Genomic DNA, 229,290 nt, shown 5'->3' with positions numbered 1-229,290 from the left:
TCATTGAAGACGAGCTCCGCAATCGCGAGACAATCTCCCTTCGGGTTATCAGAAGGCATTTGCACGAGCCGTTGGAGGAGTGCTATCATCTCATGCTCATGCTTCTCAATCCATGCCTCGAGCTTAATGTGGGCTGCTTTCATGTTGACCATTTACCCCCATTCGTCTTCATATACGTCTGTGTACGCAAGCTCATATAGTAGGTCAATTAGACCGTGTATTCCCGTCCCAAGATAAGCAGGAGGCGTATATTCGAACGGCGAGTGACTGATACCGCCTCGGCTCGGAACGAATAACATCGCCGTTTTGCAATGCGCGGCAAACAGCTGAGCATCATGTCCCGCTCCACTAGGCATCAACTTCCAGCTGGCATCACTGCGAATGCAGCTCTGTTCGAGCAGCAGCCGAAGCCCAGCGTTCATTCCGGCGGATGGTTCGTTCATCCATAGTTCAATGCGGGCATCAACACCGAAACGTCCCGCCTCACGCTCCGTTATCGCCGCCGCTCGGTCATAATACACCTGAAGCTTCTCATCCGAAGGATGACGCATATCAATCGTAAACACAACTTTGCCTGGGATGACATTTGACAAATTCGGTTCAACTTGAAGTGAACCGACCGTGAATGTCAGCGGAGCTCCTGCTTCAGAAGCCAACTCATTCAACGCGGCTATCATCGCGACAGAGGCATGAAGCGCATCACGGCGCATATGCATCGGTGTCGTACCGGCATGATTCGATTCACCGAGAACCGTAATCGTCGCCCGCTTCTGGCCGACAATCCGGTCTACAATTCCGAGTGCAACCCCCTCTTCCTCCAACACTCCTCCTTGCTCAATGTGAAGTTCTATGAACGCTTCAACATCATGTCTCAGCGCAGGTTCGAGCGAAATGCCGGCGCCAGCGATCAGTTTGCCAACCGCATCCCTCATCGCATCCGAGAGCGTGAGACCCTCCGATTCAGATCGAATGTGCACGGCATCCTCAACCAAGTATTTTCCAGTAATAGACCCAGAACCCCAGCAAGTAAGCGGAAACCGACTCCCTTCCTCCTCGCTAAGCGATACAGCTTCGATTGTGCGACGAGGCTGCCCGTAACGTTGTTTCAGCTCGCGCAGTGCGATAATAGCTGCAACAATACCATAAGAACCATCATATATGCCGCCGCAGACTACCGTATCGACATGTGAACCTGTAACAATAGCTCGCAATTCAGGGGTCGTCCCACTTAGCCTGCCATATACATTGCCGACCTCATCTGTCCGAACCTCAAGCCCTTCTTGCTTCATCTCCTCTGCAATCCATAGCTGAGCGTTCACCCACTCCTCTGTATATAGAAGCCTTGTCACTCCTCCACGAATCGCATCAGCCCCGAACTGCCCGAGTTCACGGAGCCATCCCTCCGCCTCCGTTCCTAACTTCTCCACGCTCTTCATCGCTCTACCTTGCGAGTCCGAGCTCGCCGCGAATCCCCAGTAGCTTTCAGGAACTTACCGATACGGTTCACGAGAACTCCTTGATCAGCAGAGTATACGAGCTGGCCTCTGCAGAAGGTCGCCATTACTTTACAGCCGACTTCCCGTCCAACGAATGGACTGTGCGGGTGCAAGTAGAGCAGGTCCTCCGTTTCTATTTTATAGCTTTGCTTCAGATCAATGAGCACGAAATCCGCATCCATTCCCACTTCGAGACGACCTTTAAGACCCCCAAGGCCGAAACGCTCCGCAGGTTTCCCTGCGAGCAGTTCTGCCATTAACGTCAGTGGTATGCCCCGCTTCAGATGCCCTTCGTCAATCATTAGCTCTATCCGATGCTGCGCACCTGATATCCCGCCCCATGCCGCGAAGAAATCATCGCCTTCTTTCATTAAAGTCTCACAGGGGGAATGGTCCGATGCAATCATATCAACCTCTCCGCGGATGAGGGCAGCCCATAACGCTTCCATATTCGAGCCGGTACGCAGCGGAGGCGCGCATTTAGCAACTGGTCCTAGCCGAGCGAGATCGTCTGCCGTCAGCATCAGCTGGTGCGTACACACCTCCGCCGACACATCCATTCCACGGTGGCGAGCTTCCGTAATCTTCGAGAGCGCCACCGCACTGCTCACATGGACAAAATGAAGCTTGCATCCCGTTTGTTCCGCAAGCGAAAGCGCCCGTTCGACCGCAAGCACTTCCGCCGCAATGGGCCTTGACGCGGTGTAGCTGTATGCATCCGTATATCCAGCAGCTTGTGCAATGGTCGAGAGCCGCGCTACAAGCTCATTATCCTCAGCATGCAGTGCAAGAATGGACCCAAGACGAGCAACCTCCCTCATCCCCTCAAGCAGCACCGCTTCATCCGATTCCCGAAAATCATCCTCAAGAGGCATACCAGGCGAAGACATGAAAGCTTTGAATCCGATGACTCCAGATTCCGCAAGCTCACCAAGCCGATCCACATAGCCCGGCATAAGCCCGCCCCATAGCGCGTAATCAACAGCCGATTTCCCTAACGCAGTGTCAAGCTTCTGCTCGAAAGCCGAAGCAGTAACCGTTGGCGGACGGCCATTAAGCGGCATATCAAAATATGTTGTCGTGCCGCCCGCCGCCAGCGCCGCCGAGCCAGTCTCGAACCCTTCCCAATGCCCCATGCCTGGCTCATTGAAGTGAACATGTACATCCACTCCGCCAGGCATGACGGTCAGTCCCGCCGCATCAATAACCGGACAGCTATCGTTCTGTAGCTTCGCCTCAATCGCTGAGATCCGTCCTTCTAACACGCCGATATCGCGTTTCACCACGCCTTCCGGGGTAACAGCGACTGTGTTCTGCAAAATGAAGTCGTAAGCCGCCATGCCAACCGCCTCCATTTCGATAATGTTAGTTTTACTAACATCATATAAGCGAAACGTTGTTTTGTCATCGGGTTTTCATTTAATTTTCTAATAATTCAGTCTATACATGACGCTTGTGAGGAAACTTTAATTCTAAATACCTTACATACGCTAACCTAACCCACAATGCCAAAGGAATAAATTAATGCTGACGTATATTTCCCCCTGATGTGGGCATTCTTAAGATATCGGCGTCGCGAGATGCCGTAGACAACCGCGGAGAAGACTTACGTTTCCCCATAAGCTCTTCGTCCGGTTTCTCCTCTCCCATGAAAGGGGCCCCAGCAATGGGGCCCCGGTTTTTTTTTATGACAACAAACAGCCGAACAGACTAAACAGTCTGTTTTTTTGCGTTTGGGGACGAATTAGGATCAGAAGTGGTTAATAAGGCTCCCGTTGAACGGCAGCCTTATTAAGAAACGAATTAATTAAATAATAGGAGGACTCATTGCAGAAATAAGGATAAGCTCATTCTGATTAAAGAGTTGCTCCTCGACTAGATTTCCGAATTCGTTAAGACCAGTAACAGCCATTAATACATCAGGCGGGCTAACATCCATTGTATTAAGCTGAACCTCATAGGTTACATTTCCCGCAATAAAGAACTCCCTAACATTATAAGAGTTCGGAGGTACTACATACGAGAGTTGGTATGCAGTATAGAACGTACTGGAATCAACAGAAGCAAAAATCTCTGCGATAATCGTTACTGGGGTAGTCACATCTAGATTTCTTACACTTACAACAATATTAGTTGAAGCTGTTCCGAAATCTCTAGTATTCGTTACAGGACCAGTAGAATAAGGCATGGCGTCTCACCACACTTTCTTAGTGGACATGCTCTATTCTATGAAAATAATGATGTAATGACTGGGCAGTATTATAGGACATGAACTATTTTTACATTTTTGGTTTATTGGGGATCACCCGCACTTATTTCTTGCGGCTTCAATGTCTTGCATGTTCAATAAACTTCATCTTTACACTCCCCCCCCCCCCGCCTCAAGAGCATAACCTATTGAATGATCGACTATAGAGCTTTGCGTTCCAGCCGCAATCCGTTCTGTCCAACGCAAGATGGTGGATCAGTTCAATCGTAGTCATCCCATTATCCCAAGGGCGATAAGTCCCACCTGATTCAGGCAGCAGCTCGACGAGTTCGAGCAAAGCGTTACGGTTCATTTTCCAACGTTTCATCACTTGTTGCACAGTAGTAAGTTCTTTTGTCAAAACCATGACCATGACCTCCAGTTATTTCGTTTATTTGATTCCAAATCCAAGCCCATACACGCCTGGATATTGAATTTCTTTACCTAGTTTAGCGGCAGCCTCTAGTGCCCAATAAGGATTTCTTAACATACCACGTCCTACAGCCGCTAGCCCAGCTTCTTCATTTGATTCCAAATCCAAGCCCATACACGCCTGGATATTGAATTTCTTTACCTAGTTCAGCGGCAGCCTCTAGTGCCCAATAAGGATTTCTTAACATACCACGTCCTACAGCCGCTAGCCCAGCTTCTTCATTGCCAACGACGGCATTCGCGAGTGTAGGCTCGTCTAGCCTACCGACGGCAATGACAGGCATATTCAATGCATGTCTGATTTCTCTAGCCATCGGCACTTGATACGCGACATGAGTACCCGGCCTTCCGTGCGCGAGAATCGGACCTTCCCGTCCGGAGCTGACATGAAACATATCTACTCCAGCGTCTCGATAGACTTTAGAGAATGCAATTCTCTCTTCTAGCGCCTCCGATTGCACGGCTTACATAGTGGTTATAATGCCAATCGTTTGCGATTCCGTCCTTATTCTTGACGGCATACTGGCACATCGGCGGCATAACGACCCGGTTCTTGAGCTCAAGACCTTTTATCTGAAACGGTGTAAACAAGTGATCCATGTTATCTGCTCCTTTAAGAGAAGTTAACGGTAAGTAGCTAGGAAGTACGGAATGTTTCGTTCAACTTGTAGTATCTCACCGGCTCATTTACTTTAACACTTGGCTACCCGCGTGCAGTACTATCAATAAGTTAAATGCCTATAACGAAAAGTTATCCCTACAACGCAGAAGAGACCCCCGCTAACAATCGCGAAGGCCTCTCTATTTCATGTGATTAGGAATTGTATTGCTCCTCACTCACTTTCTCCAACCATTCAACCGTTTTCCCATCAAGACGCTCTTGAATGGCAATATGGGTCATCGCCGTCGTCGGTGATGCTCCGTGCCAATGCTTCTCGCCTGGCGGGAACCAGACTACGTCGCCGGGACTGATTTCCTCGATTTGACCACCCTCTCGCTGAACCCGTCCCTTTCCTGCCGTTACGATCAGCGTTTGTCCAAGTGGGTGCGTATGCCATGCTGTCCGCGCCCCCGGCTCGAACGTAACGCTTGCTGCAACTACACGCGCTGGATCGGCCGTTTCCATTAATGGATCAAGGCGAACCGTGCCCGTAAAATAATCTGCTGACCCTTTGCCTGAAGGCTGTGACCCAATTCTTCTGATTTCCATGTTATCAATCCCTCCGATATTCATACCATTTAGGCGGATGCTGCTTCAGTACCCTTCTGAGCTCTTGTCCTCCATAAAATAATGAACGAAACAACAACAACGATTAGGCTGACCCAATAAACATCACGAATCCCTACATACTGTGCGACGAGACCGCCACCTAAGTTGCCGAGTAACCTGCCAATAATGGTTCCGTTGTAATAGATTGAAGAGGACATCCCTGGCGAGTTTGGCAGCAGCTCCGTGAAATAGCTTAGCCCATTACCCATAACGATCGCAACAAACACCGCCTGAAGCAGCTGCGCTCCGATAATCTGCCAGGAGTCCGTTGAGACGCTTAATATGACGTTGTACATCAGTGCAATAAAGCAAGCGCTAATCATTAATGTATGGTTCGATAACTTCCTGCCTAGTGCGCCTAGCGCGAACATAATGGGGATCTCAAGTCCAGCACAGATGCTTACAACCAATCCGACATCAGTATGTGTACCATGAAGCTCGTTTACAATAAACAATGGCGTGATGATCCCATTAATAGCATTTACCGCAAATAGTAGGATGAAAGCAAGCAATGGATACCAAATTTTCCTCCGGTTGAACGAATTGGCCTCAGCGGTGCCTACTCTCTTCTTTTGAGCCGCTCTCTTCCTAGGTAAATATAGAAGTACAAGTGAGGCGATAACAAGAAATATGGTGGATGTCCCGAGAAATAGCCCCTTATATCCAACTACTCCTAAGATCACTGTTCCAACTAAAGGTCCGACTAGAAACCCTAGTGACACTAAGGTACGTAATGTTGACATGGCAAACGTCTTGTCATCCGAGTTGCTTTCATTGGCCGACTCCTGAGCATAAGCATAAATTTGAGGCATGGCGGCTGCTCCCAAACCACTAAAAAAACCAACGAGTATGAGCAAAATCAAGTAATTATCAAACATTACATAAGAAGCATAGCCCGCTGCAGATGAAACTGTGGCCATTATAATAATAAACTTGCGATCCAAATTGCGATCCGAATATTTACCAATGAGCGAATTTGCAAATACGCCACTTAATGAACTTACAGCTGTAAAAAAGCCAAATGTTCCTGCGCTCATACCGAGCTCCTCCGTACAATAGAGAGCTAAGTACGGCATTGTAATCGAAATCCCAAATCCAACAAATAGAACACAAATGACAAATAAACGATAGCCTTTAATTGCAAACAATTTTCTCAATCGTGTGTACAAAATAACTTCTCCTTCATATCCAGTTAGTTGTCACTCATGTAGCCATACTAATTATGCAGTAAGTACAACCTGTATCGTTATCTCATTCATGCTGAATCATTGCCTAATCCTCTCAACCTCCATTACAACAAAGAAAAGGCAAGCCTCTAGTGGCCTGCCTACTATTACTGGGTAATCCTCTATGCTTTTAAGCGCTTAATATCTTGGCGAGGCGGGAATCCAAACATCCGGGAATATTCACGACTGAACTGAGACGTACTTTCATAACCTACACGAAATGCTACGTCAGAGGCGTCTGAGGACTCGGTTAATAATAAACGACGGGCTTCCTGGAGTCTCATTTGCTTCTGATATTGAATAGGACTCAAAGCCGTGACTTCTTTAAAGTGCCGATGAAAAGTGGAAACACTCATATTCGCTATTTCTGCGAGCTCCTCAATACGGAAGGAACGCTCATAATGGTTTACAATATGTTCGATCACATCGCGGATTTGGTTGATGGCGCTCTCTTCCATTACAAGCCCTTTCAAGATATCCCCGTTCTCACCCTGCAACACCCTATAAAGGATTTCTTTCGTAAATATTGGAGCTAGCACAGGTATTTCGTTTGGATTATCTAACAGCCGAGCCAGCCTGACGACCGCATCCAATAAAGACGATTCAATATGACTGACATACATCGCACGTTTCGGATTTACCTTCGGATCGACCAACAGTTCCGAATCATGTAACACCTCAATGATCTGGCTCGGTTCAAATTCAAGCTTCAGACCCAAGTACGGCAGCTCTGGAGTAGCTTCAGTAACCTGGGAATTGACTGGCAAATGTACGGAAGCGACAAGATAATCTGCAGGACTGTACTTGAAACGATCCTGTGCTAACCACACCTCCTTAGCTCCTTGTACAATCATACAAAAAGACGGCTTATATACACCGTGGCTTGGCTCGCTCGTACTTGACCGACGTAAGAAATATAAAGATGGAATCGCAGTTTTATGTACACCATCCCCATCTGAATACCGTTCAATAATGTTGGTAAGCTCTTGCTGCTGTGTCATGTTTATTCCAGACATTCGATTCCCCTCTTCCGTCAGCTTTATTAGCTTCATTATAATCCAACTTTACTTAGTACTTAAGTGGTTTGAGAGGATTAGGCAATCATTCGAGACGAATGTGATAACGTTCGATGTGAGCTGTAGAACATAATGAATGAAGAATAGATGAACAGGAGGATTTTGTATGAAAAAAGTAACTTTAAATAATGGCATTGAGATGCCCATTCTCGGTTTTGGTGTCTTTCAAATTCGTGATGACAATGAATGTGAACAAAGCGTTTATGATGCTATTATGGCAGGCTATAGACTGATTGATACTGCTGCTTCTTATCTTAATGAGGAAGCTGTCGGCAGAGCGATCAAACGTAGTGGAGTGGCCAGAGAAGAGCTATTCATCACGACAAAGCTTTGGGTTCAGGATACCGGTTATGAACCGACGAAGAAAGCATTCGAGAATTCACTAAATCGATTACAGCTCGATTATTTGGATTTGTACTTAATTCATCAGCCTTATGGAGATGTTTACGGCTCTTGGCGCGCGATGGAGGAATTGTATCGTGAAGGAAAGATCCGGGCGATTGGCGTCAGCAACTTCCATGAGGATCGCCTGATTGATTTGATGCTTCATAACGAGGTTGCTCCTGCTGTAAACCAGGTCGAAACGCATCCTTTCCATCAACAAATCGAGAATTCCAAATTTATGAAAGAGAATCATGTTCAGATCGAATCTTGGGCACCTTTTGCCGAGGGTAAAAATAACTTGTTCCAGAATGAGATATTGGCCGCTATAGCTGAAAAGCATAATAAATCCGTTGCACAAGTCGTCCTTCGTTGGTTGACACAAAGAGATGTCGTCGTGATTCCAAAGTCCGTTCGTAAAGATAGAATTATGGAGCCGCGGCAAAAGGAACAACGGCTCTGCGATATTTCATAAGCCCCACGCAAATATCTCGAACAAGGCATTCTTGATGCTCGCCATGGTCAGGGTACCGAATCATATTATCACCGTTATGTACGAACACTTTTCCGCCACTTCCATCTATCGTTGGATATTGCCAAATATAATCGGCTGAGTGGTTGGCATGCGCAGCCCCTATTGATGTGAGACCCATCGCATATTCAGGTAATGGAGTGAACCCTCTAGCATACTGACCAATAATGCCTTCCCAACCATCAAAGTCTTCCGGCATATTTTTAAAAAATTCAAATGGATCGTTCTCGACTCTTACCTTGAGATTCGTATAAGGTACAGGTGGTACCGTTTGGAATGGCTTTAGAAATGGCAGCCAGCATACAGCGACTTCAATATTGAGTATAAGTTGTCCGCCATTTCTAATATAGTCCATCATTCGATCCGTATATTTTTGCATGTAAATTTGGTCACTGATACTAGGCATATAAATGATGTCACAATCCCACACCTCATCTGGAATAGGACGAGCACCAAAGTATTCGATTTGTCCACCAGTGCCTTCAAAGGTACGAGATAGATATGGAGGCGTATCCTCAGAGTTAATTCCCGTTGTTTGTAAATAAGCCACTTTAAAAGGCTCTATCTGATTCCGATCAATGCCAAACTCGTTATTTATCCACGGGTAAAACTGCCCCAGCAGCTTCGTAGTTACCGGCATAAAGCGCTGGCCGTTATGATTATGAGGGTCTAGCGTTGTAATAAAAACTCTTCCACCACCCTCTAAATCTTTGAAATCAACGATAATGGCCTCATCCCTATCCTCTACTGCGAGCAAAGTCGTTCCGTTATGATTTCCCTTGATCGCACCATGCCAGTGCCAATGCAAGTGCTCTGGCTTTACATAGTCATAGAAGGAATGATTGATTTGATCGGGAACGTATAGCTCTATCTTGCCTCCCGGCTTCGTCCACCATAGCCAATCCTTCGTTCTGGAATCGACACATTCTATGTTTACGACATCTAACAGCTGGTCCGCTTTATCAAGCGTAAAAATGATTAGAAAGCCACCGCTTCTGACATAATCGTTAAGCTGCTTTTTATACGGTAGAATGCGGTCACTTGGACAGCCGCAAGATAGAATCACTGCCCCGAACTGTTCGAGGTCAAAGCTCGGAAGGTCATCGGCATAAATGAATTGATCCACATAATGCGCATAATCCCAGTAACTGATTAACTGCGCGCTTTTTCCGGTAGTAACATACGCAATTTTTGTCATCTTATGACCTCTTCAGCCGTTTGCAGATCGATCGGTAATATAGTGGAATAGGATTTATCAGCCAGGTCGTACGATAATATTTCAGAATTGATTCCAAAATAATGTCGTAAATTCGTTGTGTTCACCACAAGCTCCGTTTTATCGAAAATATACCCGTCTTTTCCGAGGAGCAGCGTTGACTGTGCGATACGAAAGGCATGTTGAGGGAAATGAGTATTGATAATGATCGAATATTCCCCTTGTTCATTCAACTCTTCGACAATATTCAAAACTTTAAGCTGATTTCTCATATCAAGATGGGATTCAGGCTCATCCATAATAAGGATTTGCGGCTCCTTGATAAGAGCTCTTGCAATCAACACCATTTGCAGCTCTCCGCCACTCATGTTATTACAATTTCGTTCACTAAGATGCTCAATTCCGAGCTTTCTTAATTGCTCATACGCTCTCTCGTAATCCTCTTTGGTAGGGAGCTTGCCCATTTTTACATGAGGAGATAAGCCCATAACGGTCATTTCAAGACCAGTAAATCCAAACGCCGCTCTCTTCGACTGCGGAACGTAGGCGACTTGTTTCCAGAACTTACTTGCAGACATTGTTTTAACCGATTCATCATTGATAAAGATATTGCCTGATTTATAATCCAGGAAGCCCAATAAGCATTTTAGAAAAGTTGTCTTTCCGATCCCGTTTGCTCCCAGAATCGCTAATGTTTCACCCTTTTTTACGTGAAAGGATAACTCTTTGAATATCTCTCTTTGAGAATTGGGGTACTGAAAATTTAGATTATCTACTCTAATCATCGAGCACTCCCCCTGTTCTTCTAAGCAGATAGATAAAGAATGGCACACCCAGAAGCGAACTCAATATGGATAATGGAATTTCGGAGCCTGTTAAAGATCTAGCGAGGGTATCTGTAATGAGCACAAATATCGCACCCATAATCATAGTGGCCGGTATTAGATGCTTATTGTCTGTTCCGACGATCATCCGCGTAAAATGCGGTACAATAAGTCCCACAAAACTAATAACACCAGCTATCGATACAGCCGCCGCCACGATGACTGTTGTGAAAAATATAATAATGACACGCATTTTCTTAATATTTACACCCAACGAAACCGCTTCATCTTCTTCTAATGAAAGCAGATTTAGCTGCCATCTGTATCTGTAGAGAAAGAATAGAGAAATGATAATGCTTGGCATTGTCCTAAAGATCGTTTCCTTGGAAGCACTGGCAAGTGAGCCCATAAGCCAGAAAGTGATCGCGGGAAGCTCATTTCTCGGATCCGCGAAGTACTTTAATAGGGAAACACCTGAGCCGAATACTGAGCTTGTTATAATTCCTGCAAGAACGAGCATGAGCACCGTAACGCGCCCACGTCTTCTAGCGATTATATAGGTCAGATACATGGCTGCAAATCCAAAGAATACGGCCGAGGTTTGTGTACCCAGCGTCGTTCCGATAGTTACGATTCCAAGTGCTGCACCAAAGCTTGCTCCTGAGGACACACCTAGAATTTCCTCACTTACGAGTGGATTCCCGAAAATCGCCTGCAAAGAAGCACCAGCAACTGCTATACCAGCTCCTACAACCACAGCTAACAGCACACGAGGAATTCTAACTTCCTGTACAACGACTGGAACCGTAGGGTCAGAAATCGAAGTTGGGTTAAATAGTGAATTCAAAACATCAAGTGGCGCGATTGTGTATCTTCCGATACAAATCGCTGCCACCATGAAAACGAACAAAGCAATTATCGATACAAGATAAAACTTCTTTAGAAACTTACGTCTCTCTATTGTCATCCTGGGCTACTCCTTATTGCATGAACAGATCGAAATTTTTGCTGGTTTTGTTCTCTGCGACATTCAAGACGGAATCAATATCTTCTTCCGTTAGATCGATGTTGTATAGCAATTTATAATCTTCACGGACCTGTTTACGCATATCAAATCCTTTGAACTTGTCTGGATACGCTAATACCGAATAGAAGTACCAGTTGATTCCCGGATTATCAAGTAAAGAAGCGGTTGGGCTTTTATACACTCTTTTTTCTTTAACCGCTCTCAAATTTTTCAGAACGGGATGCTTAAAGAAATAGTCCGGTGTGATATCCTTTGCCCATTCGCCGATCACAATCATATCTGGATCCCATTTGAGCAACGTTTCTACATTGATATCCGCATCGATATCGGATATTTTGCCTTTGGTAAAGGCTGCGTTTTCCACCTTATGTACAGGGGTGTGAGGGAGTTCTGTTCCCCATACGTTGATTTGATTATCATTAATTGCACTAACAAAAACATGATCTTGACGCTCATCCTCAGTTAGATTCTGAGTTACTTTAAGCACATCTTCTTTGGCTTTAGCCTGGTGTGCAAAGACCTCATCCACTCGATCCTGCTTTCCTAGCGCCTTGCCGTATAATGTATATCTCTCAATGTCATCCTCGTAAGTACCCCAATTGACAGCAACAACATTAACGCCGGCATCCTCAAGCGGTTTAATTGCACCATCACCATGGGTAGTCCATTGATAAACCACATCAGGGGCCAGCTTCAGAATTCCCTCAACATTAGGCGCACTTCCATCAGCTTGCATGATGTTATTATTCACCTTTAATATCTCCGGGTATTGTTTTGCAACAGCGCCGCCAGCAATATTAGACTCTTGATCTCCTTTTCGCATACCCAAGAAAGGTTCAACCGATTGCGTTATCGAAAATATTTCTGTTCCCTCGTTTGGAAACAGCACAAAATTTTTGGCGTATCCATTCTTAAGAACAACCTCTTTGCCTCTGCCGTCCACGATCGATACAGCTTCAGTGGCAGCATTTGCGCTTGTGTTTGCATTTGTACTTGTGTTCGCATTCGCATTTGCACTAACATTCGTACTTGCGCTTGCACTTGCATTATCCTTCTGACCATTATCCGTACTCGAACAGCCTGCTATAATTAATGCGCCAATCCCAATACAACCAGTCCATACTAATTTCTTCATGATTCTCTTCCTCCCACAATATTCTCTCTGTACAAACTAGAGAGCATCGTAGTACCATTGAGAATGATTGTCAATCTCAACGACTGGTAATTTTATATGCATATCCCGCGATGGACTTTATCATTACAAGGTATCCGAAATGACAATAAGGGGCTCCCAGATGGGAGCCCCTTATCGTTAAAAAACCGGGCTTAGTACCGGAATAAAAATGAGTTCCGCCTGAGGATGACGCTGATCCTCCGTCAAATTCCCGAATTCGTCTAATCCAGTGGCAGTGAACAAAACATTGGTAATAGTCGAGTTTAGCTGTACTTCATAAGCGACATTACCGCCAATTGAAAAGCTTCTTACATCAAATGAATTAGCCGCTACGACATAAGAAGTCAAATATGCGGTATAGAATACAGTCGAAGATACGGACGCGAATATATGAACGGTTACTGTTGTCGAGTTAATTACATCGAGATTTCTTGTGCTCACAACGAGAGAAGAAGCGGCTGTACCGAAAAATCTAGTATTCGTCACGACTCCTGTAGAATAGGGCATTTCTTAGCACCTCTTTCTTAATAAGACATGCTCTATTCTATGAAAATCAGCGATATGAGTTACAATATTTGGAATAATAAACATCTGTCATTCTCAAACGGAATAGTTGCTCTATTCTCAGATCACCCGATACCGCATCCATTTTCCACTCAAATACCGATAAGTGAAACAGATGAATCTGACGAACCAGTCAGCGAACATCGCAATCCAAGTTCCGAATACGCCCATATGAAAATGCACCCCGAGCAGGTACGCCAGAACGACTCGGAACAGAAACATCGTCATAATGCCAATTGTCATTGGATACTTCGCATCTCCCGCAGCTCTGAACGTAACGGGCAGCGTATACGCAAACGGCCAAAGTATGATCGCAACAAGTCCGTGCCACAAGGCAATATGATAGGTCAAGTCTGCAGTAGCTTCTGAGAGCCCGTATACCTTCATAATGAGCGGAAGCAAGGCGATGATGAACGAAATAAACACCAGTTGAGAGGCATACACAATCGCCATAATCTTCTTGGTGTAATATCTGGCCTGCGCGTATTCCCCTGCCCCGACACATCTGGCAATTATGGCAGTCATCCCTAAATTAATCGCAACCCCCGGCAATACTTGAAATATCGCAAGTGAGCCGCCGATAGCATTGGCCGTTATCGCTGCCGTACCGAAGGTCGATACAAGACTCAGCACAATAATCCGGCCGATAAAGAATAGGCTGTTCTCAAGCCCGAACGGAATCCCGATACGCAAAATTTGCTTGATCATCCTCCAGTCGAACTTATGCTTCAAGCTTCTTTTCATATGCAACATATAATCCGGATTTATAACAACTACGATAATGATAGCAGCTGCAACAATTCGGGATACCAGTGCCGGGATTGCAACACCCTCGGTCCCCATATGAAACCCGTACAGCAACAGCGCACTTCCCGCCACATTGATAACATTCATGAGCAGCGCGACTTTCATCGAGACGACTGCATTACCAGTCGTACGGAAAATCGCCGCCCCCGCATTATAAATAGCTAGAAAAGGAATAGAGAGCGAAACAATCATAAGATACGTATCGGCATGACCTCGCACCTCATCCGATATTTGCCCAAACAACGTAAATAGAATGAAAGATTTGAGTGCATAGACAACAAACATAATGACGACCGAGATTACGCTAACGAACCAGAACATTTGCTGTGCGGATTCACGAGCTTCTCTCACCTGTTTCGATCCGATATATTGTCCGGCTATGACCGCACCGCCTGTTGCTAGCGCGCCAAATAAACTGATCAACAAAGCCATGACAGATTCCACAAGCGACACACCTGACACGGCCGCCTCTCCCACGAAGGCAACCATGACAGATGAGATTATGCCAACGAGAAATTCCAATCCCTGTTCTACAGTCAGTGGCAGAAACAGCCTCAGCAGATCCCGATTGGAAAATAAATAACCGACGCGGCTTCCCTCTGCATTCTCTTTCTTACTTAGCGCAATTGGCTCCATAGCTTCTCCCCTACATAATCTCTGATATCGCCGTTTCACGATCACGAATCGTTCCTCTTAATCCACTTGCCAGCTCACGAGAAATTTCGCCGCTTTCATACAACGTTTGGACCATATCTCGCTCTGCTTGAATGGCGACCCAGTACATTTCTTTCTTCATATCGTTCTGCTGCAAATCTTCAGAAGCACGCGAGCCCTGCAAGAGCGACAATCGGCCGAGCATCTGCTTGTATTGCGAAATCACATAGTTTGTTTCTGTTTCGGTCTCCGGTCGTTTCTGCTCGCCTAATTCGACTATCGCAGATTTGCACATCGAGATTTTGAGCCCTTTCATCGCTTCCCGTTCCTCATAATGATTCATGCTTTTCTTACGGTCCTTTGCGAACAGCTTCTTCATAAACATCTTGATGAGCACTTGCCCGATGCGAGTACGCTTCGTAAGCACAAGCTCCATCTGATCGAGCAGCTCCGTCACCTTCGCCGCTTGTTCCACATCGGCACTGCCTTCCTCCACCATCGCTTCGATACATCTGCGTTCAGCTGCAATTGCCTTTATACGCAGCTCTGTTTCTGTATCTCGGCATCTTGGCTGGCCCGAATCGGATGTATGAGAGAGATACGCCTCTTCTTGCACCCACTTCTGGTAATCGGTCATGACAGAGATAGCGGCAGCTTCATTCTCTGGTTTCTGTTCCGTCTTGAGCGTTTCGATCGCAGCTTGCAGCACGCGAATCCGAGCATGCTGCTCCAACCGATTCTGCTCGGCTGGCGCTTCCTTCCTCTTCGCAAGGAGAGGCAGCAATGCGCTTGACACCACCAAAGAAATCAAGATGACAATGGCTGCTATGAAGATCATCATGTCACGCTCCGGGAATGCCTCCCCGCTTCGAAGCACGTAAGGAATCGAGAAAGCACCAGCCAACGTTACTGCACCGCGGACGCCGCCGAGTGAGGTAAGCAGCAGCATTTTGTAATCAGGCATCTCCTGCCCCTGCTTCTGCTCAACTCCGAACAGTCTCTGATTGCGAGTGAAAATAAACGTCCAGACGAATCGCAGCACCACGAGCAGCAGGAAGATTAGAAAGGCGTAAATGAACACCTGTGTATTGTCGATGGATGCATTGCGAAGCACAACGCTGGTCACATGCGGAATTTGCAAGCCGAGCAATAGAAAGACGAGTCCATTCAGCACGTATAGGAGCACCGACCATGTATTGTTCGAGACGATGTTCAGACGAAGCATGGCGGAATCGACCCGGTCCCGTTCAATCGCATGGACAAGCCCGCCAGCCACTGCAGCCAAGATGCCAGAGACGCCGATCTCCTCTGCAATCAGATAGAGCAGGAACGGTGTCAGAATCTGAATCAGCATATGAAGTGTCACGTCCTCAAGTCCGCTTCTGCGCAGTGTGACGCCAAGCCATACGATGAGCAAAGCGACAATGACTCCTATCAGCAAGCCCCCAATGGCAATGACAAGAAAGCTGAAGATGGCATGCGTCATGGAGAAAACACCTGTTACAGTTGCCGCGATTGCAAAGTTGAACGCGACAAGTCCCGAGGCGTCGTTCATTAGCGACTCTCCCTCGAGTAAACGAAGCAACGTCTCCGGCATATGGATTCGTTTCGCGAGTGCGCCTACGGCGACAGCATCTGTCGGCGATAGAATGGCGGCAAGCCCAAACGCAGCAGGAAGCGGAATCGTTGGAATGAGCCAGTGAATCGCGTAGCCAGCGACGAGCACAGTTATGAACACAAGCCCGACCGCGAGGAGCAGAATCGGAGCGCGAAGCCGCCACAGCTCTCTGCGAGGCGTATGCTTGCCGTCATTATAGAGCAGTGGTGCGATAAACAGAATAAAGAAGAGCTCCGGCTCCATCTCCAGATGCACGCCTGACGGCAACAAAGCGACAATCGCTCCGAGCGCTATCAGGATCAGCGGGGATGGAATAGCAGGAATGAACCGACTAATGACATGGGAGAACCCGATCATGAGCAGCATGAGTAGGACAGCATGAAATAATTCCAAAGCGCGACAACTTCCTTTCCAGGGTGCAGTATGTACCAGGTTGATCTGTATAAGGATTTCCTAACCAGCCATAAAATTATATTTATACTAATACCAATTAATGGTCGTGTAAATGATTAAGATGAATGTCGGTGTCAAAAGGAGCGAAAAAAGCCTCCATGAACGAATTCGTTCATGAAGGCGGCGTATGCAGCAGCTATTGAATCGTGTTGTATCCTCTTTCTCCATAAGGCTGCAGCTTCTCGAGCCACAGCTTCTTCATCATCTTCATCTCCCAGCGGACATCCTTCACTTCCGCTGCATCCTTGCGTTCCAATTCCTCGAAGGTGAAAGCTTCTTCCCCTTGCTCCTTCCAGTCCTTCTGCAGCTGGGCGTTAGCGAACCTGCCCATATCCAACTGCATTTTGATCGTCATCCATTTGTTCTTTAGATTGGGATAGCTGTCAATGTACATCTTCCCGTTTGCGTTATTCGTAATTTGTACGACGCCCATGAACGTCTTTATTTCCTTGTACACTTCGAGCAGCTCTTTCCGCTTTTCCTTATCCATCTGCTCCCCTCCTCATTCCACTAATAACCTAATTCCTTCAGCATGCTCGACAGTGTCCGCAGCCGTTCTCCGATCAGCTCATCATCATCGCTTAATGCTTGGCTGAACAGCTTAATATCTTCATTGATCTTGTCATTATCTGTGCACACCGCAATAGTCATAGCATCCCCTTGAAGACCAACTCGGTCGATAACCGGATTCTCTTCATCGTAGAAATGCTCATAGCGGTAAGCTTCGCGGAAGTGAGCGACCGATCGGCAAATGAGAATAGAGAGGTCAAGCACGCGGTGCAGGGGGAGCTCCTCAGACTGCCTGGACCATTTCTCCCCCGTGTATCGCCATACTTTCGCCGAGATATCGACCTTTCCGCGGTCATTCCATTGCGCGAGCCCTAACGAGAGACCCTTCGCGTCCGTCTTCCCAGCTAGCCGCCCGTCTACTTGCTCGTAATTCTCGGAAACGACGACTGGTTTATGTTTTAACGTTGTAGGTATTTTCATATTTGTACGATCCTTTCGTGGTGCATTATTATTTAGTTGTTTAGTTATTTACTAATTTACTAAATGACTAAACGAGTATATCCTGATTTTCATTATCCGTCAATCAACGTAGAACCATTCACCCAATAAAAAAAGCACCCTCTACAGGTGCTTTTTTCCCATGTTTGATGCAGACTGCTCTGTCTCTCTCGCACGCTTCTCTAGCACGAATACTACAACGCCTACCGCAAGCGCTGACATCACGGCAATTATCGCTGAGCCGCCGGCGTGAAGCCATAGTACCGGAATCCACAGCAATCCAAGCGTTCGATGAACCGTTCTCATCCATTTGTTACGGATTTTGTAGATGAATAAGCCGTAGGCGACAATGGCTGCAAGCAGCACGAGCCCCGCTAGACCGCTGTAGATTTTATTATCGTGCAGTTTGGTGAACAGGAAATAGGTGCCATGTACGACGACTAGGATCAAGGTCACCCAACCGAGCGGTTTATGGGCCAGATCGAACAGCATTCTCGCCTTGCGCACAAGCACCGACGGGGACTTCTGCTTACGCTTGAACCACTGCCAAGAGAAACCACCTGCTCCAACATAAATGGCAATTGTTCCAAGCGTGGAAAACATCCCGTCGAATACTTCTCTTCGGCGATATAATTCTCGATGCTCAGGTATAACGAAGCTAATTAGTACAAGAGCTAACGCAACGGCAAGGAAAACGGCCGCTGGAAGCCATGTTTTCAGTTTCTTATTCATAATAAACTGGCACCTCAACTTTCTATGGTTCCCAGTTTAATTCATTTCTCTTAAAAATCTATTAACCGTTCCTCATCACACGCCATCACTTCTGCAAATGATACGGAACCGTCGTTATAACGACGTCCTTATTGCGCAGAAACCAAGCGCGAATAAGCAGCGCACTCTGGTTATGCAGCAGATTATGCCACCATTTCTTCGTTACGAACTGCGGCATGATGATGTGAATGTTCGTTGGCTCGCACTCTGTGACCTCCAGCCTGTCGATGAACCGGCTGAGCGGCGCTAGAATGGAGCGGAATTCTCCCCGAAGCGTAACGAGCTTGCACGGCTCACCCCACTCCTCCCATTTCAGCTTCATTTTGTCAACGGACTCATCATCGAATCCAACATAAACGGCAACCGCACGGCTATCAAGGCTTTGGGCAAAAGAAACCGTGCGCAGCACAGCGCGATGCACACCGGACACAAGCACGATGGTCACGAGCTCATGCGGCTCGGGCCGAGTCTCCTTCGGGTCGATTCGCAGCTCTGCTGCAATAATATCGTAATGGCGTTTGACCATCACCGAGATTGAGATCATTATGGGCAGAATGACAAGCACAATCCATGCCCCTTCTAGAAACTTCGTAAACGCGACGACAACCGTGACAATCGCGGTGACGAAGAAGCCGAACAGATTGATCGCAAGCTTGAGCTTCCACATGCGCCCCTTCACCTTCAGCCAGCGCTTGCACAGCCCAATCTGAGCGATGGTGAAGGACAGAAACACGCCGATTGCATAGAGCGGAATAAGGCTGTTCGTCTGTGCTTGGAAGAGCGCGATCAGCAGTGCAGCTGCACCTGCCAGAAACATAATGCCGTTCGAATAGCCCAGCCGATCCCCTCGATTCGTGAATGCCCTCGGAAGGAAGCTGTCTGAAGCGACGATGGCAGACAGCTGCGAGAAGCCGGTAAAGGTTGAATTCGCCGCTAGAATGAGCACGATGAAGGTCGACCAAATTATGATCTGATACACGATGCCATGTCCAAAATACTGCTCTGCCAGCTGAGACAGCATCGTCTTGTCCTCCCGCACCTCCACACCGCGCACATAGAGATGATACGCATATCCGAGCAGCGTTACTGCCGTTACAGTGCCTAAAGCTACATAAGTCTTGATCGCGCTTCGCTGCTGTGGCTCACGGAAGACGGGAACAGCGTTGGAGATCGTCTCAATCCCGGTAAGCGCCGAGCAAGCCGAGCTGAACGCCTTAAGGATGAGAAGGATCGTAATGCCTCCTGGTATCGTCCCGAAGGAAGGGGTTTGCGGCTGCACAAAGCCATGCGAAAATTCATCAATGAATCCAGTGCAGATGATGAGTATCATGCATCCCATAAAAACAAACGTCGGCCAAGCGAAGATCGTCGCCGACTCCGCCACACCGCGTAAATTTACAATAACGAGCAGCAGCACACAGCATATTGCAAGCGAGCTGCTGTATGGCTTGATGACCGGATATGCCGAAGCAACGGCTTGAATACCAGCTGATACGGATACAGCAACGGTGAGAACATAATCGACGAGCAATGAGCTCGATGCTACGAGCGAAGCCCATGGCTTCTTGAAATTATCTTTAGCAATGGAGTAGGCACCGCCGCCGCTTGGATAGGCGATGATGCCCATTATGTAAGAGAGAATTAAGATAAACAACAGAATGACCGATGCCGCTGTTATCGGCAGTACGAACCATAGCCCCGACCGGCCCAAATGCGCAAGCTCAGTTAAGCCCGCTTCAGGACCATAAGCAACGGATGAATATAAATCAGCTGATAATATAGGCAGGGCAATCATCCAGAACAGCTTGTTATGTTTCTCATGTAGCTCTCGCGAGCGCATCGGACGCCCGATGACGACTCTTTTAAACGTACTGAAGTTAACGACAGCGTACCACATCACGAACAAAGCGATGATGACAAGGACGATTTCGATGAGGCGAATGTGATGGATCAAGGCTTGGTCCTCCTTTAGAGAATTGTTGTCCGTAGGATTCCCTCTTTCGGCTCTCTTTACCATAATCATGGACGGAAGCGGATGTGGCTGCGCACAAAAGAAAGAAGTCCGCTCATGGTCAGAGCGAACCTCTCTTGTTCACTTCATCAGATCAGTTTCTTCCGGTGCAGCACGGTCAGCAGCCGATAGAAATCATAGCTGCCGCCAACTGTCGTATCGATCAGCTTGGCTTTGACCGCTGCATCGACTGCGTCCTTCGCCCATGCCGGAACCGTATCCATCTGATCATGCTTCAGCATCTGGGCAGCCTGTACTTGCAGCGAAGCAACTGCCGCAGTTTGAACGTTAAGTGCAGTGCTTAGCTGTTTCACCTGGTCCATTAAGTCTTGAAAAGCCTTCTTCTCCTCAGCCGTCATCGGTTCATCGCCTCCATTCTTGCTGTCATATTGCGTTAACCCGCTCTCATTGATGATTGCAATGATCTGCTTCGCGTAGTCCGGGTCGGTCGCATAACCGCACTCCAGCAGCATTTGCGCTTGCTCGAATGGCCCCTTCGCTTCATGGACCCGCGTATACCGGCTGCGAGCAAATAGCAAATCTTGATCCTTGAAGAAGTCATAGATGCTGTCGTAGGCGCGGAATGTCGCAACGACATCAACCCTTCTACCGTTGATGACTTCCCACGTCTGCTTGTTCACGACAGCTCCCTTCCAATAGCCGTTCGGGACACCGGAGCCACCTTTATAACCAGCTAGATTGTTCCAATACGGTATATTACCGCCAGTCTCAAGCCAGCACTGCGCAAGCCGTACAGACGGATATATGGGTGAACCTTCCAAGTAGAGCTGCCTGGCGATCGGGACTAATTTTGCAAAAAAACTGTCCATCTTATATCCACCTCCCTCAGTCAATCAATAAGCCGAATCAAATCTATCAATCTACTTTTCTTTGTATATGCTAGAGTTCATAGATTGGATACGGCACTTGCGCAGAATAGAAAAAACCCGCTATCGTGCATCAGTCGCACGACAAGCGGTATTATAGGTTCTTAGATAACGCCTCCGATGATTCTCCTCCTGCCCGAGAAATGACGTTCGAAAAGTTACTTCATAAAATATTATGTTGACAAATTTACATTTGTGTGGTATAATAAAATATTTATTTGACCGAAACTGTTCATTCCGCTATTATTGTCGTTAGACTTAACAAGCGGAGGTTATGGACGATGCAAATTCAAGCAGGAATCGCGATGTTAGAAATTACAGCAACCATTATGGGGCGTGCGAATTCCATTTATCCGAGCGTCATCTGGAATGAGAAGCAAGTTATCCTGATTGACACTGGCTATCCCGGACAAGCCGCACTAATCCAAGAAGCGCTTCAGCATGAAGGCTTGTCGATCGAACGACTAACCGACATCATCATCACCCATCAAGATATTGACCATATAGGTAGCCTGTCTACTCTATGCCAGGCAAGCGCTGCTCCGATTCAAGTATGGGCGTCTGCAACCGAGAAGCCTTATATCCAAGGCGAGCGAATGCTCATCAAAGTGACTCAAGCTGGAATTGACCAAGCAGTTGCCTCACTACCGAAGGAGATGCCTGAGAGTCAGAAGCAAGCATTCCGTAACGCGCTCGAGCATCCGCCGACCGGCAAGGTAGATCAGCTGGTTGGATACGGCGAGAACGCGCAGCCGTTCGAGGACATCACAGTCATTGATACGCCGGGACATACACCTGGCCACGTCAGTCTCTACCATTCACCAAGTCGCACCTTAATCGCCGCCGACGCATTGATGATCATTGACGGCGAGCTTACGCTTGGCCAGTTCAACTACGATAATGCGGCTGCAGCGAAGTCGCTGCAACAATTTACCACATATGACATCGAGCAGGTAATCTGCTATCACGGCGGGCTATACCGGAGTGACGACGTGAACAGCCGCATTCAATCACTCATTCAAGCTACATAACAACACGAAAGGGAGCTTCGCATCGCGGCGAAAGCTCCCTTTATGTTCCAACATCTATTCCTTCTGGCACGCTTCACACACGCCATATACTTCAAAGCGATGATTAATAATTTTGAAAGAGCCCGGCAAATCCAACGATTGCTCCATCGGGCAATATTCAAACGTTAGCGTCTTCTCGCAGTTGACGCAAATCAAGTGATGATGATGGTGTGATAGACAGCTAGTCCGAAACTTCAAACCGCCCTCCATAAAATAAAACTGCTCCAGCGCGCCCATCTCACTCAGCAAGCGCAGGTTGCGGTACACCGTATCGAAGCTTACGCTTGGATATGCAACCGTCATCTGGTCGTAGACATCCTTTGGCGACAAATAACCGTCCGTCCGAGCGAATATTTCAGCTAGCTCACGTCGCTGATCCGTAATGCGCCATCCGTTCTTCGACATCACCTGTATCATTTGCTTGACAGGATCATGATTATTGTCACCCGAGTCCGCCGAGTCCGAAAGCTCGTGCGGATGAGTATGTGCATGTGCTTGCTGTTCTGACATCAGCCTATCGTCCTTCCCTTACCACGTGCGGGCAAACCGTTCTTTCCACTAGTTTAGCATATCTTTTTGGAGAGGACGAGGTCTTTATCGTCAACTGATTTTACTCGATAGTCTGTAGGGCTTTAATCCGGCAAACCGCCTGACAATCCTGAATATACAGCAGTATCTTTACGCCGATGCATCCCCCCGACCGATTTCAAAAGTCCTTCCATATAAAAAAACGGCCCGGGTCATTAAGACCCGCGGCCGCCGCGAAACTTCTGTGTATGTGCTTTCGCTTCTTCAATATTCGTCACCCGGTTCCTGCTCCACTCGAGCAGAATGCGGTCAATGTAGCGGAAATGCAGCTTCCCTGCAAATACCGCTTCCTTCAGCGCGAACCGGATCAGCTCATCCGGATACCGGTCCTGATCAACCCAAGCGCTGATCGTCTCACATTCCATCGGGGAAAGCGGTCGACCGAATTCCTGCTCGAACACGGAGAACAAGTCCGACGAAGTTGCAGCTTGGGCCGCAGCAGTGTTGCTGCGCTGCTGCAGCTCCCGCTCCGTCTCGAACGACTGCTTCGCTTCGTCCGCTAGCCATTCGGCGCAGCGGATGACGAAGCCATTCCAGTTATAACGCTCTGTCTGCATGCCGCTCTCCGAATCGATCTCATCATCAATTGCGAGCAGACCTTCCTTCATGAGACGGCTTAGCAGCTGATGCGCCGCCTTCGGCATTAAGCCAAGGCGCTCCGCCAGCTGCTCCGGCGTAGGAAAGTCGACACCTTCGAGCTGACGGTACATCATCAGCTGCACCATCAGCATCATCTCGGTGTCGGATAAACCAACGCCGCGGTAAGCACGCAGCAGACCGGCTGGAACGACGACACCGCCGCCGTTCATTGCCGCCGCCATGCCTCTGGCGTAAGCTTTCCACATTTCATTTTTCACCGGTTATGCCTCTCCCCTTGTTATGGATATAAACGGTACAGTAAACGTGGGAACGGAATCGTCTCACGAACATGTTCCAGACCGCAGATCCACGCGACCGTACGCTCAAGGCCGAGCCCGAAGCCGGAATGCGGCACTGTGCCGTATTTGCGCAGATCAAGGTACCATTGGTACGCTTCCGTCGACAACTCATGCTCAGCGAAGCGTTCTGCCAGCAATTCCGGATCGTCGATCCGCTGCGAGCCGCCGATGATTTCCCCGTAGCCCTCTGGCGCGATCATATCGGCACAGAGCACAACTTCCGGACGGTTCGGGTCCGGCTTCATGTAGAACGCCTTGAACGATGCCGGGTAGTGTGTAATAAATACCGGGCGATCGTGTGACTCTGCAATTGCCGTTTCATGCGGCGCACCGAAGTCTTCGCCCCACTGGATTTCTTGGCCTTGCTCCTGCAAGAACGTAATGGCATCGTCATACGTGATGCGAGGGAATGGCACCTGGATGTTCTCCAGCTTGCTAATATCGCGGCCGATCGTTTCGAGCTCCTTGCGGCAGTTCTTCACAACGTTCTGCACAACGAAGGAAACGAAACGCTCTTGTACGCGCAGGTTCTCTTCGTGATCGACGAAAGCCATCTCCGGCTCGATCATCCAGAATTCGATCAAGTGGCGGCGTGTCTTCGACTTCTCTGCACGGAAGGTCGGACCGAACGAGTATACTTTGCCCAGCGCCATCGCAGCTGCTTCCATGTACAGCTGACCGCTTTGCGTCAAGTACGCATCTTCTTCAAAATATTTCGTATGGAATAGGTTTGTTGTTCCTTCGCATGAAGAAGGCGTCAGAATCGGCGGATCTACAAGCGTAAATCCGTTGTTATCGAAGTACTGCTGAATCGAACGGATAATCTCGGCGCGAATAACGAGAATTGCGCGCTGCTTCGGCGAACGGAGCCACAGGTGACGGCGGTCCATCAAAAAGTCGACACCATGCTCTTTTGGCGTAATTGGATATTCCTGCGTCACTTGAATAATCTCGATGTCTTCAACCGTCAGCTCGTAGCCAGACTGACTGCGCGGCTCCTCACGTACAATGCCCTTCACATAAAGCGAGCTCTCTTGCGTCAATTCCTTCGCAGATGCCCAAATTTCTTCCGATATCTCGCTCTTCACGACGACACCCTGCACATAGCCAGTACCATCACGCAGCTGGAGGAATTGGATTTTGCCGCTGGAACGTTTGTTGTTTACCCAGCATCCAATCCATACCGATTGACCAGCGTTGTCCTTTAGCTGGCTAATTGTTGTTAATGTTTTCATATTCGATTCCGCCTTTACTAGTATTCAACTTTTACAATTTACTTCTATCATTCTAGGTTTATGATGATTTCACAATTTCAAACGTAGCTCTTGCGATGAGCAGCTCTTCATTCGTAGGTACAACGAGCACACTCGTACGGGAGCCGTCCTTCGTAATGTAACGCGCTTCCTTGGAACGCTCCAGGTTGCGCTCTTCGTCGAACTCGATGCCAAGGAACGTCAGCTTCTCGCATATTGCCTTGCGAACCGGCCACGAATTCTCACCCACACCCGCGGTGAAAATAACCGCATCAATGCCGTCCATCGCCGCTGCATATGCACCGATATACTTGCGGAGCCGGTAGGTATACATATCGAATGCCAGCTTCGCATGGCTGTCGCCTTCGTTCATCGCCTGAACGATCTCACGCATATCGCTGCTGATCCCGCTAATGGCTAGTAATCCGCTGTGCTTGTTCAGCATGGAATTGACTTCGTTCAGCGTCAGCTCTTCCTTGTTCATCGTGAATGGCACGATGGCCGGGTCGAGGTCGCCGCTGCGCGTACCCATCATAAGCCCTTCGAGCGGCGTTAAGCCCATGCTCGTATCGAGTGTCTTGCCATGCAGAATCGCTGCGCAGCTGGCGCCGTTACCGATATGGCATGTAACGAGCTTCAGCTCCTCAAGCGGTCTGCCGAGCGCTTTCGCCGCTTGCTTGCTCACGTAATCATGCGATGTGCCGTGAAAGCCATATCGTCTGATCTTATGACGACGATAGAGCACCATCGGAATCGGGTACAGGAATGATTCCTTCGGCATCGACTGATGGAACGCCGTATCGAACACGACAACCTGCGGCACGCCCGGTAAATTCAGCTCCACACCGGTAATGCCCATCATAGCAGGCGGATTATGTAAAGGAGCGAGGTCGAACAAACGTCTGATCTCCTGCTTCACCTCTTGCGTGACAAGCGTCGATTGCTTGAAGCTCTCACCACCGTGCACAACCCGATGGCCTACCGCGTTAATCTCGGAAATCGATGCCATCACACCATGCTCGCGGTGCGTCAGTATATCAATGACTTTGCGAACCGCTTCATTATGATCGAGAATTTCGCTCACGCGGTTCACTTCGATGCCGCCAGTAGGCTCATGCGTCAGAATCGAATCATCCATTCCGATACGCTCAACGCGACCGACTGCGAGAACAGCCTCGCTCTCCATGTTGTAAAGCTGATATTTTAACGAGGAACTCCCCGCATTCATCACTAGGATAATCATACACGGACTCCGTCCTTATCGTAGTTAAAGAAACCTGCGCTGCTCTTCACGCCGAGCTGCCCGCCGCGAACCATCTTCTTTAGAATGAACGACGGCCGATACTTCAGCTCGCCATATTCACGGAACATTCTCTCAAGCGCGGCAAGCACCGCATCCAGTCCGAAACGGTCCGCCATCTCAAACGGTCCATGCTGGAACGAATATCCGATCCGCATTGCGCTATCTATATCGTTAACCGATGCAACGCCTTCTTCAAGAACATGCATCGCTTCGTTGATGAATAGACAAATAAGCCGTGTCGTTACAAAGCCAGGCGATTCGAAGACCATGACTCCGTTCTTATGTATCGTGTTCTCGACAAAATACTTCGTCTGATTGAACGTCTCATCCGACGTCTTCAAGCCGCGCACAATTTCAACTAGATCCGTCTTGATCACCGGATAGACGAAGTGCATGCCAATAACCCGCTCCGGATGAGCAGTTACACTTGCAAGCTCCGTTAAGCTCAGTGTTGACGTATTACTCGCCAAAATAACATCAGGCGCACAAATATCATCCAGCTGCTTGAAAATATCAAGCTTCCGGTCCAAATCCTCGGTAATCGTCTCGATGACGAGCTCGCACTCCGATAGAGCACTCAGATGCTCCACTTTATGAATCCGGTTCATCACAAGCTTCTTCTCTGCAGAGGTGAGCGCCCACCGCTCCATTTGCTTATCTAAGCTTTGCTCGATCATGCTGAGCGCTTGATTTAGCCTTTCTTCGTCTTGTTCTACCATGTAGACATCAAGCCCGTTGAAGGCGAGCATCTCGCTAATGCCCTGACCCATCGTTCCGGCGCCAACAACGCCTACTGTCCTTACTGCTGTCAACTTCCCACCTCCATAGATCTGTAGTTATTATACCGTTTTTAAGCAAAAATAAGAAGGACTCCTCCGGAGCCCTCCGACCTTCGATATTGCTTCATGCAACCGGCTCACACACGCTAAGTATGCTCGTCTTTATGGCAATTTCGATCGCGCGTTCCATGACATCCAAGCTCATACTTGGCAAATTAGGCCGTTCGGCGGTTTGGGCAGGCAGATAAGGAATATGAATAAAGCCGCTTTTCATTGAAGGATAATCTGATGCAAGCATATGCTGAAGTCCATAAAATAAATGATTGCATACAAAAGTGCCTGCGCTGTATGAGACGGACGCCGGTATTCCGTCCTGGCGAATAGCTGCCGCTATCGCTTTTACAGGCAATGTAGACCAATAAGCCGCCGGTCCGCCTGGGATGATGGGTTCATCAATCGGCTTATTCTCTTCATTGTCCGAGATTCGGGCATCGCTCAGATTAACCGCCACTCGTTCGATCGCAATATCGCTTCTGCCACCGGCTTGACCGACGCAAATGACCACATCAGGCTTCACATTCAGAAGTAGCTGCCGGAGTAGATTCAATGACTTATGGAAGACGGTAGGAAGCTGTCTGGCTTCCACCTCAAGCCCCTCGAGCTTTCTTTGGTGAAGCCGGCTCGCCACTTCCCAGGATGGATTGATCGTTTCCCCGCCGAACGGATCAAAACCAGTAAGCAGCACTTTCTTCATCATGCAACTCCTCCAATGTTTGGATATAACCTAAACCTATCATAACAGCTGCAAGCAAAGAAACGGAGTCCGGATAATCCCGAACTCCGTTTGTTGATTATTGGAGACTAGGTACGCCAAGCCCCAATCGCTCATATTGCTCCTTCGGTGCATCGTTATCTTGCATTAGCTCGATCATTAGCTCGACCAACCGAGCTTCAACCTCGGGATCATGCAAAGGGGTAGCCTGCTCAGGATCATGGATTAGATCAAATAAGAGAGTAGCGAAATCATGCAAATTGCCCCGTGTTTGAGCCGGAATGCGAAGCGGCTTGATCTGCTTGGTGAAGGTGAAAGGCTCCGCTAACTCAAGCTGCTTCAATTCCTCTGGAGCGAAGCGGCTCCGCATATGAGTCGGCATAAGTGTGTAATCGTACAGCGGCTGGTTGTCTGTAGTCACTGCCGCTCGCATGTAAACGTATCTCTTGTCCGTTACATTGATGTGACCGCCATGTATGCCGAACAAGGCTACCTCCCGAATGGGCACATCCGCCTCAATCGTTCGGCGCAAGGATCTGCCCTGCATATCCTTCGGCCGCTCAATGTCGAAGAAATCGAGCAATGTAGCCGGCAGGTCAATCATTTGTACCAGACTTTGGCGCCGCTCGTTCTGAATGCCCGTCCGCGGGTCCCATATGAACAGAGGTGTATGCGCGACTTCATTATAGAAGGGCTGCACGCACTTCGCCCATTGATCATGCTCGCCGAGCAAGAAGCCGTGATCCGTGTTCACGATTAGCAAGGTATCCTGCCATAGGTCCAGTCGGTCCATCGTATCCAGTACTTGTCCCAAATAGTGATCGCACATCGAGAGCAGCGCGGCATATTCGAACCGCATATGCCGGATGTCTTCCGGCTCTTCGGTAACGGGCCCGTAAATCGGCCAATCCGCTAGCGTCCCTTCGTAATCATGCGAATACCGCTCTTTAAACTCAGCCGGGCTGTAGAAGGGCTCATGCGGATCGAAGGTTTCGATCTGAAGATACCAATTATCTTCCAAATAATTGGATTCGATGAATTCGAGACCGCCTGCGAAAGTCCGTGCTTGCGGAAATTGCTCCTGTTCCCGTATGTATTTCCGGTTGATGCGATCCTGTCGAACCATTTTCTTCGCAATTGGATGCAGGTGATCCAGAAGGGGGCCATCCGGGGTTCTTACTTCGCCTTTCCACGGATCTCCCTCCTGCCCGCGAATAAGCTCAAACGAGTTGTACCTTGTATGATAAGTCCCTCCGCCATCCTCCCAATAATGCTGATGATCGGTGACTAAATGCGTATACACCCCGGCATCTCCCATCAACTCTATGGCGGAGTCGTCGAACGGTTCGAGCGGTCCCCAGCTGCGATGTAAAAAATTATGCCGGCCCGTATGGAGCTCTCTTCTGGCGGGCATACAGGGCATGCTGCCAACATAACTGTTGTCGAACACGGCCGTCCTTTCCGCAAGGCGCTTAAAATTCGGGGTATGGATCCAATCGGGCCCCCCATAAGGGGACAGCATATGCCGGTTCAATGTATCGAACATGACCATAATGGCTTTCATTGCGAGATCTCACCTTTCTCTATGCCGGACGCTTCTAGCTTCCGGATAATTACCGTTGCTTTCGACTTATGCATGCGCGATACGCGGCATAAATAGTGGCTCCTGTTCCAGGCCGGCCCATGCATACTTTAGCAGCAGGCTCGACTTGATGGCTGCATAATCCGGATCGTTCCACCGATTGTGCCGCTCCTCTTTGTCGGCTTCGAGGTCAAATAGCTCCCCGTATTCCTGCTTGTAATAAACGGTCAGCTTATAGCGCTCATCGACATAAGTTTTCAGATGAATGGTCGTGGGCTCGTGATGGTTCTCACATAGAATGTGATCCCGAGCAGCGTTCTGACGACCGTTCCAAACCTCGTGTTGATCCTTGCCGGACATCGTGTACGGCACCTTCAGTCCGGCAAACGCAAGAAAAGTAGGCGCAAAGTCAACCAAAGATTGCAGCGAGTCGCTCACCTTGCCCGCAGGAACATGCCCGGGATAACGTGCCAGCATCGGGACTCGGATAAGATCCTCGTAATGGAACGGTCCCTTCGCTGTCAGTCCATGATGACCGAAGAAATGACCATGATCGGACGTGAAGACGACAAGCGTATTCTCCGAAAGACCAAGCTCATCCAGCTTGTCGAGAATGCGTCCAATGTATTTGTCCATCAGACTCGTCATGGCATAGTAGGTCGCAATGTCACGCCGGAGCGTAGCCTCCTGATACCTATGCGAGTGCATGCCGTGAATGCCGAAGCCCGTTTCTTTATACCCGCTGAAATCCGGATTCTCTTCCTGCGTCAGCCGGAAATGCGGTGGGTTGGCATCGTGCTCATGGGCCGCGCCACTTGGAATTGTCAACTTGTTAGGATCATACATCGTATCCCAAGGCTCTGGAACCAGATAAGGCGGATGAGGATCGAAGAAACTGGACCATAGGAAGAAAGGAGTGTCCTCCCGTTCATATTGTTCCAACAGAGCATTCGTCCGTTCCGCTATCCATGCGTCATAATGATACTGCTCAGGGATGTCCCACTTGTGGGCTGCTGATTTATCCATCGTTCCGGTCGGAGCCACGAAGTAATCTCTCCAGTTCGAGCAGCCCTTCTCCTCCAGCCAAATCGCGTAATGCTGCCCGACATGAGCTTCATTCGCATGATTTCGAGCCAGCTCCACATGACGGAAGCCGTAGTATGTCTCATCAAACTCTCTCCAGAAGTCCAAATCCTGAAGAACTGGGTACGACTCCAGCGAAGCGTATTCAGGCGTGGAGGCTAGCGGTTGGAAGTGAGCTTTCCCCACCAAGGCCGTAGCGTAACCCGCTTCGAGGAAATCTTCACCAACCGTCCGCACCTTCTCGGACAGCTTGGTGCCCAAGGTCCAAGCCCCATGCTGACTCGGATACATCCCTGTGATTAGGGAGCTCCGGGTCGGCGTACAGGTAGGGTTCGGGCAGTACGCCCTTGTGAAAGCCGTGCCTTCACTCACCAGACGATCCAGATTAGGCGTCGAAATCTCAGAGTTAAACGCCCCAATCGTATTCCAATGCTGTTGATCGCTTGTGATCAGCAATACATTTGGCCTGCTCTTCATAGGCTACTGCACTCCTTTAGCTGATTTGAAGACGTTCGTCCGCACACACACCACCATAGCATTAAGCATCGGCAGCACAGCGGAAGCCCAGATTTCCCGTCGAGCTGTCCGCTGTGTTGGAGCTGCGGGCAGCAACTCGGTACCGGTTGCAATAGGAGGTATGACATAGATAAGAGCCGCCGCGCATGACGCGTGAGCTGCCGGTTCGCGGCCCTTTCGGATTCTTCGCTCTTCCTGGAGCGGCGGGCACTCTACTAAACAAGTCTGAACACCACTCCCATACGTTGCCTACCGTTTGGTAAAGTCCGTATCCATTCGGAGGAAACGATCGGACCGGTGCCGTCCCTGCATAGCCGTCCGAAGCGTTGTCCTTGTCGGGAAATTTCCCTTGCCAAATGTTGCAGCGATGCTCCCCCCCAGGCTTCAACAGATCTCCCCACGGATATCTTTTCTGCACAAGGCCTCCTCTTGCCGCATATTCCCACTCCGCTTCGGTAGGCAACCTTTTGCCCGACCATTCCGCATATCGGTGCGCATCATGCCACGAGATATGGATGACGGGATGATCTAGCCGCGCTTCAATGGAGGAGCCAGCGCCTTCCGGACGGTGCCAGCTCGCTCCATTCACCACAAGCCACCACGGCAAGCCGGGAACCAGCCGGGAATCAGACGCTCGCACCCGCTCCGGCACGAACAGATGAAACACGTACGACCAGCCAAAGCGTTCCGCCTCAGTCACATAACCCGTCCTGCTGACGAATTCGGCAAATTCAGCATTGGTCACCGTACAGCTGTCGATATAGAACGGGCTGAGCTCCACCTCTCGAATCGGACCCTCACCATCATCGGGAAATCCTTCTGCGTCCTCGGTTCCCATTAGAAAAGAACCTCCGGGCAGATGGATCATGCTTTCCTTTGCAGCGTGTCCTGCAACCGTGTGCAGATGAGCATCGTTTTCTACTATTGCGGTTACCGTCAAAGTTTCGCGGCTCATGCTGCAGCACGACGGCCTGCGTTCTGTTTCATTCATAGATGACCCTCCTTCCTGCACAAAGGTTGAGGCACTCAGCGGCTGAACGCCGGATTGCCCACCGGAATTTCGGCCTCAATCCGCTCGCGCCATCCACGAAGCTTCTGGTGCAGCCGCTCAGCAAGTTCCGGCTGCTGCTTCGCGATATTGTGCTCTTCCGAGAGATCCGTTCTCAAGTTGTATAGCTCCAAGCGACCGTCCTCGAAAAACTCGATGAGCTTGTAATCCCCTTCCCTCACCGACGACCCCGGAGTCCCTCCCTGATTCCCATAATGAGGGTAATGCCAGAATAAATTGTCCCGGCCCAGTGACTCCGCTCCCTTTAACAAGGGCACCAGACTGACGCCATCCTCGTGCTGCTCTGGTAGCAGATCAACTCCTGCCATTTCCAGCAGAGTTGGATAGAAATCTGGACTCGTCACGGGAATCTCGCTGACGCTGCCCGACTTTACAACGCCGGACCAACGAACGATGAGCGGCTCCCGAACGCCTCCTTCGTACATCCAACCCTTGCCTTCTTGAAGCGGACTGTTGCAGGTCGGCGATCCTTCCGCCGTTGCCAAGCCGCCGTTGTCTGACGTGAATACAATCACCGTATCTTCCAGCTGCCCCGTCTCTTCTAAGGCTTCTATTAATCGGCCGATATTCCAATCGAGATTATATATCATCGCCGCGTATGCGGGATCGGACTGCAGAATGCGTCGTTGCACCCGCAGATGTTGTTTATGTTCGCACGGGAAGGGTTCTCCTTCTACAAAAGCTTCGAGCTGGTCCAAACCGAGCACTCTAGCCTTCTCCGCGAAACGATCGGTAAGCTCTGCGCTGACCTCGATCGGGATGTGCACCGCATAATGCCACAAATTCAAGAAGAATGGAGTCTCGTCATTTTGCCGGATCAGCTGGATCGCCTCGTCCGTCAGTCTGTCGGTCAAGTATTCTCCATCCGGACCCTCCTCGAGCGTCTCAATTCCATACGGGCTAAAGAATCCGTTCAGTGGCATCCCCCAGCTACAGCCGCCAATATTGAAGTCGAAGCCATGTTTGTCCGGATAATATTGTTGTCCTCCGAGATGCCATTTGCCCACATGCCAAGTCCGGTAGCCTTGCTCCTTTAATGCAAAAGCCACACTTTTCTCTTGAAGCGGAAGATGCTTGATATAAGGCGCATCGATCAGTTTTCCCGCCGTCTGACCGCCGATCCAGTTGGTCACGCCGACATTCGCCGGATATTTCCCGCTCATAATGCTGGCACGGGTCGGCGAACAGACAGGAGCAGCGGCATAGGCGTCCGTAAACCGCATCCCCTCTGCTGCCAGACGGTCCAGATTAGGCGTTTCATAAAAGGTGCTGCCGTAACAGCCCAAGTCCTTCCAGCCCATGTCGTCGATAAGGATAAACAACAAATTCGGTTTCTTCTTCGGTTGACCCATCTGCTTCTTCCTCTCATCTATAATCGTGAAGAAAGCCCGCGAAAGCGCGCGGGCTCATCTCTTGCTTAATAAGGTCGATCGCCTACGATCGCCACTCGCTCCGCAACGCGGCGGTTCGGGTAATAGTCCGAATTCGCGTAATGCTGTGTGGCGCGATTATCCCAGAAGGCGATGGAGTTCGCTTCCCAGCGGAAGCGGACTTGAAACTCGGGCAGCTGCGAATGGCGGAACAGGTACGAGAGGAGTTCTTCGCTTTCCTCTTGCTCCAGACCGATGATTCGAACGGTAAAGTTCGGATTGACGTACAGCGTTTTTCTCCCCGTTTCTGGATGGGTGCGCACGACCGGATGCTCCGCAGCCGGAAACTCCTCCTGGCGGATCAGCAATTCCTCGGGGGAGAGCCGCACGCCGAAGACGTGGGTAAAATCATGAATCGCCGTCAGTCCGTCGATTCTCACCTTAATCTCATCGGGCAGGTTGTCGTAAGCGGCACCTTGATCAGACCATAAGGTCTCCCCGCCAAAAGAAGGTGCTTCAGTAACGCGGAGGACAGCTCCAAGCGCAGGTGTTAACCGCCAGCTTACGTCTGAATGCCAGTTGTTTTCATACCCGGCTTTTTTGTCATCCTTGGCGAAACGAACGACTTCATCCGACTTTCCTTGGGGCAGGAAAGGATGTGTCTCAAGCTCTCCCCACAGACGGGCGAACGACTGATGCTGCTCGCTTGTGATGTCCTGATCACGGAAGAAAATCACTTTCCACTCCAGCAACGCGCGATTCAACTCCTTCTGGAGCTCTGGCGTTACGGGAGTGCGAAGGTCGATGCCTTCGATTTCCGCGCCGATCAGTGGACCATAAGGCTTGACTTGAAACAGCGTGTACGGCTGTTCCTCTACTCCTTCCGGCAACCGGTTGATGATGCGAGGACCTCCCCTTATGCCTCGATCCGGAATTTGACGGGGACGATCCTCGGATACAATTGCTTTCGTCATAGTAAATTCTCCTCACTCTCTAATAATGAATATATAAGGACAAGTAGATATTAATAACCTCTTGGCCATTCTCGTTCTTGGGCGGGAATGATAACGGGAGACTGGCCTTCCGCCTCCCGGATTCTCCGCAGCAGCTGCTCTCTCAGTCGAGAAGCGTCGCCATGGTGTACGGGAATCCCGGCGAGATTGAACAATTCATCAGGATCAGCGTGCAGGTCATATAGGAATTCCTCCACATAGATGTCCGATCCGGCATGCTTCCAGCCATCCTTGTCCGGCGCCGTCACCGCATACTTCCAACGGTCTGTGCGGATGGCGCGGCCGACATGGTCTTCGCTAATTTGAACGAAAACCTCCTCCGGCCAGTCCATCTTGCCGCCATGCAGCAATGGGAGTATGGATCTTCCTTGCATCTCGGGAGGAACGGCCAGCCCAGCCGCATCAAGCAGCGTTGGTGGCAGATCGATCAAGCTGACGGGCTGGCGAATTTGACCGCCACCCGTAAAACCGGGACCCTGAATTGCGGTCGGCACTCGTATGGAGCTGTCATGGGGTGAACGCTTATATTCCTGATTTCTCGTCCGGAAATGACAGCCGTGATCCGACGTATACAGGACAATGGTATTGTCTTGCAGCGACAAACTCTTCAAGGTGTCCAGCAGCCTTCCAAGCGCTTCGTCGAGCCGCTTCACCATGCCGCAGTAGCCTGCGTAATGCCGATGCGCCGTCCCGCCAAGTGCAGCGAGATCAGGAGGGAGCGGCGCTCCGCGATAACGTTCCCGATAACCATCCGGCGCCGGATAATTGTCGAGATGATTTTGCTGATGCGGTTCAATATAGGAGACGAAGAGATAGAACGGATCTTCCTGGTTCTGATCGATATATCGAATGGCCGCATCCGTCAGCGCGTCCACTCGATAACCCGGCAGTCGAACCGGCCTGTTCTGCTCGTCATAGACGACTGTTCGATAAGAGTCCGACGCATGCTCCAAGCCGTTTGAGGCAAGCCAATATTCGTAGCCGCCTCTCTGGTTTGCCGGTACGGGCTCTTCGCCGGCCAGATGCCATTTGCCGATATAACCGGTTCGATAACCGGAGGCGCGAAAATGATGCGCTAACGTTTGAGTTCCTTCCGGTAGCGGAATTCCGTTGTGATAGCACCCCGTTGTGGTTGGATACAAACCGGTTTGCATCGCAGAACGCGCTGGACCGCAAACCGGCTGACACGTAAAGGATTGATGCACATCGGTTCCCGAACGTGCCATGCGGTCGAAATTCGGCGTTAAATCGAGCGGATTGGCATGAACACCTGTCGTGTCCCAACGCTGCTGATCCGTGAAAAACACGATGACATTCGGACGATCACTTCTTTTATTCATAGCACCTGTTTCCATTTCTATCGTTATTTGCTTGCGCCTTCCTTCTTGTACTCTTCATTGACCGCCTTCAGAATCTCTTCGCCGCCTGCTTGGCGCCACTGCTTACCGAGCTCCGCGATCCCCTTATCGACATCAAGCTTGCCCTTCAAGAGGTCCACGAAATATTGGTTATAGACTTCATTGACGGCTTTGCCGTATTCGATCTCCGCATCCGTCTTGCGGGTAATGAGATTCGGCACAAAATATTGCGAAGCCACTTTAACCGAATCTTTGGCGCGATCAATATTCAGCTCCGTCTGCGGCAAGTAGTCTTCATCGATCGGCCAAGTCACGTTGCCCCAAGCAAGCGGATGAGCCCAGCCATTCGGGGCAAATCCGTCTTTCTCCCGTTCCGCCTCATTGTAAGTAATTTTATCCCCTTGCTTCGTATAGTGGATGCCTTCGATGCCCAGCTGAAGCAGTTCGCGGCCTTCCTTGGACAGCATGAATTCGATGAATTCCGCTGCCTTCTCGGGGTTCTTGGCCTTATTGGTAACAGCCGTGAACAAAGCTGTTTTGGGACGAGTAGCCATACCTTGCTTGCCATCCGGTCCAGTTGGTGGTGGCGAGTACCCGAGCACGCCATCCGGATTGACCTGCTTTAAGCTTCCTTCAATGCGGCTCACGTGGCGGAATAATGGACCATCCATGACGCCCGCTTTACCTTGGAAAAACTTTTGTTCCTTCGCTGGTCGATCATACAAAATAAATTCGGGATCGATCAATTTCTCGTTGTACCATTTGCGAAGCTCCTCAATGCCTGCCTTGAAGGCCGGGTGCTCGAAACGTGGAATGATCTCTCCTTTATCGTTCAGCACATAGTCCGCATCAGGAAGACCGTACGCATAAAGGACGAAATCGAATGCAGTTAGAGCGTCGCCGGGAGTAGGCTTGTTCGTGATGTAGCCGAATGTATCAGCCTTGCCGTTGCCGTCAGGGTCCTTCTCCACAACGGCTTTCAGCGTATCTTCAAATTCATCCAATGTTTTCGGATACTGCAGGCCTAGCTTATCCAGCCAGTCCTTGCGGAATTGAACCGTGTAATTCGACTTCTCCATTCCGCTCACGAAGGGATATCCGTAATACTTTCCGTCAACCGCTGTCCACTGCAGGCCATTATCGAGCTTTGCTTTAATCGTTGGGATTTTGTCAAAGTAATCATTCAGTGGAAGCAGAATGCCTTCCTTGATCCACTGGGAGACAGAGGAAGAAGGATACTGCGTCGTCACAACGTCAGGAAGATCTCCGCTTGCAATAGCTACGTTAATCTTGTCGTACGAGAACTCAGGCGCGATCTTGATCGTCAGCTTGATGTTCAGTCGCTTGTTAATCTCGGCAATAATACGATCGTTCGGCACTAGCGGCTTCGCCCCTTGGTCGCCCGTTGTCAAATAAACAAGCTCATACGGCTCTTCGGAGGTGGAACCGGAATTGGAAGCGGTATTGGAATCAGCTGCGTTACTGCTGGCTTCCTTTGCATTTGTTGCGTCCGGCTTATTCGAGCATCCTGTCGTTATGATTAGCGCTGCTGCTACTGCCAAGACCACCCATTTTTTTATTGATTTCTCTCTCAGATACATCATTTCTTTGCCTCCTGCTTGATTTTTTTATAGTGAAGGAATTACTCCTTAACCGCGCCAATCAACACGCCATTGGTGAAATACTTCTGGAAAAACGGATAAATGAGCATGACCGGAATGGATGCTGCCATGACCGTCGCCATCTTGATCGAAGGTCCGAGGAGAAACACGCTGTCGCCACCCCCCGAGTACGAGGATTCGTTCTCGAACAGCATACTTCGTAAGAAAAGCTGCAATGGCCAAAGCTCCTTGTCGCTGATGAAGAAGATCGCGTTGAAAAACTCGTTCCACCGGGTAACAGCATAAAAGAGTGTGATGGTGGAAATGGCCGGCATCGATAAGGGGATCACAATCTTGTACAAGATCCCTAGGTCATTACAGCCGTCAATTCGTGCCGCTTCGACCAAGCCGTCAGGCAGCGCTGTGAAGAAGTTTTTCATAATGATCAAGTTATAGGTGTTGAGCGCGCTCGGGATAATCAATGCCCACACCGAGTTCATCATGCCGAGGTTTTTGACCAACAGGTAGGTCGGAATGATGCCGCCGCTGAACATCATCGTAAACACGAAGAGAAACATAATTACGCGGCTTCCTTTCAACCCGGGTCTGGAAAGCGCATAGGCCGCCATCACCGTAAGGATCATATTCAGCGCCGTACCCACAATCGTGACGAACAGCGTCACGCCGTAAGACGTCCAAAGCTCACTCATCGAGAACAAGTAGGTATAAGCCTCGAAGGTGACTTGTTTAGGAAACAGATGAATACTTGATCCGAGGTACTCATCCAGTGGAATGATGGATACAACGAACGTATCCCAGAATGGATATATCGTAACGATTGCTACAATCGCCAGGAAGCCAATATTGAACGAGTCGAATAGCTTCCCTACTCTGCTTGTGAAATGCATAATCTCCCTCCCGTATCAGTAAACACCTTGTTCTCCCATCCTCCTGGAAAGCCAATTTGCCAGAACGAGCAGCGTGAAATTGATCAAGGATTTAAACAATCCAACCGCCGCCGCAAGACTGAACCTCCCATCCGTCAAGCCAATCCGGTACACATAGGTGTCGATAATATCCGAGACGCGATATACACCAGGATGATAGAGCACGAAAATTTGTTCGAAGCCCGCTTCCATAATGCCGCCCATCCGAAGAATGAGAATGAGCACGATGGTGCCCCTGATCAGCGGAATCGTGAGATACAGTAGCCGCTGAAAGCGATTAGCCCCGTCGATAACCGCCGCTTCGTACAGATGTGGACTGATTCCGGACAAAGCCGCTATGTAGATGATTGTGTTCCAGCCGAACTCCTTCCAGATCATCGAGAAAACAAGCGTGCTGCGGAAATAGGATTCTTCGCTTAGAAATCCAATCGGCGAGCCTCCAAACAGCTTAATGATGTTGTTCACTACACCACTGTCTGTGGAGAGCAAATTGATTAGGATGCCTCCCAGAATGACCCAAGAAATAAAATGCGGTAGGTAGATCACGGTCTGTATCGTCTGCTTGAACATCTTTACCCTGACCTCGTTCAACAGCAATGCTGCGATAATCGGAGCGGGAAATCCAAATGTAAGCCGGTACAGCGAGATGACAACGGTGTTTTTGATGACCTGCCAAAATTTATCCTGCGAGAATAAGTACTCGAAATACTTAAAGCCTGCCCAATCGCTGCCCAGAATTCCTTTTGTAATGCTGAAATCCTTAAACGCAACGACCGCACCGTACATCGGGATGTAGTGGAAAATCAAGTAGTATACCAGCGCCGGTACCAGCATGAAATACAGGTAACGGTTGAACCAGATGTATCTTAGCAGACTTGCTCTCTTGCGAACGCGAACCGGCGGTCGAACTGCCACCTCTTTGAGCGCAGGCTCGGTGTCAACGAATTCCATCTTAGAGGCTCCCTTCCCCTGAAATAATAAAAGACACAACATAGTCGTTCATGTTGTGTCTCTGGATAACCAGTCGACGCTTTATTCATCTTGATTACAATGGGATATCTCCGAAGCCTTAGTAAGAACCTCTGGTCAACCAGGCGGTTTCCATAAAAAAAGGAGACTCAGCACCTGTATAGGCACTGGTCTCCGGTGGTCCGGTAGATAGTATTATAATTCCGATGAGTTTACTTAGTTATTATGTGACTCATAATATCATGCGTGTAGTTGGGCGTCAACGGTTATTTTTGAAAATGATTACAGCATCCCGAGTGTCGAGATTGATTACGCCGCTTCAGCAAGCAATTGACGGAAGCGATCGCCGCTTAGCGTTTCCTCGATCGTAAGCACATCGAGCGATGCTGTGAACACTTCACGATTGCTCTCAAGCAGCTCTTTTACGCGGATCATCAACTCGTCTAAAATGGTGCGCGTGATGGATGCCCATTTGTCCGGCGTCATCATCGACGATTCGATAATGCCAAGCTCGGTGAGTCCACACTCGACCATCGAACGCACAATGTTCATCGCTTGGTCGAAGTCGCTGCGCGAGCCCGTGCTGCGATCGCCATAGAACATTTCTTCCGCCGCTGCGCCGCCAAGCGCAATCATTATTTGGCCTTCCAGAAACTCTTTCGTATACAGATACTTATCATCCTGCGGATTGTGGCGCACATAACCGAGTGCCTGTCCGCGAGGTAATAATGCAACCTGTGATACACTGCCCGGACGGACAAGCTCCGCCGCAATCGCATGTCCAAGCTCATGCAGCGCAACGCGCTCGCGCTCTTCCTTCGTCGCTTCACGGTCTGTGCGCTCACCCATCATCACTTTATCGATCGCCATCGATAGATGACGCTGGCTGATCGCCTCACTGTCTTCACGCATCGCATAGATCGCCGCTTCGTTCATGACACTCTCAAGCTGCGCGCCGGAGAAGCCGAACGACTCTTCCGCAATCTTTTCCAAGTTCACTTCCGTAGAATCAAGCGGCTTATTCTTCGCATGAATGTTCAAGATATGTGAGCGGCCTTTCTTATCCGGCAAGTCTACCGAAATATGACGGTCGAACCGGCCGGGACGAAGCAGCGCGCTATCGAGCATTTCTTTGCGGTTCGTTGCACCAATAAGCAGAATACGCGGCGTATCCGACGTATGAATGCCGTCAAGCTCAGTAAGCAGCTGGTTCAGCGTCTGGTCATACTCGCGCTGTTGGCCACCGTCACGCTTACCGCCAATAACATCAATTTCGTCGATGAAGATAACCGCACTGCTCTTGTTCTGCTTCGCTGCTTTCTGCCTTGCTTCCTTGAACAGATCACGGATACGGCTTGCGCCGACACCGACATACATCTCTACAAATTCAGATCCGGATGCACCAAGGTAGATGGAATCCGTGTATTGTGCCGCCGCCTTCGCAAGCAGCGTCTTGCCTGTTCCCGGAGGGCCAGTAAGCAGAATGCCTTTCATCGGACGAATGCCGAACTTCGAAATCTGATCAACCTTCACGAGAAAATCAAGCGCTTCGACAAGCTCCTGCTTCGCTCGTTCTTGCCCGCCGATCTGATCGAACGACATCGGCTTCACTGGCCGCGATTTCGTTTTGCGTTCGCCACCAACGGTCGCCAAATGGCCGCGCGATCTTGCCATAAACAGCAAACCGCCTACAATCGCGCCTAGCAGCACAATCGGTATCGTATTCACGCCCATTATAAACTGCAGAAATAGGAGAAAGACCGGCACGAAGCCGATCACGATTTCCTTGCCATACTGTTTAAACATTAGGCCACGCTCCCATCTTGTTCGGTGTGCGAGGTAGAACAACATACTTCACGGATGTATCGTCCTTCAGTGTAATATATACATTGGAATCATCCATCTCCGAAGTCGCAGTAACGGCCGGGAACTTCGTGTGGGCTTCCTCAATCGCTTGCGGGATCGAACCATACTCACGGTGATCCATTGCTTGCGCGACATCGAACAACATCGTCGCCCATACGTCTTCTAGCTGCTTGGATGGCTTCGAATCGCCGATATTCAGCTTCAATTCACGGTCACCAATAATGTTCTCGCCCTCAGATGCAATATGATCATATACATCGCGAATGTTAGCATCTCGTTCTAGCTTCATATCTATCGTAACGGTGTTCCGGTTAATAACAGGTGTCGATTCAATAACGCCAGGCGTCCCTGCAACAATTCGTTCTAGCGGCTTTACAGCTGCCACGCTGTGATAGGTAAACCAGCCGCCAACTAACACACTAGCCGAAATAACAGCGGTCAGGACTGCAGGCATCAAACGGATTTTCATGGCAAAAAGCCCCCTTTGCTTCAACTGATTGCAATACTTTCGTCTATCGTTAACTGCTATACGAAAGTATATCACAACCTGTTTAACCTGGGGGCGTGTAATAATAGGGAACTATGGCTTAACTTGCTGACACTGCTGCTTGCTTACAGTGATGGCAATTAACGTGTCGGCAGCTTGTACGATACGACGAAGGAACCGTCTCTGAACCGGTAAAATTCATAGAAATGTGTCTCTTCGCCCGCTTGATTACGCTCGTAGAAAACTTCCCATACCGGCTCGCCGCCGAACAAACCGAGCTTAATATGTTCAATTAACGCATCCGGTTTGCTTTGCATGAAGCTATCCTTGATCTCCGCTTTCGTCTTGCCTTGATCTGCGCGGAGTGTAATAGATTCCTCATTCTTCAGCCAGACGTATGTAATGTCGTTGTTATGGTCTTTGCCTTTGACCACCCACACCGGCTCATCCCACACATAGTGATAAGAGCTGTCCACACCGCTCAGACTGCCAACCTGCATCGCTTGGTCTTCCGCATTCCGCTCCTCTTCCCATACCGGAGACTGAACAGAACGGTAATAGACGTTAAGCGCAGTTAAGATAACAATAATCGAGAGCGACACGAGTAGAACCCAGCGCCACGGCGTCATGACTGACGGTCGTCTTGATCGATTTGCACGCATTAGCTCGATAACAGCCTTTCGAAGCAGGCTTGCGCTTCAGAACGGATTTGTACTTCGTCTAACAATACGCAATCTCCATTCTTCACGACTTGAACGCCGTCTACCCAGACATGCACAACGTCGCGACCTGATCCGGAGTAGACAAGGTGCGAGATTATTTCCGTCTGCGGATAGAAATGGGGCTGCTCGATATTAATTCCGATAAAGTCAGCTTTCATGCCTTCCTTCAGCATCCCGATCCGCTCTTCTTGCCATATCGCGCGAGCACCATAAACTGTGCCAAGCTTGAGCGCTTCCCAAGCCGGAACTGCTGTAGGATCGCCAGAGATGCCTTTGTGAATAAGCGCTGCGAGGCGGATCTCATCGAATAGATCGAGATTATTGTTGCTTGCTGCGCTGTCTGTACCAAGCGATACGGTAATGCCGGCTTTCAGCATATCAGGCACACGGGCAATGCCGCTCGCCAGCTTCAAGTTGCTTGCTGGATTATGCGATACGCTTACGCCGCGTTCAGCAAGCAGCGCAATTTCTTCATCCGTCAGGTGCACCGCATGTGCGACAAGGGACTGACGTGAGAAGAAGCCGAGCTTGTCCAGATGCTCGACTGGACGGCATCCGTAATCATTCACGTTCTGCTGCACTTCAGCAGCAGATTCCGACATATGCGTATGAAGCGGCACATCAAGCTCATTTGCGGCTTCTACGATACGTTTAATGTAATCCGGCGGGCATGTGTACGGCGCGTGTGGGGACAGCATCGTGCGGATCCGTCCATTAGCTCGGCCGTTCCAGTCCTGAACGAACTGTTTCGCTTCATTCAGCTTCGCTTCCTGCACATCCGGCGGGCATAGCCCAATGACACCGCGAGTCAGCAGCCCGCGCATACCGGATTGCTCAACGACTTCAGCGACGATGTGCATCCGGTCGTACATATCGACAAATGTCGTCGTACCGGACTTCAGCATCTCCGTAACGGCAAGCGCTGTTCCCCAGCGGCAATCTTCATCGGTATATTTGCCTTCCATCGGCCACATCTTCTGCTCTAACCACACTTGCAGATTCTCATCATCCGAATAGCCACGAAGCAGCGACATCGCTGCATGACCATGCGTGTTTATAAGGCCAGGCATGAACACTAGACCTTTACCATTTATCCGCTCTGCGCCTTCCGGTTCTGGATCCGGAGCCTGCTCGCTCAAATAAAGAATCGTATCGCCTTCGATGACCATATGGCCTTTCAACACAGGACGCTGCTCGTCCATCGTGACGAAACTGCCATTCTCAATCCACAATCGTTTCATCGTTTTCCTTGTCCCCTTCTTCGTCCAAATAATAAGCAAGGCTCATGAGCTCCGTTGTAAAGTTCGCATAATGTATGCGTACACGCTCCTGCACTCGCAGAATGGTCGGCGCAAAATTCAATATCCCGTCAACGCCTGCTTCGACGAACTTATCCGCAACGTTCTGCGCTTCCGGCGCCGGTACAGTTATGATGCCGATTCGGATATTCCGCTCTGCAATCGTCTCCTTGAGCTTCTCCATCGGAAGCACGGTCAGCCCGTTAATCGACGCCCCAACCATCGAAGGATGGACGTCGAACACAGCCGTAATCTTCATATTATCCTTCAAATACGTATTATAATTGCACAGCGCTCTGCCAAGGTTTCCGGCGCCGACCAAACCAACGTTCAGCGGTTGGTCGAGCTTCAGAATTTGACGGATTTTGTCAATAAGATACGACACATCATAGCCGATCCCTTTGCGGCCGAAATCGCCGAAATATGCTAGATCCTTGCGAATTTGTGCAGGGTTCAGATCAAGCTTGCTTCCGAGCTCCTGTGAGGATACCGTCTGCACATCGCGCATTGTGAGGTCGTTCAGCACTTGCAAGTAAACTGGTAGTCTGCGAACGACCGCTTCGGATATTTTCATCGGCTTCATGGCGTAACCTCCTGGATCCCTTCTTCACCTTTGGCGAGCCATTCCCGTATTCTCGGCACGATTTGATCCTGATGCATCGTCTCAATCTTCGGTCCTGGCAGCGAGTACAAGAAATATTTACCGTAATACGTATCAATAATACGAGTATCGTAAATAAGTACGATTCCACGATCGTTCCCTGTCCGGACAAGTCGGCCGAAGCCTTGCTTGAACCGGATAACGGCTTGTGGAATAGACAGCTTCATGAATGGATTCTGGTTCTGCTCCTGCAGCAGCTCCGACTTCGCTTCCACGAGCGGATGGTTTGGCGGCTGGAACGGTAACCGTACAATCGCCAGTGTCGTGAGCGCATCACCAGGAATATCGACGCCTTCCCAGAAGCTGCTTGTACCAAGCAGTACGGACGCATCCTGCTGCGTAAACCTTCTGGTCAATTTGCTGCGGTTGCTGCTGTCAATCCCTTGACCAAGCACTTGAATGCTGTAAGCGGTAAGTGCTTCCTTCAACGGATCATACACCTGCTTCAGCATCCGATACGAGGTGAATAGTACGAGCATCCGACCTTTCGTCTCAATCGCAGTCTCTGTTAAAGATTTCACAAGCATTTCGTTAAAAAGAGGATCACCAGAAGCGCCCTTGAGAACTGGGAAATTGCGCGGAATGATGACAAGCGCTTGCTCCCGGTAGTTAAATGGCGATGGCAGTTGTACCGTCTTTAGTTTACCTTCACGTTCATCTGCTGTTAATCCAAGCTGCTCGCATGCATACTGGAATGACTTCTGAACCGATAATGTAGCAGACGTCAGAATGACGCTTTTCTTCACTTCGAAGAAATAAGTCCGAAGCTGGCTGCTCACATCTGCCGGAACGGAATATAGCTGAACCGACTTGGCACGAGAGTTGCTATTGCCTTCCATCCAGTAAACCGTATCGGATTTGTCCGCTTTCATAAATTGACGCAGATCATCTCTCGCTCTCGCCAAATCTTTAATCGTACCACTAAGGTCGGTGACAAGTGCTGCAATACCCGGATCGTCCATCTCATCCTTGATCGCTGTGAATACTTTATCGAGCGGTCGCACAATTTGGCTCAAGTAGCCGTTAATCGCCTCTTCAACGAGCTGAGCGTCGGACCATGCTGCAGGAAGCTTCCCTCCTCGCAATCGCAGTACATATTGGCCGGATTCAGATCCACCGCTGTCAAGCGCGGTGCTCTTAGAAGCGTTACCGTTGCCTGTTCCCATCATGGAGTAGAGCATTTCGAACAGCCTGTCCCACTCATCTCGCAAATCGCCGAATACCGGCACGACTTCATCGATCTCCTCGCGCCACTTTTGCGTTTTCTCAATGTTCTCGCTAGCCAGTCTGCTTTTGAGGTGTATCAACTGACCGTTCCGGGCATCCTTGCAAAGTCGAAGCACGGGATGCTGCACGGAGTAGTATGAGACTTGCGTACCTAGATGTTTGCCTGCAACCTCTTCCATGTGATGAGCTTCATCGAGAATGAGATGCTCATAACCGGGTAGCAAGCGATGGTCTGCGCGAATGTCTGTGAACAGCATCGAATGGTTCGTAATGACGACATCGGCGATGTTCGCTTCTTGCTTCGCACGATGATAATAACAACGCTTGAACCAAGGACAGCTGCGATTCAGGCAGGAATCCGCATCACTTGCGACCGCCCCCCAGAAATCCGCACCGCGATTGCCGAAATTAAGCTCCTCTTGATCGCCATGCTGTGACTCACTGAGCCAAACGACCATTTGGGACGCGGTAATCCGATCCTCTGCAGGTGAAGTAAAGTCGCGCATGTTTACTTTACCTTCAAACTTGCGCAGGCATAAGTAATTGCCGCGTCCTTTGAAGATGGCGGCTTTGAACGGATATGGCATTACAGCAGCAAGGAGTGGAAGATCACGAGCCCGAAGCTGTTCCTGTAAGTTAATCGTATGTGTGCTGACGACTATCTTCTTATTGTGCTGGACACCATAGTATAATGCTGGAATCAAATAGCCGAGAGATTTACCGGTACCAGTTCCTGCTTCAATGAGCAGATGACGTTCTTCATCTAGGGCATCAATGACTTCCTGGAACATCATGTTCTGCGGCTCGCGCTCTTCATAACCCGGAATAATAGCGGATATCTCTGCTTTAATATGTGCTAGAAATTGTGGGAAGGTCCAATTCGCGACCGATTGGTTGTCTTCATCCGTTCGCGGATGCTCTTCTTCCGTCCAATCGCCTGCTTTCATCGCAAACTGCCGGAAATAATGGTAAGCATCCATATCTATGGACGTTACCAATTCTTTGCGCTGCGCCACGAGCCCGATAAACCAACCCAGGTCGTCGATTTCATCGCCAAGCAAGCCGGCAAGCCGCTGTAACGTAAGTAGCGGCATGCCTTCAAGCTTGCGATAGCATTCGGCGAACAGTTCTGCCGTAGCTAATGCATCGCTGTCTGCGCGGTGATGTGACTCATGCTCGATGCCGAACAGCTCTGTTACAGCGCCGAGCTGGTAGGTCGTTAAGGTCGGATAAAGAATGCGCAGCAGGTCAATCGTATCAAGCCGTCTGCCATCAAAAGGCATATACCCTGAGCGATCTAGCGCAGCATTCAGAAAACCGGCATCGAAGCTGACGTTGTGCGCGACAAGCACCGCATCATCGAGCAACGGTATCAATTCGAGCAGCACCTCTTCAAGCTCAGGAGCATCCTGCACCATCGTTTCATCGATGCCAGTCAACTGTGTAATAAACGGCGGTATCGGAATTGTAGGCTTCACAAATGTGCTGTACGTTCGAGTGACCGTCATTTGTTCATCCAGCAGCACTAGACCAACCTGTATCATTTCATCGCCGGTTCCATGTCCGGTCGTTTCCAAATCCAGTACGGCATAATTCATCCGAATAAGTTTCCTCTCATCCAAACTAAAACTAAAGCTGGCCGCTCCCGAAATATAAGGATAAATGCCCGCTGTGCTGCTCGCATGATTTCATATTGGACAGCGGATCTGTAAAGTTCGGATCGGCCTCATGCGCCTTTTCGAAATACCTCGTCGCCTGTTCCAAGTTCATGCGAACCGCCTGGATACACCCTAATGCGTTAAGGCTAAGTGCCCTCCACTTCGGATGCTCCGTCACTTCCACGAGCAGCGTAAAGTGGCGCTGCGCTTCATTCCATTCCTGCATATGCATATAAGTCATCCCGAGGAACAGCCTTGCCCGGTTGTCATCAGGCGCCAATCGCACCGCTTCCTCAAAGTGGGTTGACGCTTCACGGAACATAAACAGTTTAAAGTAGCCTTGCCCCTTTGACATCGACTGGCACAAATCAATGGCTGCTTCGTCGTACCCATCGGCATATGCATCGGCGTTTGCAGCAGCATTCGAAGCTGATTGTAGTGGTGCCGGAGGCATCGGTGTTTGCTTCATGCTGGCAACAGTGCGTTTGATAGCCGCTGGTGGCTGTGAAATGGTTTTCGGATAGCCAAGCGCATGCGGTGGAGCTGCAAGGTCATTCTTGTGCGCATGTGCTTGTGATTGCGATTGTGACTGAGCTTGCGCTACCTGCTGCATCTCGCGAGAATCTGCCATTTTTTCTTCAAACTGAAGCCATTGCTCAATGAAATCATCGCTGAATTGCTTAAGTGTTGCGAGCTTTTCATCCATCTGCTTGCGCTGCGTGTTATTTGCACTTGGATAATGAATAATAATATCTTGGAGCATTTCCTGCATTGTAGCAAATACGTGCTTAATCATAGTACGCACCCGCCCTCACGCCGTATTGGTGGTCATAAAGAGTGAATTGTTATGCTCATTCTTTGCGCCGGCGCGTCTTTTCATACTCGTGCCCAACCGTTTCACAACACTGGCATGAAGGGAGGGCGGATGGGATTACATAATTGTTGCGTGGATTTCTTCGCCAAGCACTTGAGACGGCTTATTCGCTGCATCAAGAATAACAACCTTCGGCTTATAAGAACGTGCTTGCTCATCGGTCATCATGCTGTATGCGATAATAATGACATTGTCGCCAGGCTGAACAAGGCGCGCTGCAGCGCCGTTTAAGCAGATGACACCTGAGCCGCGCGGACCTGTAATGACGTAAGTTTCCAGTCTGGCGCCGTTGTTGTTGTTTACAATTTGCACTTTCTCGTTCGGCAATAGATCGGCAAGCTCCATCAGGTCTTCATCAATGGTGATACTACCCACATAATTGAGGTTCGCCTCTGTTACTGTTGCTCTGTGCAGCTTCGATTTCATCATCGTTCTGAACATGTACGCCACCTCCTTGCAGTTCGAATACACGGTTATCAATTAAGCGAGTGCTGCCGAATTTGACAGCAAGCGCGATTATAAGAGTACCTGAGAATTGGGATAAGTCCTGATTCATAGCAATGCTGGATAAGGATGGATAAGTCAAAACTTCGGCATAATCAATTACGGCTAACGGTGCTGTCTCAATGGATGACTGAATTCGTCTCGTAAGCTCTTGTGTTGACATTCCTGCCTCTTGGAGCCACGAACCAGCCTCACGTAACGTTTGGGATAAGATGACTGCTTGCTGCCGCTGATCCTCGTTCAAGTACATGTTTCGCGAGCTCATCGCAAGTCCATCTGCTTCGCGTACCGTTTCACAGCGGACGATCTCTACTTGAATGTTCAAATCATGCACCATTTGTTCAACAACGGCAACCTGCTGGGCATCCTTCATTCCGAAGTAAGCATGGGTAGGCTGGACGAGATTGAACAGCTTACTGACAACCGTTCCTACTCCGTCAAAATGTCCTGGTCTTGAAGCGCCGCACAGTCGGTCCGTCACATCGCTGATCAGCACTCGTGTTAGCGGTTTTGTCGGATACATTTCCTGAACCGATGGCATAAATAGAATATCTATACCGTTCTTCTCTGCAATTGCCGCATCTCGCTCAATATCCCTTGGATACCGGTCAAAATCTTCATTCGGCCCGAATTGAAGCGGGTTAACGAATACGGACAATACATTGAAATCGCACTCTTCGTCAGCGCGCCTCATGAGACTAGCATGACCTTCATGCAGGAAGCCCATCGTCGGCACGAGCCCAATTCGGCCATCCGGCGACTGCTTGCGCTGTTCGGCTAGGCGCTGTCGCAGCTCTCCAATCGAAGTACAACGAATCATGATACGCCGCCTCCTTTGGTAGGCTGCTGCTGTTCTTGGTCGCTTGTCGCCGCTACTTTACTCGCGCTGCCGCTGCCATACAGATTATGCAGAATCTCTTGCTCCATCGGGAATGCATGCTCTTGCTGCGGAAACTCCCGCTCTTTCACATCTTTGACATACGAACCGATCGCGTTCCGAATCGTCGTGCCAATGTCCGCGTACGTCTTCACCATGCGCTTTGCCTGATAAGGAGATGCATATTGCAAAATATCATGATACACGAGTACTTGCCCGTCACATCCACGGCCCGCGCCTATTCCAATGGTCGGAATCGACAGTGCCGACGTAATAGCTTCGGCAAGCGGCTCTGTTACAAGCTCTAGCACGATGGAGAATGCGCCAGCCGCTTCAAGCGCCTTCGCATCTTCAATGAGCTTCTGCGCTTCGGCTTCAAGCTTCCCTTGTACCTTGTAGCCGCCAAGCTGATGCACGGATTGCGGCGTTAAGCCGATATGCCCCATAACCGGAATGCCGGCTCTGACACAAGCCGCCACTTCGTCCGCGATCTCTGCGCCGCCTTCCATCTTGACGGCATGCGCGCCGCCTTCTTGCAGAAGTCTTGCTGCATTGCGAAGTGTCGTCTCCTTGCCGAGATGATACGTCATGAACGGCAGGTCTGTGATAATAAATGTATGTGCAGCACCACGAGCTACCGCTCGTGTGTGGTAAACCATATCGTCCAGTGTGACTGGAATTGTCGTATCGTACCCGAGTACGACGTTGCCGAGCGAATCACCGACCAGAATGACATCAATACCGGCCTCCTCGGCGATCTTTGCTGCTGGGTAATCATAGGCGGTTAGCATGGAAATTGGCTCGCCGCTTTGCTTCATTTTTTTCAGCTTCGTAATAGTCAACGGTTGTTTCATTGCTCCGTCCTCCTTACAGATTGGATTTGACGAACTCCGAGCGATTGACGCGAATGCCTAACTAAAGCTTTCACGATCGTAAGGAGTCCTATGTGATCAACACAAAAAAACCTTCTAGCCGCCGCTAAAAAGGTTCCAATCCATAAAGGAACGTGTTGCTGCCATATACTCATATAGCTTCCTTCTGTCTCGGTCCCTACGGCTCAGAGCAGAATGCGTGACGTGAATTGACGCAAGTTACATTGCCGCATGCTGAAAACCCCACTTGTTGGTGCAGTTCACTATAAAGTAGCGATACCGCCCTTAAACGGAGCATGACTAGTAAGGCGAGTATACCAAAAAAATGGTTCCGCGTCTATGAACGCTTACCCCTGCCCAGGCACTTGTTCGGCAGAAAATATCGGGATAATCGTCCCATCTTCTTTCTCCACCAGCAATGCGCCTTGGTCGCTCAAACCAACCGGCGTTGCGGTAATTTCACCGCCAGCAACTAACAGTTTACGCGGTTTATGCAGCGTAACCGACAGTGCCTCCCAAAGTGTCTTGATCGGAGCGAAGCCATCCTTCAAGAAGATTGCATATAGCTGTTGGAACTGTGCGAAGAAGGCAGCGATAATCTCCGCTCGGTCGAGTGTCCGCCCCAGCTCAATCGCAAGCGATGTCGCTATATCATGCAGCTCAGGCGGATAATCGTCACGCGTCAAGTTGACGCTGATGCCGATTCCTGTGACCACGTAGCGCAGCCGCTCGTCTTCTGCGATCGACTCAAGTAGAATACCGCTAATCTTCTTGCCGCCGATGAGCAGGTCATTCGGCCATTTAATGCCGATGTCGAGTGGCGCTGCAACGCTTCTTAGCGCTCGACATAGCGCGACTGCAGTGAGCAGAGTTAGCTGCGGCGCGAACTGCAGCGGAATGCCTGGACGCAGAACATAGCTCATATAGATGCCTTTGCTTGATGGCGACACCCATTTGCGTCCCATTCGGCCCCGACCGCTCGTCTGTTGCTCAGCGATGACAAGCGTTCCTTCTGGAGCACCGTCTTCAGCTAGCCGCTGTACGATATTCTGAGTCGAGTCGACGGAATCGAACAGCTTGACGTTCTGCACAAGCGATACGCCTTTGTCTTGGAGCTGATGCATGAGTTCCGATATGGTCAGCTTGGAGGGACGGCCAATCAGCTTATATCCCAGCCTGCGTGAAGCTTCGATTAAATACCCTTCGGACTCAAGCTTCTTAATATGCTTCCACACTGCCGTGCGGCTAATATGCAGCTCTTGGCTGAGCAGCTCTCCAGATATATAACCTTCCGTCTGCTGCTCAAGCATCTGTAAAATTCGATTATTCATAACGGCTCCTCATTAGCAGCAAACCCAATCGCAACGATTTGGGCAGCATAATTAAGCAACGGCTGCTTCTCATTCTGCACCTCGCCAAGAGCGGCGGCGAGCAGCAGTTCATTCATCGTTTGGCCAAGCCATGGTCCTGCAGGGCGGCCCTTCTGGAGAGCTTGCACGTCGCTGCCTCTTACAGCTAAGTCCTTCAGTACAACAGCGGGAAGCTTGTCCATGCGAAGTTCCAGCTCAGCTAGCAGCTCTTCGCCAGTAGTCGCTTTCGGCGACTGCGAGCTAGAGCGCGATGAAGACAACGGCATTAGCGATGGCATTAGCACAGCTATCGCCCTCATAATGCGCAGACAGCTGCGGGCAGCTGCGATACCATACTTGCCTACGATCAGCCGGACCCACTGGTCACTTAGCTGCTCCCGTGATAATGTATCGCAGCAGCTCGTCAGCTTGCGATGCAGTCCAATGACAGCCGCAAGCTGTGCGCTGCGGGCTGTCGCATACTTCAAGGTGGCGAACAGCTCCGCCCCTTGCTCCTCTGTGAACAGGAGCGCTATACCTAGTGCAGCCCAGCGATCTTCTGGCTGCGCTAGCTCAATCAGTGCTCGAATAGCAACCTGCTGCGTATGCTGCGTCGCAGAGCTAGGTTCGCCCGTGTGCCGCGTACGTGGCGCACCTAGCTTGTCCGCACGATAACGCGCTGCGGCAGCAGTGAGCGGCTCAGGCAGCTGCACCTTCGTGTATACGAGCAGCTCGCTAACAGCAAGCAATGCTGCTGCGTGCTGCGGCCCGCTTCCGCCGATCATCTTGTCCAGCTCGAGCCCGATACGCTCCATCGCAATATGCACGAGCAGCCCGCGATGCCGCAGTATCGCTCGCCAAGTACCATGCGCAATCCGCAGCTTATACGCGGCTGCGAAACGAACGGCTCTCACGATGCGCAGCGCATCCTCCTGCAGCCTCGCATCTGCATCGCCAACACAGCGGAGCACCCCGCGGCGCAAATCCGCGAGCCCGCCGAACGGATCAACGACGGTGCCATCCGCACGCATCGCCATGCTATTTATCGTAAAGTCTCTCCGCAGTAAATCCGCTTCAAGACTTGTCACGAACTGAACCTGCGTCGGCCGCCGGAACTGTTCATATGCAGATTCCGTCCGAAACGTCGTAATCTCGTACGTTTCCCCATCATGAACGACCGTTACCGTGCCATGTTGAAGCCCCGTCGGAATCGTATGCGGGAACGCCGCGATCACTTCCTCCGGTGCCGCTGACGTCGCGATATCGACGTCCTTCAGCGCTTTGCCGAGCAGGGTGTCACGAACACAGCCGCCGACGAACACCGCTTCAAAGCCGCGCTCCTCCAGCACATGCAATAGAGGGAGAGCCTTCGTCAGCGCATCACTCCATGACATCAGGCTCTCCCTCCTTTTTGACCAACCTTCTTATTCACAGACAGGTACAGGAATATCAGCTTCGATTCCAAGCACCTTGTAATAGATTCGCTCGTATTCTGCCGTTATCAGATCATTGCAGAATTGGCGGCGAGCACGATTGAGGCACGCCTCGCGGATTTTCGCGTACATCCCTTCGCTGCGCAACAGTTTAATGGCGTTATATGCCATATCGTCGGTATCGCCAATCGGAGACAGGAAGCCGGTTTCACCATGTGTGACTAGCTCCGGAATACCCCCAGCGATCGAGCCGATCGTCGGAACGCCGCATGCCATCGCTTCTAGCGCAACAAGGCCGAAGCTTTCCTTCTCCGAAGGGAGCAGCATCACATCCGCAATCGAGATGACCTGTGCAACATCATCCTGCTTGCCGAGGAAATGAACACGGTCCTGCAAGCCAAGCTGATTAATGCGCATCTGCACTTTCGGCAGATCCGGTCCTTCACCGACGAGAAGCAGGCGGCTCGGCACTTCTTTCACGACTTTTGCGAATATATCAATGACATCGTTTAGCCGTTTAACCGGACGGAAGTTCGAGATATGCATCAGAATCTTCTCATCCTTGCTCGCAAAATCACTGCGAAGCGAGCTGCATTCACGCGGATAGTAGACTCGTTTATCAACAAAGTTATACGTCAATTCAATCGGCTTATCAATATCGAGCAGCTCGCGCGTTTCTTTAATCAGATCGTTCGAAACAGCCGTAACGGCATCGCTCTTGTTAATACCCATGCGAATGAGGTCCTTCAGCGATTCATCCTGCGCAAGCACCGTAATATCTGTGCCATGCAGCGTCGTGACTGTCCGCAGCTCGTCGCCAACCATCTGTTTCGCCAAATACGCGCATACCGCATGCGGTACCGCGTAATGCACATGCAGCAGATCGAGCTTCTGCATCTTCGCAACCTGAGCCATTTTGCTTGCTAGTGAAAGATCGTAGGGCGGATAACGGAAGACATAGTAATCGTTAACTTCAACCTCATGGTAAAATATATTTTTCTGGAATTGCCCCAAACGGAACGGCACGCTGTGCGTAATAAAATGAATTTCGTGCCCCTTCTCTGCAAGAAGCTTCCCCAGCTCCGTTGCGACAACGCCTGAACCGCCTAATGTCGGATAACATGTAATGCCGATTTTTAAGCGTTTAGCCATGCTTCACACCCCCTGTTGTTACAACGCTACTGCCTATGTATATGCCAATAATAAATAATTCAGCTTTACATTCAAAAATAGAACAAGCTTACCAAGTGTAAACGGCTGTCGCCGTTCTTTCGGCAAAAGCCTACGTTTCGCGGAGACATTATTGAAATTTGTACGAGAAACTTAAAAATTAAAAAATGTTAAAATAAAGTTACCGCATGCGGGCGCCTAATTGCAAATCCTTCGCCGTATCCGAACCCTCTCATCTGTCCAAGCAGCATATCTCTTGCTTCAACGCGCTGGATATAGCGATCTGTCAGCGGGGTCCGCACACGGTCTTCGCCTTCCGCTGGCGGCGCGAATTGCGAGCGGTATGCTTGCAGCGCACGAATCTTCGTTTCCATATGCTCACTAATGTCCGTAATCAAGCTGACATCGTTCTGGTCATTGATGTAATAGAAGTACAGATGCTCGACTTGTACTGGCGGCAGCTCCGGCAAGTAATTACGAAGCTTCGCGTTGAAGACCGCCTCTTCGATCAGCCGGCTGCAGATGACATGGTCCGGGTGACGGTCCGACCAATACGGCGCGAACACGAGACGCGGACGAACCCGGCGGATTTCGGTGACGATTGCAGCGAGCTGCTCCGATGAGCCTGTTAAGCCCCGGTCCGGCAGTCTGAGCACGGAGCGATCGGATAGACCAAGCACCGCAGAAGCTTCGGCTGCTTCCTGCCGCCTCGTCTCCACGGTGCCGTTCGAAGACATCTCCGCTTCTGTTAAGTCACATATGGCTACTTTGTAGCCAGCTTGCACATGCTTGGCAATGGTACCGCCCATGCCAATCTCAACATCGTCGGGATGCGCGCCAAATGCTAATATATCAATCGTGCTCATCAATTCTCACCCGGCTTATATTTGTGGACGAGTTCCCGCCATGCAAAGTCGCCGCGCTGCAATGCGCGCACGAGCAGCTCGGCTGTTGCTACGTTAGTCGCCACCGGAATGCCCTGCACATCGCAAAGGCGAAGCAGTGCAATAATATCCGGCTCATGCGGCTGTGCCATCAATGGATCTCGCAAGAAAATAATAAGGTCCATTTCGTTCTGCGCAACGAGTGCGCCGATCTGCTGGTCGCCGCCAAGCGGCCCTGACATAAAGCGGTGGAGGGACAGCTTTGTCTGTTCCATAATGCGGGTACCGGTCGTACCAGTCGAATATAAGGTATGTCCATGAAACACATGCTCATAGGCCGTTACGAAATTGACCATTTCATCTTTCTTTCGATCGTGGGCAATAAACGCGATATTCATTCTCTAAGCACCTCTCTCGTATCCGCGGTTTCTCTCTATAGCAGCTTGCCAAGAGGGAAGCTGTTAGTCCATTAAATGCTCGAATCCATAAATAAGTCCCGTATAAGTCATTACTTTCTTGCATGCTACACTCACGCCCGGCATATATCCGGCACGCTCATAGGAATCATGACGGATCTTCAATGTTTGGCCGTATCCTCCAAACACCACTTCTTGCTGTGCAAATACGCCTGGCAAACGAACACTATGTATACGGAATCCATTATAATAGCCGCCACGTGCGCCTTCGATAACTTCTTCTTCCTTCGGATTGCCTTGACGGAGCTCTTGACGCGACGCCGAGATCAGCTCAGCGGTCTTGATTGACGTACCCGATGGCGCATCAAGCTTCTGATCGCCATGATATTCGATAATTTCAACATGAGGCATATATTTGGCAGCTTGCGCCGCGAATTGCATCATTAGAATGGCGCCAATAGAGAAGTTCGGTGCGATCAAGCCGCCGATTCCCTTCTCCTTACATAGCTCGTCCAGCTCAGTGATCTGCTCCGGCGTGAAGCCCGTTGTACCCATAATTGGGCGAACGCCATGAGCGATTGCCGTTCTAGTATTGCCATAAGCAGCATGTGGGACAGTGAAATCAACGAGCACGTCAGCGTTCGCCTCTGCAAGCGCCGCTTCAAGATCAGCGCTTACCGTTACTCCGCATGGCTGGAGTCCGACCAATGTGCCTGCATCGATCGGACCAGCGGAAGGTGATACCGCTGCAGCCAGTGTCAGCATTTCGTCTTGTAGTACCATTTTCACAACTTCTCTGCCCATTCGGCCGCTTGCTCCAACTACTGCAACGCGAATTTGTTCATTTGACACAAGTTTCACCTGTTCCTTCTCCGTTTAGTTCGCCCACTCTTCGCTCGCAGTGTCCGACTCTGGCGGTTCATATCTGCAAACAGCCTCCGGGCTGCGGAATGCTCCGGCTCGAGCCGAACTGCATCACGTGCGCAAGCGGCCGCTTCATCGTAGCGGCTAAGCGTCGCATACGCAGCGCCAAGCATGAGCAGCGCTTCTATATTAAGTGGGTCCAGCCTTGAAGCTTCGTGTAACAGTTCCAGCGCATCTTCGGTGCGCGCCGGACTGTTCGACAAGATGCTCTCCGCTTCAATTACGAGTGCTTTTGCTTTTACATTTTCCAGATGAAACTGGTATTCCATTTGTTCCGGATTCAAGCGTACGGCCTGCTCTGCAAGCGTAAGCGATTTCTGCCATTTTCCGCTGCGGGCGCAAGTGATGGAGCATTTGTAATACGCCGCTCCATTCGTTGGTTCCAGCGCAATCGCCTCTTCGAAGTGTAGGATTGCCTGTTCAAAATCGCCGCTTAGGATGGCTTCGTAAGCTTTCTTAATGCTGCTGCTATCTCCGTCCATCCGCCCATCCTCCTTGTACACAGGTTGATGGTACAGCATATGTAAGGAGGTGAGTTACTGTTCGACGTTTTTTCGCGTCCAACGATCCGCATCCCGAGTATTAAACTTATTCATAACGCGGTCATGCGCTTCCGCAAGATCGATGCCTAAAGAATTTGCGAAGCAAATGACGATAAATAGTATATCGCCGAGCTCCATCTCGATGGAATTATCAGCTTCATCCGCTTTCTTCGGCTTCTCGCCATAATGATGGTTCACTTCGCGCGCAAGCTCGCCTACTTCCTCGCTCATTCTCGCAAGCATTGATAATGGGCTGAAGTAACCTTCCTTAAACTGCGAAATATAGTCGTCAACCTCGCGCTGCAGGTCTGCCATCGATTTCTCAGACAACGTGTAACATCCTTTCTTGACATAATAGAATTTACATGCTTTACTTGTACAAATTTCTATCATGTCTCCGCGAAACGTAAGCTTTTGCCTCCAAAGGAGGGCGACAGCCGTTTTCACTTGGACAACCAACTTCTCTTCCCATATGTTATATCAAAGCGCTTTTGAAAACAATGCTTTTGACAATCCCTACAAAGAGACATACTATGTTATAGCCTTTATCATTTTGCAACCATTTGAAAGGAGTAGCATCTTAGATGAAAACCAATCTCTCTCAGCTCCTGCGCACACTTCCGCTAGTCATGTTGGGGACAGCCATCTATGCTTTTGGCTTACAGTACTTCGTTATACCTAATCAACTCATGGAAGGCGGCGTAACGGGCGTCGGGATTTTGCTAAACTACGCGCTCGGCTGGCCGTTATCCATCACTACACTCGTGCTTAATATTCCGCTGTACTTTCTCGGGTGGAAAGTGCTCGGACGATCGCATATCGGCTATACGATATTCGGATCCGTATCGCTCTCCGTATTTCTTGCTTTAATGGAGAAACTCATTTCCTCCGGTTGGATGGAGCCGTTCCGCACTTCAAACGATTACATACTTGCTGTACTGTATGCCGGAGTGACGCTGGGCAGCGGCCTTGGTATCGTCTTCCGATATGGCGGAACGACTGGCGGCGTTGATATTATCGCTCGGATTGCAACTAAAAAGAAAGGCTGGAGCATGGGACAAGTGATCCTCGTGTCCGATATCATCGTGATTGGACTCTCCCTGCTCTATATCCCGAAGGAGAAAGTGTTGTACACGCTCGTGGCCGTCTTTATCGCGTCCAAGCTAATTGACTTCATTCAAGAAGGCGCATATGCAGCTAAAGCCTTCTCCGTTGTAACGGATCATGGCGAAGAAATGGGTAAGCTTATTAACGAAACGATGGACCGCGGCGTCACGCTCTATCCGGCTAGGGGAGCCTATTCCGGCAAACAAAAAGAGGTCGTATACTGCGTCGTTGCCCGCCATGAAATCCGGCAGCTCAAAACGATTGTTCGCAGTATCGACCCACTTGCTTTTATCATTATTACCGACGTACACGAAGTGCTCGGAGAAGGCTTCAAGGAAGAATAGCCGCTCCTCTCCGTCCATCGCATCACCAAAATCCGCTTATTTAAACTTATTGCGGGACACCGATTCTCCCTCATCACGGTAGATGCTATATTTGCGCCAGCCCGCAAAGCCAAGAATGCCCATTACGAAAGCCGCGATGAACATTTCAACAATCTGACCGCTGCCTCTGCGATATTCGCCAATTGTCATACCCGGCGTTATCGCTTCGGCCAAGGCAGGTTGGCCATCCGATAGCCGGAACAGCCGGCTCGCAGCAGAATCAAGCCCATTCAGCGCGTATATCACCTCTTGCGGCTTCACCGTTCTCCCATCCACTGCTGCCAAGATCCGCTCCGTGTACGTAATTTGAGCCTTCACCGCTTGAATCTGAGCCTCATCGCGCTGCATAAGTGCTGCTATTTCGAAACGATCCATATGATCGCGATAGATATCCAGGTTCACTTTAGCCGCTGCTACATGGCCTTCGATCTGGGATTGCCAAGCAACTTTAATACGGTTCTCATCATCCTTCAGCACGCCTTCATATTGCAGCCATAGTGGTACTGTCGGACGATAGAGCGCATCACTCGCGAGCTTGAGTTTCGCTGCCTCGAGATACCATTGCTGACTCGCCCCTTTCTCAGAGACCCTTTGCTTCATCTGCTTCACGGTTTGATCGAATGCAGCCCAGCCCGCTTCTGTTCCATTTTTACGGACAGCTTCGTTTGCGCTCAGCCCTTCGATCCGCTGTAACAGCGTGTACACGACTTGACGGTTAGCATCGTTTGCAGCCGTATACAGCTGATCCATCAGCTGACTCAGCTTCGATAGCGGGCTGCTGCCCAGCTTGTCCGACGCCGTATTCTCAACAGCGGGAGTTGGTGCCGCAGCTGCAGCTTGCGAAGCGAAGCCACCCATCGCAAATACTCCTATTATCACTGCACTGCAGAGCAGCGCGAACAACGATGATGCTCTCATGCTCATCCCTCCCCTAATAATTTATGGGGGGATGTCCAATCTTAGACCTTTCTAAACGATATAAACAGCCACGTCAGCAGTAAGCTTATAACAGAGAGACCCATCGTAAACGATTGAATCGCTCCGATATTGTTCTCCAGCTCGTCCGGAAGCCACGGAAATACAAAGTAAGTGTAATCAATCGAATCATTGAGCAGCAGCCACACAAGCGCCAGAAAAGCAGCAAAGCGGCCAAAAATGAAGAAACGGATGAACAGCAGCGCTTCAATTGCCATCCCGAGGTGTGAAACGATGAGCATATAATGCTCCCATTGCAGCTGATCGCCTTGTGCCCCACCTGCCAAGATCATTGTGACCGCCCAAAATCCGTATTTGATCGAGGTTACGACGCCTAGCGCTTCAATAATGGTCCGAGCACCAATATAAATCGGAGTCGGCTTCGATAGCCGAGGGTAGAGCAGAAACAGTAACGATAAGGTGAAAAACAAGCTTGCTGTCGGACTGTCCGGCACGAAAATAACCTGCCATAGCGACTGGTTCTGAATCGTATATTCAATTTGCTGGCCATACCATATGTATCCGTATATCGTACCTGCCGCGTTAATCCAGAACAGCGTCCAAAGCATGAGCCGGCTCGTGAGCAGCTCTCGGCTTACCAATGCACTTGCAGCATTCACGTCGAACAACCCCTTTAACAATTTGAAAAAAACCTGATCGCTTAGAACGATCAGGTTTTAGTTTATGCTATAAGTTATGCTTTTTTCTGCTTAGCAAGCCAAGTCGTCAGCTGATCGATTTCCTCAGGGCTGAGCTTGTCTTTGAATGAAGGCATGTTGTTTTTACCGTTCGTTACGATATCAACAAGCTCTTCTTTGGAGAATTCATCGCCGATTCCGTGGAACGATGGAATACCTGCACTTTCATTACCTTTAAGGTCCGCGCCGTGACATGCCACGCATTGCGCTTTCTGTGTAATTTGAACAGCAGGATCGTCTTTATCCACGAGTGGAACTTCAACAGCAGCTGCTTCGCCGCCACCGCCGGATGCAGCTGCCTTCTTAGCAGCTTCCTCGGCTTTCTCTTCACGAATGATATGCTCTGGAACCGTGTTCGTCAGCTGCAGCTCGTGCTCATAGTGAGCCCACGATTGTCTTGTCAGGTAGAAGACAGAGATCAGCGACATAAACATCAGAAGCGCAGTAATTGGACGTCTGTAGAAACGACGCTCTTTGCCAGTATCCAGGAATGGAACCAGTAGAAGCGCGCCGAAAGCTATGCCAGGAATACCGACCGTACCGAGAACGACGTAGTCCTTCGATACGTATTGCAATTTCAAAAATTGATACAGGAACAGGAAGTACCAGTCCGGCATCGGAATAAACGCAGCATTCGTAGGATCTGCAGGGTAACCAAGCGGAGCCGGTTCTGCAATCGTCAGAACTAGAAATCCGACGAGAACAACAACACCTACCATCCATTCTTTCAGCAGGAAGTTCGGAATGAATGCTTCCGATTTGCCTGGGTAGGAAGAATAGTCAGGAGGGATAGACGGACCTGTCTTCGTTCTTTTACGAACCCGCGAATCACCAACGAATACGACTTTTTCGTTCGATTTGTGACCGTGTGCCATTCGCAATATGCCTCCCTTCGGCTTATAGTGGTCCCGAAATACCTTGCTTCCGGATCATAAAGAAGTGTGCCGCAAGAAGCGCAAGAAGCGCACCTGGCAGGAAGAAAACGTGAATTGCGAAGAAGCGAGTTAACGTTTCAGCGCCTACGATCTCTCCGCCTTGCATCAGTTCTTTGATATATGTACCGATATACGGCACGGATTCAGCGATTTGAATACCGACCTTCGTCGCGAAGTAAGCTTTGTTATCCCACGGAAGCAGGTAGCCTGTGAAACCAAGTCCGAGCATGATGAAGAAAATCAACATACCGACAACCCAGTTCATTTCGCGAGGTGCCTTATAGGAACCCGTAAAGAATACGCGAAGCGTGTGTAGGAACATCATTACGATTACAAGACTCGCGCCCCAGTGATGCATGCCACGAACGATACCGCCGAATGCAACTTTATGCTGGAGATAGTCGACCGACTTGTAAGCATTAATGATATCTGGAACGAAGTACATCGTCAGGAACATACCCGACAAAATTTGAATTACAGTGATGAAAAACGTCAATCCGCCGAAGCAATACACGAATGCAGAGAAGTGATGCGCAGGGTTTACGTGCTCCGGAACTTCGTGGTCCGCAACGTCCCTCCACATCGGCGTAATATCAAGACGTTCATCAATCCAGTTGTATACACCTTTCATCATCTGAGCTTACGCCTCCTTATTTCACCCGTGTGTTTGCTTTAACTGGGCCAAGATACACCCATTCATTCTCAATCTTCAAGTCATATTCATCGAGCGGCTTCGGAGCTACAACCAAGTTTTTACCGTCCTTGGTGTAATGTGCTCCATGGCACGGACAAACGTACTCGTTGTTCTTCTCCGTGTTCCAGCCAATTGTACAACCCAAGTGCTTACATACCGGGGACAAAGCGAATGCTTTTCCGCTGTCATCCTTGGAGATCCAAGCTGTCAATTCTGGATCGCTGACATACCAGCCGTCCACTTGGTGAATTTTGAACTTGAACTCTTGAGGTTCGTTCGTAAGTTTGCTTGCTTCAACTACTTTAATCCACGTTCCGGCTGCTTTCTTTTGCAGAATTGGATCAACCGCGAAACGGATCATCGGTAGTGACATGCCTGCAGCCATGAATGCGCCTGCGCCGCCGAGCGTATACGACAAAAATTGACGTCGTGATATGCCACGTTTAGCCGTGCTATCCGCTTTATCATGTTTTCCATGGTTACTCATCTTCTGTTCTACCCCCTTTGCTGAGCCATATCTTGTGTTCTGCCGGAGTAGGCAAAACATACGTTGAACTTGGACATTACCTATAATAGCCTAGGTCATATAGAGCGTCAAGAATATGGCAGGCGTTTTTGCTCATCTGTTCAAGAAGCCGTCTTCATTTTGTTGTCATTTTGTCACATTTAACCTTGTCTCTGGCTATGTTTTTCCCCAACCGCTGTCACCTTATGCGTATTCTGCCACGCACATCTTCCTACCCCTACGCTCGTCCGAGCCAAAGCTGTCGAACGGCATCATTCACGCTCTCAGCTACAGGCAATTCTCCTTGTTCATCAAGGCTGATGACGAGGTCTGCACCTGTCTCCGCGTGTGATTCAGCAGGTGCTGGAGTATTCATTACGATAATCACGTATTTAAAGCCTACTTGACGCAGATTACCGGTTAATATTTGCAATTGTCTCATAAGTTCTGGCGACCATGCGCCATATTGGCAAGCTGGGTAGGTAACGATTCTTCCTTTGAACGGAATCTCGATCAGATCGAGCACATCCCGCAGTCGTTCGAGTGCCGTCGTCGCCTCATGCGGCATCTCTGTTCCTTGCAGACCGGTTACAGGCAGAACCGCCGTGTCCAGATAAGGGGCAAGCTCTGCCCAACCGTCTGCACTTAAGTCGCTAAATTTCATTGAGTATTCACCAGTCCTTCATTATGTAAACAAGTGTCGAATTTCAACACTTCTCTACCATCCTACCACATTTTCGGAACACAAAAAACAGCCTGCACCTCACGACCTTACGAAATTTTTCATTTCGTGAAAGGACGATTATGCAGGCTATAGCCTATGCGGATGTTCATATCCGCGTTCATTATACGTATAGTGATTTCAGCTCGTCAGTCAAACGACGGAACGTATCTCGATCGCCTGATGCAAGCGCCTCATCAATGGCTTGATAAAGCTTATCCCTACGGAATTTGAGTACAGCTTCATCGAGTAACATTTCTGCAGCGAGCCCAAGCATCACTTCGTACGATACTTTCATTTTGTCCATAGGATACACCTCCAACACCGCGTTTAAGAGATCCTATAATCCTTCCTTAGGCGCCAATAGCTTTCCATCCGATCTGTGACGACTCCCGCAGGCGAATAAGTGAAAGCATATAGGTGGGTACCATCTGTCTGTTACCCTTTACTAATACAAACCGGCTGTACGTTATCATATTCATCTTGCCAGCCACCGCTAAGGACGATGGCCCTCTCGCATGCACGAATGTGCTGATGCCCAGATTTGACTGATCTAATCTGATCTACTCTTTCTCGTCAGCTGTTCAAAATAATCGCTTCATCATCAATGCTCAGTCCCGCAACCATCGTGCGGCCAAGCGGTGTCATCCGAATGACTTGTCCATGCTCGTGATGATCGCCAATGCGCAGAAGGCCAAGATGCATCAACATACTAATTAATCGCTGCTCGAGAATCGTTTCCGGTTGGTCGTAGTAGAACGGTTTGATGTAAGGTTTCAACGTACTGTGCATCGTATCTGCACTGACCCAGCTTCTTCCGAGCTTATCAATCCAGTGAACAATCGATCTGATATTCGGAATTGGCCCTTTGTACAGCCGCAGCCAAAATTGATATAGCTTGTCCGACGCCTCTGGTGTGCGAAGCTCTTGTCGCTCTTTACCCGCAGCTGTCAATTCGAGTCCGGTGCTCGTTTCCGTTATCCATCCTTTATAGAAGCAATAGTCGTAGAGGAGCGAGAGTCGGTTCGGATATTCCTTCATTCTTCTGCCATATCCGAAGCGCCATTCTCCCTTGACAGGCAATTGCTCCTTCACCCCGAACAGCTCCAATAGCTGTAAGACGTTCCGCTTGTACATAAAGCCTTCGCTCGTAAGCGGAATTTCATTGAGGTGAACGTAGGTGAGCAGTTGTGCGACATCTTCGCCCATCAGCATCTGTTCATCGCGATAAGCATGTGGTTCATCGCCCGTATATACGACTTGGGAGACAAGTCTGCGTTCCATCGTTTCTTTGAATCTTTCCTTCAAGTCTGCAGGCACTTGGAACAAATAACGATCGGGTCCAGCATAACCATTGAATAGCCAACCGTATTGTTTGAACCTGGAGATCGTATCGCGCGGGCCATCCTCCTGCACTTGCTTCTCTTTTGATGCCCGGCTTTTGTTTGATAGTTTAGCAGCTTTGTTCTTTGCGGTTTCGGTTTTCTTTGAGACTGGTAATGCCTTGCTTCCATCATCTTCGCCTTGTTTCGCTTCTTCCGCAGAACTTACAAACCGGCTCTGCTGTACACGTGCTACTAGCTCTTCCAAGCTGAACGCATCTCTGGCATCAAAAAGAAGCGAATTGATAAATCGCAGATCCTCCAGCTTCATCGCGCCAATCTGTGCTTCAAATACATCTCTTCGATTCACAGTAGACAGAATCGACTGGATGAGATCATTCTTCGAATTCCCGTTGCACTCACATTGATAGGTCGTCGCAATCCGACTTAGCTGTCCAATATCCGCATAGCTAAGCATATCTGCTAAATTCATATACAGCCCTCCGTTCCAAGCGCCTCACAGGTTTACTACCATTATGGGAACATTGACGAAAATTATAACCAGAGCAATAAAAAAAGCCGTCCACCCTCTTAGAAATTCGAGGATTGACGGCTGCTCTATATATTAGTTAGTTCTGTAACTGTTCCAAATGAAGCGTGCAATTATGGAGAAGCGGATTCCAGTTTGAATCGATACGTTCCATAATAGAGAAGGACAAATTGTGAATCGGCTTATCAGCAAGCTCCGTGCACATCGCCTTAAGCAGCTGGGCTAGCAAGCTGCCATGTGTAACAACAAGAATGTTCCGCGCCTCGTTCGCTGCAGCCGTCTCTTCGACGAAAGCGAGCGATCTCTCGCGTACAGAAGCATCGCCTTCCTGTCCGCAGTCGCATCTCTTCCATTCCGGACCCCAACGATTCAGCCTCTCCGCTTCTGTCGTTCCTTCTATCTCGCCGTAGAAACGCTCCCGAAGCCTTGGATCAGGCGGTAGAAGAGGAATTTGAAGCGCCTTCGAAATAACGGCTGCTGTCTCGATGGCTCTAGACAAGTCGCTTGAGATGATAGCGTCCCATTGCATCGCTTCGTGCTGAAGACGATAAGCGAGCGCGTGAGCTTGACGGATACCTTCATTATTGAGCGGGATATCGGTTTGACCTTGTATTCTGCCAAGTGCATTCCAATCTGTCTTGCCGTGCCGAATCAATCCGATTCTCAAGCTTTCGCTCCCCTTTTCATGACAGTCTGAAAGATATGTATGTTGGAAATCCAGCTTAATTCCGAGTACGTGAGAACCAGTTAAGAATGAGCAGCGTGACTATGATTCCTAGCAGCGACAACGCCACATAGTATTGCGGAACCGTTGGTACAATATTCAGTACAATTGGATCACTGATGCTCGCTACCGGTACGTCCGCGTAGAAGTCAGCGCTTATAACGGTGCTGTCTGTAGCCGCATTCGCAGTCTCCAGAAGACCAGTCAGCTTGGCCACTTGGGCAGATGAAGCATCATTCGTCCCCGTCAACAAGTAAAACAAGCCACATACGAACATAGCCATGAAACAAGCGATAATTAAGGTAACGTTTCTGCGGAATGATCTCGTGAACTGGTAACTCCGGTTCGGTACAGGCATGTACCAGGATTGTTCGTTATATATACGGTCCATGACGCCAAAATTCACATGGTCAATCGCACCGATTTCATCTGAATCTTCTGAGAAGACGCGAATTAGCTGTTCGCTCTCTTCCCAAATTTGAAACTCCTCCCTGCATGCTGCACAGGTTAGGAGATGTTCATCGACGGACTTGCGTTCGATGTCGTCCTCCGGCAAATCCCAGTAGACACCAAATAATTGCCCGGCTTCAAGGCATTTCATCGCATTTTCATCCCCTCGTATTCCTCCAGCATCGGCGACTCCCCGAAATACGGCTCAAGCTGTACTTTAACACTGCTGCGTGCTCGAAACAGAAGCGACTTGACGGAGCTAACCGTCTGACCTAGAATGCTGGCAATCTCTTGATAATCCAGCTGGTCATACTCCCGTAAAATAAGCGCGGAACGCTGTTTCTCCGGCAAACTGTTTATCGCTTCACGAACCATCGACATCCGTTCGTTCTGCAGCAGCCGGTGTTCCGGCACTGCATCTGGCGGAGCAATCGGAATGAATCCGACTTCATCGAAGGACACGCTGCCTGCTTTTTGCTTGCGCAGTTCGCTTAGTACCGTATTTCTTGCAATGGTGTACAACCAGGTAGAGAAGGAAGCATCGACTTCCCGGAATGAATGCAGGCTACGATACGCCTTGTAAAACGTCTCAGAGCATAGATCCTCTGCCAACAATTCAAGCTTCGCACTCTTTAACATGTGGTAGATGAAGGCAAGGATTTTACGTTGGTAGCGCCGCATCAATTCCGAATATAGCTGTATGTTTCCATCTTTGATTTCGCGTATAAGCTGGGAATCCGTCATCGCGGGCGACCCTCCTTGGCCTTAGGAGTGCTCCCGGTTCGGTATAACATTGTACCGAAACGAGAGTGAAAAGTTGCGCGATCCTAAACAAAAAATTAATTCATTCTAAAGATCACTATTAAATTCGTGAAATGAGTCCAAAATCCTGCTTCTTTCGACATGAAAGTCGTCCCCATTTTTTTACAATCAACACGCCAATTGTATCATGAAACCTTTTCAGTAAGGATAAATTTTTTTCAAAGCTTTGTGCCGCAAACGCACCGTATTCTCATTACCCACAACAATAAACGGATGAAACGATTGAAATGTTCCAATTCCGCCAAAAAAAAGGCCGCCCTATTAGGGCGGCCCCGCAAATTCTGCGATGGATTGGATAGGAGTGGAGAGAAACCATACTGTACTTTTATTATATGTATACGTTTTCATTCTGTCAATAAGCGTTTTCATTTTCGTAACAAACAACTTAAAAATGAACAGAATAACCAATTTCACCCAGTTTTTGGACAGCCCTGTCCAAATCCTCTTGTGTTCGGAAACTTAGACGCAGTACGCCTGGCACATCTTCTCTACTCTCAATAATCTGAACATTGCTAAGGTTGATCTCGCTGTTGCCCAGCTCTGTCGCCACTTTGCCGATAATGCCCGGATGATCCGGCACATCAATGTAGCATTCGAATACGGAATGAATCATTCCTTTGCGACGCTCCGGCAGCGTACTGCGGAACTGGCCCGACTTCCTGAACGCAGTCTCGATCCCTTCGCCGTCTTCGCTTTGCAGCATTTCAATGAAGGCCATCGTACCCGCTTGCCACTCTTGCAGCAGCTTTAGAAGTACTGTGCGGTTGTTCACAAGAATATCGCGCCATACTACCGGATCGCTAGATCCAATCCGCGTAATGTCTCGGAAGCCTCCCGCTGCTAGCTGACTGTACAGCGAATTGCCTTCGTTGTAGCCGCGTACAAGGTTTACAAGCGCGACTGCGATAATATGAGGCAGATGGCTGATTGCGCCGACGATCTCATCATGCTCCTCAGGGTGAACGTGAACGATATGTGCTTTTGTATAAGTGAGTAGCTCGGTCAGACGGTCTACATCGCATTGAGCTGTCAACGGTTCTGGTGTCAACACGTAGAAGGCATTCTCGAACAGATACAAGGACGCCGCCTCTACGCCTGAGCGTTCGGAGCCTGCCATTGGATGGCCGCCGATGAATACAGCATCGCCAAGCTTCGCATTCCGCGCTGATGCAGCGACAGATGCTTTGGTGCTGCCTACATCCGTAATGATGCAGCCCGGCTTTAGCTCGAGCTGGCTAAGCTCGTCCACATATTGCGCGAGCGAGCCGACAGGCACACATAGAAAAATAAAATCCGCGCCTTCTGCTGCCTCGCGAAGCGACGTCGTCGCATGATCGACGACGCCCCTCTCGAGGTACTTGGCAACGGATGATTCACGTACGGAATGACCGACAACGGTTAAGCCCGGTTTGCCCTTGAAGCAAAGCGCGAGCGAGCCGCCGATCAGTCCGACGCCGAATATCGCGATTTTTGTCATGATGTTAACCTAGCACCGCCGCTTCCTGAAGTACTTCTTCCAATGCGCGGATGAACGCTTCGTTCTGCTCGCGGCTGCCAACTGTAATCCGAATATGAGTCGGGTAGTAGGACCAGCGTGCACGTGAGATGATCCCTTTGCGGAGCAAACCGTCAAATACCTGCTGCGAAGGAAGCTTCACGTCGACCATGACGAAGTTGCCGTGAGCCTCGAAGTAGCTCAAGCCGAGACGGTCGAATTGCTCATTCATATACGCAATGCCCTCAGCGTTACGCGTCTTGCAGTTGTTCAAGAACTCAAGATCTGCAAGCGAAGCCTTCGCTGCAGCCTGTCCGAAACGGGAAGTGTTGAACGGCTCGCGAACCTGATTTATGGAACGGATCACATCTTCGTGTCCGACGCCATAACCGATTCGTAACGAAGCAAGTCCGTACACTTTGGAGAACGTGCGCAGTACGATTACGTTCTTGAATTCCGGAAGCAGCGTAATGCCATCTGGATACTCCGCATCGAGCACATATTCGAAGTATGCCTCGTCAAGGACAACGAGAACATTCGAAGGCACTTGGCGGATGAACGCTTCGAGCTCAGCTTTACGCACAATTGTACCTGTTGGATTGTTCGGATTACATACCCAAATAATCTTCGTGCGATCTGTCACTTTCGCCAGCATCGCTGTCAGATCATGCGTTCCGTCATTCAGCGGAACTTCGATAATTGTTGCGCCTTCAATCTCACAGTTGTGCTTATATTGCGGGAATGTTTCATCCGCCATAATCGTCTCGTCGCCAGGCGTCAAATAAGCGCGAGCCAGCATAAGAATTACTTCATCAGAGCCAGCGCCAAAAATAATCTGCTTCGGCGTCACGCCAAGATAGGCTGCCAGGTCTTTCGTCAGCTCTACGCTGCCGCCGTCTGGATAGAGGCTAACGTTCGACAGTTCGTTCTGAATAGCCGCTTTGGCATGCTCAGAGCTGCCAAATGGATTCTCATTGGAAGCAAGCTTGATTACTTCCTTCAGACCGAGTTCTCTCTTCACTTCTTCAATTGGTTTACCAGGTTGGTACACAGGCAAATGCACAATACTTTGTTTTGGTTGCATGAATAATCACCTCATAAATAGTGGCGTAGAATAGGGAACAAACTTTATTTCAACATTGTCTCATAAGTTGCTTTCATTTAAAAGAGTGCACCTGATATTTTCTTTCACGCTTTTAAGCTTTTATGCACAGAAGCATCTATGTGAAATAGTAAAGCCCTCTTGCCGCGCTAAGCGCGAGCTAGAGGGCTGTATGGTATTCAATTAAGCACGGCCGCTCAGCTCACTCACGAACTGGCGAATTTGATTAAGTCCGTCCTGCTTCGTATCCGGCGACTTGAGCAGCGGGACAACCTCCTCGATCTTGCGCACGATCGCACTGCCGACGATAACGCCATCCGCTTGCTTGCTGAAGCGCTCGACCTGCTCGCGGTTCGAGATGCCGAAGCCCACTGCGATCGGCGTCGTTGTCGCGCTGCGGACAGTCGCGAGGAACTCGTCAATGCCCTTGTGGAAGTCCGCACGCACGCCTGTAACACCGAGTGACGATACGCAATAAACGAAGCCGCGAGCCTTCGCAGCGATTCGTGTGACACGATCATTCGACGTCGGTGCCACGAGTGGAATAAGATGAATGTCGGCATTTTCTGCCATTGCACGAACCTCTGCATCCTCTTCAAGCGGCAAATCCGGAATGATAAGGCCGCTGATGCCTTTAGTAATGATAAGGTCAAAGAACCGCTCCAAACCAAATTGAAGAATGGGATTGTAGTAGGAGAATAGAATAAACGGCAGCTTCACGCCAGCAGTTCTCGCTTGATCGGCTACCTCGATTACGTCCGCAAGTGTAACACGAGCGTTCGAGAGCGCCCGCTCCGATGCACGCTGAATGACTGGACCGTCTGCAAGCGGGTCGGAGTAAGGTACACCTAGCTCGACCATATCTGCACCGGCTTGCTCTAAGGTTTGAATAATATCGACTGACGTTGCCAAGTCGGGATCGCCAATGGTTACAAAAGGAATAAGTGCCGTACGGCCTTCCTCACGGAGCCGCTGGAATGCTGCATCAATTGCATTAATGGCCATTGCTATCCCCTCCTCCGTTCAAGTAGCCCATAATCGCTTGCACGTCTTTATCACCGCGGCCGGAGAGGCAAACAACAACAATCTCCTCACGGCTAAGTGTCGGAGCGAGCTTCACAACTTCCGCAATCGCATGCGCCGATTCGAGCGCAGGAATAATGCCTTCCGTACGAGACAATAATTGAAGCGCATCAAGCGCCTCTGCGTCGGTAATTGGCACATAAGTCGCGCGGTTAATATCCTTCAAATAGGAGTGCTCTGGACCAATACCCGGATAATCGAGTCCTGCCGAGATCGAATGCGCCGGCAATACTTGACCATGGTCATCCTGCAGCACGTAGCTGAGCGAGCCTTGGAATACACCATGACGACCCTTCGTCATGGTCGCTGCATGCTCTTCAGTATCTATGCCGCGACCAGCTGCTTCAACGCCGATCAGCTTCACGCTGTCATCACCGATGAACGGATAGAACATGCCGATCGCGTTGCTGCCGCCGCCGACAGCCGCCAGAACATAATCCGGCAGACGACCAGCTTCTTTCACAATTTGCTCTCTCGTCTCGTCTCCGATAATACGCTGGAAGTCGCGAACAATCATCGGATACGGATGCGGACCGGTTGCCGAACCGAGAATATAGTACGTATCATCGACATGGCTGACCCAGTAACGAAGCGTCTCGTTACAAGCATCCTTCAGCGTGCGCGTACCGGAAGTAACTGGCACCACTTCTGCGCCGAGCAGCTGCATCCGGAACACGTTCAGCTCTTGACGCTTCATATCTTCCTCGCCCATGAACACTTTGCATTCAAGGCCGAGCAGCGCTGCGACGGTTGCAGAAGCTACGCCATGCTGGCCTGCGCCGGTTTCGGCGATAATCTTCGTTTTGCCCATCCGCTTCGCGAGAATGCCTTGGCCGATGGTGTTGTTGATCTTATGTGCGCCGGTATGGTTCAAATCTTCACGCTTCAAGTAAATTTGCGCACCGCCAAGCTTCTCAGACAAGTGCTGGGCATGATACAACGACGTAGGACGACCGGAGTATTTATGCAGCAAGTTGCGGATTTCCGCAAGAAATTCAGGATCCTTCGAATAGTGCTTGTACGCTTCCTCCAGCTCAAGCAGTGCGTTCATCAACGTTTCCGGTACATACCGACCGCCGAACTTGCCGAAACGGCCATTCAAATCTGGGACTTCGATCATACACCATTCACCCTTTCTGCAAACAATCGAATTTTCTGAATATCTTTCACGCCACCCGTCTCTACACCGCTGGACACGTCCACCCCGCTTGGCGAATAGCTGCTGAGCAGATTCCCGACATTATCAGGGTGCAGGCCGCCTGCTACATAGAGCGGAACTCCGATCCGCTCGGCAACTGACGCATACCGGTCAATGACATGCCACGCGAAAGTAACGCCTGTACCGCCACCGGCTGTATCAATGAGGAAACCGTCTATGACGCCGGCAAAAGCCGCCAGGCGATCAGGCCCGGCTGATGACGCCTCAGCATCTCCCTCACTGTCTTCAGCCAATACCGAGAACACCTTCCATACCTTCACTTCAAGAAGATTCCGTACTTCTGCGCAGAACGCAGGCGTTTCTTCACCATGCAGCTGAACAACGTCCAGCGGCGCCTCTGCGAGAACTTTGCGCAGTTCATCAATCGTCGGATTCACGAAGACGCCGACTGATTGTGGCGCCGAACCAGACGGCGTACGGAGCTTCCGCACCTCGCCGATCAGTTCGCCAGCAAGCGCCGGCGACACTTGCCGCTTGCTCTTCGCGAAGACGAAGCCTATCTCGTCCACAGGCAAACCGTCCATCGCACGAACGGTCTCGCTGTCGCGCAAACCGCATATTTTGACACGCGTCATTATACCTTCACCGGTCCCATCAAGTGTGCGACGGCAGTGCCGACATCCGGCTGACGCATGAAGCATTCGCCGATAAGTACCCCTTTAGCTCCAACCGATTGGACAAAATCAATATCTTCTTGCGAGGCCAAGGAGCTCTCGCTAATTACTGTAATGCCCGGAGGAACTAAGCTAATCAACCGTTCCGTCGTCTTAATATCCGTAACGAACGTGTGCAGATTGCGGTTATTGATACCGACAAGCGTCGCTTTATCCAGCTCCAGCACCGCTTCCATCTCCTGCTCGTCATGCACTTCAACCAGCACATCAAGGCCAATTGACCTCGCAATATCATAAAGCTCCGACAGCTCGGCAGGCTTCAGAATTGCGGCAATGAGCAGAATCGCATCGGCACCGATTAGCCGTGCTTCATAGACTTGGCGGTAGTCGATCGTGAAGTCCTTGCGCAGCAGAGGCAGGCTAACAGCTTGCGATACTGCCGTTAAGTACTCATTCTGACCTTGAAAATAATCAACGTCCGTCAAGACCGAAATGCAGTCCGCTCCCGCTTCTTCATAAATCCGCGCCAGCGTAACAGGATCAAAGTCGGCGCGAATGAGTCCTTTGGAAGGCGAGGCTTTCTTCACTTCTGCGATCAAGCCAAGCGGGCGATTCCGCTTCACGGTTATCGCGTTCTCGAAGCCTCGGCAGGCAGGCAGCGCTGCTATTTGGCGTTCCACTGCAGCCAAATCGAACTGCGCGGCAAGTGATTCTACTTCTTTGCGCTTTGTTGCTACGATTTTATCAAGAAACATGGCTCAACGCTCCTGTCGTTTCAATCAGCTGCTGCAGCTTAACTGCTGCTTTGCCGGAATCAATGATGCCCTTCGCGACAGCTACTCCGTCTTGCAAAGAGTCTGCTTTGCCACCCACATAGATGCAAGCTCCGGCGTTCGCCAGCACGATATCACGGTAGGCGCCCTGCTCCTCACCGCTGAAGATCGTTCGGATAATACGTGCGTTCTCCGCTGCATCGCCGCCGATGATATCGGATAGCGAGCGCGTTGTTAGGCCAAGCTCTTCCGGAGTAATCGTGTACGTTCTCAAATCGCCATTCAGCAGCTCCGAAAGTTGGGTCGGTGATGAAATGCTGATTTCATCCAGTCCATCATAGCTGCTCACAACCATCGCCCGATTGAGACCGAGTTCACTGAGCACAGCTGCGATCGTGTCCGTACGTGAGCGATCATAGATGCCGATCAGCTGACGATCTGCATTCGCAGGGTTCGTCAGTGGACCGAGCATATTGAAGATGGTGCGGAAACCAAGCTCCCGACGCGGTGCAGCAGCGTGTTTCAAGGAAGGATGATACAACTGCGCAAACATAAAGCAAATTCCGATTGCATCCAGGCAGCGAGATGCTTGCTCTGCGCTTAGTGTAATATTCACGCCAAGCGCTTCGAGCGTATCCGCACTGCCGGATTTGCCTGACATCGCCCGATTGCCGTGCTTCGCAACACGGATACCCGCTGCAGACGCGATAATCGCCGAAGCCGTGGAAATATTGAATTTATGCACGCCGGAGCCGCCTGTACCACAAGTGTCCAGCAGCCCGCCGCGCTCTGTATGCACGTGATGGGAATGCGCGCGCATTGCTTCTGCAAAACCCGTAATCTCGTCCTTCGTCTCGCCTTTCATGCGGAGTGCAGTGGCTACGGAGCCGATCTGTGCGCCAGTAGCTTCGCCTTTCATGATTAACTCCATTACGCCGCGTGCTTCCTCACGCGTCAAGCTCGTGCCGCCGATTAGCGTCGTCAACGCCTGCTGCATCGTAATCAATTCGCTCGTTACTGTCATACTCCTCACCCTTTCGCACCCGCATAATAGTCCATATTAATCATGTTCACGCCTCGCTTCGGTTCTGCGAAGATCTCTTCTGCCGCGCGAACCGCCTTTAGCATCGCCATCGCTTTATTCACAGTTTCCATATACTCATTCTCCGGTATGGAATCCCATACGATGCCGGCCCCTGCCTGTACATAGGCTTTGCCATTCTTGAAAATCAGCGTCCGAATCGTTATGCATGTATTCAAGCTGCCGCCGAAGCCGAGATAACCGATCGCACCAGCATAAGCGCCACGCGCTTCATTCTCAAGCTCTGCAATAATCTCCATTGCGCGAAGCTTCGGTGCGCCAGAGACAGTACCTGCCGGCATGCAGGAGACGAAAGCGTCGAAGAAATCTTTGTCCTCACGCAGCTTGCCGGAAACGTTGGACACAATATGCATAACGTGCGAATAACGCTCAATTTCCATGTACGAATCACAGCGAACGGAACCAAATTCAGATACACGGCCGATGTCATTGCGTCCCAAGTCGACGAGCATGAGATGCTCTGCACGTTCCTTCTCGTCAGCGAGCAGCTCTTTCTCAAGCAGCAGATCCTGCTCGGGGGTCTTGCCGCGAGGCCGTGTTCCGGCAATCGGACGCGTCTCCACGCGTTCGCCGTCAACCTTCACCAGCGCTTCCGGCGAAGTGCCGACAATGACTTCATCATCCATTTTCAAAAAGTACATGTACGGTGATGGGTTCATCGTGCGCAGTACGCGGTATACATGAAGCGGATCGACTTCCGTCTCGATGCTGAACCGCTGGGAGAGCACCACTTGGAATATATCGCCTGCGCGAATGAATTCCTTCGACTTCTCAACGTTCGCAAGAAACTGCTCTTTGGTCAGATTCGATTGCACATCGCCAAGGTCTGGATCTGCCGGCACAGTGCCGCCTGCGAGAGCCGATTGCAGCGGCTGTTGCAGCCGTTCGATTGTCGCCTCGATCTTGCTGACCGTCTGCAGGTATACCGCTTCGATATCCCGGTCTGTCGCTCCATGCGGGATATGTATGTTGCCAATCACTTGCACCTGCTGCTTAAAATGATCGAAGACGATAATTTGATCGCAGAACATGAACTGCAAATCGTTCATGTTCAAATCATCGATGCGGTGTGCAGGAAGCTTCTCATAGTACTGCAGCAGATCGTAGCCGAAGAATCCGATCGCCCCGCCTGTAAAAGGTGGCAACCCCGTGATGGATGGACTGCGGTATGCGCGCAGATGGGCTTTAAGCAGCTCGATCGGCTTATCGCGAAGAATAGTCTCCTCGCCGTTCTTCTCAATGACCATCTCGCCGTTCTTGCCACGGATCAGCATGAATGGATCTGTGCCGATAAAGGAATACCGCGCCCATTTCACACCACCCTCAACGCTCTCAAGCAGAAACGCGCGGCGTTCTTTATAGAAATGCTGGAAGATCCGAATTGGCGTTTCGGTATCTGCCATCACATTACGTACAATTGGAATCAAATTATAAGTGCCTGCCAACCGAATGATTTCTTGAAGTTCCTGATTCATCTTCAATCTCTCCCCTGTAGGAAAAATAAAAAAACTCCTGCCGCAGCAGGAGTGTTAGTGTCAGAAGATAATAAGGAGCATTGATTCGAATGTAGTGAAATGACGTCAGCCCACCTATTATGTGCCCCATTCTAAATGTAACGAAAAAGGGTACGACAAAATAAGGTTAAACAGCTACGATCCACTTCTCAATCTACTCGTCTCAACTCTTAAAGCTCTAGGCTCAGCTCTGCTCATCTCTTCTAAAAACCATCTCGTACTGCTCATCTCAAACTATGCTCTGCTCATTCTTCAAGTATGAAATCACTATACACTAGTGCAATCAGATCCGTCAATGAACTTTATCTCGCGTGCATACACTTATTAGCTAGCTTAAGCTTTGCTCAAGTCAGGACGCAGCGCCTTCGCACCGCCTAAGTAGACATGCTCAATCTCTTGTTGCGATTTATCCGTGTTAACTAGAACCATAAGACGAATGCACATCGCTAGGCTGCCCTTCACTGGCACTTCAAGCGCACACATTAAGGGGACAAGCTCCCAGCCTGCCATCGCCCGGATCGCACGTGCAGGGAAAGTTGCATCGAGGTCCCCAGTTACCGTGACGAACACGCTGGCAATGTCTTCAGGCGATACTTGATTGGCACTCACGATAAGGTTAAGCATTTCTGCCGTCGCTTGCAGAATTGGCTGCTCCTCATTCACTTCTACCGTAATTGCTCCGCGAATTCCCCGAACACTCATCTTTAAACAGCCTCCTGTTTCAATTGCTCTATGATTTCACGAACGAGTGCAGATGATACTGATTTATTAATCTCCACGATGCCAATTGCGGTTGGAACGATGAACACCATCGTGCCTTCCTGGAATTTCTTATCATGCATCATTGCACGCATAATTTCATCTGTATCCAGACTCTCAGGCAAACGAACAGGCAGCCCTACCCGCGACAGCACACGCTTCGTCACATGGTAGACCTCCTCGGGAGCACCGAGCTGCACTGCAAGCTTAGCCGAGCCAACCATGCCGATCGCAATCGCTTCACCGTGCAGCAGCTCATTGTAACCCGCAACTGCTTCCAGCGCGTGTCCGATCGTATGGCCCAGATTCAGAATGGCACGCAGATCATTCTCGCGCTCATCCTTGGACACTACTGCGGCTTTCACGCTGCAGCCTTTGAATAGCGCATAGCCAAGCGCATCTGAATCTAGCGCTAGCAGCTTACCCGCATTCTCATCGCACCAGTCAACGAATTCAGCATCCCAGATGAGTCCATGTTTCACCACTTCGGACAAGCCGGCCTTCACTTGACGCTCCGGTAGCGTTTGCAAAGTAAGCAAATCGTACAGAACGAGCTCAGGCTGATGGAAAGCGCCGATAATATTTTTAGCAAGCGGATGGTTGACCGCAACTTTACCGCCGACACTGCTGTCATGCGCCAGAATCGTCGTCGGCACTTGCACGAACTTAATGCCGCGCATATAAGATGCTGCAACGAAGCCTGCCAGATCGCCGACTACGCCGCCGCCAAGCGCGACTATGGTCGACTTCCGGTCTAGCCCATTCTCAAGCGCTAAGCCGGTCAGCCGCCCCAGCTCATTCAGCGACTTCGACGTCTCGCCAGCCGGGATAATGGCACTCATCAGCGTAAAGCCAGCCGTTTGCAGAACAGATTCCAAGTGAGCTAGATGCCGCTCTGCCACATTCGCATCTGTAACGATCATAAGCGGCGACTTCTTGCTGATGCCATGACGCTCGAACAATTCCCCCGCCTTGTCAAGCAGTCCTTCCCCGATATAGATCGGGTAGGACCGCTCGCCAAGCTCGACGGTCAGCTCACGATGGCCGCTCATTAGTAGCTCTCCAGCTGCGCCAAGTAGTTGTTGTAGTTCGACGTAATCTCTTCCATGGAATCACCGCCGAATTTCTCGAGGAACGCCTTCGCAACTTCCCATGCCACGACATGCTCCATAACAACGCTCGCAGCTGGAACTGCGCAGCTGTCTGAACGTTCCACTTGTGCCGTAAACGGTTCTTTCGTATCAATATCAACGCTTTGCAGCGGTTTGTACAATGTAGGAATGGGCTTCATTACGCCGCGTACGACGATCTGCTCGCCATTTGTCATGCCGCCCTCGAAGCCGCCCAGACGGTTCGTTCTACGGTGGTAGCCGCGTTCCTCGGTGTACAGAATTTCGTCATGTACTTGAGAGCCGCGAATTGTGCCCGCTTCAAAGCCGATGCCAATCTCGCAGCCTTTGAACGCATTAATGGATACAACCGCTTGCGCGATACGTCCATCCAGCTTACGGTCGAACTGCACGTGACTTCCAAGACCAATCGGCACGCCTTCAACGATACATTCTACGATGCCGCCAATGGAATCGCCTTCTGCTTTAATCAGGTCGATATAAGCCGTCATCTTCTCTTCTGTCTCTTTATCAACAACACGTACCGGCGATTCTTCCGTCAGACGGATCAGCTCTTCAAGCGGCAAATTGTTCGCTGGCGCTTCGATCTCGCCGATACGAATGACTTGTCCGCCAACTTTGATGCCGAATGCAGCAAGGAATTGTCTTGCTACCGCACCAACAGCTACACGCGCTGCTGTTTCACGGGCGCTGGAGCGCTCAAGCACGTTACGCAGATCTTTCAAGTTATATTTCAATCCGCCGTTCAGGTCTGCATGACCTGGGCGCGGACGGTGCACACGGCGCTTCTCTTCGTCACTGCCTTCAATTGGCTCAATATTCATTACGGTCGTCCAGTGCTTCCAGTCATTGTTCTCAACGATAAGCGCGACTGGCGCTCCTGTCGTCTTCCCGTGACGTACTCCGCCGACGATATTCGCGGTATCCTTCTCAATTTGCATCCGGCGGCCGCGGCCATGCCCTTTCTGTCTACGATGCAATTGAAAATTCAATTCCTCGAAGTCCAGCTTCAGATTGCTCGGCAAACCTTCAATAATTGCCGTCAACTGTGGACCATGCGTCTCTCCTGCTGTCAAATAACGTAAACTCACAGTAAAGTCCTCCCTCATTTTAAACACCGCAAACGATAAATCCATCTATGTATGTTTGTCTGCCAAAATATCTTTTGCTCATTATAGTATAGCGTCGCCGGTTTGACAAGGAAATGAAAGCCGCTGAGTGGCCCCGTTCATCCATGCCTGCTCCCACATGAAAAAAGCTGCCCGCCGCACCTTTAGGCAGGTGGGTCAGACAGCTCCATAGAACTTATACGTTAACCATTAGCGGAATGCTGGTTCCGCAACAACTGCGGGTCTACGTTCAAATTAGGATCATTCATAAGACCTTTCATTTGACTTGTATCAATTCCGAGAATTTGGGCGCATTCCTGGACCGTAATAAATCCACGCTTGTACGCTGTAATTACTTTTCGCTTGTCCATATTTGCACCTCCAATGCCGTAACCGTGACAGCATTAGTATTGCAGAAGATGGAAAACGATATACACGCTAAGCCTTGCGGCGATAAAAGAATGTTTCAATGGATTCCAAATTATATTGAGCCGGCGAGAAAATCTGCTCCGTACTGCCGACGAACAGGATGCCACCAGGCTTAAGCGCTTTCGAGAACTTGTGATAAAGCAGGTGTTTCGCTTCTTCCGTAAAATAGATCATAACATTGCGGCAAACGATAATATCAAAACCAGTGTCGAACGTATCGTGAAGCAGATTTTGCTGTTTAAATGAAATATTCTTCTTCAGCTGAGGCGTAACCGCAAGCATATCCTCGCCCTGCTTCACGAAATATTTGGACATATAATTGCGGGGTACATCACGTACAGAACGATCTTGGTACAAGCCCTGCATCGCTTTCTGCAGCACAACATTATCAAGGTCCGTTGCGAGAATCGACGTCCGGTCATACGCGCCAAGTTCAGACAAAATCATGGAGATCGTATACGGCTCTTCACCCGTTGAACAGGCAGCGCTCCATATCTTGACCCGGCTGTTGTTTTTCAGCGCTTCTGGGAGAAACTTCTTCTCCATCGCATCCCACCTGCTTGGGTTGCGCCAGAACTCCGAAACGTTGATCGTCATCCGGTCCAGAAACTCAGTCATTAGCTTCTTGTCTTTCTCTAGCCCACTCCAATACGCTGCGAACGTATCGAAACCGTATTTCTGTCGTAAGGTCGTCAATCGACGTTTCATCTGGGCTTCCTTGTACTGCGATAGATCGATTGCGGTCTTCTCTTTAATCTTCGTAATGAATAAACCGAAGTCCTTATCCTCTAACATGCACGAACCCCCATTATGCCGACTCTTGGTGGCAAAGTGTTAAGCTAAATCCACTGCTGAATGGTTTGGTTATAATCAACCAGCTCATGCGGCGCAAAGAAAATGCCGATCTCCCTTTCTGCGCTCTGCGGCGAATCCGAGCCGTGAATAAGATTAAAATTAGTATGTACGGCGAAATCGGAACGAATTGTGCCTGGAGCTGCTTCAAGAGCGTCCGTCTTGCCAATCAGGGCACGGGTCAGACCGATGACGTTATCTCCTTGCCACACCATTGCAAATACCGGCCCAGACGTTACAAACGCTACAAGAGGCGGGTAAAAGGGCTTCCCGATGTGCTCTGCATAGTGACGTTCAGCGAGCTCAGGTGTGATCATCATAAATTTAGCAGCGACTAGCTTTAGTCCCTTCCGCTCAAAGCGTGATACAATTTCTCCGATTAACCCCCGCTGTACGCCGTCTGGCTTAACCATTAGAAACGTTCTTTCCATCGAAATTCCCTCCTTGACGCGATTAGTAGTTTCGTTTTCCTACAAAATGGGCGATATCCGTTAAATTCTTCTTTGCTGGAATGCTTGGCAAACTGCTTAGTGCTGCTATCGCTTTGTTGATATAGCGGTTCGCCATCGCGTCTGCAGTATGGATGCCTGCACTCTTACGTATAATGTTCAACGCCCGCTTCGTTTCCCCTGCTCCATTCGACTCACGAATTTTAAATATTTCCGCGAGCAACTCCTCCGAATGTCCTGGTTCTTTCAGTGCAAGAAGCACTGGCAATGTGATATTGCCTTGCTTGATATCAGAGCCTGGCGGCTTCCCGATCTGCTTCTCCGTGCCGAGCAGGTCAAGCAGGTCGTCCCGGATTTGGAACGCCATGCCGACATTGTAGCCGAATCGGTACAAGCAGCTCGCGGTCTTGCGATCAGCACCTGCGGCAATCGCGCCTAGCTGGCAGCTAATTGCAATGAGCAATGCGGTCTTACGACGTATACGAAGCAAATAATTGCGAACGGATTGATCGGTATTGAAGAAATCACGAATTTGCTCCATCTCGCCAATACACATCTGAACCATCGCATGTGATAAAATTTGATGAATTTGCGGGTTCTGAAGCTCAGTTGCGAGCGCAAGCGCTTTTCCATAGATATAATCGCCAGTGTACATCGCAATCCGGTTATCCCATTTGGACTTTACGGTCAGCTGGCCGCGGCGCGTCTCCGCGTTGTCGATAACATCATCATGGACAAGTGAAGCCATATGTATAAGTTCTAGTGGCACGGCAATTTTCTCGAGCACATCAAGGCGGTAGTCGCCGAACTTACCTGCAAGCAACACAACGACCGGACGTATCCGCTTGCCGCCTGCTTTGAGCAGATGCGTAGAGGCATCGCTAAGAAGCGCGTGATCACTCGTCACACTGCTTGCGAGCTTAGCCTCAATGGCATCAAGATCACTTTTCAGTTTGGCGTAAATATCAAGTAGTCTCATTTGTTCACCTTAAGGACGTTTTGGTCTTCAAAGAATTGCATCTGCACTTCATTAGGCAACAAGCCTAGTTGATGCGCATAGTCAAAATAAAGGGTGAGCCCCGCCTGTTCATTCGCTCCGAAATCATAATGCAGCTCCTTGAAATAACGGCTCCAATAATCCGCTTCGCCTCCAAGCAGCGTACAAGCTTTCTCTACGAGCGGCGTCAGCTCGCGCAAACTCTTCTCCTTGCTTGCCAACAATGCGCGATGGACATCAGCAACCGCTTCTGGATACGCAGCCGCAATTTCGCGGCGTACAGCTACGAGTGCGAACGTCATGCCGTAGCCTGTCCAATTGCGCCACAGCTCACCGAGATCAATGACCCTAAGGCCGCGCTTTGCATTTTCCCATGAAGCATGGATGGCTGTATCTCCTATGAGCAAGGCGGCATCTGCCTCCTCCAGCATCTCATCTAGCTTCGGTTCCATTGTAATATAGGAAGGCTCTGCATTGTAATAGAGCTTCATAAGTATTTTGAGTAAATTAACACTTGTTGCTGAGGTCGTTGTTAACGCAATTCGCCCTTTAAGCACTTCTTCAAGCGGCTTATTCAAGAAAAGCAATATCGAATTGACCCGTCCCTTGGCGCTGACCGATAAATCCGGTAGCAGCAAGTAGTTCTCCGCGTTCTCCGCATAAGCGAACGAAGACATCGAAGTGATGTCGATTTCGCCTTGACGCAGCGCGCGGTTTAATGCGGACGGCACCCGCTTCTCGATCTTGAACCGATCAGCTGGAAGCTGCTCTTCCGCATAATGAAAAATAGGCCAAACGTTCGCATAGTCAATGCGACCGACGGTAATCGGACGATTAAACTCCATGCTGTTCATCTCCCCATCTTCTGTACAAATCATGATCCAGCGGGAGCTGATCGAGCACTTTCCCAACTAGAAAATTCACCATATCGCCAATCGTTTGAGGTCCATAATAGAACGCCGGCATAGCCGGGATAATCTTAACCCCAAGCTTCGCCAGCGTAAGCATGTTCTCCAGATGAATCGCATGAAGCGGTGTTTCACGGGGCACGATTAATAGCTTGCGCCCTTCCTTCAGCATAACATCCGCAGCGCGTGTCATCAAATCGTCCGAAATGCCGTGTGCGATCGAAGCAAGCGTACCCATGGAGCAAGGCATAATGATCATGCCCTCTACCCGGAAGGAGCCACTTGCAATACTTGCACCGATATCGGCATTTGGATGAAGCTTTAACCGTCCTCTAGCGATAAGGTCCGGGAATACAGCCTCAATCGCTTGTTGGCGCTTCGTCGTTTCCCAGCCAAGCTCTTCCTTAAGTACACGCCAGCCTGCCTCCGTGACAACCAGATGCACGTCCTGTTCTGCTTCAATCAGACTGCGAATGAGCTGGATGCCATAGAGAGCGCCGCTTGCCCCCGTGATGCCGACGACCCAACGTTTACGTGAAGCTCCTTCTACCACTTATGAAGCACCACCAAATCAAGCAGTGCGGAGACGAACAAGACGACGCTCAGCGTACCGTTCATCGTGAAGAATGCCGTCTGAACGCGGCTCATATCGTCTGGCCTTACAATCATATGTTGATAGCAGAGCATGCCAACCGAGACAAGCGCGCCGATCAAGTACAACCAGCTTAGCGGCGTTAGCCAGAATAATGAAATGAATCCAATTGCGGTAATTAAATGAAATCCACGAGCAAGGCGCAGTGCTCCAGCTTGCCCGAAGCGGGCAGGAATGGAATGAACACCTTCCTTACGGTCAAAGTCGAAATCCTGACACGCATAAATAATATCGAAGCCGGCAAGCCAGCACACGACTGAACCATACATCACCCAAGCCGATGCTTCGAACTCACCTGTAATCGCAACCCAGCCGCCAAGCGGCGCAAGGCCGATTGTCAGCCCTAGTATAACGTGGCATAGCCATGTAAAACGTTTTGTATACGAGTAAAGCACAAGCAAGAAGACAGCAATCGGCATCAGCTTCATGCAAATCGGATCCAGCTGCGAAGCGGCAACAAACAGTACCACGAACGAGACTGCGATAAACAAGCTTACTTCGCCGACCTTCAGCAAGCCAGCTGGAATTGCCCGTTTTGCTGTGCGCGGGTTCTTTGCATCAATCACACGGTCAATGACGCGATTGAGTCCCATCGCAGCACTTCTTGCACCGATCATCGCGAGGATGATCCAGCCGATTTCCGCAAAGTGCGGTAGCCGGTTCTCCAACATGACCGCTCCGAGCAACGATCCCATAAAAGCAAACGGAAGCGCGAAGATGGTATGCTCAAATTTAATCATTTCGAGAATTATTTTTATTTTGCGAATCATCTGTTGTCCGTTCCCTTCGTCCCCATGTGTAATGCCGCGACACCGAAAACAAATGGATAGGCGCGCACATTGGTCAGACCGATCTCACGGTACTTGGCCGCAAGCTGCTTGGAATCCGGGAATGTCTTCAGCGACTCCGGCAGCCACTTGTACTGCTCGTACTTCTTCGCTACAAGCTTCCCAATCGCAGGCATGACCTTCTCGAAGTAGAAGTAATAAATTCCTTTGAACGGCTGCCAAGTCGGCTTGGACATCTCTAGACAGACAACTTGTCCGCCTGGCTTCACAACGCGCATCATCTCACGAAGCACTTGCTCCAGATCTGGCACGTTACGAAGGCCGAAGCCGATCGTTGCGTAGTCAAATCGATTATCCTCGAACGGCAGCGACATCGCGTTGCCCTGTACGAGCGAAATCTGATGATCCAGCCCATCGCGCTTTACCTTCTGCTTGCCAACGTCGAGCATGTTCTGGCTGAAGTCGAGACCGACTATGCCTCCGCTCACGCTTTCTCTTGCCAGCGCAATCGTCCAATCGCAAGTGCCACAACACAAATCAATCGCTGTTGCACCTGGTTTCATGCCCATCTTACGCATCGTAAATTTACGCCATGCCTTATGTCGGCCGAAGCTGATCAGATCGTTCATTAAGTCATACTTCGGCGCAATGCTCTCAAATACGGCGTGCACATGTTCTTCTTTTGACTTGGATTGCACTGATTTCACCTTACTTTCTCTATTCAAAAGCCGATGCTGCCGGCAATAACGGCCGTAGAAACGACTCGCCGAGCTGCTGCAGCTCGCGGACAAGCTTATCGGATTCTAGCTTTGCTACAAGTGACTGTACGCTTAGAACGGACTGTTTCAGCTTCTCGGTTAATTGGCCTCTGATATCATACTTCGCCATCAGGGACAAGGTAAACGCCGGCTCACTCGCTGCATCCGAAGTCAGCTTGCGCTTCTCTTCTTCAGTTCCACAGTCCATGACATGCCAATAACCCCAGCTGCCGTCGAATGCCTCCGGCTTCTCACTGCGGATCAGTTCTTCCATCACAATCTCACAACGACCAACACTGTGAAGCAATTCAGGCCAGATTAACGCCATCTTCTCATCGAGTACAGCTGTGAACGAGAGGAATAGCTCGGTCTTAATGCGTACATATTGCGATATATACTCTTCCGCAGTCAGCTTCAGCTGCTTCATCCGCGTATAGAGAGTTACCTTGAGCTTGTTGACTTCTGTAACACCATTGCTGATACTGCGAATCATTTCAACCTGGCCTGCCTGCGCCAAGAGCTGATAGAAGCGGCTTGAGTAGTAGTCGCCAGCAAGCACCTTCAATTGCCGCGACCGCATCTCCTTCTCGTGGAGTCGTCCGGACTCGGAATCAATCATGTCATGCGTATCCATGCCAAACTGTACGAGTGATACGACGAGCGGATACAGCTCACTGTGAATCAGCGGCGTTCTCTGATTGACCAGAAATGTAAAGAGCAGCCGGATCCGCGATTCAGGAAATTCCGGCAGCTCCGTGTGTGCTTGAATCATATCGTATTCAATGTACTTTTTAGCCATTTCAGGTATTCTATACGATTTCATTGTGGCCTAGCCTCCGGACAGTACAACGAGAGTGTTGCTGCTATTTATTGCTGCTTTTTAATCTAATTATTATAGCACTATGTTAACCGTTATGCTACAACTTGGATACCGACAACCGTAGCCGCTTTCGCCAAATTTCGTCATCAAACGACTCGGCGCCATTTAATTTTGACAGATCTGTGGACAGCCATGAATCCGTTTTTCGCACATCCGCCGCAGCCAGCAGCCGCAGTTTCGTTTCATCGCTGTCACCAGTCTGTCGAACAGGTGTAACGAAGCGGACCAGCACCCGGCTCACATTGTCGGTCCGGACAAAAGCTAGCTCGAGCAGCCGCTGCAAATCTGCGATCCATACTTCTTCAGCGTCCCCGTACCCGTCTGTAGATAAATCAACGGACAGTACCGAGCCCTTCCATGCAACGCTCTTCACCTGAAGCGAGAGTCCGAGGCTCAGCATCGTGTCTACGATCACATCGGAGCTCAGCCGCTTGACCGGGACTGGATGAAAGACAGATACATCACCCTTGTTCTCCGATGTGCGGTGCGCGATTAGCGGAAAGACTGATATGAGCAGCGTGAGCGAGAGTGTAATTGAACAAGCTAAGAGAAGCCTTCGCCATTGTGACGACCACCGAGAGGATCTATGTGACATGACTGCTTCCGCCCTTCACGCATAGAATGTCCTGCTTCTATTAGTGTACAAACTAAAAAAGCAGGCTATGCCTGCTTTTAACGTTCATCGTCCGTATCGACGGTGCCATATTTGGTTAGCACAGTTGCTTTGCCGCGAATCTTAATCGCGGACGTATGATTCGTGAATTGACAAATGAGCACTTCGCCTTTGTCGAGCTTCTCCGTATGATGAAACTTCGTATCTTGCCCCCGAGTCAAGCCAATCACCTGAACACCTTGAGCCTTCGCTTTGATGACGATATACTCGCCGTTCATGTCCTCCATGCGTACAGCCTCCGTTTCATCAAGCTTCTTGTTTATCGTATGTATACGAGCAAGCAACAGTCTACTGGAATTGCATACCCTTGTCAATAGAGAGTAATCCGCGCTATTCTTTCACGAAAAACGTCCGAATGCACGAAGCACTCGGACGTCATCAAACGGCGTTAACCGCTTCTTATTGGGAAACTTGATCCTTCAGAGACTTACCAGCTTTGAAAGATGGAATTTTGCTTGCTGGGATATCGATCTCTTCACCCGTTTGCGGGTTGCGACCTTTGCGCGCTTCGCGGCTCTTCACTTCGAAGTTACCGAAGCCCACCAATTGTACTTTATCCCCGCCTTGCAGCGATTCGGAGATGGCATCAAAAACGGCATCAACCGCTTTGGAAGCATCTTTCTTGGAAAGGTCAGTCAATTCGGCTACTTTCGCAATCAGTTCCGTTTTGTTCATTTCTTTCACCTCCCCTGACGGCAGTTCTTATGCACACCATTATCATCTTGTTTTACCGAAACCCGAAAAATTATACATGCAGGCTCTGGTGCAAAGAAATTCCGTTATGTGCAAATCCTGCATATTGATCACATGAACAGATTTATAGTAATACAGTTAGCACGTAGATTTCAAGAGGCTGTAGGCGATTTCCTAGGCAATTCCTAGGTTTTTTATCATTTTTACCGCTTTCACAGCCGAAAAAAAGGCACGCCATAGGGCGTGCCTTCCTTCTTTTACAAGATAATGGCAATCAAACCGCCAGAACCTTCGTTGATGATCCGGCCTAGTGTTTCCTGCAGCTTGTAGCGTGCATTGTCCGGCATCATCGCGATTTTGCCCTGGATACCCTCTCGTACGATCGAGTGAAGCGACCTGCCGAAGATATCGGATTCCCAAATCTTGATCGGATCGTTCTCGAAGTCCTGCATTAAGTACCGGACGAGTTCCTCGCTTTGCTTCTCAGTTCCGATAATCGGCGCAAACTCGGACTCGACATCGACGCGAATCATATGGATAGACGGCGCAGTCGCTTTGAGGCGGACACCGAAGCGCGAGCCTTGACGGATAAGCTCCGGTTCATCAAGCGCCATCTCTGCAAGTGTTGGCGCAGCAATGCCGTAGCCTGTCGTCTTGACCATCTCGAGCGCTTCCGCGAACCGATCATACTCCCGCTTCGCATGCGAGAACTCTTGCATCAGCTGGAGCAGGTGGTCCTTGCCGCGAATCTCGACGCCGACGACTTCCATCAAGATTTGGTCATACAATTCATCTGGCGCATAGAGATCGATCTCTGCGACCCCTTGCCCCATGTTCATGCCGCTCAGGCCAGCACGAGCGATAAACTCATATTCCATGAACTGCGACACGACGCGGTCAACATCGCGGAGACGGCGGATGTCCTTCACGGTATCGCGTACGGAATTCTCGTAGTTGCTGCGCAGCCAGTGGTTATCGTTCAGCACCATTACCCAGCTCGGAAGGTTCACGTTCACTTCATGCACAGGGAACTCATAGAGCACCTCGCGCAGAACAGACATGACTTCTTCTTCACCCATCGTTGCCACGCTAAGCGTAATGACCGGGATATCATACTTCGCTTGGAGCTCGCTGCGCAGTTGTAATGCCTCATCACTCTTCGGACGTGTGGAGTTGACGATGAGAACGAATGGCTTGCCGACTTCCTTCAGCTCGCTTATTACCCGTTCCTCGGCATCGATGTACGAGCTGCGCGGAATCTCTGCAATCGTTCCGTCAGTCGTTACAACGACACCAAGCGTCGAATGCTCCTGGATGACTTTGCGTGTGCCGATTTCGGCCGCTTCCTGGAATGGAATCGGTTCTTCGAACCACGGCGTCGTAATCATCCGAGGGCCATTCTCGTCCTCGTATCCTTTGGCTCCAACAACGGCATAGCCGACACAGTCAACGAGCCTGATGTTGACATCCAGCCCTTCCGCTACCCGAAGCTGCACCGCTTGGTTCGGTACAAATTTCGGCTCCGTCGTCATTATTGTTTTGCCTGCCGCGCTTTGCGGTAATTCATCAATCGCTCTAACCCGATCGGCATCGTTCGTGATGTTGGGCAGCACAACCGTCTCCATGAACCGCTTGATGAAGGTTGATTTGCCTGTGCGGACCGCACCGACGACGCCGAGGTAAATATCCCCGCCGGTTCGTTCGGCAATGTCCTTGAAAATGTCCACTTTCTCCACTGAATATCCCCTCCCAATCGTAATTCGCCTGTACATGGACGTACCGTACTGCTGTTTTGCCTCCTGCTGTTCGTCGTCAGGTTTCGCCGCTTGCGCTTCACACTAGCAGCGCAACTCGTACATGATTTTGGACTAGTAATAGCTTATTGCGTCCTCTTCCTGATTATGACGAATGCAGCAATGAAATCTTATAGATTTCCATAAGCCTTAACGGTTCCGGCCTTCCAAGATTGAGATATATGAGAGAAAGACGAAACCTATGCATTAATCGATAAAGTTTCGCTGCCCCTGCTGTGAGAACTTTTTCCGCGAGCTAATAAAAAATGCTCCCGCCGTGATCGGCAGGAGCATCTGATGAGTTCGTGAACAGCTTACTTAGAAGCGGCTTGCGGCTCTCCATTCACCAGGTGATAAACAGGAGATTTGACCGGGACAAAATCGGAGTTGCCGACGAGAACATCACGCAAATCCTCACTTGCTGCTGGTTGTTTGCTCTCTTTGGAGAGCGCCTGCATAATGTCTGGCCCGTAGTCGAGGTAGACCGTTCCTTTGGCATCAAGCATCGGCGTAAGCGTACTGCCGGAGAACATGCTGCGTAGATCCGGCTCCTTCTCATCCAGTGTCTTGAAGTCGATCGTAGAGAAGCCTGGATACAGCTCCGTGCTTGCCGGCAGCTTGCCGCTATGGGCATCGCTATATGCTTTAATAGAAGCCTGCAGGTCATTTAATTGCTGATAGACCACGAGATTCATAAGCTTAACAGTAGGCTCGACATCCTCGTTTATGATTAAATAATAGTAGCTGCCGCCCTTCTCAAAGGCGGTTTCCGGCACGGTCGACACATACCCCATCCGCTGCAGCTTATCGAAATCGACTTTAAACTTCTCATATATCGGCGTGCTGGCTTCACTATTCTGCATAGGGAGCAAGCCCGTATCTTTCTGATATTGGTCAATTACGGCTTGTACATTCATTATTGCGTCTTTCGGCGGCTTCTGATACTGGCCCAGCCTATCCTTCGGATACAAACAACCGGACAGCATGACAGCCATACATAGCATTACAATGGCTGCAGCCGCGCTTCGAGTCCCTCTCATGGTGCGTTTATCCCCCTAGCCTCACCTAAATTACCACAATTCATCGTCTTCTGCTTGACGCATCATCTGCTTCCGGACTGCTGCGCGCAGCGGATCTTCCGGCACTTCTACAACGGTACGGCCGAACACTCTAGCCTGACAAGCGAGCCTTGTTCCGGAACGGTCAAGCCCCGCAAGCTTATGACGCTCATTGTCATTCAGCGGAGACAGTCCCGCAGAGCTATTCGGAGCTGTCACTTTGCACATGAGACATGCGGCCTTGCCATCGCATCTCGTGCGAATAGGCACACCTGCCCTTCTTGCGGCTTCCAGCACTGTCGTCCCTGCACGTACAGTTGCACTGCGTCCGGAAGGGAGAAACGTAATCGTCACGTTCAACGTAATCTCCTCGCTTCCTTATTCGTTCTTACATCCAGCTTACTGGATGAGTCGCTGTACATTCGCTACCATTCTTGACGATAGCTGATTTCTGGAGGCTATATACTGCACCGCCTCCGTGTGCTGATCCGGCTCGCGCCGAATCTGAGAAGCAATAAGCGCTACACGGTCTTCGCGCCCTCTCAGCATGTTGAACCACAGCTCATGTCCCAGAGGAACAATACCGAGCTGATAGTCACCTGCCTGAATGAAGGCTTGGCGCGCCGCTAACGTATCTCGAACTTCAACCTTATAACAGTCTTCGCCTGCCGTGACGACGAATCCGCCGACAAGCTCGACCTGAATTCCTTCAATCAGGTAATGGCTGAGCACCGAGCGATAGATCGGGCTCACAGATTGTTGCTGTTCATCGATGGCGTATGGCAGCAGCGCCTGATGGAGAACTGCCGCATCCGCTTCATCTGCGTATAGATCCAGGTCTCTGGGAAGTTTCTCAAGCTCCATTCCCCGCAGCAGCAGCCCTGTACTGCCGCCGATCTGCCACTTGGCCTCTGTTTCCTCGGCCGCTTCGGCAATTTTCTCAAGCGCACGGATGAATGGCGCAGCTTCGTTCATAACGTATCTCGTCCCTCCTCAGAAATAAGGCCGGTTCACAGCTACGATCGTGCCAGCACCAGGCTTAATGATAGCCTGACAGCTCAGCCGGTAGCCTTCCTCCAGCTCATGAGGCTCAAGACGGTCCCACTCTTCATCCGTCACTTCCTCCAGAAATTCCGCGCCAGCTTCAATTAAGCAGCGGCATCTGGCACAAGTGCCCCTCGTGCACGAAAATGCAAAATCAACATTATGCTTGATAGCAAGATCAAGCAATGACATCCCAAACTCCGCTTCAACCGTTGCAAGTTTCGTCCGGCCTTTCAATTCCAGCATGTATAACTCGTCCCTTCCACTCCATAACTAGTATGATCTAAGCTGCAAATTAGGCGATGGAGAATAGACCGAGTAACCCGCCAATTACAAGAAGCAGAAAAGCAGTCAACGAGAGAATCCCCCGCAATACGCCTTTCGTCTTCAGCCTTGCCAGCGAAATCATAACCGCTGCAATTGCCATTAAACCGATGCCTACAAAGGACACCCACATCTTCATCATTGGATCCATAATGCTTACGACCACCTTGTGCGCCAATTATTCATATTATTATAACACTTGTAGGGTTTGATCAGCTACTTTTGCTGTAAATTACGGGCGTCTGCGCAGAAGGCTTTTGTATAGAAAAAAGGACTTCCGCAGTAAGCGGACCTGGCAGCTGCCTAAGGCCGGTCGCTTCATACGAAAGTCACTACCATTACTTCTTAAGCAGCATAATCTTCATCAGCGTTTCGAGGTTACTCATATTCATGCCGCTTTTCTTCACGGCTCCAACGATATCGTTAATCGTTTTGTCCGTCACAGGCACTTTCGCCATCGCAGATACGCTCATAATCAGCTTCTTAAGCTCTTCTTCGCTTTGCATTGTATCTTCAGTCACGCCGCTGGCAAGCTTCTTCACTGCGCTCTCTGATACCGGCTTGCCAGTCTTCTTGTTGACAGCGCTCAGAACATCTTTGGAAAGATCCTTCTTACCGCTCAACTCAAGTCCCTCCTTCAAGTTTTTACAGCGTTAGGTAAAAACTTGCAATCGCTAGCCACCTGCCGTGAGGTGCTCCTAGCATCATATGAGGGAGGGATTGCAATGGTGTAGGCTATACGCCTGCCATGTCTTCTGTCTCGTGTGTGCGGCCACGGCCCATAAGCGACTCGACAGCGCTGCGTGGCGTCTTGTTCTGGAAGAGCACGGCGAACAGCTGCTCCGTAATCGGCATCTCGACGCCGTAATGATGCGCGAGCTCGCGCGCTGCACTTGTCGTGTGCACGCCCTCGACGACCATGCCCATCTTGCTCAGCACCTCGTCAAGCGAGAGCCCTTCCGCCAGCATGGAGCCTGCGCGCCAATTGCGGCTATGCTTGCTCGTACACGTGACGACAAGGTCGCCGACTCCGGCGAGCCCGGCGAAAGTCAGCGGGCTTGCGCCCATTGCCGTGCCGAGGCGGCTAATTTCCGCCAATCCTCGCGTCAGCAGCGCAGCCTTCGCATTGTCGCCGAAGCCAAGCCCATCCGTCAGCCCAGCGCCAAGCGCAATGATGTTCTTAATGGCACCGGCAACCTCAACGCCAATGACATCCTTGTTCGTGTAGACGCGGAAGTGGCGCGTAATGAACGCATCTTGCGCTTTCTCCGCGGCTTCTATGCTGGCAGATGCGACAACAACCGTTGTCGGCAGCCGTCTGACGACTTCCTCTGCATGGCTCGGGCCAGACAGAACGACAAGCCGCTCAATGGGGATTTGTAGTTCTTCCGCAAGCACAGTCGTCATCCGTTTGTATGTAACGGATTCAAAGCCTTTCGTCGCATGGACGCAAATCGCGTCAGGCTCCAAGAATGGCTGCGCCAGCCTTGCTACATCGCGCATCGCTGCGGACGGCGCTGCGAAGAGGACAAGCTCTGCTCCCGTAACGGCATAACTCATATCCGTCGTAGCCGTAATGTTTTCTGGTAGGATGGCATCATTCAAATAACGGCTATTCGTATGGCGTGTATTGATTTCATCGGCTTGCGCCTCACCTCGTGTCCACAGCGCAACGTCATACTGATTGTCTGCCAGAACTGTGGCAAGTGCCGTTCCCCAGCTGCCCGCAACGAGTACAGCTACTTTACGTTTCGTCGACATAGAGGCCTCCTACCCTTTTCTAGCACCAAGCTTGTTCTCTTTACCCTGCAGCAGCTTGACAATATTCGAACGGTGTCGAATGAATGCGAGAATACAAACAATTAAACCTGCCCACACATAGGACATCGGCTTATCGCTGACATTCCATATGAAAATGGGTATGAGCAGGGCAAAAATAAGCGAGCCTAGCGAGACGAAACGTGTAATCGCGATAATAATAATCGCAACGATACCGGCTATAAGCGTCGGGATGAAAGCAAGTGTAGCCATCGCGCCTACAGTAGTCGCAATGCCTTTCCCCCCCTTGAAGCCGAACCATACCGGCCAATTATGCCCGAAAATCGCCGCAAGCGCGCACAGCACCGGTCCCCAATCGCCGCCAGCCATGTAGATGCCGAGCAGAACCGCAACGACACCTTTTGCAATATCAAGCACGAATACTGCGATACCTGGGCCTTTGCCCAGTACTCGCAGCGTGTTCGTCGCCCCTGCGTTGCCACTGCCATGCTGGCGAATGTCGATTCCTTTTACCCATTTTGCAATTAATATGCTGAATGATAGCGAACCAACTAAATAACTAATGAGAATCGCAAGGACAGTAAACACGAATAATCGCCTCTTTCTTCATAAATGCAGCAAACTGGTGCCCCGTGAACGGGACACCAGAAACGGCCGCTGCAAAATTAATCTTCGTCTGATTTCTTTCTTGTGAAGATGCGGACAGGTGTACCTTCAAACTGGAAGGCTGCACGAATCTTATTCTCGAGGTAACGCTCATACGAGAAATGCATCATATCCGGATCATTCGCAAACAGCACAATCGTTGGCGGCTTCACAGCCACTTGTGTCGCGTAATTAATACGCAAACGTCTGCCTTTGTCCGATGGAGGCGGATTAATAGCAATCGCATCCGATACCACATCGTTCAAGACATGCGTAGGAATACGCAGCGCATGCTGCTCCGACACGTGCTGTACAACAGGCAGCAGCTTATGCAAGCGTTGCTTCGTCTTCGCCGAGAGGAATACAACCGGTGCGTACGTCATGAACAAGAAGTGATCGCGAATTGTCTTCTCGAAATTTTGCATCGTCTTGTCATCCTTCTCGACGACATCCCATTTGTTCACGACGAAGATCGCCGCTTTACCCGCTTCATGTGCGTAGCCGGCAATATGCTTGTCCTGTTCGATGATGCCTTCCTCACCGCTTATGAGCACGAGAGCGACATCCGCACGCTCGATCGCCTTCAAGGCACGCATGACGCTATACTTCTCCGTCGATTCGTACACTTTACCGCGCTTACGCATACCAGCTGTATCAATGAGCACATATTTCTGGCCATCACGCTCGAATGGCGTATCGATCGCATCACGCGTAGTGCCCGCTACGTTGCTGACAATGACGCGCTCTTCGCCGAGCAGCGCATTGACAAGCGAGGACTTGCCGACATTCGGCCGCCCGATTAGAGCAACACGGATGACATCGTCATCGTACTCGTCTTCCACTTCCTCCGGCAGCTTCTCGACTGCCGCGTCAAGCAGATCGCCGATGCCGATGCCGTGTGCGCCAGAGATCGCAACCGGATCACCGAAGCCGAGGTTATAAAACTCATAAATATCGTCGCGGCGGTTCAAGTTATCGACCTTGTTCACCGCTACTACGATCGGTTTGCGCGAACGAAGCAGCATCTGTGCCACTTCATCGTCCGCATGCGTCAGCCCAGCTTTCGCATCAACCATAAAAATAATAACATCCGCTTCTTCGATGGCAAGCTCCGCCTGCATTCGGACGGACTTCATAATTTCGTCTTCGCCGTCGATTTCGATACCTCCGGTATCGACAATACTGAACACACGGCCGTTCCATTCGCCGGAACCGTATAGACGATCACGGGTAACGCCAGGTTTATCTTCAACGATCGCGAGGCGATCGCCGATTACACGATTAAATATCGTAGACTTCCCCACGTTTGGCCGCCCAACAATGGCAATAATGGGTTTAGACATAGTTTCACTCCTCAAATTCTCTTGCCGACTATGATGATGAGACTTATGTGGCAACAGCAACCAATTTGTTTAGTAAAGATTGGGTACCTCAAATACTCACGCCTACCATCATAGCAAAAAACAGCGGGAATGGCTAACATTTCATGATTAGTGATGACTGACCAGAATAAAGCACCCGTTCTTTAAATCATGTACGGCCGCATCCAATATTTTCTCGAGCAGGAACGCGGTTGCCTCACGCTTCTCTTCGTCAGGCTCAACAAAGATTGGAGCGCCGCCGGCCACCTTCTCATGCTCCGTCGTAATAATCGCTACAATTTTACCCATGCTGCCGTTCTCCTTCCTGCTTATTCACGCTCGCCTCTGTTGGCATTCGCACCGCCGATTCCAGAATTGGCACTTTCTCTACGACCGCCCTTGCTTTCTCCGGATCCAGCTCATGGGGCAGCAGGAAGATCGCAAGACGACCGTCTCGCATATCAAGCTTCGCGAGCGGTACGAGTGCAGGCTCACCGTCGTCCCGATGAACGCCAAGTATCGTACACAGATCGAATAGAATCGCTTGCCGCTGGCCGAGATTGCTCAGCGTCGCCTTCCCATTCGGATTATACGGCTTCAGAATAATACCGAGGCCTCGCTCCGCAATCAGCTGCTGATTTGCTTTAAGTCCGACGTTCATCATGTAGATATCGCCGACGAGCAGATCCGGTCCGTTAACAACGACAGGCGCGACCTCCGCTTTCGCTATATGCGAGACAGACTTGCCTGATTTCAACCGATTGACGAGCAGCAGAGAGAGGATCCCCATAATAACGCCAAAAGGCAGCCCAAGCGACAACGAAGCTAAGCTGGTCAAGAGCGCAGATAGAATAACGAGATAGTTACGCCCTTCGAATACCATCGCAATTCCTTCGATATAGGTAGACCCGCGAGATACGAGCTCCATGCTGTCGATCTTCGTCAATGTCTCCCGCTCCATATTGCGGACATCGCGGAACTGCTGCGCTGCCAGCGTCAAGAACGTAATCGCCGTGAAATCCTTCTTATACATCGCCGGAACAGCTACTGCGCCAAGCGCCGCTGCGATTACACCAAGCGCTATATGTATAATGCGTCCATGTGGATACGTCGGGTATTGCCGGTAGTCCGATCGCAGCATCGAGAGTCGTGCAGTTATGCCAAAAGCAACCCCAAGCAAAATACCAAACAATACATGATGCGGATGGCCTGCTAACAATTCGGTCCAAATGTGTTTGAAATCAAACATCCGTTATGCGCTCCCTCCCCTTTCACCTCGGCCATCCAACATTCGTAGCGTCTTCTCTTTCAGCCAGTGCTTCACATTACCTGTCAATCTCGCAGCGCATAGAGCAATGACAAGTCCATCCCACCATGTTGCAGTACCAATAATAAGTGGTTTTGAGAGCGCAATTGGGCTCAGCAGTTGATTGCCTTCAGAGAGCACTGCGGCAAGTACAGTAATGATGAATTGGGTTTTAAACCGATCTGCGAGAAGCCCTGCGAACAAGCCAGCAAGAAGCGGACCATCCCAAACGGGATGTACGACGATAAACACAGGATCGATGCCATAGATGTAGCGCATCCACATCCACATAAATCCGGTCAACAGTGCGGAGAACAAGACAAAGAGCATCGCGCCGATATTTCGCATTGCAATCAAGAGTGCAGCAGCTAATGTCACAGCAAGCAATGCGCTGCCTGTAATGCCAGCAGCTTCGCCAATCGACAGCTGAACGTAGTGCAGCAGCAGAGCGAATAAGATAAAGTACACGATAGCCCGGTGCGGAACCCCATCAGCTACATGCTCCTTCCAGCCAGTCATGTACAAAATAGCCGCCATCGAAAGAAGCCAGAACGCAATAAATCCATCATTCACGATTGGTTTCACCTCATTGCCCTATTATGCGCTGCAAATGGTGAACCTAATCCAGTGCAGGGGCTATCAGGCAGCGACAACTATAAAATAAAAAAGAGCCGCCCCGCTAAGGGGCAGCTCTTTAAAGTAACTAAAGCCAATTATTTCAATTTGCTCAATTTATCGCCGAAACGTTCAGCAAGCGTGAAGCTCATGCTCTCGTTGCTAAGCGAAACGTTCGGGTTGTTCAGTTCGACTTTAGGCTGGCGAGGTGCGCGCTCGCCGCGTTCGCCGCGCGGTCTTTCTTCGCGAGGAGCTTGCTCAGGCGCTTCCTCAGTTTCTTTAATGCTGAGGGATACACGCTTCTCAGCAGGGTTGAAATCAAGGATCTTCGCTTTCACTTCTTGACCTTCTTGAACAACTTCGTTCGGAGTTGCTACATGACGGTGTGCAAGCTGTGAAATGTGTACCAAGCCTTCAACGCCAGGCGCGATTTCGACGAATACGCCGAAGCTCACAATACGGCGAACTGTACCAGTTACGATATCGCCGATATTGAATTGGCCGCCGGATTGCTCCCAAGGACCTGGTTGCGCTGCTTTGATGCTCAGGCTGATCTTACCGTTAGCCGGATCAACTTTAAGTACTTTCACGCGCACGGATTGGCCTTCTGCTACAACATCCTTCGGATGTGCAACATGCTGCCAGGACAGCTCGGAAACGTGAACGAGGCCGTCGATGCCGCCGATATCAACGAATGCGCCGAACGGAGTCAAACGTTGTACCGTACCATCAAGCTCTTGGCCAATTTGCAGGCCGCTGATGATGCTTTGTTTATTTTGTTCAAAATCTGCATCAAGAACTTCTTTCGCAGAAAGGATTACTTTGTTGTTTTCTTTATCAATTTCTTTTACTTTCACGCGAAGCGTACGTCCTTTGTAATCGCTGAAATCTTCTACGAAATGACGCTCCACCATGGAAGCTGGAATGAATCCGCGTACGCCAACATCGGCAACAAGGCCGCCTTTAACTACGTCAGCGACAGTTACTTCGAATACTTCACCGGAATCGAAGCGGCTTTGCAATGAATCCCAAGCGCGCTCGCCGTCGATTACTTTTTTGGAAAGAACGAGCTTTTCTTTCTCGTCGTCAATGCTTACAACTTTCAGTTGTACTTCTTGACCAACTTGAACAGCATTTGCTGCGTTGTCAAGCTGTACGGAGGAAAGCTCACGGAGGGGAATAACGCCGTCATATTTATATCCAAGGCTAACGAACACTTGGTTATCTTCGATTTTGACGATCGTACCATTAACGGTGTCCCCTTTTTTCAAGGACACGAAATTGTCCATAGCTTCTTGGCTTTCCTGACTTGCGGATTCTTGCACTTTTGTTTCTTCTGACATTTGAAATTACCTCCTCAGTTCATACCCCAACTTTATTTAAACGTGCAGCCTCAGATTGAAACACACCTCGCAGGAGCACCGTCTAAAACGCTAATAAACCAGCTTCGCCTTCCGACCCTAGTGGTCGGATGCGCTTCGCTCTTTGCAATTACCCTTCCTTCACCATCGAGCGAATTCTCGCCATAATAGTGTCGGTTACTCGCTCAAGCACATCAGATGATGAATCTTGAATAAAGGCCGTCATATCAATAGGCTTGCCATACTTAATGCGCATCTTACGGAATAAACAATAGCGACCGATAATGGCTACCGGGATTACGACAGCACCGCTTCGGAGCGCGATCATCGCGGCCCCTTTCTTGCCTGCACTGTTGTCACCCGCACTTCTTGTTCCTTCGGGGAAGATCCCCATCACATTGCCTTCCTTCAGCAGCGTTATCGCCGTTCGGATTGCATCCTTGCTGACACCGCCCCGTTTCACCGGAAATGCGCCAAGCGTCCTGATGAGCTTGCCTAAGAGCGGAACCTCGAAGAGCTCTGCCTTGGCCATATAATGGACCTTGCGTCTCAGCTTCGTGCCAACTGTCGGCGGATCAAACAGGCTAATATGATTGGAACAAAGAACGACTGGCCCATCGGCAGGTATGTTCTCCATCCCCGTCGCTTCAAATCTGAAACAAACGGCGTAGATGATGCGAAGCAGGCCACGGCAGATGTTGTATATCATAGTTTACTTCGCCTCCACCGTTTTGGTTCGGCATAAGTCTAGAATAACTGTGACAACTTGGTCAATCGACAGCTCTGTACTGTCAACAACTACAGCATCCTTCGCACAAGTTAGCGGAGATATCTGTCTGCTCTCATCGCTCCGATCACGTTCGGCGATTTCTTTCTCCAGTTGTTCAAGCGGCACAACCTCGCTCCCGCTGAGCTCCTGGAATCGGCGAAGCGCTCTAACTTGAACGCTTGCGATAAGAAACACCTTCACTTCCGAATTCGGGAGCACATGTGAACCAATATCCCGTCCATCCATGACAATGCCTTTCATTGCTGCAAGCTGCCGCTGCATCTCAACGAGTTTCATGCGAACTGCTTCATGAGATGCGATCTCAGATACCTGCAAGGTAACTTCACGCGATCTGATCGCTGTCGTAATATCCTCGCCGTTCAAGCGGACAAGCTGTCCGTCTGGCCCTGGCTCGAGTGCAATCTCAACTGTTGTCATGAGCTCTGACAGCCTTGCCGCGTCACTAGCCGGAATGCCGGCCCGGTTCGCTGCGTAAGCGACTGCCCGGTACATCGCGCCTGTATCTATGTAGACATATCCTAACTGCTGCGCGACTTTACGGGCGACGGTGCTCTTGCCTGCACCTGCTGGACCGTCGATCGCCACATTAATGCGGCTGCTCATGTTTCCCCCATCCATGCCCAACTTCTGTTGCCTCCTTGACTGTAACCTTGCGCGAATCGCCATTAAAAAAGCAGGCTCTGCCTGCGATAGTAAAAATTATACCACAGCACAAACCCAAGTGCAAAGAACGAGATGCTTGCTAGAAGGGGGTTCCTTCCAGCCGATCAACGCCCGTTACCCATAATCGAACCGCTGGAATTTGCAGTGCGAGCTGGCTTAAGAGGATTGCGGCAAGCAGCACAATAATGATCATTATTAGTACTTTCGTCATGTTATCGAAGGCGGCCTCATAATGCTTCTGAGATCGGTCATCCATGGAACTAGCCTCCTCGTATTCGAAGCACTACTCGAGATTAAGGCTAGCTTTTCCACACGTGGCAAACGTTATGCACGAAGTTCATGCACTTATATGTACTATCTCTTGCGGAAATCCAGTTGGCGTTCAAAGCAATAACGAATAATGCGCTGTCTCTCGCTGTCATTGATAGTCGAGAACTTCGCCATGATTTGATTCTTCCCGTTCTCGAGCGGCTTAACACGGACCACTTCCGCTTTGAACTGTGAGTGATCAATCGAGCCGTTCCGGTAAGGTACAAGCAGCCAGCAATCGAGATCCATGCCTTGCTTAATCGGCCACTTCCCATCTATTAGGAACGAAATCCCGCCTCCGCCGACATCGTCAGTCATCCCAAGAATACGGATTTGACTCGCCATCTTGATAGCGATTTCCAAATCAGCTGCAACACGCAAGAAGTTACGGCGCTGCACCTTCGTAATGGCATCCAGCTCCGGTTTGCGGATTCGGATCAGCTTAACGCCATCCTCCAAAAAGCCTAGGACATGACTGTTGAAATAGTTCTTTACGCCTTCTTCCGAGACGAAGTAAGCAGAAATCTCATCCCCAAGAAACAATCGTTTCAAGCGCCCCGTCTTCTCTAGGAGTGGCACTTCAATTAGCAACTCTTCCCCGTCAATATCAGCAATTCTGGACTTATACTCAATAGCCGCTTCCTCTTCATCGGAAGAAGCAACGTGCAAGAATAGAAACTGATTTATCTTTGGCAGCATCTAAGCTTCCCCCCTCCAATAGTTCGATTATATCATAGGCTGTCGAAATTTGGGGGAAGAGCCTGAAAATAAAGAAAGGACGCGCCCCCATGCAGGTGCGCGCCTTTTCTCCTCTTTTCATTATTCCGGCATTTGCTCGATAGACTCCTCGACACCAGTTACTGCATTCACGTAAATCTTGTACAACACACCATTAATATTGCCAACAAACTCATAGCAAAGCACTTCTTCACCCAAGTCGTTATCAATTAGCGACATTTGCTCCTTCTTCACCTTGAAGTCAGGATTTAGCACGGCGCGAGCTTCTGCGCTCATCACCTTCGGCTTCGGCAAGTTGCGTTTGTGATGCTCGTAGACATAATCCGCAGCCTGCAAGCCAACAGCTTCGCCGTTGTCGAGCGCGATCTTAACCGTCAGCTTCTCTGGATAGATCAGCACGCCATTCTGATTCGTCACACAGGTGAAAACAGCCGTCGAGTCATCCTTATCATACGTGATAGCTTTCATCTTCGGATAACCGTGTCTTGCGAGAAAATCAGCAGCCTTCTGCTTCGCCGTCTCGACCGAAACAATCGCTTTACTCACATTGCGCGGATTCTCGTACCAGATTAGCTGTGCGCCGCGCTGGGTGTAATCGAGCTCAATCGGATTGTCAGCGCCATTCTCTTTGTATGTAGCCGAGTATGACTCGTATTCTGTACCTTTGCCGTTCTCAACTACGCGAATGCCCTTCGGATCATCCAGCTTCAAAAACTTTGCTGCAAGCCGCTTGATATCCTCCGGAGTACTCTTCTTGCCTGCAAGCATCTTCACCGTACGTTTCTCATACATACTAGCAACCGAAGGACCCCAGTTGATTTCCGGATATTCGCTAACCTTCTTATCCACAGTTTTGAACCCATCGATTATCGTATTGTCCAGCGTCGATTTCTCGGTGGCTAGCGCAATTTCAACGTCCATCCAGCGCAAATTGTTCGCAATAACTTTATCCTGCACGCCGTAAAGCGATTTGGAGATGTCATCCGAGTCTTGGTACAGCGTCTTCAGCGTCTTAAACTCAGCAGGAGACAGCGGGCTCTTACTCAAATCCCGAACCGACGTTTTATAAGAGAAATTGGCGATTTTCGACAAAAATTCCTCTGTCTTGCTGAACGGCAGCAGCGTAAGCGGCAGTTGGTTAATCTCGTTCTGCGCCTCGCTCGTAAGCCTCCATACATTCACAAGCCCTTTCCGGTGGAACGCTTGAGACGTGCTGTTCACAGCCAGCGTATTGCCAAGCTGCCGATGCAGCTGATCAACATGGTAGGACAGATCATGAAATGCCCGCTGGTACTGGTTCTCAGCTTTAATCAGAATGGAGTTTTTCTCCTGATGCTCTTGATAGCCCCAATAGATCGAGCCGATGAAGAATAGCGTCATCACCGGAAAAAGTATAGCGCTCAATCGACGATACATATGGCAAAAGCTCCTTTCGTATGCAAAACCTGGTGTTAGTTTGGTTTGCCGAAAGGAGCTTTATTCATGTTTGGAAACATATCCTGTTCGCTGACTGGTATCAGCTATAATGCGACCTCTTCCACATCAAAATCATGGATGTTATTGCATAAGCATTGTTTGAAGCCGGTATCAATCTTGTCTTTCTCTCTGCGGCCTCGAAGAACGAACTTCTCTCCGCACAAATTGCACCGAATCGCCACTTTGACACGAGCCGAAATCATGGATACCTCCTGGGACTTTAATGCTTTTTCCCTTATTATGGACCGATATCCTAAAGCTTAATCTCTTCTTCGTGCCCTAACATTCGAAACGGCGAGCCTGCGTTAGCCCGGTTCATCTTCCGGACGCCTTTAATCCATAGATATATCATAAGCGGGACGATAAACCATGCCCAATACGTAGAGCCTGAGCCCATAATCCAGTCGTAGATGCCATGCTCCAAGAGAGGCACAGCGGCAGCAAGGATCAGAAATTGCAGCATCTTTGGCTTCTCCGCGAATTTTGCTTTTCCTAAATAGTAGCCCATCGTCACGCCAAACAAAGCATGCCCTGATACTGGCAGCAGCGCACGAATGATTAGCGAGCCTACTGTTGCCGGCTGAAACACCGCATAAAGTACATTCTCAACTGTCGCGAAGCCGAGCGAGATCGCTACGGCATATACAATGCCATCGTAAGGCTCATCAAACTCGGTATGATTAAAAATAATATGGTACAGCACGAACCATTTGACCAGCTCTTCCACGCCTGCCGAGATACCAAACGAGAAAAGGAACGGACTATCGCCAAGCCACAGCACGAGCCCTCTCTGAAGCACCATGATCGGCAGTACGATGAGTACGCCTAGCAGAAATACGCGAATAACCATATGAATAGGTTCCGCATCGTACCGGTCCTTCAAGTAGAAATACGTAAGCAGCGAAATGCCTGGCGCAACCGCAGCCGTTAAGATTGAGAAGAGCAGCATAAAAACGAATCACCTTCCGACGTAAAAACTTCTCGCGCGAGTAGCATCCTGCTCATGTAGCAACAAGCGGCTGCGCGTCAGGCTGTGTTATACCCAGCCCCGCAGCCGAACTGCTTCCGCCATTTTGCGCACACCTACCATATAGGCGGCAAGCCGCATATCCACTTTCTTCAGCATATGCAGATCATAAACACTATTAAAGCCACGGATCATCATGTCGCGCAGCTTGGAATCCACTTCAGCTTCAGACCAATAGTAGCCTTGATTGTTCTGTACCCACTCGAAGTACGATACAATAACACCACCTGCACTTGCAAGCACATCCGGCACAAGCAGGATGCCCCGCTCTGTTACGGTGCGTGTCGCTTCGAGCGTCGTTGGGCCGTTCGCGGCCTCGACTATAATTTTAGCACGAATTCGGTCTGCGTTGTCTGCCGTTATTTGGTTCTCGATCGCAGCAGGAACGAGCACGTCGCAATCCAGTGTCAGCAGCTCATCATTCGAGATCGTATTCTTGAATAGATTCGTAATGGTCCCGAACGAATCGCGGCGATCCATCAAATCTTCAATATCGAGTCCTTGCTCATTATACAACGCGCCGTTCACATCGGAAATACCTATTACCTTGGCACCTGCGTCATGCATGAATTTCGCCAAGTAGCTGCCGGCATTGCCGAAGCCTTGAATGACAATCCGCGATCCGACGAGCGGAATGTCTTTCTTCGCCATCGCCTCGTCGATCATAATGGCGACGCCTCTTGCCGTTGCGCTTTCGCGCCCCAGTGATCCGCCAAGCACGAGCGGCTTGCCGGTTATAAAACCAGGCGAATCGAATTCGCGGATCCGGCTGTACTCATCCATCATCCACGCCATAATTTGCGAGTTCGTCATCACATCCGGCGCCGGGATGTCCTTCGTCGGCCCTACGATCTGACTGATCGCTCTGACGTAGCCGCGACTAAGCCGCTCAAGCTCCCGGAATGACATTTTGCGCGGATCACAAATAATGCCGCCTTTGCCTCCGCCATATGGCAGATCGGCAATGCCGCACTTAATGCTCATCCAAATCGATAGCGCCTTCACTTCTATCTCATCGACATCCGGATGGAACCGGACGCCGCCTTTGGTCGGTCCTACTGCATCGTTATGCTGCGCCCTGAAGCCGACGAACACACGCGTCTTGCCATCATCCATGCGTACCGGTATCCGAACCGTCATCAAGCGCATCGGCTCTTTCAATAGCGCAATCATATCATCGCCATACCCAAGTTTTCGAAGCGCGTCTTCAATGACCGTTTGCGTCGAGGTCAATACATTGCTGTTCTCCATTCCATTCACAGGAATGTTCACCACCTTTTCCTTTGTAATATGAGCGGCAAAAGGTCAGGCTATGCGGTGAAACAAGAGTGCAGAAAGAAGCGCATAACAAACAAAAGCATCAGAACTACGGAAAAACCGCATTCTGATGCTTTCATTACATTGGACTGCATTAGAAATGAGTGCAAATTTCGAGAACGGCTTTGGCTGGCACGATCACTTTACCGTATTCTTCAAGAACAGCGGTCGTGATAGAAGTCGCCTCTCCGTACTCGGCTAGCAGCGCGATTATCGCATGATAGCGCGGCAGCTCAAATCCAACAGGTTCGAAGGCAAGCATATATTTACCGTTGTAGGCGTATAGACGTCCATCTTCGATCAGATCCGCAGCCTTCAGCTGCTTACTTACGGAGATGACATCCTCGATGTCCCGAAACGCGTAAAGAACGATGTCGCTTTGTTCAAGCGTTACTTCCATCTCGTATACGTCTTCATCGTTCTCATCTTCCTGGGTGTGATCCTCGTTCTTCCCGTTCACTTTGCCACGTGTCACGATAACGACCATTCCTTGAGCAGGCAGTGCGAACACTTCAACAGCAAGTGGACCGTTAGCGTCAAAACCGAGCTCACTGTAGGCTTGATCCATCATTTCACTGAATAGCTCGTGCACCTTCGGAATTTCGCGCCACATGTCTTCCTTCTGGATCCCCCGCTCCAGCAAGTCGTCGAACGTCAGGAATATACGTATTTTGTCTTGATTGAGCCGTTCGATTTTCATGATAGGATCCTCCTCTTCGAAAAGCATCTGCTTCGTTCTCGGAGCAAAAACTGTCTGCGAAAGCACACTGAACGTGAACGTGTATCTGTTATACACAGCGTATGAAGCAGCAGCTGTTTGAGTGATTAAATTGTGCTATGTAACTATGTTAGCATGTCTGTGGGTGGAATACTACTCGCCAATACAAAAAAAAGAATCGCTGCCTCGTCAATTGTTTATACGCAATTGAAGGGCAAAACGATTCTCTTTTCAGCACTTTATTTTGATTTTTTTTAATGAGGTTTCGCTGCTTCCGCTTTAATTTCATCGACCTGCTGCTTAACTCCTGGATCACTATTTAACAGCATCTCAATCTGGCTCCATGAATCTTTACCAGAACCGCTTCCTGCGGAGCCGCCTGTATGCTTTGGGACTGCATGCGACGCCTCGTGTGTAAATTGCCGGCTCATCATAGCACCCATTGCCTTACGTGTCATTCCGCGCGTCACTCCATTAAATGCTTGACCTGCAGCGCTGCTCGCCCAAGCGAACATACCGGGACGCTTTCTCGCTACATAAGCCGCGGCCGCCATACCAGCAAGACCTCCAATAACAAATCCGGTCAATCTCACTCGTCAAACCTCCTTATGCTATGCTGCTGTAAGGCTCGCGTATAGATTGCCCTAGGCAGGAACGTTCATCCCAGTACAAATAAAGGAAGTAGTAAAGTTCGTGACAAATTCGAAATATGATACAATGAGGGCATTGTTTTGGAAGCGAATGCAGCCATGGGCAACAGGAGGTTTACTTATATGCCGAAACGAAGTGCATACCAGATCAGTATCGTTACAATCGCGATGTTTCTAGCCTTGACTGGCTGCGGATCCGCGGGCAGCAACACGAAGACAGCTGTGAACAGCCAAACGAATGAAGCATCGGCTGGTTCCGAATCAACGAATACGAATACGACTTCAGAAACGAATCAGAAGCCTGTGGACAACAGCCAGACCGGCAATAATACCAGTCAAGGGACGACGAATCAAGGTAGTAATGGTCAAACGGGAACTTCGACTTCAAATAACGAAGGGACTACGAATACAGCGCCTACCGATATGAACCAACCCGACAAACAACCGGTAGCGGAAGCACCGAAGAAGCTGTACCAAATGAACAAAGTATACAGCTTCGTACCGATCGATAAGACAACGACTTCAAACAAAGTCGTCCTGCTTACTTTTGATGATGGGCCAAAGGCTGACAAGACGGTCACTGCCTTGCTGGATACACTAGATAAGCATAAAGCAAAGGCCATATTCTTCGTGAACGGCTACCGAGTAAAGGCACATCCTGAGCTGCTCAAAAAAATAGCCGATCGTGGGCAGACGATCGGCAACCATTCCTGGGATCATATCGACTTAAAGAAAGAAACGGAAGCTTCGGTGAAGAAGCAAATCGGAGATGTACAGCAAATTGTGAAAGAGGTCACCGGTAAGGAGCCAGTCTTCTTCCGTCCGCCGTTCGGCAATGGCAATGACTTCGTTAAGAGCGTCGTTCGCGGCCAAGGAATGCTCTATATGACTTGGTCAGATGGCTCGCTCGACTGGGACGCAAGTACGAAGGATAAACCGGACAAAGTCATTGCGAACGTGCTCGAGCAGCTTCATCCAGGCGTCAACATTCTTATGCATGAGCTGCCTTGGACAACAGAAGCACTGGATACGCTGCTAACGAAGCTCGAAGAGAAAGGTTATGGGTTCATCGATCCGGATACGATCGATCTTGCGCTTAATTCTCCCCCTGCCGCACAGACCGCAAAGTAATGCGATGCAGCTCTGGCGGGGTCATAAACCGGATCGGCAAGCCAGAGGTGCCGAATCCGCAGCTTACGAACAACCGGGTCAGCTTTGGCCCGGTTGTTTGCTTGCTCGCAAGCTCAAACCAGCCCCGCACATACGGCGAGTCGCTCTTCCTACGCAGGACAGGCCCGATGAACGGAAGTGCAATTTGCCCACCATGTGTATGACCTGCCAGGATAAGATCTACGGCTGCATCTTCAGGCAGCCTCGTTGCCAGAATCGGCGCATGAGCAAGCACAATGGTGCACAACTCGCCGCCATCCTCCGGCTCCCTAAGCGCATGCGACAGCCGATCCCGCCTTGTGCGCGGATCATCAACACCGACAAGTCGAATTCGCCTCCCGTCACGCTGCTCCAGCACGACCGATTCGTTCACGAGCACTCGGACGCGTTCCTCTGACAGCATTACTTCCAACGCTCTCATATCTTCATCAAAGTCATGATTGCCATAGACGAGATAGATCGGCGCGATACGTGCCAGCTTCTGAATATTGCTGCGGGTGCGTTCGAGCGGTACATTCCGTTCCCTAAGATCGCCGCCGATCAGCACCAAATCTGCGCCTCCGGCTGCAATACACTTCTCAATCATTTTCTCAGGGATTATGCGACGGTGAATATCCGAGATGAATAGGAGGTTCGTGCCATCGAACGACGCCGGAAGCCGCTCCAGCTCAGTGCTCTGCTCATCCAAGCGATACTTATAGGATAGAATGACGAATAAGACATAGAAAAGTAATCCAACTATAACAACCGTTGCGGCTGCAAGCAGAAATATCACAATCGTTAGCTCTCCTTTCAATTAGTAGAGAGAACCGCAAAGTCACTAAGAGTATTGTCGGCCCCACAAAAGCAGTCCAATCATTAACAGCACAAACAGACCAATTACGAAACGGAAGAACCACTTCGTCATTTGCTGTTTATTTGACGGATGAGCCTCCCTGCGTGAAGAAAGCTCCTTGTTCTCTTGTTCATTAACTGCACGTTGTTTCGTTGCCTTCTTATTCTTGCTTCTTGCTTGTTCTGGAACAGCATTTCGTCTGCCAAATTTCTCTACTCTGCTCATTTATGCCCTCCGAAAACGTATAACCAGGCCCATTATCAAATCAATCAAGAAGTGCGCTGTTATTGGCGCCCATAAGGTACCGGTCTTAATATAGATCCAGCCAAGCGCGTAGCTAATCGCGAACACAAGGCCAGTAGGAATCCAATGGCGAAGATAGCGGACATGGATTGTTGCGAAGATGATGCTCGTCCAATAGGGACCGATATGATACTGCACAGCTCCGCGGAACAGCGTTTCTTCACAAATCGCGACAGCGAGTGATATGACAGCGATATGCCATACTGGCCGATTGCCGAATATTCGCTCATTCACACCTCCGTCATCGTTTGCTTCTTCTGGAACAAACCTCGCTACAAGCAGATCCACTACGATTACTGCAGCGGCTAATCCGACTCCCCAGTACAGGTAGTCCAAGTGGCTCGCCTCGGAGAATAAAAAGAATGGATTTCGATGCTGAAATAATAGCCAGATAAAACCGATAACTAAAGTAATTGCCTGTGTGGCGTATAAATTTATAAGCAGCATTCGATCATCCAGTTGGTCTATGCTTATTGTTTTCAGCTTTATATTTCGAATGTCGAATTTCTTCATGTTCAGCTCCTGGCATGGAAGGTTGATATTGTTGATATTTCCTTTTCAAATCTTTTATCCTATACTTGTTTAGGACATCCGATTCATGTCGATCGTGCTAGATTCGTGGGAAGTCTATCAACCTCATTATACATATATATTTATTAATAGGACAAAGGGGATTCATAATGGAGAAACGACTAACACGTACCGAAATGTTCTTTAGCCTCGGGTTCCTATTCATGCTCATTGTCGCAGTTGGCGCCTTCTTTTATGGCGTACAGGTTGGATCAGACAAGACGGAAGCAAAGTTCGTTGAGAGCGCAAAGAGCTTATCCAGCAAAAGCACCAAGATCGGAAGCTATCAGCAGCAAGACCTCGTATCTTTCTATCATACTGTATTTTTGCCATATCGTGAATTTCAATCTGAATGGTTCGATACGATGCATAAGCTATCCACCTCGCAAATCAGCGATATCAGCTCTGCTCTGAAGGAGCTCGCAAGCATTGCGGATCAGAGATATAAAGAAGCCGAACAAGCGAGTGTTCCGAATAGCGCATCACTGCTTCAATCGGCGCAGCTTGATCTGCTCAAGAGCCTCAAGATGTTCAGCGAGAATGCGCAGCGTGCTGCCAGCTCTTCCAAAGATATGGAAGCAGGCGCGTTACTTAAAACACTCAAGAAAGATCCATATTATATAGACGGCGTCAAATTCGCATTAAGCGGTCAGCAGAATTATTATTCCGCGATGCAGAAGTGGGGCGCTTCGGTAGACCCGAACATCCCGAGCAGCTTTAGCGCTACTTCCTCAATCAGCCTCAAAGGCTGGAGTGCACTTCAGCTGACGATCAAGAATAAATTAATGGCCGATGAGTTGAACTCGCGTAAGCTGCTTGCACCATACTATCCACAAGATCTCACCGCACGCGTCGATCAATTCATCGGCTCGGGCCAAGCTGCTACTATGAATAAGCGAACAGTAGCATCTGTCGTCGACCTGCTTATTCGTACGGACGCTGTTCGTCAAGGAGATTTTGCTGAAAGCAAAGCGGAACTGTATGCCAAGCAATTGGTCCCGCAGCTGCCATTCTTCTTCCCAGAGAAATAACCACTTTAATAAAGCCTTAGTCGTACTGAAAGCCATCCAGAGAGGATACTGCAGCCATTCCGCCAACAACATTGGTGAGGTTGCCGTATCCTCTTTCACTTAAGTAACGGCAAACGGCAGCACTGCGTACGCCATGCGCACAAATAATGTAGACTGGCTTCTCCGTGCTAATCCGCTCTGAGCTTTCCTCGAAGGAGGATAACGGCATAAGCGTGCTTGGATCGAGGTGATAATAGTTCCACTCTTCCAGCTCCCGCACATCGATGATCTGATCATCGGTCAGCTTCCCGCTCTTGACCAGCTCCATGAAAGTCTCTGGTTTAATATTGCTCCACTGCTCCATGTTCATTTCCCCTCCCTAATTAGTTGCGTCGATCATAACGAAATTTTCACAATTGAGCAAGTTTTAGTCATTGCTTTTATAGTTCTTCTTGCTATAAAATAGTAAACAATTATGCAGCCTTGGCTTCAACATTAATCCGGTACAACATTAGCTTGACGTGTGATCGTGTGAATTGACCCTCACCTAAGCTGCTGCGATGTGCAATAGCTTTCAGGACGAGGGTCTTTCACTTCCACTATACATCCATCATACAAACGCTTTAGGAGGCAAATCCAACATGTTTAAAGTATTGGTATCAGATCCAATCAGCGATCTAGGCATTCAGAAGCTTATGGATGCAGATGATGTCATTGTCGACAAAAAGCCTGGATTAAGTGAAGATGAGCTAGTTGCAATTATCGGTGAATATGACGCACTTCTCGTGCGCAGCCAAACACGGGTTACAGCCCGTATTATGGAAGCCGGCAAAGCGCTCAAAGTTATCGGACGTGCAGGCGTCGGCGTAGACAATATCGACTTGGAAGCAGCTACTCAGCGCGGAATTATCGTTATTAACGCACCAGACGGCAATACGATTACAACTTGTGAGCATACGTTCGCGATGATGATGTCGGTAGCCCGCCACATTCCGCAAGCCTACCACAAGACTGTAGGCGGCGAGTGGGACCGCAAGTCGTTCGTAGGCGTTGAGCTTCGCGGCAAAATCCTCGGTGTTCTCGGCATGGGCCGCATCGGCAGCGAAGTCGCAAAACGTGCGAAAGCGTTCGGTATGATTATTTGGGGCTATGACCCATTCTTAACGGAAGAGCGCGCTGAGAAAATGGGCATTCGCCTATCCAGCGTTGATGAAGTCGTTCGTAACGCAGATTTCATGACGGTTCATACGCCGCTTACGCCGGAAACGCGCCACATGATCTCCCGCCCGCAATTCGAAGTGATGAAGAAGGGTATGCGCATCGTAAACTGCGCACGCGGCGGCATCATTGATGAGCTCGCGCTTGTGGAAGCAGTGGATCAAGGCATCGTTGCAGGCGCAGCGTTCGACGTATTCGAGGTTGAACCTCCGGCAGCGGACCATCCGTTCCTGAAGCATCCGAAGATCATCGTAACTCCGCATCTTGGCGCATCGACAGTTGAAGCGCAAGAGAACGTTGCGATTGACGTATCCGAGCAAGTACTTAACATTTTGCGCGAGCAGCCGTTCATGAATGCAGTGAACATGCCGCCTATCCCGGCTGACGTGCTGAACAAGCTGCAGCCTTACTTCGGTCTTGGCGAGAAGCTCGGAAGCTTCGTCTCCCAATTGATCGAAGGCGCAGTCGAAGAAATTACAGTTAGCTACGCAGGCGATCTATCCGAAGTCGACACGCAGCCGCTTACGCGTTATGTCGTACGCGGTGTGCTCTCTCACCACCTTGGCAAGGATCAAGTCAATGTCGTGAACTCGATGCATCTGGCAAAAGAACGTCACGTCAATATCGTTGTTCAAAAGTCGCACGTAGCGCGTGACTTCACGAACTCGCTCACTGTCGTACTCCGTTCCAAGACAGCAACTCGCCAAGTAACAGGCACGATGCTCACTGGTTATGGCCCACGCATCGTTCAGATCGACCGTTTCCCAGTCGATGTTGCGCCAGAAGGCAATCTCATTCTGATCTCGCACAACGATAAGCCGGGTATCATCGGTAACGTCGGTACACTGCTTGGCAACAACAACGTCAACATTGCAACGATGCAAGTAGGTCGTGAGCTGGTAGGCGGCTCTGCTATTATGGTGCTGACTGTTGACAAAGGTGCTTCCAAAGACGTTATTGCAGAGCTTGTGAAACTTCCTGATCTGAATAAAGCAAAAGAAATTAACCTCCTGTAAAATAAACAGCGCCGCCCTTCATCTGACGGGCGGCGCTTTGTTATAAGAAGTCGTGAGCGGGCGACTACTCATGAAAATGTTTCACGACCAACAAGATTTCTCTACTTCCTTCAACAAGAACCGACTTTTTAATTGTTGAAGCCGACCATCCATCGTCGTCCCGATCTCACGGTGCTCCGCCGTAGTAGCCTCTCAAGCACCTGACACGGTGTCTTGATCAGCTTGCACGAATATTTGGTCAGCGTGAATAGGATTATGCCTGTAGCAACCCATTGTGGCAGTCTGAGCCACCATATCCGTGGTCGTACATACGCCAGGTGCTTACCACACAGAAATAAAGCCGTTCCCGGAGGAACGGCTTTATTTCTTATTGCACTGGCAGCTTGATCGTAAATGTCGTTCCCGCTCCAAGCGTACTCTCAGCCTTGATCGTGCCGCGGTGCGACTCGATAATGTTCTTCACTATGGCAAGCCCAAGGCCTGTGCCTCCAGACGATGCGCCGCGCGTACGCGCTTTGTCCGCTTTGTAGAACCGCTCGAAGATGAACGGCAAGTCCTCATTCGGAATGCCTTCTCCTTGGTCCTTCACCTTCAGCTCTACATAAGGTTTATTGTCCACGGTAACCGAATTCGCACTTAGATAAATCTCGGCTTGCTTCGCTGTATGCCGAATCGCATTGTCGAGCAAATTTGTGAGCACCTGCTCAAGGCGGTCCTCATCCGCTTGCGTAATGACGAGCGGGCCTTCAGGCAGCTCATAGCTCAGCGAAATCTCCTGCTCTTTGGCGAGCACCTGGAACTTGCGGTGCACACGCCGTACGAGCACAGACAGATCGGTAGCTTCCAGCTTCATCTCAATGTGTCCAGCTTCCATGCGGGCTAGATCAAGCAAGTCTTTGACAAGCCGTCCCATACGAAGCGACTCTTCATAAATGACCTGCGCGAGCTCTTTGCGCTCTTCCGGCGAGCCTGCAATATCGTCCAGCAGCGCTTCGCTGTAGCCTTGCAGCATGGAGAGCGGCGTCCGAATCTCATGTGAGACATTCGCAACGAAATCACGGCGGAGCTTCTCGAGCTTCGACTCCTCCGTTACGTTCCGCATGACGGCCACTGCTCCGCGTACAGTATCGTTCGACTTGAGCGGTGCCATAACGACAGACCACACACCGCTCTGCACGTGGACTTTGTCCGTTAAATCTTTGCCCTCCCGAAGCACCTTGCGGAACAGCTCGAAGAGCGGTCCCGGCACTTGCGTCTGTGGACGATAATCCTCCGCCCACTCCAGCTCGTTCCACGCTTCGATGAGCTCTTGTCCATGCGGGTTCGCCAGAATGACCTGGCCTTCTGCATCGAAGGTAACTACCGCATCAGCCATACTGCGGTGAACGCTCGCCAAATGCTCCTTCTCGTGATTCAGATCACGGATGAGCGTGTCCAGTTCAGAAGCCATATGGTTGAACGTATTCGCCAGCTCGCCGATTTCGTCCGTCGAACGGATGGGAACCCGCGTCCGGTACTCACCTTGTGCGATCAAGTCCGCTGCTTTCTTCATTTGCAGCAGAGGCTGCGTGATCTTGGTCGATAGGAAGAACGCGAAGAACGTAGACAATAGAAATCCGATAATGGATGTATACACGAACAGCATCTTCACATCATGCGAATTCTTCTTGAACGCAAGATCTATATATTGCAGCAGGAACATGCCTAGAATAAGCAATACAACTGCAACGAGCACAATAATCGTAATCCACAGCTTGCCGACAACACTACGCCAAATCTTCACTTACTTCGGCACCTCTAGCTTATAGCCTACGCCCCAAACGGTAGTAATCATCATCGCCGCTTCCGGAGAAACTTTATTAAGCTTCTCGCGCAAACGCTTCACATGCGTGTCGACGGTACGAAGATCACCGAAAAACTCGTAGTTCCAGACGTCTTTCAATAGCTCTTCACGCGAGAACACCTTGTCCGGGGAAATCGCGAGGTAGTGCAGCAATTCATATTCTTTCGGCGTCAGGCTGACTTCCTGACCGCCTGCCATAACGCGATGCGCATCATGCTCGATGATGAGATGCGGGAACACAATGTTGTTGCTCGTGATCGCTTCCTTCGTCAGGAATGCCGTAGCCGATGAGCGGCGGAGGATCGCTTTTACCCGATAGATCACTTCGCGAGGGCTGAACGGCTTCACGACATAATCGTCAGCACCGACTTCAAACCCTTGCACTCTGTTCATCTCTTCGCCCTTGGCAGTCAGCATAATGACCGGTGTGGCCTTAATCTGGCGAAGTCTTGAGCACACTTCAATTCCGTCTATACCTGGCAGCATGACGTCGAGCAGAATGAGATCATAATCGTTCGCCGTTGCAAGGCGGAGCGCAGTTTCGCCATCTTCCGCTTCCTCAATGATGTACCCTTCCTTCTCCAGGTACATCTTAAGCAGCCTACGAATACGCTCTTCATCATCAACAACGAGAATACGGTGAAGTTCTTCTGACATGTCCCTCAAGTCTCCTCTCAAGTCTAAACTTAATAGCGATCTTTAAACGCCTGCATAGGAGTGCAAGCCGACAAGGACAAGGTTAACCCCGATCAGCGTGAACATAACAACGACGAAGCCGATAACTGCAAGCCAAGCCGACTTGGAGCCGTGCCAGCCGCGGGATAGGCGGAAGTGCAAGTAAGCCGTGTAATAAAGCCAAGTAATGAGCGCCCATACCTCTTTCGGATCCCAGCCCCAGAAGCGCGACCACGCAATATATGCCCAGATCATCGCAAAAATCAATGCGCCCAGCATAAAGATCGGATAACCGATTGCAATGGCGCGGTAGCTGATTTCGTCGATATCATCCGCATCAATATCGCCAAGCAGCGGGTTTATCGCAGCGCCAATCCGCTTGCGAAGTGCAAGGCGGAGTAAGCCGTACAGAATCGTACCGTTAATGATCGACCACGAGATCGTGTTCAGCTTGCGCGCTGCATTAACGCCCTTCATCCAGTGCGGCGTTTCAAACAACGGTTCTTTCATGCCCAAGAACGAGTCAATTGTAACCACTTGGCTGTTGTAAGGCTTGAAGATCGGCGGAAGCGAGTACTCGACTGTCTCCGTCGTGGAGCTCTCAACGCCCTTCGCATCAATCGTTACGTTCTCTTGCGTGAACGATGCTTCGTAACCCGCGCCGCGGAAAGCAAATACGGAGCTGATGAACGCGATAATAATGATGATGACATACAGCGTGAACTCCACCCAGCGCTGCTCGCGTCTTGCTTTCTCGCTTGTTTGCTTGAAGTCGACCGTACGAAGCAAGTACATGAGGCCGGCTGCAAAACCGACCGCGAAGAATGCTTCACCTGTTGCGGCTGTCGTTACGTGAACCTTCAGCCAGATCGATTGCAGCGCCGGGATGAGCGGCTGCACTTCTTGCGGGAACACCGCTGCGAAAGCAACGATAATGACGACGAGTGGCAGTGTGAACAAGCCTAGCAGCGGCTTGCGGTAAATCGCATTGACGACGATGAAGGCGAACATAATCGCCATCCCCAGAAACGTCATGAACTCGTACATGTTACTGGTCGGGATATGACCTCCGCCCGCCCAACGTGTAAAGAAGAACGTCAGATGCGCAGCGAAGCCGAGCAGTGAGACGATATAAGCGACACGTCCCCAGCGGCGCACATGCTCCTCTGGGCTCCGGTTGCTCCACTTGCGTCCGAGCGCAGTAACGCCGTAAAACATAAAGCCAAAGCAGTATAGAAAGAATGCGACGATAAACGCGTCGCTGCTGAAATCAAGCAAACTCACGATTTGTTCCTCCCGTTATCGAGCGACTTCGGCTCTACGACGATGCCTATACCACGTAGCGCGGAAGCGACCTCGGCACGCATGCCGTAATTATTCTTGTTCGTATGTGCGCCAAGCGTCACTTGTCTGTCATCGATACGAAGCCATATTCTGCGGTGATGCCAGTAAGAGCCGATCAGCAGACCGAACATCGAAATCCCAGCGCCGAACCAGATGTATGGCATTGCGCGATCTGTGCGGATATTTAGTGACGTCTCTACAGGAGCAAACTCTACGCCAGTCATAGCTGGCACCTTGATCTCAAACCTCTTGGCAAGATCACCGTTTATCATATCCTGGCTGAAACGGACTTTATCGTTCTGCTTCGGAAAATACATATATGGCTCGCCACCAGCCGCGAGGTCCGGCCCCTTCAGAACGAATACAAACGCAGGCGCATTCGGCTCGCGAGACTTCGTCGTCGGCTTGCCTTCCGCATCCAGCGCAAAGTCCATATACGTTTGCTTCAGTTCAAGCGAGTAAGGTCCGAGGTTGTACGCAAGCTTCGGATCCTTCATCTCAAGATTGAACGGACCATACGTCTTGCCTGTTTTATGATCGATCAGCACCGGATTGACCGCCGCAAGCTTAGGCGTATCGTCGAATCCGAACTGATAAGCTTTCAATCCCTTATAAGAAAGCGGGTCATTCACGACGATATTGTGCTGCTTAACTTCGGTCAGCTGCGGCTGCTTCGACGGATCGTCGCAATCGGCGCTGCAAGTATACAGCACTGCTCTCGTCTCATAGAGCTTTGCACGGGCAGTACCTTTGAGTTCCTTAGGCAGCTCCGCATCCGTATAATAGACGATCGTGAATTTCTCGTTCTTAATATAGTACTTCGTATCGGGGATCTGAACGGTAGAGCCTTCCGGCACCGTCACGTAGTTATCCATCGCCCAGCCTGGAAGTGACCTGAGCAATACAGCAAGAAGGAACACGATGAGTCCGATATGGTTAATATAAGGACCCCAACGGCTGAACCGGTATTTCTCCGCGAGCAGCGAATTGCCATCTTGGTGTACGCGATAATGCTTGCGCTTCAGCTGCTCACCGAGGTTGCTTGTCCACGTTTCTTCCGAGCCTTCCACCGCACCTGTATATACCGTCTTCTGACGGGTCAGGAATGTGTTATGCTTACGGATTTGCTGCTTGTTGAGTGCTCGATATAGTGGCAGCACCCGATCAAGGCTGCATATAACAAGCGAAGTGCCAATCATGACTAGCAGAAGGATAAACCACCACGACTCGTACGTATTCGAGAAGCCGAGTTTGTAATACCATTTGCCGATCCAGCCATATCGTTCCTCATAATAGGTAGAAGGATCGAATGAAATGAAGGCATTTTCCTGTGTAAAAATCGTTCCGATCATCGCCGCCAGCAGCGTAATGAGAATGAGCCGGATCGCGACTTTAACCGACGAGAAGAACTTCCACACGTGGTCAATTACATTTGGATTGGACTTCTGCGAGCGGCGGGCAATGCCGTCGTAACGCATTTCAAGCGGCGCATCATTCTCCTGTTCACCGACTTCGAGCGGATAGCCGCAGCTTTCGCATAAGACGGTGCCTACCGGATTCTGGTGGCCGCACTCGCATTTCGTATTTTCAAAATCTAACACTTGTAGCTACCTCCTTCACGGCTAGGACTTCAGCAGCTTCGTGATGCGCTCATCCATGTCCTTTTCCGCCATTGCACCGACGAAAACATCCATAATCGTTCCGTCTGGCTTCACAAAGAAGGTTGTAGGATACGACCTTAAACCGTATTTACTCTGTACATCGTTGCGTTCGTTGCGCAGAATGGTGTAATTGATGTCGTATTGCTTCACGAAATTGTTTACAGCCATGCTGTCTTCACCTAAATTAATACCAACTACTTCGAGCGGTTCCCCACTATGCTTCTTGTACTGAGCGACCAAATCCGGCGTCTCCGTTACACAGCCCGGACAATATGTACCCCAGAAATTGATGACAAGCGCCTTCCCCTTGTAATCAGACAGACGATGTGTCTTCCCGTCTGTGCCAAGGAGCGCAAACTCCGGAGGCTTGGCCCCTTTGCGAGGAAGCTGTCCATCCTTCGCTGCAAACAACGAATGACCGATCGCATAACCTCCGAGCAGCAGGACGCCGAGAAAAATAACCAATTGAATCATTCTGCGGTTCGATTTCATAAAGTAACGTCATTCACCGCCTGTTCTTATGCTGCAAAATACTTCATTTGGACTATATTCATTATAACGAAAACTGGACGGCAATTGAGGTTGCCGCCGCTTGTTATTTTTGAATTTTATGTGTCTTGGTCGCCGCTCCACGCAGCTCATTTACTTCCTTCGGCGTTAGATGGCGGAACTTGCCACGGGCTAGTCCATGCAAGCCGAGTTCGCCGAAGCGGATCCTTCTCAGCAGCACTACAGGATGGTTGATCGCATCGAACATCCGGCGTACCTGACGGTTCCGTCCTTCATAGATCGTAATCGTAATCGTTGCCTGATTCTTCTCTGTGTTAACGTCGTGATATTCAACTTCAGCAGGCGCGGTCATTCCGTCCTCAAGCAGAATGCCTTGCTGCAGCCGCTCCAGCGCGGAGCCATGCGGAATGCCCTTCACTGTCGCCCAATACGTCTTCGGCACGTGATGGCTTGGATGCGTCAGCAAATTGGCGAATTCGCCGTCGTTGGTCAGCAGCAGCAGCCCTTCCGTATCGTAATCCAGCCGTCCGACCGGATAAACACGCTCTTTAATGCCTGGCAAGTAATCCTTAACAACCTTACGGCCTTGCGGATCGCTTGCGCTTGTAATAACGCCTTTCGGCTTATGAAGCATTAGATAAAGCTTGCTCTCGCCCTTGATCTGGCGCCCTTTAACCGTAATAACATCCACGGCCGGATCAGCCTTCACACCTAGCGTTGTGACCGGTTCACCATTAACCTCGACAACACCGGACAAAATCAATTCCTCACATTTGCGGCGCGATGCGACTCCCGCCTGCGCTAAAATCTTCTGTAAACGTTCCAAATGATCTTCACCTCACCCACCATCATACCCTAAATGATACAAGGAAAGAAAGTGTACGTACGGCAAATAAGCTGGCTACATGGCATAACTATGTTTTATGTTGTAATGCCAAATAGCCCTCATTAGCGAATACCGCTTCATAGGCGGCATTCAGCGAACTCGGGCTTGCACTCTAAGTACGGTTATTGGAAGACGATAAGACAAACGATGATTGCAGCTAAGAAGCCGACCAAATCGGAGAATAGTCCTACTTTAAGCGCATACTTGCTTCTGCGAATGCCGACTGCGCCGAAATAAACGGTTAACACGTACAGCGTTGTATCCGTACTGCCTTGAATCGTCGAGGCAATTCGCCCGATCATCGAATCGGGTCCATAGGTCTTAATCAGCTCGGTCGTGAAGGCGAGCGAGCCCGCTCCTGTAAGCGGACGAAGCAGACCGAGCGGCAGTACCTCGCTTGGAATGCCAAGCCCGTCAAACAGCGGACGTATGAGCGAAGCCATCATATCCATTGCACCGGAGGCGCGGAACATGCTGATCGCAACCATCATGCCGACCAGATGCGGAATGATGTTGATGGCGGTACCGAAGCCATCCTTAGCCCCTTCGATGAACGTTTCGTAGACCGGTACTTTTTTGAATGCAGCATAAAGCGGGATGAAAACAATCATGAACGGGATCAGCCAGGCTGATATCGTCGTGATCCATTCATACAATGGCCTCACCCTTTCCTTGTCCTGCAGCGGCAGATCCAGGCGGCGCTTGCGGCATCGCATCACTATGATGTTTGCTGGCATGATCGGTCCACTTTGGCGGTTTGCGCTTGTCACGTGTGCGGTACCAACGGTCCGCGAATATGGCTGCTGCGGTTGCAATTAAAGTGGCTGCAAGTGTTGTGCCGACGATTTCGGCGGGGTGTACAGAGCTGTAGGTCATTCGAATGGCAATTAACGTAGTCGGTACGAGGGTAATACTTGAAGTATTGAGCGCCAGCAGCGTACACATCGCCGCTGACGCTGTTTCTTTATCCGGATTGAGCTTCTGAAGCTCCTGCATCGCTTTAATGCCCATTGGCGTTGCTGCATTGCCGAGTCCGAGTATGTTGGCGCTCATGTTGCTCATAATGTAACCAAGCGCCGGATGCCCTTTAGGCACATCTGGGAAAAGAAACCGGACAACTGGCTGGAGCATAACCGCAATCTTGCGGAGCAGTCCTGCATCTTCGCCTATTCGCATAAGCCCCATCCAGAACACCATGACGCTGATGAGGCCAAAGCTGACCGTGACGCCGCTCTTGGCGCCTTCGAACGCCGCTTCGGTCAGAGCTTCCATTCTGCCATTCACGATAGCGCAGACGAAGCTGACGGCTATGAAGAATAGCCAAATAAAGTTTACCATCCCGCCGCCTCCTTCCCACCAAACAAGGTCGACAAGGTCGTTTTTAAAGCGTGCCAGAACGTATCGGATGAAAGTGAACCGAACGCCGCCGCGGACGAATCACCGCCGATTACCCACGAAGGCTTATCCGCCACTTTAATGCGCTGGCTCTGTGAATCATATACCGGTGTAGAGCCGATCTTCGTTTCCCCGACAAACCAGTCGATCGTCCCCCGCTCACCTAGCAAATACGCCGTCGTATTCACATCGATTAGGTTCATCTTCGAGTGAAGCTGTTCCTTCTCGCCTTCGGCAAACGGATAGACGAGCGTCCGCCCGACCGCGAGCGGATAGCCGTTGATCGGCTGCCCTTTATGCGCAACCTCGCTTAGATGATAATTAGCAAAGCCAAAATTGAGCAGCTTCTGATGATCGTTCCAATCATCGCCATCATTTAAGGTAACCGCGACAAGCTGCTGACCATCGCGTGTTGCCGAGCTGACGAGGCAGCGAAGCGACTTCTTCGTGTAGCCGGTTTTGACGCCGTCCGCCCCATCGTACATCGTGAGCATTTTATTTTTATTTTTCCAAAGATAGTCCCATTGATCGTTCGGATTCGGCGCGGTTTTTCGCTGTGTCTTCACAATCTCCTTGAATATCGGATTCTTCAGCGCATATGCTGTCAGCTTCGCCAGATCGTTCGCAGATGAATAATGCCCTTCCGCATCGAGACCGCTCGGATTCATGAACTGCGAGTTCTCAAGCCCAAGCATCTGTGCTTTCTCGTTCATCATGAGAACGAACCCCTCCTCTGAGCCGCCGACATGTTCGGAAATTGCCGTCGCAGCATCATTGCCGGACCTCAGCATCAGCCCGTACAGCATATTGAGGAGAGTCATTTTCTCCCCACGCTGCAAATAAATCGAGGAGCCTTCCTTGCCTGCCGCACGAATGCTCGTCTGAACTATATCGCTCAGATTGCCATGTTCAATCGCAACGATTGCCGTCATGATCTTCGTCAAACTCGCGATGAGCATCGGCTTGTCCCCATTTTGGCTATACAGAATCCGTCCAGATTCAACATCAATAAGCGCCGCTCCTCTCGCATGTGTCGTCACTGTTCTATTCGGTCCTTCAGCTGCCGAAGCCATATGAGTATTCGCCGAAGGCAAGCCCGAGAAGAAGATACAGCTGGCAGCAAACACGCGAAGTAGACCGATTGTTAAGCGGGTAAGCCTCATACAGTTCCTCCTAGTTTGCAAATGCGCTATTAAAAAACAAACATCCTTGTACAGTATATGAATGGGACATGAAATTATCCCAACCTGTCCAAAGGCTTATATGCGGAAAGGCAAAAAAAAGAAACCGTCCACAAGGGACGGTTCCTTCCTCCATTAATGTCCATCCATACTTTCGATGAGAACGGATTCCAATCCACTATCGCTCGCGGACGAATTTTTCTTGAACATGGTTTGAATTTTCTCGAACACCTGTGGTGCGGAATCAATAACTTTTTCCATAAGATGGGTCTGGTTATCAAGCGGTACAATCCGGACACCTTGACTACCTACAACGAGAAAAGCAATTGGTGTAATGGAGACCCCACCGCCGCTGCCGCCGCCAAATGGCAGCTGCACATCTGCGTTATGCGTATCTCCCTTCGAACTATGCTCGTCGAAGCGAATATCGCTGCCGCCTGCTACGAACCCGAAGCCAACTTTGCTTATTGGCATTATGACGCTTCCGTCTGGGGTTTGGACAGGATCGCCGACAATCGTGTTGACATCGACCATTTCTTTAATATTTTCCATTGCGGTTTGCATTAAGCCTTGAATTGGATGGTCAGTCATCGTAAGTTTCGTCCTCCTTGATCGAAGCGTTAATCTGCACCTTGCCGAATATAGCGTTCCCTCGCGCAATGCTCATTATGTAATTAATTGCGCATCAGGATTCGCTGCAGCCCTATAAATCCACCTGGTATATTCTGGGATTTGCGCATTTTGAAGATAAGACGAATCGCTGCGAAGATTGCATACCCAAACGCCAGCTTCGCTGTGAATTGGCCTTCTGTCTTGAAGTAAACGCGCTGATAAATGGGGTCAACCGATACGTTCGGCTCTGCTGTCAGTCGGATGAACTGTGACAGCACACCAATCGCGGTTGTCTTCACCGACCAGATGAGACCTGTCAACATGGCCGTCCACATCGCATCATCTACGCCCACAGTCGTCTGCCACTTCCACTCTGTCAGCTTCACGTGAGAAAGTGTTTTGCGAACCCAGCCCATCATATCTTGTGTCTGCTTCAGCAGCAGCTGTGCCCGATCGATCGAATTCATAATGGTGTGAGAGTTAATATTCTTCATTAGCGAATCGGTATCCGCTCCGCCGGCATTCTCTGCCGTCTTCTCTTCCTTGACCTCCACATTCGTTAACTTAAACTTGACGACTGGTAGCTGCCAATGATAGTGGATAAGCCCAAACAGCGCACGAATGCGAAGCTCGGCATCATCATCAGTACCGATCCGCTGCATATGCCCTCGAATAACAACTGGCGAAAGCGCAGCAATAAGCAGCAGCAAAAAAAAGAGACCTGTCCCGATCATCCATCCGAACGGGTAGCCAAGCATAGCGCTTCCCCCATTTCCCTTAATTGGTCGGATATAGTATGACCTTGCGGACAAATCTCATTCTTTAATCTTCATGCTCATTATGCGGTGCGAAATCAGATTCCGATTCCGATTCCGATTCCGGCTCTAATCCAGGCAATGGCATCTCCTCAATCGTCATCTGACGGCCTTCGAACCGTTCAAACAGCAACTGGGTCTGCTCATCAAGCGAATCATCCGGAATCGACGAAGGCTCAGGAAGTGCATCGAGGCCAGCAAGGCCAAAGTAATCGAGGAAGGACTTGGTCGTTCCATATAGAATCGGACGGCCGATCTGCTCGGCACGACCCACCTCTTCAATTAAGTCCTTGTTGACTAGCGATTGAAGCGCCCTGTCGCTCTTTACACCGCGAATCTCTTCAATCTCAACTCGCGTGATCGGCTGGCGGTAAGCGACAATCGACAATGTCTCCAGCGCAGCTTGCGATAAGCTCGAACGCGAAGGCGAGTAAGCCATACGTTCAAAATACGCCGCATGCGCCGGATTCGTCGTCAGCCGGTATGCGCCAGCAACGAAGGAGACCTGTACGCCACGTTTCTTGCTCTTCAATTCCTTCGTGAGATCACCGACCAAGCTTCCCGTTATTACTGCATCCAGCTGAAGAATTTCGGCAAGCTGCTTCGTCGTAAGCCCCTCATCTCCAGCCATAAACAGCAGTCCCTCAATAATCGACCTCAGTTTCGAGAAGTCCATCTAGGGCCGCATCCCCTCTCCAGTGCACGACAATATCATCAAACAGGCTGTTCTGAAAACAGCGAATATGCTTCATCTTCATCAGCTCGAGAATCGCCAGGAATGTAACCACGATCTCATGCCGGCTCATATCCTCCCGGATCAGCTTGGAGAAACGAACCGTCTCGAATTCGCGCAGCACATCGATGATATCGCGAATCCGGTCTTTAACCGAAATCTCATCACGCTGAATGGTTGCAATGATATTTCGTCTCGAAGCCTTACGAAGCGCCTTCTGGAAAGCTGCAATGAGATCGCCGACATTTAAGCCTTTGACAGGATTCTCAGGCACGACTTTCATGAAAGGAGTCAAATCTTCCGGTTCCTTCGTGTATACGAGGCTGCGCTCAAATTCCTGTTCCCTGAGCTGCTCGGCAATTTGCTTATATTTGCGGTACTCCACCAGCTTAGCGATGAGCTCGTCACGAGGGTCCAGCCCATCATCGGGCCATTCCTCGTATTGGTCATCATCAATGATTGGCGGCTTCGGCAGGAGTTGCTTGCTCTTAATGGAGAGCAGCGTTGCCGCCATGACGAGGAATTCGCTCGTTACCTCGAGCTCAAGCACCTGCATCGCATTCAAATAGTCCATATATTGATCCGTAATTTCGCTGATGGACACCTCATGAATGTCGATTTCCGCTTTATCAATAAGATGAAGCAGAAGATCGAGCGGGCCTTCGAACGATTCCAGTTTATACGTCACCGCCATGGCGAGTGCCAACTCCTAAACAAGAAAAATGATTTACTTTCGAGCTATCCTACTTCTTAGCCTTGAAGCACTTTCGTCAAATTCGCCATTTCAATTGCAGTAACAGCCGCTTCCCAGCCTTTGTTGCCGGCTTTCGTGCCTGCACGCTCAATCGCTTGCTCGATCGAATCTACTGTCAGCACGCCGAAGATCGTCGGAATGCCTGTCTTCAGGGCGATTGCCGCAACACCTTTAGCTGCTTCATTGCACACATAGTCAAAATGTGGAGTTGATCCCCGAATAACCGCACCAAGCGTGATGACTGCATCATACTTGCCGCTCTCCGCCATCTTCTGCGCGATGAGCGGAATTTCGAATGCGCCTGGCACCCATGCTACATCCACTTCGTTATCTGCTGCGCCATGACGCTTGAACGCATCAAGCGCGCCACCAAGCAGCTTGCTGGAAATAAATTCGTTGAAACGGCCGACTACGACGCCGTAACGTAAACCTTCAGAAATTAAATGGCCTTCAAATACATGTGGCATTAATGATTCATCCTCTCGTATGTCCCTTAATAGGTTAAGGGCTTATCTGATATTTGGATTCTTATTAGTTGTTGGTTACATCATCGAATTTAAGCAGATGGCCAAGCTTTGATTTCTTCGTTTGCAAGTAATTGTTGTTGCTTTCGTTCGCATCCATCTGGATCGGAACACGCTCGACCACTTCAATACCGTAGCCTTCAAGCCCACGGATCTTACGTGGATTGTTCGTGAGCAGACGCATTTGGCGAATGCCGAGATCCTTCAAAATTTGTGCGCCTATACCATAATCGCGCAAATCGGGAGCAAAACCAAGTTTAATATTCGCATCAACCGTATCCAATCCCTGCTCCTGTAGCTGATAAGCCTTTAATTTGTTAATGAGGCCAATTCCGCGACCTTCCTGACGCATATAGAGAAGTACGCCTTTGCCGGCTTCATCAATCTGGCGAAGCGCCGCTTCCAGTTGCGGACCGCAATCACAGCGGTGCGAGTGGAATACATCGCCAGTCAAGCATTCCGAATGCACGCGGACAAGCGTTGCCTGTTCAGGATCAATATCGCCTTTAACAAGCGCAACATGCTCTTTGTTATCCACTTCGTTCGTATACGCTACAGCCCGGAATACGCCGAAGTCCGTAGGCATCTTCACATCGACGACGCGCTCCACGAGCTTCTCTTTCTCGTTGCGGTAATGGATTAGCTCGCGAATCGTGATGAGCTTCAGTCCGTGCTTCTCTTTGAATTCAATCAGATCCGGCAACCTCGCCATCGAACCGTCTTCCTTGATGATTTCGCAGATAACCGCAGCTGGCGCAGAGCCGCACATACGCGCTAAGTCAATCGCCGCTTCGGTATGGCCTGCACGGCGTAGCACGCCGCCCTTCTTCGCAATAAGCGGGAAGATATGACCAGGTCTACGGAAGTCGTCCGCCTTCGTCTTCGGATCAATCATGGCCTGAACAGTCTGCGACCGCTCATACGCTGAGATGCCGGTCGACGTCGAGACATGGTCCACGGAGACGGTGAACGCTGTACCATGGTAGTCAGTGTTGCGCTGTACCATTGGCGGCAGATCCAATTCTTCCGCTCGCTCCTGCGTAATTGGGACACATACTAATCCGCGCGCTTCCGTAATCATGAAGTTGATGATTTCCGGTGTCGCTTTGCTCGCCAGTGCAATCAGATCGCCTTCATTCTCGCGGTCTTCGTCATCAACAACAATGACTGACTTGCCGAGCAGCAAATCCTGTATCGCTTCTTCAATCGTATTAAATGCTTGATCGCTCATTACGCTCACACCCCTTATCGTTAGAAAAATCCGTTCTCAGCCAGAAACGCCGCCGTAATGCCGTTCTTTGCTGCCGGCTTGCTGTCTGCGTCCTGCGTGTCTCCGGCTCCTTTGAAGTGGAGCAGATGATCGACGTATTTCCCAAGCACATCGCATTCAATATTAATGACGCTGCCTGCCTGCTTCCATTGAAGCGCAGTTTCACGCAGCGTGTGCGGGATTATAGACACTGAGAAGCTGTTATGATCTGCTCGCACGACGGTAAGACTGATGCCATCCAGCGTGACCGAGCCTTGCGGAATAACGTAGCGCATGAGCGCGGGGTCATGCGGCCTGATCGTGTATACAACCGCATTATCTTCGTTCTCGCGGGAGACGATTGCGCCTGTGCCGTCCGCATGTCCTTGTACGATATGCCCGCCGAAGCGACCACCCGCCTGCATAGCCCGCTCGAGGTTCACTCGTTCGCCAGGACGCATATCTTTGAGGTTCGTATGGCGGAACGTCTGCGGCGTCACATCGACTGTAAACACATTCGAGCCCATCTCCGTCACCGTCAAGCAAACACCATTTATTGCGATGCTGTCGCCGATTGCTGCATCCGTGAGGATACGTAAAGCTTCAATGGAAAGCACCATTGCTTCGCCTCGTTTATACGTGCGCTTCAGCGTTCCAATCTCTTCAATAAGTCCTGTAAACATGTTTCGTTGTCCCCTCTCCCTTCGCTATAGTTTGGGGTTTATCAGCTGCGAGCAGCTGTATAATCCGGATAGCCGCTAAGCAGGAAGTCTTGCCCGACCCGCTCCACCTGCATCTCCTTGAATGCTATCGCATCTGCCATCAGCTCGAAGCCATTAAAATCAAAAACGCCTGTTGACTCAGCCCCGCCGATTACCTTCGGAGCGATAAACAGCAGCAGCTTGTCGATGAGGCCTTGCTCAAGCATCGCCCCGTTCAGCTTGCCGCCGCCCTCGAGCAAGATCGAACCGATCTCGCGCTCACCAAGCTTCCGCATGGCATCAGCAAGATCGACACGGCTTCCGCTTCCGCAAGCGATCACCTCAGCGCCAGCCGCTTCAAGAGCAGCACGCCGCTCAGCGTCCACTCCATCTACAGTGAGCACGATGACCCGTGCAGTACGGTCCTGAAGCAGTCGCGACTCGAGCGGCAGACGCAGCTTCGAATCGACGACGATGCGCGCGGGATGCACCGCCGGTACGCTCAAGCGCGTCGTCAGCTCAGGATCATCTGCCAGCGCGGTTTCCACGCCGACCATAATGCCCATATGCTGGTGCCGGAGCGTATGCGTTACCGCCCTCGCTTCCGGCCCGCTCACATACCGACTGTCGCCTGTCTTCGCGGCAAGCTTGCCGTCCAGCGTCATGGCGGACTTCATCGTCACGAACGGCAGCCTCGTCACGATGTACTTGTTGAACATCTCGTTCATTCGCAACGACTCTTGCTCAAGCAGTCCGACTTCCACTTCAATGCCGGCTTCGCGCAGCCTGGTAATGCCTCTGCCTGCCACCTGTGGATTCGGGTCCGTACAGGCGACGACTACTCGCTTCGCCCGCGCCTCGATAATCCGCTCGCAGCATGGCGGCGTCCGCCCGTGATGGCTGCACGGCTCCAGCGTGACATACACCGTCGCGCCTTCCGCCTGATCGCCTGCCATCTTAAGCGCATGGACTTCAGCATGACCTTCACCGCGGCGAAGATGTGCACCAAGCCCAACAATCCGTCCATCCTTGACGACGACACAGCCGACGATCGGATTAATATCCGTCTGACCCTTCGCCTTCTGCGCCATATCGAGCGCAAGCCGCATATACATTTCATCATTCAACACTTCAATGGACATAACAAAAATCACCCCATGGCTGGCGATCAGCCAACGGGGTGATGGGTTTCAAAAAAACATGAAACGTGAAAGGGACGCATTCGAAGACACATTCAAACAAACTCAGCAACTATGTGAAAAAATGAACACAGTTGGCGAGACATGAAAAAATGGAATTCGCGTACCGTCTCCTTCTCCCATCCAGACTATACTGTCGGTCCCGGATTTGCACCAGGTCCACCGTTTCGCTTCGGTCCTGCTCCCCGCATAGGGTTCGCCAACTGAAGCAACCCGGGTCACGGACTGACAAAGTTAACAGCTGTCATTCGCTTAAGCGAGAAGAGCAGCCCTTTGATCACCGCCGGTTGGGAATTTCACCCGACCCCGAAGGAAAAACGCAAATACTTTGAGGAAATGTTACCACTTACGCCTTGAAAATGCAACTTGTTTTCAACAATTCCGACTTACGGACTCGCTTTTATACAAGTTCCCTATAATGCAAAACCCGCAGTTGGCCTATGAAGACCAAACTGCGGGTTCAAAATTACGCGTCGTAAACTTCGACTTTTTCCATTTTGTCGCGGCCTTGGAGTGCATCAACATGCTCCATGCCTTGAGTCACTTTACCAAACACCGTGTGACCGCCATCGAGGTGCGGTTGTGGCGCGTACGTGATGTAGAACTGGCTGCCGCCTGTGTTACGGCCGGCATGCGCCATCGCAAGCGCACCGCGCTCATGCTTGTTCGGGTTGATCTCGCAGTTAATTTGGTAGCCAGGGCCGCCAGTGCCTGTGCCGTTCGGGCAGCCGCCTTGAGCGACGAAACCAGGAATAACGCGGTGGAACGTCAAACCGTTGTAGAAGCCAGAGTTCGCAAGCTTCTCGAAGTTAGCTACTGTATTTGGAGCATCCTGATCGTGCAAATCGATGTGGACTTCCGAACCGTTAGCTAGTGTAATCTTTGCTTTCTTTGCCATTGTGGAAAAGCCTCCTTGATTATTTAGCTGCAGATGCTTGCTGCATCCGTGCAGGGACGAGGTCGTTACCGACAATATCATCCAACGATTCACGTTTTACAGCCAGGTCTGCTGCACCGTCTTTTACGAAGACAACTGCAGGGCGGCGAATGCGGTTATAGTTGCTCGCCATAGCATAATTGTACGCGCCTGTGCAGAATACAGCAAGTAAATCGCCATTATTCGCCTTAGGAAGCTCAATATCGATAATTAATTTGTCGCCGCTCTCGCAGCATTTGCCCGCAACCGTAACGGTTTCTTCGGCCGCATCATTCGCACGGTTCGCAAGAATCGCCTCGTATCTGGACTCATAAAGCGCTGGGCGCGGGTTGTCCGTCATGCCGCCGTCAACTGCGATGTACTTACGTACGCCAGGGATATCTTTGCTTGTCCCTACCGTGTACAACGTTGTACCTGCATCGCCGACCATGCTGCGGCCCGGTTCAACCCAAATCTCAGGAAGCGGGTAGCCTGCTGCCGAGAAGTTGGACTTGATCGAATCCGTGATTGCTTTCACGTATTGCGAGATTGGAAGCGGTGTGTCGCCATCTACATAGCGGATACCGAAGCCGCCGCCAAGGTTGATGACGCGGAACAGAATGTTCAGCTCATCACGTACTTGTACCGCGAAGCCAGCTACTTTATCAACCGCCATCACGAAGCCTTCAACTTCGAAGATCTGCGAGCCGATATGCGAGTGAACGCCGAGCAGCTCAAGATTCGGTTGAGCGGAAGCTTCTTGAATCGCTTTGTACGCTGTACCATTACCAACGTCGAAGCCGAACTTGGAATCCGTCTGACCTGTCGAGATGTAGTCATGTGTATGTGCTTCTACGCCTGGCGTAATACGGAGCAGGATATTGACCTTCTTGCCTTTGTCGCCCGCGAGCGCGTTCAGCAAGTAAAGTTCATTGAAATTGTCGACTACGAAGCAGCCGATGTTCGCATCAAGCGCCATATTGATTTCTTCCGGCGTCTTGTTGTTACCGTGGAAGTGAATGCGTGCAGCAGGGAAGCCTGCTTTCAATGCTGTATAAAGCTCTCCGTCGGAAACGACATCAAGCGATAGATCTTCTTGTTCTGCAATCGCGCACATCGCCATAACGCTGAACGCTTTGCTTGCATATGCGACTTGGAATTTCAAGCCTGCTGCGCGGAATGATTCTACATATTCGCGTGCGCGCTGGCGAACGAGAGCCTCGTCGACAACGTAAAGCGGCGTTCCGAATTGAGCAGCCAGTTCAGTCGTATCACAACCACCAATAACTAAATGACCTTGTGCGTTGATTTTGCTAGTACCGTGTAAATACATATATTTCCCCTCCGAGTTCTCCTGGCTATACCCATAGTTAATGTTTGCACCATTTAACATCAGTATAGCGCATTCGGTCCATCCCCGAAATGGATAATTTCACATTTGATTTGCATTTTTTTCATCGCGTTTCTAAATCAGTGCTCATCGTTAGGCATACGGTCACGTTGCTGCGGCTTCAAATAATTCGGCCTTGTACGGTTTGACAGCACCGGAACACGGATGAAAATGCTCATAAGCGCTTTTGCGTCAAACGGAATAAATGGCCACATGTAGGGGCGGTTGAACGAACGCATCAGTGTCAAATAGACGACGAACAGCGTCGTAGCAATCATAAAGCCGGGCACTTTGAAAATAGCGACCGTCACTATGAGCAGCAGTCTGACGATCCGATTGGCGAGCCCAAGCTCATAGCTCGGCGTTGCGAACATACCGATTGCCGAGATCGCCATATAGAGTACAACCTCGTTGACGAACAGCCCCGTCTTGACGGCAATATCGCCGATTAAGATCGCGGATATCAAGGACATTGCGGTAACGAGCGGTGATGGCGTATGGATTGCGGCCATCCGCAGAAGATCGACCCCCAATTCAGCGAGCAGAAACTGGGCGACCATCGGAATTTTGCCCGCCTCCTGTGCGCCGATGAAGCTTAAGCCCGGTGGCTTGAGCTCCGGCCGCAGTGTGAACAGAAACCAGAGCGGCAGCAGGAACAAGGACGCCGTAATACCGATAAAACGTACCCAGCGCAAGTACGTGCCAATAAATGGCGTCTGCCGGTTCTCCTCTGCATGCTGGATCAGATCGAAAAATGTCGTCGGTAGAATCATTACGCTCGGCGTCGTATCCACAAACAACGCGATATGTCCTTCCATCAAATTAACAGCTACCGTATCCGGACGTTCAGAATAACGGACCAAAGGATATGGATTCCAGCCGCGCTTCACGGTCGCTTCCTCCAACTGCTTATCCGCAAGCGGGAGACCGTCTATCTTGATCAGCTTGATTTTGTCCTTGATCGATTTCAATAACTCTTTATCGACAATGTCATCAATATATGCGACACAAATATCCGTTTGCGTCCGGTCGCCGACCCGCATAATTTCGTAGCGCAGCTGCTTGTCCCGCAGTCTGCGGCGTACTAAGGTGACGTTGGTCAGCATCGTCTCAACAAAGCCGTCACGTGAACCGCGGACAACGCGTTCAAGAGAAGGCTCCTCTGGATTACGGGCCGGGAAGGTTTTGGCATCGATCAGAATCGCAGTCGCCTCGCCGTCGATGAACATCGCCGTGCCGCCAGAGAGAACATTGGTCATCACATTATCCCAATCCTGCTCCTTCACGACTTGAATAGCTGGGACATAAATATCGAAGAACGAGTGAAGGGCATCTGAGGACAGACTATCAGACTCCAAGAAGGTAAGCCGCTTGAGAACCTCGGTTAGAACCGTATCTTTGGCGAACCCGTTCATAAAGTAGAACGCAGTCCGTTTGTTGCCAAACGTCATCTCACGCACGACGATATCAAAGCTTGTTTTATAGCCGACATCCTCCACCAGCTTCGAGATGACGTCATCAATCTTCGTTGGAATCGGCTTGACCGATTTCTCCTGATGATTCTTTGGTTGTTTATAGTGGCTGATAATGGGCAGCTCAGACTCATCGAACGGCGGTTCGGTGAATAAAATCTTCTCTTGGCTCTCAGTATGGCCCTCTGCTAGATGCTCTGCTCTAGCTCCTGCCTCCTCCGATTTGTTCTGGCCATGCTCATCGTACCAGAATACGTGCACCGGCTTCTTAAACGAAGCGCCGGATTGATCTTCCCCATTCTTATCGCGATCAGTCATACGGTATCATCCTTTCATCGAGACAATCCTTCTACTTACGATCCATCATCCAACCATTGAAATACGAGCCAATCAAACAACGAACCGGTTACTTTCCCAAGTACCATCGCCATTACGAGACCGACCATATAGCGACTCAGCCGCATCCGCTTCGCGAGAATCGGGAGCACATTCATCACCTCGGTCAGCGCGGCGCCTAGCATGCCGACGAATATGCCGTCGAACGTTCCAATGATCGCAAGCGTCACCGTTCTCGGGAGCCATAGCCTCCATTCGAGGAAGTCTGCCAGCGACCAGAAGACCGCTCCGCTCATCACAGCAGTCTCAAACCAGATCGACTTGCGAAATGCATACGCAATTTGCGCGAGCCTTGGAATAATGTCCAGCACGATTAAGAGCGCCACGAACGCACTGCCGACGCCGAGCCCACCGGCGAATCCGAGCACAGCGACGAACAGGTCGGCCGCGATCATCCTAACCATCGTCTATACCTGCTTCCTGCTCTTGCTTGTCCGGCTTGTCCGGCTTGTCCAGCTTGTTCGACCGCTGTTGCTCGACCGGCTCACTCTTCTTGCGCATCTCATCCGCAATGACGTAGGCATTGACGTTCTCTTCATACATGTAAAGCTCGACCTCGAGCGGATTAGGCTCTTCATTGAACCTTTTTCGAAACAGATGGTTGAAGAATACGAGCATTCCGACGCCAATTCCGATTGAGTAAGGCACCTGAAACCATAGCGGGTGTTCGATCTTCCTGCCTGTAACCAGTTCCGTAATCCGAGTATGGACGTCCTTCATATTGACATCAGTATGGAAATTCATTATCGCAAGACCTGCACCGAAGAATAGCAGCAGCCAAGCCAACATGAGAACCCACATGCGAGGCTTGCGCGGCTCATCAGCGACAATGACGAGCACCTGCGGATCACCATAAGAATCGACAACCGTACCCGGCGCTGCATCCCGTATCATTTTCACGATTTGGAGCAAATCAATGACGACCCGATTGCCGTCCTGCTGCCGGTGACGATGAAGCACAAGCGACTCCATCTGCTTCTCAAGGGCAGAATCACTGGAAAATAAACGGGCCGCCCGTCCGAGCGTCACATGCTCGCCGGGTCTGATGCCCACCCGCTTGCGCAGCCGCAAATAGAGACAGGATCGCTGGCCTTCATTCATCCGCTCTCCCCCTTAGAGTTTTGTGCGATACATCCCAGATCTACTCCCTACGAGTACAGTTTCTCACTTCGGAAGCATAGGCTATCGTGTTCATTTCCTCGTTAGTATGATTAAAGGAGCGTCAGGATAATCAGAGCAAACGCAGCAAAAAAAGCCAAATCGCCCATGAGGGGCAACTTGGCTTTGCGTTGTACTTGCATGCCGCAGCAGTCACTGCGCAATTTGGTTGCGAATGAGCTGCAATATTTTCTTCTCCAGCCGTGACACTTGCACTTGCGAAATCCCGAGCCTCGCAGCGACCTCGGACTGGGTCTGATCGCGGTAATAGCGCAGGAATACGATGAGCCGTTCCCGCTCCGACAAGCCGCCGATCGCTTCATTCAGCGCCAGCTTATCGAACCAGCGTTCCTGCGAATCGTCCGCGATCTGATCCATAAGTGTAATCGGATCGCCGTCGTTCTCGAACACCGTCTCGTGAATCGAAGTCGGCGGCTTATTCGCTTCCTGTGCGAAGACGACATCCTCCGGCGTAATGCCTAGCCGCTCCGCCACTTCCTTGATCGTCGGGAGCCTGCCAAGCACCTTGGACAGCTCGTCCTTCGTCTTACGTACTTTATTGGCTGTTTCCTTCAGGGAACGGCTGACCTTGAGGGTGCCGTCATCCCGCAGGAAGCGCTGAATTTCTCCGATAATCATCGGCACTGCATAGGTGGAGAACTTGACCTCATAGGACAGGTCGAACTTATCGACTGACTTGAGCAGCCCGATGCAGCCGATCTGGAACAAATCCTCCGGCTCGTAGCCTCGCCCCATAAACCGCTGGACGACGGACCAGACTAGCCGAATATTGCATTGTACGAGCGTATCGCGCGCCAGCGTATCTCCGGATTGACTAAGCGCTATTAACCGCTTTACTTCCGAATCATCCAAATAAGGCTGCGCCGTTTGTTTCATATTGACATCCATGCGGTCCAACCCCTATGCGCCTAATTGAAAAGCGCTTTTTTCGATTCGATGCGCTTTGTCATCGCAATGGACGTCCCATTGCCCGGCTGGCTGTGTACGTCGAAGTCGTCCATGAAGTTCTCCATAATGGTAAAGCCCATGCCGGAGCGCTCCATCTCTGGCTTGGACGTATAGAGCGGCTGGCGCGCCAGGTCCAAATCTTCTATGCCTCGACCTTGATCCTTGACGATAAGTGTTACGGTGTCGCCTTCAATCTGACCTTCGATGGTGACCATGCCGCTTGGGTCGCTGTCGTAGCCATGGATGATCGCATTGGTTACCGCTTCGGAAATTGCTGTCTTCAGGTCGTTAAGATCCTCCAGCGTCGGGTCCAGCTGGGAGACGAAAGCCGCCACCGCAACACGCGCAAACGCTTCATTCTCCGAACGGGCGGAGAACGTAAGTGTCATCTCATTTCTTCCGTTCATGAAACGACCTCCAAACTTGTGAGCGCGAGCCGCTCGTTATCGTGAATCGGCAATATTTTAAACAAACCTGACAGCTCGAACAGCCGGTGGACGCTCTGGTTCACGTCGCATACGACCATTTTGCCGCCCTTGGCCTTCAGCTGCTTGTAACGGCCGAGAATGACTCCAAGTCCGGAGCTGTCCATAAACAGAAGTTCCTTCAAGCTAAGAATGACATGGGCGCTATTGCCGCGCAGAATCGCTTCCTCCATCTTGAACCGAACAACATCGGCCGTGTGATGGTCGAGCTCACCTCGCAGTCTAACAATGAGCACATTCCGGTAATGCTCCAATTCAACCTGCAGACTCATCTTGTTCACTCCTAATCTTAGTTTGCGCATCAAAGCGAGGGATAGGTTAGTGTTGAACAAGCATTTCTACGTTTCTGCTGCTATTTCCTGCCCCCCGACAAAACTAGAAGAAGAGTGCTATGAGCAGACAAAATACGCTTGAGCTCTGCAGATTTTGTATGTGAATTGTGCGGCTTACGAGAACAGGCTGCCGCAGGACCGTTTGAACAGCGTCCACCAGCCTGCCTTATTCACAGACGCCGGTGAATCAACAGCGAACTCCGTCAGCACCTGATCACCTTGGAAGACGATGAGCTTGCCGATCGGTTCATTGATTGTAATCGGCGCCTTTAGCGGATTCAGCTGCAGTTCATAGCGAATATCCTTCACGGAGCTGCCCTTCTTGAGCAGAACGCTGTAGGAATGCTTAGCCTTCAGCTCCATCGACGGCTGCACACCTTTTACAACTTGAACGGTGCCCATCGAATCGCCTTTTTTGAAAATCGTATGATTCATATACTGCGCGAACGAGTAATCGAACATTTGGGACACTTCTGCGTTGCGGGTCTTCGTGTTCGGCTCTCCCATAACTACGGCGATGACGCGCAGATTGTCACGGCGTGCAGTCGCGGTGAGACAGAATCTCGCTTCGTTCGTGAAGCCTGTTTTTAGGCCATCCGCGCCCGAATAGAACCGAACGAGCTTATTCGTATTTACGAGCCAGAACGGCTTCTCGCTCGACTTGCGAAGGTAGTCTTGGTACATGCCTGTATACTTCGTAATTTCGCTATGCTTGAGCAGCTCACGAGACATCACGGCAATATCATGTGCAGACGAATAGTGCTCTGCAGCAGGCAAACCATTACAGTTGGCAAAATGTGTATTTTTCAGTCCCAGTTCCTCTGCCCGCTTGTTCATCATATCGACGAAAGCAGACTCGGTGCCTGCGATCTTCTCCGCCATTGCGACGGATGCGTCATTGCCTGATGCGAGTGCAATGCCCTTCAGCATCTCATCAACACTCATCTGTTCGCCCGGCTCGAGGAAAATCTGTGAACCGCCCATCGAAGCGGCATACTCGCTCGTCGCTACTTTATCCGTCAGCTTGATGCGGCTCTGATCGAGCGCTTCCATGATGAGCAGCATCGTCATAACCTTCGTTATGCTCGCCGGCGGTAGTGCCGCATGGCTATTCTTCTCATAAATAATCGTACCGCTGTCAGCATCCATAAGAATTGCTGATCTTGCAGACGGAGCCAAATCCGCGCTCGCGGACGACGCCGTATTCGGTGCAGCCCCTTCTTTCGCCCAGCTTACTGCCGGTGCGGACAAAACCATCATCGCCGTTATGCTAATAACGAGCAGTGGTTTCCATTTGCTGTTCATAGGTTGTTCTCCTCCTGAATGGTAAGTCAAGCCGAGGCTCGGCTAAAATCTCCATTCCTAGTGTGGACGAACGAGGGGGAAATTATTCCAGAATTGAAAAATGTAGCGGGGGCCACCTCGAAGTCGAATGTTCCTCCGATCACTGTTGTATTTAAAGAATCATGAACAATTTTCAGAGGTGGATTTTCGAATACAAAGGCGAACACTGACATTTCTACAGAATCATTCGCCCCCTCCGTTTCACGCTGGAATAAAGGAAAGAGCAAAAAGGCTTGCCAGGGTGGATCTCCTGGCAAGCCTTTCTTTTTTGGGGGACAAACTGCTAACGGTTGTCAGGAACATTATTTTGCTATCCGTTAGCTCGCTTAATCAGCCCCTCTCCTACTTCAGCCAACCGTATGACTGCCACGCACACAAAAAAAGACCAACCAGCTCAGGCTGGTTGGTCTTCAATATCAAACACCTACAACCGCTTCACGCCATTCTCCGTCACAACGGAGAGCAGCAGCGGCGCCGGCTTAACCGGTTCGCCTGAGAACGTGTAGGCGCTGCGAACTTTCTCTGCAACTTCGCTCGTCGTCACATTTTCCTCACGAACATGCAGAAGCGCGAGCGTGTCGCCCTCACTCACTTTGTCACCAACTTTGCGCTTCATCGTGACGCCGACGGCGAAATCGATGACCGACTCCTTCGTCGCGCGGCCTGCGCCGAGCAGCATCGCCGCGAGTCCGAGCTCTTCCGCTTGAATCGCTTGTACATATCCGCCCTGCGTCGATTTCACTTCAAGGACAAACGGAGCCTGCGGAAGAAGCGACGGATCGTCCGCAACAGCCGGATTGCCACCTTGCGCTGCGACAAACGCTTTGAACTTCGCCAGCGCCGCACCGGACTCAAGCTTCACGCGAAGCATGGCTTCCGCTTCTTCGAGGCTATTCGCCTCTCCGCCAAGCACAACCATATGCGAACTCAGCGCGATACATAGCGCCGTCAAATCTTCCGGACCGCGTCCATGCAGCGTGTCGATCGCTTCTTGCACTTCAAGTGCATTACCGATCGCATAGCCGAGCGGCTGATCCATATCACTAATAAGCGCCGCTGTCTTGCGGCCCACTTCCGTGCCGATTTCCACCATCGCCCCGGCGAGCTTCTCGGAATCCTCAAGCGTCTTCATAAAAGCGCCGCTTCCTGTCTTCACGTCGAGCACAATCGCGTCCGCTCCCGCAGCGATCTTCTTGCTCATGACAGAGCTCGCAATGAGCGGAATAGACTCTACCGTAGCTGTTACATCGCGCAGCGCATACAGCTTCTTATCGGCAGGCGTCATATTACCGCTCTGGCCGATAATGGCGAGGCCAATATCGTTCACCTGTGCGATGAACTCGTCGCGTGTCAGCTCCGTGCGGAAGCCTTCCATCGCTTCCATTTTATCAATTGTACCGCCGGTATGACCGAGACCTCTGCCCGACATCTTCGCAACTGGAACGCCGCAAGACGCCACAAGCGGTCCAATAATGAGGCTGGTCTTATCTCCAACGCCGCCAGTGCTGTGCTTGTCTACTTTAGTGCCATGAATCGGCGACAGATCCACTTGATCGCCAGATTCCGCCATCGCCATCGTAAGAAACGCAGTTTCTTCCGCATTCATGCCGCGAAAATATACCGCCATTGCCCATGCCGAAAGCTGATAGTCCGGGATTTCGCCTTTACTGTAGCCTTCTATAAGAAATGACAGCTCGTCCTTTGTAAGAACGCCGCCGTTTCGCTTCTTTTGAATAATATCTACTGCACGCAAGCGTGAAGCCTCCTTAAGTCAATTCCGCATATGTACCTTTGCTTGCATTATCTCTGTGATGCCACTCGCTTATACTTCTCCCGCTGCTCTTTTACGATCATCTGATCGAGTGCTTGGCTGAGCAAAATGACTTCGGGATGAAGAAAGGTTTCCTTGTCTAGCGCCGCCGCAATCAACTTATTGCGCAGCCGCTCAAGCCGCTGGTTGTGATTTTCCATGTGAATCCCCGCTTATCTAAATAGATTCTCACGGACATTATACGACGATAAGAAAACAAAGAATGTCACATTGAGTCGAGGGTATTGTTACAATTTTGTTACAATTAGAGCAATGTTACGACACCTTGCACAAGGCCGAGGAACTGCGATTTCACCCGCTCCGTCGTCTCCATCACTTCATCATGCGAAAGCGGTTGATCGAGAATGCCCGATGCCATGTTGCTAATGCACGAAATGCCGAGCACTTCCATGCCGGAGTGCTTCGCCGCGATGACTTCGGATACCGTCGACATCCCGACAGCATCTGCACCCAAAATCCGCATCATGCGAATTTCTGCTGGCGTTTCATAGGATGGCCCGATTACCGCGATGTACACGCCCTCTTGCAAAGAGAAGCCTTGCTCCTTCGCAACACCGGCTGCCAGCTCGCGCATACGCTTGCTGTACGGCTGAGACATATCCGGGAAACGGACGCCAAGCGCCGAATCATTCGGCCCAACTAGCGGGTTGCGGCCCTGGAAATTGATGTGATCGCTGATCAGCATCAGATCGCCCGGATTGTAGCTCGTATTCACTCCGCCTGCTGCGTTCGTCACGATCAACTTTGTTGCGCCGATTGCTTTCATAACGCGAACCGGAAACGCGGTCAAATCCGGACCGTAGCCTTCGTACATGTGGAAGCGGCCGCGCATGAGAACAACTGGACGGCCTGCGAGTGTGCCGATTAGCAGTTCGCCGGCATGCCCTTCAACGGTTGAGATTGGAAAATGGGGAATCTCGTGGTACGGAATCGTTACCGGATTCTCAATGTAATCGCCTAGGATACCGAGACCCGAGCCCATGATGAGGCCGACTTCCGGCTTGACTGAGATTTTGGAGTTGATAAATGCTGCCGCATCGTTAATATGAGTTGCTTTGATTGCTTCCATCGTAAGAAAGCCTCCTAAAAAAGTAATGGTAAGTGCCCCTAGTTATCCCCGCTTAGCGCAGCTCCGCCAAGAAGGATGTGCCGTTCGCCGGCGGCTTCACACCGAAGTTATCGGCAATCGTCGCTGCAATATCGGCGAAGGTCGACCGAACGCCAAGCGAGGCAGGTCGCGCGAACGCTGGCGAGTACACGAGCAGCGGCACAAATTCTCTTGTATGATCAGTGCCCGTATAGGTCGGGTCATTGCCATGATCGGCTGTAATAATCAGCAAGTCCTTCTCGCCGATTAGCTCCGCCAGCTTCGGCAGGCTGCGATCGAATGCTTCGAGTGCCCCTGCATAGCCTTGTGGATCGCGGCGGTGACCGAAGAGCGAATCAAAATCGACCAGGTTCGTAAAGAGCATCCCTTTGAACGGTCGGCCTAGAGCAGCCAGCGTCTTCTCAACGCCATCGTCGTTGTTTTTCGTCAGCAGCGCTTCGGTAACACCTTCACTGCAAAAAATATCATCGATCTTACCGACCGCAATCACGTCTAATCCACTGTCTTTCAGCGTATTCAGCACCGTCGGCTCTGGCGGCTTCACCGCGTAATCATGCCGGTTCGGCGTTCTTCTGAACGCGCCTGGCTGACCTACATACGGGCGTGCAATAACACGGCCGACGGCGTAGCGGTCGTCAAGGGTCAGCTCACGCGCAATTTCGCAGGCGCGGTACAGCTCTTCGAGCGGAATAATTTCTTCATTTGCGGCAATTTGAAAGACACTGTCCGCCGAAGTGTAGACGATCCACTTGCCTGTACGCATCTGCTCTTCGCCAAGCTCATCAAGAATTTCAGTGCCGCTTGCCGATTTGTTTCCTAACACGCCGCGGCCTGTCCGTTCTTCGAACGCTTCAAGCAGCTCCGCCGGAAATCCGCCCGCGAACGTACGGAAAGGCACCTTCACTCTCAGTCCGGCAATTTCCCAGTGGCCTGTCATCGTATCTTTGCCGACAGACACCTCGGCCATCTTTCCATAATAGGACTTCGCTTCGCCTTCTGGCGTCCAGCTGCCAAGCTCCGCAATGCGGTCAAGGCCCCAGCTGCGCATATTCGGCAGTGCAAGCGCCGGCACTTCTCGCAAAATATGCCCAAGCGTGTGGGAGCCCGCATCTCCGAATGCCGGTGCATCCGGCAGCTCGCCAATACCGACGCTGTCGAGCACAATTACCGCAATTCGATCAAATTTCATCGCTAGTATCACTCCGTACTTCGTTTATTTCATTCTAGCCCGAGGGTGCGCGAGGTTGTACACCTCTTTGATACGCGGCTTCGTCAGCCCGACGTACACCTGCGTCGTGGAGATGTCGGCATGTCCAAGCATCTCCTGAACGGAACGCAAATCCGCCCCATTCTCCAGCAAATGAGCGGCAAAAGAATGACGCAGCGTATGCGGGGTAATGTCGCTGACGATGCTAGCCTCCGCAGCGTATTTCTTTATAATTTTCCAGAAGCCCTGCCTCGTAATTCGCGCTCCTTGCAAATTTAGAAACAGTGCCAGCTCCGCCTTATCATGCTTCAGCAGCTTGTCCCTAACATCGTTTATGTAAGCATGGAGCGCCTCTGCAGCAACTGCGCCAATCGGAACAATCCGCTCTTTATCGGCAGCGCCCATACAACGGATGAAGCCGAGCTGCAAATTAATATGATCACAATTTAACGAAATAAGTTCAGATACTCGGATCCCCGTTGCATAGAGCACTTCAAGCATCGCAGAATCGCGACAGCCTGCATTGTTGCTGGTATCAGGCGCTGTAAGCAGCTTCTCAACATCATCTATTGAGATCACCTTAGGCAGCTTCTTCTCCTGCTTTGGCGATTCCAGATGTATGGAGGGATCTGACTGCACAACCCGCTCCGTAACTAAATAATGAAAAAAGGCGCGAATAGACACCATATGCCTGGACATCGTCGCAACAGCTCTTCCCTGCTGCTTCAATTGAAGCATGTATAAGGACAGATGATGCTTTTGGATATCGGCTATTTGGGTTACGCCTTGGGCATGGACATATTCAATGAAATTCGACAAATCACGCTCGTAGGAGTCTAATGTATTGCTGGATAGCCTACGACGTTCCCGTAAAAACTGAATAAATGTTCTCAGATGCGCTCTCATAGGTCGTTCCTTTCCCGGATCTACAGCTTAGCAGGTTATTCCGCTATATTCCACAATCGCTGCACAATCTCCTGCCAAAGGACACCATATTTGTCGAATATACTTATACAGCCTATTCCCCATACCAATAAAACAGCCGCAGCCGTTCATAAACACTGCTTCCATTATCTTGATAATAATCATGCTGAAACACTTTAAGCGCCTGGCCTTGCGGAACGCGGTACGGGTCCTGCGGCGCGATCCATACTGCAATAAACCGGCAGCCGCCGTACATCGTTATCGTGAAAAAGCAAAGCAGCAGCACAAACAAAACTCGTCTCAGCCATCTGCGAACTGACACCACCATACGCACTTTGCTCCTCTCCATGAAACTTCGCCCTAGGAGTTGTCCTCTACAACACCTTATGAGTTCAGAGATTGAAACATGCATAGCCGCGATGGGCTGGTGTGGAACTAGCTCAGTTTGTCAAAAGCAACGCTCTCGAGTAGCTGCTCCATACTGATATAAGGCATATTAACAGCCCCAGCCACTTGCGGATGGGTAACGCGGCCTTTGTACGTATTCACGCCTTTGCGCAGCGGTTCGTTCGCTCTAACTGCATCTTCCAGCCCTTTGCTAGCAAGCTCCAGCGCATAGGGGATCGTCACATTCGTCAGTGCGAGCGTCGATGTGCGCGGAACCGCACCAGGCATGTTCGCCACAGCATAATGCAGCACGCCATGCTTCTCGTAGACCGGATCTTTGTGCGTAGTCACTCTGTCAATCGTGGCAATAGTGCCGCCTTGGTCGACCGCAACGTCAACGATGACAGCGCCTTTCTTCATCGTTTTGACCATCTCTTCCGTAACCAAATGCGGTGCGCGAGCGCCTGGAATAAGTACTGCTCCAATGAGCAAATCTGCTTTTTTCACCGCGCAAGCAATGTTATAGGGATTGGACATGAGCGTCCGAATTCGTCCGCTGAACACTTCATCTATATAACGCATCCGATCTGCGCTGCGCTCCAAGATAACAACGCTCGCACCCATGCCAAGCGCAATACGCGCCGCATTCGTACCGACAATGCCGCCGCCGAGAATAATAACTTCCGCAGGCGGAACGCCTGGAACGCCGCCAAGCAGAATGCCTCGGCCACCATAGAACGCTTCAAGAAATTGCGAACCGACCTGAACCGCCATACGCCCAGCGACCTCGCTCATTGGCGTCAGAAGCGGAAGGCTGCCATTTGGCATCTGAATGGTTTCATACGCAACTCCCGATACGCCTTTCTCAACCAGAGCTTTAGTGAGCTCAGGCGCAGCGGCAAGATGCAAATAAGTGAAAAGCAGAAGCCCATCATGAAAATAACCGAACTCCTCCGGCAACGGTTCTTTTACTTTCATTATCATTGCAGCGCGCGACCAGACCTCTTTGACATCATTAATGATCGTTGCACCTTCTGAGACGTATGCATCGTCCGTGAAGCTGCTGCCGACACCTGCGCCCGCTTCAACCAACACTTCATGACCGGCCGCCTTCAGCATTCCCGCTCCAGCCGGGGTCAGCGCAACCCGGTACTCACTTGACTTGATTTCTTTCGGAACTCCGATAATCATATGCGCACTCCCTCTCCTACTCCATGCTTCTTCATATGCAGGCAGAGGACGGGTTGACAGTCCTCCATGATACGTTTACCTTACATGCCTAAAAATATGTACGTAAGGTCAGCATCTACCCATGCCCTTGTACGAATGTCTCCATACATTAGGAGTAACCGTTTATTCCATTGATCCGCAAAATCAAGTTGCCAAAAAGGAGGAGCATCTTTGCCAAATGTGGAACGGCTGCTGCTCAGCTGCTCAAAGAGCAAGTCAACCGGGTATACGTCGCGCAAGCTAATCGGATTCAAGCGTGACTCCGACTATAAACAATGTATGGAAGAGCTGTCTAAGTACGGTATCCGCCCGGTGAAAAGCATCCAGAAAAGCCGAGTCATCTGCTGTCATTTGGACAGCCGCAGAACCGAGCAGCTGAAATCGCTCGCTCAGCATCCGAACATCAGCTATGTCGAACCTGATTTCAAGATCCATGCGCATGGCTTTGTGCCTGGCAACGTGATTGGCATGAGGAAGACAACTCGTAAGCAACCAACCCCCTATACGCGTAAACGAGTGCAAACGAAAAGTGTTAACGTAAAAGGTCGACGCTCAACCTCATCATCGGATTCCAGCACCACTCCGTGGAACCTCTCCCAGATCGGAGCGTCGAAGGTTTGGTCAACGACTCGCGGCAAAGGCGCAGGCTTAGCCATTATCGATACCGGCATCGCAAAACACTCCGATCTGCGCATAACCGGAGGCGTCAATACGATGGGCGGGTCTTCGTATTATGATGACAACGGGCACGGGACACATGTCGCCGGTATTGCCGCAGGCTCTGGATATTACAAGAGGCCAGGCGTTGCGCCACGGGCAAGCTTATATGCTATTAAGGCGCTGGACGCGAATGGCGCGGGATATGTATCCGACATCATTAAAGGGATTGATTGGTGCATCCAGAAGAGTATCCCGATCATTAATATGAGTCTTGGGCTCGAAGGAGAAACGAGCAGCGCTCTGAAGGAAGCCGTGCAGCGAGCGCGCAAGAACGGCATCCTTATCATCGCATCAGCAGGCAATAACGGCTCAGTTGGCGGCCGAATTGACCAGCCTGCTAGGTATACCGATGCCATCGCTGTAGCAGCCTCTACACGCGGAGGCAAGATCGCGAACTACAGCAGCCGCGGCTACGGCATCGACGTGACGGCACCAGGCAGCTATATCAAGTCGACCTGGCCAGGGGGCGGCTATCAAACGCTCTCCGGCACTAGCATGGCGAGCCCGCATGTCGCTGGCGGAGCGGCGCTCTTGAAGTCGCTCCATCCGAGCATCACACCGTATGGCATCGCGCAGCGGCTCCGCAATACGACGAAGAAGCTGTCGAGCTACGGCAAACGTTCGCAGGGCTACGGCTTAATTCAGCTCGACGATGCTGCAGCAGTTGCTGACAATGGAGCGAGTAGCGCTGCACGCACTCGTTCCACCGGGCGACGTCGTGCTACAAAACAATAGAATAGCGCAATTGAACATCACTAGATGAGAGCACACTTGAACAGCACAAAAGAGCAAAAAAACTCCCTTCGGGAGCAGTGCAGAGTTAGCATGAAATGGCTGCTACCTGCACTACAGAAGGGAGTTATTGTTGTTCGACTTTCGAACTATCGTTCTTGCTCTTGCAGCTTGCGCACACGCCTTGGAAATCGAGGCGGTGATCCACAACGGTGAAGCCATATTCCTTCTCAAGCCGTTCCTCAAGCGCTCCAAGCCAATCTTCTAAGATCTCGCTCATAGTTCCACACTGTACACAAATGAGGTGATGATGATGGTGCTTATTGTTATCAGCTCTCAGGTCGTATCTTGCAACGCCATCGCCGAAATTCATCTTCTCTACGACATGAAGCTCGCTTAACAGTTCAAGTGTCCGATACACGGTCGCAAGGCCGATCTCTGGCGCTTTATCCTTTACGAGCATAAATACATCCTCAGCGCTGAGATGATCCTCTTCATTCTCCAGAAGCACACGTACTGTCGCTTCACGCTGCGGGGTGAGCTTGTACCCCTGTGACTGGAGCTGCTGTTTCACTTTGTCAATCCGGGATTCTTCCATGGCTTCCCCCCCTTACCACAACAACTAGTGCCATCACCAGAATCGGTTTGCTTTCATTATAGGTGCTCGTCAGGAGCAAAGTCAATTTTTTTTAGAATGATTACAATCCAGCGCTGGATCCTTGAACGAGCGGGGCTGCCCATTGCAGCAGCAAAGGCGTTAGATAAGACTCGATCATCGCAGCACCAAGCAAAAGCACGAGCATCATCGCAGTCTGTACGACATAACGAAGCAACGGCTGACTCAGGCTGCCGAATCGGCCAAGCAGCCGATTCTTCACAATGTACAATGTGAACGAAACTGCTGACACGCTGGCGATTAAGAACGCCGGAATCGCAATGAGATTGGCAGGCGCAACGGATGCTAGCGAGAAGATAAGCCCTTTCCACGCGAACTGCCGCACGAGCGTGCCGACTGCGAAGCCAAGGAGCACTCCTTTGAAGAAGTCGAGCGCCAGCACGAGCGGCATGCCGACGACGGTCAGCCCGAGCACCCACACGAGAAGCAGCCACTTGGCGTGAAACCACGCCCGATCCCAGAACGACTCGGTTCCGCTCAGCAACGTGCCATCCTGAATCCGGCCGATAAACTGCTGCACGTCGCCGGCAAGATCCTGCTGCTGATCCAGTGTCAGCGCATTCACGAGCAAAGCGCCGAAGACGACGCCAACGACGAACAGGACGGAGACAAAAATATATAAATTCAACTGTTCTCTCATCGTCGGCTGTATTGCGGAAGAGCGCATATTCCATACCTCCAAAAAAGCGAATGGTATAGTTTATGTGTGGGGTGGGTTGTCTATGACTTTGGAGCTCGCTGCGGTACAGCCATTCCGATGAGTACTCCCGTGGTCTTCGACCAAAGTCGTTCTCATTCGGAATGCCTGCGCCTTCGCTCGTTATATCCACCGCTCCAACTTTGGTGGGGGCAAAAAAATGCTTCGCTAATTTATTCTGCCGCGTGCTCACTGCTTGCAGACGATGCGATGAGCGCTCCCGTGGTCTTCGACCAAAGTCGTTCTCATTCGGAATGCCTGCGCCTTCGCTCGTTATATCCACCGCTCCAACTTTGGTGGGGGCAAAAAAATGCTTCGCTAATTTATTCTGCCGCGTGCTCACTGCTTGCAGACGATGCGATGAGCGCTCCCGTGATCTTCGACCAGAGTCGCTCTCATCGTAATCGTCTGCGGCGGACGCTCGGCAGCCCTCGTTGTGCGGTGCTGCGCACCTGAAACCTTAAACCTTATACCCTAAACCCATCCTCATTAAGTGGACATTTCCACTTATTGCAGCCTATAGCGGGGCTAATAGCACACTCTCATTTCCTGCACTCAGTGAAGGATACGACACAGTAACCTAACGCCTATGCGACCACTAACCCCGTTGTTCCTTCCCACGCGTAAGCACCACTACACCTGCGCATAAACGTCAAGCTCCCACTCTCCAGCCGGACGCTCACACACGAGCCCCTACTGCCCCGCGCTCACCTTGCCATACCTGCCACCGCCGCCTGCTTCCAGCTGCAGCGTGCCGCGGCGGGCGCTGGCTATGATCGCTGCAGCGGGTTCGCCGGCGATTGCCGCAATGGTCGCCTCCGGGACGTCGTGGATGATCGCCATCTCCGTCCCGAACGCTTCGAGCAGCTTGCCCAGCTTCACTTTCCCAAGTCCTGGGATGAACTCTAGCGGGACTTGGTACACATAGCGCGGGCGCCCTGCTGGCACATAAGGCTGCTCGCGGCCAGCCATCTCCGCCAGCTCCAGAATGCGGTCGAACACGCCGCGAACCTGCTTCATGCTACCGCATTGCAGGCAGCGCTCGGCGTCCAGACGCTCTTCCACGAGCGAGCCGCAATTGACGCAATACGTGCGGTGATATTTGCCGAGCACGGGGTTCAGCCCGTAATTCGTCATGATTCTCCGCCCCTCAGCTCCCTCAAGCGCAAGCTTCAGCTCGGAAAAGGACGGCTCACCGAGCAATAGCTCATTATATTCTCGGCCGATTTTGGCAAGGGAATGGGCATCGGAATTGGTCAAGAACGGATAATCATCGAGATCCGGGATATAGCCCGCCATCTCACTATCCGCACTCAATCCAAGCTCCACAGCGTCGATGAGCGCAGGGTCCAGCGTATCGCTAAGATGGTCCGAGCAGCTTCCGAAGAGACTCTTATGCGGCGTGAAAATATGCGCGGGTATAAACAATCCCCCACGCATCTTCACTTCCTCCTGCAGAACCCGGCTCGGCACATACAGCCGCTGCGAGCTGAGCTGCACATTTTTCATATGCTCGCTCATCCATGCCGTTAATGATTTCATCGCAACAAAATCCGGCATAAACACAAGATGATGCGCTGTCCCATAACCCGCGTCTCTCACTTCAATCTCCGCACCAAGCAAGATCGTCGTATCCCGATATCTGATGCCTCCGCCGCTAATTTCTGTCATTTCGCCGGACTCCAGCAACGCCTCGATATCCCTTTGCACCCCAGGGGAGTGACAATCAATAACGCCTAGAAGCTGAATCCCCTTGCGTACAGCTGCCTCGTGAGCAATATTGCGAAAGGTCAAGTCACGGCTGCCGCTGATCTTCACAGGTTCGCCCCGCTCCGTGCGGCCAATATGCAAATGAAGATCCGCAAATACACGCTGCAAACCTCCACCTTCATGCTTCATCATTAAATTTCTCCTGTCAGTCTATAGATGTGCCACGCATAAACAGCAAGAATCGTCTTTGCATCGCTGATCCGCTCTTCCCTTATATATTGCTGCGCCTGCTCGAAAGTAATCGCCTCAACCGCCAGAAACTCATCTTCATCCGGTGCGCTCTCACCCTTCACAAGATCCTCTGCGATATAAATATACAGCTTCTCATCTGCGAAGCCCGGTGATGTATAGAAGGCACTCAGCGGACGCAGCTTGCCTGCACGAAATCCCGTCTCTTCCTCCAGCTCACGAGCAGCTGCAACCATCGGATCTTCGCCAGCATCAAGCTTGCCCGCCGGAATTTCGATTTGGAACTTCTCCATCGGCTTACGGTACTGCTCGACGACGAGCATTTTATCATCTATTAATGCTAACACTGCAGCAGCACCGGGATGTCTAACGATCTCACGCGTTGCCGTTCCGCCGTTCGGCAGCTGCACTGTATCCACTTGTAGCGAAATGATTTTCCCCTCAAAAATCGGTTCTGTCTTCACAGTCACTTCACGGTATTGCTCCGTTTTCTCCAGCATCTTCTCATCGTCTCCTTCGATTTGTATGCATAAGACCCATAACTCTCTCATATCTATCTATCAAGTATAGCAAAAAGGGGCGATAGATTATGAATCAATATACAAAGCAGAACCAATTGACGCTCGTCGGCAAAGCATGGGAAATTAAGCATCAGCTCAAGCTGCTCGCCAAAGCCAGCGCCAAATCCGGACTCACAGCAACTCAACCAAGCCGCACACTTCGTGATTACTTACTGTCCGCTCAATAAACCATGTGAAGAACCACCTACACCGCGCCGCACAAAAGACAAAGGGGCTGCCTTGCCGCTAGAGTCGATCGGGAACGATCGCTACTGCGGCAGGTAACCCCTTTTTTACTATCGCTTACGCTTTCTGTTCAGCAGCCTGTTCCACAATCGCCACTGTAAGCTCAGCTGTCTTCACAAGATCCGCCACTTTAATTTGCTCTTTTGTCGTATGAATATGCTCGTAGCCAATCGCCAAGTTAACCGTTGGAACGCCATGCCCGTTGAAAACATTCGCATCGCTGCCGCCGCCTGAATGGAACACCTTCGGGGTTCTGCCAATCTTCACAATCGCCGCTTTCGCAAGCTCAACAACCGGATCGCCATCGTTAAAGTTGAACGAAGGATACATCAGCTTAGCCTCGAATTCAGCTTTTGCGCCATACTCCGCTACGACGGCCTCAACAGCTTCGCGCATCTGTTCGACTTGCTTGTCGAGCTTCTCCATGACGATACTCCGCGCTTCTGCGTCGAGCTTCACGTAGTCGCAGACGATATTCGTTGCTCCGCCGCCCTCGAAACGTCCGATATTCGCCGTCGTCTCATGGTCAATACGACCAAGTTTCATGCGCGAAATCGCTTTGCCCGCTACTTGAATTGCACTAATGCCGTCTTCCGGATTAACGCCGGCGTGTGCGGATTTACCATAGATTTTGATCGTAATCTTCATTTGCGATGGGGCTGCAACCGCAATATCGCCAATCGGACCGTTCGAATCAAGCGCATACCCAAACTTCGCCTTCAGCTTCGAGCTATCCAGTGCCGCTGCGCCAACAAGCCCGCTCTCTTCACCAACGGTGATGACGAGCTGAATCGGACCATGCGGAATGTTGTTCTCCTTCAATACGCGGATCATCTCGAACATCGCAGCAAGTCCTGCTTTGTCGTCACTGCCGAGAATCGTCGTACCGTCGCTTCTGATGTAGCCATCTGCGTCCAGCTGTGGCTTAATGCCTTGACCTGGCGTTACGGTATCCATATGGGAAGTGAAGAAAATTACCGGCGCATCCTCGCGTCCGTTCGCTGGAAGCATCGCAATCAAGTTGCCAGCGCCATGGCCTGTAATACTAGCGGCGTTATCCTCTTCCACCGTCAACCCAAGCTCGATCAGCTTCTTCGTCAGCACATCGCAGATTTGGCGCTCATTCTTCGTTTCGCTGTCCACACGGACAAGCTCCATAAATTCCTCAACAATACGCTTCTCATTAATCATCGGCTTTCCTCCGTCCATCCTTTTCGTTTACAATGTACATTAACGCCTTCATTATTCTGTACGAAAGGAGCATGCTGACATGCGTTCCAATCCGCTTATAAAAGTATTCATCTGGGTTCTTATTGCGGCAATGCTGCTATCCACGCTGCTCGTTGGTATCGGCTGGATGTTCGAATAGTCCGCCAGATGCCTCTTCCACAACAAATCCGAACTGCTTGCATATAAAAGGGGTAAGCTCCAGTGCAGCCTGTTCAACGCTCAGGTGATTGCCAGTTAAATCAGCGAAAGAAGTGACGGCAAACTCCTGAATTCCACAAGGAATGATGCCACGAAATCCATCCTGCGCGATGCCGGCACTCACATTAAGCGCGAAGCCATGACTCGTCACGAACCCGCGGCGAGTTCTGGCTTTATTAAACTTCACGCCAATGGCGGCAATCTTCTCATCGCCAACCCATACACCTGTATATTCAGCTTTACGCCCGCCTTCAATGCCATATGTAGCTAACCATTCAATAATAGCCTGTTCTAGCTGCCTAAGGTAGCCATGCAAATCTAGATTCGCCCCATCCAAATAAAAGAGCGGGTAACCGACTAGCTGTCCTGGTCCATGATAAGTAATGTCCCCGCCACGGTCGATCTGAAAGACTCCGATACCGCGCTTTGCCAATTCTTCCTCGGAATAAAGCAGATGCTCGGGATGCTTCTGTGAGCCGATCGTATAGGTCGGCGGATGCTGAAGAAGGAGCAGCGTGTCACGTCGCTCCTCCTTGTCGATCTGTTTCACATAGCTTTTTTGCATATCCCAAGCTTCGGCATATCCCATCATCGGAATATATTGGACATCGATCGCCTTCACGTTCGTTGTCATGTCCGCCTATGCCTCGTTTCAATACAGCTTCGTCTCTAGATTGAAGCCTTCTAGATTTTCTTTCACACGCTGCAGGAATCGCCCGCAGATAACGCCGTCCAGAATCCGATGGTCGAGCGACAAGCAGATGTTTGCCATAGATCGAACCGCAATCATATCGTTAATGACGACAGGACGCTTCACGATGGATTCACAAGTGACAATCGCTGCCTGCGGGTAATTAATGATCGGGTACGACAGGATTGATCCGAACGAACCGGTATTGTTCACCGTAAAGGTGCCGCCTTCCATATCGGAGAGCGTCAGCTTGCCATCGCGTGTCTTGCGCGCCAGCTCTTCAATCTCGCGAGCAAGCCCAGCAATGTTCTTCTGGTCTGCATTCTTGATGACTGGCACCTTCACCGCGTCTTCTGTTCCGACTGCCAGACCAATATGAATGTCACGCTTGACGATGATTTTGTCGACTGCCCAGACAGAGTTCATGAGCGGGAAATCCTTGATTGCATTCACGACCGCTTTCACCCAGAATGCGAGGTAAGTCAGGTTCACACCTTCGCGCTTCTTGAAGTCATCCTTCAGCTTATTACGGAGACTGACGAGATCAGTAACGTCGACTTCCATCATCATCCAGGCATGCGGAATCTCTGTAACGCTCTGGCGCATATTACGCGCAATCGCATTGCGGACAGGGGTAACATCTATAAAATACTCGCTGCGACCCGGCACTTGCTGGCCTTCGAGCTCTACTTGCGGGATACGCGGTGGCTCAGATAGATGGAGTCCTGTCGAACGAACCGGCTCCTTCGATGTGAAAATCGGCTGTGCGGGTTGAACCGGTGCGCTGCTCGCGCTCGCGCTTCGTGCCGCAGGAGCGCTCGCTCCGCGTCCGGACGCAACGTACGCAAGCACATCCTTGCGCGTAATCCGTCCGCCGATGCCTGTCCCTTGAATGTGGGACAAGTTAATGCTGTGCTCGGCTGCAAGCTGCTGCACCGCTGGCGAATAACGATAACGCATGCTATCGTCGCCGCCATCGGCCGCTTCCGATGCTGCGCCTTGCGCCCGCACCGCAGCTCGCTCGCTGCTGCCAACATTGACTTGCTGTGGCGCTGCAGTCGATTGTTGTGCCGCAGGAGCAGGAGCCGCTGTCGCATCATCGGCTCCCTCTTCCTCGATTTCGATCAAGCAGACCGGCGTACCTACAGGTACGGTCTCGCCGGCGCCGACTAATATTTGAACCAACTTCCCTTGAATGGTCGAGGGTAGTTCAGCGTTTACTTTATCGGTGATAATTTCACAGATCGGCTCATACATGTCGATGACATCGCCCGGCTGCTTCAGCCATTTGTCAATCGTTGCGGAGACGAGCGATTCTGCGAGTTGCGGCATGATGACTTCCGTCACTTTCTTCAATCCGACCACTCCTTACATGATTGCGTTAGAGCTCTCCCTAGATTCTAGTAGAGCGCGAGACGCTTCATCGCTTCTTTCACTTTATCTTTATTCAGCATAAAGAATTTCTCGCCAGGCGGGTTAATCGGCATTGGCGGTACATCAGGACCGCATAGACGCATAATTGGCGCATCCAGCTCGTAGAGCATCTCCTCCGCAATGATTGCAGAAACCTCTGCGCCGATGCCGCCGAATTTATTATCTTCATGAATGATAAGTACTTTGCCCGTACGGCGGGCAGCTTCAAGAATACCGTCCTTATCAATCGGCTGCAGCGAACGAAGGTCAACCACATGCGCGGTAATGCCTTCTGCTTCAAGCTCCTCGGCCGCTTCCATAATGAAGTGCAGCGGCAAGCTGTAGCTGATAACCGTAATGTCGTCGCCTTCGCGCAGAACATTCGATTTGCCGATTGGCACGATATAATCGTCCTCCGGCACATCTCCCGATACAAGCTTGTAGCACTTTTTATTTTCGAAGAAAAGAACGGGATCCGGGTCGCGGACAGCTGCTTTGAGCAAGCCCTTCGCGTCATACGCCGAATAAGGTGCCACAATCTTAAGCCCTGGCGTTCCGAAGAACACCGACTCCGGGCATTGCGAATGGTACAGACCGCCGAAGATGCCGCCGCCGATTGGCGCGCGGATAACAATCGGGCAATCCCAGTCGTTATTAGAACGATAGCGGATCTTCGCCGCTTCGCTGATGATTTGGTTCGTTGCCGGGAACATGAAGTCGGAATACTGCATTTCGGCGATTGGCCTCATGCCGTACATCGCCGCGCCGATTGCGACGCCAGCAATTGCTGATTCGGCAAGCGGTGTATCAAGCACGCGCTCTTCGCCGAACTGCGTGAGCAGTCCTTTGGTCGTTGTGAACACGCCGCCTTTGTGGCCAACGTCTTCCCCAAGAATGAACACGTTCTCGTCGCGTTCCATTTCTTCCTTCATTGCTAGGCGGATCGCATCAATATAGTCCATTTTCGGCATGTTAGCGTCCTCCTTCGCCTTGTGAATCATCGGCATACACATGTTTCAAAATATCTTCAGGCTCTGGGAACGGCGCCTTATCGCCAAAAGCTGTTGCATCGTCGAGTGCAGTCTTAATCTCCTGCAGCATCGCTGCTTCCTTCTCTTCGTTCCAGATCCCGCAATCGATGAGATATTGCTTGAACTTCGGAATGCCGTCCTTGTCGCGGTGCGCATCTACTTCTTCTTTGGTCCGATAGGCCATATCCTCATCGGAAGTGGAGTGTGGAGACAGCCGGTACATGACCGCTTCGACGAGTGTCGGACCTTCGCCGCTTGCTGCACGAAGGCGCGCTTCTTTCATGACGCGGTAAATCTCTAGTGGATCATTGCCGTCCACGGCTATGCCTGGGAAACCGTATCCAAGCGCGCGGTCAGCGATTTTGCCGCTTACTTGCTTGTGCAGCGGAACCGAAATCGCATAATGGTTATTCTCGCACATGAAAATAACCGGAAGCTTGTGCACACCAGCAAAGTTCGCGCCTTCATGGAAATCCCCTTGGTTGCTAGAGCCATCGCCGAACGTTACGAAGGAAACGAAGTCCTTCTTCTTCATCTTCGCTGCAAGCGCAAAGCCGACTGCATGCGGAACCTGTGTCGTAACCGGGCTCGAGCCTGTTACGATTCGCAAGCGTTTGCTGCCGAAGTGACCAGGCATTTGACGACCGCCGCTATTCGGATCATCAGCTTTCGAGAATATGCACAGCATCAACTCGCGCAGCGTCATGCCAACAGACAGTACGAACGCGTAATCGCGGTAATATGGCAAGTAGTAATCTTGATCCCGGTCAAGCGCGAAAGCAGCGCCAACTTGCGCGGCCTCCTGGCCGATACCGGATACATGGAACTTGATTTTCCCTGCCCGTTGCAGGAGCAAACAGCGCTCATCGTACTTACGGGCGGTATTCATAAGCTTATACATTTCAATGGCTTGCTCGTCCGTTAGGCCAAGTGCCGCATGTCTTGATTGCGTCACGGCGGATTCGGATTGTGTCATGAGGGATGCCCTCCTTTTAGCTGCTATTATAACCAGGTACTAAGACTTGACTATACCCATTATAACCGAGTTCCTCTGAAAAAGAAATGTTGGATCCACTGTCTCATGTAAGCGATTTATGGTGAAAGGTGTTTACTATATAAAGATGCAGCAACCGCCTAAAATGCGATTGATTTTCCGTTCACAGCGAGCATTGCTTCACCAATAACTTCCGACAACGTTGGATGCGGATGAATCACTTGTCCGACTTCCCACGGTGTTGCATTAAGCAGCATCGCAAGCGAAGCTTCGGACAGCAAGTCCGTCGCATGCGGACCGACAAGGTGAACGCCTAGCACATCGCTTGTCTTCGCATCTGCGATGACTTTCGCAAATCCTTCGGTTTCGCCCAGCACATGTGCTTTACCGATTGCTTGGAATGGGATTTTACCGACTTTAATATCATGTCCTTGTTTGCGTGCTTCGTCTTCGGTAAGACCGATCGAAGCAATTTCCGGTCGTGAGTAAATCGCCCGCGGTATACGAGAATGATCCGGTGCTTGATCCTTGCCGCCGAGCATATGATCAACGGCTACAATCGCTTCATGTGCAGCTGCATGCGCCAGTTGAAGTCCGCCGTTCACATCGCCGATTGCGTAGATATGCGGCTCATTCGTCTGGAAGAAGCTGTTCACGCGGATGATACCCTTCTCGATGCGGACATCGGTATTCTCCAGTCCGATTTCTTCGACATTCGCCTGCCTGCCAACGGATACAAGCAGTCGCTCTGCATTCAAAATTACTGCGCCATCCTCCGTATCTGCCGTAATCGAAGCTTGTCCATCACTATACGTATACGTCTCCAGCTTCAATTGAATGCCAGTTAGAATACGCACACCGCGCCGGCGTAGCTGCTTCGTCAGCTCTGCAGAGCTTTCTACATCTTCACCTGGCAGCAGACGGGATGCAGCCTCAACGAGCGTCACTTCGACGCCGAAGTCGATAAGCAGTGACGCCCACTCGACACCGATGACGCCGCCGCCGATAATGAGCATCGAGCTCGGCAGGTTCTCCATTTCGAGCGCTTCATCGCTTGTCATCAGCTGACCAAGAACCGGCTCTAAGCCTGGAAGTGTACGCGGTCGTGAGCCTGTTGCGATAATGAGATGAGTCGGCACGATCGTTTCCATCTCGCCATCCTCATACTCAACCGCGACACTGCCGCTCTTGGGCGAGAAGATCGACGGTCCGATTACGCGCCCTCTTCCTTTTATAACCGTAATCTCATGCTTGCGCATCAAATACTGCAAACCTTTATACAATCCTTCGATCGTATTCTCTTTGCGCTGCTGCACCTTCGGAAAATCAATGCTGATCGCACCTTCAGCGACAGTAATCCCATAGGTGTCCGCCTTGCGCAGCGTTGCATAAATTTCCGCGCTGTGCAGAAGCGACTTGCTTGGAATACAGCCTTTATGTAAGCATGTGCCGCCGAGCTTCTCTCTCTCAACGATAATGACCTTCTTGCCTGCTTGTGCCGCCCGGATTGCGGCTGTATATCCTGCAATGCCTCCGCCGATAATGGCCAAATCGCATTGTAATGTCATGTTCGTTCCCCTCTCCAATTCACCTTGCTATACATTCCCTATTGTACCTTTTTTCGCTCACACAGAAAACATCCCCCACCTAAATGGACAAGTCAGGTGAGAAAAAGGTATGATATTACTGTATCTGCTGCATGTGTACAGGGGGATTTTATTAACGTATGAGACAAGTCATTATTCGATTTATTGCTGTCCTATTGCTTGTTATTCCAGGTCTTGGAGCCACATACGGCTTCCTGCTAATGAAGGATGCTGTATTTCATTATTTCTCATCTTTCGGCGATGAAACCGCAACTGTGCGCCATTTTGAATGGTGGATGTTTCTAGGCGGACTTGTGCTGTTCCTGATCGGTGTTGCTTTCATCGGCGGCTGGACATTCTACCGCGACCGTAAGCGCAACTATGTAGCACCACGCTATCGCCAGAAGCGGCCTCGTCCGCCTCGGCCAGGCGTATAACTTAAGCTATATGTAATATAAGCGGGCACTCCTCTAATGGGAGTGCCCGCTTGTTCATTCTTGTTCTATTCGATTACACGATCCACGATGCCGTAAGCGACTGCATCCGCTGCGCTCATGAACCGGTCCCGGTCTGAATCGCGTTCAATTTGCTCCACTGACTGTCCGGTGTGGCTCGCGAGCAGCTTGTTAATCTTCTCGCGCGTCTTCAGAATCCAGCTCGCATGGATTTGAATGTCTGATGCCTGCCCTCTGGCGCCACCTAGAGGCTGGTGAATCATAACCTCGCTATTAGGAAGCACGAAACGCTTCCCCTTCGCTCCACCTGCGAGCAGAATAGCGCCGAAGCTGGCTGCAAAACCGGTGCATATCGTCGAGACATCCGGCTTAATGTATTGCATGGTGTCATAAATGGAGAAGCCAGCCGTTACAGAACCGCCTGGACTGTTGATGTACAGCTGGATATCTTTCTCCGGATCATCAGCTGCAAGGAACAGCAGCTGCGCCACAATGGAATTCGCCATCTGATCCTCAATCTCGCCACTCACCATTATAATTCGATCCTTAAGCAGTCGCGAATAAATATCGTAGCTGCGTTCCCCGCGATTTGTCGATTCAATTACGTATGGCGTCAAAATCATCGTATTCATCCTCTCAGGCCCGTTATGATGCCATCATCATACTAACGGATGAGCCGATGCCTGAAGATACACGAAGCTGGCCGACGGCCTGAACGGGATCGATGAGTTGTTCTTCGGCATTCGCAAGCACGATCAGCGCCTGTGGATCAGCTGAACGGATCGCATTCACATACGCGTACAGCATGCTATCGCTGACTGGATTCTCAGCGCCGATATGCGTCGCACCGCCCTGCTCGCGCTGCTTCAATCGCGCAAGCGCCGACCTTGCCCTGTGAAGTGCAGCTTTAACAGCACCTTCTGATGTGGACAGCTTCGTCGCCACCTCACCGGCTTTATAACCGAACAATTCCTTTAGCAAGAAAACGGTCCGCTGCAGCGGAGACAAGTGAGAAAGCAGCAGCCGTACTGCATACTCCATCTCATGCGAATCACCATATAGCCGAGTCAGAACGGCTTCATTGCGCTCCAGAGCGCGTCTTGCCAGCTGCTTCCTGCGCATAAGGTCAACCGAGATATTTTTCGCAGTACGCAGCAAGTAAGCAGTTGGGTTCGGATGCTCCACCTTTCCGTTCATGACCGGAAGGGCTCGCAGACAGGTTTCCTGGACAATATCTTCAGCGTCCCAGGTCGAATGCGTGAGCGACAAGCAGTAACGGTATAGCACGAAGCGCATTTCATCGACCGTTGGCTTTATTGTCATTTTGGCACCTCCTCATCTGTTAGCTTGTGATGCATAACGTAAACGAACGAAGGAACGAAAAAGATACGCGCTGCAATAAATTTATATGACAGTTGTGGTTTGCGATTGCGTATTTCGGCGGAACATGGGGCCAATGATGGCGAAAAGGGTAAACGCGCTTCCCAGCATAATAAACATACTCTTCTCGGATATATATTGTATGCCAAAGCCGCTGATGCTGGGACCGAGCAGACTTCCGACGCTGAAATGAATGGATGCAATAACATTCGCTGAGGGCAGCAGCTCACGCGGAAGCAAATCAGCCGCGTAGGCAAGGCCGAGTGAGAAGAACGAGCCGATACAGCCACCGATTAAACCAAGCAGCGCGAATAACAAGGGAGCGTTATTCCCAGCTAACGGTACCATGAAGAACATGATACCCGCTGCTAATGAACAGAATATGAGAACTGGCTTGCGCCCGATTCGGTCACTAAGCATCCCAAGCGGGAACATCACAATTAGACTACCCACTCCAAGCGCAGGAAGCAACATGGAGATTACCTCTTTACTCAGATGAATACGAAGTCCATATAGCGGAAAATTGCTGTTCATCGTCGCTTCCATCAAGCCGTAAAGTATCGCTGGAAACAATGCGAACCACGCAATCCGGTACGTATGCCAGTAGCGGTTCGTTGAAGCCGCAAGCTTTTCCGCTCTCTCGGGATAGATCGACGGTAACTTAAACACAAACAACATAATGATAATAAATAAGACCGTATTCAGCGCAAAAGGCAGCCATTTCCCAATCGAGATAAAGTTGATGCCCATGGGTCCGATGCTGAAGCCGATTCCATATGCCATGCCATATAACGAGATATATCGTCCTCGGCTTGCCGGTGGGCTACTGCTCACAATCCATAGCTGTGTGCAGTAATGAAGCGCGCTGTCGCCGATTCCGACAGCAATTCGCAGAATAAACCAGATCCAGAGGGCGTGCATGAACGGAAACAGAATCGTCCCGACACCTGCGATAACAATACCAAACAGAATTCCGTATTTATAACCGATTTTCCTAATCGGTTTCTCGATGAAGAACATGGTACTGAATGTACCAATGTACAATGCCATCGAATTGAGTCCGTTGAGATCGGACGAGACGCCTCGCTGATCGAGCAGAATAGCGAGCAATGGAAGCAGTAAGCCTTGGTTCAAGCCTGATACAAGTGTGACCGATAATAAAATAATTAACCTCTTCAGCGAAGGAACAGGTGTATATACTGATGTTGTCAAAACAATCCTCCTAAATGACATGCAATGCTACGAAATAAAAACGCCACATTCGCAGCTTGCACGAAAGTGGCGCTTCATTCGATTCGAGCTATTCTCTATCCTTTCACGACACCTTATGTTCGATGCGCAGCTTGTCAGCGACCATAGCGATGAACTCGGAGTTCGTTGGCTTCGACTTGCTAATATTGATCGTATACCCGAACAAGTGGCTGATGCTGTCGATGTTGCCGCGTGTCCAAGCTACTTCAATTGCATGGCGAATGGCGCGTTCCACACGGGAAGGTGTTGTCTTGAACTTCTCCGCAATAGCAGGATAAAGCGTCTTCGTAATAGCACCCAAGATTTCGATATTGTTGTAAACCATTGTGATCGCTTCACGTAAATATTGATACCCCTTAATATGGGCAGGCACGCCGATCTCATGAATAATGCTCGTAATGTTCGCATCAAGGTTTTTACCTTTCGCGATTGGTACAACGTTCGACTTCGACATTCCAGCAGTCGCAGACGAGGATGTAAACGTCGAAGAAACAGTCGGATTACCAACGAGCTGGCGGATTCGATTCGCGAGAATTTCCATGTCAAACGGTTTAAGTATGTAGTAGGAAGCACCAAGTTGTACCGCTTTTTGAGTGATGTTCTCTTGACCAAATGCTGTTAACATAATGATTTTAGGCATTTTAGGCAGGTTCATTTCGCGCAGACGCTCCAGAACACCGAGGCCGTCAAGATGCGGCATAATGATGTCGAGAATAAGAACGTCAGGTACTTCATGAGTCTCTTCCAGTAAACGAAGAACTTCCTCACCGTTATACGCGACACCGGAAACTTCCATATCATTTTGTTCAGAGATGTACTCTGAGAGAAGGTTCGTAAATTCCCGATTGTCATCAGCCAACAAAACTTCAATTTTTTGCAAGGTAAAGTCCTCCTTAGACTAAAATCCACACTCAAATGCAGTAACCGTCACTTAATACGTTTATTGTACTTGCTTAATAAACATTTTCGACAGCCCGGATGAAATTCCTTCTGTCGAATAATATTTTTCTTTATTTTTATTTTCAACTGATTTATAATAAATAATTTATTACACGAATCTTCAAAATTTCTAATATTTCGACATGAAACCAAAAAATCTTAAGGGGCTATGCCACCTTAAGATTTAAGCTTGCTGGTTTCAACAATACTCCGGCATCCTGCAGCATCCACTCGATAAAGCATCCATAACCGGATGTAGGATCATTAACGAATACCTGTGTGACATCGTATTTACCCACGCAGCACTAGCAGCAGAAACCTCCCTACTTCCTGTGATAACTTCCTTCATGACTTGCTCCATCTTGCCGTCCATCATGCGCTGTAAGTGTGCTGGAACTTCACTGCCTGTGTGTGCCCGTAACACGATGTGTGGTTCACCATCTACCACTGTGATGTGGTCAACAAGTTGTAACACGACTGCCCTCTTACGTTGGAAGGTCACTGGATCATCTTGTCCGGCAATGTCAGTGTACTCAGACAGGACTTCCATGGCCACACTGATGTTTGTCAGGTGCTGCTGTTGTGCGTGCATCGAGATACGTTTGGCTTCAAGCTGCGTTGTTAGTTCTTCTATTAAATTGTCAATGCGCTCCACTGCCATACTGTATGCCTTTGCTGATAGGTCACCATTCACGTAATCTGATTCAACCCTGTTTAACTTTGCTTTGTTCTCGTCCAATTGTAACTCCATTGTTGATATCTCAGCACCCTTGGTCTCACCAAACGTGGACAGATATCCAACAGCCAGTTCAACAGCTTCCTGTTTGTCCGTTGTCGTGAACATACCTTGTAGCTCGCTTAACACTTGATGCTCTATGTCTTCCTTGCGTAACCGTGTTGGATTATCACATTCAGTGTTGGAGCATACATAGTATCGGAATGACTTACCCGACTTCCTGACACCGGAATCTTTCGTCTTGGTCTGTGACCCACAGTGTGTACATTTGATGACCCCGCTCAGCAACCACGATGTAGCCATTTGCTTGGGTGAGACTTTTGTGGATCGTTTCTGTTCCATCCGTTCAATGATCTTGTACCAAACGTCCAGGGGTACGATCTCCTTCAATAATGGTGTCTCCTGTAGTGTCCATTCTCTTGGTGGTCTGCGTGACACTTTGGGTTTGCCGTCAGCATCGTAATACCGATTGAGAACACCATTCGCCAATCGTCCACAGATCGTAGGATTCTTGAGTAAGTTGCGGACATTCTCCTTGTCCCACTTATCACTCCTTCCATGACCTTTCTTGCCCTTGGTGAACGAGATACCTTCTTCATTCAACTCTTTGGCAATGACCACCGTACCTTTGTTCTCGTTCATGTACTTGTGTATGATGGACAACCACACACGAATCTCTTCCTCGATCTCGACGATTTTCTCTTCTTCAGCGTTCCATCTGAACCCGTAAGGTAGTTCACCGCCTGCAAACTTGCCGGTTGCTCTCTGGTTCTCTTTGACGGCACGGATACGTTCCTTGGTATTGGATATCTCCATCTCAGCAACAGAAGCTAGGATCTGCCTTGTCAGCTTGTCAGCCGATGATGCTTGGTTCAACTTCTTGTCACCGGATATGTCCCACACTGGAACACCTATTCGGTCCATCTGGTTATAGATCGTTTCCGACTCTTCCACCTTACGAGCGAGACGGTCATACTTGAACGTGACTATTAGATCCAGTTGGCCCTTCCTGGCTTCACTCATCATCTTACCTAAACCATGCCGCATGTGCATAGGTATCTTATCGGCAGATATACCCTCATCGCTGAACATTGTGATCACAGCGTTTGGATGATTCTGTTGAATCCACTGCTTGCATTTGAACAATTGACCGTCCAAACCTTCACCGTTCTTGGCTTGCTCGTCGGATGATACACGTAGATATATGGCAATCCTAAGAATAGTATCCCGCAGTTGGTTTTTTGACTGTAACATTAGTTCGTCACCCCTCCTATAAATTAGTATAATCGTACCACGAACTGGACATGGTGACAAACAAAAAGACGAGGATCATTCCCCGTCTTTGACCTTCTCAGAAATAGGATGGGCAGCTTCTCTCTTCTTTGCTTGGTAGCGACTAACAATGATGTCAGCCAACATGTATTTGAGAGATTCCTGCTGCTCTGGTTGAAGTTTGCCAATGATCATTGAGCCACCTCCTTTTCCGTTATAGTGCCATTCTTTACCATATAATATTCAATTTTCTCGGCAACATCTACGATATCACTGCCCCAAGCTGTCAGTTCATCGTCCATCGTTTGATTACAGAACTCCCACATGAGCAATGTCGGGGACAGTTCCTGGGGGTCACCTTTACATCTGCTGCTCGTTCCTGTGCTAAGTTCGTGGGCTACCTTTTCAATTCGTTGCAATACTTGGTTCATTGGTTGCCACCTCCTAGCTTTGATAAGCATTCACGAGCAATCTGTCCCATGTCATGTTGCATACGAGTAATGTGGGAATCTTCAAGCTGTATTTCATGATTCCAGTAACTCGCATACCACTTCACACACTCCACCAGCGCGGCATTGTCGGATTTAAGCTGTTCGTTTTCCTCACTAATTTTGAGGATACGAAGCCCGTAATCCTTCTCTAGAATCCGTAGAACAGTGAGTTCTTGTTTGAGTTCATAAATGTCAAGTTGGAGTAACACGATTTCTGCTCTGGCGTCCACTAGTTCTGCGCTCACGCTTATCAAACTCATATGTCAATTCCTCCTAGTTAAAAGTGCTTGCAGGTGGTAGTTTGGAACCCCTTACCTTGAGTGCGAAGGTTTCGCCATCTTCATCAACCTGTTGCTGTTTAATCTCGAACATAGCAGCCCTTTTCAATAGTCTGCGGATGTGCTTGGGAACGGTGCTGTAAATGGTGTACAAGCGAGTTGCCTGTTCCCAGACGATTGTGGTCTCTTGCTCGATCACTGGATAGCTCATCGTTTTGCACCCATCCTTCCTTTGGTTTGTTCTGCGTATAACCAATCCAACCACTCTTCACGCTCTTTCACGCGACCACGGCATTTAAAGCAAATGGCAAACCCAATTCCCGTGAACCTGATGGTCTTAGACCTACTGCTTTTGAAACCACAAGCCAAACATTCATATTTTTTAGGTGCTTTTGTCATATATCTAATCTCCCTTTAATTTCGAATTTAACGTGCTGTCTACCAAACTCGTAAGCATCGTCACGGCTCTGGTACACGATGTCAAAGTGGTTGCCCTTTACTGCACCACCTCTGTCCATCACGATGCCGTGGATGGTTCTACCGCTCTCCAGAGTGATGTCAACGAGTGTACCGAACTTGTATCTCTTATCGCTGGCAAGGATGTGATAGCCCTTGAACTTGATACCATTGTCCAGGTCGTATCCGGCTGCTGTCACACCTGTCTCACCATTCATCGTGTCTTTGCAGTTGCAGTAAGCTGTTGCCACCCCTGTCACTGAGACCGTGACCTTTTTGGAATGCTGCTTAACTTTCTTCGTGATCTTGACTGGTACGGTCTTAATTGGTGTCACATACGGGACAGTGACTAAATCGGGTTGGTCAGGTGCTGTTGCAATACTATGGAACAGAAGGGAGCAGCCTATCACCACTCCCAATGTCACCATCTTAGAGCGGAAAGTCATCGACAATAGGTCTTCTTTCCTGTGGTGTCCCGTTGACCAAACAATTGATGAACCGTGCGACATTGATTTCCAGTTCCTCGCGTGTACCGCTGTTGCCAATGATGTAGTCCCAGTCAATCTGCCATAGTTCTTGCTCAGATGTGTTGACCTTGTGGAACGTCTCACCTTCAGCTGCACGATCACGGCGAACCTCGTCTTTAGTACTGACACAGACAATAGCGAATCCATTCTCACGACACCACTGAGCTTCATTGGGCATTCTAACGTCCGTGATGATGATACCTGCACCAGAACATTCCCACATGGAGAACGACTTTGCTAGTTTGTTGATCCATACGTTCTCATCGATCTCACGCATAGACATTCCGAACTTCTCGTAACCGTCACGGGGCTTTGGAATGCGTGGAACATTTGGGAACGTATCGTGGAACATATTCTTCATTTCGTCTGCAAATGATAGTGTTACAATTGGTGGGCACAGCTCTTGGATGATTGATGCAACCGTATCCTTGCCCGACCTGGCGTATCCGACCAAAGCTATCTTCATACTTGGTCACCCTCCGTAACAGGCTCGACATCGTACCAACCAACCATCCACCAATCAGATCCGTCGAGGTGTTTACAAGAGTCAACCCCGTGTTCACAGGCGTCAGTGACCCTCACAATTTCACCAATTTCGAAACCATGGCACGCACGGTTGCCCACCACTTTGACCAAGTCTCCAACATTAATTTTCAATTTCGTTTCCTCCTCGTTTATGGTCTACACCCGTGTAATCACAAACGGCTGCCGATTTTCACAATGGACAAAAAAAATCCCCCACGGTTAAGTGAGGGAACTGAAAGTATTACTGAACACTGGACTTGATTTTTAGTCAGGCTTGGAATGTTATTTCGTCGTTACGAGTCTCAACTTTCCTTTTTCAAATTGAATAGATAGATGATTTACGCTACCATAATCATCAACCGAAAATACACGATTAATCTCAATGTCATCTTCAAGACCACCCGCCGTTGCTAAATTTCCAGCATGTCTTATGATTGAGCGTTCATCGTGGAACACTGTCATGGATTCTTGGTTGTAATCACTTTTGTTTGAACTACAATATAAACTTTTGACATTTGGACACTCTCCTCTATTTCTTCATGTAAACCTTAGCCGTCTTACCAACTACGAACTTCGCACCAACGATCCATCCACGCTCTGTCTCAAACGTTTCACGTAGGATCTTCTTGGATTGGACATTGACCCCGTTCTCTTCGGCCCAAGTCTGATACGTTTCATAGACTTCTGGCGGCCTTTTACCGAGAACTTCATGATCCTTGGATTCACGGATAAATGTGAGTGTACCGTTGTTCTCTTCGTGATAGGCTGCGTTGTAGTCGTTGACCTTCTGTGATTCAGTGAAAGCAGCATTTTCGTACAAGGAGTAATATCCTTCGACCATCAGCTTGACCCAATATTCCAATGCTTCTGGCGTGGTCAGTTTGCTGATGAACCGTGGATCTTTCTTCTCGATTGTGCCAAACATTGGACACCATATGACCCTGCGCTGGTAACTTTCGCCCTTCTCAAAGCTCTTGAGCAAGTGATTGGAAGTGAATATCAGACTCGTTGTCACAATGACCTGTTTGGACTGCTTGTACAACTCACGGGACGAAACGTAATCACATGTGCTGATGTTCTTGAGTGCTTTCATCTGCTTCTCATCTATTGCTTTTTCCTCGATGTCATCGCCCAAATTAGCAAGCTTACCTCTCATTGAAGTGAAGTAGCTTTCCTTTGTCATCTCTTCTGGTGACAGTGAGCTGCAATTGTCGTTACCCAATATGCGTCTCAAGATGGTCAACATAGTACCCTTACCGTTACCACCGTTACCGATCCACACAAAGAACTTAGCCAGCTGCCTTTTGAATTCCGGGTCAGTGATCAATGTGTGGGCCATCGTCTCTAGAATGAGTTTGCGATAATCAGCATCACCCTCTGTCAAGAAGGTCAGGAAGTTTTCAACGGCTTCAACAGGTTCTGCGTCCTCGTTGTATTCCAAGTCAACATAGAACGGTGTGAAATCGCTTGAGTTAACTTCGATCCAACGACCATCGCGCAGGATACCGTTGTTGAATTTGATGTCAAAGCCGTATGCCGGTTCCTTTATGTTCTTGATGCGGTATTCCAGTTGGTTGATGACCTCGTCGATATAACGGATCTTCTGACCCTTCAAATGCTCCGCAATGGTTGTGGTGAACTCCTCGCCTGTCAAATACTTCTTACCATCGTACATATACAAATGGTCACTGTACTTGATGATCTTCAACTTGTTCATTAGCTGCACGGATACTTCATATTCGTTGTCCTTCTCGGCACGGATCTGTTCTTCCCGGCAAACTGTGGTGAACTCGTCATCCTCCATAGGAATGGCGAATATGTAGCTATTAATGAAGGACAGACACTTCTTCCAGTTGTTGACCGACATGATCTTGAATTTGTGAGCATACAGCTTCTGATTGCGTCCGTCACCGCTGTCCAAACCTTCAAGGGACTCGAGCTTGGTGCGGCTGTACAAGAAGTCAGGCAACTCCTCACGAACACCAACATTATCGATGGTTCTCAGGATACCTTTTCTTTTGATCGTGATGGCCTTGGTGTTGACAATGTGCTTGTATTCAGCATCGAATCCCAGGGGAGTTACATTGCGCGTACCACGGAATCCTTTAGGTTTGCGGAAATATAAATGACATCCTCTATCCGTCCAAACCACTTGCGTTTTGATGTCAAAGGCTTGGATCATCTTCTCAATCGTTTCTTTCGGCAGCGAGTCGATATCCACGATTAGGTCATCTGCTGTCAGGCAATATCCAGCATCGCGGAAAGCTTCGTGCATGGGCGATTGATCAGCGATCACAGATGCGTGTTTCTGGTCTTCCTTGAACTCGACGTACATAGTTTGTTACCACCTTCGCGTCAGTTGTGTCTTACACCCGTGTAATCACAAAGGGGTATCCATTTTCACAATTCATCTGAAATTTTTTTACGGAGCTTTATCGGATTGGGCAAAAACCGTTTGAAACGAGACAAAAAAGACCACCCTATTGGGCAGTCGGTTCTAAACTCTGTTGCATCGCTTGTAAATCTACTTCTTTGACGAACACACCGTTGATCATCTTGCCTTTCCTGTCCTTGATATCCTCGTATGCTATCTCAATGCACGTTTCAATGTCAGTCCCCATCTGCATACACAGAATGGTCATCACGACGAACATGTCACCAATCGAGTCAATGATCAATGGCATATTACTGCGCGCCATACCGGCACATAGTTCACCATACTCTTCGCCTAGTTTTAACATCTGCTTCACTGGATCAGCCGTGTGTAGGTTACGGTCAATAGCCCATTGTTCAATCTTCTTATTCATACGATATCTCTCCTCGATGATAGTAAATTATTGCCGATCATTTGTATCCGTGGCAGTCCATACGGAAGATCGAATCCTGTCGTGCCGTCGAAGCCTTTAAACTCTTTGGCGAAGTCAACGGTGTCGGCTATGTCAGGATGTCGTTCCTGCAGCTGAACCAATTCCCGTGACCACCTGTCAAAAGTGGCATCGTCAATGATTGATGTCATCCTCTGGTAATAGATGTAAGAATGAACAAGGATCTGATACCTTCGTTGCTTGATTCTGGAATAGATAACACCTGTGTCCATGTTCCGTCCTTTCTAAAATAAGAACACCCGTTCCTATTCGTTCGTTAGATTAGTGTAATCGAGTTGTCCGATTTTGTAAATATATTGATTACAACCACTTCTCCAATCGCTTTTCAATGACTTGGACATAGTGGTTCAGATCCACGATCCTATCAAACTTCTCAAGCTTGGACACATCATCGTTCCAGACGTACATTTTCTCAGGGCTGTCGGGGAAACTAACCAGTCCGTCATCCGTCCTTTTCTTGTATAGCCTGACCCCACCCTTCTTCCGTGTCGGGAAGATCCTGTTTATTTTCTGATATTTTTTGCCCTGCTCGTCATATGTGCCAAGGTATGTGCTGCCAGCTTGAAGGATGTACATATAAAGTTCTGGCTTGTCGAGGTTCTCTGTCAGCGTGTCAATGATGGACTTACCATAGACAACCTTGTCCACCAGGGCAATATCAAGGATACGTGCGCTGTTGTTACGGAAGAAGCTGTCGTAAGCGTAACGGGAAGTGTCGCCACCTTTGCACTTGATCTTGCCGTCCTTGGTGACACCGATGTAATTATTAACATCACGCTGCCAGAACTTCGAAAATGAATCCTCTTCCAGTTTCAGGTTGAAGTCCTCTTCCCACTGTTCCCAGATACCTTTGTAATCACCGTGAGCAATGAAGGCCACACCATCTGTGTTGAGCTGCACAATGGTTCCGACCTTGGAAAGTCGCTTGCCCAGTTCGTATAGAGCTATCTGTCCGTAAATACAAACCGAAAGTGCAGCCTTGGGGTTGTGGAGGTCAGAGTATTGATTTTTCAAAAGGCCATACACTGAGTTCAGCACCAGTTTCAAAGCATTGCTCTTGACAACATCAGTTTTTTTCACGGCGATCCGTTCAGCAAGAATGTTCCGATACTTGTCAGTGGCCTTACCCAATGCGTTGATCAGGAGAATAATATTTGGGTACATCGATTGGACATCGAGCAGCACAACATTTTCAAACACCTTCTCAGTCTTATGAACAGAGTGTAATCCTCCGAATCCAAACTCGATGTCATTGTCAAATTCGTGGATCGTGACCTTGCCTTTGTCATCCTTGGAGTTGAGCCACATATCACGGACCTCAGATGGTACAAGATCAAGCATCGATAGATCAGAGAAGTCATCACCGTTCAAGCGGATCTGTGACCACTTGGTCAGCTTCATTCCCTCGAGCAGCGCATTGGCGGACAGGGTTGTCGTTTGCCATCTTTGACCTTGACCGACCATCTCGACGAGTGATTCTTTCGGTTTGAAGTAGCTATTAATCCTCATCTTATAAATGGCTTTTGTCATTTCAACATCATAGGTACAATATTTGACAGATTCTCTGTATTCTTCTCCGGTTAATGGGCGGTCGATATCAAAGGGTACTGATGATTCGAGAATCATTTTACCCATGTTTGCTTCGATTTTCTTGAGTGACGGCATTGCTACGTCAATCTGTTGGGCTGTGTCCAAGCTATTGATATGGTATTTTGTCTTCTGTTTTACACCCCTAATGATAGCGTCATTCATTTCCTTGATCACCGACTGGTGGGAACCTTTCAACATGAGGTCTAGAATATGGTCATCGTAATGATACCCATTGTATGACACTAACGTATGACCTTTAATGTAATCTGCTAGCCCGTGGAAGTTGTTTTTATCGTGGAACAATTTCTTGTTACCATCCTCATCCATGAAAACAACGAAGCTGTCGAATTTGAATACCTCAATGTCATAATACAAATTACCCATTTTGATATCTCTCCTTTGTGATTGGGTCTACACCCGTGTAATCACAAGAGGTCGTTCATTTTCACAATGGGTCACAAAAGAAAAAACCCTACCGTATTTGGTAGGGGGTTGGTCAGTTAATCCCACATCGATTTTTCTTCACCGTACAACCTTCGCAGCTCGTCAAAAGCTCTGGCATCTTTGTCAGCTTGGTTGGACAGTTCGTACAAGAGACAATCTACGGTCATCCGTTTCAACTTCTGCCCAGTAGTTCTCCATTCGACTGCCGGTGTGCCAAAGTATTCGAAAGCAACGTCCCACAGTTCTGGATCTTGAGCATGAACCAGTGCCCACATTCCTTTGACAACTTTGAACGTGTTACCTTGAGCACCCTTCTGGAAGATACGCTGGTTGAAGAATGATTGCATCAGTGTCAAGAAGTTGAATTGGTATGCGAACGGATTCATCTTGGCTGCAACAGGCATTGCTGATCTAGCTACTTGGGGTGTCTCTCCATTAAGTAAAAGTGCCTTGTATTGATTCATTGAGCCGATGACCGCTTGCTCTACATACAAAGGATCTTTAACCTTGTCTGAAGGAAGCGTGTAATCATTGCTTGTCAACGCCCTGTTCCCACCAGCAGCTCTCATGTTACGAGTCGTGTAAGTAACCAGATGATCATAAACCTCTTTGCTCACATCGATGAACTCGAACTCAACATGTTCACCACGGAAGATCTCTGGTACATGACCTTTCTTGATGATGGACAACGGTCTTCTGATATTGTCGCGGTCAGGTTTGCCCAAATAGATGGCAGCATTCCGTGCAAGGTTGGTGCGGTCTGGGTCAGAGTATCGGGTCATTCGGATGGTGAACGTATCACCTTTGTATTCCGTAATCATTCCGTCACCTCATACACTCGAATGATTTTGTCTCTGGCAAACAATGTAGAACTTCCGTCAGTGGATAGGCTTAAATAGAAAGGTGCTTTTATCAATTCCCTACAGAATTGTTCAAACGTTTGTCCTGAGATCGTCACTTCTGTTGACTTATTGTCAACAAGATCAATTATGATTTTCATTATTCGATCTCCTCTATTGTTGTGGTCGATAACTGGGCAACTTCGATCTTCGCTTCGGTCTGCCAGTACCGTTCCTCTTTCGCGTACTTCCGTGCTTGCTCTACCGTCTTGTAACATTTGATGTGTCCGTTCCTTTTCAGAGGGTGACCGTCAATCATGATTAGATAAATCATTGAACCACCTCCTTCAATTCTTTAATAGCGCGGCGGGCAATGGCGACATGGGTGATCACAGTTCTCATATCTGTTCTCATATTGCTGTTGTAACCACTACGGCGAATGTGGTGCAGTTCATCAATCAGAGTGAGCATGATTTCTTCCACGTTCTCTTTACTGAATGTCATTTCTTCCATCACTGGCTTACAATTTGGACAATTCTTTCCCAGATGGTTTTCACAGTTCATCGTCGATTCCCCCAGTAGTTTTATGAGTAAGATTAGGTCAGGCTCGTCCCAGTTTGTTGCGTCGATGTACATTACAGATCATCAAATCCATTGTCCTCATCCGTTTTCGTATACTGTCTGGACTTACCTTCAAAGAAGTCTTGCTTGCTTGAATCGATATCTTCGAAGTATCTAATCCACTTCATGTTGTTCTGGGCATTTGGGTACAGCTTCTCAGTGAATCCCAATTGAGCAAGACGTTTGTTAGCAGTGAACTTGACATACTCTTCAAGGTCATGACCATCTATACCATCGAACTTGTTACCGATGATGTAATGACTCCACTTGATTTCGAGTCGGACAGCTTCTTCAAAGGTGTCGTACACGAACTCCTGTAATTCAGCCGTGACCAGAGTCGGATTCTCGACCAGAATTTCTTTGAAGATATTGGTGAATAATAGAACGTGCAGCTGTTCATCGCGATTGATGTAGTTGATCATCTGTGAACTGGCAGTCATCTTCCCCTGTCGTGCCAAATCATAGAAGAATGCAAAGCTTGCAAAGAAAAATAATCCTTCCAAAATGACATCGAAAATAAGTGATCTCAGCATTGTTTCTGGGGTCATCTCTTCCGTGAAGGACTCATAACCTTTTGCAATGAAGTCGTTCCTCTCACGCAATACGGCATCCGTTTTCCAGTACTCGAATATCTCCTCTTGCTCACTCTTTGAAACAAGGCTGGACAATACATATGAATAAGAATGGTTATGAACTACTTCCTGTTGTGCCAGGATGATCATCAGCGCATTGACAGAAGAGTCAGTGATGTATCCAGCAATTTTAGAACTATAATCGGTTTGTACCGAATCAAGGAAAGCTAGTAGCCCGATGATCTTGGCGAAGGAATCTTGCTCCGTCTTGGTCAGCTCTTGCCATGTCTTGATATCAGCACCCATGTTTATTTCGAAGGGTGTCCAGAAGTTGCCAAGCATGTTCTTGTACAGCGGGTACGCCCACGGATAGCGGACATCGTCCCAGTTGAGGACATTGGAACTCCGACCATTGATCATTCCCGTTGATTTATTTGGAGCAGTTACATCGTAAAGTTTTCGTTTTTGTAGTGAATCGGTCTTCATATCGTTCCTCCTAAGTAATTTGCAAGGTAGTGTGTCACCCGTGTAATCACAACTACCCTGCCTTTTTCACAATTGATTTTACAAATTAAATACTAATCAACTACTAACTAGAGCAAGATTCACAAGCTTCAAGTTCCTTTTGCGATTGAGAGCGAGTGTAGTAGGTCGTTTTCAGATCCGACTTCCACGCGGCCATGTGCAGTTCAAGAAGATCTTTAGCCTTTATCGTAGGCAGGACATACAGATTGAAGCTGATGGCTTGATCAATGTGTCGCTGTCTCTTTGCGTTCTGTTTGATCGACCAGTGTTGGTCAATGTTCCATGCCGACTTGTACAACCAAGTGGTATCATCGTTCAGATCTGGCACGATGGTTACTGTCTTCATACCGTTCTTCTCTTCTGCATACGCTTTGCTGAAGATTGGATCGATGCTTGCTGTACTACCGGCAATGGCTGCTGTACTCATGTTAGGAGCGACTGCCATCAGATGACCATTACGGATACCATTATGATGAACATAGAACCTGAGCGTTTTCCACCGTTCGCTATCGTATCCACGGCGATCAAAGTACTCACCAGTGTCCCATTCACTACCTTCAAACTTCGGATACCATCCTTTTTCACACGACAGTTCCATTGAAGCTTTGATGGTCAGGAATGCAATCTCTTCATATAACTCATCACAGTATTGGACAGCTTCGTCCGACTCCCATTTCAATCCCTTGAGCACTCGCAGATGATCCCAACCAAACGTGCCCAAACCAATGGCTCTGTACTTGCGGTTCGTTGCCACAGCTTGTAACACTTCAATCTTGGAATCATTGATCTCGATGATGTTGTCTAACATGCGGACTTGGATTGTGATGAGTCGTTCCAGTACATCGTCAATGACTGCCCGTGCCAGGTTAATCGAGGACAGGTTGCAGACAACGAAGTCGCCAGCCTTTTTACGAGTCGTGATGATACCGTCCTCTTCTGTCTCAGTCAGGATAACCGTTGCCGATTGGTTCTGGGTGATCTCGGTACACAGGTTGGAACAGTAGATCATACCTGCATGTTTGTTTGGGTTTGCACGGTTCACTGCATCACGATAGAAATGGTAAGGAGTGCCTGTTTCCAGTTCGGATTTCAACATGCGTTTCATAACGTCAATGGCATTTACACGAACCTTGCTCAGATCAGGATGGTTCACACAGTCCCAGTAACGGCTGCGGAATGTCCCACTACCTTTGCGTTCATCGAAACATTCTTCAAGGGAATAGCCCATGACTGTCTTGACTTCATGCGGATCGAACAGATACCACTCGCCCCTCTTATCGACTTGCTCCATGAAGAGGTCAGGCAAACACACGCCGGTGAAAATATCGTGAGCACGTTTTCTTTCATCACCGTTGTTCAATTTGAGATCAAGGAAACCCATGATGTCCTTGTGCCAAACGTCAAGGTAGACAGCGATGGCCCCAGATCGTGTGCCCAGTTGGTCAACAGATACGGCAGTGTTGTTCAGCTGCTTGATCCAAGGAATGATGCCAGAACTCTTACCCTTGAAACCTTTGATGTCAGATTTCAACGCACGAACCTTACCCATGTACACGCCAATACCACCACCACTTTTGCTGAGTGTGGCAACATCTGTGTTAGAGTCGTAAATCCCACGCAAGCTATCATCGACAGTATCAATGAAGCAAGACGATAGCTGACCAAACGATTTACCCGCATTAGCAAGTGTTGGTGTAGCGACTGTCATGTACAGATTGCTCAAGGCCCAGTATGATTCAGCGACGTAAGCAGCTCTTTTCTCAACCGGCTCATTGATATGGATGTGCATGGCAATGACCATGAACCGTTCCTGGGGAAGCTCATAGACAGAACCGTCATAACCAGAAGCCGTGTAGCGAGATGATAGTGACAGGACAGATGCATATGTGAGCAGCTTATCTTTGTCTGGGTCAATCATGTCTTCGAAGCTATATATCTCATCTTTCGAGTAACGGGCCAGTAAATCAGGTGTATAGATGCCCATGTTGGTCAACATCTTGATCAGGCTGTAGAAGCTACCATACTTCAGTTCGGGATCGTAACCACGATTGACAGAGGCTTGCTTGTACAGGTCACGAAGTTTGAACTCGGCTGCCACACCATCAAAGGTAGGTGTTTCAACTGCAACATTCTCCAGTGCAGTCATGAGCATCTTATTGGTGATGGATGTTGCTGCGATCTCTTCTTTGCTACCAATGTAACGGGATATGTTTGTGATGAATGAATCAACGTCCAGCTCTGGGAATCTTTTGAATGCGGATTGGATGAATCTGATAATGCGCGGTTGGTCAAAGGGAAGTCTGCGCTTACCCTCGTCTTTCAAAATGGTTGTCATCTTATTACCTCCGTGGTTTATGTTGAGGACTGTACCTCTCGCCCGTGTAATCACAGGTGGTCATTCATTTTCACAACGGCTGAATAAAAAAGTCCCCCAACCAGAACGGTCAGGGGCAAGAGTGGAAAAAGGTTATGAAGAAAAGTTCATCGCGACAGTCGTTCAAGTTCCCGATCAATTACGAGCAGGATGGCGATAATTATAATGGCTGTTATCATGCGTTGATGCCGTCGATTTTGATGCCAAGATGTAGGAGAATGTGCGAGATGGTGACCAGAGAAGTGTTTCGATGGTGGTCAGCTAAACTAGCTTGATTATCGTAATACTCCTTGACCTTCTCATGAGGAGTTTTCTCAACTTCCCACCCGTTGACCACAGCTGCAACAAACTTGTCAAAGCCCATGTCCTTGAGTGGTTTCAGATATTTGTTCCAGGTATGACCGTACTCGATATACTCTTTGATACATCTCTCAGTGTCACCATGTGCAGTAATCCATTCCAACTCTTTTGCTTCTACTGCCGATACTTTAACTTTGCTCATCGTCATCGTCCCCTATCGAATAATAAATTGGTTTAAGTTCTGTTGTGCAGCTTGGTTCATTTGGATCTCAAGTCGGGCATTGTCAGCATGTCTCAACAGGTCATTAGCTTTCTGACTCGCATCCTCTGCAAGTGCGTGAAGCTCGGTGTTGGCTTCCTCGAGTTGGTCATAAGCTTTTCCGAATAGTGCCAGAGCTGCAACGCCTTTCTCTTTAGCTGCTTGAAGCTTTTCATAATGGCTGAACACCCTTTTCAATAGTTTAAATTTCACGGTCAGTCTCCTTTTCGACATTGTTGATATGGATGTATTGTTTAATAATCCCGTCCTCGCAATGGAGGAAGTCATCATGAACGCCAGTTACTTTAACCGTGTCACCGATGTCGAAATAATGCCTAAGATTTCCACCGTCGTTACCAATCACTTTCACCTTGTCTCCAACCTTGTACATATCGTTTCCTCCTGGTTTTATTGGGAAGGGGCTGTTACACCCCTCGATTGATTACTTCTTCTTTGCTTTAGGAAATGGTTTGATATCGATGTAGATCGCATTGTTGCCAGCGAATTTCTTCACTTCGAACATCACAGTTTTCCCAATAAGATCTGCACCATCCTCTGCCTTGACTCCGAACTTTTCCTCGAATTTAGCAAGTTGTTTAGGTTTCTTTAGTGGATCGACAAAGTATGTGTCACCAACCTTCTTGCTGTAGCCCATGTTGTTGCGGTAAGTAGCACCCTCGTATTCAACGAAGATTCGAATGCCCTCGTCTTCAAGAGCGACCTCTGTGATCACACCAGACAGGATCTGCCCAACATCATCGGCTGTGAACTTGGCAATGTCTCGGACATTACTTTCTTCCAGACTGTTGAACTTCTCGTAACAATAGATGTCACGCTTCTGACCTACGGCTGCTTCCATGTGATCAAAGGATAGTTCAAAGTGTTTCTGCAAGGCTTCTTCAACCTTCGCTTCTTTCTCAGCATCGGCAACGAACTTACTAGTCTCTTTGTCGTATGCTTTCTTATTGAACGACACCTCGCGGATTTCACCCTGTTCTTTGTCAAGGAAAGTCAGCGTAACCTTTGCATCGTTGTAACCCACCTCTACCAGTTCAAGCTGTTCCAATTTAATCATGTCATTTCTCCTCTGCCACTTTGGGCTAATTAGTTTTGTTCTTCTAGCAGAATCCAAGTTCGATCATTGAAGTTCCTTTGAGCAGTGGCTTGCGTGTACTCGGTGATTCCCAATTCACACTTCTTGTCCCGCCATATGACCACAAACATGTTGTCAACGTATGCGACAGTGTATATCGTTGCTGAACCGGAGTGTCGGAAGCGGTCTCCTACCTTAACCTCTCGTTCAATTTTTTGCGAAAACTTGACCATTCTAATTCCGTCCCTTCACTGTGTTTTGAATTCAATACCAGACATTTTCAAGAATAGTTGTAATTGTGGCAGTGCGTTCTCATGGACTGAGAATGACACCCACTTGTTTTTAAGCGTGTCCGCTGTTGGTGTTACTACTGTTTGCTTTGGTAACGCATCGACCAGTGATAGGTTCTCAGCGTACCGTTCAAGTGACGCACCGTCTGTGCTTTGAATCACTTCAACTTCCTTCTTCCTTTGTTCCAACCATGCAGCCATCTCGATCTCTACCTTGTTCAAGGCGGTGGTCTTATTGAGATGTTGGGAAGTAATGAACCTGTCAGAAGTGAGGAAGAATAGTGTAGGGTAACGAACAATTCGTGCTTCAAACATTCCCTCGATGATCCGTCTCTTTTGCTGACGCTCCAACTCTTCCAACTCTCTGACCTTAACTCGAAGTTCATTATCACTCTCCTTGACCACGCTTGTGATCGATTTGATCTGCTTCTCAAACTCCATGTACGGCTCGAGCACTTCTTTCTTGATACGGATACGTTCCTGTTCCAAAGCGTCAACTCTCTTGTTCACCGCAGCCAGTAGGTTCTTGGTCCCCTTGATGGTCTCTTCATCGACTTCAACAGTGCGGATCAACTCAGCAAGCTCAACGGCTTCTGCCAACATTGATTCATATCCTTGAAACTGAATTGCACCTGCTTTCTGTACCGTAATGGCACTTCCATTCCAAACGCTTATCTCGCTCATGTTTCACCTCCTGTTGCTTACACCCGTGTAATCACAAACGGAGTGGATTCTTCACAACAGGAAGGTGAAAGTTTTATTTACCTTTAATCAAGTTCCGTAAGCTTTCGTGATCCAAGCCATATTCTTTCTTTACGTCCTTGTACACATCGGTCACAGCGTCATCGACAACCTTGACAGACTTCAACGTATCGTTGACCAAATCTTTCAATATCCCGAACATGCTGTCACCTCCTCGCAATCGTCTGCATCAATGTAGAAATCTCCATGAGGTCTAAAAGGTAATAGTACATAGTCAATCGTACCGTGCATGTTCTTTCTTGGCTCGACTTCAAACTCTTCTCCTATGTGTCTGGAGTACCAAGATTCTCTGTAACTTGATTGGATTATCTTGACTTTCATTTTCTTAATCATCTCTTCCTTTAATAGAATCTTGACGATTGGTGCAGCTCAACAAAGGTGCTGGCAGCCGATGCCCTATTCATGAAATAAAACAACTTGGCTTTTTCCGTGGACAGGTGACGCTTAGCACCGGCATAGACGTTGTATCCATATCGTGTGTCAAACTTCATGGTCTCGATCTTCTTTTCAGAATGGTTGCTCTCTATAAAGAAGTGGTCGTAAGTCTGGACAGGAGCGTTACGTAGATCAGCCGTGTCGGTCACATAGATGATCCGTTCACCATCCCAGACCCAGACATAGCCGTAAGTCACGACATCATGGATTGCTTTGAACGGTGTGAAAGTGATTCCGTCATCTTCAAACGGTATGCCCTCATTAATACATGTGATCGGATACTCGCTGTACACCTGGCACACTTCATAGTTGCCATAGATTTTGATGTGCGGAAACATGATGACAATGTTTTTCAGTGTGGCCTCTTTGATATGGTCGCTGTGTATGTGCGTGAGCAGCAACGTGGACACACCATACAGATGCTCCTTGATAGTCTTGAACGGGACACCGCAGTCGATCATGACATTCTCAATGATCACACAGTTACCCTTGCTGCCGGTCGATATGATTTTATACTCCAAATGATTTCACCTCCCCTGCCCGTGTAATCACAGACAAAGTGGATCGATCACAGTTAGAGTGGGCCACTGTTTCATTACCTTTCCTAATTACCTCAAGCAAATAGCAAAGCTTTAACCATAGAGCCATTCCCCTTTTACAGTACTCTATATAAATATATTAATTAAAAAAGTAGTAAGTTAGGTAATTTGGTAAGAACCCTTGGTATTACTGGCTTTTCTGACCCTCCATTTCCTAACCTGTTTCGACAAAAGGTAATGTGCTATCCGATAATGCGACATACGTCCTAATATTAGATATTGACCTGTTGCAATATCTTTGGTATGAGAACACTTTTCCCATACTTTGGCACTATGTAAGATATCACCCTAGTGATTATGCGGTATTATCAAAATGCAGTCTTTTGATAAAATACGAACACTGGTAAATAATTCCTGTATTCAGCAAAGTCTTTTGCATGGTATACTTTGTCTCTCAGTTCGACAGGCTTTGCAATTAGCCTAATAGAGCTGAAATACAAATTGCTAGGGGCAAAAGACAATGATGAACACTATTAACTACGGTAACAACAATGGTGAAAAGGTTTTGAACACTGGTGTACATACTACAAACAATGATGCAAAAGTCTTGAACAATGATGAACTGGTTGACGCAATCATGAGAGAATGTAAACGATCAGCTGCAACAGCCCGTGCCAAATACGGCCAAGGTAAGATGGCCGACCTCGAGGGAACACTCATCGCTCAGATCTGGGAAACGATTATGAAGAAGCCCTCCTCTTTCCACACCGTTATCTTCATTCGCCGGTTGATCAAGCAACGAACAGTTAACCACATCAAACGTGACCTGATGCCCCACAATAAAACAATCGTGTTCAGCATGTTGAAAGGTGCGGAGAAGGAACCAACCGGGGACACGTTGAACAGTGATGCTTATGAATGGGAAACGAACCTCCACGACAATGACACCAGGATCAACCAGATGGAACTGGGCAACGAACTGAAGACATTCTTGGGAACGCTTACAGACAAGCAACGTCAGATCCTTGAACTACATACTGCTGGGTACGGGAACAACGAGATCTGTGACATAGTCGGCTGCAGCGTCAACACACCAAAGAATACCTTGAAGACGGTTAAAGGACTTGCTATGTCCTTTGGGCTATAAACTTTGCACTAAGTCTTTTAAAGCATAATTGATAGGTTTTGTCATTGATACTATTTGACTATTGTGATTCATCCACTCGCTCTGTGATTACACGGGTGTAAGACACTCACGGGAAAGGAGCAGAGCGAGGTGATGACACAAACGGACAAGGAGTGGAACAGTCAATTTGATTTTACTTACATTGAAGACCATTATTTCCGCGAGAAGTTGGAAAGTGGATTGATCAGATACGCACCAGAAGATTGGACAGAGATGACACCAATCGATGAAAACAAACTATAAGGAGGAGTGCAACAATGCTTGAGAGACTTCTTGAAAATTGGCATCGGTATATCGAACAGAACAAAGATTTAAAAGAGGCTATCAAAGAAGGTTATGAGGTAGCTGCTTTTGACGAAGAAACTGGAATGATAATTTGCGTATCACTCGAAGACAGGGAATTGAAAGTCAAAATCGTAGAAGATGCCCACATCATTCCAAAGGAGGAAGAGTAAATGGTATCAGCAGTAATGGGAGTATTCATAGGGTGGTTGCTTGCCCTGATTGGATTAGACACGTTCTTGCACAACACGGTTGGTTTGGATCATCAAGGTTATTACATCTGTTGGTTCGCTAGTGGCGTTATCGGAGTGTTGATTAATCGATTCAAAGGATCGGTAACAAAATGAAGCAAGACTTGAGAATGAATCTTCGACGGTTCATGTTCCTTGCCTACGCGCTTCACCTGATGGATGCGGACATTGATGTCGATGAAGCCGGTTTGACCATTGAACAGTTCGAGAAGATGGACGAACTACTGGGTGAGTATCTGGCCCCGCAAGATGTTGAGGAAATGGAAGAAGAACTAATAGAAATTGTAAAGGAGCTAACCAAAGATGAATAAAGTACTTGCCGAATTTGGTGCATATGGATCTGCACTTGCAATGTTAGGATATAACACAAATGACTATTACTCGGAAGAGGACGCACGTATTGTCGGCAACATCATCGACAGCAGTTTAACATCAGAGGAAGAAGCAAAAGCCACTATTGACTATTATATTGCCCAATTCAAGTCCTCTGTTTCCACACTGGTGAAAGGAGTTCAAGATGCCGAACCAGATCAGTAAAGCTGGATTGCGGTTTATCCAAAACTTCGAGGGCTGTAGGTTAACTGCTTACAAGCCCGTTGCGGCTGAAAAGTATTGGACAATCGGATATGGACATTATGGACCAGATGTAAAGCAAGGACAGAAGATCACACAGAAGCAAGCGGACGATATGTTCTACAATGACATGCAGTCCTATGTCGCAGGTGTTAATGCTCTTGTCCATGTGCCGATAAATCAGAACCAGTTTGACGCTCTCGTATCATTTGCATATAACGTTGGGGTTGGTGGATTGCAGAGATCATCCTTGTTACTGTTCGTCAACTTAGGAAGCTTTATGGCTGCTGCTGATGAATTTCCAAAGTGGTGTCACGGTGCTGGTGGCGTAATGCTCCAGGGATTGTTGAATCGCAGGAACAAAGAACGGGCAGTCTTTCTGACACCTGTGGTCACAACCCCTGTTATAGGAGGTGACGATGATATGAAGTTAACTGACAAAGAGGTTGACGTAATCCTCAAAGCACTCAGTTTCCAGTGGGGTCAGACAAAGAACAAGATTGATCAAGGTGTGATCCACGCCGTTGCAGATCGTGTCCGCGAAGAATCAGGCAGACCAAAGCAGTAACAAAAAAGACCCCTTTCCTATTATGGATTGGGGTCTTCTTGTTTATCCTTTTTCCTGTTGGGCCGCAATATCTTGCAACACCTTGACCTCGATTTGCCCACTGTCAGCCATTACGTGACAAGCCTTGCAGAGCGATATCAGATTAGTGTTGACCAATCCCAGACGCATATCGTCTTCCAGTTTGACAATGTGATGCACCTCAATATTAAAGGCGTATTTGCCCATTGGCTTACAATGTTGGCACAATCCCTTGTCCCTTGTACGGATCTCGATTGATTTGTTCCTCCACACGCTACGTCCCCGAAAACGAGCTGCGTCAGTCATCTCCTTGACCCGTGAAGGTTTCCTTGGACATACGAATGATGTGTCATGATACCGACCACAATACTTGCACGATCTCATCATGGTAATTTCGTAACGTCTATGCCAGTCACCAAAGCTGTATGCCCTGTTGCATTAGGATGTAAACCATCAGACGTATATCCTGCTCTCCAGATTCCGCTGTTCCTTGCCGTTTCTGCCAAATCAGCAACCTCGAAATAGCCACTCAAAGGTGCTGGAAGTGTCCGTATCCAATCGTTTACCTGCACCCTCACAGCATTGGTAGCTTCTGGAGTTTGGTTTCCCGTTGTTGCCCAAGCATCTGTGGAAGTCGTTGCTGGCGTGATGGTGTTATGGAACACAGGAAGTCCAAGCTTGTCAAACATGTTCCACATGGTCAACAGGTCTGCTTTAACCTGAGCCAGTGTTCGGTTTGCTCTGATGTCGTTGATTCCGTAATTGGACACGACAAAGTCACAATGCTTCAATCTTTGTATACGGAACATGCGATTTGTTACCACATCGAAACCTTGAACCAATTCACTCGGACGAGCTATGACCATAAGCTTCCGCTTACTGTACAGGGCTGTCTGTGTGTATCCCATGTAGTCTCGAGAAGTTGTACTGTCACCTGTCCCCCACATGATGCTGTCCCCCACTAGTAATGCACTCTTCATGGGCTGACTTTTCACACTGATCCTGCCGATGATGGCAACAGGTTTGTAATACCCACCGTTGTCTGACACAATGGTAAGAGCACCACCTTCTGTAACATCTGCTCCAACATGTTTGCCCTCACCGTTGATCCAGTTAGAAGTACCTTTTACCCACTTCCTACTCGCCGCTACAGACACATAAGTTCGTGTGAAGAATGTAGCTGCTTTGGTAAGAGTGATTCCAATCTCATCGCTTGTCACGAAACCGCCACCATCGATGGTAACAGTCTTCAGTCCGTTGAACCTAATTGGGATCAGAACTCCCCCACCAAGATCGACGCTTGCCTTGATTGTGATTGGGTCAGGGTTTGCCACATCTCCTGCTGTAGTGGTCTGGTGGTTGGCGTACACGAACTTGATGCCCACGCAATCTTCAGCCACTGTGAACTGTTTGAAATAAGTAGCACTTGTTTCCACGCCGTCACTCAATCCGTCAAGGTTCATGCAACGATAAACGACCAATGTTTCAGAACTACCAGCAGCTCCAGTATCACCCTTTGGACCAGTTAAACCTATTGGACCAGTGTCACCTGGGTCACCTTTCTCACCCTTCTGACCGGCAATGTTAACGTTGGGGAATATCTTGACTCCACTTTGATTTAACGATACATTCATCATAGTGTAATCGCCCTCACAATCGGAATCTCTATTGTGTCAGATGTTTCAGTGATGCCACCATAAGTTCTGCGAATATCCATGTATACCGTTCCTCTCCATCCAGAAGTGTCGTTGACCATGAATTGAAATACTCCATCTGTCATTGGTGTAATGGTACATGTGTCCAACAGCGATCCTGCACCGTCCCGTACCTCTGACCGTAGTTCAGCTGCTTGCACAGTCGTGTCAAATGTTGCGACAAGAGAGAACGTGTCCCCCCGTTTAATTGGATCTAATCGTGTCATCTCTATTCTCCCCTCGTGACATGACTTTCTGGGTCACCAATTACACCAAGCCCGACAAGCATACTGAGGATGATGTTAAACGTTACGTCCCATTGATGAGCCAAACCTACATCAATTGTGCCAGTGTTGGTTAATATAAGGATGACGCCAGAAAACAACGATACCAGTACACCTTTGTTCCGCAGCCTAACCAGTAATTTTTGAATCATATCTTGCCAACTCCCCTTCTAAGTGAATGACCTTCTCGAGCAATTGAAGGTTAATGGTGGTTAATCGTGCTACCTCTTCTTGAAGCATTGTGATCTTCTTCTCCTGGCTTTCCATGAGCGAGGTGATTTTGTTTTCATAGAACATGTCCCTACTATTGTGTTGCTTGCCCCGTGCTATCAGATATGTGACCACGCCTGTCACAACTGACCCAACTACTCCAAGATAGACTTCCACACCGCTACCTCCTTTGAGAATCATTCTCGCCCTACAATCGATTTAATTTCTTTCTCACGGGTAAGTGGTTGCCCCGATCAATTAAAAGAAGCCCCCGTTATGGGGACTCCTTGGTCAATTCTTTTAATAAGCTTCTCCAGTGATCTCTTCGTACTGGGCCGCAGTGATCTTGCCCTTGACCACGAACACTCGCACGTTTTCTTTCGTGTAGCTTCCGGCATCGTAAGCCGACTTTACAATCTTGAACCAATCCATGATATCCCCTCCTTCCTTTCTCCCAGACTCTCTCTACATCAGGTCGTTCATGACCAGTGCCAGAATGATTTGTGCCTGTTGGTTTTGTAGATCCGTGACAGCTTCTGTGGCACTTGGTTGCCAGTTCAGATTGACCGTGAAACCATCTGTAGGATTGTAGCTGTACTTTCCAATACAGTTTTCAGGAATCAGAGATTGGTCAACGTCGAACACATCGATACTCTCTACTGCACCAAAAATCATTCCACCTACGTTGATACCGTTCTCCACCATTTCAGCAATGTTGCTAATGTAAAGCACAGCGTTGTCACCTTTTGAAACTAGAATCTTTTTCAAATCAATTACCTCCTCTTAGAATAAGTAGTCTTTCACTATCAGTTCTGTTGACGATAGCGCAAATCCGAGTGTAGCCCCAGAGTTGAGAACAGCACCACTCACTGTTGAATAAGAGTAATTAGTACCTACATTCAATCCAGTGAACGAGTCGCAAATGCCCTTCAACAAAATGTTACCGTTATTCTGCAATAAGCCAATCAGTACACCGCTCGCATACTCACCCATCCTCGAAAAATCAACAATGGCGTATTGTGTTACATACTTACTACTACCTGTTGCATTTATGAACAAAAGTACTTGATTGTTCGTTTCATCCACTAGAATGCAAGTACCACCACCACCGTCAAAAGCTGTGTAGGTGCCGAGCAAGAATGACGTATACTTATTCATCTGAGGTGAAGATACAGCCGAGAGCGTCAACCCTGAGATCGTGCATGACGATATAAGTCCAGTATCCCCCTTGTTAATATATATTGTTCCAGTGGATGATATGGTAATGTCACAATCTGTCATAGTCGATGATGCTAAGGTGGTTGTGGCTGCTCCAAACGTGATCACACCAGTAGCTACCACCACTGACAGCACATATGCTTGAACGGATACCGCCGCCGCAGGAGAATACATGAGGTAGTTGTTCGTTGCCCCAGAAGATATGGTAAGGTAATACGGCGAAAGGTTGGAACCCCAAGAAGATGTTGGTATGCCTGTGACCAAACCTGACAAGGAAAGAGTGGAAGAAGCCGCTGTCAATATAGCTGCCGATCCTGTGGCACCCGAATTCTTTGTGATAATCATAGCCTTGTCTGTGCCTACTTTGATAAGGTTGTGATAATAACCACTGACATAGGGTATAGACGCTGTCATGTCCAGAGCCGTTCCTTTACCCAGTGTGAGCGTGGATGCAGTTACAACAATAGAAAAGGTCTTCGGTGTTGCGGTTTCAGAGTATGTTATCAAAGCTTTGTCAGTAGTTAAGTTACAGCAACCTATATTGATGTTTCCACTCAAGGCGTTCAAAACAAGTTCTGTCCCCACTGTTATTGTGCTTCCAGAAATACTGAAGGCTATGCACCTTGCTGTTCCTCCGGCTGTTAATGTATAACCTAATAGGTACTTAGATCCTGCAACTAGTTCACAGATGTCAAATACGGAAGAAGCAGTCGTAATTAATGTTGTTACCGTACCGACTGATACCGTCATGCCCGAGACAGTGATCACAACACCTTGAATAGCACTAGCCGCTCCGTTAACGGTAGTTAACAAGTATCTTGTTGAATCCAGAGCTATGAGTTGTTTTTCCTTCGATTGTCTTGCTAGGTTCTTATAGCTAGTAGTTCCATCTGATGTAAAACCTGTCAACGCAGTTTTAGTTCCGAGCACTCCTGTTGGTGTCATTACTCCTGCAAAATAACCACCAGTGGAGGAAGAACCGTCACTCGCAATATACAAATAATTGCCGCCGGATATTTTTACAGTTGCAATGACATTCGGTTTGTTTGCTGCTGTCAGAGCCGAGCTGAACAAAGCATCCTGCATTTTTTGTGCCGATACTAAGGGTACGTTCTTACTCACTGTCCCGTTGTTGTTTAAGCGAACCGTGTATCCTGGCACGGGTGGCATAGCTGTGTCATACGGGTAATACTTTTCAACGTTGATTGGATTTCCGCTGAACTCGGCTGCGAGAACTGCTGATAATACGTCACTCATGTTTGACCTCCTATACCACTGTTTTGGTTACGCTTGTTATTTTTCCGTTCGTTCTGTTAAGCGTTGTTGTCACGGTAGTTCCACCTGCGACTTCTACGACTGAAGAAATGATACCGTTTGTGTAATTGATTGTCGTGGACTTGATCACCGTTGAACCGTTCTTTTCCTCGATCAGGGACACTTTGTACAACGCGTTCCTCGTAATCACAACGGTTCTGGTATCCGTGTCCAAAGAAACCGATCCTTGCTTTCTAACACTGGTATTGTCAACGCCCAGTAGATCACCCAGAGCGTTCTCGATCTTAGCCATGTTTCCGGCATTCAGCGGCGTACCTGCCTGAGTTACTGTCCCCGTATTGGGAACAAGCGTAACCTGACCAGACGTTTCACCACTCTTGTCATACCGGTTTGGAAACTGGACTACCCTGTCTTGCCACGCTGTTTTCACATATGCCATCTAATATAGACCCCCCTCTTGTCCGCATGTGAAAGCACCACTCCATCTGAAGCTCTTTGCCACCAGATCTCCATACGTCTTGATGATTTGTGTGTTACTCTCCAACCTATTTACGTCCGCGTAGGTAAACCCTTGACCTGCTGTCCATACCTTGGTGTCCAAGTATTCTGGAGGAGTCATGTTGAATGCAAAGTGGATTGCTTCCAAGTTGGTTTCAATCCTGTTGATGCTTGACAAGTAATCGACACTGGATACCGTTCGGTTGGTCACAACAGTAGGAGTCGGGACAGCGTATTGAATACTTTGCAAGTACGTTGCCAGGTCAAGCATATTCTGCTCGATCCTGTTCCAATCCCCGAAGTTGATATAGTCATCACTTGACCAATCCGTCTTGTACGTTGCCATTTAATTCGCCACCCCTCTCGCTTCTGTCGTACTTTGAACGTAACCTTCATATTTCAATTCAGTCCGTGTCACATAAGCATTCAACCCTGTGCCATAACTTGTACCGATTGTGACAACATCTCCAACTTCATGGGCTTGATTACCGCGCCAGTTGATGTTGTAAATTGCACGGTTGTTCTTCTGAGCCAGTATCCATTGACCAACGATAGCAGCTCTGTCAGTTGTGTTGATCAGCGTGTTACCTTCCAATGTCAATGTATCACCCAGTGTCACACCGACTGCGGCCGAGCTTGTAACAACGCCTGTACTGAGGTCTGTCCAATACTTTACGTCAACCTGTTTCACAACCTTGTCCAATACGATTCGAGGTTCGGCGTATTGTTCGTTCAGAGAGATTGTGTCAACAGATGAGGTAGGTGCAGGAACAGCTTTGACCGTGATGACATTGTCCCTTGTGACATAGACATTAGCGCATCCTGCTAGTGCAATCATTTGCAGAACGTCTTTGCAGTTAACCTTCTGTGCCATAGAGTTTGTCAAGATGCTGTCCAATGCCGGATCAACGCTGTAGTTCGTGATTCCACATAGACCGAAGACGTAGATTGCAAGTTGTCGCAATGAACTGGGATTTTCAGTCAGCTGCTCATACGGCACGTTCGACATTAGGTCAAGTCCTGTCCGAGCATAGAAGGTACTTGTCAGTGAACCCTCATCTGATTGCCATTCCCATAGGAAGTAGTTGCCCACTGGAACCCATTCAATCGAACCATCGTCCAGCTCAAGACCGATCTCAGCAATGACCTGTTGCTTCTGTTGCAATGACTTGTAGAAGCCAACGGGATTCAAGATGTTAAACTCACGGCTACTATTGTCTACAGTGAATTGGAATTCTGGTGAAGGTAATTCCCCAGTTGTTAGATCCATCTCTTCCGTGAGCTGCATACTGATCAGACCAAGTTCGCCCGTGTAGACCTTGACAATCCCGAAGTCAATCTCAGATACCCGTGCTCGCCTGTTTGGGACACTCCATTTGGTGATTGTGACTGTCACTTTACGGTAGTTTGTTAACTGACCTTCTGCCGTTACCTGGGCAAGACTGTTGCCAGTGTACGGATAAGATACGATCACATTGTCACTGCTGTCATACGCCGTGATGGTGAAGTCTGTTGCCCATTCGTTGCCCACCGGATCGAACGTTACGGTCAAGCCTACCGAAGAGTGGTCAGCGTTGAATGCGACTGTGACTTGTGGTCTAGCAGTTCCGTCTACTATGGTTGTAGATGGCGTTGGGCTTTGTTCCAATTGAATAGCATACAAGTACAACTCAGTTTCAAGCGTGTCTTGATGGGAGATTCTACAGTCAATATTTGATACAGTCCTACCTCCGCTTGGTGTCAAGGTGGCTGTCAACTCGTACACATTAGCGCCCAAGTCTGGTCTAGCTACCCTTGTCGTGGCTGAATTAGTCCAAGTCAAATCCGTGTAGGAGAGATCGGTGTAATACATAGTACCGCCGCAATTTATACTGTTGATGTCGCCTTTCAGCAGCTTTACGACAGCCTTGACCGAGTGGGCTGCTGTGGGTCTATTCGGTACGTTCCTATAGGCATACCCTGTGGTGAGAGGTTGTCCTGCCCCATCGTAGAGATACATTACCCCGTTCTGCCCGCTGATTGGGTTAAACACAGACCCGTTCCAAGACAGTTGGTCAAAGCCGGGCTTAAACCAACCTGCTACCCCTGTCTTGAACATTGGGTCAGGTATAAGGTTCGTCTGGAGAAATTCTCCCAGAGGATTACAGATCATGTCACTAGCCCAACCGACTTCACCATTGTTGGACAATGTATCGTCCGCGAATGAAAAAGAACCGTCCAGTTTGAAACGATCCTGTTCCAACGTTGCAAGATTGTTTGTCATACCGCGCACCTTGTTGGTCAGTTGAGCCTTGTTACTCAGTGCAAACTCTCCACTGGTAGATATGCTTGCCACATCACTGGAAGCCGTTATATCAGAGACATCAAAAGTGACTCGACCTTTGTTTGCCCGAGATTCGCCGTAAATGCCATCCTTGTATTTCTGACTTGCGTTGTACAATTACGTCACCTCTCTATCAAGTCAAATTTGCAATCCTTGTATATTGGAGTGCCACCGATGTAACTGACCATGCCAACCGTGCGATCTCCTGCATAGAAGCTTGCTGTCCTGTTACCACCTGTCTGTGGATCAAGATATGTCACAGAGAAGCTCGTAACGTCCAGTTTCTGTAGAAGTAATGACAATTGAGTTGGTGTCAGGTAAGCATAATTGATAGTTAACTTCCTCTTTGTAGCAATCTTCTCGATGATCATATAGCCTGCTGCATTTCTCTCAGCCTTTGAGATCATCATGATTCCCACATCGAAAGAAGAAGGGGTAGGTTGTGCAACCCCATTGATTGAATACAAAGTAGCCATGTTCCTACCTCCTAAATTCTGTTTAACATTACTGTTTTGTTTCCGCTTGCGTTCTCGATGTACGGAGCAACGATACGGGCAAACTGGCGACCATCGATGTTCAAGATGATGTCACCTTGTTTGGTGTTGTTGTTCTGTTTCGGCTGCGAGAATTGCATTGCTTGAACAACCGCTGTAGCAACCAATCCAGTGAGTCGGTCCAGTGGTGCAACAACCTCTGTTCCGGCTTCACCAATCAAGGCATGTGTCGGACCAGTTGTGATACCACCCTTTGCCAAAGCTATCTCTGGAATGTGTGGGATCTGTGGGAAACCAAACGAACCACCACCGACTTTACCAATGCCAGGTATATCAACACTCGGAAGCGTGATCTTGAGCGCGGCCATGTCATCGAAGAACTTGTTTATCATCTTGATAACACCGTTGATCTCACCCTTGATCGTCTTACCGAGCGATGACCAGAACGAGCCTGATGTGATCAAGTTCCAAGCCGATTCAATAGCCGTACCAATTGGTTTGAAGGTATCAGCAATGCCGTTCTTGACCTCAGTGATCTTATCCTTGATCGTAGTCCACATGTCTCCCCAGAACTCACCCGATGTGACCAAGCCCCATGCTGTTTTAATAGCTGTTCCAATAACTGCAAACGCCACTGGCATGTTCTCTACTGCTCTGGTAAAGATAGCTTTGATTGCTAACCAGATATCGAGCCAGAACTCAGCAGATGTGACAAGCTTCCAAGCAGTTGCGATTGCTGTACCTATTGGCTTAAACGTTTCAGCCATATTCTTGACAGCTTTGTCAAACACATCAGTGATAGATGTCCAAAGGTTAGCCCAGAACTCACCATCCGTGACTATTGCCCACGCTGTGCCAATTGCATCTCCGATAGGCTTGAACTTCTCAGCCATGTTATCCTTGATGTTTTTGATCGCATCCCACATGGCTTTCCCGAGATCTGCCCAGACTTCAGCAGATGTGATCAAGTTCCACGCAAGCTTGAAGCTCGTGAAGATAGTATCAAAGTGGATACCAAAGTTATCAGCTACGGCTTTAATCGCGCCCCAGACAGCCGTTCCAAGGTCAGCCCAGAATTCAGCACTGGTAACTTTGTTCCATGCAGTTTTAACATCTTGTCTGAAGTCCGCGCCAAAGATCGAGTCAGGGTTGATCCAGAAAACATCTTTCCAGAATTGCTTAACCTCTTCCAGATCGATGCCAAAGAACTCAGCAAGACCTTTACCTGCAAGGATGTTACCATCCAGAATTTTTCCAAGACCTTCTTTGATCGTGTCCCAATCAAGGTTCATCAGACCATTGAGGACATCCAAACAACCTGCCAAAGCCAGTGTGAAGCCGTCGATGATATCTGATCCACCATCCATCGTTGACCAGAAGTTTTTAACAGCTCTGTCCTTCAGGACTTCGAGTAGCTTTTTCATCCCAGGTGAGTCCATGAGATTGTTGAATGATTCTTTCAACTTCTTTGTCGACTCTGCCAATTGATCGATCCGATCTAAGAAGTCCTTGACGTTCTTGTCTTCCATGATCTTTTTGAAGACTTCCTTGACCTTTTTCCCGAACTCTTCCAAATCCTTTGACAACCCTTTGGTGTTAGCAGGATTAGGAGGTTTCTTACCAGAAGTAGGATCAGCACCTTTTCCAGCACTGTCACCGTCAGCAGTACCCAATTCATGGACTTGGTCAAATGAAGCAACAGAGTTAGCCTTCTTCTTCGCGTCTGCCAAACCACCAAGAGCATCAGCTTGATTGTTATAGGCATTTGTTTGAGCGTCTGTGCCGGATGTGTCACCTGCGTCATAGCCAAATAGCACCCTTGTAAATACTGCAAACTTCTGAATTACTTCATCTAGCCACCCTACCAAACTGGACAAGGCAGGAAGTATAGCAGACCAGATCGGCATGAAAGCTTGTCCCAGGTGAAGCTTGAGATCTGCCAACGATGCTGAAAAGACAGCCGTCTTAGTTGCCAAGTTGGATGCCAAGGTGTTACCGTATCTCTTGGTTACTTCATCGAGAATGTATTGATACATGATTGCTTTTTGCATTCCAGTTGTGAGAGCCGAGAAATGCTTGACCCCACCAGCCAATTCCTTGAACGCTTTGGAATGTTCAACGGCAGTTGCGCGGACATTAATCCCCAACTCATCTGCTCCATCGGCTTCCATGTTCATCGCACTACGAATCCGATTTGAAACCTCTTGCTGATCCATGCCGAGCTTTGAACGCAAGATAGCCGAGACTTCCAATAGCTTTGTGGTTTTCTTGGACAAGTCTTCTTGGTCTTTGGCAGAGTCGAACAACATGTTGGAATACGTGTTACCATACTCTGCAATCTGTGCTTTCGAGTAGCCCATTGCGCGACCAGTAGTATCAGCCCATTTGTTGAAACCTTCTGCCGATGCTCCCAATCGTGCAGTCAGCGTACCCATCCTTGCTTCAAATTGGATGGCATCGTTTGTTGCGTCCTTGAGGAAACCGAAGCCTACATACGCCCCAGCAAGGGCTGCAAGCTTACCACCGATACCACCTAACATTGCCGAGATGCCGCCAAGCCCTTTGCCCGCACCGTGTATTTCACCGATAGAGTGCTTCATGCTGGTTGACATTTTCGACATCGTGTGGGTGGCTTTTTCTGCGGCAGTGTTTAACTGACTGAAATCGGCACTAGCTACAACCGATATCTTTTTTGCTATAGCCATGATTTATCCCCTTTCTTCAAGAATTGGGTCAGTCACACCACCAACTGACGAATGATAGCCCATGACATTCATGAGCATTTCCTCTGCCGTCATTTGTTTTGGTGTACTCTCTTTGCCCATCAATTCATTGAATGGTTTGAGAGTTTCGACCCGTTGCCAGTAGGCGTTGATATATGCCAAGAACAGATCGCTCTCTTCTTTGTCCTTCGCTGTTTCTCGATTAAGTTCGGCACATACACTCAATTCAAAAGGGGTCATTTCGTTATACTCAGCCAACGATACTTTGAGATAGCGAGACAGTTTGAAGGAATCGTTCCAGTCCCAGTCAGGAGGTTCGGTTATCTCGCCTTCTTCCGTCCCACCGCTTGACCGTTTGGGTCAGCACTACCAAATGCTTTCGACAATGCTTCAGATACCTTGGAGATAGTGTCCTGGATGTCGTTATCATCGAGCCAATCTTCTACCTGTTCGATAGTGATCGTTTCTTTATTCGCACGGGCATCAGAAAGAAGACCCGCGTAAACAAGACGTTCAATCTCTTCGAAGTTGAAACCACCCTTGCCCATGTCTTCAATAGACGTACCTGTCAGGGCTTGGTACATCTTGAGTGCTTTGTGACCGAAACGTAGTTCACGGGGACGGTCAAAATTTATCAGTACTACATCGTTGTTGTTAGTCATTGGAAATGCTCCTTTTGGATTGGGGTTTGTGATTACTTAATAGAAGGAAAAAAATAGAAGGGGTTGTTACGCCCCTTCAAAACTAGACAGCTGCTGTAAACGTTGGAGCACCTACGACCTTGATTGATACGTCGAAGGACACCACATTATCTACTGCGGCTTTATGCTTGAAGCTTGTTACGATTCCAGTGAAGACCCACTTGGAACCAGTTGCAGCTCCACCTGCTGCTGGGAATTGGACCGTGTACTGAGCCGATGTGCCCGAGTTGAAATCTGTGATGAAAATGTCATGGTCGAAGGAAGAGTACGATCCGCTGATTGACAGGTCATCTACTTCGCGGAAACCTTGGATGAACGTTTTATAGCCACCTGCTGTATCGAGTCCAGTTGTATCGATCGTCCCGGCTTTCAAAGACAATCCATCAATGGATGTTAGGAATGCAATAGCTGCACCTGCCGCTTTCTTCAATGTCACGCCTTGCGATGGTGTTACTGCTGATACTACTGGCATGGTTTGTTACCTCCGTTATATTCTGATTTTGAATTCTGTGAAACAATGGTTCTCTTTGGTGATGGGATCGACATGCTCTTCCGGCTGCTCATAATGAACGTGCTGTACTGGGATCAGGTCCGTGCCCATCGTTGACTGTTCCAATAGAAGCAAGCTATCAATCATGGTGTTGGTGTAATTCTTCATGTCGGAATAACTACCACCCACAACGTGAACCGTAACGTCAATCTCCCGTTGTTGCCCATACCCTTCCAAAACGCGATCTCTATCACCGTAAGATGACTTGTACACAATGTAGGGGACAGGCGTACCTTCTGGAGCAATGAGTGGGAACACTTTGGGCAGAACCTTTTTGAGTTCCTGTGTCAGTGCTTTTTCAAAATTAGCCATTACTTCATTCCCCTCTGCAATGCGTCAATATCTTTGCTGATGACTTCGAGCATCTTGTTCTGTACGGCTGATTCTTCGGCTTCGGCTGTGTCTCTCATATAATGATGACCAGGAACGAATCCTTTGGCACTTTTGAAACCGTACTCCATAGATGCAGGATAGTAGCCAGTTTGACTTGTACCACCGTACTTGCCGACCTCTTTGATTTTCTTCTGGAACACGAAATTCAAATCTGGGTTATTAGCCACATCAAACTCGGCTTTACCAGATCGGTTCCGTTTCTTGCCGTTCTTCCTCTCCATGACAATAATCGAGTCACGAAGATGACCATCCTTGACAGGAAGATGACCAGAAGACAGAATCTTCTTTCGCACCATAACTGCTCCGGCTCGGGCTGCTTTCTTGACCGTCTTCTGAGGAACTTTTCCAAGCTCTTTGAAGAAGGCCGCACACTCTTCAACACCAAGTACCGTAAAGTTCACACCTGCCATTACAAAAACTCCTTACACATGACTTGCAGCTCTTTGTTCATCTCTTGGAAATTGATGATAGCAATGATCGTGAAAATCCTTGTTCCGAACATGATCCGCATGTCAGCAGAAAGTCCTGGCACATATCTAAGATTGACTTTTGTGGTGATCTCAGAGTTGACTTCTACAGCAGAAATGTAGTCCTTACCGCTGACAGGATAGATACCTGCCTTGACTGTGACGACATCGTCCCATTGTGGGATCTGTTCACCGTAGTCGTTAGTTGTGATGGACTGTTTTTGGAACGTGACAGGGTGACGGTACGATCCGGCATTTTGCAGGAACTTTGTCATATGTCACCTCCTACAACAAGTTGGTCGAATGCGCGTTCAATAGTTGCTCGATCACGAATCCGATCTTGTTCGATTCGACATGAACCATGCGATTGTCATACATCTCATTTGCGAGAACGTACAAAGCAATGGTCAAATCTTCGTGATCATCTAGGTCAGCCAGTACGAGTCCCGTATAGTTGACAACGAACTGTTTTGCACCCATTAGGATAGCAGTCCAGAGGTTGTCATCCATATCGTGGTAGCAGTTGGCGTAACCTTTCAGATCGGAAATAGTGACTTCACTGATCTTCATGGACTACCTCCTTAAGCAAAACAAAGGGGGCGGTCAAACCCCCTACGTCAAACTATTTGCCCTTGTAAGCGACAAATTTCTGTGGTTCAGTAATCTTTGCATCAGCTTCAAGAGAAGCAAGGACACCAACGCTGTAAGTGTCGGCATAACGCTCATTCAGAACTTGGATCTCAACGTCCTTAACGATCTTCATGGATACACCAGAGAAGTCACCATAGAAGATTTCCAGAGCATTGACAGCAATGACAGGCATGTTGTCGGAAAGCAATACTGGTTTGCCAAGCAAGCTGAAACCAGTACCTTCTGCAAGGTTGTTACCAAGCAGCAGCGTGTTGTTACCTGCACCGGCAGTCAGACCCGCGAGGTAACCATAAGTTGTCGGATGCATCAGCCATTTTGCTCCACCCTGCATCGATTGGGGAACTTTCAGTTGAAGGTTGATCAACTCTTGTGGAGTGATTACCAGAGTAGTAGCACCACCTGTAATTTGACCAGCTGCGATAGTAGCAAGACCGTTCAGTTTGCCGGCACCTGTGCCAGTAGCAACCAATTCACGCTCAAGGAAGTGGGCCAGTGCCTTGCCGATAGCGTTGACGATGAATGGAACAACGTCTACGTCAGCACGATTGATCAGCGACTTGGAAATCAGGGACAATGCAACAACGATGTTGTTAGTCAGTGTCACAGAACCAAAGTCAGCGTTCGAACCAGTGATTACAGCCATCTCCGTGTAGTAGCCAGCAGGGATGTGCTGAGTGTAGTCGTAAGTTGGGATTACGAGATCACCCTTGAAGTTATACATTTCAACTTCACCAAGGATTGGCGATAGGTTGACTACCTTGTCTACAATTTTTGCTGCAATAGCTTTCGGAATTACAACGCCTTGACCACCTACGGACAGTGCCGCGCGAGTCTCAGCTGATTGATCACCACGGATGTAAGCTACAAACGCTCTTTCTTCCTTTTCAAGTGCTTGGGCACGAAGCTCAACTTCTGTTGGTTCTACTACAACTGGCTTTGTCATTGCGCGTGTTTCCTCCTCCAATTTAAGTGTTGCGTCGATGTTTGCGATCTCTGTACGAACTTCTGTGACACGGGCTACTTCCTCAGTTGCTAGGCTGCGAGATTCCTTTTGTGCAACGGCAACTAGACCTTCCATCTCTTCGATGAGGTCATTGCGTTTTTCAATTAATGCTTTCATGGACTTAGTGTCCTCCTTTGAGTTTGTCGATCATGATTTGTGTTTCTACAACCGTGTAATCTGGGACAGGAACCTCGACTTCTACAGCACGTTCTTCCTGGTCCTCAACGACAGTTACTTCAAGCGCAATCTCTTCGAATCGTTGTTCCGTCACTAACCCACGGGCTTCAATGGTGGTAGCGACATAGGCCGGAGTGCAGTCCAAAATAGACACCTCTATCAAATCCAAGCTGTCTACGAACCGCCTTTGCAATCCGTTGTCTGCTTCAGCCCAACGTTGCTCGGTAGCGATAAATCCAAACGACCAACCTCTTAGTTCGCCAGCCTTAGCTTTGGCAACAACTTGATCATCCGTGACAGTACAAATAGCCCGGAGACCAATTGTGTCCTCGAACAATTGAAGGTTATCACCAGTGCTGCCCAACTTGCGATCAGGTCTGTGATTGAATAGCAGGTCAACCTCAGAACGGCGTTGCAGGGAATCAGCAAACGCTTTGGGCATAATCTGTTCAACAAACTTACCTCTCGGGGATGGCAACTGACGCGAATCTCTGGTATGAACATTGACATAACCATCAAGTGTCACGCTGTTATTGCGGATCTCAACTTTCATTTTTCTTCACCTCCTTCGGGTTGGAAGTGGAGTCTGCCTTGGGATTCTCACCTTTGGCAGAAGGTTTACCTGATGCGTTAGGATCGTTGACCTGCTCTATGCCACCTTCGCCCAGTTTGACTGCCGAGTTAGTGTTCAACACGAACAGATCCTTCGTCTTCGGATTGTAGAGCGCATCTGCAAGGGACAGTTTGACAAAATCAAGTCCGAGAGGTTCATACTTCTCAATCTTCCGAATCTCATCAATCTGTAATAGCCCGTTCTTGATTGCGATCTCATAAGCTTTGTAACGCTTTTCAATATCTGCTGTCAGGATAGGAGTCACATCGAATCGGAATACAAGCTTGTCCTTCTCATTGGTCAGGAGCATCGTAGCGTTTATGGCTGCTTCAAATGCTTCGAGCAAAGGCAGGATAGCAAGCTTGACAAAGGATGCGTACATCTCCTCATTGCCGCCAGTAGCCTTACCGTTGAACAGTTCAATAGGTATACCGAACATGTTGAAAATGTCCTGGTTATTACTGATCTTGTTTTGATTGACCTGCATTTCGACCGCGCTGTTATTGCTCTCCTTGAACTCAAGACCGTCATTCAAAACAATTACATTCTCGCTGTTGTTCTTGTGAAGATTGTTCCAAGCGTTCTTCAATTCGGTCATAGCATTGGGTGATAGGCGTGTCTTACTTAGAAGGAAGCCCTTCTTGTTACCACCTGTCTTGTACAACATTTCCTCGAACAGGATCGTGTTGTATGCAAGGGATAGCATCTTGTTGTTCTCAGCTAGGACACCAAACCCAGTGCCACCGTTTGCCGTGTTTCTCAAAAGCTTGATGAACTCATAGTCACGATAGGAAACACCGTTGACCAGGATGTCGTTGCGCTTGAACACAGGATCTGGGGAAGACACTACCGACACCGAGCCACGGCTTACATAGTGGATGGACTTAACCTTGTTCCGAGATTTGTTGATGAAAGCATAACCACCGCCGTAAGTTAGGAAATCAGTGACCATACCTTTCTTAAGCTGGAAACCGTCCAGTGTATCACCTGTCTCTTTGTTGAGAAGGGCAACTCGCGGATCATCATAAATCTCTTCAATGCGGTCACCTTCCGTCTTGTATAACTTGATGGGCAGTGATGCTACCGTGTTGGATATCAGATGTACCGAGGAACTGAAAGCAGGAATAGTCATTGCTTGTGATGCTGTGATCGTATTCGTGCCGACACCAGCTGCTAAGAGGATATCTTCAAGCGTCTGCCGAACCTCAACCTGTGGCTCTTTCTTGCCGAACCATTTTGCCATTTTTGTTTCACCTCCCTCCTAAAGTACGGCTGCTCCCCAACCACTTTCGGCGTTGAAGACAACGTCCTGTTGCAAGAGGTATATCGAATTCACTAGGGCGGCAACTTCGTCTATTTTTCCGGCACTTCGCTTCTTGTTTACATACATGTTCAAGTTGTTGTCATAGATAACACGGGCATTCTGGAAGTTGATTTCCAGTAGCGAATTAGCTACATAGAAGAACTCGCCGTTAGCTATCTTTTCTTGCAAGAGCTTGGTTGGGGCATGGAGTACACTGGAATGCTGTTTCGTCTCGACAGCAATGTATCCGGCACGTTCCCACCGCTGTGCAGAGCTAAGGCAGTTGTAACGGTCATAGCTAATGCCCACAACTGTGCAGCCAAACTTACTCTCGATATCCAAAACCATATCCTCAATGAAACCGTAATCCACAGTCTCTGTACCACAGGAGAACACCTTTCCCTCTCTTATAAAATCGTGATAATTGACCTTCTCGACTCTGTTCTTTTCTGCTATCCGATCAGTTGGAACAAAGGCGTAAACGTCAGCGTAAATCTTCATATCCTCTTCAGTCGCTATAGCCACCGCGCAATTATCTGTTGTAAGTGCGAGATCCACCCCTAGCCAAACGTTTCGACCCGAAAAGTCAAACGAATCAATCTTGCCTTTGCGAAGAACGTTGACATCGACAAAAGCTTCACCAGACTGTGATGCCATGAAGTGATTGACATGCTTGGTCAGGAACTCTTCTCTGAGGGAAGGAAGCTCCAAAGCTTTGGCACGACTGTCACGAATCTCCTCGATGTTCTGGGCGATCCTTAACGGGTTGCTCATTTCGAGACCATGGTCTGTCCAAAGGTTCTCTTCGTCAGCATAGTAGAGCAGCGCAAAACATCTTTCATCCACGATTGAGCCGGAATAGACTTTTCGAAGGTAGGCAATCTCTTCTAAGAAGATCGAGCCATCAACACTGTAAGCTGTTGTGATACGAAATCTCAGCGGATTCAAAACGCTAAGTTGACCTGACACCATTGCAGCGTAATTGTCGTATGAAGTCATCGCGCCCATTTCGTCACAAATTATTGCTTGGGGACGTAATCCATTGTTCGAATTCGCGTCAGCGGTACGTGCCTGGTACGTCGAGTTTGTGATCAGCGACTTCATCTTCCCGTGCAAAGTGGCAGGTGTTGTGAAATGCTTGGACAATACTTCAGACTCTGTGATGAGCTGCGTCAAAGCCTTTTTCGTTTCTCCGGCGAGTTCGCGATCCTTGGATATGGAATACACTTCGCTGAAATTTTGTTCAGTCAGAAGGAGCAGTAGAATTACCACAGCGCAAAGAAACGTCTTCCCGTTCTTCCTCGGAATCCATAGCGTGTTATCTCTGTAACGCATCCGTTGATCGTTATCTTTGAAACGCCATCCAAACACGTTGACAAGAAAAAAACACTGGAAATCAGCAAGTCCCTCAATGAGGGATTGTCCAGCTGAAAAACCAGTGGCAAATGTGATTACTTCGAGGATGGACTCGATTTGGTCAATCTTGTCGATGTCAAAATAGAAGCGAAAATCATCGTCGTGCTGCCGTGTATCATAGTCATTCAAGAACCATTCACACTGCGTTTTGACCTCGTTTGTAGTGATTTCAACGCCAGAAATGACGTTTTCTGCGTATCTCCGTGCATTATCAAGCAGAATGCTCAATTTTCATCACTTCACGATCTTCAGCGCGTTCAACAGAGGGTCTTCCTTCTTTTGTTGCGCTTTAATAGTGTTAGATCCCATCTTGGCCCGTGCCTGGGGCGTAAGGTTGAAATCAGTGGAATGTTTAGCACACTCTTTGACCAATTGACTGCGAGCAGCCAACATTTGCTTGTCAAACATGTTCTGCGGGTTCCTGTTAATCATGTCATTGAGCGTCTGCAGCTGATCCAGAGCGAACACATACTGTGATAGGTTTTCAGAATCTACGTTAGTGAGGATGCCTGACGCTTCCAGTTCAGAGACTAGATCATTGAACAATTCGACCTGTTTCTCACTCAAATAATGAGAGGGTCTAATATCATCGGAAGCACCTTTCAAGCGTGTTTCCTGTGCTTGTCGTTCTGCTTTTTCAGCTTTGGTCAAGTTCTTTGATGTGACACTTAAAGCCATGTTTGGTCTAGCCAATGTTTACACCACCTTATTATTGGAATGAGATTTTTGGTGGACTCTGAAGGATTCGAACCTCCGTCTGTGGCGTTTCAAACCACCGCTAGAGCCAACTCAGCTAAGAGTCCGTGTTGTCCCACCCGCCTATCTGATTTATCCACGATTTCATGTCGTGTCGCTCGTCAGTGGGAACGTGTTGAAGAGGTCTCCCGAGGTCAGCAATACCGTCATGGGCGAGATAGCGGTTTGACCTCCTCATATATGTACAGTTCCTGTATCCACTTTTTGCCCAAAATGTCAAGTATTTTGAAAAATAAATAAAAAAAAGTCCTCACCCGTAGGAAAGGACTATCAAAAAACCTGTTAAAATGGTGAATATTATTACAGTGGCGATAGTGGGATATTTATAAGCGAACTCTTCAAACTTGTTCATCCTAGTGGACACAGTCGGCTGTTCCTGTTTCGATAGACTTCACATCGTAATAAAATGAACCTTTGGAAAGCTGCTTCTCAGGAGGATGTTCAAAGGAATAGCTCTGGACAGGGGTTGGGATCGTTGTGAAGGTTATGCTACCAATGTATATACCGTCAAACCACAAGATGCTACTCCCACATTCGGACAACAGGCCAGTGCTAACAGGCTGCTCTTCAACAAAGTCGTTATAGAACGGATTCACATGTCGATCCTGTGTTGCATCAATACGTGGCTTATGATCACCAATGAATCTACGGATGGAATTGTACTCTTCGGGAGACAAATACTTCTTCAACCGGGACTTGGCACGACCAAGGGACTTTACCACGTTAGGGTGTTCAAGGTCATTCCTAGCAGCAATCTCTTCAACAGTGAACCCGCCATCATAGTACAATCCCAGAATCATCAACTGGTGCGGAAACTTGTCAAAGATTTGGACCACCTTGGCTCTTACATCAGCGGGGAACGTGATCTTACCAGAGTTGTTACGTGGTGCTGCTCTATCAGCGATACCTTCAATGGTGCGCTCGTTTTGGTACGGGTCTCTCAGGGCCTGCTTCTTGGCTGCGGCAACCTCGTTGTTGATTTTGGCAATGGACTTGTTCTGCATCGTTATCAGTTCCTCTCATACTCAGGTAGTGGTACACCCGTGTAATCACAGAACAGTAACGATTTTCACAACCTTACCTTTTACAAATCAGAGGAAATAAAACGTAATGCTCCAAACCCTTGATATCACTGGGTTATTACCTTATTACTACTATTACTATTTTTTATAATATATAATATATATAGAGAACACAGAAACAGGAATGGCTCTATGGCAAAAGCTTTGGGGCAGATTTGTGGTAATTTGTGCAGAATCATGCAATCCCTTGCCAGCCGTGGGTTACAGCCACTTTTTGATCCCCTGCATTACCTTTCGGAAATGGTAATCAGCCCTTGTCACTGCCATTCTCAGTACATTCTCATTGATAATCATTATCACCATGGTGGATTTGGGGAGAACTTTTTGTTCTTATAGGCAGGTGCGGTCGTAGGCGGGTCGCTAACTTTTCGTTAGTGCGAGGCGGGGGGCTAAATCGTCACAGCGTTAATGCGTTGATACGTCTATACTTCACTGTGTTAAAGTAATGATGTATGGTTACCTATCTAAATGACCTTCTACTATGTCACAGCTGCTGCACAGTACTGGTATATGGGTGCCCCACCCTGTGTCATTTTATTGTGGTCAATCATCAACACTGTACAAGGAATGGACTATGTGTATGTACCCCGATGTGTCAACGATTATAATATCAGTCATTCAATTAGTGTTATGTCCTAGCACTGCTCTATCATCCTGCCTACCCCTGTACATATTGTTACTACCCTTGCCCGTGTGCTTGCCCTGTGTACATACCAATGGTGCCCACACTACTGTTACCCCTGTGCACATGTTGTCCCAGTTTGTTTCATTCATTGACCGCCCACTACCCACACCCTGTCTATACCCACATGAGACCTCGTAGGATTGATTCTAAGACGTTGCACACAGTTCCCCCTGTATTCATACCATCTAATATAGAACGTCTTAAAACAGCCCATATGAGCCACCATATAGATGCACAAAAAAAGAAGAGGTTGTTATCCCCTTCTTATGTATCACCTTGTTCTTTTATTTGTTCGGTCAATGTTATATCTCTATCTGGCATTTTACCGTCACTTCTTATGAATTCCAGTACTTCCTCTTTGCTGACCCCAAGCCCAAACAGTTGATGAATGATATCGATTTCTAGTCTTTCCATCTCTTTTCACCGTCCCTCTGTAGAGTACAATCAAACCAATCATGATCAGCGATAATATTGTAAGAAGATCTATCCAGTACATGTCTCCACCCCCTGACAAGATATTATCACGGTTAAACACTTTGCGTCAAGTATTTTGCATTAAACGTCAAATAAAAAAGCCCCTACACTTGGCAAGGACTTTTCTGTTTACTACTATTCAGCAGCTTACATTGGTTCACCTCTGATAGCTCTGATCAGTTTGTCATTACGCTTCTCAGCCTTGTGGTTGGCTACCACAGCAAAGGCGTGGATCACAGCTGGTATCCATAAGAAGAACAGTAGAATGCAATTCAGAAGGAACTGGACAGGTTTACCGCACAACAGGACAGCTAGTGGTGGAAACACGATTGCTAGTATGTATCTCATTAGTTCAACACCTTGATCTGTGACATTAAATGGTCACGTTCTGTGATCAACTTCATCATCTGGTCAACTAATACATCATTGTGTCCGAATATATCCAGTGTGTGGGCTATGTTTTCAAGTGCTCCGTTAACTTGTACCAACTCTCTAAGTTTATTGCTCACTACTGTCACCCCTTATAATTTTTCAATTAGTTTATTCAATATTGCTTGTTGCATTGACATGGTTTCTTGTTGTTTAACCACCACTGTACTATGTTGAAGTAGCTTATTAACAGTTTCTGTTAACTGGGAGATTGTTTCCCGTTGATCACTGACTACCGCATTTAATGTTTGAATTTTTGTCATTGCTTCTTCTAAACCTTGTCCATTAGCTGTAACACTTTCGAATACATTTTTCATCATTTCACCGACTTTATTACTATTTCCCATTATAGAAGCTGATGCATTATCTATGTATCTTTTGATTCCATGAACTTCATCGAGTGTTTGATTTATTCTTTCGACCTTTAAAGCATCGTAAGCAAAATGGTCTTGTAAGTTTGAGCATATACTAAAAAGTCTGTCTATTTTTTCAACAAAGGTTATTTCTTCATCAATCATTCTGGTTTCTGTTGTTATAGTTGGTAACCCTCGACTAGATTGAAACTTATGTATACTTGCAGCCATATTCATTTCACGGTTAACTTCTGTCTTACCTTCTTTGTCACCTGACAACCACTGCAACTCAAGCATTGGGGTATTCTTCTCATCATCTTCTTCAGCGAACCGATCCAGCACCACGAACCTACCGGTAGCTGTTTCGTGAACAGACCCCTTCGTGTATTTCTTAGATACTCCTAAACCTTTGCGGTTTGCCACACTGTTCAATCTCCTTCGTTGTTATTGTTTTAAATTATACGTCAAATACTTTGCACTGTCAACGACCTAACAAAAAAAGGTTGCCCATTGTAGACAACCTTTATAACGCTGTGTGAGATATTTTATGCCGCACTCTTTTGTTTTCGTTGCTTGATCACTGCTTTGTGAATCGCCAGTATTACTGCATTGTCCAGTGGGTGTATTAGGTGTAACGAATACATGAGTTACAGCGCCGATCAGTTTGCCATCTTGAATGATGGGGCTTCCCGACATCCCTTGAACAATGCCACCTGTTTGCTCCAGCAAACGGCGATCTGTAATCTTAATTACCATCCCCTTAGTTGCAGGAGATTGCTGTTTCGTTACATGAACGATCTCTACATTAAACCGCTCAACCTTCTGTCCGTTTACAACCGTAAGCAATTGGGCAGGTCCTTCCTTCACTTCTTCAGCGAAAGCAACAGGAATCGATTGATCGTTATAGCTATGTGAAGGCAGCTCCTTCATTTTACCGAAAATGCCAAATGACGTGTTCCGCTCAATATTGCCAAGTACTTTGCTTTCCTTCACGAACTGCGCTCTCTTCTCGCCTGGCTCGCCGTTCTGGCTCTTGTTAATTGAAGTCACGTTAGATTGCAGAATCTGTCCTTCGCCCACTTCAATAGGTGTTTGGGTATCCATATCTGTAATAACATGTCCAAGTGCGCCATAAACGCCTTGATCTGGAGCGTAGAACGTTAATGTACCAACACCAGCTGCGGAGTCACGAATATATAACCCCAATCGCCAAGCGCGATCTTCAGAATCAAACACAGGAAGGAGCTTCGTATCGAATAATCGCGATCCCCGTTTCACTGTCAAATGAAGCGGTTGTTTCGTGTCACCAGCTTCCTCCGCCATTTCTGCTACCTTATGCACTTCGTTTACATACTTGCCATTAATACGAACGATGAGATCACCCAGTTGCAGCTTCGCTTGCTCGCCTGGGGATACTTTAGTGCCCTTCGCATCAACTACCTGATGATGACCGACAACCATAATGCCTGCAGATTTCACTTTAACACCAATCGTTTGTCCACCCGGAATGACACGCAAATCCGGTACAACGTTTACTCGAACGGTTTTGAAAGGAATTTTGCCGAATAATTTCAATTTCATCGTTGTTTTGCCGCTTTGTGATGATTCAATTGAGAGTGGCTTGTTCAAATTAATTGAAAGTGAACGATCAGTTGAGCCGTTTACACGCAGCATTTGCGAATCAACGGTCACTTGAGCATGTACAGGCATACCATAGTCTAATTGTTTCAACTGGCCGGAGAACAAACGAACCTCGTTCGGAAATGCGGCGAAATGTTGAAGTGGAGAGGATAGACCAAGCATGCAAACGATGATAACGAGAAGTAGACCTAGCCACCGCTTCCGCTGATTGGCATTCAATGACTTCACGCTCCCTGTTGCAAAATCGCTTGACGAGAAAGGTGGTTCGCCATTTGCGTACCTTTAAGTTATCCCTGCCCCTACTGTTTTATGTCGCCAAAAACATTCCCTGATTCCCTTCCATTACGCCCCCTTTTGCCTTACAGCCAAGTCAAGCATTTCTTGTGCATGATGGCGTGTTTTTTCCGTTACTTCCACGCCGCCGAGCATGCGCGCCAGTTCTTCAATTCGTGTAGCAGAGCTCATTTCCGTTACCATTGTAGAAGTTCGATCAGCAACAATGATCTTCTTGATTTCATAATGATGGTCTGCCATACATGCCACCTGCGGCAAATGGGTAATCGAGAACACTTGGCACTGGTTGGACAAACGCGACATCTTCTCAGCGATTGCTTGAGCAGCACGTCCGCTAACGCCAGTATCCACTTCGTCGAATACAAGAACCGGCACTTCATCAATCGAAGCGAAGATCGTCTTGAGTGCCAGCATAATACGCGACATCTCGCCGCCAGACGCGATCTTGCTAATTGGCTTCATCGGTTCTCCAGGGTTCGGTGCAAAGAGGAAGGCAGCTTCATCAATGCCGCTCGCATGCAGTTTGTAGTGCTCGCCATCTTGCGTCTGCTGCAATTGAACGTAGAACTTCGTCCGATCCATCTGAAGGCCGCGCAGCTCGCTCTCAATTGCAATTGCCAGCTGATCCGCAGCTTTACGGCGCTGATCAGAAAGTTGCTTACCAATCATCAATGCTTGTGCGAACAGTCGATCGCGCTCAAGCTGCAGGCGAGCAAGATACTCGTCACGGTTCTCGATCTTGTCTGCTTCCGACTGAATGCTCGACAAGTAGGACAGAATATCAGGGATATTCTCGCCATATTTGCGTTTCAAGCTATTTATCATATCCAGACGGTCATCAATATCCGCGAGCCGTTCTGGATCAGAGTCGACATTGTCCCTATAATCGCGCAGTTGATATACCGCATCCTCCAACTGATAAAATGCGGATTGCAGCTGTTCAAGCAGCGGGTCAAGTGCAACGGGATCATAATCCCGAATATCACTAATCCGGCTTACAGCTCGGCTGACTGCATCCACTCCTTTGCCTCCATGCAATAAGCTGTAAGCTTCAGAAGCGGAATCTCTGCGTCTCACCGCATACATTAGTTTCTGCTTCTCCTCGGAAAGCGATTCGTCCTCTCCCGGTTTTAAGTGGGCAGAAGCAATCTCCTCGATCTGGAAGCGATATAAATCAAGCATCTGCATATTCTGACGTGATGTATCTTCTATATCCTTCAGTTGAACTCGAACTTTATCATACTCGCGGTAAACGCTGCGATAGGCATCCACTGATGCAGCGATTGAATCACCTGCATAAGAATCAAGCCACTCCAGATGCTTCTCCGTGCGCAGTAATGACTGATGCTCATGCTGACCATGGATATTGACGAGGCACTCCCCTGCTTCGCGCAGCATTGACAGGGTCACAATGTGTCCGTTTACGCGGCTGATGCTCTTGCCTTGCGCGGAAAGCTCGCGGCGAACAACAAGTCCTTCCTCAGGCGAAGCATGAATTCCGAACGATTGAAGAGTGTACCAAACAGGATGAGAAGCAGGCAGCTCGAACATCGCCTCGATCTCGGCTTTGTCACAGCCGTAACGGACCATCTCTGAAGCGCCGCGCCCCCCTACAACAAGACTGAGCGCGTCGATTAGAATCGACTTCCCTGCTCCAGTCTCACCTGTCAGCACATGAAATCCATCGTGGAATTTTACTGAAACATATTCAATAACAGCCAAATTGCGTATCGACAACTCGCGAAGCATAGTTGCTCTCCTCCTCCAGGTTCATTCAAACATCAATGTTCTAATTCATTAATCCAAGCATCCTGTCCACAATTTCTTCGCTCTGCTGCTTCGTTCTGCAAATCAGCAGTATCGTATCATCTCCGCAGATTGTTCCCATCACTTCCGACCACTCCATATTGTCAATCATGGCGCCGATGGCGTTAGCTGTTCCTGGCAAACACTTCATAACAACAAGGTTGTCCGTGAAGTCGATATGTAGGAAATGATCGGACAGTGTGCGCTTTAGCTTGTGGATTGAATTGCTTCGCGTCTCCTGCGGCAGCGAATATTTGTATCGGCCATCCTCGATTGGCACTTTGATAAGCTGCATTTCTTTAATGTCACGGGATACTGTCGCTTGCGTAACCGCAAGGCCTGTCGTCCTCAGTGTATCGACAAGCTCGTCCTGTGTTTCTATATTTTTGCTTGTAATTAGTTCACGGATTTTCATTTGCCGAACGCTCTTCATGAATAGCCTCCTAAAGTTGGTCAAGATTAACTGCTAGGTTCCGAATCGGAATGTAATTTTACGGATTGTGAGCTCCTTGTGATCTACGAACAAAACACCTTCACACTCTGGCAGGAGCAGTGCGTAGACGAGCAGCCTATCTCTAACCCCACTGCCAGTCCAATCAATCGGCATCCGTTCTCTTGCAGTCTTCACAATATAATGTTTGCCATCTTTCTCCGCAATTAAATCGATGAACAGCCTACTCTGAAGCATAGTGCCGTCAAGTTCAACTGTGATTGGCACACGATATTTGCCATGCGTGACCTCGTATCCGGATTTCTCCAGAAACTGCACATTTACATCATCGTCCCGAACATCCTCTGCCTCGCTTAGAAGCAGCTTCGAGTTCATGCCTGGCGGTTCATGCAGCCAACGGTAAAAGCTGCGATACAACCAGAAGATGATCAATGCGCCGGCAATTAGCATGACAAGCCAGTCCCCGTAACTTCCCAATCCAATCCCTCCCCCAGCGTGAAAGAGTTACACTATTCATTTCGCGCTGAAGAACTAATATCCTCTCCATCTGAGTATGATCGGCAATTTCGAACATTTGTTTCCGAACACCTGTTGCCAAACGTTTGTTCGCTTTCTTTCTTAGTGTACCAAATATTTGACGATCTGCAAAGAGGGCACACGCGAAAATTTGCTTCTATAAATAAAAAAAGCCTTTCACTTCAGCAGCCGCCAAAATGAAAGACTTTTCTTATTGTTTGGAATCCTGTGCGAACGTACCCGCCGCTTCCTTCACAAGGGCAGCAATCGCTTCCTCGCTCGGAGGAATTGAACTGCTACCAGGTTCCCACAGCCAGTTCGCAAGAAACTCAATATTGCCTTCTCCGCCTGTTATAGGCGAGAACGTTAAATGCTGCAGCACGAACCCTTCTACAGCAGCCATAGCTAGCACCTGATGCAGCACTTCACGGTGGACACTCGGCTCACGAACGACGCCAGACTTGCCGACCTTCTCGCGTCCGGCTTCAAACTGCGGCTTGATGAGCGCGACGACGCAAGCTCCTCGCTCGAGTAACGTACCAAGAGTAGGCAAAATCAATTTCAGGGAAATGAACGATACGTCAATCGTTGCGAACGTCGGCTGCGCACCAGTCAAATCAGCTGGTACCGTATAGCGGAAATTAGTGCGTTCCATTACATTGACCCGATCATCCTGACGAAGCGACCAGTCAAGCTGATTGTAACCAACGTCAACCGCATAGACGTAAGACGCGCCGTTCTGCAGTGCGCAATCAGTGAACCCGCCAGTGGATGCGCCGATGTCAATCATGACTACACCATCCAGGTTTAACTCAAACTGTCGGATCGCTTTCTCCAGCTTCAAGCCACCGCGGCTGACATAAGGATGAACAGCGCCTTTAACAATGATATTCGCCGAGCGCGGCACCTTCATGCCGCTCTTCTCGATTCGTTCACCGTCAACGATCACAAGGCCTGCCATAAGCGCAGCTTTCGCCTTTACACGGCTTTCGTAGAAGCCTTGTTCCACGAGTAAGACATCAATTCTTTCTTTTGCAATTGTCATCGGTTTCTCCTGCTCTTATACCTGACCCGGAACGCGCTTGCGGACGCGAGGCAGCAATGCTTTCAATTCTGTTGCAGCACGCTCTGCCGTCAAGCCGATCTCTTGGCGCTGCTCCTTAATGGAACCATGCTCAACGAATATATCCGGCACACCCATAATTCGTACTGGCACGCCATGTTTGCCATTCAAGGAGTAGAACTCCATAATCGCACTGCCTAGGCCTCCGAGCTCGGAGCCTTCCTCAAGCACGAGCATATGGAGACCCTCTTCGGCGATTTGAAGCAGCATCGTTTCATCCATCGGCTTAATGAATCGTGCATTCACGACGCGAACCTGAAGCCCTTCACGCTTAAGCAGCTCAGCCGCTTCCTCAGCAACCTGAAGCATCGGCCCGATAGCTGCGATAACAGCGGAATCACCTTCGCGAACAACTTCCCATGATCCGATCGGAATCGGCTTCATCTCTTTATCGATCTGAACGCCAAGACCATTAATCCGCGGATAACGAATACCAATCGGTCCGTCATTATAATCAAACGCCGTCTTCATCATCCGGCGAAGCTCGTTCTCGTCTTTCGGCATCATGAGCGCCATGTTCGGAATGTGGCGCAGATAAGCAATATCATATACGCCTTGATGTGTCTCCCCATCCGGACCAACGAAGCCCGCACGGTCAATAGCAAACACAACATTCGCGTTCTGGCGGCAAATATCATGCACCACTTGGTCATATGCACGCTGCAGGAAAGTGGAATACACCGCATATACCGGCTTCATCCCTTCCATCGCCATCGCCGCACACATCGTCGCTGCATGCTGCTCCGCAATGCCGACATCAATCATGCGATTCGGATACTTCTCTGCGAACTTAATTAAGCCGGAACCGCCAGGCATTGCGGGCGTGACGGCAACAATGCGATTATCCTGTTCAGCCAAATCCATAAGCGCCTCAGTAAACACCTCGGTGTACATAGGTGGTCCAACTGCTTTCAGTACTTGACCGGATTCGATCTTGTATGGAGATATTCCATGCCATTTATGCGAATCGGCTTCCGCCGGCGAATAGCCTTTACCTTTAACCGTGATAACATGAACAAGCACTGGACCTTGCACACGGCTCGCTTGCTCAATCGTCTCCATCAATTGCTCCAGATCATGGCCATCAACCGGGCCAAAATACGTCAATCCGAATTGCTCAAACAGAACCCCGTTCATGAGCAAATACTTCACGCTGTCTTTCAATCGCTCAACCGTCTTCGCGACCTTACCGCCGATGGCCGGAATTTTGTTAAGCAGCTGATTTAGCTCTTCCTTCGCCTTCTGATAATGGCGGTCCGTTCTGATTTTGCCCAAATAATGGTGCAGTGCCCCAACGTTCGGTGCGATCGACATTTCATTGTCGTTCAGGATCACCATTAGATTCTTCTTCTCATGGCCGATATGATTCAGCGCCTCGAGCGCCATACCGCCAGTCAGTGCGCCATCGCCAATAATGGCTACGACCTTATTCTTCTCGCCCTTCAAGTCGCGGGCAAGCGCCATACCCATCGCTGCGGACAGCGAGGTGCTGCTGTGGCCTGCCTCCCAAACGTCATGCACGCTTTCCGAGCGTTTGACGAAACCGCACAACCCTTTATATTGGCGGAGCGTATCGAATTGATCTTTACGACCCGTTAAAATTTTATGAACGTAAGATTGATGGCCCACGTCGAAAAGAAACTTATCTTTAGGGCTGTCAAATAAGTAATGCAGCGCTAGTGTAAGTTCGACGACACCTAAGTTGGGCGCAAGATGTCCGCCCGTCTCCGACAGCTTCTCAATGAGGAACGCGCGGATCTCCGCAGCAAGCTGTTCCAACTGGGCTATCGAGAGGGATTTCAAGTCAGCCGGCTCATGTATATGTTCCAGTAACACGATATTTCCTCGCTTTCACGGGTATTCATTGATCCCGTTGTCCATTAAACGTCAAATGTGGCTAAATTATAACATAGTTCGAGCGGAAAGACCTAAGCATTGTCAAATTAATGATCTCGATTCATCAAATAATCTGCAATGGCCATTAAATATTCCGGATTTGCAAGCTTCGCATCCGCCAGCGCTTGCTTGGATTCCTCTGTTAATCGCTCAACAAGCGCCACAGACTTCTCCATGCCGAGCAAGAACGGATACGTCACCTTTTGCTGCTGCACATCACTCTGCACCGGCTTTCCAAGCTTCGCCTCGTCTCCGATCAGATCGAGAATGTCGTCCTGGATTTGAAAAGCAAGCCCAAGCTTCCTAGCGAATTGCTGCAGCGATTCCAGCTGCTGCTGCGTCGCTCCGCCGATTCTTGCACCGGCAAGCACGGAGAATACGATCAAATCACTCGTCTTGTGCAGATGGATGTACTCCAGTTCAGCAAGCGAGGTTACACCTTGTTCACCGAGGATATCCGCTGCTTGGCCGCCAACCATGCCCGGAGCGCCTGCCAATCTGGCTAGATCCGAAACAATTGCAAGCGCCGTCTCTGGCGGAGTACCGAGCGCAACCGTGCGGGTAATCGCATAGAAGGCATGTGTGAGCAGGCCGTCGCCGGCTAATATCGCCATCGCTTCGCCGTATACTTTATGATTGGTCAGTTTGCCTCTTCGATAGTCATCGTTATCCATTGCAGGCAAATCATCATGAATGAGCGAGTAGGTGTGAATCATCTCAATCGCGCTAGCAACCGGCATCGCTTGGCTGCGAGCAAGGCTATCGCTCTGAACCGCCTCAGCCGCTGTCAAAACGAGAATGGGCCGCAGCCGCTTGCCGCCTGCTTCCAAGGAATACATCATCGACTCCCTGAGGGCTGGTGGAATATCCCATTCCTGCGGAAGTGAAGTATGCAGCGCCTCTTCGATTTCCAGGACGGAGCGATTCAAATAGTCAGCGGTCGAAACCGAAGTCTTCACATTAATTACCTCTATTCCTCGTTTGCCGCTGCAAACGGTTTTTTATGTAGGCCATTTTCCGTTTCGATCAACACTTCGATCTTCCGTTCAACATCCTCTAGCTTGGAGCCGCACAGCTGAGACAGCTTCATACCTTCCTGGAACAATTCGATCGCCGTCTCAAGCGGAACATCTCCGCTCTCCAGCTTGCTTACGATCGACTCGAGACGTTCCATCGCCGCTTCGAAGCTAATCGCCTGCTCTTCAATCACTTTTTCTTTAGCCGCCATCCGCTTTCGCCTCCCCATTCATTCCCCAAACTTGGCATTCCAGCTGACCATCCGCAACCTTCACCTTCAGCAAATCGCCAAGCTGAACGTCATTCACCGATTTAATTAGCCGTTTCTCTTGATCATCATAGACCAAGCTGTACCCTCTGGACATGACTTTTAATGGACTCAGCGCATCAAGCTGCCTAATTGAAGCGAGCAAATTCATCCGCTTCTCCTTCATGTCCGATGCCATCGTCGCCTGCAGCCGGTCCGACAAACGCTCCAGCTGCTTCGCTGCAAGCGCGGCTTGAGCGCCTGGATGTACTTTCGCTAGTAGGTGGCCCAGTCGTGTATATCTATCTCTGCTTCGTTCCGTGAAGCGTATCACTCTCATTTGCAGTCTTTCCTCAGCACGGTCAAGGCGCTCAGCATGCTGCAATAAATATTTGCGCGGATTGATGAATAACGGCGCTCTGCGAAGCCGCGTTAGCCGTTCCTTCCGGTTGTTCAGCGACATCCGCAAGCTGCTCACAAGTCTCGACTCCGTCTGTGCCAGCCTGGATTTCAGCTCGTGCACGCTCGTAACGGCAAGCTCCGCTGCTGCTGTCGGGGTTGCTGCTCTCAGGTCAGCGACGAAATCTGCTATCGTAAAATCTGTCTCATGTCCAACTGCCGATATAACCGGAATTAAGGAAGCAGCAATGCTTCTCGCAACCGATTCTTCGTTGAACGCCCACAGCTCCTCAAGTGATCCGCCGCCGCGGCCTATTATTAATACGTCGACTTCGGCTAAACGGTTCATCGTTTCAATCGCTTTTACAATTGAAGGCGCTGCGAGCGTCCCTTGCACTAGAACGGGAAAAAGCAGCACCGGCACTGATGGGTGACGGCGCTGCAGCGTGATGAGAATATCTCGGACGGCTGCTCCAGTTGCAGACGTAATGACACCGATTGCCTTTGGAAACTGCGGAATCGGCCGCTTACGTGCAGAGTCGAACAGCCCCTCGTCCTGGAGCTTCTTTTTTAGCTGCTCATAAGCGAGGTAGAGACTTCCGATACCATCTGGCTGCATCGAGATACAATAAAATTGATAATTGCCATCACGCTCGTAGACCGAAATATTGCCGCGGGCAATCACTTTCGCGCCTTCCTTCGGGATGAAGGGCAGCCGCTGATTGTAAGAGGCAAACATGATGCACTTTATTCGGCTGTCCTTATCCTTAAGCGTGAAATACATATGGCCGCTCGAATGATGTGTGAAATTCGAGATTTCCCCGCGAATCCACACATCGCCGAGAAGCTCGTCCGATTCCAGCTTCATTCCGATATATCGGTTAATTTCTTTTATCGAGAATATTCGCGTGCGATCCGCCATCTTCCGCTCCTCACTCCTGAATTGCGTGTTGTTGTTTCGCCGCCTTCAACGTATTCAGCATCAGCATAGTAATGGTCATCGGTCCAACTCCGCCTGGTACCGGCGTCACATAGCCCGCAGTTTCCAGCACATCTTCATAATCGACATCACCAGCGAGCTTGCCGTCTTCAAGGCGGTTAATGCCAACGTCGATAACGACCGCACCAGGCTTCACATACTTACTGCCTATTGCTTTGGCTTTACCGATTGCAACGACTAGAATATCAGCTGTTCTCGCGATTTCTTCCATATTCGCTGTGCGCGAGTGGCAGATCGTCACTGTCGCGTTCTCTCGAAGCAGCAGCATCGACACCGGTTTGCCGACAATGTTGCTTCGACCAATGACGACAGCATGCTTACCAGCAATGGAACCAATTGTCCGTTTAATCAGTTCAATGACGCCCGCTGGCGTACATGGCAACAAGCTGTCATCGCCGATAACGAGATTGCCTACGCTAACCGGATGGAAACCATCTACGTCCTTCGCAGAGCTGATCGCATCAATGACTGCTTTCTCATTAATGTGCTTTGGCAGTGGAAGCTGGACTAGAATGCCGTGAATCGTCGATTGGTTATTCAGTTTATCAATTAGTGCCAATAGCTCTTCCTCGGATGTGTCGCCGCTCAGACGATGGACCTCCGAATAGAAGCCTAGCTGCTGACATGCTTTTTCCTTGCTGCCTACATATACTTTCGACGCTGGATCTTCACCGACAAGCACGACAGCAAGACCTGGTTGAATGCCATGTGCAGACAACCTCGCAGTTTCTTCACCAATTTCAATTCGGATGGCGTCCGAAATCGCTTTACCTTCAATACGCTGTGCAGTCATTTCGTAATCACTCCTGAATCCAAGTTATGAGGGCATCCAAGCAAAAACGACTTTCGCCATCTCCTCGATAAACGAATCGTTTTGTGCGGCGACCATTCAGAAATGAATAAGCGTGAAGCTTATAAATTCTGAATGGTTGAAAAGGGACTAAATTTTCTTAAAGCCCCTTAAATCCTTTATAAGGGATCCAAGGGGCTAATGTAACGTAAACAACAAAGCATGTCACACGCCTAACCTAAGCGCTACGCCTTCGGTTTGAGCTCATCAAGCGCTTGCAGCATTCGGCCAAGAACACCGTTGACGAACTTACCGGACTCGTCCGTTCCAAAATGCTTCGCCAGCTCAATCGCTTCATTGATGATCGCTTTCGGCGGCACATCATCCCGGAACACAAGCTCATAACAAGCAAGACGTAGAATTTGACGGTCAACACGAGACAGACGATCGACTTGCCAGCCCGTCAAATAGTGCTGCAGCATATCGTCAATCGCTGATTTGCGCTCGAGCACGCCTTGTACCATCTCGCGCACATATTCATCGATGCGGTGAACGTCCGCTGCGTCCGCTTCGATCTCATTCTCTTCTTGCACTTCATCCACCAGCATATCTACTGCGGATGCTGCAGTTGCTTCCTCATTCATTTCCATATGGTACAAGCTCTGTACCACAATTTCCCGCGCTAACCTACGTTTCATGGGGCCTCCTGATTCATCACTGTGGTCAAAATATGATCTCCTCCCTGCCCCGAACGAAGCCACATACGGGTCCGGGGTACGGAGGAGATCATAGTATTATTTAAACGGTCTCCATCGCTCCATAAGCCACTCGCTAAGGCGCTGCCATGGTAGGATCGGACCTCGTTGCTCGTCTTTCAATTTGCCGACGGTATAGCCGATACAAAGGAGAAAGGCGAAGAAAAGCATATCCCAAAAACCTACAATAAGATAAAGAAGACCAAGAATGATACCTGTTGTTACACCGGTTATCCGTCCCCCGTAGGTTGTCCAGACTTCCCTCCACATCGGTATCACCTCTATTCTACGCGACTTTTAAAGTTCGCGGTTTGGATGATATTAGCTACAAATACAGAAACGCCTGCTACAGGAATACCTGTAATCTCTTCCACATGGGATTTGACGGCACGCTGTATTTCTTCCGTAAGAACCGGAATCGAGCTCTCACCATCAGCAATTGCGCGCAGCGACACTTCAATGCCTGCCTCGCTAATTCGAATTCGAGCTTTCAGTTCCTTCACTCCACGCTGGCGGCTCGCTGCCTTCAGAGCCAGATTCTCAACCGTCTCAAGCGAGATGCGAATATCGCCAAACTCCGTACGTTGATCAATCGAAGGCGAAGATGCGTTGCTCCGTTTAAGCGATACGTAGAAGAACCGAAGACTAATGAGAAATACGATAACGGAAACGATCAGTACAGTCGCCTGCAGCCAGTCGTAATCGCCGCTGTATAAATTATGTACAAGATTGCTCAGCCAATCTTCTGGAAACCAGTACATGCCTGCGCAGAACGCAATGACAGCCACCGCACCGATTGCCAAGCTGTATAAGAACAATAGAAACTTGTCGAGCACTCTAATCAAAGCGAGATTCCTCCTTGTGGCGGACTAGATAAAACCCCCTAGCGCCGAGCGGCAAGCCCAACCACTAGGGGGTATGTCATCATTCTTTTACGACACTAATCTCTACTTTACTCGAATTGCGATCTCATCTTCTTCTGGTTTCTCCGCTGTTTTGAAATGAACATCATGGATATGCACATTCACTTCTACAACATGGAGGCCTGTCATCATTTCGATGGAACGCTTCACGTTGTTCTGAATATTAGCCGCAACCTCAGGGATACGATTGCCGTATTCCACAATGATGGAGACGTCGACTGCCGCCTCACGCTGCCCAACTTCAACCTTTACACCTTTGGACAAGTTTTTCCGGCCCAGAAGCTCTGCAATGCCGCCGGCGAAACCGCCGCTCATGCCTGCTACACCTCTAACCTCAATTGTCGCAAGTCCTGCAATGATCTCAATCACTTCGGGTGCGATTTGAATAGTGCCCATGTCTGTTTTCTCATAGTCCGCTGCTAACGTACTCATGGTTATCCTACACCTCCCGTAAAGTTACGTTATTCCGCCATATTGGCTCAGGTAGCTTATCCGCTTCTTATTCCTATACTATAGCATTCCGGAGGAATTATGACAAACCAGTCCAATTGTCGCAAACCGTGAAGATTCGCGATTATTCTACAGGATTGTTAATATCATTATCCTCTAAGAACTTAATATCGAAATTGCCTTTCAGGAATTTCGGATGATTCAAGAGCTTCATATGGAACGGAATCGTCGTCTTAATGCCATCGATGGCAAATTCAGCAAGCGCCCGCTTCATCCGGGCAATCGCATCTTCACGCGTTGCTCCCCAGACGATCAGCTTCGCGATCATCGAATCATAATAAGGGGAAATGGTGTAACCCGGGTACGCGCCGCTATCAACACGAACGCCCAAACCGCCTGGAGGCAAGTAGAATTGAATCGTACCTGGCGACGGCATAAAACCACGCTCCGAATCTTCAGCGTTAATGCGGCATTCGATCGACCAGCCGTTAATCTTCAAGTCCTCTTGCTTAATGGAAAGCTCATTGCCTTCCGCAACAGAAATCATCTCTTTAATCAAGTCAACGCCTGTAATCATTTCGGTTACAGGATGCTCAACCTGAATACGAGTGTTCATCTCCATGAAATAGAAGTTACCGTCTGGTCCAAGCAGGAACTCAAGCGTACCTGCGCCGGAATAATTAACGGCAAGAGCAGCTCGTACAGCAGCCTGGCCCATACGCTCACGAAGTGCCGGACTAAGAACGGGGCAAGGTGCTTCCTCAACAAGCTTCTGGCGGCGGCGCTGCACGGAGCAATCACGCTCGAACAAGTGAACGGCGTTGCCGTGCTTGTCAGCCATAATCTGAATTTCAACGTGCTTCATGCCCGTCAAATATTTCTCAAGGTAAACGCCGGCGTTGCCGAAGGCTTTCTGCGCTTCCTGCTGAGCCGTCGAAATTTGCGAAATGAGATTATCTTCATTTTCTGCAATCCGGATGCCTTTGCCGCCTCCGCCTGCAGTCGCTTTAATAATGACCGGATAACCAATCTCGCGAGCGACGCGAATTGCATCGTCCATATCCTCAACGAGGCCATCAGAGCCAGGAATAATAGGCACATCCGCTTGCTTCATCGTTAATTTCGCAACCGCTTTATCACCCATTTTATTAATCGCTTGTGGGGACGGACCAATAAAGGTCACGTTGCAAGACTCACAAATTTCAGCGAAATCCGCGTTCTCCGCCAAGAAGCCGTAGCCCGGGTGGATAGCATCGCAATCGGTTAATGTTGCAACGCTCATAATGTTCGTCAGATTCAAGTAGCTGTCCTTGGATAAGACAGGTCCAATACAATAAGCTTCGTCTGCCAGACGCACGTGAAGCGATTCACGGTCGGCTTCCGAATATACAGCAACGGTCTGAATGCCGAGCTCGCGGCAAGCGCGAATAATACGTACGGCAATCTCACCACGATTTGCAATCAAAATTTTGTTGAATTTCACGGATAAACTGCTCCTTTCGTGCACGCTATGTTCTTGTTGGCCCTTTCGCGTCAAATGCTACTCCGGTTTAACAAGGAACAACGGCTGCCCGAATTCGATAAGCTGACCATTCTCAACGAGAATCTCGACGATCTCGCCGCGAACTTCCGCTTCAAGCTCATTCATTAGCTTCATCGCTTCAAGAATACATACGATCGATTTCTCGTTGATGCGGTCGCCCACGTTTACGAAAGGTGCTTTTTCTGGCGAAGACGCGCTATAGAACGTCCCTACCATCGGCGATAGAATTTGGTGGTAGTTCTCATTTGGTGCCGGCTGTTCTGGCGCTGGCGCGCTCTGTTGTTGGCTCGGAGCCGGTGCGTTCACCTGTGGCTGATAAGCCTGCGTATATGTAGGAACGACTGACGCGGCTTGTACATTCACCACTTCTGTTTTACCTGGTTTACGAATCATCAGGCGTGCGCCATCGTTTTCAATTTCAAGTTCATGTACAGAAGTACCGTCAACCAGCTTGATCAATTCTTTAATCTCGCTCAGCTTAAACATCGTTTCACTCCTAAAAATGTAGTGCATCTTCAAGGAAGATGCTTCTTGGTAACTATATTATTGGGGACGGTGCAATTTACCAAACCTGCACAATCCAAACCCCATTATAGCATAAACCACCCGGAACACGAACCCATTTTTTATATATGGTTAGATGGAAAAAAGCCCCACTGCTTATATCATTAGCAATGGGGCACTCTCTTAGACCGTTACTTCACATATTGAATTGTCACTTGATCCGGCGATACGCCAAGCTCATTAATGACCATCGAGAGAATGCTCTCTGCTTGGCTGCGCTCAAGCTTCTCGCTTTGAACGACGACTTTGTAATGGTCGTTCTCATCTGATACGACTGCCGCATTGCTGAATTGCTTCGTCAGCTCTTCTTCAAGACCAGTGACCTTCGTGCTCTTGTCTTCAAGCAGGTTCAGCTGATCAACCGCTGAGCCAGCCGCCTTCTCATTCTGCTTCGTATCGGAGATTGTGCCGAGCAGCTTGTTGTATTCGTCATAAAACTTCTGGTCGCGCTTCTCTTGCATTTGGCTGAACACACTCTCGCTAACTGCGCCGGATTTCTCGAGCTGCTTGAGGGTTTCTTGATCTGCTGCTGCGGCCGCTGCATTGTCTGCCGTTGCATTGTCTGCCGCTTCATTGTCTGCCGCTGAATTGTCTGCCGATGCCGCGTTATCCTTGGTATTCTGCGAGTTGTTTGCCGTCGCCGCATCTGTGCCTGCATTCGCATCTTTGTTGCCTGTCACTTCGGATACCGTAATGCCGTTGTCATCGCCTGCTTTGCCGGATGCTTCCGTTGCATTCGAAGCCGCTCCTTGATCCTGCTTCGTGCCGTCAGTGACCATGTTGCTAGGCGTGCCTACATCCTCGGTGAACAAATAATAAGCCGACAAAATGACCATTAAGCTTAGCATGGATACGAGCCAAATCGTTTGCCTTTTGTTATTCATTTACGAACAGCCTCCCTTTTCATTGTCCAATTGGAATTTTATTGGTGTTTGCGGGGAATAACCGAGATTCGGTTGACCGCAACATTAAGGCCCTTCTCGACAGCGTCGACAATGAGCCGTCTTACCGTACCGTTCTCTGCGCCTTTCGCAACGATTAGAATGCCGCGAATCTTGGGTTGAAGTCTCTTCACAATGATCGGCGCTTTGTCGCCGGATGTATCGTAAAGCACCACTTGACCTTCCTTCGTGAGGGAGGTCACGGTGCGTTTGCCGCCATTCTTGTCGCTTTCATTCGTAATTTGCTGCGATTCCTTCTCGTTGAGCTGCACGACTGTTTCCTCGGTGGAGTCTACCGTAATCAGTACATCCACAGTACCGACCCCAACGACCATCTCCAAAATCTCCTTCAGCCGATTCTCCAGCGAATGCTCAATGTCAGCGATAGGGCTGTCCGATTTGCTGCTATTGTTGAAAGCAGGATCGGTCGGCGGTGTACTAGAGGATGTGGTTTGCTGGTCAGAAGCAGGTACTTGGCTATAGTTGAGAAAAGAGTTCATGATGACAAGTGCGACTCCGATCCCACCGAGTATAAGCAGCCAGCGCAGTGACTTCATCCGCTTCGGCCCACCGCGGCCGCCCCCAAACGTTGACTCCAGCCCATCCAGCCATTTGGCCAACATCGCTCTCCCCTTTCCCTACTGTGCCGATTCAGCATCCGCTTGTTGCTGCATCACTTCTATTCGCTTCGGGTTTACGCTCCACTCTTGCCGTAGAACTTCTCTCACAGCCGCGGCCACTTCACTGCTAGCTGGCTGCTCCTCCTGGCTATCGGATGCATTCGTTGATCCCGGTGAACCCGCTGACTGATCTGTCATCGGCTGCACCGTAACTTCGATAGCTTCAACCTCATCGACAGGCTTTACTTCATTCGCCGATTTGGAATCTCCTGTCGCCTTTGAGTCATCCTCTGATTCGGATTCGGATTCCGTTTCCGGCACCAGCTTCGCTAGTGTCACCACGACCGACTCAATTCTCGCCTGATCAATGGTGTTTGCGGCTGTCAGCTTCACACCAACCGCCGCCACTTGCAGACCGGTAGCTTCTGAAATGCTTTCTTTCATCGACGAGCCAAGTCTTTGCTCCACCAGCGCCAAGGCAGAGGCTTTCTGCTGATCCTGAAGCTTCTTGGCATCTTCTTGAATATCCTCCAGCGTCGGCATGTGGAACTGATTGTTATTCGTGGATTGAAACCAGTTATCCACCTGTTGATCGAGCCTAGCGTTGAAGTCGCCTTGGAGCAGCCGGATGATCGGCGTTAAGATCGTCAGCAAAATGATCAGCCCTGCGACGAGCCTCACATAGCGCTGCATCGCTTTGTTCGGCAACAGCAAGTCGATAAAGCCCGCCAGCAACACAACCGCGATAATTTGCTGAAGCCATACGGCAAGCCAGTTCAGCATGTGAACCCCTCCTGCAACACGTGCTTCATCTGATCATGACCGCCGCATTACCTGCTGTAAGCACGATTGTGATGGCCAGGAAGAACATAAGTCCGACTGCGGCGAGAGCAGCGAAGACATAAACTAATGTTTTGCCGATCGTCTGCAGACAAGTCACGATAGGACTATCGCCGAGCGGCTGCATGATGGCGGCGGATACGTTGTAGATGAGAGCGAGCGTCATAATCTTCACAGCAGGGAATGCACAGAGGAACAAAATGATTACGACACCAGCAATTCCAACTGCATTCTTGACGAGCAGTGAGGCTGACATGACCGTATCGGCCGCATCGGAGAAGGTTCGTCCAATGACCGGCACGAAGTTGCCTGTGATGAACTTCGCCGTCCGCATTGTAACGCCGTCTGTAATCGAGCCTGTCGCGCCCTGCACCGAGATGACGCCGAGAAACACGGTCAGCATAATGCCCATGAGCCCGACGCTGAAGCTCCGAAGCACATTCGCCAGCTGCGTTACCTTGAACTTATCCGACACGGCACTTGCAATATGAAGCACGGCCGAGAAGAACAGCAGCGGAAAGACGACCGTGTAGATGATAGAGCCAACCGCGTTGATCATGAAGATAATGAGTGGATGCAGCACCGATACAGTAACAACACTCCCCATCGTGGCGAGCAGTGTCAGCAGCAGCGGCACCATCGCGAGCATGAACTGAATCATTCCGGTGATGGCATCCTTCGCGTAACCGATTGCGACGTTGAAGCTGTTGACCGCCAGCACGATCATGACCATATAGGTGATGCTGTAAGCCACTTTGCTCACCGTATTGCGCTCGAACGCGGTTTGCATCGTCTCCAGCATCATGCTGAATACGGTCAGAATGACGATCGTTACAAGCAGCTTGCCATTGTAAAGGATTTCGTGCAGCACGTACCTCAGCAAGCCCGAGAGCACCGTTGTCAGCTTGAGTCCTTCACCGCCTGGCATGACCATTTCAGCAAAGCTTGGCACCTCGTTATCCGGGAAGAAGCCGCTATACTCCTTCATCAGCTTGTTCCAGTAATCCTCAACCGCTTCCGTGTTGACGCCTTTCAGCTGTTGATTCGCAAGCGCAGCATTCACATCCGATGCGTTGTTATCGGTATCTGGCTTCGATGCCGCCGATTGTTCCAACTGTTCCGTTAGTTCCCCCGGCTCGGCCCCTGCTGCTATTGCTGCAACGGGCAGTAGTGCAAGCATGGATAGCAGAACAACAGCAACGAGCATCACGTTACGAATCAACCACCGCCTCATTACGTTCAACTCCCTACCGGCAACAGGCCGAGCACTGTTTCTACGATGACGCTGATGATCGGCACCGCGAGAACGAGAATGAGTATTTTACCAGCAAACTCGATCTTGGAGGCAATGCTCTCTTGCCCGGCATCACGTACGATCTGCGACCCAAATTCAGCGATATAGGCGATACCGATAATCTTGAGTATCGTCTTCAGGTAGATCGACGGGATGCCTGACCGATCCGCGAGCTGCTCGAGCACAGTTAGCACCGTGTCGATTTTGCCTACGACATATAAGAAGATGAATAGCCCTGTAAAAGCACCTAGCAGAAAAGCGAACATCGGTTTCTGTTCCCGCAGAACCAGAACGAGTGCTGCTGCAACCAAACCTAACCCTACAATTTGGATGATTTCCAAACACTGATCACCCGCCTAGCTGTAAAAAACTGATGTTATTGAAATAAGAAAGTCGTTTTTATTTCCTGAAACAGTTCACCTAATAATCGCAAAATCATGAACAGTACAATGATAAAACCGACCAGCGTCGCCCAATGCGCATATTCTTCCTTACCGCTTTGCTTCAGAAGCGTATGGATCATTGCGGCAATAAAACCAATTCCGGCAATTTGAAAGATAGCCAACACATCAAAATTCATGCTTGCGGCACCCCACTAAAAAATCAAAATGACGACGAGTAGAGCAGTGAGTACGCCAAGACTCTTCCACATTTTCGCAAATCGCGAAGCATCTTCCCGCGCTAGTTCCTCTTCTGCATGCAGTTGCTGCATCGCTAGCTTCAAATGCTTGATCTGATCTTCTCTATCGCTGATGCCGAGCGTCGAGCCGAGCCGCATGAGAGCCGCCTGCTCCTGCTGCCGCATTGCGGTATTCGGCCAGATGTGAGCTGCTGCCTGCTCCCAACATTCGCGGAAGGTGAGCTCGGACTGTTCATCCAGCCTTCGCTTCACCTCGCGGAGAAAACCTGATGCCGGCTCCTGCACCATCGCGCTGCTACGGCCGATTGCTTCCGGGAGCGGCGTGAAGCCGTACCCGATTTCAGTCTCGAGCCGCGTAAGTGCGTAGATCAGCTGGCGGATCTGATTCGGGCGTGAAGTAAAGCGCGAGGCTTGTACGAACCCGATCATCGTGCCGGCGAAGAGAATGAGCGCAGCCCCAATCAGCTTAACCACTCGCGCCGCCTCCCTTCACTGCAGTAGGCTCACGCGCCGCCGGTGCTCGTCTTGCCATTGCCGCCGGCAGCACTCTGCTCATGAGACTTCCCCCGCTTCGGCGAAGCTCGACGATATGTTGGAACGCTCCCGCCTCGAGCAGATTGCATAGCAGCGGACGCCCCCTTGCGTCTTCCAAGTCATTGGCATGAGCGGTTGCTATAACGGTCACGCCTGCGTGGCTGGCATCCAGAATGGCTGCGCCATCCTCTTCGCGGCCGATCTCATCGACGATTATAATTTCCGGTGACATTGAGCGTAGCATCATCATCATCCCTTCCGCTTTGGGGCAAGCATCCATGACATCTGTTCGCGGGCCTACATTGAATGTTGGAACACCTTTGACGCAGGCTGCGATTTCCGACCGCTCATCAATAATGCCAACTTTGCGTCCAGGCCAGTCCGATGCGGCAGGATGACCCCAGGCACCACTGCTGATCGCCCTTGCCAGATCTCGTACGAGTGTTGTTTTCCCTTGCTGCGGCGGTGCGATGATCAGCGTCGATTGTAGCGTTTGCTTTTGAAGATCAACGAGCTTCGGCAGAAGCCCTGCCGCCGCGCCGATTACTTCTCTGGCGATCCGCACATTGAATGCTGCGATATCGCGGATGCCACGGACATGACCTTGCTCGAGGATCGTTCTGCCAGCCAGTCCGATTCGATGGCCGCCTGCAACTGTGATATAGCCGCGGCGGAGCTCTTCCTCCATCGCATAGAGCGAATGGTTGGTGACACGCTCTTGCATTTTGCGGCACAATTCCGTGGTTGGCTTGTACGCTTCCTCTGGCTTTGCAAGAAGCTTTCCAGTTGCAGATACGAACCAGAAGCCTTGGCTCGTACTAATTTCAAGCGGCCGGCCTTCTCGAATGCGAATCTCTTCAATGACGTCTTGAACCTTCTCCGGAATCCGGCATAGCACGTAAGCCAGCTCGGAAGGCAGCAAATGCAGCACTTTCTTTAGCATCGTTTAACCCTCCCGGCAGCAGCTTCTACGCTAGATTGCTAGAATCGTATGATTGTCCAGCTTTGTATCCCATTCTATTCAAATGAGCCCAGCAATATGACAAATCTAGATGTCTATGAACGACAGATGGAAGGCTACTTCTTCAGCACCCCTGTCAAAATGCACGCGACACCGCCTACAATCCACAGCATTTTGCCAAACGATATTTTGTCCGAGAGCCCGACCAGGCCGATCGTAGTTGTGGAGATAAGTACAAGCGGCCCGACAAACGCCAGCGAGGAGTTCACGATGAGCGCCTTATCAATCTGATTGAGACGCAGCATGAGCAGTGCCGCCATAATTTCAAGCGAGCCGGAGAATATTCGGATCGTCGCCATGGTCAGTACGATTTTGTTCAGCATATCTATCTCCTTTCTTCCAAGTCAATTCATAATGCAAGTTGACTGTTGGCCTTCTACTTCTCTACTACTAGCACGGCTCTCTTCTAGCTTATGCGGGCTTGCTATTCTTTCATTCTCACAATATTAGCTCTGAATCAGCCGCTGCCAGCACACGCTCTAGGCGCATTGCATATATTGCTGTGGATATGAAACGAATGCGAGGAGATAACATGAAATCAATTTCTGTGGCGGCTTGGCCTTCCGTACTAAGCGACCCAAGCGGCCAGCGCGAGCTGTCCAGCCTTAACGCTCTCGAGCGCGGCAAAACGATGGTCATTGACAAAGGGCTCGGACGCCATGCGTTCTCCGATCTTCTTGAAACATCAGCAAGCTATATGGATTGCATTAAATTCGGGTTTGGCACTGCACCGCTCTATCCGACCGATCTTCTTCTGAGCAAAATCGAACAAGCGAAGCGCTGCGGCCTAACCGTCATGCCAGGAGGTACACTGCTGGAGTCCGCTGTGCAGCAGGATGTTGTGCCTGCGTTCTTCCGCACGATCTGCCGGCTTGGCTTTAACGGAATCGAAGTGTCTGACGGTACGATTGAGCTTAGCCGCAAGCTGCGCACCGAGCTCATTCAAGAAGGGGTTAAGAACGGTCTTCGCGTCGTTTCTGAATACGGGAAGAAGTTGACTGGTTCGCTTGTAGATGTGCAGGAGCTCGTGGTTACTGCCGAGGCTGACTGGCATGCGGGATCTGAGATGGTCACGATTGAAGCAAGGGAATCCGGAGTTGGCGTAGGGCTCTTTGATGCGAATGGAAACTGCGCGCAAAGCGTGCTGGAAACTGTGAGCCGCTCCCTCGGAGGGGATATCCGCCGCATCATGTGGGAAACGCCGCTGAAGCAACAGCAGGTGCTGCTGCTGCAAACCTTCGGCTCCGATGTTCACCTCGGCAACATTCAACCAGGCGAAGTATTTTCGCTCGAAACGATGCGGCGAGGGCTGCGCTCAGACACTTTCTGCTTCGGTGTACATGTTGAACCATTTGTTTATATGATTTGATTTGGCTGGCCGTGGTGGACCAGTCCTTGTAGGAAGGAAGCGTTAATTGTATGCAAATTGAAGTCATCTCCAACGTAAATGAAGCGCAGTCCGAGCGTTTCGCCCATCGGACGGCAATCGTTATTGACGTGCTCCGCGCGACAAGCACGATTGTCGCTGCGCTTGCTTCTGGCGCTGCAGGGATCGTACCTGTCGAGACCGTGCTGGAAGCAAGAGCGCTTCTATGCGATGGACAGTTGCTGGCGGGAGAGCGATTCTGCCGCAAAATCCCCGGGTTCCATCTCGGCAATTCCCCCGAGGAGTTTACCGCCGAAGCCGTACGCGGCCGCCGGGTCGTCCTAACGACGACGAACGGTACGCGGGCACTGCACAAAGCGATGCGTGCCGACCATGTGCTGGCCGGATCACTGAACAATGCGGCGGCATGTGCGCGTACAGCGCTCGAGCTGCGCCGTGATCTGGTGCTGCTGTGCGCCGGCAGCCATGATGAATTTGCGCTGGAGGATGGCGTATGTGCGGGTCTGATCATCAGCGAGCTCCAGGGCATGTGCGCGTCTCCACTTGAGATGAATGATCTCGGTGCGGCTATGCTAGGACTCTATCGGAATAAAGCTGATAACCTGTATGACCTGATATCGGGTAGCGTAACGGGAAAAAGATTAATTAAATACGGCAGCGGCCGAGACGTTGAACGGTGTAGCTTAGTCAACTGCAGCATGATTGTGCCGCGCATGCAAGGCGACATGCTCGTGCATGGCTGATTCTGATCAGACGAGGCAGCATCCTCGTACAAGGTCGAAGTGACATATCGGGAAGGCTTGTTCCATACACTGGAAGTATGGACGCTCTATGCTTATTTGCGGGGCGGCGACAACGATTGGAGGAGTCGGGCAAGTATGAGTGGGGAAGTCGTATTAGTTGTATTGATTATTGTAGGCTTAGTTGGAAGATCGCCGATTATTTCCACAGCGGCATGTGTGCTCTTGATCGTGAAGCTCATTCATCTCCAGCGCTTCTTGCCCACGATAGAGCGCAGAGGGCTGGAACTCGGACTTCTGTTCCTCACCTTCAGCGTGCTCGTACCCTTCGCATCTGAGCGCATTAGCTCCAAAGATATGCTCAGCGTCGTAACATCCTGGCCCGGTATCCTCGCATTGACTGGAGGCGCCATCGCCACCTACGTCAACGGCAAAGGGCTCGAGATGCTCCGGCTCGACCCGCAGCTTATCGTCGGTCTCGTCGTCGGCTCGATCTTCGGCATTGTGTTTCTGCGCGGCATCCCCGTCGGCCCCTTAATGGCCGCCGGCATCACCGCAATCTTGTTCAAGCTGTTCTCCTTAATCGCGAACCGCTTCTAGCGGTGTAAAGGCTTTAACAAACAAGAAGCTCGCTCGGACGTTCCGAAGAGCTTCTTTTTAGTTTTATATTGACTGAATGTAGATACCTGGGGTACTCTCTTTGACTACATTTACTCCATTTCTCCAAAATCCCCACTACGACATAGTTCCTCACGGAACTTTCCCCCACCACTTCTCACCAAATGTGTTCCTTAACCTTGTTCACCGCAGCCGCAGCCACTCCCCCGCCACAAAATAAAAAAACAGCAGCACCCAAAGGCACTGCTGCTCCCATCTTATAAACCTCTATATTCTAACGGCGATCCTGTGGGCCGCCTACGAAAGCTTGCTCAGCTGTATCAAGGTCGTACGCTGTGTGCAGCGCGCGGACAACATCGTGTGTATGCTCTTCGCTGATTACGACGGAGAGGCGAATTTCGGAAGTCGTTACAAGCTTGATGCTGATGCCTTGCTCATAGATCGCTGCGAACATTTTTGCTGCAACGCCTGGGTTGCTAACCATCCCTGCGCCAACGATGGAAACCTTCACGAGGTTCTCCTCGGAAGTCACTTCACGGTAAGGCACTTCACCACGAATACGCTCTACAACTGCAATGGCTTTATCCTTGTCCGTCAGTGTAACGGTGAACGCGAAGTCCGCTCTACCGTCTTGCGTACCGCTTTGTACAATAATATCGACGTCGACACCGCTCGATGCTAGCGCTCCGAATACTTTTGCAAGAACGCCTGGAATATCCTCGACGCCCAAGATACTAATACGTGCTACATTTTTGTCAAATGCGATACCGCGAACGGCATTTCCTTGTTCCATAACTGCAGTCTCCTTCACACTTGTGCCTTCGTTTTGCGTAAAGCTAGATCGTACAACAAGATTAACATTGTAATTTTTCGCATATTCAACCGCGCGAGGGTGCAGGACAGCTGCGCCAAGATTGGCCAGCTCCAGCATCTCATCGTACGTGATTTCATCCAGCTTGCGCGCGCACTTCACAACACGCGGGTCGGTCGAGTATATGCCGTCTACATCCGTATAGATCTCACACACGTCGGCTTTGAGCGCTGCCGCTAGAGCAACTGCCGTCGTATCGGAACCGCCGCGCCCGAGCGTCGTGATCTCGCCTTCTTCTGTCGCACCTTGGAAACCAGCTACGATTACGGCGAAACCATTGTCCAGCGCTGAGAAAATCCGATCAGGTTGAATGTCAGAAATACGTGCCTTGCCGTGAACCGCTTCCGTTTGAATGCCGGCCTGCCAGCCTGTGAACGACTTGGATTTCAGACCAATTGCATCTATAGCCATCGACAGTAACGCGATCGATATTTGCTCACCAACTGTTAGCAGCATATCCATCTCACGTGCAGGCGGATTGGCGTTAAGCTGTTTAGATTGTTCAATTAAATCGTCTGTCGTATCGCCCATTGCCGAAACGACAACAACGACTTTGTGGCCAGCCTCTTTATAATCGGCGATACGTCTTGCAACGCGCTGCATCCGCTCAGTTGAGCCAACGGAGCTGCCGCCGAATTTCATTACTATCAACGACACTGCTAATCCACTCCCAACGTTGTTCGATCTTAAGTAGAGTATGAAGTACTTTTATAACACAAGATTATAACACAATTGCATGTTTTTGAATATGAACAGACAACAAAAAACCGCGCGGCACTAAGACCGAGCGGTTTCGTCTGGTATTAACTAAGCACGGGAAATGTACTTGCCATCGCGCGTGTCGATGAGAAGAACGTCGCCTTCGTTGATGAACAGCGGAACTTGAACGTTCAGGCCTGTTTCAACCGTTGCTGTCTTCGTTGCACCTTGCGCTGTGTTACCTTTAACGCCTGGCTCTGTTTCTGTTACTTTCAGGTCTACGTTATTAGGCAATTGGATACCGATGATTTCATCGTTGTAGCTCGTGATGTTAACTGTCATGTTTTCTTTCAGGAAGTTGATTTCCCACTCCAGCTGCTTCTTGTCAAGCGTGAACTGGTCGAAACTTTCGTTATCCATGAACGAATACTCAACGCCGGAGTTGTACAGGTATTGTACCGCACGGTTCTCGATGTTCGCTTTGCCGATGTTCTCGCCAGCACGGAATGTTCTTTCAACTGTATTGCCGTTACGCAGGTTTTTCAGCTTCGAACGAACGAAAGCTGCGCCTTTACCTGGTTTAACATGTTGGAAATCAAGAACTGTG

General features: G+C 49.5%; 259 protein-coding genes, 1 tRNA gene, 3 pseudogenes and 1 riboswitch (2 of these 264 cut by a window edge). Of the genes and pseudogenes, 19 read left to right on the top strand and 244 right to left on the bottom strand.

The window, feature by feature from the left end:
- The 10 genes and pseudogenes from BMY11_RS08650 to BMY11_RS08610 all read right to left on the bottom strand — a co-directional run.
- On the bottom strand, positions 1-143 hold the start of the coding sequence (locus BMY11_RS08650) for a M20/M25/M40 family metallo-hydrolase (protein WP_256217361.1). 1,156 nt of this gene lie to the left of the window's left edge; only the first 143 of its 1,299 coding nucleotides appear in the window; its start codon is at positions 141-143; its stop codon lies off the left edge, out of view.
- 9 nt (positions 144-152) lie between these two features.
- Entirely contained in the window at positions 153-1,427 is a 1,275-nt protein-coding gene (locus tag BMY11_RS08645) for a M20 family metallo-hydrolase (protein ID WP_256217360.1), read from the bottom strand.
- Between the two features lie 5 nt (positions 1,428-1,432).
- Positions 1,433-2,836 (bottom strand): allantoinase AllB, encoded by a 1,404-nt coding sequence (gene allB, locus BMY11_RS08640; protein WP_090574064.1) that lies wholly within the window; start codon positions 2,834-2,836, stop codon positions 1,433-1,435.
- Positions 2,837-3,303: 467 nt separating this feature from the next.
- The gene (locus BMY11_RS08635; protein WP_090574063.1) at positions 3,304-3,684 is read right to left on the bottom strand and encodes a hypothetical protein; all 381 of its coding nucleotides are present in this window, start codon (positions 3,682-3,684) and stop codon (positions 3,304-3,306) included.
- 193 nt (positions 3,685-3,877) lie between these two features.
- Positions 3,878-4,111 carry a hypothetical protein gene (locus tag BMY11_RS08630; protein WP_177182562.1) on the bottom strand — a complete coding sequence of 78 codons (234 nt, stop codon included), beginning with the start codon at positions 4,109-4,111 and terminating at the stop codon, positions 3,878-3,880.
- Positions 4,112-4,135: 24 nt separating this feature from the next.
- The gene (locus tag BMY11_RS28450) at positions 4,136-4,285 is read right to left on the bottom strand and encodes a hypothetical protein (protein WP_371262773.1); all 150 of its coding nucleotides are present in this window, start codon (positions 4,283-4,285) and stop codon (positions 4,136-4,138) included.
- Positions 4,266-4,776 (bottom strand): annotated as a pseudogene (locus BMY11_RS08625) (hypothetical protein). The gene BMY11_RS28450 and the pseudogene BMY11_RS08625 overlap by 20 nt, the downstream one beginning before the upstream one ends.
- 214 nt (positions 4,777-4,990) lie before the next feature.
- On the bottom strand, positions 4,991-5,386 hold the full coding sequence (locus BMY11_RS08620; RefSeq protein WP_090574062.1) for a (R)-mandelonitrile lyase: 396 nt from the start codon (positions 5,384-5,386) through the stop codon (positions 4,991-4,993).
- Between the two features lie 29 nt (positions 5,387-5,415).
- Positions 5,416-6,594: a sugar efflux transporter gene (locus tag BMY11_RS08615; protein WP_256217385.1), complete on the bottom strand. Its 1,179-nt coding sequence runs from the start codon at positions 6,592-6,594 to the stop codon at positions 5,416-5,418.
- Between the two features lie 200 nt (positions 6,595-6,794).
- A complete protein-coding gene (locus BMY11_RS08610; protein ID WP_090574060.1) occupies positions 6,795-7,688 on the bottom strand; it encodes an AraC family transcriptional regulator in 894 nt (297 codons plus the stop codon).
- Positions 7,689-7,854: 166 nt separating this feature from the next.
- Between BMY11_RS08610 and BMY11_RS08605 the strand changes: the two genes are divergently transcribed.
- Positions 7,855-8,604: an aldo/keto reductase gene (locus tag BMY11_RS08605; protein ID WP_256217359.1), complete on the top strand. Its 750-nt coding sequence runs from the start codon at positions 7,855-7,857 to the stop codon at positions 8,602-8,604.
- Here the strand turns inward: BMY11_RS08605 and BMY11_RS08600 are convergent.
- The 12 genes from BMY11_RS08600 to BMY11_RS08545 form a co-directional block, all read right to left on the bottom strand.
- The gene (locus tag BMY11_RS08600) at positions 8,558-9,859 is read right to left on the bottom strand and encodes a hypothetical protein (RefSeq protein ID WP_090574059.1); all 1,302 of its coding nucleotides are present in this window, start codon (positions 9,857-9,859) and stop codon (positions 8,558-8,560) included. The two genes, BMY11_RS08605 and BMY11_RS08600, sit on opposite strands and share 47 nt — an antisense overlap.
- On the bottom strand, positions 9,856-10,662 hold the full coding sequence (locus BMY11_RS08595; protein ID WP_090574058.1) for an ABC transporter ATP-binding protein: 807 nt from the start codon (positions 10,660-10,662) through the stop codon (positions 9,856-9,858). Before BMY11_RS08595 ends, BMY11_RS08600 begins: the two co-directional genes overlap by 4 nt.
- Positions 10,655-11,668 carry a FecCD family ABC transporter permease gene (locus tag BMY11_RS08590; RefSeq protein ID WP_090574057.1) on the bottom strand — a complete coding sequence of 338 codons (1,014 nt, stop codon included), beginning with the start codon at positions 11,666-11,668 and terminating at the stop codon, positions 10,655-10,657. Before BMY11_RS08590 ends, BMY11_RS08595 begins: the two co-directional genes overlap by 8 nt.
- A 13-nt stretch (positions 11,669-11,681) precedes the next feature.
- Complete coding sequence (locus BMY11_RS08585) at positions 11,682-12,863, bottom strand: ABC transporter substrate-binding protein (RefSeq protein ID WP_090574056.1); 1,182 nt, start codon at positions 12,861-12,863, stop codon at positions 11,682-11,684.
- Between the two features lie 177 nt (positions 12,864-13,040).
- On the bottom strand, positions 13,041-13,409 hold the full coding sequence (locus BMY11_RS08580) for a hypothetical protein (RefSeq protein WP_090574055.1): 369 nt from the start codon (positions 13,407-13,409) through the stop codon (positions 13,041-13,043).
- 117 nt (positions 13,410-13,526) lie between these two features.
- Complete coding sequence (locus BMY11_RS08575; protein WP_090574054.1) at positions 13,527-14,909, bottom strand: MATE family efflux transporter; 1,383 nt, start codon at positions 14,907-14,909, stop codon at positions 13,527-13,529.
- Between the two features lie 10 nt (positions 14,910-14,919).
- Positions 14,920-16,938 carry a Na+/H+ antiporter gene (locus BMY11_RS08570; RefSeq protein ID WP_090574053.1) on the bottom strand — a complete coding sequence of 673 codons (2,019 nt, stop codon included), beginning with the start codon at positions 16,936-16,938 and terminating at the stop codon, positions 14,920-14,922.
- Between the two features lie 196 nt (positions 16,939-17,134).
- Positions 17,135-17,488 carry a GIY-YIG nuclease family protein gene (locus BMY11_RS08565; protein WP_090574052.1) on the bottom strand — a complete coding sequence of 118 codons (354 nt, stop codon included), beginning with the start codon at positions 17,486-17,488 and terminating at the stop codon, positions 17,135-17,137.
- 20 nt (positions 17,489-17,508) lie between these two features.
- Positions 17,509-17,988, bottom strand: a complete 480-nt coding sequence (locus BMY11_RS08560; protein WP_090574051.1) for a DUF6530 family protein — start codon at positions 17,986-17,988, stop codon at positions 17,509-17,511.
- A gap of 141 nt (positions 17,989-18,129) precedes the next feature.
- Positions 18,130-18,738, bottom strand: coding sequence for a hypothetical protein (locus tag BMY11_RS08555; protein WP_090574050.1), 609 nt, complete (start codon positions 18,736-18,738; stop codon positions 18,130-18,132).
- Between the two features lie 85 nt (positions 18,739-18,823).
- Positions 18,824-20,731, bottom strand: a complete 1,908-nt coding sequence (locus tag BMY11_RS08550; RefSeq protein WP_371262772.1) for an APC family permease — start codon at positions 20,729-20,731, stop codon at positions 18,824-18,826.
- 146 nt (positions 20,732-20,877) lie between these two features.
- A complete protein-coding gene (locus BMY11_RS08545) occupies positions 20,878-21,618 on the bottom strand; it encodes a glycoside hydrolase family 73 protein (protein WP_090574049.1) in 741 nt (246 codons plus the stop codon).
- A 338-nt stretch (positions 21,619-21,956) separates the two neighbouring features.
- On the opposite strand from BMY11_RS08545, the gene BMY11_RS08540 reads away from it, so the two are divergent.
- Positions 21,957-22,706: an MBL fold metallo-hydrolase gene (locus BMY11_RS08540; RefSeq protein ID WP_090574048.1), complete on the top strand. Its 750-nt coding sequence runs from the start codon at positions 21,957-21,959 to the stop codon at positions 22,704-22,706.
- A 54-nt stretch (positions 22,707-22,760) separates the two neighbouring features.
- Here the strand turns inward: BMY11_RS08540 and BMY11_RS08535 are convergent, their stop codons facing one another.
- The 33 genes from BMY11_RS08535 to BMY11_RS08375 all read right to left on the bottom strand — a co-directional run bounded on the left by BMY11_RS08535 (position 22,761) and on the right by BMY11_RS08375 (position 57,965).
- On the bottom strand, positions 22,761-23,255 hold the full coding sequence (locus BMY11_RS08535) for a Fur family transcriptional regulator (protein ID WP_090574047.1): 495 nt from the start codon (positions 23,253-23,255) through the stop codon (positions 22,761-22,763).
- 233 nt (positions 23,256-23,488) lie between these two features.
- Positions 23,489-24,190 (bottom strand): DnaD domain-containing protein, encoded by a 702-nt coding sequence (locus tag BMY11_RS08530; protein ID WP_090574046.1) that lies wholly within the window; start codon positions 24,188-24,190, stop codon positions 23,489-23,491.
- Between the two features lie 20 nt (positions 24,191-24,210).
- Positions 24,211-25,506, bottom strand: a complete 1,296-nt coding sequence (asnS, locus tag BMY11_RS08525) for an asparagine--tRNA ligase (RefSeq protein WP_090574045.1) — start codon at positions 25,504-25,506, stop codon at positions 24,211-24,213.
- A gap of 58 nt (positions 25,507-25,564) precedes the next feature.
- Positions 25,565-26,767, bottom strand: a complete 1,203-nt coding sequence (locus tag BMY11_RS08520; RefSeq protein WP_090574044.1) for an acetate kinase — start codon at positions 26,765-26,767, stop codon at positions 25,565-25,567.
- A complete protein-coding gene (locus tag BMY11_RS08515) occupies positions 26,764-27,639 on the bottom strand; it encodes a 3-hydroxyacyl-CoA dehydrogenase family protein (RefSeq protein ID WP_256217358.1) in 876 nt (291 codons plus the stop codon). The genes BMY11_RS08520 and BMY11_RS08515 overlap by 4 nt, the downstream gene beginning before the upstream one ends.
- A gap of 91 nt (positions 27,640-27,730) precedes the next feature.
- Positions 27,731-28,360: a pyroglutamyl-peptidase I gene (gene pcp / locus BMY11_RS08510; RefSeq protein ID WP_090574457.1), complete on the bottom strand. Its 630-nt coding sequence runs from the start codon at positions 28,358-28,360 to the stop codon at positions 27,731-27,733.
- Between the two features lie 97 nt (positions 28,361-28,457).
- Positions 28,458-29,942 carry a sulfatase gene (locus BMY11_RS08505; protein WP_090574043.1) on the bottom strand — a complete coding sequence of 495 codons (1,485 nt, stop codon included), beginning with the start codon at positions 29,940-29,942 and terminating at the stop codon, positions 28,458-28,460.
- 66 nt (positions 29,943-30,008) lie between these two features.
- Positions 30,009-31,520 (bottom strand): sulfatase family protein, encoded by a 1,512-nt coding sequence (locus BMY11_RS08500; protein WP_090574042.1) that lies wholly within the window; start codon positions 31,518-31,520, stop codon positions 30,009-30,011.
- A 61-nt stretch (positions 31,521-31,581) separates the two neighbouring features.
- Positions 31,582-32,550, bottom strand: a complete 969-nt coding sequence (locus BMY11_RS08495) for a formylglycine-generating enzyme family protein (protein ID WP_090574041.1) — start codon at positions 32,548-32,550, stop codon at positions 31,582-31,584.
- A gap of 35 nt (positions 32,551-32,585) precedes the next feature.
- Complete coding sequence (locus BMY11_RS08490; protein ID WP_090574040.1) at positions 32,586-33,980, bottom strand: sulfatase; 1,395 nt, start codon at positions 33,978-33,980, stop codon at positions 32,586-32,588.
- Between the two features lie 65 nt (positions 33,981-34,045).
- Positions 34,046-34,972, bottom strand: a complete 927-nt coding sequence (locus BMY11_RS08485; RefSeq protein WP_090574039.1) for a TauD/TfdA dioxygenase family protein — start codon at positions 34,970-34,972, stop codon at positions 34,046-34,048.
- A gap of 50 nt (positions 34,973-35,022) precedes the next feature.
- Positions 35,023-36,351 carry a sulfatase family protein gene (locus BMY11_RS08480; protein WP_090574455.1) on the bottom strand — a complete coding sequence of 443 codons (1,329 nt, stop codon included), beginning with the start codon at positions 36,349-36,351 and terminating at the stop codon, positions 35,023-35,025.
- Positions 36,352-36,374: 23 nt separating this feature from the next.
- Positions 36,375-37,973 (bottom strand): extracellular solute-binding protein, encoded by a 1,599-nt coding sequence (locus BMY11_RS08475; RefSeq protein ID WP_090574038.1) that lies wholly within the window; start codon positions 37,971-37,973, stop codon positions 36,375-36,377.
- 38 nt (positions 37,974-38,011) lie between these two features.
- Complete coding sequence (locus tag BMY11_RS08470; protein ID WP_090574037.1) at positions 38,012-38,878, bottom strand: carbohydrate ABC transporter permease; 867 nt, start codon at positions 38,876-38,878, stop codon at positions 38,012-38,014.
- Positions 38,879-38,893: 15 nt separating this feature from the next.
- Entirely contained in the window at positions 38,894-39,868 is a 975-nt protein-coding gene (locus BMY11_RS08465; protein ID WP_090574036.1) for an ABC transporter permease, read from the bottom strand.
- A gap of 327 nt (positions 39,869-40,195) precedes the next feature.
- The gene (locus BMY11_RS08460) at positions 40,196-41,692 is read right to left on the bottom strand and encodes an AAA family ATPase (RefSeq protein ID WP_090574035.1); all 1,497 of its coding nucleotides are present in this window, start codon (positions 41,690-41,692) and stop codon (positions 40,196-40,198) included.
- Positions 41,685-42,221, bottom strand: coding sequence for a hypothetical protein (locus tag BMY11_RS08455; RefSeq protein ID WP_090574034.1), 537 nt, complete (start codon positions 42,219-42,221; stop codon positions 41,685-41,687). Before BMY11_RS08455 ends, BMY11_RS08460 begins: the two co-directional genes overlap by 8 nt.
- Positions 42,222-42,379: 158 nt before the next feature.
- On the bottom strand, positions 42,380-42,901 hold the full coding sequence (locus tag BMY11_RS08450; RefSeq protein WP_143069233.1) for a cell wall elongation regulator TseB-like domain-containing protein: 522 nt from the start codon (positions 42,899-42,901) through the stop codon (positions 42,380-42,382).
- On the bottom strand, positions 42,901-44,202 hold the full coding sequence (locus BMY11_RS08445) for an amidohydrolase family protein (RefSeq protein WP_090574032.1): 1,302 nt from the start codon (positions 44,200-44,202) through the stop codon (positions 42,901-42,903). Before BMY11_RS08445 ends, BMY11_RS08450 begins: the two co-directional genes overlap by 1 nt.
- Positions 44,183-44,842, bottom strand: coding sequence for a redox-sensing transcriptional repressor Rex (locus tag BMY11_RS08440; RefSeq protein ID WP_090574031.1), 660 nt, complete (start codon positions 44,840-44,842; stop codon positions 44,183-44,185). The genes BMY11_RS08445 and BMY11_RS08440 overlap by 20 nt, the downstream gene beginning before the upstream one ends.
- Positions 44,839-47,769 (bottom strand): ATP-dependent DNA helicase DinG, encoded by a 2,931-nt coding sequence (gene dinG / locus BMY11_RS08435; protein WP_371262771.1) that lies wholly within the window; start codon positions 47,767-47,769, stop codon positions 44,839-44,841. Before dinG ends, BMY11_RS08440 begins: the two co-directional genes overlap by 4 nt.
- A gap of 7 nt (positions 47,770-47,776) precedes the next feature.
- Positions 47,777-48,601, bottom strand: coding sequence for a tetratricopeptide repeat protein (locus BMY11_RS08430; protein WP_090574029.1), 825 nt, complete (start codon positions 48,599-48,601; stop codon positions 47,777-47,779).
- A 135-nt stretch (positions 48,602-48,736) separates the two neighbouring features.
- A complete protein-coding gene (panD, locus tag BMY11_RS08425) occupies positions 48,737-49,120 on the bottom strand; it encodes an aspartate 1-decarboxylase (protein ID WP_090574028.1) in 384 nt (127 codons plus the stop codon).
- The gene (panC, locus tag BMY11_RS08420; protein ID WP_090574027.1) at positions 49,047-50,003 is read right to left on the bottom strand and encodes a pantoate--beta-alanine ligase; all 957 of its coding nucleotides are present in this window, start codon (positions 50,001-50,003) and stop codon (positions 49,047-49,049) included. The genes panD and panC overlap by 74 nt, the downstream gene beginning before the upstream one ends.
- On the bottom strand, positions 50,000-50,914 hold the full coding sequence (gene panB, locus BMY11_RS08415) for a 3-methyl-2-oxobutanoate hydroxymethyltransferase (protein ID WP_090574026.1): 915 nt from the start codon (positions 50,912-50,914) through the stop codon (positions 50,000-50,002). The genes panC and panB overlap by 4 nt, the downstream gene beginning before the upstream one ends.
- A gap of 365 nt (positions 50,915-51,279) precedes the next feature.
- Complete coding sequence (locus BMY11_RS08410) at positions 51,280-52,263, bottom strand: biotin--[acetyl-CoA-carboxylase] ligase (RefSeq protein WP_090574025.1); 984 nt, start codon at positions 52,261-52,263, stop codon at positions 51,280-51,282.
- Positions 52,260-53,675, bottom strand: a complete 1,416-nt coding sequence (locus tag BMY11_RS28830; RefSeq protein WP_177182561.1) for a CCA tRNA nucleotidyltransferase — start codon at positions 53,673-53,675, stop codon at positions 52,260-52,262. Before BMY11_RS28830 ends, BMY11_RS08410 begins: the two co-directional genes overlap by 4 nt.
- Before the next feature lie 30 nt (positions 53,676-53,705).
- Positions 53,706-54,866, bottom strand: coding sequence for an N-acetyl-alpha-D-glucosaminyl L-malate synthase BshA (bshA, locus tag BMY11_RS08400; RefSeq protein WP_090574024.1), 1,161 nt, complete (start codon positions 54,864-54,866; stop codon positions 53,706-53,708).
- Between the two features lie 188 nt (positions 54,867-55,054).
- Entirely contained in the window at positions 55,055-55,750 is a 696-nt protein-coding gene (gene bshB1 / locus BMY11_RS08395; protein ID WP_090574023.1) for a bacillithiol biosynthesis deacetylase BshB1, read from the bottom strand.
- On the bottom strand, positions 55,750-56,166 hold the full coding sequence (locus BMY11_RS08390; RefSeq protein ID WP_090574022.1) for a methylglyoxal synthase: 417 nt from the start codon (positions 56,164-56,166) through the stop codon (positions 55,750-55,752). Before BMY11_RS08390 ends, bshB1 begins: the two co-directional genes overlap by 1 nt.
- Positions 56,167-56,229: 63 nt before the next feature.
- Entirely contained in the window at positions 56,230-57,045 is an 816-nt protein-coding gene (gene dapB / locus BMY11_RS08385) for a 4-hydroxy-tetrahydrodipicolinate reductase (RefSeq protein WP_090574021.1), read from the bottom strand.
- Positions 57,042-57,590: a tetratricopeptide repeat protein gene (locus tag BMY11_RS08380; RefSeq protein ID WP_090574020.1), complete on the bottom strand. Its 549-nt coding sequence runs from the start codon at positions 57,588-57,590 to the stop codon at positions 57,042-57,044. The genes dapB and BMY11_RS08380 overlap by 4 nt, the downstream gene beginning before the upstream one ends.
- A gap of 54 nt (positions 57,591-57,644) precedes the next feature.
- Positions 57,645-57,965 carry a nucleotide pyrophosphohydrolase gene (locus tag BMY11_RS08375; protein ID WP_256217382.1) on the bottom strand — a complete coding sequence of 107 codons (321 nt, stop codon included), beginning with the start codon at positions 57,963-57,965 and terminating at the stop codon, positions 57,645-57,647.
- Positions 57,966-58,234: 269 nt separating this feature from the next.
- On the opposite strand from BMY11_RS08375, the gene BMY11_RS08370 reads away from it, so the two are divergent.
- Positions 58,235-59,101: a YitT family protein gene (locus tag BMY11_RS08370; RefSeq protein WP_090574018.1), complete on the top strand. Its 867-nt coding sequence runs from the start codon at positions 58,235-58,237 to the stop codon at positions 59,099-59,101.
- A gap of 36 nt (positions 59,102-59,137) precedes the next feature.
- Here BMY11_RS08370 and BMY11_RS08365 read toward each other — a convergent pair whose 3' ends face one another.
- From BMY11_RS08365 to BMY11_RS08095, 58 genes are all read right to left on the bottom strand, one after another.
- Positions 59,138-60,058 (bottom strand): sporulation protein YpjB, encoded by a 921-nt coding sequence (locus tag BMY11_RS08365; RefSeq protein ID WP_177182560.1) that lies wholly within the window; start codon positions 60,056-60,058, stop codon positions 59,138-59,140.
- A gap of 41 nt (positions 60,059-60,099) precedes the next feature.
- Positions 60,100-60,735 carry a DUF1405 domain-containing protein gene (locus BMY11_RS08360; protein WP_371262770.1) on the bottom strand — a complete coding sequence of 212 codons (636 nt, stop codon included), beginning with the start codon at positions 60,733-60,735 and terminating at the stop codon, positions 60,100-60,102.
- A 74-nt stretch (positions 60,736-60,809) separates the two neighbouring features.
- Positions 60,810-61,688, bottom strand: coding sequence for a menaquinol-cytochrome c reductase cytochrome b/c subunit (locus BMY11_RS08355; RefSeq protein WP_090574016.1), 879 nt, complete (start codon positions 61,686-61,688; stop codon positions 60,810-60,812).
- 22 nt (positions 61,689-61,710) lie between these two features.
- Positions 61,711-62,382 (bottom strand): menaquinol-cytochrome c reductase cytochrome b subunit, encoded by a 672-nt coding sequence (qcrB, locus tag BMY11_RS08350; RefSeq protein ID WP_090574015.1) that lies wholly within the window; start codon positions 62,380-62,382, stop codon positions 61,711-61,713.
- Between the two features lie 16 nt (positions 62,383-62,398).
- Complete coding sequence (locus tag BMY11_RS08345) at positions 62,399-62,929, bottom strand: QcrA and Rieske domain-containing protein (RefSeq protein ID WP_090574014.1); 531 nt, start codon at positions 62,927-62,929, stop codon at positions 62,399-62,401.
- A 256-nt stretch (positions 62,930-63,185) separates the two neighbouring features.
- Positions 63,186-63,611 carry a DUF2487 family protein gene (locus BMY11_RS08340; protein WP_090574013.1) on the bottom strand — a complete coding sequence of 142 codons (426 nt, stop codon included), beginning with the start codon at positions 63,609-63,611 and terminating at the stop codon, positions 63,186-63,188.
- Positions 63,612-63,792: 181 nt separating this feature from the next.
- Positions 63,793-63,975, bottom strand: a complete 183-nt coding sequence (locus BMY11_RS08335; protein WP_090574012.1) for an IDEAL domain-containing protein — start codon at positions 63,973-63,975, stop codon at positions 63,793-63,795.
- Between the two features lie 269 nt (positions 63,976-64,244).
- Entirely contained in the window at positions 64,245-65,483 is a 1,239-nt protein-coding gene (locus BMY11_RS08330) for a hypothetical protein (RefSeq protein ID WP_090574011.1), read from the bottom strand.
- A 136-nt stretch (positions 65,484-65,619) separates the two neighbouring features.
- Positions 65,620-66,207 carry a histidine phosphatase family protein gene (locus BMY11_RS08325; protein ID WP_090574010.1) on the bottom strand — a complete coding sequence of 196 codons (588 nt, stop codon included), beginning with the start codon at positions 66,205-66,207 and terminating at the stop codon, positions 65,620-65,622.
- A 55-nt stretch (positions 66,208-66,262) separates the two neighbouring features.
- Positions 66,263-66,865, bottom strand: coding sequence for an anti-sigma factor family protein (locus tag BMY11_RS08320; RefSeq protein ID WP_090574009.1), 603 nt, complete (start codon positions 66,863-66,865; stop codon positions 66,263-66,265).
- Complete coding sequence (locus tag BMY11_RS08315; protein ID WP_090574008.1) at positions 66,862-67,458, bottom strand: RNA polymerase sigma factor; 597 nt, start codon at positions 67,456-67,458, stop codon at positions 66,862-66,864. The genes BMY11_RS08320 and BMY11_RS08315 overlap by 4 nt, the downstream gene beginning before the upstream one ends.
- Before the next feature lie 463 nt (positions 67,459-67,921).
- The gene (locus BMY11_RS08310) at positions 67,922-69,013 is read right to left on the bottom strand and encodes a prephenate dehydrogenase (protein WP_090574007.1); all 1,092 of its coding nucleotides are present in this window, start codon (positions 69,011-69,013) and stop codon (positions 67,922-67,924) included.
- Between the two features lie 4 nt (positions 69,014-69,017).
- Entirely contained in the window at positions 69,018-70,115 is a 1,098-nt protein-coding gene (gene hisC / locus BMY11_RS08305; RefSeq protein ID WP_090574006.1) for a histidinol-phosphate transaminase, read from the bottom strand.
- Positions 70,116-70,316: 201 nt separating this feature from the next.
- Entirely contained in the window at positions 70,317-71,132 is an 816-nt protein-coding gene (gene trpA / locus BMY11_RS08300) for a tryptophan synthase subunit alpha (RefSeq protein WP_090574451.1), read from the bottom strand.
- The gene (trpB, locus tag BMY11_RS08295; protein WP_090574005.1) at positions 71,128-72,336 is read right to left on the bottom strand and encodes a tryptophan synthase subunit beta; all 1,209 of its coding nucleotides are present in this window, start codon (positions 72,334-72,336) and stop codon (positions 71,128-71,130) included. Before trpB ends, trpA begins: the two co-directional genes overlap by 5 nt.
- A complete protein-coding gene (locus BMY11_RS08290) occupies positions 72,333-73,010 on the bottom strand; it encodes a phosphoribosylanthranilate isomerase (protein WP_090574004.1) in 678 nt (225 codons plus the stop codon). Before BMY11_RS08290 ends, trpB begins: the two co-directional genes overlap by 4 nt.
- On the bottom strand, positions 73,010-73,804 hold the full coding sequence (gene trpC / locus BMY11_RS08285; protein WP_090574003.1) for an indole-3-glycerol phosphate synthase TrpC: 795 nt from the start codon (positions 73,802-73,804) through the stop codon (positions 73,010-73,012). Before trpC ends, BMY11_RS08290 begins: the two co-directional genes overlap by 1 nt.
- The gene (gene trpD / locus BMY11_RS08280) at positions 73,794-74,846 is read right to left on the bottom strand and encodes an anthranilate phosphoribosyltransferase (protein ID WP_090574002.1); all 1,053 of its coding nucleotides are present in this window, start codon (positions 74,844-74,846) and stop codon (positions 73,794-73,796) included. The genes trpC and trpD overlap by 11 nt, the downstream gene beginning before the upstream one ends.
- Positions 74,847-74,851: 5 nt before the next feature.
- Positions 74,852-76,399: an anthranilate synthase component I gene (trpE, locus tag BMY11_RS08275; protein ID WP_090574001.1), complete on the bottom strand. Its 1,548-nt coding sequence runs from the start codon at positions 76,397-76,399 to the stop codon at positions 74,852-74,854.
- Between the two features lie 372 nt (positions 76,400-76,771).
- A complete protein-coding gene (gene aroH / locus BMY11_RS08270) occupies positions 76,772-77,140 on the bottom strand; it encodes a chorismate mutase (protein WP_090574000.1) in 369 nt (122 codons plus the stop codon).
- Positions 77,141-77,142: 2 nt separating this feature from the next.
- Positions 77,143-78,249 (bottom strand): 3-dehydroquinate synthase, encoded by a 1,107-nt coding sequence (gene aroB, locus BMY11_RS08265; protein WP_090573999.1) that lies wholly within the window; start codon positions 78,247-78,249, stop codon positions 77,143-77,145.
- Positions 78,249-79,418, bottom strand: a complete 1,170-nt coding sequence (aroC, locus tag BMY11_RS08260) for a chorismate synthase (RefSeq protein WP_090573998.1) — start codon at positions 79,416-79,418, stop codon at positions 78,249-78,251. The genes aroB and aroC overlap by 1 nt, the downstream gene beginning before the upstream one ends.
- Before the next feature lie 221 nt (positions 79,419-79,639).
- Positions 79,640-79,807, bottom strand: coding sequence for a hypothetical protein (locus BMY11_RS28825; protein WP_177182559.1), 168 nt, complete (start codon positions 79,805-79,807; stop codon positions 79,640-79,642).
- Positions 79,808-79,874: 67 nt separating this feature from the next.
- Positions 79,875-80,660, bottom strand: a complete 786-nt coding sequence (locus BMY11_RS08255; RefSeq protein WP_090573997.1) for a CheR family methyltransferase — start codon at positions 80,658-80,660, stop codon at positions 79,875-79,877.
- A gap of 44 nt (positions 80,661-80,704) precedes the next feature.
- Positions 80,705-81,148 carry a nucleoside-diphosphate kinase gene (gene ndk, locus BMY11_RS08250; protein WP_090573996.1) on the bottom strand — a complete coding sequence of 148 codons (444 nt, stop codon included), beginning with the start codon at positions 81,146-81,148 and terminating at the stop codon, positions 80,705-80,707.
- Positions 81,149-81,170: 22 nt separating this feature from the next.
- Positions 81,171-82,145 carry a heptaprenyl diphosphate synthase component II gene (gene hepT, locus BMY11_RS08245; protein WP_090573995.1) on the bottom strand — a complete coding sequence of 325 codons (975 nt, stop codon included), beginning with the start codon at positions 82,143-82,145 and terminating at the stop codon, positions 81,171-81,173.
- Entirely contained in the window at positions 82,142-83,008 is an 867-nt protein-coding gene (locus BMY11_RS08240; protein WP_371262769.1) for a menaquinone biosynthetic enzyme MqnA/MqnD family protein, read from the bottom strand. The genes hepT and BMY11_RS08240 overlap by 4 nt, the downstream gene beginning before the upstream one ends.
- The gene (locus tag BMY11_RS08235) at positions 82,998-83,624 is read right to left on the bottom strand and encodes a UbiX family flavin prenyltransferase (protein WP_090573993.1); all 627 of its coding nucleotides are present in this window, start codon (positions 83,622-83,624) and stop codon (positions 82,998-83,000) included. Before BMY11_RS08235 ends, BMY11_RS08240 begins: the two co-directional genes overlap by 11 nt.
- Entirely contained in the window at positions 83,618-84,493 is an 876-nt protein-coding gene (locus BMY11_RS08230) for a UbiA-like polyprenyltransferase (RefSeq protein WP_090573992.1), read from the bottom strand. Before BMY11_RS08230 ends, BMY11_RS08235 begins: the two co-directional genes overlap by 7 nt.
- On the bottom strand, positions 84,490-85,209 hold the full coding sequence (locus BMY11_RS08225) for a demethylmenaquinone methyltransferase (RefSeq protein WP_090574449.1): 720 nt from the start codon (positions 85,207-85,209) through the stop codon (positions 84,490-84,492). Before BMY11_RS08225 ends, BMY11_RS08230 begins: the two co-directional genes overlap by 4 nt.
- 19 nt (positions 85,210-85,228) lie before the next feature.
- Positions 85,229-86,092 carry a heptaprenyl diphosphate synthase component 1 gene (locus BMY11_RS08220; RefSeq protein ID WP_090573991.1) on the bottom strand — a complete coding sequence of 288 codons (864 nt, stop codon included), beginning with the start codon at positions 86,090-86,092 and terminating at the stop codon, positions 85,229-85,231.
- A gap of 94 nt (positions 86,093-86,186) precedes the next feature.
- Positions 86,187-86,744, bottom strand: a complete 558-nt coding sequence (locus tag BMY11_RS08215) for a hypothetical protein (RefSeq protein WP_090573990.1) — start codon at positions 86,742-86,744, stop codon at positions 86,187-86,189.
- Positions 86,745-86,821: 77 nt separating this feature from the next.
- Positions 86,822-87,049: a trp RNA-binding attenuation protein MtrB gene (gene mtrB, locus BMY11_RS08210; protein WP_090573989.1), complete on the bottom strand. Its 228-nt coding sequence runs from the start codon at positions 87,047-87,049 to the stop codon at positions 86,822-86,824.
- Between the two features lie 172 nt (positions 87,050-87,221).
- A complete protein-coding gene (locus BMY11_RS08205; RefSeq protein WP_090573988.1) occupies positions 87,222-87,497 on the bottom strand; it encodes an HU family DNA-binding protein in 276 nt (91 codons plus the stop codon).
- Positions 87,498-87,772: 275 nt separating this feature from the next.
- Positions 87,773-89,251 (bottom strand): stage IV sporulation protein A, encoded by a 1,479-nt coding sequence (gene spoIVA, locus BMY11_RS08200; RefSeq protein ID WP_090573987.1) that lies wholly within the window; start codon positions 89,249-89,251, stop codon positions 87,773-87,775.
- 371 nt (positions 89,252-89,622) lie between these two features.
- Positions 89,623-90,348, bottom strand: a complete 726-nt coding sequence (locus BMY11_RS08195) for a hypothetical protein (RefSeq protein ID WP_090573986.1) — start codon at positions 90,346-90,348, stop codon at positions 89,623-89,625.
- A 30-nt stretch (positions 90,349-90,378) separates the two neighbouring features.
- Positions 90,379-90,726, bottom strand: coding sequence for a 2Fe-2S iron-sulfur cluster-binding protein (locus BMY11_RS08190; protein ID WP_090573985.1), 348 nt, complete (start codon positions 90,724-90,726; stop codon positions 90,379-90,381).
- 39 nt (positions 90,727-90,765) lie between these two features.
- Positions 90,766-91,341 (bottom strand): nucleotidyltransferase domain-containing protein, encoded by a 576-nt coding sequence (locus BMY11_RS08185; protein ID WP_090573984.1) that lies wholly within the window; start codon positions 91,339-91,341, stop codon positions 90,766-90,768.
- Between the two features lie 18 nt (positions 91,342-91,359).
- Entirely contained in the window at positions 91,360-91,656 is a 297-nt protein-coding gene (locus BMY11_RS08180; RefSeq protein WP_090573983.1) for a 2Fe-2S iron-sulfur cluster-binding protein, read from the bottom strand.
- Between the two features lie 49 nt (positions 91,657-91,705).
- On the bottom strand, positions 91,706-91,885 hold the full coding sequence (locus tag BMY11_RS08175) for a DUF2768 family protein (RefSeq protein ID WP_090573982.1): 180 nt from the start codon (positions 91,883-91,885) through the stop codon (positions 91,706-91,708).
- A gap of 187 nt (positions 91,886-92,072) precedes the next feature.
- Positions 92,073-92,357, bottom strand: a complete 285-nt coding sequence (locus BMY11_RS08170) for a stage VI sporulation protein F (RefSeq protein ID WP_090573981.1) — start codon at positions 92,355-92,357, stop codon at positions 92,073-92,075.
- Positions 92,358-92,469: 112 nt separating this feature from the next.
- Positions 92,470-93,495: an NAD(P)H-dependent glycerol-3-phosphate dehydrogenase gene (locus tag BMY11_RS08165; RefSeq protein ID WP_090573980.1), complete on the bottom strand. Its 1,026-nt coding sequence runs from the start codon at positions 93,493-93,495 to the stop codon at positions 92,470-92,472.
- Positions 93,496-93,504: 9 nt separating this feature from the next.
- The gene (gene plsY, locus BMY11_RS08160) at positions 93,505-94,101 is read right to left on the bottom strand and encodes a glycerol-3-phosphate 1-O-acyltransferase PlsY (protein ID WP_090573979.1); all 597 of its coding nucleotides are present in this window, start codon (positions 94,099-94,101) and stop codon (positions 93,505-93,507) included.
- A gap of 77 nt (positions 94,102-94,178) precedes the next feature.
- Complete coding sequence (der, locus tag BMY11_RS08155; protein ID WP_090573978.1) at positions 94,179-95,501, bottom strand: ribosome biogenesis GTPase Der; 1,323 nt, start codon at positions 95,499-95,501, stop codon at positions 94,179-94,181.
- 147 nt (positions 95,502-95,648) lie between these two features.
- A complete protein-coding gene (locus tag BMY11_RS08150) occupies positions 95,649-95,828 on the bottom strand; it encodes a capping complex subunit for YIEGIA (protein ID WP_090573977.1) in 180 nt (59 codons plus the stop codon).
- A complete protein-coding gene (locus BMY11_RS08145) occupies positions 95,821-96,768 on the bottom strand; it encodes a YIEGIA family protein (RefSeq protein WP_090573976.1) in 948 nt (315 codons plus the stop codon). The genes BMY11_RS08150 and BMY11_RS08145 overlap by 8 nt, the downstream gene beginning before the upstream one ends.
- A gap of 3 nt (positions 96,769-96,771) precedes the next feature.
- Positions 96,772-97,398: a YphA family membrane protein gene (locus tag BMY11_RS08140; protein WP_090573975.1), complete on the bottom strand. Its 627-nt coding sequence runs from the start codon at positions 97,396-97,398 to the stop codon at positions 96,772-96,774.
- A 140-nt stretch (positions 97,399-97,538) separates the two neighbouring features.
- Complete coding sequence (rpsA, locus tag BMY11_RS08135; RefSeq protein ID WP_090573974.1) at positions 97,539-98,783, bottom strand: 30S ribosomal protein S1; 1,245 nt, start codon at positions 98,781-98,783, stop codon at positions 97,539-97,541.
- A 148-nt stretch (positions 98,784-98,931) separates the two neighbouring features.
- The gene (locus BMY11_RS08130; RefSeq protein ID WP_090573973.1) at positions 98,932-99,510 is read right to left on the bottom strand and encodes a lysophospholipid acyltransferase family protein; all 579 of its coding nucleotides are present in this window, start codon (positions 99,508-99,510) and stop codon (positions 98,932-98,934) included.
- A gap of 3 nt (positions 99,511-99,513) precedes the next feature.
- On the bottom strand, positions 99,514-100,209 hold the full coding sequence (cmk, locus tag BMY11_RS08125; RefSeq protein ID WP_090574447.1) for a (d)CMP kinase: 696 nt from the start codon (positions 100,207-100,209) through the stop codon (positions 99,514-99,516).
- A gap of 124 nt (positions 100,210-100,333) precedes the next feature.
- Positions 100,334-100,510 carry a hypothetical protein gene (locus tag BMY11_RS28820; protein ID WP_177182558.1) on the bottom strand — a complete coding sequence of 59 codons (177 nt, stop codon included), beginning with the start codon at positions 100,508-100,510 and terminating at the stop codon, positions 100,334-100,336.
- A 98-nt stretch (positions 100,511-100,608) separates the two neighbouring features.
- Positions 100,609-101,262, bottom strand: a complete 654-nt coding sequence (locus BMY11_RS08120; protein WP_090573972.1) for a flagellar brake protein — start codon at positions 101,260-101,262, stop codon at positions 100,609-100,611.
- Between the two features lie 120 nt (positions 101,263-101,382).
- Positions 101,383-102,717, bottom strand: a complete 1,335-nt coding sequence (ypeB, locus tag BMY11_RS08115) for a germination protein YpeB (protein ID WP_090573971.1) — start codon at positions 102,715-102,717, stop codon at positions 101,383-101,385.
- A gap of 104 nt (positions 102,718-102,821) precedes the next feature.
- Complete coding sequence (locus BMY11_RS28815) at positions 102,822-102,980, bottom strand: hypothetical protein (protein WP_177182557.1); 159 nt, start codon at positions 102,978-102,980, stop codon at positions 102,822-102,824.
- A gap of 50 nt (positions 102,981-103,030) precedes the next feature.
- On the bottom strand, positions 103,031-103,726 hold the full coding sequence (prsW, locus tag BMY11_RS08110) for a glutamic-type intramembrane protease PrsW (protein ID WP_090573970.1): 696 nt from the start codon (positions 103,724-103,726) through the stop codon (positions 103,031-103,033).
- Between the two features lie 87 nt (positions 103,727-103,813).
- Positions 103,814-105,055: a Glu/Leu/Phe/Val family dehydrogenase gene (locus tag BMY11_RS08105; protein ID WP_143069237.1), complete on the bottom strand. Its 1,242-nt coding sequence runs from the start codon at positions 105,053-105,055 to the stop codon at positions 103,814-103,816.
- A gap of 160 nt (positions 105,056-105,215) precedes the next feature.
- Positions 105,216-105,821, bottom strand: coding sequence for a genetic competence negative regulator (locus BMY11_RS08100; protein WP_090573968.1), 606 nt, complete (start codon positions 105,819-105,821; stop codon positions 105,216-105,218).
- A gap of 272 nt (positions 105,822-106,093) precedes the next feature.
- Positions 106,094-106,432 carry a hypothetical protein gene (locus BMY11_RS08095; RefSeq protein WP_090573967.1) on the bottom strand — a complete coding sequence of 113 codons (339 nt, stop codon included), beginning with the start codon at positions 106,430-106,432 and terminating at the stop codon, positions 106,094-106,096.
- 180 nt (positions 106,433-106,612) lie between these two features.
- Between BMY11_RS08095 and BMY11_RS08090 the strand changes: the two genes are divergently transcribed.
- On the top strand, positions 106,613-107,620 hold the full coding sequence (locus tag BMY11_RS08090) for a polysaccharide deacetylase family protein (protein ID WP_256217357.1): 1,008 nt from the start codon (positions 106,613-106,615) through the stop codon (positions 107,618-107,620).
- On the opposite strand, the gene BMY11_RS08085 is transcribed toward BMY11_RS08090, so the two are convergent.
- From BMY11_RS08085 to BMY11_RS08075, 3 genes are read right to left on the bottom strand one after another with little or no spacing between them, the layout of a single operon-like run.
- Complete coding sequence (locus BMY11_RS08085) at positions 107,586-108,434, bottom strand: metallophosphoesterase (RefSeq protein WP_177182556.1); 849 nt, start codon at positions 108,432-108,434, stop codon at positions 107,586-107,588. The two genes, BMY11_RS08090 and BMY11_RS08085, sit on opposite strands and share 35 nt — an antisense overlap.
- A gap of 45 nt (positions 108,435-108,479) precedes the next feature.
- Positions 108,480-108,719: a hypothetical protein gene (locus BMY11_RS08080; RefSeq protein WP_090573965.1), complete on the bottom strand. Its 240-nt coding sequence runs from the start codon at positions 108,717-108,719 to the stop codon at positions 108,480-108,482.
- Entirely contained in the window at positions 108,720-109,310 is a 591-nt protein-coding gene (locus BMY11_RS08075) for a CPBP family intramembrane glutamic endopeptidase (protein ID WP_090573964.1), read from the bottom strand.
- 167 nt (positions 109,311-109,477) lie between these two features.
- On the opposite strand from BMY11_RS08075, the gene BMY11_RS08070 reads away from it, so the two are divergent.
- Positions 109,478-110,398: a hypothetical protein gene (locus tag BMY11_RS08070; RefSeq protein WP_090573963.1), complete on the top strand. Its 921-nt coding sequence runs from the start codon at positions 109,478-109,480 to the stop codon at positions 110,396-110,398.
- A gap of 16 nt (positions 110,399-110,414) precedes the next feature.
- Here BMY11_RS08070 and BMY11_RS08065 read toward each other — a convergent pair whose 3' ends face one another.
- Entirely contained in the window at positions 110,415-110,741 is a 327-nt protein-coding gene (locus BMY11_RS08065) for a rhodanese-like domain-containing protein (RefSeq protein ID WP_090573962.1), read from the bottom strand.
- 277 nt (positions 110,742-111,018) lie between these two features.
- On the opposite strand from BMY11_RS08065, the gene serA reads away from it, so the two are divergent.
- A complete protein-coding gene (serA, locus tag BMY11_RS08060; RefSeq protein WP_090573961.1) occupies positions 111,019-112,611 on the top strand; it encodes a phosphoglycerate dehydrogenase in 1,593 nt (530 codons plus the stop codon).
- A 367-nt stretch (positions 112,612-112,978) separates the two neighbouring features.
- Here the strand turns inward: serA and BMY11_RS08055 are convergent, their stop codons facing one another.
- From BMY11_RS08055 to ald, 33 genes are all read right to left on the bottom strand, one after another.
- The gene (locus BMY11_RS08055) at positions 112,979-114,394 is read right to left on the bottom strand and encodes a HAMP domain-containing sensor histidine kinase (protein WP_090573960.1); all 1,416 of its coding nucleotides are present in this window, start codon (positions 114,392-114,394) and stop codon (positions 112,979-112,981) included.
- Complete coding sequence (locus BMY11_RS08050; RefSeq protein ID WP_090573959.1) at positions 114,395-115,111, bottom strand: response regulator transcription factor; 717 nt, start codon at positions 115,109-115,111, stop codon at positions 114,395-114,397. It lies immediately after the preceding gene.
- 42 nt (positions 115,112-115,153) lie between these two features.
- The gene (gene ccsA / locus BMY11_RS08045; protein ID WP_090573958.1) at positions 115,154-116,413 is read right to left on the bottom strand and encodes a cytochrome c biogenesis protein CcsA; all 1,260 of its coding nucleotides are present in this window, start codon (positions 116,411-116,413) and stop codon (positions 115,154-115,156) included.
- Positions 116,410-118,074 (bottom strand): cytochrome c biogenesis protein ResB, encoded by a 1,665-nt coding sequence (locus tag BMY11_RS08040; protein WP_090573957.1) that lies wholly within the window; start codon positions 118,072-118,074, stop codon positions 116,410-116,412. Before BMY11_RS08040 ends, ccsA begins: the two co-directional genes overlap by 4 nt.
- Before the next feature lie 21 nt (positions 118,075-118,095).
- Positions 118,096-118,626: a redoxin domain-containing protein gene (locus BMY11_RS08035; protein WP_090573956.1), complete on the bottom strand. Its 531-nt coding sequence runs from the start codon at positions 118,624-118,626 to the stop codon at positions 118,096-118,098.
- Positions 118,627-118,729: 103 nt separating this feature from the next.
- Positions 118,730-119,470: a pseudouridine synthase gene (locus BMY11_RS08030; protein WP_090573955.1), complete on the bottom strand. Its 741-nt coding sequence runs from the start codon at positions 119,468-119,470 to the stop codon at positions 118,730-118,732.
- Between the two features lie 182 nt (positions 119,471-119,652).
- Complete coding sequence (locus BMY11_RS08025; RefSeq protein WP_177182578.1) at positions 119,653-120,141, bottom strand: spore maturation protein; 489 nt, start codon at positions 120,139-120,141, stop codon at positions 119,653-119,655.
- Positions 120,142-120,178: 37 nt separating this feature from the next.
- The gene (locus tag BMY11_RS08020) at positions 120,179-120,868 is read right to left on the bottom strand and encodes a nucleoside recognition domain-containing protein (RefSeq protein ID WP_090573953.1); all 690 of its coding nucleotides are present in this window, start codon (positions 120,866-120,868) and stop codon (positions 120,179-120,181) included.
- Positions 120,862-122,088, bottom strand: coding sequence for a D-alanyl-D-alanine carboxypeptidase family protein (locus BMY11_RS08015; RefSeq protein ID WP_177182555.1), 1,227 nt, complete (start codon positions 122,086-122,088; stop codon positions 120,862-120,864). The genes BMY11_RS08020 and BMY11_RS08015 overlap by 7 nt, the downstream gene beginning before the upstream one ends.
- Positions 122,089-122,241: 153 nt before the next feature.
- Entirely contained in the window at positions 122,242-122,697 is a 456-nt protein-coding gene (gene ytfJ / locus BMY11_RS08010; RefSeq protein WP_090573952.1) for a GerW family sporulation protein, read from the bottom strand.
- Positions 122,698-122,780: 83 nt separating this feature from the next.
- On the bottom strand, positions 122,781-123,476 hold the full coding sequence (locus BMY11_RS08005) for a DUF2953 domain-containing protein (RefSeq protein ID WP_090573951.1): 696 nt from the start codon (positions 123,474-123,476) through the stop codon (positions 122,781-122,783).
- A gap of 64 nt (positions 123,477-123,540) precedes the next feature.
- A complete protein-coding gene (scpB, locus tag BMY11_RS08000; protein WP_090573950.1) occupies positions 123,541-124,209 on the bottom strand; it encodes an SMC-Scp complex subunit ScpB in 669 nt (222 codons plus the stop codon).
- Positions 124,178-124,960, bottom strand: coding sequence for a segregation and condensation protein A (locus BMY11_RS07995; RefSeq protein WP_090573949.1), 783 nt, complete (start codon positions 124,958-124,960; stop codon positions 124,178-124,180). The genes scpB and BMY11_RS07995 overlap by 32 nt, the downstream gene beginning before the upstream one ends.
- A 56-nt stretch (positions 124,961-125,016) precedes the next feature.
- Positions 125,017-125,487 (bottom strand): 6,7-dimethyl-8-ribityllumazine synthase, encoded by a 471-nt coding sequence (ribE, locus tag BMY11_RS07990; RefSeq protein ID WP_090573948.1) that lies wholly within the window; start codon positions 125,485-125,487, stop codon positions 125,017-125,019.
- Between the two features lie 64 nt (positions 125,488-125,551).
- Positions 125,552-126,775 (bottom strand): bifunctional 3,4-dihydroxy-2-butanone-4-phosphate synthase/GTP cyclohydrolase II, encoded by a 1,224-nt coding sequence (locus BMY11_RS07985; RefSeq protein WP_090573947.1) that lies wholly within the window; start codon positions 126,773-126,775, stop codon positions 125,552-125,554.
- A gap of 20 nt (positions 126,776-126,795) precedes the next feature.
- Positions 126,796-127,476: a riboflavin synthase gene (gene ribE / locus BMY11_RS07980; protein ID WP_090573946.1), complete on the bottom strand. Its 681-nt coding sequence runs from the start codon at positions 127,474-127,476 to the stop codon at positions 126,796-126,798.
- Positions 127,477-127,517: 41 nt separating this feature from the next.
- Positions 127,518-128,636, bottom strand: coding sequence for a bifunctional diaminohydroxyphosphoribosylaminopyrimidine deaminase/5-amino-6-(5-phosphoribosylamino)uracil reductase RibD (ribD, locus tag BMY11_RS07975; protein ID WP_090573945.1), 1,119 nt, complete (start codon positions 128,634-128,636; stop codon positions 127,518-127,520).
- Positions 128,637-128,800: 164 nt separating this feature from the next.
- A riboswitch (FMN riboswitch) is annotated at positions 128,801-129,011 on the bottom strand.
- Between the two features lie 148 nt (positions 129,012-129,159).
- Positions 129,160-129,591 carry a peptidylprolyl isomerase gene (locus tag BMY11_RS07970; RefSeq protein WP_090573944.1) on the bottom strand — a complete coding sequence of 144 codons (432 nt, stop codon included), beginning with the start codon at positions 129,589-129,591 and terminating at the stop codon, positions 129,160-129,162.
- A 19-nt stretch (positions 129,592-129,610) separates the two neighbouring features.
- Positions 129,611-130,942, bottom strand: coding sequence for a diaminopimelate decarboxylase (lysA, locus tag BMY11_RS07965; RefSeq protein WP_090573943.1), 1,332 nt, complete (start codon positions 130,940-130,942; stop codon positions 129,611-129,613).
- Positions 130,943-131,079: 137 nt separating this feature from the next.
- Positions 131,080-132,789 (bottom strand): spore germination protein, encoded by a 1,710-nt coding sequence (locus BMY11_RS07960; RefSeq protein WP_090573942.1) that lies wholly within the window; start codon positions 132,787-132,789, stop codon positions 131,080-131,082.
- 35 nt (positions 132,790-132,824) lie between these two features.
- Positions 132,825-133,271: a stage V sporulation protein AB gene (locus tag BMY11_RS07955; RefSeq protein WP_090573941.1), complete on the bottom strand. Its 447-nt coding sequence runs from the start codon at positions 133,269-133,271 to the stop codon at positions 132,825-132,827.
- A complete protein-coding gene (locus BMY11_RS07950; RefSeq protein ID WP_090573940.1) occupies positions 133,264-133,968 on the bottom strand; it encodes a stage V sporulation protein AA in 705 nt (234 codons plus the stop codon). Before BMY11_RS07950 ends, BMY11_RS07955 begins: the two co-directional genes overlap by 8 nt.
- 210 nt (positions 133,969-134,178) lie before the next feature.
- Positions 134,179-134,934: an RNA polymerase sporulation sigma factor SigF gene (sigF, locus tag BMY11_RS07945; RefSeq protein ID WP_090573939.1), complete on the bottom strand. Its 756-nt coding sequence runs from the start codon at positions 134,932-134,934 to the stop codon at positions 134,179-134,181.
- Between the two features lie 20 nt (positions 134,935-134,954).
- Positions 134,955-135,401 carry an anti-sigma F factor gene (spoIIAB, locus tag BMY11_RS07940; RefSeq protein WP_090573938.1) on the bottom strand — a complete coding sequence of 149 codons (447 nt, stop codon included), beginning with the start codon at positions 135,399-135,401 and terminating at the stop codon, positions 134,955-134,957.
- Positions 135,398-135,751: an anti-sigma F factor antagonist gene (spoIIAA, locus tag BMY11_RS07935; RefSeq protein WP_090573937.1), complete on the bottom strand. Its 354-nt coding sequence runs from the start codon at positions 135,749-135,751 to the stop codon at positions 135,398-135,400. Before spoIIAA ends, spoIIAB begins: the two co-directional genes overlap by 4 nt.
- A 174-nt stretch (positions 135,752-135,925) precedes the next feature.
- Positions 135,926-137,116 carry a D-alanyl-D-alanine carboxypeptidase family protein gene (locus BMY11_RS07930; RefSeq protein WP_090573936.1) on the bottom strand — a complete coding sequence of 397 codons (1,191 nt, stop codon included), beginning with the start codon at positions 137,114-137,116 and terminating at the stop codon, positions 135,926-135,928.
- A gap of 463 nt (positions 137,117-137,579) precedes the next feature.
- Complete coding sequence (locus tag BMY11_RS07925; protein ID WP_090573935.1) at positions 137,580-138,908, bottom strand: pyrimidine-nucleoside phosphorylase; 1,329 nt, start codon at positions 138,906-138,908, stop codon at positions 137,580-137,582.
- A gap of 47 nt (positions 138,909-138,955) precedes the next feature.
- Positions 138,956-139,126: an aspartyl-phosphate phosphatase Spo0E family protein gene (locus BMY11_RS07920; RefSeq protein WP_090573934.1), complete on the bottom strand. Its 171-nt coding sequence runs from the start codon at positions 139,124-139,126 to the stop codon at positions 138,956-138,958.
- Between the two features lie 104 nt (positions 139,127-139,230).
- On the bottom strand, positions 139,231-140,055 hold the full coding sequence (locus BMY11_RS07915; protein WP_090573933.1) for a purine-nucleoside phosphorylase: 825 nt from the start codon (positions 140,053-140,055) through the stop codon (positions 139,231-139,233).
- Positions 140,056-140,107: 52 nt separating this feature from the next.
- Positions 140,108-141,283, bottom strand: coding sequence for a phosphopentomutase (locus BMY11_RS07910; protein ID WP_090573932.1), 1,176 nt, complete (start codon positions 141,281-141,283; stop codon positions 140,108-140,110).
- A gap of 24 nt (positions 141,284-141,307) precedes the next feature.
- Positions 141,308-142,207 (bottom strand): site-specific tyrosine recombinase XerD, encoded by a 900-nt coding sequence (gene xerD / locus BMY11_RS07905; RefSeq protein ID WP_090573931.1) that lies wholly within the window; start codon positions 142,205-142,207, stop codon positions 141,308-141,310.
- A 112-nt stretch (positions 142,208-142,319) separates the two neighbouring features.
- Positions 142,320-142,553, bottom strand: coding sequence for a DUF4227 family protein (locus BMY11_RS07900; protein WP_090573930.1), 234 nt, complete (start codon positions 142,551-142,553; stop codon positions 142,320-142,322).
- A gap of 107 nt (positions 142,554-142,660) precedes the next feature.
- Positions 142,661-143,803, bottom strand: a complete 1,143-nt coding sequence (ald, locus tag BMY11_RS07895; RefSeq protein WP_090573929.1) for an alanine dehydrogenase — start codon at positions 143,801-143,803, stop codon at positions 142,661-142,663.
- Between the two features lie 219 nt (positions 143,804-144,022).
- Here ald and BMY11_RS07890 point away from each other — a divergent pair, with 219 nt between their 5' ends.
- Positions 144,023-145,297: a S8 family peptidase gene (locus BMY11_RS07890; protein ID WP_256217381.1), complete on the top strand. Its 1,275-nt coding sequence runs from the start codon at positions 144,023-144,025 to the stop codon at positions 145,295-145,297.
- Positions 145,298-145,421: 124 nt separating this feature from the next.
- Here BMY11_RS07890 and BMY11_RS07885 read toward each other — a convergent pair whose 3' ends face one another.
- From BMY11_RS07885 to BMY11_RS07870, 4 genes are all read right to left on the bottom strand, one after another.
- A complete protein-coding gene (locus tag BMY11_RS07885) occupies positions 145,422-145,892 on the bottom strand; it encodes a ferric iron uptake transcriptional regulator (protein WP_090573927.1) in 471 nt (156 codons plus the stop codon).
- Positions 145,893-145,992: 100 nt separating this feature from the next.
- Positions 145,993-146,637: a stage II sporulation protein M gene (gene spoIIM / locus BMY11_RS07880; RefSeq protein ID WP_090573926.1), complete on the bottom strand. Its 645-nt coding sequence runs from the start codon at positions 146,635-146,637 to the stop codon at positions 145,993-145,995.
- 723 nt (positions 146,638-147,360) lie between these two features.
- Positions 147,361-148,569, bottom strand: coding sequence for an endonuclease Q family protein (locus BMY11_RS07875; RefSeq protein WP_256217356.1), 1,209 nt, complete (start codon positions 148,567-148,569; stop codon positions 147,361-147,363).
- Positions 148,569-149,126 (bottom strand): NUDIX hydrolase, encoded by a 558-nt coding sequence (locus BMY11_RS07870; RefSeq protein WP_090573924.1) that lies wholly within the window; start codon positions 149,124-149,126, stop codon positions 148,569-148,571. The genes BMY11_RS07875 and BMY11_RS07870 overlap by 1 nt, the downstream gene beginning before the upstream one ends.
- An 89-nt stretch (positions 149,127-149,215) precedes the next feature.
- Here BMY11_RS07870 and mciZ point away from each other — a divergent pair, with 89 nt between their 5' ends.
- Positions 149,216-149,374, top strand: a complete 159-nt coding sequence (gene mciZ, locus BMY11_RS07865; protein ID WP_090573923.1) for a Z-ring formation inhibitor MciZ — start codon at positions 149,216-149,218, stop codon at positions 149,372-149,374.
- Between the two features lie 115 nt (positions 149,375-149,489).
- On the opposite strand, the gene BMY11_RS07860 is transcribed toward mciZ, so the two are convergent.
- Positions 149,490-150,623: a M20/M25/M40 family metallo-hydrolase gene (locus BMY11_RS07860; protein WP_090573922.1), complete on the bottom strand. Its 1,134-nt coding sequence runs from the start codon at positions 150,621-150,623 to the stop codon at positions 149,490-149,492.
- 79 nt (positions 150,624-150,702) lie between these two features.
- Between BMY11_RS07860 and prli42 the strand changes: the two genes are divergently transcribed.
- Positions 150,703-150,801 carry a stressosome-associated protein Prli42 gene (gene prli42, locus BMY11_RS29695; RefSeq protein WP_177182554.1) on the top strand — a complete coding sequence of 33 codons (99 nt, stop codon included), beginning with the start codon at positions 150,703-150,705 and terminating at the stop codon, positions 150,799-150,801.
- Here the strand turns inward: prli42 and lipB are convergent.
- The 5 genes from lipB to lpdA form a co-directional block, all read right to left on the bottom strand.
- Complete coding sequence (lipB, locus tag BMY11_RS07855) at positions 150,760-151,494, bottom strand: lipoyl(octanoyl) transferase LipB (RefSeq protein WP_090573921.1); 735 nt, start codon at positions 151,492-151,494, stop codon at positions 150,760-150,762. The genes prli42 and lipB overlap by 42 nt on opposite strands.
- A gap of 18 nt (positions 151,495-151,512) precedes the next feature.
- Complete coding sequence (locus BMY11_RS07850; RefSeq protein ID WP_177182577.1) at positions 151,513-152,883, bottom strand: dihydrolipoamide acetyltransferase family protein; 1,371 nt, start codon at positions 152,881-152,883, stop codon at positions 151,513-151,515.
- Positions 152,884-152,951: 68 nt separating this feature from the next.
- Positions 152,952-153,935, bottom strand: a complete 984-nt coding sequence (locus tag BMY11_RS07845) for an alpha-ketoacid dehydrogenase subunit beta (protein WP_090573919.1) — start codon at positions 153,933-153,935, stop codon at positions 152,952-152,954.
- A 1-nt stretch (position 153,936) separates the two neighbouring features.
- A complete protein-coding gene (locus tag BMY11_RS07840) occupies positions 153,937-154,971 on the bottom strand; it encodes a thiamine pyrophosphate-dependent dehydrogenase E1 component subunit alpha (protein ID WP_090573918.1) in 1,035 nt (344 codons plus the stop codon).
- A gap of 158 nt (positions 154,972-155,129) precedes the next feature.
- Entirely contained in the window at positions 155,130-156,557 is a 1,428-nt protein-coding gene (gene lpdA / locus BMY11_RS07835) for a dihydrolipoyl dehydrogenase (protein ID WP_090573917.1), read from the bottom strand.
- 158 nt (positions 156,558-156,715) lie between these two features.
- Here lpdA and BMY11_RS07830 point away from each other — a divergent pair, with 158 nt between their 5' ends.
- Positions 156,716-157,012, top strand: coding sequence for a DUF2627 domain-containing protein (locus BMY11_RS07830; RefSeq protein WP_090573916.1), 297 nt, complete (start codon positions 156,716-156,718; stop codon positions 157,010-157,012).
- 65 nt (positions 157,013-157,077) lie between these two features.
- Here BMY11_RS07830 and clpP read toward each other — a convergent pair whose 3' ends face one another.
- The 28 genes and pseudogenes from clpP to BMY11_RS07695 all read right to left on the bottom strand — a co-directional run bounded on the left by clpP (position 157,078) and on the right by BMY11_RS07695 (position 178,395).
- A complete protein-coding gene (gene clpP, locus BMY11_RS07825) occupies positions 157,078-157,653 on the bottom strand; it encodes an ATP-dependent Clp endopeptidase proteolytic subunit ClpP (protein WP_090573915.1) in 576 nt (191 codons plus the stop codon).
- Positions 157,654-157,675: 22 nt separating this feature from the next.
- Entirely contained in the window at positions 157,676-158,353 is a 678-nt protein-coding gene (locus tag BMY11_RS07820) for an RNA polymerase sigma factor (RefSeq protein ID WP_090573914.1), read from the bottom strand.
- 81 nt (positions 158,354-158,434) lie between these two features.
- Positions 158,435-159,622, bottom strand: a complete 1,188-nt coding sequence (locus BMY11_RS07815; RefSeq protein WP_256217355.1) for an MFS transporter — start codon at positions 159,620-159,622, stop codon at positions 158,435-158,437.
- A gap of 103 nt (positions 159,623-159,725) precedes the next feature.
- A complete protein-coding gene (gene spo0A, locus BMY11_RS07810) occupies positions 159,726-160,541 on the bottom strand; it encodes a sporulation transcription factor Spo0A (protein ID WP_090573912.1) in 816 nt (271 codons plus the stop codon).
- Between the two features lie 226 nt (positions 160,542-160,767).
- Positions 160,768-160,884 (bottom strand): annotated as a pseudogene (locus BMY11_RS29240) (SpoIVB peptidase S55 domain-containing protein); the annotation flags it as partial.
- A gap of 578 nt (positions 160,885-161,462) precedes the next feature.
- A pseudogene (locus BMY11_RS29235) lies at positions 161,463-162,590 on the bottom strand (recombinase family protein); the annotation flags it as partial.
- A gap of 75 nt (positions 162,591-162,665) precedes the next feature.
- On the bottom strand, positions 162,666-162,803 hold the full coding sequence (locus tag BMY11_RS28805) for a hypothetical protein (RefSeq protein WP_177182553.1): 138 nt from the start codon (positions 162,801-162,803) through the stop codon (positions 162,666-162,668).
- Entirely contained in the window at positions 162,800-163,039 is a 240-nt protein-coding gene (locus tag BMY11_RS07800) for a hypothetical protein (RefSeq protein ID WP_090573910.1), read from the bottom strand. Before BMY11_RS07800 ends, BMY11_RS28805 begins: the two co-directional genes overlap by 4 nt.
- A complete protein-coding gene (locus BMY11_RS07795) occupies positions 163,036-163,359 on the bottom strand; it encodes a hypothetical protein (RefSeq protein ID WP_090573909.1) in 324 nt (107 codons plus the stop codon). Before BMY11_RS07795 ends, BMY11_RS07800 begins: the two co-directional genes overlap by 4 nt.
- A 13-nt stretch (positions 163,360-163,372) precedes the next feature.
- Positions 163,373-163,588: a hypothetical protein gene (locus BMY11_RS07790; protein WP_090573908.1), complete on the bottom strand. Its 216-nt coding sequence runs from the start codon at positions 163,586-163,588 to the stop codon at positions 163,373-163,375.
- Positions 163,589-163,772: 184 nt separating this feature from the next.
- Positions 163,773-164,279, bottom strand: a complete 507-nt coding sequence (locus BMY11_RS07780; protein WP_256217379.1) for a 3D domain-containing protein — start codon at positions 164,277-164,279, stop codon at positions 163,773-163,775.
- Entirely contained in the window at positions 164,263-164,826 is a 564-nt protein-coding gene (locus BMY11_RS28800) for a nucleoside/nucleotide kinase family protein (RefSeq protein ID WP_177182551.1), read from the bottom strand. Before BMY11_RS28800 ends, BMY11_RS07780 begins: the two co-directional genes overlap by 17 nt.
- Before the next feature lie 588 nt (positions 164,827-165,414).
- Complete coding sequence (locus BMY11_RS07770) at positions 165,415-167,220, bottom strand: DNA primase family protein (protein WP_090573904.1); 1,806 nt, start codon at positions 167,218-167,220, stop codon at positions 165,415-165,417.
- Between the two features lie 145 nt (positions 167,221-167,365).
- Entirely contained in the window at positions 167,366-167,692 is a 327-nt protein-coding gene (locus BMY11_RS07765; RefSeq protein ID WP_090573903.1) for a MazG-like family protein, read from the bottom strand.
- A complete protein-coding gene (locus tag BMY11_RS07760) occupies positions 167,689-167,982 on the bottom strand; it encodes a DNA ligase LigA-related protein (protein WP_090573902.1) in 294 nt (97 codons plus the stop codon). Before BMY11_RS07760 ends, BMY11_RS07765 begins: the two co-directional genes overlap by 4 nt.
- 88 nt (positions 167,983-168,070) lie before the next feature.
- Positions 168,071-169,744, bottom strand: a complete 1,674-nt coding sequence (locus BMY11_RS07755; protein WP_090573901.1) for a hypothetical protein — start codon at positions 169,742-169,744, stop codon at positions 168,071-168,073.
- 116 nt (positions 169,745-169,860) lie between these two features.
- Entirely contained in the window at positions 169,861-170,625 is a 765-nt protein-coding gene (locus BMY11_RS07750; protein ID WP_090573900.1) for an FAD-dependent thymidylate synthase, read from the bottom strand.
- Positions 170,626-170,803: 178 nt separating this feature from the next.
- On the bottom strand, positions 170,804-170,977 hold the full coding sequence (locus tag BMY11_RS28795; RefSeq protein ID WP_177182550.1) for a hypothetical protein: 174 nt from the start codon (positions 170,975-170,977) through the stop codon (positions 170,804-170,806).
- The gene (locus BMY11_RS07740; protein ID WP_143069232.1) at positions 170,974-171,207 is read right to left on the bottom strand and encodes a hypothetical protein; all 234 of its coding nucleotides are present in this window, start codon (positions 171,205-171,207) and stop codon (positions 170,974-170,976) included. The genes BMY11_RS28795 and BMY11_RS07740 overlap by 4 nt, the downstream gene beginning before the upstream one ends.
- 71 nt (positions 171,208-171,278) lie before the next feature.
- Positions 171,279-172,322: a ribonucleotide-diphosphate reductase subunit beta gene (locus BMY11_RS07735; RefSeq protein ID WP_090573897.1), complete on the bottom strand. Its 1,044-nt coding sequence runs from the start codon at positions 172,320-172,322 to the stop codon at positions 171,279-171,281.
- A 103-nt stretch (positions 172,323-172,425) separates the two neighbouring features.
- A complete protein-coding gene (locus BMY11_RS07730) occupies positions 172,426-174,696 on the bottom strand; it encodes a ribonucleoside-diphosphate reductase subunit alpha (RefSeq protein WP_090573896.1) in 2,271 nt (756 codons plus the stop codon).
- Between the two features lie 214 nt (positions 174,697-174,910).
- Positions 174,911-175,237 carry a hypothetical protein gene (locus BMY11_RS07725; protein ID WP_090573895.1) on the bottom strand — a complete coding sequence of 109 codons (327 nt, stop codon included), beginning with the start codon at positions 175,235-175,237 and terminating at the stop codon, positions 174,911-174,913.
- 12 nt (positions 175,238-175,249) lie between these two features.
- On the bottom strand, positions 175,250-175,507 hold the full coding sequence (locus BMY11_RS07720) for a hypothetical protein (RefSeq protein WP_090573894.1): 258 nt from the start codon (positions 175,505-175,507) through the stop codon (positions 175,250-175,252).
- Positions 175,497-175,685 (bottom strand): hypothetical protein, encoded by a 189-nt coding sequence (locus BMY11_RS07715; protein WP_090573893.1) that lies wholly within the window; start codon positions 175,683-175,685, stop codon positions 175,497-175,499. Before BMY11_RS07715 ends, BMY11_RS07720 begins: the two co-directional genes overlap by 11 nt.
- A 51-nt stretch (positions 175,686-175,736) precedes the next feature.
- Positions 175,737-176,369: a hypothetical protein gene (locus tag BMY11_RS07710; RefSeq protein WP_090573892.1), complete on the bottom strand. Its 633-nt coding sequence runs from the start codon at positions 176,367-176,369 to the stop codon at positions 175,737-175,739.
- A 266-nt stretch (positions 176,370-176,635) separates the two neighbouring features.
- Positions 176,636-177,361 (bottom strand): DUF1351 domain-containing protein, encoded by a 726-nt coding sequence (locus tag BMY11_RS07700; protein ID WP_090573890.1) that lies wholly within the window; start codon positions 177,359-177,361, stop codon positions 176,636-176,638.
- 73 nt (positions 177,362-177,434) lie between these two features.
- The gene (locus BMY11_RS28790; protein ID WP_177182549.1) at positions 177,435-177,581 is read right to left on the bottom strand and encodes a hypothetical protein; all 147 of its coding nucleotides are present in this window, start codon (positions 177,579-177,581) and stop codon (positions 177,435-177,437) included.
- Between the two features lie 199 nt (positions 177,582-177,780).
- Positions 177,781-178,395, bottom strand: a complete 615-nt coding sequence (locus tag BMY11_RS07695) for an MBL fold metallo-hydrolase (RefSeq protein ID WP_256217353.1) — start codon at positions 178,393-178,395, stop codon at positions 177,781-177,783.
- A gap of 538 nt (positions 178,396-178,933) precedes the next feature.
- Here BMY11_RS07695 and BMY11_RS07690 point away from each other — a divergent pair.
- The 6 genes from BMY11_RS07690 (at position 178,934) to BMY11_RS07670 (ending at position 181,273) form a co-directional block, all read left to right on the top strand.
- Positions 178,934-179,560, top strand: a complete 627-nt coding sequence (locus tag BMY11_RS07690; protein ID WP_090573889.1) for a sigma-70 RNA polymerase sigma factor region 4 domain-containing protein — start codon at positions 178,934-178,936, stop codon at positions 179,558-179,560.
- Between the two features lie 129 nt (positions 179,561-179,689).
- Positions 179,690-179,842 (top strand): hypothetical protein, encoded by a 153-nt coding sequence (locus tag BMY11_RS28785; RefSeq protein ID WP_177182548.1) that lies wholly within the window; start codon positions 179,690-179,692, stop codon positions 179,840-179,842.
- Positions 179,843-179,856: 14 nt separating this feature from the next.
- Positions 179,857-180,054 carry a hypothetical protein gene (locus BMY11_RS07685; protein WP_090573888.1) on the top strand — a complete coding sequence of 66 codons (198 nt, stop codon included), beginning with the start codon at positions 179,857-179,859 and terminating at the stop codon, positions 180,052-180,054.
- A gap of 170 nt (positions 180,055-180,224) precedes the next feature.
- Positions 180,225-180,443 carry a hypothetical protein gene (locus BMY11_RS07680; RefSeq protein ID WP_090573887.1) on the top strand — a complete coding sequence of 73 codons (219 nt, stop codon included), beginning with the start codon at positions 180,225-180,227 and terminating at the stop codon, positions 180,441-180,443.
- Positions 180,436-180,669, top strand: a complete 234-nt coding sequence (locus BMY11_RS07675; RefSeq protein WP_090573886.1) for a hypothetical protein — start codon at positions 180,436-180,438, stop codon at positions 180,667-180,669. The genes BMY11_RS07680 and BMY11_RS07675 overlap by 8 nt, the downstream gene beginning before the upstream one ends.
- A complete protein-coding gene (locus BMY11_RS07670) occupies positions 180,650-181,273 on the top strand; it encodes a lysozyme (protein WP_090573885.1) in 624 nt (207 codons plus the stop codon). Before BMY11_RS07675 ends, BMY11_RS07670 begins: the two co-directional genes overlap by 20 nt.
- A gap of 42 nt (positions 181,274-181,315) precedes the next feature.
- On the opposite strand, the gene BMY11_RS29690 is transcribed toward BMY11_RS07670, so the two are convergent.
- The 54 genes from BMY11_RS29690 to BMY11_RS07400 all read right to left on the bottom strand — a co-directional run bounded on the left by BMY11_RS29690 (position 181,316) and on the right by BMY11_RS07400 (position 224,691).
- Positions 181,316-181,597 carry an HNH endonuclease gene (locus BMY11_RS29690; protein WP_090573884.1) on the bottom strand — a complete coding sequence of 94 codons (282 nt, stop codon included), beginning with the start codon at positions 181,595-181,597 and terminating at the stop codon, positions 181,316-181,318.
- A gap of 77 nt (positions 181,598-181,674) precedes the next feature.
- Entirely contained in the window at positions 181,675-182,928 is a 1,254-nt protein-coding gene (locus BMY11_RS07660) for a GDSL-type esterase/lipase family protein (RefSeq protein ID WP_090573883.1), read from the bottom strand.
- Positions 182,925-183,212 carry a hypothetical protein gene (locus BMY11_RS07655; protein ID WP_090573882.1) on the bottom strand — a complete coding sequence of 96 codons (288 nt, stop codon included), beginning with the start codon at positions 183,210-183,212 and terminating at the stop codon, positions 182,925-182,927. Before BMY11_RS07655 ends, BMY11_RS07660 begins: the two co-directional genes overlap by 4 nt.
- A gap of 186 nt (positions 183,213-183,398) precedes the next feature.
- The gene (locus tag BMY11_RS07645; RefSeq protein ID WP_090573880.1) at positions 183,399-183,656 is read right to left on the bottom strand and encodes a hypothetical protein; all 258 of its coding nucleotides are present in this window, start codon (positions 183,654-183,656) and stop codon (positions 183,399-183,401) included.
- A gap of 123 nt (positions 183,657-183,779) precedes the next feature.
- Positions 183,780-183,911 (bottom strand): XkdX family protein, encoded by a 132-nt coding sequence (locus BMY11_RS07640; RefSeq protein WP_090573879.1) that lies wholly within the window; start codon positions 183,909-183,911, stop codon positions 183,780-183,782.
- 33 nt (positions 183,912-183,944) lie between these two features.
- Positions 183,945-184,247, bottom strand: a complete 303-nt coding sequence (locus BMY11_RS07635) for a hypothetical protein (RefSeq protein WP_090573878.1) — start codon at positions 184,245-184,247, stop codon at positions 183,945-183,947.
- A 15-nt stretch (positions 184,248-184,262) separates the two neighbouring features.
- Positions 184,263-185,954, bottom strand: a complete 1,692-nt coding sequence (locus BMY11_RS07630; protein ID WP_090573877.1) for an autotransporter outer membrane beta-barrel domain-containing protein — start codon at positions 185,952-185,954, stop codon at positions 184,263-184,265.
- A gap of 10 nt (positions 185,955-185,964) precedes the next feature.
- Positions 185,965-186,411: a hypothetical protein gene (locus tag BMY11_RS07625; RefSeq protein WP_090573876.1), complete on the bottom strand. Its 447-nt coding sequence runs from the start codon at positions 186,409-186,411 to the stop codon at positions 185,965-185,967.
- Positions 186,412-186,816 carry a hypothetical protein gene (locus tag BMY11_RS07620; protein WP_090573875.1) on the bottom strand — a complete coding sequence of 135 codons (405 nt, stop codon included), beginning with the start codon at positions 186,814-186,816 and terminating at the stop codon, positions 186,412-186,414.
- Positions 186,817-188,118 (bottom strand): hypothetical protein, encoded by a 1,302-nt coding sequence (locus tag BMY11_RS28440; RefSeq protein WP_143069230.1) that lies wholly within the window; start codon positions 188,116-188,118, stop codon positions 186,817-186,819.
- Positions 188,119-188,915: 797 nt separating this feature from the next.
- Positions 188,916-189,269 (bottom strand): DUF6711 family protein, encoded by a 354-nt coding sequence (locus BMY11_RS07610; protein WP_256217352.1) that lies wholly within the window; start codon positions 189,267-189,269, stop codon positions 188,916-188,918.
- Between the two features lie 11 nt (positions 189,270-189,280).
- Entirely contained in the window at positions 189,281-191,992 is a 2,712-nt protein-coding gene (locus BMY11_RS07605) for a phage tail tape measure protein (RefSeq protein WP_090573873.1), read from the bottom strand.
- Between the two features lie 3 nt (positions 191,993-191,995).
- The gene (locus tag BMY11_RS07600; RefSeq protein ID WP_090573872.1) at positions 191,996-192,250 is read right to left on the bottom strand and encodes a hypothetical protein; all 255 of its coding nucleotides are present in this window, start codon (positions 192,248-192,250) and stop codon (positions 191,996-191,998) included.
- 80 nt (positions 192,251-192,330) lie between these two features.
- On the bottom strand, positions 192,331-192,672 hold the full coding sequence (locus BMY11_RS07595; RefSeq protein ID WP_090573871.1) for a hypothetical protein: 342 nt from the start codon (positions 192,670-192,672) through the stop codon (positions 192,331-192,333).
- Positions 192,673-192,754: 82 nt separating this feature from the next.
- Positions 192,755-193,183: a phage tail protein gene (locus tag BMY11_RS07590; RefSeq protein ID WP_090573870.1), complete on the bottom strand. Its 429-nt coding sequence runs from the start codon at positions 193,181-193,183 to the stop codon at positions 192,755-192,757.
- A gap of 15 nt (positions 193,184-193,198) precedes the next feature.
- Entirely contained in the window at positions 193,199-193,573 is a 375-nt protein-coding gene (locus tag BMY11_RS07585) for a gp17 family tail completion protein (protein ID WP_090573869.1), read from the bottom strand.
- Positions 193,573-194,064: an HK97 gp10 family phage protein gene (locus tag BMY11_RS07580; protein WP_090573868.1), complete on the bottom strand. Its 492-nt coding sequence runs from the start codon at positions 194,062-194,064 to the stop codon at positions 193,573-193,575. The genes BMY11_RS07585 and BMY11_RS07580 overlap by 1 nt, the downstream gene beginning before the upstream one ends.
- Entirely contained in the window at positions 194,064-194,396 is a 333-nt protein-coding gene (locus BMY11_RS07575) for a phage head closure protein (protein ID WP_090573867.1), read from the bottom strand. The genes BMY11_RS07580 and BMY11_RS07575 overlap by 1 nt, the downstream gene beginning before the upstream one ends.
- 10 nt (positions 194,397-194,406) lie before the next feature.
- The gene (locus BMY11_RS07570) at positions 194,407-194,691 is read right to left on the bottom strand and encodes a head-tail connector protein (protein ID WP_090573866.1); all 285 of its coding nucleotides are present in this window, start codon (positions 194,689-194,691) and stop codon (positions 194,407-194,409) included.
- A gap of 52 nt (positions 194,692-194,743) precedes the next feature.
- The gene (locus tag BMY11_RS07565) at positions 194,744-195,892 is read right to left on the bottom strand and encodes a phage major capsid protein (RefSeq protein ID WP_090573865.1); all 1,149 of its coding nucleotides are present in this window, start codon (positions 195,890-195,892) and stop codon (positions 194,744-194,746) included.
- Positions 195,893-195,896: 4 nt separating this feature from the next.
- Complete coding sequence (locus BMY11_RS07560) at positions 195,897-196,505, bottom strand: HK97 family phage prohead protease (RefSeq protein ID WP_090573864.1); 609 nt, start codon at positions 196,503-196,505, stop codon at positions 195,897-195,899.
- Positions 196,495-197,808 carry a phage portal protein gene (locus tag BMY11_RS07555; RefSeq protein ID WP_090573863.1) on the bottom strand — a complete coding sequence of 438 codons (1,314 nt, stop codon included), beginning with the start codon at positions 197,806-197,808 and terminating at the stop codon, positions 196,495-196,497. Before BMY11_RS07555 ends, BMY11_RS07560 begins: the two co-directional genes overlap by 11 nt.
- An 18-nt stretch (positions 197,809-197,826) precedes the next feature.
- Positions 197,827-199,512 (bottom strand): terminase large subunit, encoded by a 1,686-nt coding sequence (locus tag BMY11_RS07550; RefSeq protein ID WP_218150168.1) that lies wholly within the window; start codon positions 199,510-199,512, stop codon positions 197,827-197,829.
- Positions 199,513-199,518: 6 nt separating this feature from the next.
- The gene (locus BMY11_RS07545; protein WP_090573862.1) at positions 199,519-199,977 is read right to left on the bottom strand and encodes a P27 family phage terminase small subunit; all 459 of its coding nucleotides are present in this window, start codon (positions 199,975-199,977) and stop codon (positions 199,519-199,521) included.
- A 34-nt stretch (positions 199,978-200,011) separates the two neighbouring features.
- A tRNA-Phe gene (locus tag BMY11_RS07540) sits at positions 200,012-200,087 on the bottom strand.
- A gap of 306 nt (positions 200,088-200,393) precedes the next feature.
- Positions 200,394-201,044 (bottom strand): sigma-70 RNA polymerase sigma factor region 4 domain-containing protein, encoded by a 651-nt coding sequence (locus BMY11_RS07535; protein WP_090573861.1) that lies wholly within the window; start codon positions 201,042-201,044, stop codon positions 200,394-200,396.
- Positions 201,045-202,071: 1,027 nt separating this feature from the next.
- Positions 202,072-202,221, bottom strand: coding sequence for a hypothetical protein (locus BMY11_RS28780; RefSeq protein WP_177182547.1), 150 nt, complete (start codon positions 202,219-202,221; stop codon positions 202,072-202,074).
- A 207-nt stretch (positions 202,222-202,428) separates the two neighbouring features.
- Positions 202,429-202,629 (bottom strand): YqaE/Pmp3 family membrane protein, encoded by a 201-nt coding sequence (locus tag BMY11_RS07530; protein ID WP_090573860.1) that lies wholly within the window; start codon positions 202,627-202,629, stop codon positions 202,429-202,431.
- Between the two features lie 173 nt (positions 202,630-202,802).
- The gene (locus tag BMY11_RS07525) at positions 202,803-203,486 is read right to left on the bottom strand and encodes a hypothetical protein (protein WP_090573859.1); all 684 of its coding nucleotides are present in this window, start codon (positions 203,484-203,486) and stop codon (positions 202,803-202,805) included.
- A gap of 66 nt (positions 203,487-203,552) precedes the next feature.
- Positions 203,553-204,923, bottom strand: coding sequence for a SpoIVB peptidase (gene spoIVB, locus BMY11_RS07520; protein ID WP_090573858.1), 1,371 nt, complete (start codon positions 204,921-204,923; stop codon positions 203,553-203,555).
- 123 nt (positions 204,924-205,046) lie between these two features.
- Positions 205,047-206,747, bottom strand: a complete 1,701-nt coding sequence (gene recN / locus BMY11_RS07515) for a DNA repair protein RecN (RefSeq protein WP_090573857.1) — start codon at positions 206,745-206,747, stop codon at positions 205,047-205,049.
- Between the two features lie 40 nt (positions 206,748-206,787).
- Positions 206,788-207,237 (bottom strand): transcriptional regulator AhrC/ArgR, encoded by a 450-nt coding sequence (ahrC, locus tag BMY11_RS07510; RefSeq protein WP_090573856.1) that lies wholly within the window; start codon positions 207,235-207,237, stop codon positions 206,788-206,790.
- A gap of 33 nt (positions 207,238-207,270) precedes the next feature.
- Positions 207,271-207,732 (bottom strand): hypothetical protein, encoded by a 462-nt coding sequence (locus BMY11_RS07505; protein ID WP_090573855.1) that lies wholly within the window; start codon positions 207,730-207,732, stop codon positions 207,271-207,273.
- 250 nt (positions 207,733-207,982) lie between these two features.
- Complete coding sequence (locus BMY11_RS07500) at positions 207,983-208,816, bottom strand: TlyA family RNA methyltransferase (protein ID WP_090573854.1); 834 nt, start codon at positions 208,814-208,816, stop codon at positions 207,983-207,985.
- A 15-nt stretch (positions 208,817-208,831) separates the two neighbouring features.
- Positions 208,832-210,730, bottom strand: coding sequence for a 1-deoxy-D-xylulose-5-phosphate synthase (gene dxs / locus BMY11_RS07495; protein WP_090573853.1), 1,899 nt, complete (start codon positions 210,728-210,730; stop codon positions 208,832-208,834).
- A 107-nt stretch (positions 210,731-210,837) separates the two neighbouring features.
- Positions 210,838-211,749 (bottom strand): polyprenyl synthetase family protein, encoded by a 912-nt coding sequence (locus tag BMY11_RS07490; RefSeq protein WP_371262767.1) that lies wholly within the window; start codon positions 211,747-211,749, stop codon positions 210,838-210,840.
- Positions 211,750-211,760: 11 nt separating this feature from the next.
- Positions 211,761-212,018: an exodeoxyribonuclease VII small subunit gene (xseB, locus tag BMY11_RS07485; RefSeq protein WP_090573852.1), complete on the bottom strand. Its 258-nt coding sequence runs from the start codon at positions 212,016-212,018 to the stop codon at positions 211,761-211,763.
- The gene (gene xseA / locus BMY11_RS07480) at positions 212,008-213,375 is read right to left on the bottom strand and encodes an exodeoxyribonuclease VII large subunit (RefSeq protein ID WP_090573851.1); all 1,368 of its coding nucleotides are present in this window, start codon (positions 213,373-213,375) and stop codon (positions 212,008-212,010) included. The genes xseB and xseA overlap by 11 nt, the downstream gene beginning before the upstream one ends.
- Before the next feature lie 10 nt (positions 213,376-213,385).
- The gene (gene folD / locus BMY11_RS07475) at positions 213,386-214,246 is read right to left on the bottom strand and encodes a bifunctional methylenetetrahydrofolate dehydrogenase/methenyltetrahydrofolate cyclohydrolase FolD (RefSeq protein ID WP_090573850.1); all 861 of its coding nucleotides are present in this window, start codon (positions 214,244-214,246) and stop codon (positions 213,386-213,388) included.
- 242 nt (positions 214,247-214,488) lie between these two features.
- Complete coding sequence (nusB, locus tag BMY11_RS07470) at positions 214,489-214,941, bottom strand: transcription antitermination factor NusB (RefSeq protein ID WP_090573849.1); 453 nt, start codon at positions 214,939-214,941, stop codon at positions 214,489-214,491.
- 96 nt (positions 214,942-215,037) lie between these two features.
- Positions 215,038-215,268 carry a DUF2273 domain-containing protein gene (locus tag BMY11_RS07465; RefSeq protein ID WP_177182546.1) on the bottom strand — a complete coding sequence of 77 codons (231 nt, stop codon included), beginning with the start codon at positions 215,266-215,268 and terminating at the stop codon, positions 215,038-215,040.
- An 11-nt stretch (positions 215,269-215,279) separates the two neighbouring features.
- Positions 215,280-215,843 carry an alkaline shock response membrane anchor protein AmaP gene (amaP, locus tag BMY11_RS07460; protein WP_090573848.1) on the bottom strand — a complete coding sequence of 188 codons (564 nt, stop codon included), beginning with the start codon at positions 215,841-215,843 and terminating at the stop codon, positions 215,280-215,282.
- A 102-nt stretch (positions 215,844-215,945) separates the two neighbouring features.
- Positions 215,946-216,353, bottom strand: coding sequence for an Asp23/Gls24 family envelope stress response protein (locus BMY11_RS07455; protein WP_090573847.1), 408 nt, complete (start codon positions 216,351-216,353; stop codon positions 215,946-215,948).
- 142 nt (positions 216,354-216,495) lie between these two features.
- Positions 216,496-217,854, bottom strand: coding sequence for an acetyl-CoA carboxylase biotin carboxylase subunit (accC, locus tag BMY11_RS07450; protein WP_090573846.1), 1,359 nt, complete (start codon positions 217,852-217,854; stop codon positions 216,496-216,498).
- A gap of 57 nt (positions 217,855-217,911) precedes the next feature.
- Positions 217,912-218,400, bottom strand: a complete 489-nt coding sequence (accB, locus tag BMY11_RS07445; RefSeq protein WP_090573845.1) for an acetyl-CoA carboxylase biotin carboxyl carrier protein — start codon at positions 218,398-218,400, stop codon at positions 217,912-217,914.
- 209 nt (positions 218,401-218,609) lie between these two features.
- Positions 218,610-219,362, bottom strand: coding sequence for a SpoIIIAH-like family protein (locus tag BMY11_RS07440; protein ID WP_090573844.1), 753 nt, complete (start codon positions 219,360-219,362; stop codon positions 218,610-218,612).
- 38 nt (positions 219,363-219,400) lie between these two features.
- Entirely contained in the window at positions 219,401-220,042 is a 642-nt protein-coding gene (gene spoIIIAG / locus BMY11_RS07435; RefSeq protein ID WP_371262766.1) for a stage III sporulation protein AG, read from the bottom strand.
- 15 nt (positions 220,043-220,057) lie between these two features.
- The gene (gene spoIIIAF, locus BMY11_RS07430) at positions 220,058-220,822 is read right to left on the bottom strand and encodes a stage III sporulation protein AF (RefSeq protein ID WP_143069229.1); all 765 of its coding nucleotides are present in this window, start codon (positions 220,820-220,822) and stop codon (positions 220,058-220,060) included.
- A gap of 25 nt (positions 220,823-220,847) precedes the next feature.
- The gene (spoIIIAE, locus tag BMY11_RS07425; protein WP_256217351.1) at positions 220,848-222,113 is read right to left on the bottom strand and encodes a stage III sporulation protein AE; all 1,266 of its coding nucleotides are present in this window, start codon (positions 222,111-222,113) and stop codon (positions 220,848-220,850) included.
- A 5-nt stretch (positions 222,114-222,118) separates the two neighbouring features.
- Positions 222,119-222,514, bottom strand: coding sequence for a stage III sporulation protein AD (gene spoIIIAD / locus BMY11_RS07420; RefSeq protein WP_090573843.1), 396 nt, complete (start codon positions 222,512-222,514; stop codon positions 222,119-222,121).
- A 35-nt stretch (positions 222,515-222,549) separates the two neighbouring features.
- Entirely contained in the window at positions 222,550-222,753 is a 204-nt protein-coding gene (spoIIIAC, locus tag BMY11_RS07415) for a stage III sporulation protein AC (protein ID WP_090573842.1), read from the bottom strand.
- 15 nt (positions 222,754-222,768) lie between these two features.
- Positions 222,769-223,287, bottom strand: coding sequence for a stage III sporulation protein SpoIIIAB (gene spoIIIAB / locus BMY11_RS07410; protein WP_090573841.1), 519 nt, complete (start codon positions 223,285-223,287; stop codon positions 222,769-222,771).
- Positions 223,280-224,290, bottom strand: a complete 1,011-nt coding sequence (gene spoIIIAA, locus BMY11_RS07405) for a stage III sporulation protein AA (RefSeq protein ID WP_090573840.1) — start codon at positions 224,288-224,290, stop codon at positions 223,280-223,282. The genes spoIIIAB and spoIIIAA overlap by 8 nt, the downstream gene beginning before the upstream one ends.
- A gap of 134 nt (positions 224,291-224,424) precedes the next feature.
- Positions 224,425-224,691, bottom strand: a complete 267-nt coding sequence (locus BMY11_RS07400) for a YqhV family protein (protein WP_090573839.1) — start codon at positions 224,689-224,691, stop codon at positions 224,425-224,427.
- Between the two features lie 209 nt (positions 224,692-224,900).
- On the opposite strand from BMY11_RS07400, the gene BMY11_RS07395 reads away from it, so the two are divergent.
- The 3 genes from BMY11_RS07395 (at position 224,901) to BMY11_RS07385 (ending at position 227,095) form a co-directional block, all read left to right on the top strand.
- Positions 224,901-225,737, top strand: a complete 837-nt coding sequence (locus tag BMY11_RS07395; protein WP_090573838.1) for a phosphosulfolactate synthase — start codon at positions 224,901-224,903, stop codon at positions 225,735-225,737.
- 50 nt (positions 225,738-225,787) lie between these two features.
- Entirely contained in the window at positions 225,788-226,498 is a 711-nt protein-coding gene (locus BMY11_RS07390; protein WP_090573837.1) for a 2-phosphosulfolactate phosphatase, read from the top strand.
- Between the two features lie 135 nt (positions 226,499-226,633).
- Complete coding sequence (locus tag BMY11_RS07385) at positions 226,634-227,095, top strand: DUF441 domain-containing protein (RefSeq protein ID WP_090573836.1); 462 nt, start codon at positions 226,634-226,636, stop codon at positions 227,093-227,095.
- 292 nt (positions 227,096-227,387) lie between these two features.
- Here the strand turns inward: BMY11_RS07385 and BMY11_RS07380 are convergent, their stop codons facing one another.
- Together BMY11_RS07380 and efp are read right to left on the bottom strand one after the other, a co-directional pair.
- Complete coding sequence (locus BMY11_RS07380; protein ID WP_090573835.1) at positions 227,388-228,641, bottom strand: aspartate kinase; 1,254 nt, start codon at positions 228,639-228,641, stop codon at positions 227,388-227,390.
- Between the two features lie 150 nt (positions 228,642-228,791).
- Positions 228,792-229,290, bottom strand: the 3' portion of a protein-coding gene (gene efp, locus BMY11_RS07375; RefSeq protein ID WP_090573834.1) for an elongation factor P. It continues 59 nt past the right edge of the window; 499 of the gene's 558 nt are visible here — the last part of the coding sequence; its start codon lies off the right edge, out of view; the stop codon is at positions 228,792-228,794.

The organism is Paenibacillus sp. OV219 (genome assembly GCF_900110075.1).
GTDB lineage: Bacteria > Bacillota > Bacilli > Paenibacillales > Paenibacillaceae > Paenibacillus_Z.
The sequence above is the reverse complement of the archived record's forward strand: the minus strand, read 5'-3'. Positions and strand labels throughout refer to the sequence as shown.

Excerpts from the sequence above, each read along its gene's own strand:
- allB (WP_090574064.1), bottom strand. The coding sequence starts at position 2,836 with ATGGCGGCTTACGACTTCATTTTGCAGAACACAGTCGCTGTTACCCCG.
- BMY11_RS08635 (WP_090574063.1), bottom strand. The coding sequence starts at position 3,684 with ATGCCTTATTCTACTGGTCCTGTAACGAATACTAGAGATTTCGGAACA.
- BMY11_RS08630 (WP_177182562.1), bottom strand. The coding sequence starts at position 4,111 with ATGGTTTTGACAAAAGAACTTACTACTGTGCAACAAGTGATGAAACGT.
- BMY11_RS08620 (WP_090574062.1), bottom strand. The coding sequence starts at position 5,386 with ATGGAAATCAGAAGAATTGGGTCACAGCCTTCAGGCAAAGGGTCAGCA.
- BMY11_RS08610 (WP_090574060.1), bottom strand. The coding sequence starts at position 7,688 with ATGTCTGGAATAAACATGACACAGCAGCAAGAGCTTACCAACATTATT.
- BMY11_RS08605 (WP_256217359.1), top strand. The coding sequence starts at position 7,855 with ATGAAAAAAGTAACTTTAAATAATGGCATTGAGATGCCCATTCTCGGT.
- BMY11_RS08600 (WP_090574059.1), bottom strand. The coding sequence starts at position 9,859 with ATGACAAAAATTGCGTATGTTACTACCGGAAAAAGCGCGCAGTTAATC.
- BMY11_RS08595 (WP_090574058.1), bottom strand. The coding sequence starts at position 10,662 with ATGATTAGAGTAGATAATCTAAATTTTCAGTACCCCAATTCTCAAAGA.
- BMY11_RS08590 (WP_090574057.1), bottom strand. The coding sequence starts at position 11,668 with ATGACAATAGAGAGACGTAAGTTTCTAAAGAAGTTTTATCTTGTATCG.
- BMY11_RS08585 (WP_090574056.1), bottom strand. The coding sequence starts at position 12,863 with ATGAAGAAATTAGTATGGACTGGTTGTATTGGGATTGGCGCATTAATT.
- BMY11_RS08580 (WP_090574055.1), bottom strand. The coding sequence starts at position 13,409 with ATGCCCTATTCTACAGGAGTCGTGACGAATACTAGATTTTTCGGTACA.
- BMY11_RS08575 (WP_090574054.1), bottom strand. The coding sequence starts at position 14,909 with ATGGAGCCAATTGCGCTAAGTAAGAAAGAGAATGCAGAGGGAAGCCGC.
- BMY11_RS08565 (WP_090574052.1), bottom strand. The coding sequence starts at position 17,488 with ATGGATAAGGAAAAGCGGAAAGAGCTGCTCGAAGTGTACAAGGAAATA.
- BMY11_RS08560 (WP_090574051.1), bottom strand. The coding sequence starts at position 17,988 with ATGAAAATACCTACAACGTTAAAACATAAACCAGTCGTCGTTTCCGAG.
- BMY11_RS08555 (WP_090574050.1), bottom strand. The coding sequence starts at position 18,738 with ATGAATAAGAAACTGAAAACATGGCTTCCAGCGGCCGTTTTCCTTGCC.
- BMY11_RS08545 (WP_090574049.1), bottom strand. The coding sequence starts at position 21,618 with ATGGACAGTTTTTTTGCAAAATTAGTCCCGATCGCCAGGCAGCTCTAC.
- BMY11_RS08540 (WP_090574048.1), top strand. The coding sequence starts at position 21,957 with ATGCAAATTCAAGCAGGAATCGCGATGTTAGAAATTACAGCAACCATT.
- BMY11_RS08535 (WP_090574047.1), bottom strand. The coding sequence starts at position 23,255 with ATGTCAGAACAGCAAGCACATGCACATACTCATCCGCACGAGCTTTCG.
- asnS (WP_090574045.1), bottom strand. The coding sequence starts at position 25,506 with ATGAAAACATTAACAACAATTAGCCAGCTAAAGGACAACGCTGGTCAA.
- BMY11_RS08520 (WP_090574044.1), bottom strand. The coding sequence starts at position 26,767 with ATGATTATCCTAGTGATGAATGCGGGGAGTTCCTCGTTAAAATATCAG.
- pcp (WP_090574457.1), bottom strand. The coding sequence starts at position 28,360 with ATGAAGAAAGTGCTGCTTACTGGTTTTGATCCGTTCGGCGGGGAAACG.
- BMY11_RS08505 (WP_090574043.1), bottom strand. The coding sequence starts at position 29,942 with ATGAAAGCCATTATGGTCATGTTCGATACATTGAACCGGCATATGCTG.
- BMY11_RS08500 (WP_090574042.1), bottom strand. The coding sequence starts at position 31,520 with ATGAAGAGCAGGCCAAATGTATTGCTGATCACAAGCGATCAACAGCAT.
- BMY11_RS08495 (WP_090574041.1), bottom strand. The coding sequence starts at position 32,550 with ATGAATGAAACAGAACGCAGGCCGTCGTGCTGCAGCATGAGCCGCGAA.
- BMY11_RS08490 (WP_090574040.1), bottom strand. The coding sequence starts at position 33,980 with ATGGGTCAACCGAAGAAGAAACCGAATTTGTTGTTTATCCTTATCGAC.
- BMY11_RS08485 (WP_090574039.1), bottom strand. The coding sequence starts at position 34,972 with ATGACGAAAGCAATTGTATCCGAGGATCGTCCCCGTCAAATTCCGGAT.
- BMY11_RS08480 (WP_090574455.1), bottom strand. The coding sequence starts at position 36,351 with ATGAATAAAAGAAGTGATCGTCCGAATGTCATCGTGTTTTTCACGGAT.
- BMY11_RS08475 (WP_090574038.1), bottom strand. The coding sequence starts at position 37,973 with ATGATGTATCTGAGAGAGAAATCAATAAAAAAATGGGTGGTCTTGGCA.
- BMY11_RS08470 (WP_090574037.1), bottom strand. The coding sequence starts at position 38,878 with ATGCATTTCACAAGCAGAGTAGGGAAGCTATTCGACTCGTTCAATATT.
- BMY11_RS08465 (WP_090574036.1), bottom strand. The coding sequence starts at position 39,868 with ATGGAATTCGTTGACACCGAGCCTGCGCTCAAAGAGGTGGCAGTTCGA.
- BMY11_RS08460 (WP_090574035.1), bottom strand. The coding sequence starts at position 41,692 with ATGTTTAAACAGTATGGCAAGGAAATCGTGATCGGCTTCGTGCCGGTC.
- BMY11_RS08455 (WP_090574034.1), bottom strand. The coding sequence starts at position 42,221 with ATGAAAATCCGTTTGATGCCTGCAGTCCTGACCGCTGTTATTTCGGCT.
- BMY11_RS08450 (WP_143069233.1), bottom strand. The coding sequence starts at position 42,901 with ATGCGTGCAAATCGATCAAGACGACCGTCAGTCATGACGCCGTGGCGC.
- BMY11_RS08445 (WP_090574032.1), bottom strand. The coding sequence starts at position 44,202 with ATGAAACGATTGTGGATTGAGAATGGCAGTTTCGTCACGATGGACGAG.
- BMY11_RS08440 (WP_090574031.1), bottom strand. The coding sequence starts at position 44,842 with ATGAAGCCGATGAAAATATCCGAAGCGGTCGTTCGCAGACTACCAGTT.
- BMY11_RS08430 (WP_090574029.1), bottom strand. The coding sequence starts at position 48,601 with ATGATTAAGCACGTATTTGCTACAATGCAGGAAATGCTCCAAGATATT.
- panD (WP_090574028.1), bottom strand. The coding sequence starts at position 49,120 with ATGTTCAGAACGATGATGAAATCGAAGCTGCACAGAGCAACAGTAACA.
- panC (WP_090574027.1), bottom strand. The coding sequence starts at position 50,003 with ATGATTCGTTGTACTTCGATTGGAGAGCTGCGACAGCGCCTAGCCGAA.
- panB (WP_090574026.1), bottom strand. The coding sequence starts at position 50,914 with ATGAAACAACCGTTGACTATTACGAAGCTGAAAAAAATGAAGCAAAGC.
- BMY11_RS08410 (WP_090574025.1), bottom strand. The coding sequence starts at position 52,263 with ATGAATAATCGAATTTTACAGATGCTTGAGCAGCAGACGGAAGGTTAT.
- BMY11_RS28830 (WP_177182561.1), bottom strand. The coding sequence starts at position 53,675 with ATGTCATGGAGTGATGCGCTGACGAAGGCTCTCCCTCTATTGCATGTG.
- bshA (WP_090574024.1), bottom strand. The coding sequence starts at position 54,866 with ATGGCTAAACGCTTAAAAATCGGCATTACATGTTATCCGACATTAGGC.
- bshB1 (WP_090574023.1), bottom strand. The coding sequence starts at position 55,750 with ATGAGCACGATTGATATATTAGCATTTGGCGCGCATCCCGACGATGTT.
- BMY11_RS08390 (WP_090574022.1), bottom strand. The coding sequence starts at position 56,166 with ATGAATATCGCGTTTATTGCCCACGATCGAAAGAAAGATGAAATGGTC.
- BMY11_RS08380 (WP_090574020.1), bottom strand. The coding sequence starts at position 57,590 with ATGGACGGAGATAGCAGCAGCATTAAGAAAGCTTACGAAGCCATCCTA.
- BMY11_RS08375 (WP_256217382.1), bottom strand. The coding sequence starts at position 57,965 with ATGGCAGACCTGCAGCGCGAGGTTGACGACTATATTTCGCAGTTTAAG.
- BMY11_RS08370 (WP_090574018.1), top strand. The coding sequence starts at position 58,235 with ATGAAAACCAATCTCTCTCAGCTCCTGCGCACACTTCCGCTAGTCATG.
- BMY11_RS08365 (WP_177182560.1), bottom strand. The coding sequence starts at position 60,058 with ATGAGAGCATCATCGTTGTTCGCGCTGCTCTGCAGTGCAGTGATAATA.
- BMY11_RS08355 (WP_090574016.1), bottom strand. The coding sequence starts at position 61,688 with ATGGCACACGGTCACAAATCGAACGAAAAAGTCGTATTCGTTGGTGAT.
- qcrB (WP_090574015.1), bottom strand. The coding sequence starts at position 62,382 with ATGATGAAAGGTGTATACAACTGGATTGATGAACGTCTTGATATTACG.
- BMY11_RS08345 (WP_090574014.1), bottom strand. The coding sequence starts at position 62,929 with ATGAGTAACCATGGAAAACATGATAAAGCGGATAGCACGGCTAAACGT.
- BMY11_RS08340 (WP_090574013.1), bottom strand. The coding sequence starts at position 63,611 with ATGAAATTTAGCGACTTAAGTGCAGACGGTTGGGCAGAGCTTGCCCCT.
- BMY11_RS08335 (WP_090574012.1), bottom strand. The coding sequence starts at position 63,975 with ATGGACAAAATGAAAGTATCGTACGAAGTGATGCTTGGGCTCGCTGCA.
- BMY11_RS08330 (WP_090574011.1), bottom strand. The coding sequence starts at position 65,483 with ATGAATTTAGCAGATATGCTTAGCTATGCGGATATTGGACAGCTAAGT.
- BMY11_RS08320 (WP_090574009.1), bottom strand. The coding sequence starts at position 66,865 with ATGAAATGCCTTGAAGCCGGGCAATTATTTGGTGTCTACTGGGATTTG.
- BMY11_RS08315 (WP_090574008.1), bottom strand. The coding sequence starts at position 67,458 with ATGACGGATTCCCAGCTTATACGCGAAATCAAAGATGGAAACATACAG.
- BMY11_RS08310 (WP_090574007.1), bottom strand. The coding sequence starts at position 69,013 with ATGACAAAAATCGCGATATTCGGCGTCGGACTGATCGGCGGCTCGCTC.
- hisC (WP_090574006.1), bottom strand. The coding sequence starts at position 70,115 with ATGCAACCAAAACAAAGTATTGTGCATTTGCCTGTGTACCAACCTGGT.
- trpB (WP_090574005.1), bottom strand. The coding sequence starts at position 72,336 with ATGATCGAAGTCCCAGATTTGAATGGCCGTTTCGGCAAGTTCGGCGGT.
- BMY11_RS08290 (WP_090574004.1), bottom strand. The coding sequence starts at position 73,010 with ATGACGCGTGTCAAAATATGCGGTTTGCGCGACAGCGAGACCGTTCGT.
- trpC (WP_090574003.1), bottom strand. The coding sequence starts at position 73,804 with ATGTTTCTTGATAAAATCGTAGCAACAAAGCGCAAAGAAGTAGAATCA.
- trpD (WP_090574002.1), bottom strand. The coding sequence starts at position 74,846 with ATGACAGTAACGAGCGAATTGATTACGATGCAGCAGGCGTTGACGACG.
- trpE (WP_090574001.1), bottom strand. The coding sequence starts at position 76,399 with ATGAATCAGGAACTTCAAGAAATCATTCGGTTGGCAGGCACTTATAAT.
- aroH (WP_090574000.1), bottom strand. The coding sequence starts at position 77,140 with ATGAGTGTTCGGGGAATTCGCGGAGCAATTACGGTAGAAGTGAATGAG.
- aroB (WP_090573999.1), bottom strand. The coding sequence starts at position 78,249 with ATGAGCGGCCATCGTGAGCTGACCGTCGAGCTTGGCGAGCGGTCCTAC.
- BMY11_RS28825 (WP_177182559.1), bottom strand. The coding sequence starts at position 79,807 with ATGGACAAGCGAAAAGTAATTACAGCGTACAAGCGTGGATTTATTACG.
- BMY11_RS08255 (WP_090573997.1), bottom strand. The coding sequence starts at position 80,660 with ATGTTAGAGGATAAGGACTTCGGTTTATTCATTACGAAGATTAAAGAG.
- ndk (WP_090573996.1), bottom strand. The coding sequence starts at position 81,148 with ATGGAAAGAACGTTTCTAATGGTTAAGCCAGACGGCGTACAGCGGGGG.
- hepT (WP_090573995.1), bottom strand. The coding sequence starts at position 82,145 with ATGAGACTACTTGATATTTACGCCAAACTGAAAAGTGATCTTGATGCC.
- BMY11_RS08240 (WP_371262769.1), bottom strand. The coding sequence starts at position 83,008 with ATGGAGTTTAATCGTCCGATTACCGTCGGTCGCATTGACTATGCGAAC.
- BMY11_RS08230 (WP_090573992.1), bottom strand. The coding sequence starts at position 84,493 with ATGATTCGCAAAATAAAAATAATTCTCGAAATGATTAAATTTGAGCAT.
- BMY11_RS08220 (WP_090573991.1), bottom strand. The coding sequence starts at position 86,092 with ATGAAATCGTATAGAATACCTGAAATGGCTAAAAAGTACATTGAATAC.
- BMY11_RS08215 (WP_090573990.1), bottom strand. The coding sequence starts at position 86,744 with ATGTCACATAGATCCTCTCGGTGGTCGTCACAATGGCGAAGGCTTCTC.
- mtrB (WP_090573989.1), bottom strand. The coding sequence starts at position 87,049 with ATGGAGGACATGAACGGCGAGTATATCGTCATCAAAGCGAAGGCTCAA.
- BMY11_RS08205 (WP_090573988.1), bottom strand. The coding sequence starts at position 87,497 with ATGAACAAAACGGAACTGATTGCGAAAGTAGCCGAATTGACTGACCTT.
- BMY11_RS08195 (WP_090573986.1), bottom strand. The coding sequence starts at position 90,348 with ATGAGAGGGACTCGAAGCGCGGCTGCAGCCATTGTAATGCTATGTATG.
- BMY11_RS08185 (WP_090573984.1), bottom strand. The coding sequence starts at position 91,341 with ATGAACGAAGCTGCGCCATTCATCCGTGCGCTTGAGAAAATTGCCGAA.
- BMY11_RS08180 (WP_090573983.1), bottom strand. The coding sequence starts at position 91,656 with ATGCTGGAATTGAAAGGCCGGACGAAACTTGCAACGGTTGAAGCGGAG.
- BMY11_RS08175 (WP_090573982.1), bottom strand. The coding sequence starts at position 91,885 with ATGGATCCAATGATGAAGATGTGGGTGTCCTTTGTAGGCATCGGTTTA.
- BMY11_RS08165 (WP_090573980.1), bottom strand. The coding sequence starts at position 93,495 with ATGTCGACGAAACGTAAAGTAGCTGTACTCGTTGCGGGCAGCTGGGGA.
- der (WP_090573978.1), bottom strand. The coding sequence starts at position 95,501 with ATGTCTAAACCCATTATTGCCATTGTTGGGCGGCCAAACGTGGGGAAG.
- BMY11_RS08150 (WP_090573977.1), bottom strand. The coding sequence starts at position 95,828 with ATGGGTAAAATTGTAGCGATTATTACGACGGAGCATGAGAAGGTGGCC.
- BMY11_RS08145 (WP_090573976.1), bottom strand. The coding sequence starts at position 96,768 with ATGTTTGATTTCAAACACATTTGGACCGAATTGTTAGCAGGCCATCCG.
- rpsA (WP_090573974.1), bottom strand. The coding sequence starts at position 98,783 with ATGTCAGAAGAAACAAAAGTGCAAGAATCCGCAAGTCAGGAAAGCCAA.
- BMY11_RS08130 (WP_090573973.1), bottom strand. The coding sequence starts at position 99,510 with ATGATATACAACATCTGCCGTGGCCTGCTTCGCATCATCTACGCCGTT.
- cmk (WP_090574447.1), bottom strand. The coding sequence starts at position 100,209 with ATGGATGGGGGAAACATGAGCAGCCGCATTAATGTGGCGATCGACGGT.
- BMY11_RS28820 (WP_177182558.1), bottom strand. The coding sequence starts at position 100,510 with ATGGATGACCGATCTCAGAAGCATTATGAGGCCGCCTTCGATAACATG.
- BMY11_RS08120 (WP_090573972.1), bottom strand. The coding sequence starts at position 101,262 with ATGCTGCCAAAGATAAATCAGTTTCTATTCTTGCACGTTGCTTCTTCC.
- ypeB (WP_090573971.1), bottom strand. The coding sequence starts at position 102,717 with ATGTATCGTCGATTGAGCGCTATACTTTTTCCGGTGATGACGCTATTC.
- BMY11_RS28815 (WP_177182557.1), bottom strand. The coding sequence starts at position 102,980 with ATGATTTCGGCTCGTGTCAAAGTGGCGATTCGGTGCAATTTGTGCGGA.
- prsW (WP_090573970.1), bottom strand. The coding sequence starts at position 103,726 with ATGCTGCTCTTCTCAATCTTAACGGCTGCGGTTGCGCCAGGCATTTCG.
- BMY11_RS08105 (WP_143069237.1), bottom strand. The coding sequence starts at position 105,055 with ATGGAGAACAGCAATGTATTGACCTCGACGCAAACGGTCATTGAAGAC.
- BMY11_RS08100 (WP_090573968.1), bottom strand. The coding sequence starts at position 105,821 with ATGAAAATCGAACGGCTCAATCAAGACAAAATACGTATATTCCTGACG.
- BMY11_RS08090 (WP_256217357.1), top strand. The coding sequence starts at position 106,613 with ATGCCGAAACGAAGTGCATACCAGATCAGTATCGTTACAATCGCGATG.
- BMY11_RS08080 (WP_090573965.1), bottom strand. The coding sequence starts at position 108,719 with ATGAGCAGAGTAGAGAAATTTGGCAGACGAAATGCTGTTCCAGAACAA.
- BMY11_RS08075 (WP_090573964.1), bottom strand. The coding sequence starts at position 109,310 with ATGAAGAAATTCGACATTCGAAATATAAAGCTGAAAACAATAAGCATA.
- BMY11_RS08070 (WP_090573963.1), top strand. The coding sequence starts at position 109,478 with ATGGAGAAACGACTAACACGTACCGAAATGTTCTTTAGCCTCGGGTTC.
- BMY11_RS08065 (WP_090573962.1), bottom strand. The coding sequence starts at position 110,741 with ATGGAGCAGTGGAGCAATATTAAACCAGAGACTTTCATGGAGCTGGTC.
- serA (WP_090573961.1), top strand. The coding sequence starts at position 111,019 with ATGTTTAAAGTATTGGTATCAGATCCAATCAGCGATCTAGGCATTCAG.
- BMY11_RS08050 (WP_090573959.1), bottom strand. The coding sequence starts at position 115,111 with ATGTCAGAAGAACTTCACCGTATTCTCGTTGTTGATGATGAAGAGCGT.
- BMY11_RS08035 (WP_090573956.1), bottom strand. The coding sequence starts at position 118,626 with ATGAAATCGAACCGCAGAATGATTCAATTGGTTATTTTTCTCGGCGTC.
- BMY11_RS08025 (WP_177182578.1), bottom strand. The coding sequence starts at position 120,141 with ATGATTGTTTTCATCCCGCTTTATGCTGCATTCAAAAAAGTACCGGTC.
- BMY11_RS08020 (WP_090573953.1), bottom strand. The coding sequence starts at position 120,868 with ATGGTAAACTTTATTTGGCTATTCTTCATAGCCGTCAGCTTCGTCTGC.
- BMY11_RS08015 (WP_177182555.1), bottom strand. The coding sequence starts at position 122,088 with ATGAGGCTTACCCGCTTAACAATCGGTCTACTTCGCGTGTTTGCTGCC.
- ytfJ (WP_090573952.1), bottom strand. The coding sequence starts at position 122,697 with ATGACTGACCATCCAATTCAAGGCTTAATGCAAACCGCAATGGAAAAT.
- BMY11_RS08005 (WP_090573951.1), bottom strand. The coding sequence starts at position 123,476 with ATGCTTGGCTACCCGTTCGGATGGATGATCGGGACAGGTCTCTTTTTT.
- scpB (WP_090573950.1), bottom strand. The coding sequence starts at position 124,209 with ATGGACTTCTCGAAACTGAGGTCGATTATTGAGGGACTGCTGTTTATG.
- BMY11_RS07995 (WP_090573949.1), bottom strand. The coding sequence starts at position 124,960 with ATGGCGGTGACGTATAAACTGGAATCGTTCGAAGGCCCGCTCGATCTT.
- ribE (WP_090573948.1), bottom strand. The coding sequence starts at position 125,487 with ATGCCACATGTATTTGAAGGCCATTTAATTTCTGAAGGTTTACGTTAC.
- BMY11_RS07985 (WP_090573947.1), bottom strand. The coding sequence starts at position 126,775 with ATGAGCGATCAAGCATTTAATACGATTGAAGAAGCGATACAGGATTTG.
- ribE (WP_090573946.1), bottom strand. The coding sequence starts at position 127,476 with ATGTTTACAGGACTTATTGAAGAGATTGGAACGCTGAAGCGCACGTAT.
- ribD (WP_090573945.1), bottom strand. The coding sequence starts at position 128,636 with ATGTCCATTGAAGTGTTGAATGATGAAATGTATATGCGGCTTGCGCTC.
- BMY11_RS07970 (WP_090573944.1), bottom strand. The coding sequence starts at position 129,591 with ATGGCAAAGAAAGCAAAGATTACACTAGCTAACGGTTCGGAAGTCCAC.
- lysA (WP_090573943.1), bottom strand. The coding sequence starts at position 130,942 with ATGTATTTACACGGTACTAGCAAAATCAACGCACAAGGTCATTTAGTT.
- BMY11_RS07960 (WP_090573942.1), bottom strand. The coding sequence starts at position 132,789 with ATGACTGATCGCGATAAGAATGGGGAAGATCAATCCGGCGCTTCGTTT.
- BMY11_RS07955 (WP_090573941.1), bottom strand. The coding sequence starts at position 133,271 with ATGGTTAGGATGATCGCGGCCGACCTGTTCGTCGCTGTGCTCGGATTC.
- BMY11_RS07950 (WP_090573940.1), bottom strand. The coding sequence starts at position 133,968 with ATGAATGAAGGCCAGCGATCCTGTCTCTATTTGCGGCTGCGCAAGCGG.
- sigF (WP_090573939.1), bottom strand. The coding sequence starts at position 134,934 with ATGGATGTCAATATGAAACAAACGGCGCAGCCTTATTTGGATGATTCG.
- spoIIAB (WP_090573938.1), bottom strand. The coding sequence starts at position 135,401 with ATGAACGGAAGAAATGAGATGACACTTACGTTCTCCGCCCGTTCGGAG.
- spoIIAA (WP_090573937.1), bottom strand. The coding sequence starts at position 135,751 with ATGAGTCTGCAGGTTGAATTGGAGCATTACCGGAATGTGCTCATTGTT.
- BMY11_RS07930 (WP_090573936.1), bottom strand. The coding sequence starts at position 137,116 with ATGAACAGCAAATGGAAACCACTGCTCGTTATTAGCATAACGGCGATG.
- BMY11_RS07920 (WP_090573934.1), bottom strand. The coding sequence starts at position 139,126 with ATGGAAAATCACAACCAGCGGCTTGAGCGGCTGCGCAATAAGTTGATT.
- BMY11_RS07915 (WP_090573933.1), bottom strand. The coding sequence starts at position 140,055 with ATGGAAGCAATCAAAGCAACTCATATTAACGATGCGGCAGCATTTATC.
- BMY11_RS07910 (WP_090573932.1), bottom strand. The coding sequence starts at position 141,283 with ATGAAATTTGATCGAATTGCGGTAATTGTGCTCGACAGCGTCGGTATT.
- xerD (WP_090573931.1), bottom strand. The coding sequence starts at position 142,207 with ATGAGAGCGCATCTGAGAACATTTATTCAGTTTTTACGGGAACGTCGT.
- BMY11_RS07900 (WP_090573930.1), bottom strand. The coding sequence starts at position 142,553 with ATGGTGGTGTCAGTTCGCAGATGGCTGAGACGAGTTTTGTTTGTGCTG.
- ald (WP_090573929.1), bottom strand. The coding sequence starts at position 143,803 with ATGATTATCGGAGTTCCGAAAGAAATCAAGTCAAGTGAGTACCGGGTT.
- BMY11_RS07885 (WP_090573927.1), bottom strand. The coding sequence starts at position 145,892 with ATGGAAGAATCCCGGATTGACAAAGTGAAACAGCAGCTCCAGTCACAG.
- spoIIM (WP_090573926.1), bottom strand. The coding sequence starts at position 146,637 with ATGCGCTCTTCCGCAATACAGCCGACGATGAGAGAACAGTTGAATTTA.
- BMY11_RS07875 (WP_256217356.1), bottom strand. The coding sequence starts at position 148,569 with ATGATGAAGCATGAAGGTGGAGGTTTGCAGCGTGTATTTGCGGATCTT.
- BMY11_RS07870 (WP_090573924.1), bottom strand. The coding sequence starts at position 149,126 with ATGCTGGAGAAAACGGAGCAATACCGTGAAGTGACTGTGAAGACAGAA.
- mciZ (WP_090573923.1), top strand. The coding sequence starts at position 149,216 with ATGAATCAATATACAAAGCAGAACCAATTGACGCTCGTCGGCAAAGCA.
- BMY11_RS07860 (WP_090573922.1), bottom strand. The coding sequence starts at position 150,623 with ATGATTAATGAGAAGCGTATTGTTGAGGAATTTATGGAGCTTGTCCGT.
- prli42 (WP_177182554.1), top strand. The coding sequence starts at position 150,703 with ATGCGTTCCAATCCGCTTATAAAAGTATTCATCTGGGTTCTTATTGCG.
- lipB (WP_090573921.1), bottom strand. The coding sequence starts at position 151,494 with ATGACAACGAACGTGAAGGCGATCGATGTCCAATATATTCCGATGATG.
- BMY11_RS07850 (WP_177182577.1), bottom strand. The coding sequence starts at position 152,883 with ATGCCGCAACTCGCAGAATCGCTCGTCTCCGCAACGATTGACAAATGG.
- BMY11_RS07845 (WP_090573919.1), bottom strand. The coding sequence starts at position 153,935 with ATGCCGAAAATGGACTATATTGATGCGATCCGCCTAGCAATGAAGGAA.
- BMY11_RS07840 (WP_090573918.1), bottom strand. The coding sequence starts at position 154,971 with ATGACACAATCCGAATCCGCCGTGACGCAATCAAGACATGCGGCACTT.
- lpdA (WP_090573917.1), bottom strand. The coding sequence starts at position 156,557 with ATGACATTACAATGCGATTTGGCCATTATCGGCGGAGGCATTGCAGGA.
- BMY11_RS07830 (WP_090573916.1), top strand. The coding sequence starts at position 156,716 with ATGAGACAAGTCATTATTCGATTTATTGCTGTCCTATTGCTTGTTATT.
- clpP (WP_090573915.1), bottom strand. The coding sequence starts at position 157,653 with ATGATTTTGACGCCATACGTAATTGAATCGACAAATCGCGGGGAACGC.
- BMY11_RS07820 (WP_090573914.1), bottom strand. The coding sequence starts at position 158,353 with ATGACAATAAAGCCAACGGTCGATGAAATGCGCTTCGTGCTATACCGT.
- BMY11_RS28805 (WP_177182553.1), bottom strand. The coding sequence starts at position 162,803 with ATGATCATTGGCAAACTTCAACCAGAGCAGCAGGAATCTCTCAAATAC.
- BMY11_RS07800 (WP_090573910.1), bottom strand. The coding sequence starts at position 163,039 with ATGAACCAAGTATTGCAACGAATTGAAAAGGTAGCCCACGAACTTAGC.
- BMY11_RS07795 (WP_090573909.1), bottom strand. The coding sequence starts at position 163,359 with ATGAGTTTGATAAGCGTGAGCGCAGAACTAGTGGACGCCAGAGCAGAA.
- BMY11_RS07790 (WP_090573908.1), bottom strand. The coding sequence starts at position 163,588 with ATGAGCTATCCAGTGATCGAGCAAGAGACCACAATCGTCTGGGAACAG.
- BMY11_RS07780 (WP_256217379.1), bottom strand. The coding sequence starts at position 164,279 with ATGACTTTCCGCTCTAAGATGGTGACATTGGGAGTGGTGATAGGCTGC.
- BMY11_RS28800 (WP_177182551.1), bottom strand. The coding sequence starts at position 164,826 with ATGAAGATAGCTTTGGTCGGATACGCCAGGTCGGGCAAGGATACGGTT.
- BMY11_RS07770 (WP_090573904.1), bottom strand. The coding sequence starts at position 167,220 with ATGTACGTCGAGTTCAAGGAAGACCAGAAACACGCATCTGTGATCGCT.
- BMY11_RS07765 (WP_090573903.1), bottom strand. The coding sequence starts at position 167,692 with ATGAATAAGAAGATTGAACAATGGGCTATTGACCGTAACCTACACACG.
- BMY11_RS07760 (WP_090573902.1), bottom strand. The coding sequence starts at position 167,982 with ATGGACACAGGTGTTATCTATTCCAGAATCAAGCAACGAAGGTATCAG.
- BMY11_RS07755 (WP_090573901.1), bottom strand. The coding sequence starts at position 169,744 with ATGGGTAATTTGTATTATGACATTGAGGTATTCAAATTCGACAGCTTC.
- BMY11_RS07750 (WP_090573900.1), bottom strand. The coding sequence starts at position 170,625 with ATGATTACGGAATACAAAGGTGATACGTTCACCATCCGAATGACCCGA.
- BMY11_RS28795 (WP_177182550.1), bottom strand. The coding sequence starts at position 170,977 with ATGATTTATCTAATCATGATTGACGGTCACCCTCTGAAAAGGAACGGA.
- BMY11_RS07740 (WP_143069232.1), bottom strand. The coding sequence starts at position 171,207 with ATGAACTGTGAAAACCATCTGGGAAAGAATTGTCCAAATTGTAAGCCA.
- BMY11_RS07735 (WP_090573897.1), bottom strand. The coding sequence starts at position 172,322 with ATGAAGACCGATTCACTACAAAAACGAAAACTTTACGATGTAACTGCT.
- BMY11_RS07730 (WP_090573896.1), bottom strand. The coding sequence starts at position 174,696 with ATGACAACCATTTTGAAAGACGAGGGTAAGCGCAGACTTCCCTTTGAC.
- BMY11_RS07725 (WP_090573895.1), bottom strand. The coding sequence starts at position 175,237 with ATGAGCAAAGTTAAAGTATCGGCAGTAGAAGCAAAAGAGTTGGAATGG.
- BMY11_RS07715 (WP_090573893.1), bottom strand. The coding sequence starts at position 175,685 with ATGTACAAGGTTGGAGACAAGGTGAAAGTGATTGGTAACGACGGTGGA.
- BMY11_RS07710 (WP_090573892.1), bottom strand. The coding sequence starts at position 176,369 with ATGATTAAATTGGAACAGCTTGAACTGGTAGAGGTGGGTTACAACGAT.
- BMY11_RS07700 (WP_090573890.1), bottom strand. The coding sequence starts at position 177,361 with ATGAGCGAGATAAGCGTTTGGAATGGAAGTGCCATTACGGTACAGAAA.
- BMY11_RS28790 (WP_177182549.1), bottom strand. The coding sequence starts at position 177,581 with ATGTTCGGGATATTGAAAGATTTGGTCAACGATACGTTGAAGTCTGTC.
- BMY11_RS07690 (WP_090573889.1), top strand. The coding sequence starts at position 178,934 with ATGATGAACACTATTAACTACGGTAACAACAATGGTGAAAAGGTTTTG.
- BMY11_RS07685 (WP_090573888.1), top strand. The coding sequence starts at position 179,857 with ATGCTTGAGAGACTTCTTGAAAATTGGCATCGGTATATCGAACAGAAC.
- BMY11_RS07680 (WP_090573887.1), top strand. The coding sequence starts at position 180,225 with ATGAAGCAAGACTTGAGAATGAATCTTCGACGGTTCATGTTCCTTGCC.
- BMY11_RS07675 (WP_090573886.1), top strand. The coding sequence starts at position 180,436 with ATGAATAAAGTACTTGCCGAATTTGGTGCATATGGATCTGCACTTGCA.
- BMY11_RS07670 (WP_090573885.1), top strand. The coding sequence starts at position 180,650 with ATGCCGAACCAGATCAGTAAAGCTGGATTGCGGTTTATCCAAAACTTC.
- BMY11_RS29690 (WP_090573884.1), bottom strand. The coding sequence starts at position 181,597 with ATGACTGACGCAGCTCGTTTTCGGGGACGTAGCGTGTGGAGGAACAAA.
- BMY11_RS07660 (WP_090573883.1), bottom strand. The coding sequence starts at position 182,928 with ATGATGAATGTATCGTTAAATCAAAGTGGAGTCAAGATATTCCCCAAC.
- BMY11_RS07655 (WP_090573882.1), bottom strand. The coding sequence starts at position 183,212 with ATGACACGATTAGATCCAATTAAACGGGGGGACACGTTCTCTCTTGTC.
- BMY11_RS07640 (WP_090573879.1), bottom strand. The coding sequence starts at position 183,911 with ATGGATTGGTTCAAGATTGTAAAGTCGGCTTACGATGCCGGAAGCTAC.
- BMY11_RS07630 (WP_090573877.1), bottom strand. The coding sequence starts at position 185,954 with ATGAGTGACGTATTATCAGCAGTTCTCGCAGCCGAGTTCAGCGGAAAT.
- BMY11_RS07625 (WP_090573876.1), bottom strand. The coding sequence starts at position 186,411 with ATGGCATATGTGAAAACAGCGTGGCAAGACAGGGTAGTCCAGTTTCCA.
- BMY11_RS07620 (WP_090573875.1), bottom strand. The coding sequence starts at position 186,816 with ATGGCAACGTACAAGACGGATTGGTCAAGTGATGACTATATCAACTTC.
- BMY11_RS07610 (WP_256217352.1), bottom strand. The coding sequence starts at position 189,269 with ATGGCTACTTTGTATTCAATCAATGGGGTTGCACAACCTACCCCTTCT.
- BMY11_RS07605 (WP_090573873.1), bottom strand. The coding sequence starts at position 191,992 with ATGGCTATAGCAAAAAAGATATCGGTTGTAGCTAGTGCCGATTTCAGT.
- BMY11_RS07600 (WP_090573872.1), bottom strand. The coding sequence starts at position 192,250 with ATGACCCCTTTTGAATTGAGTGTATGTGCCGAACTTAATCGAGAAACA.
- BMY11_RS07595 (WP_090573871.1), bottom strand. The coding sequence starts at position 192,672 with ATGACTAACAACAACGATGTAGTACTGATAAATTTTGACCGTCCCCGT.
- BMY11_RS07590 (WP_090573870.1), bottom strand. The coding sequence starts at position 193,183 with ATGCCAGTAGTATCAGCAGTAACACCATCGCAAGGCGTGACATTGAAG.
- BMY11_RS07585 (WP_090573869.1), bottom strand. The coding sequence starts at position 193,573 with ATGGCTAATTTTGAAAAAGCACTGACACAGGAACTCAAAAAGGTTCTG.
- BMY11_RS07580 (WP_090573868.1), bottom strand. The coding sequence starts at position 194,064 with ATGGCAGGTGTGAACTTTACGGTACTTGGTGTTGAAGAGTGTGCGGCC.
- BMY11_RS07575 (WP_090573867.1), bottom strand. The coding sequence starts at position 194,396 with ATGACAAAGTTCCTGCAAAATGCCGGATCGTACCGTCACCCTGTCACG.
- BMY11_RS07570 (WP_090573866.1), bottom strand. The coding sequence starts at position 194,691 with ATGAAGATCAGTGAAGTCACTATTTCCGATCTGAAAGGTTACGCCAAC.
- BMY11_RS07565 (WP_090573865.1), bottom strand. The coding sequence starts at position 195,892 with ATGAAAGCATTAATTGAAAAACGCAATGACCTCATCGAAGAGATGGAA.
- BMY11_RS07560 (WP_090573864.1), bottom strand. The coding sequence starts at position 196,505 with ATGAAAGTTGAGATCCGCAATAACAGCGTGACACTTGATGGTTATGTC.
- BMY11_RS07555 (WP_090573863.1), bottom strand. The coding sequence starts at position 197,808 with ATGGCAAAATGGTTCGGCAAGAAAGAGCCACAGGTTGAGGTTCGGCAG.
- BMY11_RS07535 (WP_090573861.1), bottom strand. The coding sequence starts at position 201,044 with ATGCAGAACAAGTCCATTGCCAAAATCAACAACGAGGTTGCCGCAGCC.
- BMY11_RS28780 (WP_177182547.1), bottom strand. The coding sequence starts at position 202,221 with ATGGAAAGACTAGAAATCGATATCATTCATCAACTGTTTGGGCTTGGG.
- BMY11_RS07530 (WP_090573860.1), bottom strand. The coding sequence starts at position 202,629 with ATGAGATACATACTAGCAATCGTGTTTCCACCACTAGCTGTCCTGTTG.
- recN (WP_090573857.1), bottom strand. The coding sequence starts at position 206,747 with ATGCTTCGCGAGTTGTCGATACGCAATTTGGCTGTTATTGAATATGTT.
- ahrC (WP_090573856.1), bottom strand. The coding sequence starts at position 207,237 with ATGAAGAGCGTTCGGCAAATGAAAATCCGTGAACTAATTACAAGCAAA.
- BMY11_RS07500 (WP_090573854.1), bottom strand. The coding sequence starts at position 208,816 with ATGACAATTGCAAAAGAAAGAATTGATGTCTTACTCGTGGAACAAGGC.
- xseB (WP_090573852.1), bottom strand. The coding sequence starts at position 212,018 with ATGGCGGCTAAAGAAAAAGTGATTGAAGAGCAGGCGATTAGCTTCGAA.
- xseA (WP_090573851.1), bottom strand. The coding sequence starts at position 213,375 with ATGGCGGATCGCACGCGAATATTCTCGATAAAAGAAATTAACCGATAT.
- folD (WP_090573850.1), bottom strand. The coding sequence starts at position 214,246 with ATGACTGCACAGCGTATTGAAGGTAAAGCGATTTCGGACGCCATCCGA.
- nusB (WP_090573849.1), bottom strand. The coding sequence starts at position 214,941 with ATGAAACGTAGGTTAGCGCGGGAAATTGTGGTACAGAGCTTGTACCAT.
- BMY11_RS07465 (WP_177182546.1), bottom strand. The coding sequence starts at position 215,268 with ATGTGGAGGGAAGTCTGGACAACCTACGGGGGACGGATAACCGGTGTA.
- BMY11_RS07455 (WP_090573847.1), bottom strand. The coding sequence starts at position 216,353 with ATGAGTACGTTAGCAGCGGACTATGAGAAAACAGACATGGGCACTATT.
- accB (WP_090573845.1), bottom strand. The coding sequence starts at position 218,400 with ATGTTTAAGCTGAGCGAGATTAAAGAATTGATCAAGCTGGTTGACGGT.
- BMY11_RS07440 (WP_090573844.1), bottom strand. The coding sequence starts at position 219,362 with ATGAATAACAAAAGGCAAACGATTTGGCTCGTATCCATGCTAAGCTTA.
- spoIIIAG (WP_371262766.1), bottom strand. The coding sequence starts at position 220,042 with ATGTTGGCCAAATGGCTGGATGGGCTGGAGTCAACGTTTGGGGGCGGC.
- spoIIIAF (WP_143069229.1), bottom strand. The coding sequence starts at position 220,822 with ATGCTGAACTGGCTTGCCGTATGGCTTCAGCAAATTATCGCGGTTGTG.
- spoIIIAE (WP_256217351.1), bottom strand. The coding sequence starts at position 222,113 with ATGAGGCGGTGGTTGATTCGTAACGTGATGCTCGTTGCTGTTGTTCTG.
- spoIIIAC (WP_090573842.1), bottom strand. The coding sequence starts at position 222,753 with ATGAATTTTGATGTGTTGGCTATCTTTCAAATTGCCGGAATTGGTTTT.
- spoIIIAA (WP_090573840.1), bottom strand. The coding sequence starts at position 224,290 with ATGCTAAAGAAAGTGCTGCATTTGCTGCCTTCCGAGCTGGCTTACGTG.
- BMY11_RS07400 (WP_090573839.1), bottom strand. The coding sequence starts at position 224,691 with ATGCTGAACAAAATCGTACTGACCATGGCGACGATCCGAATATTCTCC.
- BMY11_RS07395 (WP_090573838.1), top strand. The coding sequence starts at position 224,901 with ATGAAATCAATTTCTGTGGCGGCTTGGCCTTCCGTACTAAGCGACCCA.
- BMY11_RS07390 (WP_090573837.1), top strand. The coding sequence starts at position 225,788 with ATGCAAATTGAAGTCATCTCCAACGTAAATGAAGCGCAGTCCGAGCGT.
- BMY11_RS07385 (WP_090573836.1), top strand. The coding sequence starts at position 226,634 with ATGAGTGGGGAAGTCGTATTAGTTGTATTGATTATTGTAGGCTTAGTT.